This window comes from Brevibacillus antibioticus, from assembly GCF_005217615.1.
Classification (GTDB): Bacteria; Bacillota; Bacilli; order Brevibacillales; family Brevibacillaceae; genus Brevibacillus; species Brevibacillus antibioticus.
Window position 1 is genome coordinate 4,027,672 of record NZ_SZNK01000001.1, and the last position, 230,686, is coordinate 4,258,357.

Below are 230,686 nucleotides of genomic sequence, written 5' to 3' on the forward strand. Positions count from 1 at the left end.
CCCTTTTCTTCAATTGATCCTGTAAAAACATCACTAAGTTATCAGCAATCTTTTCAGCGTACCCACTGACTTGCTGCTTACTCATTATCTCAAAGTCTTCTTCATGATCGAAAATGACAATGGGGGTGTTATCTAACGTGTATTCTATCCCTTCTTTGCTCAGGTCAAAACAGTAAACATCTCCCCCTAAATTAGCAGCAAAAACAATATACCCGCATTTGGAAACATCTCTTCCAGGAACCCATTCGTAATTTTCCATCAGTACGTCATCAATTGAACATACCCTTAAATCCCCTAAGTCAAATTCCTTTTTTCCATTATAAGTCAAAAAGTAGTTAATGAAATCTTCAGGCAAATTAAGCGACTCTAGTTTTGCAATCTTTTCTTTTGAGGCTTGTACAAATTCCACACCTGTTTGATTGCTAATTCTTGTCATTAGTTCTTTCAACATCTGAATGGTCCCTCCTTGATTACTCTTATATTATTCAGTTTCTTCATCAGTACACGGATTGTCTCCTGCACCAGATCCCGTAAACCAAGGTGACACCGTTTTCGATGAAAATCTCTTGGTGGAGGTATCAAGTTGTAAGAAAAACGCGAAGCGAGCCTGTAGAATCGCTTCTAGGCTCGTTACGCGTTTAGGGAGAGAAGTTCGTATCCCCTAATCCCTTTCCTTCAACTCCTCCTGTAAAAACTTCACTAAGTTATCAGCAATCTTTTCTGCGTACTCACTGACTTGCTGTTTATTCATGATCTCATAGTCTTCTTCGTGATCGAACATGACTATCGGGGTGTTAGCTAACGTGTATTCAATCCCTTCTTTGCTCAGGTCAAAGCAGTAGGCATCTCCCAGTGAGTTAGAAGCAAAAACAATATACCCGTATTTGGATACATCTCTTCCAGGAACCAATTCATTGTTTTCCACCAGTACGTTGGCAATTGAGCATAGCCTTAAATCCCCTAGGTTAAACTTTTTAGTCCCATTATATGACAAAAAATAGTTAGAGAAATCTTCAGGTAAATTGAGTGACTCTAATTTTTCAATCTCTTCTTTTGAGGCTTGTACAAATTGCATACCCGTTATTTTGCTAATTTTTATCATGAGCTCCTTCAACATCTGAATTGTCCCTCCTCCTCCTTGACTACATTAAATCAATCAATTATTTCATCAGTACACGGGTTGTCTCCTGCACCATATCCCGTAAATGCTCCCAAACTTTTGAGGCATTGGCTTTATTACCCCAATCGGAGAGCCCCTGCAAAAGTCCATTTCTTCCTATCAGAACAAAAAACATCCAAAGAAAAACGAGCCTGTAGAATCGCTTCTAGGCTCGTTTCGCATTTAGGGAGAGATACCACTTTTACAGCAGTCTCAACAAGGTCGACCATTTTTCCCCTCTTACTTTGCTTCCTTCTGACGATAGACTTCCTTCCCTTCAACCAAGGTCAGCACGACTTTCGCATCCTTGATTTGAGTGGCCGGAATTTTAAACAAGTTTTTATCGAGCACGATCAGATCTGCCTTCTTGCCCACTTCGATCGAGCCTGTGATGTCATCCACGTGGTTGGCGTAAGCACCATCAATCGTGAAGCTGGCGATCATTTCCGCAAGCGTCGCACGCTCGTCTGGGTTGGCAATTTTGCTCGGGTCGGTTACACCCTCCTCGATCCGGGTAATGCCTTGTTGAATGCCGTGCAGTGGATTGAATTCTGGCGTTACGATGTAGTCAGACGAAGAAGCTACATGAACCCCTTTTTTCAGGAAGCTCTTCATCGGGTATTCTTTTGCTGCTCGTTCACGGCCCAGGTACGGTACCTCGATCTCATCGTAGTAGCCCTCTTCCTGCATAAACCAAAATGGCTGCACGATTCCGACTGCGCCCAGCTTTTTGAAGCGCTCGATGTCTGTTTCATTGACCAATTGCAAGTGAACAAGCGAGTGGCGAGCATCGTGCTTGCCATTTTGTTTTTCAGCGAGCTCCATACTGTCCAGTGCGATGCGGGTAGAAGCATCTCCGATGGAATGGACGTGCAATTGGAAGCCTGCCTTGTCGATAGCCACAGCCATTTGATTATACACATCTTGCTTCCAAATCAATTCTCCGTTTGTTTCCTTATGAGCATACGGCTTTTCCAAGTACGCTGTTGCGCCTTCCACAACTCCATCCAAAAAGACTTTGACGGCATTCACTTGGAATAGCGGATTTTGATTGCGCTCACGGATTTTTACGAATTCTGCGACCTGCTCAGGCCCTTTTTCCGGATTGGCTGTCAATGCATTGCGGAAGCGGATGGTCAGCTTGTCCTCTTTCGCGAGGTCCTCGTACGCTTCCAATACGTTCGGATAGCGCAGCATATCCGGGTCGCGCACTGTCGTTACACCGCGTTCAACCGCTTTTTCCTGGTAGGCTTCAATCCCGGACTTGTATTGCTGGACGGTGTATCCGCCGATTTTTGAGAGCACCAGATTCATTGCGCTTTCACGCAACGTTCCAGATGGTTCTCCAGTTTTCGGATCACGCTCGATAATGCCGCCCTCAGGGTTTGTCGTGCCCTTCGTGATTCCAGCCAGCTTCAATGCTGCCGAGTTCACCCACAAAGAATGTCCATCGTCGGAGGTCAGTGCGATTGGAGTCGTTGGCACGATTTTATCCAATACTTCCTTGCGCGGACCGATACCTGGCACTACTGGATTGCTCCAGCCGCGCCCTTGCAATGTTGGTTCGTTTGGATGCTCTTTTACGAATTTCTCAATGGTCGCAACGTATTCCTCGACAGAGCCTCCCTCAAACAAATCAATGGAGTAAATGAGGCCTGTCGTTTTGCTCGCATGTGTATGGCTGTCAATAAAGCCTGGCAATACCATTTGGCCTTTCAGATCGATTACTTTCGTATCCTTGCCGATGTGTGCTTTCGCATATTCATCTGCGCCGACAAAGACGATTTCATCACCACGAATGGCCACTGCCTCTGCCCAGCTGTTCTTATTGTCCACTGTGTAGACCGCGCCGTTTGTTAACACGACATCTGCTGGCTGTTTTGTCCCTTGGGCGGCAAAAGCCGACATCGGGCTCATCAGCGCTATGGCGAGCAATGCGCTGGTTAATTTTTTCCCAAACACGTTAAAATCCCACCTATCTATTTTATCTAAGATGAAAAGAATGCCAAAACTGATTGTAGCATCGCAACTCTGAAAATTCCATGAAGTCAGGTCGAAAAATAGTGTTTTTCCCCGATTTTTGACGAAATTGATCACATAATGACCACCTGAATTGGTCAAATTGGAAAAAGGTTAATTTGACTCTCCTTCATAAATCGATGTATACTCATAAATGTTTTAGTGGGTAAACATTTAATGACATGTATAATTAAGTAATGAAAACAGGAGAGGGTACGATGCAAAGCCAAGTCAATTTTGAAGAACTTTATATACAACTCCAACGAAAAGTTTCGGCTGAGTCACACAAGCGTCTCGATCCGCTCGTATCAGGATCACAAGCGATGCTTTTGCGAATTTTAGATATGAACGGTCCACAGAAGGCATCTTCTATTGCAGAACGTATGAATATTACCCCCGGAGCCGTTACGGGTCTCGCTGATAAATTGATTGCTTGCGGCTATGCCACGAGAAATCGTGACTGTACAGATCGCCGCGTCGTGCAACTGGACATAACCGCTCAAGGGAAAGATATCCTGCGGCAATACAAAGCCGTGGTGAGGAGTACGATTGAACAGTTTTTTGCAGGCGTATCTGCTGAAGACAAGCAACACTTAGTCCGCATCTATCACCAGGTTCTGAAGAATATCGAACAACAAAGAGAGGAGCATCAAGATTGCAACAGCTGACAGAGAAAAAGAAAGTGACGATTATGATCGCGATTATTACGGCCATGTTTTTCGCCGCGATCAACCAGACTATTATTGGGGTAGCCATGCCACGTATTATTTCGAAGCTGGGTGGCATGGATTACTATTCGTGGGCGATTACGATTTATTTGCTGACCTCAACTGTCGCTTCTGTGCTGGTTGGAAAGCTCTCCGATATATACGGAAGAAAACCGTTTATTTTGACGGGTATCGCGTTGTTTAGTATCGGAGCCTTGCTGTCCGGGTTTTCTACCGATATTTTTCAACTGATTACGTATCGTGGCATTCAAGGGGCGGGTGCCGGGATCATCATGTCCACTGCTTTTACCGCCATGGGTGATCTGTACGAACCTCGCGAGCGCGCAAAATGGGGCGGAATCATGAGTGCTGTCTTCGGCGTATCCAGTGTGCTTGGTCCCCTGATGGGCGGCTATATCGTCGACCATCTCGACTGGCACTGGGTGTTCTGGATCTTCTTACCGATTGGCGTGATTGCCTTCCTGTTGATCACGATTCATTTCCCAAAAGTATCGAAGCAAGAAGGAGAGTCTGTGGACTACTTCGGCTCGCTGTTCCTGACGCTCACCATCGTGCCGATGCTGCTGGCCTTCTCTTGGGCTGGAAATGGTCCAGGCAAACACGCTTGGGGTTCGTGGCAAATCATCAGCTTGCTTGCCGCAACAGTCGTTTCGTTGATCGTATTTATTTTGGTTGAAAAGAAGGTAAAAACTCCCGTGCTTCCGCTGGGGTTGTTTAAAAACAGTATTTTCACGGTCTCCAATCTGGTCGGATTCTTCCTCAATGCCGGGATGATGGGCGCGATTATCTATGTGCCATTCTTTGTCCAAGGGGTCAAAGGCATCTCTCCGACGATGGCCGGTTATGTGGCGATGCCGATGTCGATTGCCCTGCTCGCGACCTCCGCAATCGCCGGACAAATCATGACCAAGACGGGAAAATATAAAAAGATGGCGCTGGGTGGACTTTCCGTCATGACTTTGGGTATGGTGCTGATGTATTTCATGTCCCCAGCTACACCGATTTACCTGCTCGTGATCTACATGATCATTCTCGGTTTGGGGATTGGGATTGCGATGCCAGTCTTCTCCTTGACCGTGCAAAATGCAGTCGCACCGCAGCAATTGGGCGTTGCTACAGCAACGTCGCAGCTTTTCCGCAACCTCGGTGGGACCATTGGAATTGCTGTCATGGGAACCGTCATGAGTGCCAGCATGTCTGCGAAAATGACGCAACTGTCAGGAGCCATGGGCCAAGGGAACAATCCCGCAGCAGCCGATCCTGCCCTGGCAGAGAAGCTGTCGCTCTTTACGAATCCGCAAAATTTGTTGGATCAGCCGAAAATTGAAGCCGCGCTGGCTAGTTTGCCACCGGATTTACAGCCACTATTTACTCACATGCTGGATATGATCCGGGAAGCGATGAGCTATGGAATTACGACTACATTTTTGACTGGGGCGATTGTAGCAGGTATCGCAGTCATCATCGCGCTGTTCCTGAAGGAAATTCCACTGCGTAGTGGGAAGATGGGACAGAAGCCGGAGGGCGAAGCAGGAAAGGCTTAATAGGGAAAAGGAAGAGGGCGCTTGTCCTCTTCCTTTTTTTCATGGGGTATGGATTTGCTGTATGAGCCAATTTCTCGCGTCTTCTCCTGCAAGAATTTCTGGTTGCTCGACGATACCGATATTAATACTTATGATAGTAGCTTCTTCTAAACCGGTTACTCCTTTTAATTGCGCTCCTCTAAATAACACTTCTTCAAATGAAGAATCACGGATATCTGCATCCTGTAAATCGGCATCTCTAAAATCTGCCTGATAAAAGAGAGCATTTACTAATTTTGCCTTCCGCAAATCGACGCGCACAAACACCGTTTCGAAGCAAGAGCTTTTAACAAAGTTTGTCTTTTGTAAATTAGCATTTGAAAAGTCTGCATAAGACGCTTCGCTTTTGATGAAGATAGCGTTTTCTAAATTCGCTGATCGAAACGTAGAGGAGTATAGATGCGCTGCATAAAGATCTTTATCCTTTAAATTCATCCCGTCAAAAGTACTGGCGATCAAACGAGATTGGTCCAAAGGGTACTCTGCTACATCTATGGAGCGAAAATCTACTTCATCGACGACTAATCTCTCACCCGTTTTCCCAATCGAATCAATCCATTGCTTGTGCAAATCTAATTTTTTGATGATATCGTCCTTCATGAAAACCCCTGCCTTATCCGATAAACAAAATGGCTTCTTTTCGTTGGAAAGCTTGCGGCAATTTTTCACAAATCCAATCTATTCGTTCTACTAGCCTCATCCTATCCTCTTCATCAGCCAAATGATGAGCTGCCCAGGCTTTTATCAGGTTCAATTCCTCCATGACCACTGACAAATCCTGCTCCTCCACATCGATGCCTGTTGGAAATATGGCTGTCCAGCGTAATCCTAATGCTTCAATCGCAGGCAGCCAACAGCGTTTGAAAAATGACTCGGTTGCAATCGGCACGAAAAAGCTGCTCTCCCACTCATTTTGTGCTTCGAGTATGAATGCACAGATCGACATTCTACAGCTCTGCTCTTCCCGTTCGGATCGCATGCGCATAGTCTCTGCGCCCATTTTCTTCCGCTCTCCTCGCTGCCTTCTCGAAGTCATACGGAACCAATACATGCTCCACAAGCCACGAGCCACCTTGTGGTTTTACCGTGACGTACTTGGCATGCGGGGTTTTCGATTCCATCGAATGCGGGTACGGCGCTTCTTCAAAATACGCTGGCAACCCGACACTCCCCGGATTTACTACGAGCTTGCCATCTGGGAGCCATACGGATTTGGGCACATGAGAGTGTCCGCAAAAAATGACTTTCTGCTGGATACTTGTCAGCTCAATCATTAGCGCATTCGCACTTTTGTCTTCTATCCCATATGGAGCGACATTCTCCAATAAATAGACATCATCGGCAAAAGGCGTCCCGTGGCAAAATAAGAGATCATCCTGTGCCCATTGCTTTTGAAATGACCCGATCCAGCTGAGCATTTCTTGTGTAAGCAGTGGTTTCACGTATTGGAAAGTGATGGACTCCATTTGCTCTTCCAGTAAATATCTGTCACAATTACCCATGATGTGGATGATTCCAGCTCGCTCCATCAAGAGCTCTGCCGTTTTGATCGGATCAAGCGGTCCGAATAAGGTATCGCCCAAATTCACAATGGTCTCCACTCCGCGGGAATCTATGTCGTTCAGAACAGCTTCTAATGCATAGGCGTTGCTGTGTATGTCGGAGATCACCGCGATGGAATGGTTGTTTTGGCTCAAGGTCATATTACTCCTTTACGATTGAGGTGCTAGATAGGATGAAAGATACCGCCCCCAAAAGCGCGTTTATTATAAAGGTCGAAGAAATGCTGGATCAATACCACAGCCTCTATGACGGAAATTGTCCGTATGTTTTGAATGAACAATTGACATGGGAACAAATCGAACAGTTCGAATCATCGGCTCACATAGTATTACCGCAAGACTACAAAGATTTCCTGCTCCATATCGGAAATGGTGGGACACGTGCCAAACAGTTCCCCTTATCCTTGTCACATGCAAAGAGATGTTTGGAAGAAAGCTTACGAAAAACGGTTGGCTTAGAATATATGAGTCTCCCCTTTTCCTTGGACAAATGCAACAGTTGCTTTGACGAAGATTTAGACGAAACGCAAGACGATACGATTACGGACGATGGATATGATCAGATGATTACGGAGGCACTTCACGGCACCATCACCCTACATAACGATGGTTGCGGGTATTTTATTGTCATGATTGTATCAGGTGAGCTTGCCGGAAAGCTGTACTACATCGATACTTGTAATGGACAGGGTGCACGTTTCGTCAGTGATTCGTTTGCGGAGTATTATCTAGAATGGCTCAATCAGCAGATGACGCAGAGATTAGCCTACTTGGAACACAACGACAGATTTGCATGCGTCATTACCGATGTGAAGCTGGGCGGAAATGTTAGGGATTTGCACGTACGTAAGCTGAACAATGACTTTTTGTTTCAGTTTGAATATTTTTGCCCGGGCGATTTCATGCTGGAGGGGGGATATTCAGAGCATACCAAGGTTAACGATCACCTTGTTGTCTCCTTGTACATGGAACATATATCATACAGTGTTTTGGAAGTAACCCAAGTGGATAAACGTACAGAACCATCCATTACACATGTTGGAAAGCGCTCCTTGCACGAGGTCATCGGGCGTGTAAACAGACTATTTACACACGATATTGGTGGAAATCACTTCCCGCTGTACGTGGAAGGACTGGAGCAAGAAATTTTGATTAAAGGTGTGAAGGATATAGCCGTTTCCGTCGGCGAGGTTTATAAAATTCGAGGACGGTTGAGTGGCGAGGTTTATCGGATTACACGGTAAAAATTGAAAGAGGATGCCCTTCTATCAAACGAAGAGAGGCATCCTCTTCCTATGCTATTTTCAAATATCATGAAAAAAAGTTTGAGAGGGGGGCACCCTCGTTTTCGTCTATAGTAGTGAACGACAAAACGGTTTAGTCCGTTTTGCTTGACCGCAAGCGGTCAGATTACATTTCATGAAAAACGTCGAAACGTTTTTCACAAAAAGGAAAGCTGCGCAGCACCTTTTTGCAAGGAGGTAACAAACATGCAGGACGATCGAGAGGTCATTGCGGAGGTTCTTCAAGGAAATAAAGAGGCTTATGCTCTGATCGTCAATAAATACAAGGGAAAAATCGCTTCGATTCTCCAGCGCACGCTCCATCATTCTCATGATGCCGAAGACATGGTGCAGGAGGTTTTTATCAAGGCGTACTACAGTCTGCCAGATTATAAACCCAATTGCTCCTTTTCTGCCTGGCTGTATCGAATTGCGATCAATCGCGGGATTGACGAGCTGCGAAAAAGAAAGCGGATGCCTTCCGTAACGGAGATGGATGTCGAGGTCAGAGACGAATGTCCGATCCCGGAGGAAGATTATCTGGAAAAAGAACAGCGTCATGCTTTGCGCCAGCAGATGATGGCACTGGACAAGAACCACAGGACGATTCTCGCTTTGCATTATCTCCAGCATTTAAGCTACCGAGAGATCGGCAACAAACTATCTTTGTCCGTAGATACCGTGAGAATGCGCCTTTCCTATGCCAGGAAAAAGCTGCGAGACCAGCTAAGCAAGCCGGAGAAAAAAGGGGGTACCCCGCTTTGAATTGCCTTACGCAAAGACAGCTGATCGCCTACATGGAAGATCGTTTAACGCCAGTGAACAAACGAAATGTCGAAAGTCATCTCGATCATTGCACACACTGCCAACACCAGCTGGAGCTATGGATCGATGAGCTGCACCAAACAGAAGAAACGATGTGGGAAAACTCCCTCTCAGCAAATATGGATCAAAAGATTATTCAGATGCTCTCCCCTCATCCCGTGAGAGTATTGAACCCTGCAACCCCTTCACATCAACCACCTGCGTGGAAACAAAGGAGTATCACGATCATGAAAAGAATGACGCTTGCCGCCGCTGCATTAACCATCGTCGTCTCGGGAGGAATGCTCGTCTCCCCGACCTTTGCCAGTTATGTCCATGCTGCTTTTACGAACAGCCCGATTGGCAAGGCTGATCCTGTAGCACCTGTGAGCAATAGCTTCCTGCAAAAATTAGCGGACAAAGGAATTGCTCAAGCAGCCAAGAATGGATTCGCGCAGTCCGTTGAGGTAAGTGCGACCGACCAAGGCCTCACTTTTACCGTGCATGAAGTGGTCGCTGACCCGCTGCGTATTAGCATAGCAGCTTCTTTAAAAGACAAGAACGGTAAGCCGACGGACGGTTTTTTGAGCCAAATGATCAGAAGAGATAAGAAGGAGCAAGTCATTACAATCAAAGACAAACAAGGGAACGTACTGAAGCCTGTTGAGTCATCTGCAAATGAAGACACTCGCAGACCAAATGAAGATTGGCACAATGTTATGTATACAGATACCGGTACCATGTCCTTGAATCGTGAGCTGCGCAGCTACTTTGCTGATATCAGTGAAATTCCGGACGAGCTGATTGTAGAGTTCAACATTAAACAATTGGACGACATCAAAGGAAACTGGAAGCTGTCCGTACCTGTTGACATGAAAAAGGCAAAGGCCGCGACGAAGACACATGAGATCAACAAAACATACACGACTCCGCAAGGGCTCAAGCTGGACATAAAACAGATGACGTTTGCACCGAGTGGGATGGAAATGGTCGTAGATCGCTCGAATACGGATAACCAGCAAAAAGAATACAGCTACGAGCTAGTCAATGCAAAGGGCACAGTTGTCGCCGCTTGGGATTCCGATGCTGTCACCCGTAAAGCCAGCAAACAAAGCAATGTCATCCCGTATTTGAAATGGGATCATACCCGCTCTACTGAAAATGGAACAAGAGACTTCCACTACTTCCAACCAATCGACGAAAGCCAAAGCCTCACCTTCAAGCTCGGGTCTGTATATACAGAGGAAACAGCTAAGCTTAACGCGAAATTGGACACCAATCGCCTCGAAAAGAAAGAAGTCATTACAGTGGAAGACCAGGGAGATCAGTTTACTTTCAAAAAATATCAAAAGGATCCAAACGCAGTCGTTGATTTTGAAGGCTATGACGGCCATCACCGCGTGAACGACGATGGGACTACCACGAAATTGGAAGGCTACGATCTGGCATTCGAGGCAACTCTCTCTCCAGATACTGCCGCTATGGGTCCCTACCAATACTGGACCATTACAGACGAGACCGGGAAAAAGTATGAAGACATCGACTACTTAATCAATAAGACTGAGTATAAAAACGATCGGGCGATTTTTGAAGGAACGATCTTCTTAAAAAACCTCACAACCCTGCCGAAGCAGTTGATCATTACTTCCGACAAACGAATGGTTGAACACAAAAATGTACAGTGGGAAGCACCGATTTACACCGGAAAATAAGGGATCTTCATACGCAAAAAGCTGGTGGTACCCTTCGTACCGCCAGCCTTCTTTTTACGAGATATATTCCTGTTGCAAAATCCCCATGTGGACGATATCATGCCATTTTCCCTCTCGAAACAAAAACTGCCGCGAGATCCCCTCCTGCTTAAATCCGAGCCTCTCATACAACCTGATCGCCTTTTCGTTAAAGGAAAAGACCCGAAGCGATACACGATGCAGATTCATTTCCAAGAATGCATAATCCAGCAGCAGCTTCAGCGCTTCTCGTCCATACCCCTTTCCCCAATACTCCTTCTCCCCAATATCGATGATGCATTCCGCATTGCGGTTTTTCAGGTCGATTTGAATGAGGGAGGTAATCCCGATCGGTCGATTGGTTTGGCTGTCTACGATCATGTAGCTCTTCGAGGAGCTTCCTTGCAGGATGACCTGATTCACAAACCCGTTCGTATCGTCCCAGGTAAAGACGTCCATAGACGGATTCGTTGTCCACATGACTTCCACGTCATTTCTCCACGTGTGGTAGACATCCACGTCCTCCCCCGTCATTTTTCTCAGATAAACTCTCTCTGATTGAAACAACATTGATACCCCTCCTTATTGAGTCGGTCCCAGCATCGCTCTCAACGAAAACAACAGTGCTTCCATCTGCACCGACACCTTTGTTTTCTCTGCGCCCAAATGCGCGGTATCCAGCATCAGTCCATCGATAACCGAAATGAGATAGCGAGCGATTGCCTCCGGTGAAAGCTGTGGCGTAAACTCACCTGTCGCTGTCCCATGCACGAAGAAAGCTGTCAACACATCCACCATTTTTTCATAGCGAGTCGTGATGTATGGATAGCTCTGCCGCTTTTGCTGATCTTTCAGTGATAGGAAAAATTCTGAGTTGGCTTGGGACAGTGTCTCTTCGATTTTCTCGATCTCGCCCTGCTGTTTGTTAACCCATTTGGTGATTTGCTGCCAAGACGTTTCGCCGGCAACAGGAGCGAAAAACTGTGCATCCTGTTGATCCTCGAATTGCAGCAGCTCCAAATATAAGTGCTCCAGGTTATCAAAGTAGGCATACAAGGCTCCCCGCGATACACCAGCCTCGTCCATGATGTCTTGCATAGTGGCCCGAGTATAGCCTTTTGTGAGGAACACACGTTTTGCCGCTTGCAGTAGTTCGATTTTCTTTTTGCTTTTGTATTCGTCGCTTACTTTTGGGGCCATGGGGTTTGGGTCTACCTCCTTTGAACAAAATATACATATATGTCGTTTTTTCTTCGCAACAAAATTATAACCGACATTAATGTCGGTTTTCAATAAATAAAATAGAAAAAAGCATCCTCCCTACTCATGAGAGTATGCGGATGCTCGTAATTCTTCTGTTGCCTATATCAGCTGCTAAAATGACTCTCCTCTATGTGTTAGCCATCGATAAATTTTCTAACGCGTGTTGCATCTCATCGCGTGGAAATATTTGCGGCAATTTAGACATGGGATGTCGATTCGACAATCGATTGATTTGATTCAATTCCTCTACGCCGATTTCCCTTACGTTATTCTCCATATCGTATCTTGCCAACAAAATCGTGTCGTTCCATTGACTAATAATGCTTCTATCACTTGTCTGTGTGAAAGTGGCCTCACCAGCATGATACAAATACTTTTGAATTAACGACTGCTCTATACCATCCGCGATAAGATTCTCAGAGAGTTTTTCCAAAAATATCTGATCAAATCGTTTAAAGTCTGCTTTCTTTAACCCATAGAGGATGAAATTGTACCTGGTCACATTATTCATCACGGCTACACACTTCCTGCGATTCAGTAAAATCAGGTGAGAGTGCCCTCTGTATAGTGGCTGTGAAACCATTTTCTCCTTATCGGATAATGTTATAGGTAGTTCCTCTGCAAGCTTTTTGGAGTATTAGAGGGTTATCATGCCTGTTCACCTCACTGTTTTTTAGTTTACGCCTGATCCGGTATCACAAACGACACCGTCGTTCCTTCGTCAAGTTTGCTTGTAATGGCCAAGCCCTTCCCGTACATTTGCGTCAGTCTCCGATTCGTGTTGGACACTCCAATTCCGCCTCTTTCCTTCTTCGACAAGTCGAGTATTTGCCGCACAGTCGCTTCCTCCATCCCGATACCGTTATCCTTCACCTCAAAAAGAGTGGCGTTCTTTTGCCGGATGATACGGATATGGAGAATTCCCCCCTCTATTCGGGTAAGAAGACCGTGGTTGATGGCATTCTCAACCAACGGCTGAATGGTCAGTGGCGGGATCAACAAATCGATATCAGGCTCAACCTCCCACACGACCTGTAACCGCTCACCAAATCGTTCCTTTTCAATGTAAAGATACGCTTGGACAAGCTCCAGCTCATGGGAGAGTGCAACTTGTTTTCCTGTATTCAAAAAGTCAAAGCTGATATGCAAGAAGGCGGTAAACGCATCCCCGAGTTTACGCATCTTCTCCGTATCAATGTCACTGAGTGCCATAATCGAGCTAAGTGTGTTGAACAAGAAGTGCGGGTGAATCTGCGCCTGCAAGTAGGCAGCCTCCATACGCAGTCGTTCATCGACGGTTTGCTTGAGTGTCGTCAACGACCAGACGCGGTATTTCAGCTCCATCCCATCGACTGGTTTGCAAACATAGTCATTCGCACCAGACAAATACCCGGTGTATACATCCTCAGACTGGCTGCGTGCAGTTAAGAGCAAGATCGGAAGCTCAGAAACAGAGAAATGCTCCCTGACCCTTTGCGTCAGCTCATAGCCCGACATATGAGGCATCATGACATCAATGATAAGCAAATCCCACTGCTCTGTAAAAAGCAAATCGAGCGCATCTCTTGGCGATGTGCACGTAGTAATTTGGTATTGCGCGGATGAGAGCATTCGATCCAGCACCCTCAGGTTAACCGGGTCGTCATCGATCGCTAATATGTTCGCCTTTCTGTCAACAGATGCATGCGCAGCCATTTGCTGAAAAGCCAAGCTATCTGGAGCTTCACTATGCCTCATCTGGTTGATAGCCGTCACTTGATTGCTCGTATCCATCTGCTTCACATATTGGCTCTCTGCTGCTTTCATCTCATCTGTACTGACCGCGGGCAGCCAGAAGCGAAATACCGAACCTTTGCCCGGTTCAGAGTCGACTCTCAGCTCACTATCATGCAGCTCGACCAGCTGTGCACAAATAGCAAGACCGAGGCCGATTCCTCCACCACCGTTCGTTGCTTGAACTCCCTGCTCATACGGCAAAAATATACGTGCCTTGGTATACTCATCCATCCCGATTCCTGTATCGGATACATAGATCGCCACCTGTCCGTCCATGCTCTTAGCCGAAACGACGACAGATCCTTCTTCCGTGAATTTCAGTGCATTGTGAACAAGATTGAACAGAATCTGGACTAGCCGCTTCTCATCTGCCAGGATTGGCGGGATGGACTCTGGTATGTCCATTTTCAGTTGAACAGGCTTGCCTTCTACCATGTAAGCAAGCATGCTGATGATGCCGGAAACAACCGATTGAATATGCAATGGCTTCTTCTGCAACACGATATGCTTGTCCTGCAAACGCACGACATCTAGCAAATCATCCAGTAAATGCGACATTCTGCGGCTGATCGTGATTAAGAGCTCCATATCCTGCGTGCTGCGACCGCCCATGACATGCTTTTCGTTGTTAACGACAGTCTGGGCGATATTCAAGATGCCGTGCAACGGCGTCCTCAGTTCGTGCGAGGTGTGGGCGAGAAACTGGTCCTTGAGCTTGTCCGCTGCTTTTAATTGCTCCGCTAGCTTTGCTTTTTCCTCTGAATTGCGAAAGAATCGCTTGAACCAGTAGGCAGAAAAACTAACAAGAGCAGCAATCAGGTCAAGCGGATAATACACGTACTTGATATCGATGATCTTATATTCCATCATTGCGGACCATATGACATTGGAAAAAATACTCGCTGCAGCAATGACCAAAAACACAGCGTCATGCTTGTTTTGCATGAGCATGCGGCTGATTCTGAAAATAAACAGCAACAACGGGCCGAAATAAATAATGACCAAAAATGGCGTTCCAGCTAAAAAATACACCCATTGTGCCGTTCCCAGTAGGATGGCTGCCGAATAAAGACTGAGCACGGAAAGATATGCCCTGAACGGCTTGACGCTTTCTTTCTCCCCCTGTTCAGTTAGGCTTCTGAACATTACTATCATCAGCAAAGGCTGCCATATGTAGGCAAGCACTTCCACCTTGATCGCCCATGTATAATCGAAGGGAATCCAAAGCAACAGCAGGTTGTCATAATCAGACACAGTCTTTATCCCCACGCAGGAAAGCAACAGCAAAAACACCAGAAACTCTTTGTGGCGGGCATTCAATACGTACAGGATGCCGGCATACAAGCCATGAAGCAACAAGATGAGGAAGGTTGTCAGCTGGAAGCCGATAGAATACCAACGTTCGGTGTCAACAGCGGCCTGCGATCCGAAGTAAATCGATCTGACGATGCCTCCTTCGATTGGATTATGAAAGTTGGCCGTTCGGACAAGCACTTCAATGACCTTTGCATCACCCGCAATGTACGTAGCCGTGAAGGATGCCTTCTGCGGCGTGTACTCCTCCGCTGTTGTCGCAGGCACTCCGACTCTGGATAATTTCTCGCCGTTAACCTCTACGGTAGAAGATGCTTCCACTTGCGGAACCCATAAGGTGTATGGCTGATTTAGCGGTTGATCAACCAAAATCCGTAAACGGTATGTACCATAGCCATACGGTGACGGAGAGTCCCTGGAAAAAGCGTTGCTCCAATTGCCAGGCACTTGAAGGTACTGTCGTTCGTCATTCGATGATTGCTTGAAATCTTCATGCGTGATGAAAGAATCAGGGTAAAACTCCCATTCCCCATCCAGTGAAATGGACGGGGAATTTTCAAAGTCCCACCCGCGCATATCAAGAACCCCTTGAATCGCATGCGGATGATCTGGGGATGCATAAAACGAAAACCAGAACGTTCGAAGACCTAGGAGAAATGCTAAAAACAAGAGAAGAATCACAAGATGCTTACTTATGAGTGCTTTTGAATGACTCCGATTATAGTTGCTTTGCTTTATCATAGTAAGATCATCTTTCGACACGATTCGAATTATCCCTTGTTACATTACACTTCACCTAGGCCTTTTTTCTCACACAAACTGTCTACTATCGTTATTCCGTCCAAACCGATAAATGGCGATCAAGGCAAAAACCGTAGCGAATGCGAGCAAAATAGCTATGTTCAAATACAAGCTCCCCAGACTGTACCCTTGTTGAAGCTTATTCACCGTATCGAGTAGCCAATGCTGAGGCAAGAATGTTGAGATATTGCGTACCGTATCCGGCATGATTTCCATGGGAAAGAAACAGCCGGCCAGGAGGCACGTCGGTACAATGATCAGATTGGAAATCGCTCCGGCACCTGCTTTACTCTTCGCAAAGGCAACGGTCATCAGGGAAAGGGCGATTGCTCCCAGCGCAAACACGAACAACGGCAGAATCATTTGACCATACGAGACGCCTGCATCTATGCCGAAGACGTTTTTCATGACGAGCAAGGTCACGATGATTTGCAGCAGTAAAATAAACATGTTGACGATAATATTCGAGAATACATAGGATCTGGCCGACATCGGCGAAGAAAGGAGACGCAAAAAGGTGCGATTCTCTTTTTCTTTTAAAATGATCTCCGACATGTTCACAGCCGAAAACATCATGAACATAATGAGGAAGCCAATCGATTGATTCGTCATACGCGTCACGTTTGATGTGTCTTGAAGCGTTACCGTATGGAGCTTGTAGCTTTGTTCGTGGTATGCCGTATACAGCTTCGTGAACTTTGCCTCATCCGCCTGTGCCGATGCTCCAATCGCGGCAAGATTGCCGATATAACTGTGCAGCATGGCCTTCACGTAGGCAGTAACCTGTTCACCCTTTACGGATACAATATTCAAGTGTGCTGGCGCTCCTTTCCGAACGCTAGCAGCATACCCTGAATCGAAAACAATTCCGCTATCCAGCTCACCAGAAACGATTTGTTCACGCATCGTTTGTTCGTCGATGACTGTAACTTTGATAGATTTCAATTTCTCGATAAACCGGATCGTGTCCTGGGTGATCACCTGGTCCCCATCTTGATTGATGATTCCGACATGGATCGTGCCGCTACTTGCATTACTGTAAAGAGTAAGAGACAGCAGAACACCTACGATCGGCAACCCCAAGTAAGTGAACCAGCTTTTTTTGCTGCGAAACGTCTCCATCAGCGTTTTCCGAATGAGCCATAGCATTTCACTCATACAATAGCACCCTCCCGTCTGCGCATCGTGATAACAGAAATGATGATGAACGCCGTAGCGATGCTCACATTCATCGCAATCGCAAACCATGCGCCTCTTGAATTGTCTGTGTAAATGATCTCCATCAGACCTGTATTCGCCCAGTGAAGGGGAGAGAATTTGGACAGGAGGCCGAAGAAACCAGTTGATTGATCAACGGGAAAATAGGCACCGCCTACAAAGGAGGCGACCTGCGTAAAAATATTGTTGATTGACCTTACCCCTTCGCCTTTGAAAAGAAAGCTGATCCCCAGACCCAAGCTGACCGCAAGCAACACCTCTGTCAAAAGCACGAGGATCACCATTCCGTAGTGGTTGCCCCAATCTGCTTGGAACACGAACTTGCTGACTACGAACACGACGAGTACGAAAAACAAATTGACGAACGTACTCCCGATAATTTTGCCGGTAAAAATGACACCTTTGCTGACAGGTGCTGCCATTAATCGTGTGGATGTTTTGTTCGTTCGCTCTCCCGTGAACAAATAACTCGCAGAAAACATCGAGTAGAGCGCAATCATGGTCGTCATCGCAATCGCGTAATAGTCGATTGCCCCCGGCTTTTTATTTGGATTCAAGGTCGTTTCATGAATAAAATCTTCACGCTGTCCAATACCCTTGACTATTGCCGAAGCAGATTCGGGATCTACCTGGTAAGCTGCGGATGCGAGCGAGTACCTATCTGCAAAAACCGTTAGCATCCCCCCGAGGATATTACTTCCTATCGTATTCTTGCTGCTTCCATAAAACTCAATCCCCGCATCACTGACGACTGCGTACCCCGTATAGCGATCCGAGCGAACTTCCTCCTGCCCATCCATGCCTAATCCTGCTTGATCGACCTCCACTCCTTTATCGCCCAATGCTTTGATAAACGAGTTCCACGCCGTAGATAATTGCGCATTCATCTCGTTGCTTTTATACAACAGGCGCATGTCTCCTACGGTCCTCGTATCGTCAAATGCATTGGAAAGGGCGGAACCTAATATCAGCATCATGATGATGGGAAGTGCTAGCATAAACATAAACGTTCTTTTTTCGCGAAGGCTGGACTTGATTTCTTTTACAGCGATATTCCATATGTTCATGGCAAAGCCCCTCCTCTAGTCTCGCAAGTTTCGACCGGTTAAGGTCAAGAACACCGTCTCCAGATTTGTCGCCTGCTCTTCAACGGAACGGATTTCTACCTGATCCTTGATGAATTGTTGAATGATCCTGTTCAGGTTATTGATCTCCGTTTTGGACACGATTTTGATCGTATTCTCTTCTTGAAGCACCGCATTCACACCAGCAATCGCCTTAATACCTTCGAGGTTTAACGGTTCATCTGCCCGGACGCCGATCCAAATTTCCTTCGCGTCGGTAATAATCGATTTTAACTCCTCCTTCGATCCTTCCGCGATGACTTTTCCATGATCGACGATGGCAATACGGGTGCAGATTTCTTCGACTTCCTCCATGTAATGGCTCGTATAAATGATCGTGCAGCCCATCTCGTTTAGCTTGCGTACCGAATTCAAGATATAATTGCGTGAATGAGGGTCAATCCCGACAGTTGGTTCGTCCATGATGATCAGCTTCGGCCGATGGGCAATGGCGCAAGCGATGTTTAACCGACGCTTCATCCCGCCAGAGAAGTTTTTGGGAAAGCTAGTAGCTTTGTCACCAAGACCTACGAATTCAAGCGCCTCTTCCGTCCGTTCGCGAAGCAGTGATCCACGCAGTCCGTACAAGCCAGCAAAAAACCTCACATTTTCATAGGCAGTCATATCCTCGTAGATGGCGATATCTTGTGGCACGATGCCGATGTTCATTTTGGCGAACTTGCTGTGCTTCTCAATGTTTTTTCCCAGCAGGGTAATCTCGCCCTTTGTTACGCGCAACAGGGAGGCGATCATGTTGATGGTCGTGCTCTTTCCCGCTCCGTTGGCCCCCAAAAAACCAAAGATTTCTCCTTCACGCACATTCAGAGACATATTATCGACGGCGACGAAATCACCGAATTTTTTCGTTAACTGACGAATTTCCAATACATGACTCACGTAACTCACTCCCTTCTTAGCTATGTCTGCATTGTAATAAAAAAGGATGCCCTTATGTCAGTGCATAAGTTCATCCCTTGGTATGAGAATTCTCATGTTGTTTCTCATGATTTTTCATTGTTGGCACCGATAAGCTAAGGTTTCCGGATATGTTCTATATAAGTCATAACGAGAGTCCTAGAGATTGTGTTCTAGGGTTACCTTTTACAATCCAGGAACCCTGTACCAATATCGGCTCATTCATAAACGCACACCACTCAAATATGTTCAATAAACCTCGGAATCTAGTCATTTTTTATTTCGCTATCGTATCATGGAATTATTGTTAATATATTGAAACCAAGGAATCTACTCTAGGTTGCCTTTTGCTTCTTTTACTAATCAGGAGGACATAATATATGGATTGGCTGATAGAGATACCGTTCCCTATTGAAGAGAATCCGGTAGAAACAAACGTCGCCTTCTCAATTAAGAGATTCGAGTCAAGTGGGCTCCAGGAACCTCCCGATTTTATCCATGATATCGTCCTGCAATGGACCATCGCCCCTTTTGTTGTTCATGAGCATACTGCTTATCGGATTCCGGCCCATGACGATCCCGAGATAGAAGAGTATGCTTCCGTCAATTTCACAAGCCTGTTTACCAAAGTACGGGGAATATACACCAATGGAAAGCTGGAGGAAATCAGGCTAGAGGACTTAAAGCCAAATATAAAAAGTTCTTTTATCCAATCGGTCATACATACAAGTAAGATTGATCCTCTGGTAAGCGATTTTTATCTACAGGGAGAATGTGAGCATAGTATCCAACTAAACACAAAACTGTTCCAAATAGAAAGGGATTCCTTTATCAAGCAGACTACTTACCACGCAAATTCGGCTCACAGAAGGCTCTGGGACTTTATTAATAAACCATACGAAATGAGTGACGAGGTCACCATTTCCCCCACGAACTGGGTGCTCAATGATCGCCTACTGGAATCCCCATTTCTCATATTTCTATCTCGATATGCAAGTGAAGTCGTCTTAACAGTAAACGATAACGACCTTAATGTTAGGGCAATTTCTTTTAAAGGGCACTCACTGGCACTTACCAACTGACTATAAGAAACTTCTCCTAATCCATAATGGAGCAGGCTCGGCTCGTACGAAGTAAAATTAAAGCCCCTGACCATTGAAGGCTAAGGGCGATAATCCTTGATATAGCAAGCTTCTTAGTGCTTGGAGAATTGAGGTGGCGACGGGCTGTTTTCAAGCCGTATTTTTTACGCTCTTTCATTGTTGGTTTCGATTCATTAAGGTTTCCGCATATTAAATAGGAAGATTTACAACTTAGGTTCCGTTTATTTAAGATACTTTCTGATAGAAATATGGTCAAAATATGGTCACGACGAGAGTCCTAGAGATTATGTTCTAGGGCTTTCTTTTTTACTCCGCCTTCACAAATTTATCAATGTATTTTGCGCGTTCTTCTTTAGTGAAAAACTTGTTCACAATTTCATTCCGCCACTTGTCTTTATCAGTTTTAGTTTCAGCAAGGTTTACCTTCAAATAATCCTCGATAGTAGCTCTATCAATCTCAGTGGTATATTTTTTTCCATGATTCAGTGTTACCTTCACCTTTTGCAGTTCAGGGAACTCCTTTAATAGTAGGATCGGCTCTTCCATCAATGCTTTGTTAATCGCGTCTCCAGACTCCCAATAGTTCTTTGCATCTGCTTCTGTCATTCCGGTTTCAGGTTTAGCCTTTTTCAAAGTTGCAAAATCTGCATAGGTGATTACTGCCTCGTTTTGGTTAACAATCTCTGCCTCTGTAATAAATGGCCCACCCTTTAAGTTCGGAGCGTACTCCTTAAATCTACTCACTTCCTCGGCTGACATAGCTTTCTGTTCAGAAGCTGGGGCTGGTGCAGATGAGGTAGTTGTGGCTGCTGGAGCTGGCGTGTTATTTGGCGTTGTACCGCAGCCACTTAACACGATGCCTAATGACAACGCAAGAATTGATGTTTTTTTCACTGGTAAAATCCCCCTGTTTCTATGATTCACTCTCACCATAATCCATAATGGTACATTGAACAAGAATATCAAGCAGACAAAAATCGACACTAGGAATTAAATATGTAAAACGCGTCCATTGGGGATTTGACGATCCCGCTTGTAAAGAGTGGTCTGAGTTTCAACGAGTTCATGATGAAATCGGTGTACGAATTAAGAGATTCGCGGATATAGGAGAATAAAATATGAAAACCCGTCTTCTAAAAATAGGGGCGGGTTTGCTATTTCTTGAATGCATTCTGAATATCGTTTTTGGGACTTCAACCATTGTTGATACAGGGTGTACTCTAAATGAACAAATCATACAGGAAAAAAGTCCCGACTGCCATTTATTTACATTTATACACTCTTTTTGTAAAATATAGGGAGTTTGATGTTTCTTTTTTTTTTGCTAAGGAGGAGTAGGTTTAATATGGGGCAAGGCAAGACAGTTCAACGATCGTTACGTTCAGAAGTTGAGCATCACCTAAAAGAGCGTGGTTACACACTGACTAAACTTGGCGAGATAACAGGTATTAATCAGGGAGTACTGAGCGATATTTTTAATCGAACTCCTTCTCGGGCTATGACGATTGGTCATCTGGATGCACTTGCTGTAGCTTTTAATCAAGCCCCTGGATGGCTATATGAGCTGTATGTAACGGAATGTATCGTCGAGGGAAGAGTGTCTCGTTCACGAGTTGTTCCCTATCTGATTCGATGTGCAGAAATAGGCAGGCAGGATTGTATCGAGTTAATTGTCCCTATACTTTTGGATAATCAGAAAAACCTGTCCATTCTGTTTTCCGTGGCTGAGAAGCTTTTTACAAATGGGAAACGACAGGAGTCAATCCCGTTTTATCAACTTGTTATTGAATCGGAAAAAGACAGCCATGGTGATCGTTTTGTAATGTCTCAGTATAGGCTTTTCCGTGCAGTGCAAGGGGGAGCTGATTCAGAGAAAAAGTGGAAGGCTGTCGTCCGTTTTCATTCTTATCGAAACAGGTTGCCTGAAAATTATCAATTAGATGCGTTACTACAATTAGCAAATCTGTGCTTTACGCTCCATAACTGGAAGGAGGTAGAGCGATATGCAGATGAACTTAGAGAGTTAGCAACCGTGATCTATAATGAAGAAGTACAAAGATGGGAAATTGATGGAGTGAGGGGAATACTTGAAACAGAGCGCCATCTTGTCGTGTATTATGGACAGGGCTTCTTACTAAAGGGACTCGCATTACAATTACAAGAGCGGTATGAAGAAGCCATTTCTTATGTACAAGCGTATGCTGAGCTGGGCTGGTTTGAATTCCGTGATGATCTGGCTGAAATGGAAATTGAAAAGTTCCGTGGATGGGCGAAAGCGAATAATTACACGCTGAATTTATTAATGGGGCGTACAGAGTTACTTTCTGAGTATGTTAATCATCTTGCTAATAACCCACCTGAAATTTTAGCGGGTATGTTTACCATTATGGAGACAGCCAATCGATTCGGACTATCTGTAGATGACGTTGTGGAGCGTTTTTCTAAGGAAATTGCTTGCTTTCAAGATTATAAAGACCCTTTTAGTCTTACCCGCCATCTTCATTTTCGGTATCATTTGGCGATATATCAGCTCGATAAGGGGCGAGTTGCAGAAGGTATTACAGAAACCCTACGCTGCCTTGCGTTAGCGAGTAAGATGATGGAGCAAGAAAAGCTCCAAAGCTGTGTCGCTATGTTCTGGAAATATAGACATAGTGCTTCTGACCAGCAGATAGATGAATTCCAAAACATTTTGGAAGGGAGAAATAAATAATGCGGAGTATGATACTTCTACTTACTGTTTTGTTCGGACTTTCTCACGGAATCGTTGTACCAGAACATCAGGAGGTGCTTAGGAGTCATCACATTGTAACTACGTATACCCACGGTGCAGGAGGTTAAGTAGTAGTAAAACACCCTTTCGGGTGTTTTTTTTATCATTCAAAATTTTTCAGAGGTCGTTTTGCTGAATGTTAGTTTATAGTAATAAATGTACATAAATAAATGTACAAAAATGTAAAAAAAGGAGGTGTATACCATATGAGCTATTGCACACGAAAAGGGCGTTCCATCCCATTGCCAGGTAAACGGAACGCCCACAGGAGGAGCAGCTAAAGCTCCTATAAATAAATGTATCACGCAATCCTTAGATCGGGAAGGAGGAACTTATCACGATATAGAGCATTTGAAAAACATTGTGGAACAATTGCGAGAACAACTGGTGCAATTGTTTTTAGAAAAGAATGATTTGTTGCATGATGACGTCGTGGAATTAAGCCAGAAATTAGATCAGTACATTCTGTTAATTCAATCAAAAATGATGCTAAAAAATAGAAACTAAGGTGTTACAGAAGAAACTAGAAATCTATCAACGATCAACATATAGGAATAGGTATATTTTTCCTATTTTGCATTTTAACTTATTTTGGTAGAATCATGATAATCTAGAGATAGAATCTGGAGGTTAGTATGAACAAACGAATTGCTACTCTTTCAACTGTATTAGGTGTCCTCGCTTTATCTACATCACTAGCAATAGCTGCGGAAGATAATAATGTCAGCCCATTAAGTAGTGGGGATGATTACGGCATTGAATTGTACGCATCCAATATTCATGATGTGACAAGGAGTTCTGCTTATTTATGGGCTTATACTCAAGGGGAAGGAAAAGACCTCGCTAAAACAAGAGTCTACTCTTATTTCTACGTGAACGGAAAACTCACGCATAAAGACTACGAAAATGGCAGAGATTATGCAAATGTCGGTTACGATGTTAATATTAAAGAATTAATAAGTTGTGAAATTCGTTCATCCCATTATGCTTACAATAAGATAAACGAAGTTGTAACAAAAACTTCCAAAAAAGAATGGCCTGAATACAACCACGTAGGAGGAATTTGAGGCTATGAAAAAACGGAACATAGTAATTTCGGGTGTTGTTTTAGCTGGCGCTATATTCGCAGGTGGCAGTCTATACGCAAGTGAAGATATAGCACAATATAAAAAATCAAATCACCAGAAAACACTTCACGAATTGGGAATTGAAGCAAAGACTAAAGATTTAGAAAGAATGACAACTTTGACGGACGAAGACGGAAACAAATGGATATATAATGATTTTATTAACAGCGGTAAATTTGAAGAGAAAATGAAGGAAAGGTATACTGAGGACGTAAGTGGTGCATTCATTGAAGTACAGGATAAAATTATGCAGAAATACGCCAAAGAAGGGGATTCCATTCCGGTTATCCTTCTGGATGAAGAGTTAAAAGAAGGCTCCTTCTCGTTTAACAGAGAAGATGGAGAGGTTCTGATCTTCAAACTAAAGTACAATGAAGACAAAGGAAAATGGGATTACGAGCAGGAAAAGTAAATATCGTTTATTTACACAGGGGAATAGCAAATGCTATCCCCTATTTTATTGGACTCTATAGACAATAGCTACTAATAAAAAACCCGTCTCCTCTGAAGTGAAGTGCCCCCCTTAGAATAGACATTGGAAAAACCCCTAGGTTAATCCGATGTAATTCTAGGGGGGCTTTTCGTCATGGCAGTGAAAGGACACAAATGTAAACATTATCCAGAATCAATCAAGGTAGAAGCGGTTCCCTTGCACGTGGAAGAAGGATGGAGCTACAGAAAGATTGCAGAACACCTAGGGGTCCAGGATAAATACCGCGTCAGAACTTGGATGAGAAAGTATCGTGAAAATGGAGATGCATCATTCAAGGACGGGCGTGGAAATCCTCATCGGGTTGAAACGGAGCAGGACCGGGAAATTCGGCGTCTACAACTGGAGGTAGATGTCTTAAAAAAGTGGTTACAAATCTTGAATCGGGAGGGTTGCAAAACAAGCACATCCTCGTTGACGAGCTAAGGGACAAACGAAGCGTTCAAGAACGGTGCGCTTATTTAGGTATAAGCCGAAGCGGTTACTATGCGTGTGTGAAACACAAGGACGATGATCGCGACGAACATCTCAAACGCAAAATCAGAAGCATTTATGAAGAACGGGACAAGACGGTTGGCTATCGTCGTGTCCAGGACGAGTTATACCGCCAATATAACCTGAAAGTAAATCACAAGAAAGTGCTACGTTTCATGCAGGAGCTAGGCATGCAGGCAATCATCCGTCGTAAATACATCCACCGTACCAGTTATGAAACGGCTGTGTCGGATAGCAGAATCACGGAAAATTTGCTGCAACGGAATTTCACTGCGGAAGGGCCTAATCAAAAGTGGGTAACGGATGTCACACAGTTTCGGGTATTTGACCATCGGATTTACTTATCTGCTATAAAAGATCTATGGAACAATGAGATTGTCGCTTATCATCTAAGCCAGCGTAACGATAATCCACTTGTGTTAGAAACCTTCAAGAAAGCATTCGAAAAGCAAAAAGACGTGGCTAGATTGATCGTTCACAGCGATCAAGGGTACCAGTACACGTCCCATGCTTACCACGACATGCTGCCAAAGGTTGGAGCCCAAATCAGCATGTCACGCTGAGGCAATTGTTATGACAACGCCTCTATGGAGAGCTTCTTTTCGCATCTGAAAGTTGAAGCACTCTATCCCTATGATATCCGAAGTATAGAGGAAGCACAAAGGCGTATAGAAGAATTTATTCTCTTTTATAACGAGAAAAGAGCACAACGAAAACTAAATAAGCTGACGCCGGTTGAATACCGACGTCAGCTTATAGCCTAGGGCTTATTTCAATGTCCACTAAATGGGGGCTTGACCAATATTCCGAAGGAGGGCTTTCGCTTTTAGAATGCTCCTATGATCAATTCAAAAGCCTGCTGTATCGCTTGAACTGGTTCATCTGAAAGTAGCCCATAACCTGCTCCTGCAATTGCAAGAACGCCACCGACAATTATCAAAACTCCTTGTTTCTTTTGTTTGTATTATCCACGAAACTCATCCTCTCAATATTACTGTATTTGTACTCAATCTGTAGACAAAATGCAGCAGCCAGCTCACGAGCAGGAGCATATGCTGATCCCGAAATGAGCTTTTCGTTTAGGTCTTTACCGTACAGGGCAATCTGGAGCTTCGATTGTACATCTCCACTCAAAGAATAATCAAATGGTTTTTACTCGTGAAGATGGGTCCCCGCTTCGACTCGCATATCCAAATGACAAATTAAATGAGATTATCAAATCCAATAACCTTCATCCAATAAACATCCACGGAATGCGGCTCTCGCACGCCTCCCTTTTATTTGAAGCTGGAGCCAGCATCAAGGAAGTTCAGGAGCGCCTCGGTCATACCGATATCAAAATGACGATGAACATCTACACCCATGTTACCAGGACAGTCAAAGAACAAACTGCAACCAGATTTGAGAAGTTCATGGAGCTATGACCATACAAATATGGTCAAAATATGGTCACGGCTCATTCGTGGGAAAAATTAAAGCCCCTGACCATTGAAGGCCAAGGGCAATAATCCTTGATATAGCAAGCTTCTTAGTGCTTGGAGAATTGAGGTGGCGACGAGCTGCTTTCAAGCCGTATTTTTTACGCTCTTTTTCATTCGTTGCGATAAGGTAGCAGCGTGGTCACACTAAAGCCTCGCGTACCGTCTACGATCACTGTTCCACCAGCGGAAGCAGCTCTCTCCTCCATCCCGAGAATGCCAAGCCCTTTTACAACCTTTTCTGCACCGGCCCCATTGTCTGTGACCACTGCTTTTATGAATGTATTCAGCACCCGTACCTCTAGGGAGATCACTGTCGCCTTCGCATATTTGAGTGCATTCGTGACCGCTTCCGTCGCATTTTGCTGGATGATTTTCCACTGAATCGGTGTAATGACGTCGATATCCCCGTCAAAAGTAAGCGTGGCTGTCACTGTCTCTCTCGCAGACAGCTCATCCACAAACGACCGGAGTCGATTGATTCCTAGCTCCTCCGGCCGTGGCTTCACATCCTTGAGTGTCACTCTGATTCGCTCCAGCCCTTCCTTCGATATTGCGATCGCATTGCGAAGCAGCTCAGATGCCTTGTCCTGATCAGTCGCCATCAGCAGTCGCGACGCTTCCATCTGAATGAGCGCACCTGCCACCGCATGCCCCACATCGTCGTGAATTTGTTGAGAAAGGCGATTGCGCTCCTCCAGTTGAATCGTATAGGTCGACTGGCGGAAGTATTCACTGCTCTCGTTCAAGGAGCGGGTCAAGCTTTGTAAATCCTCCCTCATCTTCTCCCGTTCAGCCTCTAATCTGCGAAGCTTGTCAGTTAGCATGCTGCCACACCTATACAGCAAAAAGCTAAGAAAGGCCGTCAGTAAATACAAAGGCATCCATTCAGGTAAAACGATGAACAAAGGCAACAGCATACATCCAAATACGACCACCCTCTGCGTACCCGCCAAGAATACGAGCTCCAAAATGTGGACTGGCAAGAGCAACACAAATAACGGGTCCAACACAAGTGTACTTGCTACCACAAACACGATGGATAGCCCCATAAATAATTGCTTATGATTCCTCTTTTTCACAATGAGAATAGTGAGATTCATTGCCAAATACAACAAGTACACAAGAATTTGCCAAGGGTCCATTTCAGAAGTGGGATGAGCAAGAAAAGAAGTCACGATGATAAATCCAAGCACTGCTGCCTTATTAGCCATTGTCCATAACTCCATCGATAGTGACCTCCTTTCAATCAGACATGTTCGTTTCGCCGGTCAAATAATAGATCGCGATCTGCGTACGGTGTTCAAGCGCTGTTTTATTTAAGATGGAAGTAATGTAATTCGCAACCGTTCCCTCGGAAATAAACAGCTTCTTGGCAATTTCTTTGTTCGATAGCCCTTTGGCGATCTGCTTCATGACATCGAGCTCCCGTTCCGTAAATAAGCTTTGGTCGATTTTGCTTTCATTAGGGAGGGCTGCTGTCACTTTGGGAGGAGCGGTAGCGGACACGGTATCCGTCGCGTTCTTCCCTGTATTCAGGTTCATTTTGATCTTATCCAGGACGACATCTTGGAGCACGTGATGGTTGTTATAGACGCTCTTGATGGCATCTCGAATGCGGTTGGGGTCATTGTTTTTCAATAAATAGCCGCGTGCCCCCGCTTGAATGGCTTCGAGGACAAATTCGTCATCGTCAAACGTGGTCAAAATGAGTGGTCTGACTGTCGTTTCTGTAGTCAGCACACGAGTCGCTTCCACTCCATTCATGTTCGGCATCCGAACGTCCAAGAGCGCGACGTCTACCTCGTTCTGTTCGCAAAACGTCACCGCCTCAAACCCATCCTCCACAATCCCGACCACTTCAAACTCCGCAAAGCTCGTCAGGATGATTTTCATGCCTTCCCGTATAAACGAATTGTCGTCTGCGATCAACACTTTGATTTTCAAAGCAGCTTGCCTCCTGTCGAACAAACCCTCGACCGCATAAAGAGCGGACGTATATTTTTTTCCCAATATTACCACTGTCCTGCTTTGCTTCACAATTGTAGAATCTCGCCCCAATGGTTCTTACTTTCCGGTCACACATGGAAAAATTAACACTCTGAAAATATATAGACACGAATCATATGTGTCAGTATGATATATTACCTAAGCCCTCTTACCAACCTATCGGGGCCAATCTTTTGAATGGAATACTCTATGGAGGGGAATTTGTGGAAACAGCACAACTAAATAAAACGGCTTGGAACACTGGGGCTTATCAAGCGTGGCTGAAGCGTTTCGGAACACCTGTTGAGGCAGCAGTCAAAATTAAAGAAGACCCCCAAAAGCGCATCGGGAAAGTATATGAGCACATGGGGGATATTCGCGGCAAAAAAATTATCAATTTACTCGGCTCAAATGGAAACAAAGCCGTTGCGCTCGCCTTGCTAGGTGCCGACGTAACTATCGCCGATTTCTCTTATGAGAATGAGCAGTACGCCAAGGAACTAGCTGCATCTGCCGATGTTGACCTGACTTACATCGTATCGGATGTATTGCAGCTACCTCCCCATGTATTGTCTGGTGAGTATGATCTCGTTTTTATGGAATTCGGTATTCTTCATTACTTTTTGGACTTAACCGAATTATTCCAGGTGGTCAACTCGCTCCTGCGAAAAGGCGGCATGCTCGTCCTCCAAGATTTCCATCCGGTATCCACAAAACTCATCTCCTCACGCGGAACGACTGCTACTATCCGCAAACATAAAGTAACAGGCGATTATTTCGACAGCTCGCTTGAGGAAAAGGACATTGCTTTCTCTAAATTTCTCTCAGACGGCACAAATGTCGCTGAATCAAAAGTATTGTTGCGCAATTGGACATTAGGCGAAATTGTTACGTCCATTGCTAGCAAAGGGCTGTGCCTTAAAATGCTGGAAGAGCTCCCGAATCTTTCATCGGAAGTTTTTGATAAAGGAATCCCGAAAACCTTCACGATTATCGCTGAGAAATTATAACGAATGTTTGCCATCATTTTATAAATTCTTAATACCGAACAGAGGGGGATTTCCCTCCTCTTTTTCTTTTACTCACTTATAGACTGACGGTCAGTCATATGGTAATCTGTATCCAATCACTTACTGACAATCGAAGGAGGCGCCGATGAAAAGAGTCGTGAAAGACCCCACAACACGGCGAGCAGAAATAGTGGAAGCCGCAGGGGAGCTATTTCGAAATCAGGGTTATGTCCATACCACCGTGGATGCGATTATTCAAAAGGTGGGCGTAGCGAAAGGAACCTTTTATTACTACTTCAAATCGAAGGAAGAAATCCTTGAAGCATTTGTCCAGTCCATGGTCGATACGCTTTGCGAAGAATATAAAAAAATCGCAGATGACTCTACCTTAAGCGTCATGGAGAAGGTTCGCCAGATGCTGCGCAGCCAAAACCGTTCCATTGATAAGCAAGCCGAATGGATGGAAAGCTTGCATCGCCCTGAAAACAGAGAGCTTCACGAGCGTCTAAACATCGCCCTTATCTTGAAAATTGCTCCTGTCCTTGCGCAAGTCATTGAACAAGGAAATAAAGAATCTGTCTTTCATGTCGAGAATGCCTTGGAGACCGTTCAGTTTCTCCTCGCTGGCTCGCAATTTTTGTTGGAATCAGGCATTTTTCATTGGGATCAAGAGGAACAAACAAAACGTCTACAAGCCATGCAGGTAATTATTGAACGGTCACTAGGAGCCGCGCCGGGTTCCTTCTCGTTTTTGTAATAGATGAAAAGGAGAAAAGACAATGAACGCTCATGATAAAGCCTTTCGCAGATTTCTAATCATTTGGTCAGGACAGCTGCTTTCCGCTATCGGTAGTGGACTTACCGCTTTTGCCTTGGGTGTCTTTGTTTTTCAACAGACCCACTCTACCATGAGCTATTCGTTCATCATTCTCTTCTCTTTTCTCCCCTCCTTCCTTTTACTCCCCTTTAGCGGGGTGCTGGCAGACAGATTTGACCGCAAGAAAATGATGATCATTGGCGATATCGGTTCCATAGCTGGTATCTTGTTCATCTTGCTTGTCATGCTATCCGGGCATATGGAATTATGGCACATTTATTTGGGGGTCGGCATCAGCGCGATCTCTGCCGCTATTCTAAACCCAGCCTTTAAAGCAACCGTCTCCGATCTGGTTTCGGAAGAGATGTACTCACAGGCAAGTGGGCTCATTCAACTGGCAAATTCAGCTCAATATCTGATTTCCCCACTGGTTGCAGGGTTTCTTCTCAGTGCTTTTGATATCCAGCTCGTCTTGCTCATCGATATAATAACCTTCCTTCTAGCTGTCGGCGCCGTACTGCTGATTATGAAACACGATGCCACTCCTCAGAAACATGAAAGACAAAGCTTTTTTCGCGAAATGTCTGAAGCCTTCCGCTATCTCCTTTCAAAGAAAGGCGTTTTCTCGTTAGTTTTGTTAATGTCTGTCGTGTGCTTTTACATCGGGCTGCTGCAATCGCTTTTGGGGCCTATGATGCTGACATTAACTGATTCCAAGACGCTCGGTATTGCTCTCTCTGCATCTGCATCGGGCATGCTCGTCAGCAGCCTTTTAATCGGACTTTTCGGTATGGGAAAGAGCAAAGTGTTCATGCTGTCCTTCTCTCTCGCACTTGCTGGCTTATTTTATGCCCTGATGGGTGTGTTTACTTCCGTTTGGCTGATTATGGTTTTTGGCTTCCTCTTTTTCATCACGCTTCCCTTTGTAAACACAAGCCTCGAGGTTCTCATCCGAACGAACGTCGAGAATGAACGGCAAGGCAGAGTGTGGTCGATGATCACGGCTATTTCGCAAATCGGGTTCGTACTGGCATTTGGGTCGGCGGGATTTTTGGCGGATCATGTATTTAATCCGTTGTTTGATCCAGATCAATTTCTAGGGCAAACGGTCGGTCAGGTCATCGGAACGGGGGCGGGCAGAGGAATTGGGTTTTTGTTTATTCTCTCTGGCGTACTTGTGGCGCTCCTGGGAATCGTAATCGGGCGTGTGAGGAAAATACGGGATTTGGAAGGAATAACACTGAAAGGTAACCATTCGCACAAATAAAAATATTTTCTCAAAACCTATGCAACTTATTCATATTTTCCTCCGTCATGAATGTCGAGTTCACGAAACTTACACCTAGAAGGAGGAAGATTCAAATGAAAAAAGTGATATCTACTTCGTTGGTTGCTATTCTACTCGCAACCAGTGTACCTGCTGCTCTGGCGGCTGACCTGGAAAGCAAAGGAAAAGGAAGCGGTAAACCCGAAGTAAAGGCAGAAGCAAAAGATAAATCGAAAGAAACTTCTGTCAAAGAATCTGATACCGCTACAGATAGCGACGATGAGAACTCAACCGAAGCTAGCACAGAATCCAACATCAAAGACGTAAAGTTGAAAAAACAGCTAATCGAGCTTCGCCAAGAGCTCAAGCATACGGCTGAAATCACGGAAGATCAAAAAGCGAAATACGAGCAACTGGTAGCTGATCTGGAAAAAACCACTGACAAACATGGAGCTTTGGACGTACAGCTTGAGCTACTTCAGCGCACGTACCAAAAAGGAGACCACACACCTTTCAAAAAGCTTGGAGAACTCCTTGAGAAGACAGGCTCGACAGAAGTGAAAGCATTCGTAGATGGACAACAGGTAAAAGCTGACGTGGCACCGTTTGTACAAGGTGGAAGAGCGTTGGTGCCTGTACGTGCTATCAGTTCCGCATTGAAAGCGGAAGTGAACTGGAAGCCAGAGACTCGTAGCGTAGAAATTACGCGTGGCGAAAAATCTATCACGCTGTACCTCGATAAAAAAGAAGCAACTGTAGATGGGAAAACCATTTCTCTGGACACTACACCTGTCCTGAAAAATGGACGTGTATTCCTGCCTCTTCGCTTCATCAGTGAACAACTGAACGCGAAAGTAGAATGGCAAGAAGAAGGCAAAATCGTCATCATTGACGACCTTCAAGCCCCTAAAGAATCCGAGCAGGATACAGACGCCAACGATACATCTGCAAAGTAATACAACAAGAAGTCTTCATTTAGCATAGAAAAAAGATAGTGGTTCCCATTAGCTCCTCTTGGCTATGAGATCCGCTATCTTTTTTTATGTTTACCATTACTTCTGCCCATGAGTTTGTGGGGATAGCGGCATCCGCCATTTTTCAACGCCTGAAAACAAGCTTTTATCCCCTACAGTTCGTCCAGTCATGTCCAAACGGCATTCATAAAATATGGTATGAACACGAAGGAGGTGGATGTATGTCTTGTGGTTGTAAGGATCGAGAAAAAAAACACGGGATTGAAAGAGATTGCGATACAGACTTGGACAGGGATTTCGATAGAGACGTGGACGAAGATTTTGAACGCGACTATGATCGTTGTGGTTGTCTACGCCGCCGTCGTCGTCGCTGCCGGTTTTGTTCCTTCTTCCGTCGCAGGCGTCGCCGCTGTCGTTTTTGTTTCTTCCGCTGTCGTCGTCACCGCCGTTGTTAGTTGTTACATTCTGAAGATGAACGAAACGTCCGAATCATTTGACCCGGACGTTTTGCTTTTGCTACGCTCCAAACCTCTGGCGGTACCCGCATCTTCTACATAATTCCTCGACAGCTTCCCTGCGAGAAAATCCTTCTATCAGATTATTGGCTCGTTCACCATCCACAATATCAGTAAACGAGGTCTGATTGATGTTCCCTAGATTAATAACCCCTTCCCCATCGAGACAACACGGCACAACGGTTCCATTTTCGAGAATCGCCGCTTGTGTGCGCAGTCCATGGCAAAAGCCTTTTCCGTCATCTTCAGGCGCTGTTAGACTCGGCCATTGGAATTCGTAATCTTGGTTCAAATAAACGCGGTCATCGATTTTTACCCCACTGCCTGCCACTACTTTCTCTTCAATTCGATAGTCCAGCCCAAACTCTTTCTCAATCATTTCGAGCGTCTGGCGGTTTTTACTCTTTTGAATGTTCGTGACGTTATCCTGCGTCAAATTCCACAGACGGAAAGAAAAAATCACTTGATGCTCCTGAGCTTCCCGAACAAAGGACAGAATTTCCCGCAAATAACCTTCGCGGTCGGTTGAGCCAATATGTCCGTCAAAGCTGTGAAGCGAGAAGTTCATTTGTCGGAGCGCAGGCTTGCCCAGCAATTTATGCCGATTTTTCGCGATCAGCGTTCCATTTGTGGTGATATTAACCTTGAAGCCTTTCTCATGACTGATATCGAGTAGCTCATCAATTTTGGGATGCAGAAGCGGTTCCCCTTTGACGTGCAGGTAAATGTAATCGGTGTGCGGTTTGATCTCATCCAGTCTTTTCGCAAAGTCTTCTACTTTAATAAAACTTTTACTACGCTCTGTTGGCGGACAAAAGGTACAGGCGAGATTGCAAACGCTGGTGATTTCTATATAGACTTTCTTAAATGTTTTCAAGATGTTTTCCCCATTCCAGATGCCTATGAATTGTGGCAGTCGTTTGTTGCTACAAACATAGTAACATAGGAGTGCTCAGATTAGAGCAATATGCGACTCTGTCTAATAATTCCTATTCGGCAAAAAACGAACCTCTCCCATCACGAATCGTGAAGGTTGAGGTTCGTTTTCTGATACAATAACTTTATCTAGTGCGAGTTGGAATGATTGGAGTGATAAGGATGAAGGGTGAAAACCAAATCTACACTGATTTTGGGAAAATGTACTCTGATATTGATGAAGCAGCCAATAACTACTACCGTATCTTCTTAAAGGAATACCTGTTGAATGGGAGATTCCCAGAAATATATACATCTGAGCAAACTAAAAACGCATCCTGCGCCAAACAACTTCTTACTCATATGCAATTGGATTGCAATCCCGTTCGCTTTTTCGCTTTGCTCTCTACAATAGGGGCTGCCTTAGAAATGGAACGCCCTGTGCCCGCTTTTGATTTTTATACGATGTTTGAAGGAAGATCTTTTATTTATTCTCCCTATGTAAATTACTATATAGATAAAAAAGATATTCTTATAGCAACATTAGAGATGTTTGCACAGGATGAAGATGTACCACAGTGAAATTGTAGGCCATCCCGTCATGCCAGGGGCTTTGCCAATGCAGCTTGCCCCCTTCCTTTTTCATAGTCCTCTTTTAGCATTCCGTATATCTCTACATCCACAATCCCTTTGCCCGACCATAGCGTAGCTTGTCTAAGCGTTCCTTCCTTCATGAAGCCATTCTTCAACAATACTTTCTTGGAGGGCTCATTCGCAGGCATCACTTCTGCCTGTATTCGGTTAACATTGGCATCCATGAACAAAAATGAAAGCAGGATGTGTACCGCTTCCGCCGCAATCCCTTTTCCCCAATGCGCTTCGGACAAGAAGTAGCCAATGGTCACCATGTTTACCTTTTGATGAAAGTCGAAAGCTTCCATAATGCCAAGCAAGTGATCGGGGTTATCATTGGCGAATATCCCCCATTTGATCTTGGATTTTTTCAAATAGTCTCTCTCAAAATGCCCGATCATGTTTTTCACTGTCGCTTTATTATGCTTGGGGATAATGCCGCAGTAAGTAAATACGTTGTCATTGCTGTAGATTTCAAATACTTCGTCCAAATGCTGCTCTTCGATTTTCTTCAAGGTGAAACGATCTGATTTTAAAATGGGAAACTGGTTAAAAAGCACGTCAACGTTCATGATTTCAGCTCCATCTTTTGAAATTACCTAACTTCTTATTTTTTCCAACATGACTCTTTTTCCTCCTTATCCAATCAATAAGAATGTCTTCCCATAGAAAAAAGGTATGGAAGCTTGCCTCCATACCTGCATTATTCATTTCAAGAATAGGAGATAGACAGACATGATCCCTGAATCTGCAAGGATATGACTGACGATCGATCCCATCAACGATTTGCTCCTATCTCGCATATATCCCCAAATCATTCCCGCCAAAAAGACTGGCAAAATCATCGCAAAATTATACGGCCAGCTAAACAAAGGAATGATGGAAAGAAAATGATACAGACTGTAAAACAATGACGTCAGCAAAATCATGGTTCGCTTCGTCAGCTTTCTTTCCAGCTTTTTAAATAAATATCCTCTCCAGTAGATTTCCTCAAGAAACGGGTTGATCACTAACAAAACAAGGATGAGCCAAACGACAAGATTGCCTGAGAAATTCCATTGTACCAATAATTTTTGCAGATCATCCTTATCAAACAAAAAGCTGTGAAAGAAATATCCCGCAAGAACCATGGTGAGAAAGAAAAGAAGTCCAGTCAAAATGCCGTGATACATATTAGGGCGGTTGATTCCTAATCCCATTTGCCTGAATGTGTCCCGCCAGGTGTTTCTTTTCAAAACGATCATGTCCAAAAGCGGAACCACAAACAGCCACCCGTAAAAAAGCAGAAACGTGACTGGCACGCTACTCATGACTTGTAAACCTAAAAAGATCATGATCGTTGGCCCTAGAAATAACAGAACATGCTTCATCATATCCCCACCAAATCATGGCTTGTTTTTACTAACAAGATTGTAGCGGGGAACACAAAAAGCGAGTAGTACTAACTTCGAGTAGTACCAAAAAAACGAGGGCATGGATCACTCCAGCCCTCGTACTGATTTTTACCCACTCATCTAAATAAGCATCCCCGCAATCGCTGCGCTCAACAGATTCGCTAAGGTTGCCGCAACTACTGCACGCAAGCCCATTTCCGCAAGGTCTGATCTTCTTGACGGAGCAAATCCACCCAAGCCACCAATGACCATAGCCAGCGCAGCCAGATTAGCAAAGCCGCAAAGGGCGAAGCTGATGATCACCACACTTTTTTGCGACAAATTCGCAATCTCAGGTGCAAAAGCCGTGTATGCAACAAATTCGTTGAGGACAATCTTTTGCCCGATGAAAGAACCGGCTTTTAGAGCTTCCTCCCATGGAACCCCGATCATAAAGGCAATCGGCGCGAACAGGTAGCCTAAAATGTGCTCAAGCGTCAACGCTTCTATTCCCACTAACCCGCCAAGCCAGCCAATAATCGAGTTCAGCAAGAAAATCAACGAGATAAACGCGAGTAACAGCGCACCGACACCAGCAGCCACTTTTAGCCCGTCCGAAGCTCCGCGTGCAGCCGCGTCAATGACGTTTCTGGACTCCGTATCTTTCATGACTTCCACGCGTTCCTTTCTGTGTGGCTGTTCTGTTTCTGGCATCATCAATTTCGCAAGCAACAGACCACCCGGCGCTCCCATGAATGCTGCGGCCAGCAAATACTCAATCGGAACACCAAGCATCGCATACCCACCGATCACCGAGCCCGAAACGCACGCCAGTCCACCTGTCATTACCGCAAACAGCTCGGACTTGGTCATTTTCTCAATATAAGGCTTTACGACGAGTGGTGCCTCAATTGGACCCAAGAAAATATTTGCAGAGGCCGACATGGATTCGGTTTCGCTCGTTTTAAGCACCCGAGACAAAAATCCACCGATGATTTTCGTCGCCCACTGCATGATTCCGAGATAATACAGGACCGAAATTAAGGAAGAGAAGAAAATAATGATCGGTAATACTTGCAGGGCAAACGTAAAGCCTGCGTTCTGTGCACCCAGTATCCCGCCAAACAAGAACTGAATTCCGGCATTCGTCGAATCAATGATGCTTTGTACAATCGACGCCAAGAACTCCAGAAGCTTTTTCCCAAAATCCCATTTCAGTACGACCAAAGCAAAAATAAACTGAATCGCAAACGCACCAATGACCGTTCTCGGATTGATCGCTCTCCGATTTTTCGAAAACGCAATGGCTATCAAAAAAATTCCCAGAATGCCGAGAACTCCCCAAATGTATTGCATAAACGTATCCTTTCTGTATCGCCAGCTGTGTCGATATCTTAGATGACTTGTTTTGTAAGCACGATGCTGTTAACCATTTGCACCTTTACAAGATCACTATTGCCAACAAATGCTATGGTTAATCGCCATCATGGTTCATGGTAAGAAGTACAAGTAAAACACTATTATTGGGAACCCTTCAAAAGATAATACTAAAGTTTCACTAAAAAATATACAATTATATTGAACAAAAGCAATCGATAGACGAAAAAGAGGCTATCCCTCCAGGACGGCCTCTGCATCTTTTATTTGTTTAACAGATGGAAAACTTGCTCTACGTCTTTGTCACCACGTCCTGAAAGATTAACAATCAGGATCTGCTCCGGGGACAGAGTGGGAGCCAACTGCAAGGCATATGCAATGGCATGAGCGCTTTCCAAGGCGGGAATGATCCCTTCTGTCCTCGATAGTTCTTGAAAAGCCGCCAACACTTCTTCATTCGTCACTGTGTAGTATTCCGCGCGTCCACTTACTTTTAACTGGCTATGCTCCGGGCCGATTCCAGGATAATCCAATCCAGCCGCAATCGAGTACGTTTTTTGAGGCTCTCCATTTTCGTCCAGCAATACGAGGCATTTGAAACCGTGAATGACGGCTGGAACCCCTTTGGTCAAGGTAGGTGCCTGATCAGGCTCAATACCAATCAGACGAACAGATGGTTCCTCTATATAATGAGCAAAAGCTCCAATCGCGTTACTGCCACCGCCAACAGCAGCGATAACCGCATCCGGCAAGCGACCTTCTTTTTCTAAAATTTGTCGCTTGGATTCTTCACTGATAATCGATTGGAAATACTTTACCATCGTAGGGAATGGATGCGGACCAACCGCAGATCCCAATAGATAGAACGTGTTCTGATAGTTTTGAACTAAATCATTTAGCGCTTCATCAACCGCATCCTTCAATCTTCCTTGCCCTTTGGACACGGCTACCACTTTTGCCCCTAAAAGCTCCATTCGAAATACATTTAATGCTTGCCTTTTCGTATCCTCCGCGCCCATATAGATCACGCATTCCATGCCAAACATTGCACAAACAGTCGCGGTAGCAACTCCATGCTGTCCTGCACCCGTCTCGGCAATAATACGCTGTGCACCCATTCGCTTTGCCAGAAGGATTTGCCCGATGACATTATTGATCTTGTGGGCGCCGGTATGGTTTAAATCCTCCCGCTTTAGATAAATTTTGGCACCGCCCAGTTTTGCTGTTAAATGGCGAGCAAACGTCAACGGGTTCTCACGGCCTATATATTCTTTCAGATAATACCTGTACTCTTCGATAAATTCCTCGTCATCTTTATACCTTTCGAACTGTTCAGCCAAATAGTCCAATACTTCCTGCAGTTGTGGAGGTACGAAGCTTCCTCCGAACTCTCCGAAATATCCCTTTTTTGTCTGTTCTGTCAATGACATGCTCATCTCTCCTCCGCTATAACTAGTCCTTAGTCCTCCCTTGCATTTTATAAAATCAAAAGTCTGTGTGTCAAAGTGAATTTTCGATTATTCAGAATTTATTACTTCTGTCGGTTCATTTGTATTTTTTACAAAACAATCATCTTCGCTTCATATTTTCCCAATATAGATCGGGTAGTCTAACAAAAGCGGTTCACTACGTCGTTTTTTCATTCGGAGGGATATGATGAAGATTCACTTTCAAAAGAAAAGCTTGCTGATCGCAACAATCACGGCTCTATCCTTGATCGGAACACAAGGAGCAGGTGCAACTCAAAATGTAACGGGAGCACCCGTTGTAGCCGAAATTCACGAATGGAAAAATCCTCCTGCACTCGCTGAGGGTATTAAAGAAGGCGGCTTCTCCGGTCTGGTGCATCTCCCTAATGATCCTCCTTCTATCTTTTATACATTGGCAGACCGTGGACCAAATGGTCAATACGGCAAGGACGAACTGCGTACATTCCCTGACCCAAACTACACACCACGCATGTACAAAATAAAGGTGGAGAACGGGAACATTCACGTTTTGGAAACCATCAAGCTGCATTTGCCAGAGGGCAAAATCAACGTTTTTACGAAAAATGCATATATCAGTGGATTGCCGAACCTCGCTGGCCCTGATGAAGTTCCCTACGATGTAACGGGAACCAAAAAGCTTAGTTACGATCCAGACGGTTTGGATTTGGAAGGCATCGCTTACAACCCGGTCGACGATACCTTTTGGTTATCCGACGAATACCGCCCATCCATCATTCAAGTAAAACGTGACGGCACAATCCTGGGCCGCTATGTACCAAAGGGCAGCAAAGAAGCCTTGCTTGCAGCAGGCGCAAAGATGGAGATTTTTGATACGTTGCCAGCCATCTATTCCAAACGCATAGCAAACCGTGGCTTCGAAGGTGTCACCATCTCGCCAGACGGCAAGTTCTTGTATACTTCGATCCAAAGTCCGATGGCAGTCCCTGATAAAAAGACAGGCGAGGCTTCCCGTAATTTGCGCATTTTAAAGATGGATCTCGCCACCAAAAAAGTCGTAGGCGAGTACATGTACATCGCAGAGAACGCGAAAGATTTCGTGAAAGTGAAACAAAAAGACGTCGTGATCAGTGACTTGGCTGCACTCAGTCAGGATGTTTTACTGATTGACGAGCGAGACAAAAATGCCGGTGCAGACGCACAGCTTAAGCGTATTTACAAAGCCGATTTTTCGAAAGCAACCAATTTACTCGGTACGTCAACAAGTGAGCGTGACTTTGAGAAGCTCACCGTTGCCCAAGTGAAAGAGCAAGGAATTGTGCCTGTTTCCAAGGAATTGGTGGTGGATGTAGCCAAGCTGAACTATCCGCATGAAAAGCTGGAAGGACTAGCGATTGTGGATAAAAACACGATTGCCATTGTGAATGACAATGATTTCGGCGTAGATGGCTATGACGAGAAGGGCAAGATTAAAATTAATAGCAATCCTACGCAGATGTATGTGATTAAAGTGGGTAAGGATTTTAAATAAGAAGTTTGACACCTGCTGTTTATGCGGGAGAAGTCCTACGTTAATATAAAGAAAGCCTCGTAGCTTATTCATGTTACGAGGCTTTTCTTATGTTACTCATCTTCCCCTTCATACAGCTTCGATAAAAATTCTGTAAATGTTTCAGCCACTCGGCTAATTGCTTCTCTTTGCCATTCTTCCAATGATTTTTCTTCTAGGTCACCCTCATCCAAGTCTTCCTCGGAGATCAAGAATTCGTGTTCTACGAAAACAACGATTGGTTCAGCATGCCGTCCGTTACTATAGTCAAAGCAAATGTAATTACCGGCAGCATCATATCCGATTGGGATCACTCCTTCGGGTACACAACCCTTAACATTCTCATGTGCTGTTAAGATATGGTACCCCCCAACCTTCCTACTTAGGCTGTAGAATGCATTAAATACTTTACCTTCTACTTCCTCGGAATCAAAGACACAAGGAATAGGACACCCCTCATTATTCTCAAGCATACACTCTACAAAATCTTTGGGAAATCGTACGCCCAGCGCAGCTTCTACTTCTTTGATATCTTGAATGTCTATCTTTTCTGTGCAGCATTCAAATGTTACATGATTTGGAATTCCCATGCCATTGCTCCCTGTTAATAATTTCGATCCACTTTACTAATATCGGAAATTATTGCATTTAGTTGAAACAAAAAAGAAGGGGTATGATCCCCTTCCTTTGTCACTCAATCCTTCTCTACTGCTCTTTCTATAACGACGCCCAGGTGTTTTCCAGCCACTGATCAAAATCAGCACCTTTTTCTCCCTCGTACGTATCATAGATATCGCTTCTCATTTTTTGCAGTTTCTCTTTGAATTCCTCGAGCGTATGACCTTTTGGCAAGCTTTTCTTAATTCTTACCAAAGCTTTCGTTGCGCCTTTGATCAAGTCGCCTTTTTTCTGAGCAGGTAACCGAGCACCTTCCCCAAATGCTTTCAGTTTTTGAAAAGCAGCCTCTTGCACTTTGTATACCGTATCGTTTTCCATGATTCTCATTAGTAATTTCATTGTTTCTTCATGCTTCCACTGCCCTAATTCTTCAACAGCCTCTAAACGCTCTCTCCAATTAGACGTTCGATTGGCAGCCTTTTTTAATTCCTCAAAATTCGGAGGAAACTCATTTTTGATTACAATATTATTCATCAAATCTATCTCCTTCTGACTATCATCCTTCTATTATGGCACTACATCATATGAATAACACCCCCTTCTCACATATAAATTCCTCGAAAAAAGTGTGGAGAGCGAAGAAATTAAATTATAGTAAAAAAGCTTCTTGCCGCTCATGATAATGAGGCAAGAAGCTTTTCATTTTTAATTCGGCACGGAATACAAAGACATAATACATCTTGCAGCTTCTTGGTATCCGCCAGCATTACGCAAAGAGTCCCCTACTTGTATCGCGTGCTGTTTATAGGTGGATTCGTTCAACACTTGCAGCAAAGCATCTTTCAATGCTGTCGGTGTGAGCTGCCCTCTATCTAACCTAATCCCCGCTCCCAGCTCCTCCACCCGCTTTGCCACAATCGGTTGATCGGAGCTTAATGGAATCATGACGAGTGGCACATGAAAATAGAGAGCCTCACTCGTACTGTTCATGCCAGCATGTGTAATAAAAGCATCGGCTTGCTGGAGCACTTCCAGTTGCGGAACGTACGGCTCCACGATGAAGTTTGGTGGAATATATTCACCCAGCGACTCCAGCTCCGTGTCTCTTCCGTAAGATAGTACGAATTGAGCCGGAATATCTTGAAAGGCTGCAAAGCACAGTTTGTACAATTCCACATCCTTGGTCAAAATACTGCCCATGGAAATGAATACGACCTTATGGTATGGAGCGCGAAGTTTTTCAAACGGAAACGAAGGAGAATCAGGGCGCGACGCAATCGACGGTCCTGTAAATATGTAGCTATCGTCCAGCTTGTCAGCATCTGGCTGGAATTCACGGCTGGTAAAGACAATCTTCATATCCCCATACTGGCGGGTAATATCTTCAATGGCAGGGACGGCTACGTTGCATACACGTGCGATGCTCTGTGCAGTCTGCGTCACTCGTTCATAAAGTGCATCCACATCTACAGCATCGCTTGCATCAAACACTTCGACAATATGGCTGAGCGGTTCAGCAAATGCCAGGTTGGTTACGGAGCAAATCGTCGGGATTCCTAACCTCTCACCTAAGATTGCCCCTCCCCACCCAAACAAGGAGTCAAAAATCAAGTAATCAAATGATTCGTTTTCTATCTGCCTGAGTATCTTGGGAATGCAGGGTTCAATAATGCCTCGGAGCATAAAATCAGTGAAATGAAGAGGGTGTTTGAATTCTGTTGGGTTAAAACCCAAATCACGAGATACTTGTTCTTCCGATTGATAAGCGCGGAATTGCGCCCCAGTCTGGGCAAGCCTATCCCGATATTCTTCTGAACACATATAGACGACTTCTTCTCCGTTGTCGACTAGCTGCTTCACTAATCCCAATGTAGGATTCACGTGACCATCTGCTGGAATCGTAACATACAGTACGCGTGCCACTCACTCCACCTCCAAAAGAATGTTAATTTAGAAAATGTTTCCATTTCATTATAGGTCAGAAGGCTAGTGAAAATGGTTAAAATCGAAATATTTCATAATTTGTTCAATATTTTATATGAAGATGTTTAGTATTATGTCAAGTTTTTTAAACACAAAAATCCCTCCAGCCATCATTTCTCCATGTGAAGGGATTTCTATCCATTTTATTAAATTCGAAAAGCGCCGAAAGCCCGATGCCTATAAGGAGTTTAACTTCTTTACTTTTTTGAGATATTTAAAATATTCCTCTCGAAGCGGGTGCTTTTTACTCAACCACGGTTTGCTATCTTCCCCTGTGTAGTGAATAATGGCCGGATCTATTCGCAGGTTGCTTTTATAAAGATGTTTGGACTGATAATTCCACTTTGTGTCAAGTTGAAGCCAATTACCATGGAGAATTGCATTCATCGGATCTTGACTGGGATAACGAATAAGCCCTTGGTTCTTTGTCATGTAATCCAAAATCTTGCTTGTAATGTTATGCTCTCTCCATTTTTTCAAATTCATGACTAATACTCCCGCATTAAAGTAATCACAATCATCCGGAATAGACAGGTCGACATGTCTTAATTTGTTTACCCCTTGCCAAGAATCCATCACTGCTGCAAGGAAATATTGATCAACTTTTGTGTTCCATAATGGAGTGATGTCCTTTTTAACAACGATATCACTATCCAAATAAATCACTTTTTCAACTTCTTTGTCCAGCAGGTCTGGAATAGAAATCCGATGATAAGTCTCCTGCGTAAGGTGATCACGGACGAGGAATCCATCATATAGGGTCGGATCAATAGTGACATATTTGATTTGAGCATGGAATCGTTTCACAGTTTTCGTTAAGATGGATTTATTTTTCTCAGAGACTTGACTGTCAATAACGTGAACGATGACTGGGTTTTTCGACACCTTATTTTCAAAAAGGGAATATAACATGACTGCGAGATGGATAGCAAAACCATCATTAACGGCTGTTACAATATGAATCGTGCCCACTATTCTCCCACCCCATATCCTAATTGAGCTATATATACACACTATTCATGGACAGCGGTGGTTTGTGTGATGAAAATACCTAATTTATTTCTAGATGGGAGCACAATTCACAGCTGCGAGCCTCCGCTAATGCGGCTTTTTTCTGTGATCGATCAGAAAACCGTTATACGACTAGAGCATGTTCACTCCACCCCCATAAAATATATAAGCGGTGAGAACGACTCGGGCATTGAGCTTCTCAAAAGAACACAAAAAGTAGATGCATGTGGGTAATTTGTCCAAGCTCAGACAGGGACCAAGAAAGTACCTATTTAAAAGGGTGATGAACGATGATCTCCTTTGTGGTTGGCAGAGGTATGGGCCATCTCGGTAGATGCATTAGCATAACGGAACAATTGCAGCAGCAACGTCTGCCTATTCACGTGTTTGCCTTTCGGGAAACGCATGGCTATTTATCGAAAAACCTGCACAATGATATCCAATTGCAAACCTTTACATCCAAAAAATTCGAGGATGGTAAACGAACCACACTATTAATAAATGATTGGCGCTCTGATGTGCCTCGGTTTCGCAGTGAGGGGAAGGTCGGTGGAGACACAAAGCTCGTGACCCTCTATCACAGTGACTTTATCATCGGTAAAAATGATTCAGCTCCGATGCAGGAATACAAAAATCGCATTGTAGAAATCGCCAATCAATCCGATATCTTTCTGCACATGAATCTTATACCGCCTCAGCAGACCCATCCGCAAATGAACTGCATCTATATCCCTATTCCTTTAATCACCAGGGAAATCAGCCAGTCCCCACAAGAAGTGCGACGCTTGTTAGGCCTTCAGCAGAACGAGTCGTTTATTCTGGTTCACATGGGTGGCGGACTCGCTAACCGTTATGAACAGATCGTGAAGTGGTATGATCAAATAAACTCGCTCGCTGGCCGCTTTCGATTTGTTGTAGCTGGGCAATTGGCAGATGAAGATTACCCATTCGATGAAAGAATTATCAAAGCCCCTCTTATTCCGAATGGCAAAAATCTTGTACAGGCGGCCAGTCTGGTCATTAGCAAACCGGGCATGGGCATTTTAGGAGATTGCATCTCTACAGGAACCCCGTTACTTTTCCTTCCGCCAGATGATGCGGAACGCGAGCAAAAAATAGAGATGCTGAGGGAAGTAGTCGATAGTGATCATGTATCGATCCATGAACCGGAAGAGATTGTACCAAAGATCGAGCATGCGCTAGCAAATAAAGAGGTCATTCAAAAAAGATTTCGTCTTATCCCTACCAATGGAGCAGAGGTCGCAAGCAAAATTATCGAAATGGCATACCGAATCCCGCTATCGAAATTGCCAAAAAGACGGGAGGATCTCCTCCGCTTGACGCCGTATAGCTCATTTGGAAATAAGGACGGATGACTTTGAAGCAAACAAAGAGGACTGTCTTAGGCAGAAGATCAATTTCTACTTAAGACAGTCCTCTTACTTTCGTTCATTTCCCCTCTAAATCCCTATATATTCGTTGAGACACTCGCATGCTCGTTATCAATCATTTCATTTCATTTTCTTTTCCCATGCTCCTTTCATTTCCCTTCGTACCACATGTGTTGAGTAGACAGTGAAAACAATCAAAAATATTCCTCGGATTGGTGTTTGCTCTATTGAGTGATTTGAAGCGTAACATATCTGCTCCATCTACAATATGATATGCCTAGAACAATCTAAAGAGGTGAGCCGATGGCAGTCATAAAAGCCAGGAGCAGTGATATTGACATGTTGGCAAGGTTGCTTCGAGCCGAAGCTGAGGGTGAAGGCGAAATGGGGATGCTCCTTGTTGGAAATGTTGGCGTTAACCGTGTAAGAGCCAATTGCTCCGATTTTAAAGGAATCCGGACCATTCCCCAAATGATCAATCAGCCGCATGCGTTTGAAGCTCTGCAACATGGTATGTACTACCAAAGGTCTAGAGATAGAGAACGCCGTCTGGCACGACGGGCTGTGAATGGGGAGCGGCATTGGCCGGGCAAATTCTCCCTCTGGTATTTTCGTCCAGGAACGGCGCAAAATCCCCTGCCTTGTCCGCCGACCTGGTATAATCAGCCGCACGTAGGACGATACAGGCTTCATTGTTTTTATGAGCCGACCGCGCAAGAATGTATAAATGTATATAATACTTTTTAATTTTATGGGCTGCCCCCAGCGAAAAGGAGGGGCAGTTTTTTTATAAGCTCGCGCGGGAATGTGATCATGCATGATTCGCTATGTCTAATACGCTAGTTACATCCATAGGTGTGATCTGCCCAATCATTGTTTTTCGATTGAACAAACACTGTTGAGAATTCATTGTAAAAGGAGTGATTTTTAATGGCATTTAGACCACCTCTAGGGCCACCTCCGGGTCAGCCGCCAGGAGCACAGCAATTACCAGAACCGTTAACTCCTCCCCCAGCGTTCATCCCCCCACAACCCGCTCCCTTTCGAATTGATCCACGGGCAATTGAAGGTTGTTTGTTTCGTTTTACGTATCTTTGGCTCGTAAATGGAGAGCAATTCTGGTTTTTCCCCGTTTTTGTAGGTTCTAGGTCGGTTGCAGGGTTTAGATGGACGGGGAGATCTTGGAGTCACAGTGCCGTTCTAATCGAACGGCTATTTTTCTTTGTACACCGTTTGTTAAATTGTAGATCGTACGAACAAGCTGTAAGATATGCCCCACCCTATACTATTTCTGGTTCAATCTAAAGATTACTTCCGAAACTACCGATATAGTTAGTATTCCGGAAAATATTTACTGTGAGCATATATGATTGACGTTATGCTTACATCTCAAAGGGGGACATCTTATGAAGCTTCGAAATCATACTAGAATTTTAAAAGTAATCGCTAGTTTATCTGTTATTTTCGCTGCTGTAAATTATCCAGTTATCTCTTTTGCCGAATCAGTTGATTCTAGTTCCGTCAGTGAATCAAGCAATGCCGATGACATTAATACCGGTATTGCTGACTTAGACTATGATAATGACGAAATTTTAGCAGTAAGTGGTGATGAGATAGATAGTTTTGTTCCAAAAGAAGGACTCAATCCAAAAGGTAAATTTATAGTCGTAGAACGTAAAAAGAAGTCACTTTCAACTTCTCCAGTAGATATTTCCATCATTGATTCTATGGCTAATCGCACTTATCCAGGAGCATTACAACTTGCAAATCAAGCTTTTGCAGAAAATAAACCTAGTGTATTACTAGTACCAAGAAAACCTTTGACGATTAGTATTGATTTACCAGGTTTGAAAAAGGAAAACTCAATTACTGTGGATAATCCAACATACGGTAATGTGTCTGGAGCAGTAGATGAGCTTGTATCTAAATGGAGCGATGAGTATTCAGCAACACATACTTTACCTGCGCGATTGCAGTATGCAGAATCAATGGTTTATAGCAAATCTCAAATTGGAAGTGCGCTGAATGTTAACGCGAAATATCTTGATTCTACATTAGGAATTGACTTTAATGCGATTGCTAGTGGAGAGAAAAAAGTAATGGTGGCGGCATATAAACAAATATTTTATACAGTAAATGCGGAGCTGCCTAACGATCCATCCGATCTTTTTGATGATAGTGTTACTTTTAAAGATTTAAAACGTAAAGGGGTAAGTGATCAATCCCCACCTGTCATGGTATCAAATGTAGCTTATGGTAGAACCATTTATGTGAAATTAGAAACAACCTCGAAGAGCAAAGACGTAAAAGCAGCATTTAAAGCCCTGCTTCAGAATACTGGCAATGTCGAAACGAATACCGAATACAAGGATATTTTTGAAGACAGTTCCTTTACAGCTGTAGTATTAGGCGGAGATTCACAAGAGCATAACAAGGTCGTTACAAAAGACTTCAGTGAAATCCGTAATATCATTAAGGATAATGCGGAATTTAGCCTAAAGAACCCAGCCTATCCAATTTCGTATACAAGTGTTTTCTTAAAAGATAATGCAATTGCTGCCGTTCATAACAATACAGATTATATTGAGACTACCGCTACAGAATATTCGAAAGGGAAAATATCACTTGGTCATTATGGCTGGTATGTCGCTCAATTTGATGTATCCTGGGATGAAGTTTCCTATGATAAAAATGGTGAAGAAGTACTCACACATAAAACGTGGGAAGGTAGCAACCAAGATAGAACAGCTCCTTTCACGACAGTCATTCCGTTGCCACCTAATGCAAAAAATATAAGGGTTTTTGCGAAAGAATGTACCGGCCTTGCTTGGGAATGGTGGAGAACGGTTATTGATGAGTACAACATTCCATTATCTAGTGAAATTAAGGTTGAGATTGGCGGAACGACATTAAACCCAACTGGTGGTATTACATTTAAATAGTTGGGTAAAGAAATGGCTGAAATCCTTTTTGTTGAGGATTTCAGCCGTTTTTCTTTTTCACCATCACCATATTCTTTGGCTGAAATTCTTCTTGTCGCCATTGTAATAATTTGTCAGATTTCAACCGATTTATCTATACCTGTCAGCATCCTAATTGGCTTTGTCCGTAGAAATGAAATTGTAAACGGCTGTATGAATTGCGGCTTCAAATGGTCACCCGCCAAGAAGAAGTCCCTTGTCCACAAAATATTTTATTATTTCGAAACGAACAGGGAGGGTAACAGTTGCATCATTTCATTCACATGCGGTGATTCTCCAAACATGAGATGCTTGTTCCAATCTTCCGTGCCAAGTTCCCTATCACCCATTTTGATAAAACACAAACCTCTCCGATAGTAAATATCTTGTTCGTCTGCATCAGAAAACGCGAAGGCCTCTGTATAATCGGAAATGGATAATTGCCACTCCTCCTGTGCTTCATAGACCCATGCACGGTTGTAAAGGACGGTTGCATTTTTCTCTAGTGCAATAGCTTCAGTTAGATCAGCTATGGCCCTGTCATACTCCCCCATCTCATAGTACAGGACAGCCCTATTTGTCCAAGCGGCCATCATTTCCCTATCCTTGTTTAGGGCAGCGGTAAACGTTTTTAGGGCTCGATCATTATTGCCATCCGACATTTCAATTAAACCTAGTGTACACAGGAGCCGCGCATGATCAGGCTCTATTTCTAAACCGAATTCAGCATCTTTTCGGGCCATTTCGAATTTCTCCACTTGATACAATAATGTAGCTCTGTTAAGTAATCCATCAAGATTTTCGGGGTCTATATCAAGCAAGTAGTCATAGTCCGCCATTGCTTTCTCCACATCTCCAAGACGATTGAAGGCAGTAGCTCGATTGAAATAAACCTCTGGAAACGGGGGACTAAGCTTTATCGCTTGGTTATAATCTTCAATGGCTTCATCCAGTCGCCCCATTCGGCTATAAAGGTTTCCACGATCAAAGTAATATTCAGGATAATTGGAATCAATCTGTATCACTTGGCTAAATGTTTCAGCTGCTTCTTCAAACCTTTTTAAAGCTACGTAAATCAGCCCTTTATTATGAAGCAACACCGAGCGATGCAGCATATGTTCATCAGGAGCAAGAGTCTGATTTAACCTTTGCCATCCTTCCGTAACCAATCGAAGCGCTTCTTCAGGATTATCCATATGTAACTCTACTAAAGCCAATCCATTTTGGTTAAATACTTGTTGAAATGCACGTTCTTTTTCATCTTCAATCCATTCTGCCAAATCAATGGCTTTTTGTATCCATTCTTTCGCCTTCTCGTGTTCTCGTTCTCGGTGGTGCCTCGTATAGTACATCGAAAATCCATATGAAATTTGCATATGAACTCTAAAATCATCAGTGTTCGCGTACACTTCTCCTAAAAGCGTCGGTATATCATCAGTTTCACCCAATGCAGCCAGAGACGTAGCCATTTTCATTGTAAAATACCGGCTATTATCAAATTCGCTGCTCCAATTCGTCAGTTTCCGGCCACGTAGGCTCATATCGATAGTCGCATCGTAAAAACCCATGTTAATGCTATAACTAACTGCTTTAAACAACGCTTCGCTTGCTGATTTCTCAGAAGTACCGCGCTCCAGATGAAACGGAATGGCGCCTAAGTGCAGTGACCACTGCTCTTCTTTTATAAGAGATTCTGCCCGCTCTTCGTGAAGGCTCTGACGAATTTCAATAGGAGTTGCTTCATAGGCGAGCAATTCCTGCTCACAATCTGATGTGCAGTCAGAAAATATGTATCGTTTCGTTAGCTCAAGTCGCTCTTCGTCAGATAGATTTACTATCCTCATATCTTGTTCGATGTCAGAAAGAATAGTAGTAGGCTCCGTATACGTTTGTAACGCCTTTTTCAGGGCTTCCTTTTCCGCTATTTCACTTGAACTTACGATCACCTGAATCAGGTCAGACTTCGCACGACGCAGAAGTGTACTTATAAATTCTGCATCAAGTTGATCACAGGCCTGCACATTTTCAAAAACCAAGGTCAATTTTCCCATTCGTTCCCGATTCGCTAATGCCAATAAAAGATCGATCAAACCATTCGACATGCGAAGTGTACGCAATTTCGAATAATAACGTGTTCTCTCTTTCGGAATAGCAAGAGAGGTAAGTGTTTCTACACTAACAGGAATGACTGCTTTCAGTTCTGGTGCTATGGATAAGATCTCGATGCAGTGTGATAAAATCAGGTCTGGCCATTTCGAATAAGCTTCCGGAATAATCTGGCGCAGAAGGTCACCAGTACCTGTATAGGGTCCTCTAAGATTGCAATGACAATTGCTGACATAACATGTGGAGTATTGCTCTTCGAAGTACTTCTTTTCTCGGTCGCAGCGTCGAGATCCAATCAGCCATTGGTGTGTCATCGATTGTTTCATTTCCACTCATCCCCTCTGTTCCATTGATAAATTCCGAATTTCCCTTTTGTTTCTACGCTCTTTTAGGTATAGATAAAATACAATTCCATACTGGACTCCCGTTATAGACAAGAAAACAACGGAATCCCAGAATTTCATATCTTCTCCTGTAAATATGGAGAGATAAATATTCGTTAAAAGTTGAATAGCGACCGGAATCATATAGAGCATCATTCCTGTCATCATCATCCAGCCAGTTGCGTAAAAAAAGCTGTACCATCTCGCTACCTGATGATCCCGTTCCGTATACTTGGACATATCGACCATCTTGTTCTTTTTTCTAATTAGTCCATACCATATATTTTTCAAATAGGAACGTGTAGCCTCCTGAAGATTTACACACCCCAACATCGTAATCATTAAATAATAGATATCTGTTTGAAGATGAAAATAAAATTGCCAGATGAAACGCAACAGTGTTGTAAATGCTAGTCCCATACAATATGCAGCTATGATTGTCTTCTCACCTGTATGAATCCAAATTGCACTAGCAACGATCACCAATAAGGAATACCACAAAATATCACCGAACATTCCAACTAAAAATGGAAGAACACGCTTTCGTTTTGGGAATCCCCAAATACCTGGCATGGAAGAAGTGAAGACCAAAAAGTACATTCTTCTGCCTATACTTAGTTCTGACGGGATACCCAGTCTTCGTCCGGCAAGCATGTGCATCATTTCATGAAACAAGATCCCTGGAATCTGACCGATCGTCATGCCAAGAAAAATCACCATGGCGTATTCGGAAAATAAGATGCTTTGTCGACCCGGACGAATCTGTGGATATTGGTATAACAACCACAAGGCACAGGTTATGATGGCACCATAAATCAGCCAACCAAGAGGAGAAAAAGCTAGCTTACCCAACCATTGCCCCGATACTTTCTGCGCTTTCGTTTCCTTTTCCTCAACATCACAAATAAATGTCAGGTCACGTAATGTCTGCAAAAAATCATCCATGTCCACTTCATCGTGATAGGTATCTTGATACCAGGAATGCGCTTCGGCAACCCCCATGCCCTCTTGCAGTTTTCGTACAAGTGCTGCTCCATCCTCAGGAAAAACAGCAAACGTATCCGTCCCAAACCGCCCAATCAGGACTCCTTGCTTATCCTCCAGAAATGTTAACGGGTGTAATTGGATCATGCGATTTTCGTTCACGACTTTCCTCCCGGATGCTGTCATGCTTTCTTTATAATTGAAAAAGAGGGGCAAATGCCCCACTTTTCCATGTTACTGACAAGTCTTTATGCCTGCTCACAAGTGCAGTCGTACATTGTGTTAGCTACTGAAGTCAATTTTACAGGCTCGGTTTTTTGCACAGTAATTTTTTTCATAAATAATTCCTCCGATAGATTTATATTTATACCATATATGTGAATATGTGGTATATACTAGTAATAATAGATTGATATATTCCGAATGTCAACAATTTTTTGATTTTTTTGACAATAATGTAATTTTATCCTTTTTTTATTAGGCAGTAATCCCCTAAGAGAAAACTCCTAAGTATGATACGAAAACGCGATGAAATGGCGTTTAAATTACATTTCTTAGGTTTATTTCATTCGAAAAAAGATGGAATTTTTTATGTAAAGAAGGATCGCTTGGCGGTTGCAGTATCAAGCAAAGAAGATTTCCACCCGAGAGCTTCCGATCATAGAAAATATCTGTGGGCAGAATCAGATGGCTTCTGTAGATTCTAAGTTACACTTAGAAGAAATGTTGAATTCCCTTCCAGATAAAGCAAGATTTATTATTGAGCAAGTAGTGATCAATGGAGTTCCAGAAGAAATAGTTGCACAGCATTTAGGCATATCTCAACAAGGCGTAAACAAATACAAACGGAAATATTTAGGGATACTTCGAAAAAAACTAGAGTCTAACCCACAAGCAGTTAAGTCGTAGGCCTTCCCAAATGGAGGGTTTTTTAAAAATTTTTGAGTACAAGTTCACTGTTCACGTCAGGGCGCAAGGAAAGCACGTCGATAATGATGATTCATGGTCATATCAAAAACAGCTCATCGCGTGTGCTGAGGAATCCGATCTTGTATCGGATTTTTCTTTTTTGTTGTTCTTTGATCCCTAAAAATTATAGATTTTTATCTGTTAAAAATTCGTTCGTTTGAGTGCAAAGACTTTCGAGTGATTGATTCACTTTTTAAACAATTCAAGCAAGCGTAAGGCTTTTTTCAAAAAGCAAAAAAAACTTCTAAGAGCTGGTTGTATTTTACTTTGTTTTTTTACCTACAAGGGTGAAGGCGATGAGTTGAGCGCTCAAAATAGTCGCTAATAACAATACAAAGGAGTTTTATTATGTCAAAATTTTCTTTAGGCACAGATGGAGCAAACCTTATCAAAAAACATGAGGGATTTTCCTTGAAATTTTATGGAGATCCTAAAGGGTATCCAACAGTTGGATGGGGACATTTGATTACAGACACTAAAACATATACTAAAAATACAACAGGTAATCCAAATGATTCTCTTCTATCCCAAGCACAAGCTGATGCTCTATCAAACTCTTTAAAACTAGGTTATACTTCACCAATTTCTCAGTCTAAGGCAGATTCTTTTTTTACTAGTGATACTGCAAAGGCTGTAAAGGCAGTAAATGATTTAGAACTTCCTACAGGTTGTCAATTTACACAATCTCAGTTTGATGCACTTGTTTCGCTCGCTTTTAATGCAGGTCCTGGGGTGCTAAAAACCCCAGATGTAGAAGCTATGCTTGCCCATGCGTTGATATATCCTTTTATTGGCCCAATTACATCAGCTCAAAGTGATAATTGTTCAAAATTAGTCAGCAAAGCATTTTCATATGATAAAAATTTGAAAACAAGAAGAAATGAAGAAGTAACTTTATTTTGTAAAGGCATGCCATATACATAAGCTTCATTCATTTAATCAGTAACATTTAATCAGTAATTTTTTTAAGCTCAAAAATAGTTGCCTCTGATAGCAAGATAAGCCTATCGTTATTAACAACAAAAAAACTTAAACCTACAGGTATGAGCATTTTTGTAGAAGGGTCGCTTATATCTATTACTTTTACAACATCATTTTCATTTAAGTCTGGGATATCAATTTTATATAATCTATAAAAAGCGAGAGAGTTATCGCATGTCGCTGAAATCTCATATAATGGATTTTTTAGTTCATATTGATATTTCTTATAGTTTTTTAGTCCTTTTGATGAAAAAAAGTCTTTTTTGATTATAAGTTCATCTCCAATAAATTTTTGCCCTGTTGGATATTCAGAAGCATCATTATATGAATTTGCAAATCCTAAAAGCTTCTCAACTTTCCAAGTTCCATAGAAATATTTTTCAGTCTCACTATCCAAATTTATACGTTCTACAGTACAATATTCGGATGTGTTTTCTGGAATAATAGACTCATCCGTTTCAGGTTTAGGCTCACTAGAATTATTTGGATTCGATGTCATTTCAACATTTCCACAAGCCGATGCTAGCATCAACATGATCGTGATACAAGCCAATAATATTTTTTTCATATTTCACACTCTTTTTTATTTTTTTGAGGTGGTAGTAGGATTCAATATGCCAAATCACTGCCGTACGCACTTCATTTACGTATTTTGAAAAGCTTACCATTAATCCATTATTGCTTGGCTTTGCCCAAAAGCTAACCATTGGAGCGTTATCCCAACAGTTCCCTTTCTGGACCATGGAACACCGATAGCTAAACATCCTTTGATAATCGTTTGAGCACTATCGGCTCACTACGTTTATTATATTCACCTGTTATGACGTATCGGGATACCATAAAGTTCCAATTTTGTTTTCCTAAATATTTTTGGGTTCTCAAGCTCCGTCTCTGCTATTCCTTCGCATTAATTCGCTACTGCTTACGCAAGCACACAAAAAAGGCCCTCGCATTAGCGAAGGCTATGTGTATCTTTGTTAACCTTTGTTACGAGGCGAGCGTAGGGGAATTAGGTTATATTTTTCAAGCAATTTTTGTCGCAAAAAGGAATATAAAAAATTCTCACCGAGCAAACGAGGGTTATATCCGTATCTTCCGCATTTAGGAAGGGTCTAGACACCCATGCATCTTGCTTTAATTTTTCCGTACTAACAGTCTACAGCACTCCACATGTGTGGTGTAAGCAAATAGGCAAGCTTCTAATGGACAGTATTCGCTAAGTAATTTGATGCAACAGAGGCACACTTCGTACTTATAATTAAGTTAGGACTCAACAAGATTAAAACAAAAAGCACCCTGATTATTTTAATCAAGGTACAAAAGGAGTTCACTTTTCTATAGGAATATGGCACCTAATTAATGTCCGGGGTCAGCAACAACGCTTTTAAACTTTTAAGCTGTTAACATAGCTTTCCATGCCCTCATCCAAACGCCCTAATGTGAAGTTCATCCATATAATTTCTTAACATTGGAATAGCAACTTCGTAATCCTTTTTCCTTGCTTTAGTAGTTGCCCGGTTAATCTTGGTGGATTCGAGTTGACCACCTACGATGCTTCATTTCACACAAAGTAGCTTTTTATTTCCTGCACCAATGCTCGTCAAAAACATTTGCTAATCCTACTTGTCTATTTTCATATTAATCAAAATAGCTGCCAAATATGCTTCTTCTAGAGGAGTTATTCCTAATCTATTATTCATCATATGTATATAATGAAATAATAGCTCCACTTTTGATTTATGTGATATCTTCAACACCTGCTCAATTGTGGAAGCTACTAGGGATATATATGTGCGATTTACGATTGGTAGCAATTCAGTCATATCACTCTCAATTGCTTTTACTTTTTTAATAGTTAATTCTAGAAACTTTTTAGCTAACTGTTGTCCACTAGCAGAATACTTCGCACCTGTCCAATAAAATAAATAGTGCTGCAAAAATAGAAGTTCTTCTTTCTCATCATGCAGAAATAATGTATCAAGCTTTAACTTCATAATTGCCAACCCTAGCAAATAACGATCTATCTGGCCAACTATAATATCTTCTATCGAATTTACCACCAGTTCGCTAGACTGCTGAAAAATGGGTTCTGCTTTTGAAACTCCTTCACTGCCGCCATATTTCGAAATTTCAGGTTCATAAACAGCTAACTCAATTGTTCCTGGACTTTCAGCATTCTTTTTATTATGATCTTGTTGAACAGGAATTAATGACCTAGGCGGCACCACATCCATTTTTAGCACACATGGTATCATTTCTGAAAAATAGCTCTCTAATACCTTTGTTGCTTGATCTAAACCTTGGGTAGAGATTTTAAATCGCACCCTCAAATGATAACCAGTATAATCAACATAGCGGATAAAAAACCATTTAGCTGGATGAATTTTATGCTGCACAAGTAGATTACATGCTGGTGCTACAATCTCCTTTATCATCACATCAAAGTGATTATTTCTCTCGCTATATATCTTATAATACAACCATTCATGCATTTTGATCTTCTCCTTAAATATAATCATTAATCATGAATGTGTACCAAGCTCATCCACTCTGATGCAAATCGATTCCCATTTTCATCTTTAAACTGATGCTCCGACAAATTAGGTAAAGCTTCTTGAATCCACAATCCGTGTACAGATTCATCACTTAATAAACTTCTAAAAAACTCAACACTATACAAATTTTTAAAATGTATCCAAATAGGCTTTCCTTCTGGATGACCACTGGCTCCAATGCATGTTACAAACACTTCCTCTGGCAACTGATTTTCCGTAATCCATTTGTCTATACTCAATAAAAGATCCATATCTGATAAATGATTGGGGAATCTAGGGATATCTGTCACACTGATAATCCACTGCTCACGACTTAAAACAACTCTTCCAAACATATGTCGTGACGTATGTTGTATGCCCTTTTTTAAATCGAATGTTTTCCAAGGCTGTGGATTATTACCGTAGGGAGTATTAACTTTCCACGGATTAATCATGATAAGAAGTAATCTCATTATCCCTTGCTTAAAATATGCTGGTACAGATCCTACATAAACAGGTGCAACTACTCTCTCTTCCCTATCAACAAATTCAAATACTTCCCCACTTTTATCCAGCCTTAAACTTATCTCTTCTAATACATGTGTAGCTATTGGATCAGAAATTTCCCCAATGCCAGTACAATAATATTCTGCAATGCCATTATAGCCTTGCAAAGAAGACCAATCTCCACCAATAGCAAGTTCGATAGGAGCTGCTTCAGGAAAACACTGTTTTATCCAATCTTTAATTGCGGCTTGATAATCACTACCTAGTACCTTGGTAAAGCGAGAAACTATGCTACCAATTGTTCCTGCAACTTTATTAATCACTAATCCATATCCATCATCTTGTAACCCTATGGAACTTCCAGGTAATGTTTGATAATAATACATCACTACAGCAGGTGGAACACACTTACCCGTGCGAGGTAAGACAACCTCTCCAGATTGCATCATACGTTGAAAACTAGACATTAGTTGTTCATCACATGCAATCGAACTTAAAAAATCAAGTAATGGTACTTTTGCATACGGAGTATATTTACTCTTAAATAAATCAATTAGCATACCATATTCACCATGAAATTCAAAAAACGGTTTAATGTGTGATGTTAGTTGGACTAGCTCATTTTGAATCTCTTGTTTTAATGGAGAAATTGGCATACTCGTGCGCACTTCTTCATAAATCAATGCTGCTTTTACTAGCCAATTTGGAGCAGCACACTCTAATAACCTAAATATTGAAATTAAATCATTTCGTAGTTGAAAAATATGATTTATCCTAACTTGTGCACAGGAATTCAACTCAAGGCTATGTAAATGTTCAGCCACTTTTCTTAATAATAATTCTAGTTCATACCAGTTTTCTCTTCTGTGAGTACATACCCATTCGGCAAATTGCTCAAAAAAAGAAGCTCCTTCACCATAAACAGGAGGTATTGGACGAAGCAACTGCAATGTTTCGCACAACTTTTGCAGATACAAACTATGGTTAATATGTTCCAAGAATAATTCATATGAAAATGTACGATGTTGCAAGCTATCAAGCCTTTTTAGCATTTTATTTTGTACAAATGGTTCAACATTACTCCAATAAAATCCATTTGAATACTTAGATTTAACCGCAAATCTAATAACACCATCTTCACCTTCTGCCTGTTCAGACAAGTTGTAGTTAAAACTATTCCTCCATGATTTGTTATTAGCTAGAGCAGCAATAATATGATAAATGACTGCCCGATTGAGATAGATATTAGTACGGGGGTTATCATTTTGATCTCTGTTAATTTGATTCTTCATTAAACTATTTATGTCTTCAGAAGATGGCTCCCAAATTGCATGACCTACCTGTGTAAATGTGCTAAATGGACTTGTCTTCACAACTGTACGTTGTAAATAACGATAGAACGCTCTCATTGCTTTATGAGCTGGCTTATTCCATGGTATCCTCTTATCTAATACTGCTTTTAACATTTCGGGACTTGCTAACGCTAATCCTTGCAACATTTCTCCTAGGTGCACATCATTACTCATTAACCAATCAGTGAAATTATCAGCAATTCGCTGCTTCTCTGAACTAAGTACCTGAAGCAATTCATGATGATTTAGTTGCCAATCTTTAAGATATATTTTCCACCTATTTAAACTAATTACGTCTTCCTTGCTTAAGATAGGATAAATCTCTTCGATACTATCAGGATCTATTAGAAAATAACGTTTATTAAAGATATTCCTTTGTAGTTTCAGTACATAACGAACAAGTCGCCTCTGTTCCCCCAATACTGGAATAGATTGATGTAATGCTGCTAACACCGCATCTTGTAAATCCTCTAATTGTTGCTCTAAAATACGTAATTGTGTTATTATTTGCTGACTGTTCTCTAGTACTAATCCACTTAATCGGCTAAGAGGTAACACGTTTATCCTTGCTAAATTGAACTCAGCCGATATAACTGTTAATTCTGCTTGCGTAGTAACCTCCTGCATAGTAACCTCCTGAAATTGTCATCTTTAACATAACAATATTAAAATTCACACTACAAATACTCTCCAATATGAGAACAATACGAAGGTAATGAAAAAGAGAATATATAAAGTAGCTGTAATACTATACATTATGTATAGACGTCTTTTTTTTAAGGAGAACCTTGACAAATATACAGGTGGAGGCTGACGTAGCACACTATGCTTCAGTATTTCAAAACTATGCTTTCGCAAATGAACAACGTTAAACCAATTTTCCACAAATTTCAATCCATCACTTGGTAACAACAAGTTGCAGTTAAAAATAAAGATGCTAAACTGTAGCATTAAAAAAGTATGAAGTATATCACTTATGCTAGGGATTAGCCATATGCAACTTACTGTCAACAATATAGCCAAGCTATCAAGCATTGGTCCTGCTAATGCTATGACAGCTCTTTTTTTTCTTCCAAGCAAATAATTATCTGTTAAATCAATATAACCAACAGGAATTATATAGTATAGTAAACCAAACCCTATACTTCGAATTTTACCTCCTAAACGCAATGAACATACTGCATGAAAAATTTCATGAATCATAATTTGTACAAACATTAATGGAATTAGCCAATACCAAATATTAGAAATTGTAAACGACGATGAATATCGTAGCATAGTAATTATTGCGATACACAATGAAAACATTGGAATAGCAATAAATAATATCTTCCACATATTATATGATAGATTCGGGATTAACTTACTGAATATTAGAAGTATTTGAGGGAAAGAGCGTAATTGAATGAGTTTCAAAAATGGCTTAGGTCTTATTTGTTTAATCGATTTAAGATTTATATGTTCATTAGCTTTGTTAGATGGATCTAACATATTGTCACGAATAATCACTTGACAAGTTAACATATGAAGTAAAAAACGGATAACAAGTTGTTTGGTCTCACTAGATATTATTTGCTGTTGAGAACAAGCAAATATTATAATCTCCTCTATTCTAATAATAGAGCTCTCGTGAATTTTATCCAAAATAACCTTCGAAAACTTTCCAATTTTATAGTACTTCTTTGTGGTTGCTTGATAGACGATGAACTCCTCATCCACCTCATAAATATCTATATCTGGAGCAAGAGATATATCCCAAGAGAGCATATCTGATATATCAGCTTGTTGATTGTTTGCCATTGCAATATTTCCCTCAGATAGTCCTCTTGCGCTACTCAACTTCTTCAACTCCCATTATAAGAAATGTAAAAGAATTTAGAACATTGATTCAACTGATTATTATCTAGCTAAGCCAATGTTCTAAATTCAATGCAACTACTTCAATAAACTAGATAATGATTATCCAGCAGTACCAAAAGACCCTACAGTGCCAAAACAACCTCCAAAACTTGCATATGTTCCAAAGCAAGCTGCGCAAGCCTGTGGATATACGGCTCCTGATATTGTATAGTTCAACTCATCTTTTAACTCTTCAGCGTACAATTCCATCTGAAGATTTTTTTCATTATCGATAATCATTTCTAGCTCCTCCTAAAATAAGTTTACTAGCCGGCGCAACCGCCGGTCGATCCTGTTCCAAAAGTAGTGCCTGCTGTTCCAAAGCAAGCCAGAGTACCCCAGCAAGCATTAGGACCAACAAGAGAGTAATTCATTTCTGAAGATAATTCTTCAGAATAGAGTTCCAACTCTTCATTCATTGTTTTAACATATTTCTCCTGCAATACACTCACCCTCCTTTCTTCAGATTGACCCTCATATCTGCAAAAAACGATTATAATGATACCCGTAATGGGTGGGTCTACAAATTTAATAAGTCTTAAAGCTATATGAACTTCAACTTACTACCGCTTACCGAAACAATAAGCAAACATCTGTGCTTTTGTAAATCCATCAATATCGGTAAACATCCTTAATGTTCTTGGCAATAATCCTGCGAATACTGTCCCTTCATAACCACGGCTAAGCGAATGCAACCACATATTATGAGCAACCATGCCCGCGATTGTTAATAAGTTTGTATAACCAGTCACACCGCAGGTAGCGGTTCGATCAGCTATTTTCCCAACAAAAAATACGACAACAGCAGCATTAGCAAATTCTTTCTGCAACATGAGTTGTTCTTGTGTAAAATGTTGAGGAATATCAGCAACTTCTTGAATATCATTTTGTGGATAAGAATACCGATATACTTTTCGCGATGAGAATGCTTCATCATTGTGCATATTGACGCGATTAATCAGTAAGTACTGCTCAAGCAAAGACGTGCCTGCAATTTGTTCTATAAATTTTTCATTATTAATTAGCATCTGAACTAAGTCGTCATATTCAACATCCTTTTCTTTATCAAAAAAGCTAAATGACTCTCGTTCATCAAGAACTTTCCTCCAACTTCTCATAGAGCCAAATGTATCAAAATTACTATTATCGCCAGATGAATTGTTCCATACATTGAAACATTCTTCTTTTATTAATTCTTGTACGATATTATTAGGGTTCACGATACCCACCCCCCATCACGGAAACAAAAGTAGGATGTTCATATAAATTATCTAGATGAAGAATCCTACTAATTGCCTGTTTTGACCATTGGTTAGCTACATCTAACTTCAATCCAGTATGATACGCAGTATATCTACCTTGAGTAAATGCTACTCCGGCATCAAGATGAATAATCTTGTATGCAAACTGATGATACTTAGATGCTACTTTCCCATATAACCCAACTTGTATAATATATCCACATGCATGTTCGTTATGTGGCAAGCATGATATGAGTTGCGTCACCATATCATCATCACCTAAACATTCCAGTCCATGATTCTTCGGATCGTACAAGTAGACTCCTTTTTTTAGATTAGGAATAGAATTATTGACAATATACAAATCTACTGAACCTAAATTTCCACCAGTTGGAGACCACCGTTTAGGACGATTATTTATCTGTTGGTGTTTCCAACCAGCCATATATCGCCATACTTCACTCCATTTTTTCAGCAACGAATCCTCTTCACAGTTATCCAAGTTAATCTTCTGTGCACTTGGATAGGACGTAGATAATGTCGCCAATTCAAGATTAACTGGCTTGTAATGATTCTGATGATCCTTCGGATTTAAATGATGTTTTGAAGAAAATGCAATATGATCCTCAAAACGTGCTACTAAAAGCTGCTCATTACTCGCTGTACTTTGACTTCCACATAAGTTACATGTAGGTACCTTCATCATCTCAATATATCCTTGTTCCATACTAGTAGTATGAAATGACTGAACCCCACGCAAAAAAGATGTGGAAGTTAAGCGACTTCTCCAATTTATAATGTCAATGGCTACACTTGACATCGCCATTTGCATAGCTTCTAGTGACATGTTTACAGACCCATCATCCATATTAGCTATAGGCCATTGTTGATCAAAACATTCCACACACAACGTCTCGTAATTTTCAAAATGAGGCCCTAGATACACTGTTTCCTTAGAAATCGTTATCAGCAACCATGGAACACCATGCTTATAGCAAAATCTACCGAATGATAACAACTCGTCACGAGTCGTATACTCATTCTGAATATAAACCGCAATAGGTCTATCTACTAATAATAACTCTGGTAATTCTGAACACATTCGTAAGGGGATTGGATACAATGTAAGCAATTCTGCTAGTTGTTTGCGATTCATATCTGAACTTACATCTGAATATAAGCATACTGTTTTTTCCTGCATACGGTGAATACAGTCTCGTATACTACTGTTTACTCGTGTATGGTCAAGATGTCTTTGTATAAACTGTAAGTACGGATCATCTTGATGCTCTATATCATCTGTACCATCAAACAGTAATCCTCTCATATAAAGTAGTGCTAATGCATTATAAATGAAATGTTGCGAATAATCAGGTAACGACTCGCAAATTTGAGAAAATGTACGTTTGCCATCTAACTGTTCCAACAATTTGGGTAAAAATGTTTCACTAGCTTTTCCACGTATTAGTTGTTTTTCTGCAGTACCTTCAAAATATAGACCTTGCTCCTTTATCGGAATAGCCACAACGCAATCCGATACTTGTGGGCAATTAGGAAATTGAAATTGCAAATCCGTTGAGACTACTCTTCCCATCTCGCTAGCATGCATAACCTGAGCCATTAGTCACACCTCCTCAGCTATTAGCCCATTCTGAATTCTAAAATGTTGTGCTAAATCAAGATACCCTCTTGTTGCTTCATCACGTTGTAATCCACAACGTGGACAACTATGTACTCCAGTAACGCAACTATTTTTCATTTCTCTCGTCACTTCATTTAATAGAAAAAATTTACCCTGATATGATTCTGGACATTCAATAATCCTTTTTAATAAACTTCCAATTAATACAACATCAGCTGGGTGATAACCTTGTACTCCTGCTATTTGCTGATCGTTATAATACTGCTGTACACTACGGGTAAGTTCTGCATTTGGATGATGTTGCATCATACGCTGATGATAGCAATGATAACATCCCTCATTACCTGGTATGATTACTGGTCCAACTACTAACAAGGGACTATCCAGTACAACAGGTATGAATGGAATATTCTGCTTATGCACCTCTACATCTAGTTGGCGCAATAATGAGATGCTTTGATAATTAGCAATGAATAAAACACCTGATAAATTAGAGGGAATGAAAAGCTCGTATTCATTTTTCAGGACCGCGTGATTTGATTGAATTTCTGAATGATTCAGAAAATCAGAGACTGCATATCCGAATTTACCAATCGAAAAAATCTGCCACATTAGTCCCTTCTCCTTCCTATGCAAATGGTTGAGGATAAGTTGTAATTTGCGCCTCCGTTCGCAATCCATATCCCATTTTTTCAACAGCTTCATACAGACGTTTCGTACCAAGAAATCTTGCACGATGTGAAAAAGAAAGCGGTTGTAAAGTGGGGATAATCACACGCACTGCTTTCATCCCTGCGCGTTCTGATTCATCTGTTGAGAGATCAACCGCAAAAACTTCGTGACCCCTACTTTCCAAATGTTTAATTAAGAATTGTAAATCCAACTGGTCACTGCCTGTCTCCAAATTTTTCATAACAGAATATTCAGACGTTTCCGCAGACTCAACCAAAAAATCAAACGCTTGGCTACGTTCTGGTAATCCCATATAAGTCGCGCCATCAAACACATTAATGAACTCGTCCACTTCTTTGGCAGGTGGTTGCTTATTTTGTAAAGCAGCTCGACAAGAAGCTCCTTCTCTCATGATTTTTGTTAATGCTACTTCCGGATTAAGCTCGGTTGTACACATAACCATATTAGCAAGTTGTTTGTTATGTTTGGTGCGTTGCACTGAATAAATCGTCGGTATACCTAAATCCGTTGTAGCATTAAAATAGTAATTGTTAGCATAGAAAAATTGCTCATTTTTCTGACTATAACGTTGAACCTCTTCCGTTATATTTTCATTAAACTGAAGCTTAGGTAAAGGCAACTGATGTAACCATGTTAACGCAATAGCATCACGCTCAATAACTTCTAAGATGCCATTAATAAGAGCTTTTTCATAGGATACATGAGTAGCACAACCTGTTGAAATTGGTAGCCAAAAACGCTCTGCGTCACTTTTATATGGAATGAATAAGTAGACCATGATAGCTGGAATCCAAACCAAGCGTTTGTTAGTTAATGAAATTCCACGTACCCATCTTATTTTTTCATTATATAAAGGTGGTCTTCTTATAGGACAACGCGGATGATCTAATTCTAATTCTGAGCACATAGGAATGTTTCGTAAATCAAGCGCTTCATTACCTAGTTCCCTTGGCGATGCTATTATGAATTGACGTTCATCATAAACACATGAACAATATCGTTCTAATGTTTCTGCTATGCATTTTGTGCGGGCCATCTCATCGTCAACATCTCCTCCTGCACCTGAAATCTCCATCTTATTGCCAAAATTATTACCACTCAGCAATGCAATTGCATTTAAATCTCCAAGAACTGATGAATATGTGGGGAATTTTGGATCCCCATGAGAATGTAACACTTTTTGGGGAACAGACATTAATCTACCGATACCACACAACTCTTCCAATGCCTTCATTCGCTACTTCACCTCCAAATTCCATTTAATTGTTTTATCACTAACTATCCTGAATATCAGCCCTGTACCTATAACAATGAGCATATGTATCATTCCAAGCTCCCTTTGTACTTATCCAATTAATAAATGCTAGTCTTGCCATGCATTTCCGCACGCATGGCAAGACTGGTACCAAAATCAATTACCAGCTAAGTGTAGATGATGATGAAATCGATGATGGTGCACATGAGCAGCCACCAGTTGATATTGAACCCATCGTTGAAGGTTCTACGCCATTAGCAGTTACTGTAAACTGGGCGATATCCGGCAATTCTTCCGCAAATAACTCATAATCCATATGAATGGCTTTTTTTTCAGTCATCTTCTTTATCCTCCTTTCCCGGTCACAATTGCTAGCTAGTCTCATTTCTATCACACAACCATAGCTAACAATTAGACTGTACTAGATTTTGTCCTTTCACCTATAATGTGTCAATAAATTGGTGTAAGTGGACAGATTTTTCTAAAAAAATCCAAATATTCTATAATACCCCCTTTTTATTTTTAGAAATTCACTAGCGTAACACATAATCACATAGCCACTAAAGTATTGAAAATTCAGATAAAACTAATCGGACCTAGTGATAAAACTTGCAAGTATTTCTTTTTTTGTACGTTGAATACGCTTTGTAACAGCAGCAAAAGTATCATCATACATGCAAGCAATTTCCTTGCATGTATATCCGCAGTAAATATGCAATACGAAGTATTGGCGTCCAGTTTGAGATAACTTACTCAATGACTCTTGCATGTGAAGGCGAAATACCATAACTGATGTGTTTACAACATCACCGAAAACCCGGACTTCTTCCTCTGCATATTTCGTTGCTGCTGCCTCTAATTCGACTTCATGTTGTCGATATTCAATCTGCTTCCTTATATATCGCACAATCTTGTTAAGTAATATTTGCACTGAATATCCCACTGGATTATCTGGAATTTGCTTGTTACTTGACTGATATAAAGCAATCATCCAATCCTGAAACACTTCTTTTACAGCATCCTCACCGCGAAGCCTCCTCGTAATCATAGGCGAGTATCTCGCCCACAACACTTGATAAAGCTCTGTCCATTCTTCCTCTAACAGTTGCTCAGTAAATATACGAGCTAACATTTGATTCATTTTTACGGAAGCTCCATACTTTTCATCTTCTAAAGTCATTACACTATTCACCACCAATCGTTCATTTGGTAATGTCTAACATGACTATTTGTGGTCAATCATTGTAGTAGCATTTTGGAAGGGGCTCACTTTGTTGAAGGGAAACGAAATATTTTGGATCCTTGAAAATTCAAGTATAGTCCGGTGTTAATCGGTAAGCCTGCCGCTTGTAGATTGCGATTGCTGTAATACACCTAAAACTGCTGAACTTGCGATCCGGTTTTTCGTTGTATTTGAAGCCTTTAAGCCTTTATGGTGTTTGCTCACCAAAGAGATGCCAGTGAAGAAGTCTCTAGGCTACTTAGAGAGCATGATGCCACTTTAACTTTATGGCCGACCATTATGTGGAGGAAGCGCAGAAGTAACAAACTGAGGAAGCACATTGTTATAGATGAAACCTATGGGCAAAAGGAAACAATCACGTATCTCTGGTTCTGGACTTAGATACTCGCAAGGTGTTATACGTAGTGGAAGGAAAGATCAGTGGATTTTACGGGTCATTTACTGCAGAAATGCGACCATCCGGATGACACAACAAAGTTATGTATGAATATGTCGCCAAGCTTCTCACCGGTGCTAAACTCTACTTTCCAAATGTTGAAATCACCTATGACAAATTCCATGCCATGAAAATCGTTAATACCGCTGTTGATGAGACAAGACGCAAAGAACAACGGACAAAGAGCAGTCGATACTCTTGGTGAAGAAAAGACAAAGAGAATCGCGATCAGTTTGGAGCCATTACCCACTCATCTCACCGAATTCTCTTGTCCACCACTAGTATTACTATCTCGCTATATACTATATGGTGTTTTATCCATAACTTCAATGTTTTTCCATAAAATATATATTTATGCAATACTTCACTGCGCAATAAAGCACTAGCATCGCATAAACACAACCAAAATTTCCACTGCTCTCCATGTTTCCCGTGACTAGTGTAACTGGGCATAAAAAAGATCCTTAATAATGAAATAGCAGGTAGCTCCTGTCTATCATCCATTAAAAAGGACCAATCGCATCCACGTCTTGCATTATTCTTGTGTACATATACACAACTTACCATTTTGATCACCAATTGATTGTGAACCTAAGACATATGGGCAAATCGTTTGTTGTGTTCTCCTCTGCCGTTAGCTGACAGAATACATAGATTGGCCTCTGTTATATTTCTCCATTGCAAAACATTTTTTCTTATCCGTTGATGGAACGCCATGTGCGATGAAAGTCTTCATTATCATTCAACGTATATATGTTTTTTCAGCCATTGTCTGAAATACCGCAACTGTTCCTCCGTATGGAAATAGTGTTCTCCATTCTCCATTACTTGCAAATTACAGTTAAAACGTTTATTAAATTCAGATACAACGTCAAACTCACATAAGTTATCTTCTGAACCATAGAGAATTGAAGTTGGAATATTCCAAGCAACAATAGGATGTTCTTTCACATAACAGTAGTAATCCCAATAGAGAGTTTGTCCAATAGGCGTCGAAATTTCTTTCTCTATTTTTAGTCTACTCTCACTTACGTTAAACCATGTCATCATATTATTTATGATACGTTCCATATTTACCACCGGAGAGAGAAACAAACACTGCTTCAACGGCTCATTGCTATATTCTAATAGGCTAAAATATGCTCCCATGCTACAAGCAAAAATGCTTATATTATTTGATAACGATTTTGCATAAGTCATAATTGTATTAAGGTCTTGAACACAGTTTTGTACTTTGCAAAGATAAGTATCATCCTTACGCTCACCATGTTGAGGTAAATCAAAACTAAGCACTTGATAACCTACAGCTGTTGCTTCTTCTGCAAATACAATAATCGAGTCGTCTGCCTTATTTGACATGTTACCATGCACCACCACAAATAACTTATCTGATTTGTCACCCCACAAAACTGCCGGAATATTTTCTATCTCAAAATGATTACGTATCATTACAATCTATCCTCCATGAAATATAAATGATTTATCGTTCCTCATATTACCAAAATATCGCATTGTAAGAATCAAGCATTATTATATCTATGTATATTTTTTCTGGAATTAAAACTTGCTTCGAGACATGATTCACAAGATCGTTAATCGAATTAAAGTTCAAGTTGACGGTTCTATTGAAATTAGTTGCGACTTTCAAAACCCACTTAAAAAGGGGGCGTAGCCTATAATCGGCTAGCCCCTTCTTTCCATCAATATTAGACCTGAATCGAATAGGATCTTCCGTTTAATAATTACAAGAAAACCAATTTGAGAAGAGTCAAGAAACTTCCTGACATATTTATTGTCATAATGTACTAAGCCGTAATTCATAAAAATACTGCACAATTGGATGCTTTACCTTCATCTTCTCGGCCATGTTTAAAATCCGCTTTTTTCCAACCCTTCTGTCCACCAAAGCTAGAATATTCAACAAGATATCATTACTTTCTATGCTTTCCTCTATCGAACTAGATAAAAACGTATTAGCCACAACGATAAAATTTGATTTACTTAATGAGGTCTGCGCTGACAAAAGCTCCTTTGCATATTCCGATATTTTTCTATTTCTTGCAATTACTTTTAGACGATCCTCCGGAACGTTCCCCTTGGTATCTTTTCTAATCGCTTCAATTTCTTCATCGCTGATAGGAATTTGGATCTCTGAATCATTCTTAATTTCCTGCTCCGTTTGATACCATCTGATCGAGCTAGTTATATCACTCATATTAAGTACGTTCTTTTTATCTACGGCAATATAACAAATTCCTGATTTATCAGGTAAATAACGGTAACCAGTTGCACTGTATTCGACCCTTCCATCTAACGCAGGACAGAGAAAGCTCTCCAGTTGTTTCTTCAATTTGCTCCAGGACATGTATCCTCCTATGTTCTCAAGGCCTTCTAGCAGTATTTGCGGGCAGTTGGCCTATGACTTTGTTAAAATGCCTTTTTCTCATTGATACAGTATACTCCATAAAAAGCAAATAACATCCTTGAATCGTTTTGGAGACGGCATAGTTTTAGCTTTTAGTTCGGCAATTTAATTGGGGGGGGGTCAGATAATACTTTATAAATTGAGATTTTGCCCATATACATAACATTAATATAAGTATAGGGTGTCCAGTCTGATGATAACATTTTCCCTATGATCATCATCTAACTTTGTAGCTATTTTACTAACTTCGCTTATATCAAAGCCTGCCGTTTCATCATAATAGGTCCCAATATCAATGCAGAAGTAGCATGATTAGTTCCTCTTGCTCGTGAATCTCCTAAAGCTACGCCCACATAAAATTTTTATCTCCAATTCTTTCTTCCTCTCCGTTTCTGTTACATTCTACAGAAAATCAATTAGAAGCAACAAGGTTTCATATCACCTAAAATAAAAAAGAGGGGTTTTCCCCCCCTCCTCGCTACTCCGCCAATACATCTCCGATTTAGTTCCCTCTCCAAACTAACAGTGAGCAACACTCCACATGCCCCTTATGCGGGAGCGACTTCGCGCCTTTTTAATCCTAGCCAATCTTTGAAACCCTTGAAAATCAAGGGTTTTTCTTGTTCGCATACGTTCGTTTCTGAGTGAATTTTTGGGATTCCAAGTGAAGTTCGTCCCCAATCGTCCCCTATTTTTTTGAAGTTGGGGCATCTTTATTTTCCCCCATCATCTGCTTAGTTATTTCGTTGATCTTCTCTGTACCTCAGACCGTAACTTGCCCTCGCTGTTCCGGAAAATATCCGTACTACCTCGATACGACCAAATGACGTCCCCTTTATCGAACTTTTCTTTTACAATCCTTATCCCGTTGACTTTCAGTTCTTTAGCTGCCTCCTGCTCTTTTTCGTAGGCCTTGCTACTGATCTGGCGCAATATCCACCCTGGAAAGAAGAACGGAAGTCGTAAGTCCGCCGTTTCAATCTTCGCTTTTGTATTTAACAGTCTAGTGCATTTGGTTTGTAGTGACTTACATATAGAGTTTTTAAGTAAGTAACGATATTTGGGTATTCAGGAAATGTTTTGAAATTATATATTTTCATGATACTATAATCCGTAGTTTCACAAATATTCCAAATAGGAGAGAGTTTATGAAAAAAAATGTACTAAGAATTGTGTCTTCCACAGCATTAGTAACAGCTTTGTTCATCCCTTCTGCATTTGCAGAAAAACCAAGTATCGACACCTCAGATACATCTTCTATTTCAACATTTGACCAATTGGATAAACAATTCAATCTTGAAACTGTTACAGAAATTCCAGAAGATGCTATACCTCCTAAGTTCAATTCTATTCAAGATGCAGCTCAATATTTAGAGTCGTCAGAACAGAAAACATTAGCAACTAATAGTCAGATTATTGTCAGAACTGGTAGCTTTACCTCAACTAGCGATGCCCAGCTATCAGCTACTCTTGGATATACCAAAAATAGTAGTGGTTTAATCGAATTGGTTAGCGTCAAATCGTCAGCTACTGGAGATGGCGCTTATACATGGAAACAATCAAGTTATACCACCAAGAGATTAGATGGTGGCAGATCACTTGGGATTAATATCAAAGGAGTTTTAACTAAAACTGTTGTTGTTGGTGGTGTAGTAAAGAAAACTGATTCTAACGAAACAGTCTACGTAGAAATTTAATAACTCTTTTAAATTGAGGGGTTATTAAAAATGCATTACCATTTAGCGAAATGCTTGACCTACGCTGATTTTAGCGCGGGCGTTTGAATCTAATCGATGGGGTCTGGCTTGCCCCGTCCTGCTTTACTTTAAAGTGAATAGCATCTAAGAAAAAAACAGCATATACCGATTGACAAGGGGCGATTTTGCCACTCTTTAATCAAACGAAAGGAGTCGACATTTTCGCCGACTCCTTGTTGCAATTAACCGAGTTTTTGAAAGGGCGTAGGGCCATAAAGCAGTATTCACTAAGTGTAATATGATTAAACAGAGACATCATTTCGAGCTTATCAAGGTACAAAAGAAATCCAATTCTCTATCATAAGAATTTGTCACATAATTAATAGCCAGGGTCAGCTACGTTCTGCTTTATTTTATCCTTTTGACATACTGCAAATCCATCGAGGGAAGAGGGGTGGTAAAGATATATGAGTGAATCTGTCTTTAGTTTCATAGAGCTGCTTGAAATTGCTGGAGGCATATTCTTTTTCAGTTTGTTTAGATACGGGTTAAGTAAGCATAATGCTACTTGGAAATTCATAATTCTTGAATACTTTGCTATGGTTCTAAGCATTTGGATTATAAAGTCGCTGGTGAATCTTATTTTTGGTTAGGTGAACATGTCTAGTGATAAGTCAGATACTGCCTTTTTAAGACATACTGGCAGCAACTGATTGTGCTCCATTTGTTCCTTATATAATAAATAGCACAATCGTACAAAAAGAAGAGGGTTCTCCGCCCCTGCTATCGAACCCTGTTAATTTCATACTTCTTAATGCACTCCTTAGCTCTTTACAGACACATCTTTTTCCAATGTTAATTCATGAAATGATTTCACACGTAGTTGTAAAAATGGGGTAAACAATAAGGTACAAGCCGAAGCTAACAATCCAATGCCACCCGCAAATAAAGCGAACCGTAAACCCATTGTCCCCCCTATCATCCCTCCAATTAACGAACCAAGCGGTAAAGAACCCCACGAGATAAATCGAAATGTAGCATTCACGCGACCTTGCAGGGCATCGGGTACAATTACTTGACGTAAACTGACGGTACTAATGCTAAACATTGAGACACCCATTCCGAAAAGAAGCTGTCCCGTCATCATAATCAACGCAATACTTAATTCTGATCCTACTGCTAATGGAGCAAGCAAACCACCACTTGCTGCGATCGTAGCGGAGCCCACAATTGTTGGACCTACTCCAAAACGACGTACAGCCCTTTGGGCAAGCATAGAGCCAAATAGGAACCCTACTCCTAGCGTTCCATAAATGATGCCAAGAATGCTCGCACTGATTTTGAGTTCTTGCGATGCATACAGAACATAAACACTAAAAATAACATTCCAGGAAAGGTTAAAGACTGTTGAGCAGCGTACCACTCCCCACAGCAACGGTTCTGTGTAAACCGTATGCAGCCCTTCTTTCATTTCCAGCCACATGTTTTTTGGTTTTTTCGCATCTGTCACGACTGTCTCCACCTTGCGAATCCGGGCTATGTACACTGCGGATACAAAAAAGGATACCGACGTGAACAATATTGCAAAAGGAGCGGTGAGTAACTGTTCCAGTCCACCTGATAAACCCGGCCCAGCAATTTGTGCAGTAGATTTACTTGTCTCTAGCTTGCTATTCCCATCAACAAGCTGCTCCTTGTTCACAATGGAAGGCAAAAAGGATGTATAGGCAACATCAAAAAAGACAGTACAGATACCCACTATGAAGGCTACTAAATATAGACCGGTCATATTCAGGAATCCAGTTAAGGCTGTCAGCGGCACAATGAGCAGTAATGCACCCCTGAAAAAATTAGCGGCGACAAGAATTGGTCGCCGGGGAAATCTGTCTATCCATACACCAGCGAGCAAACCGAAAATGATAAATGGCGCATACTCGGCAAAACCAAGCAACCCCATTTGCATGGGACTGGCCCCTAAATAGAGAGCTGCCACTAATGGCATTCCTAACAATGCAACCTGCGTCCCAAACTGTGATGCCGTTTGCCCAATCCAGAGTCTGCGAAAATCTGTGTTCGTTAACAATCCTTTTACCTTGTTACTCATGCTCGTTCCCCCATCTTTCGTCACAACTAGTTGCCATTTAAATTAGCATTTTTAGTATAGGGGAACTTACGTTTCAAGATCTTGCGCTTTCATTATCCTGCCTGTTAGTCTACATGTGTTCAGTGTGAACACAACTATACGATGTGGACACTTTAACTACCTAAGGAATTACAACAATAATTCCATAGCTGCTCGTTCTTTATCCGCAATCTCGACTAAAAACTTGGAAACCTGTTTTAGCTCCTGGTAGCTTCCTGTTCTTCCTGCATGGTCGATCAAAGAAGAAACACTAGCCCACATTGGAGCGATTTCCGCGAACATCAAGTATGCCTGCTCTAATTTTGGATCTTCGAGCAGATCGGTACATTCTTTGAGAAAATCGCGATACAGATTTCGAAACAATGCACCGCCGGTTCCCGCTCTTTCCATTAACAACGCAGTTAAACATAGATCATGCTCAAAATTTTTACTGCGCTCAGGCCACTTTAGAATTTCACTGCTCATTTTCATAATGCCTTTATTCCCGACATTTCGAATGGGCGGATTCAAATAGTCATAAGCATTCTGGGTTAAGGATGCTCGAATAGCAGGTACAAGCGGCGAAAGGGCACCAACCGACTCAATCGTGAAGGAACGATTTCGGGAGCTCATAGACCCCTTGGCATTGCGTGCCATGGCCAAATGATCCAAACGCGTCTTAACCAGTCCGCCCTGCTGTTTCGTATCCGCCATGTAGGCGTATTCGTCATCCATCCCATAGATCACCGCATAGTGAGCGGCAAAGTGTACTTTGTTTGTGAAATAATCCAAATAATAAGAGTCCAGTTTAAGTCCAACCGGAATGCCGCGTTCGATGAAGCTCTGTACGTTCTGCCAAGCTTTGTTAACAGACGAAGTTTCTTCTATCCTGACGGTCAAGTTGAGGCGCGTGGCTAAGCAAGCAGTCAATTCATCAGGCTTCACTCTCCCCCCAATAAAAGGAAAGTCCATCCCCTTCGAATCCCAATAAATGAATCCCAATCCTTGCCCGATTCCGAATAACATGGGTTCCGAAAGCTGGACACCCGCAAATTGAAGCAAATTCCCCATAGTCGTCGTCTCGCAATGTTCACCTTGATAAGGAACGAAACCTTCAATGATTGTAGCCATGTTATTTCATCTCCTCCAATAATTCGTTGATTTGATGAGAGGTGAACGATTGTTCGTGCTCATTAAGACTCATAGCATGAAGGAAAAGCGCTCTTACGTGCAACGGCAATTGAACGCCTCCTTGCGATTCGTACTTTCGCCCGATCTGTTTCGAAATCTCTTTAAGAAAATCCAGACGTTGCCGCAATGCTTCAATGGCTGCACTCTTCTTGACAAAAGGCAAAGCAGCCAGTCCAAGATCGAACCGGGGGTCGCGTTCTCGCGAAGAAGACAGGCTGACAATGATTTCATTTCTTAGTGTGTCTATACCGGCTTCTGTCATGAAAAATCGTATCGGCATAGGTCCCTTACCGGATTTCTCAATGGAATCCTCGGATTCGATCAATCCTTTTTCGTTCAATTTCTTCAGTCCTGTATATATCGAAGTCGTGCCGATATTTGCCCATTCCCGGTAGCCGCGCTGATCGATTAATTTATTGATGTCGTAACCTGACACTTGATTACATTCCGCGATGATTTGCAACAGCATAAATTCAACATTCGAAAGTTGTTTCATGGAGAGACTCCTCATGATTTATATTTCACATATGTATTATAACAGTAATGTAATATATGTTCAAAGCCCGAAAGAAGCTAATGGCCATTTCTTTTTTCACTTTTTTGACCCAAACGGAAACAAACTTCAGGCTCATTGGTAGTATCTTATTAAAGTAACGGGTACGTTAGCTGAAAATCATGTGACCACCTGAGACCGAAAAAAAAAGAGGGGTCTAGGCCCCTCTTTACTATTTCCGCCAATACATCTCCGATTTAGTTGTCCTTCCGTACTAACAGTGAGCAACATTCCACATGCCCCGTAAGCGGGGTCACTCCTTGGTTTTTCACCTTCTGTTACAGTCCATTGAAACCCTTTTAAATCAAGCTTCCCAGTATTCGCTTTGTGTTCTATTATACGATGTTATACCCAGTGATGTTAATGTCTCACATCAAATTCACATCAAATTATCACTGCTTGGATATCAAATTTCTTATCAGTTATCCCTGTTTCCTTAGTTGCTCTCGCCACTGCTCATGAAATCCTAAAAACTTAATGTCCACATCGTTGTATTCATCAACAATGGATTCCAATTCTATAACCCAGACATTCCAACTTGAAGATTCAAGTATTAGATGCTGCAAGTTAAAGATCATGGCATACAATAGATTATTCTTAATTTCATACTTTTTGTCGTCTTCTCGGAACTTTACAATCATTGGCAATTTATCATTAAACAGTCTGCTATAATGAGCGCATTTATTTCTGATTATTGTCAAAGCATGAAGCCAATTTGATATTTCATTAAAATGCACACCATAATACCTAGATACTTCCTTTTTATCTTTATTCCGCAGATTCTTAAATAATTTAGATAGCCAGCTAAACGTCAACACTTCAATTGCTACCCAAACAGGAAACCTACCTGAGTATTTTGACAAATGATGAAGTACAAAAGGATCCTTAGATTTATCAATACATTTACGAAGTTCCGTGTTAAAATCCTGACACCAGTTTGGATTAAAAAACGTTGATTCTGATTTGTATCCCTCTGCACCATAACTATGGGCAAGTGTATATGCAATATGTGTTCTGAAAGAGATTTCAACATGTTCAACCATCTTCATTAAATGTTGTCTAAGCTTAGCATCAAACTCGTAATGTCTATAAATCTTATTGAAGGTTGTATTAGGGAAGTATGTATCATTTTCTTTGAAGTGCAGGGCGTAGGCGGTAAAACGGTAGTAGTTGATCCGCTTTAAAATAGAAATGGAGTACTCTTCATCGGGGATTACTACGCCTCGAGTGCGTAGTATATTGAGTTGTTCCTCAAATGTAGTTGGGGGTTTTAATTCTACTGTGACATTGGTCATACAATAATCACCCCAATAAAAATAATGTCCGGCCCACTTTACGCTTCCATTGGAGAGGCGCGGGCCGGATCTGTTAATCTAATTGTAAGACTTGTGTATGTTAAAGTCAACATCTATTAACATTATTTGGTCTTCAAATAGTCGGCGGTGGTGTTCTTAATGCCAGCTTGTGATGCCCAAAAATACCATTGCCCTATCCACATGGGCTGCACTATTTCATCCTCCTGAAGCGCGCACTTTCTCATACCAATTGTGCAATTAACACATACCCGATCTAATCGAAACCTTTAAAAGACAAGGGTTAATCTTGAGTTCGTCCATCCTATCATGCATAACATGCACAGTGATTTATTTTAATCACTCTCAGCCAGATTTCGGGACTCGTTAGACCTGCATAGGGCCTACCCTGTCGGAAGGACCCGCAGCAGCAAAATGCCGAGCTTTGGGAGTTTGAAACACTATCCTTGTTTGAGCTTTTAACACCAAAAACAGAGCATGAAAAAGCGCTAAGGACAAGCTACTCCTCAGCGCCTTCTTTTTGTTTATTTATTCTGTGGTCGAATACTATTCACGTTTTCACATCAATTTCACATCAACAGGCAAAATATCAACCTGTTACACCTAATCCAAAACCACTGTACCACACGTATAAATCTAGTATTCAACAAGGTTTTAGCAAGCTGTTTCATTCCGAACAAGCAACGCAACACTCTCAACATGTGTTGTATGCGGAAACATATCCACCGGCTGCACTTCCTTCACCGCGTAGCTGTCAGCAAGCACCTTCAAATCCCTCGCCAACGTAGAAGGATTACACGAAACATAAACCACTCTCTCCGGCCGCATCTCCAAAATCGTCGTCAACAACGCCTCATCACAGCCTTTGCGCGGTGGGTCAACGACAATCACATCCGCCCGTATGCCCTTCTCTTTCCAAGCAGGAATGACAACCTCCGCAGGCCCTGCCTCAAACGTCGCATTCTCCACGCCATTTATCTGCGCATTCCGATTCGCATCCTCAATCGCTTCCGGCACAATCTCTACCCCATACACATGCTTGGACTTCTGCGCCAAAAACAGCGAAATCGTCCCGATGCCGCAATACGCATCAATCACCGTCTCCGCACCAGTCGCACCCGCGTACTCCAACGTCTTGTTGTACAGCACCTCGGTCTGCGCAGGGTTAACCTGATAAAACGAACGCGCCGAAATGGCAAACTTAATCGAACCGATATAATCGTAAATCACATCGCTACCCCAGAGCGTCACGGTCTTTTTGCCAAAAATAACGTTGGTCTTGTCCGGGTTGATGTTCTGCACAATACTCGTCACGCCAGCTACCTGTCCACGAATCGCTTCCACCAGCTGATCGCGCTGTGGAATCTGCTCTTCTGTCGTCACGAGCACGACCATGACTTCCCCCGTCTTGACGCCTACCTTCACAACCACATGACGCAGCAAGCCTGTATGGCGAGCCTCGTCATATGCCGTGATATTCAGCTTGGTCGCCGCCTGCTTCACGGCTGCCACTGCTTCATCATTCATCTGATGCTGGATGAGGCATTCGTTCATGTCGATGATCGAGTGGGATTTCTCCGCGTAAAAACCTCCGACTAACGCCCCGTTTTCCTCGCCGATCGGTACTTGCGCCTTGTTGCGATAACGCCATGGATCGCTCATGCCGAGTGTCGGATGAACGGTAATGGCCCCTTCCCCTTCGACTTGGAAACCGCCAATGCGCCGCAGGTTGTCCCGCACGATTTGCTGCTTGTGCTGCAGTTGCTCCTCGTAAGCGAGATGCTGCAACGAACAGCCTCCGCAACGGTCGTACAGCGGACAGGGTGGCTGGAAGCGATGGGTACTCGCTTCTACTACTTCTGTCAGCTTGGCAAAGCCGAAGTTTTTCTTCACATGGTCGACACGCGCATGAACTCGCTCTCCTGCAAGTGCGCCATCTACGAACAGCGTATATCCTTCAATCCGACCGACTCCTGCTCCTTCATGGTTCAGTCCGGTTATCTCCACTTCCACGGTTTGTCCGACACGTACTGGGACGTCCAGCTCCACTTTGGCTGTCGGGTGCGGACCGCGCCGCTTCTTTGTTGTCTTCGCCACTATCTATTGCTCCTTTTATCTTGCTCTATAGGTTTTCGTTTTTTCTCCAGGAAACATGCAGGGATGCACAGCGAAAAGCGGCATCCCCACGGCTATTGCTATTCATTTTACTATCTTCTTACGGGACGAACAACTCGATATGCCCCGGCAAAGCTTCCACCACGCAAGGCAGCTGTCCACCCAGCTCACCGTCCAGATTGAGCTGGACCGTCTCTCCGCCCGGTGAAGTGGCTTTGATATAATCTGCCTGGAAATACAGGATGTTCGGGTCCTTTAAATGTTCGCCGCGAACTGCCTGTGTCGCCAAGCGAATAAACTCCGCGATATTCGTCTTTTTCACGACGATGACATCCAGCTTGCCGTCGGACAAGTCCGCTTCTGGCGCGAGCCAGTCGAAGCCGCCTACGGATCGGCTATTGGCGATGAGGAATACCATGATCTCTTCATCTAACAGTACCTCTTTGCGGCTCTCCAGACGAACACGGATCGGGTGCAGCGACGGCAGCTTCTCCAAGCCCTTCACGTAATACGCCATTTGTCCAATTAGCGTTTTCAGCTTGCTCGGGACCTCATAGGTCAAATTCGTCAGCGAGCCGCCACCCGCGATATTCATGAAATAGCGGTTGTTGATGCGCCCCAGGTCAATGCGTTTCTTCTTGCCCTTGGCGACAATCTCGGTTGCACGTGTGATCGATTTCGGTATACCGACCGCCCGGGCAAAATCATTACTCGTTCCGCAGGGGATTATTCCAAGAGATGGACGCGCTTTATGCTCTGCCATCCCATTTACGACTTCATATATGGTTCCATCTCCACCAGCGGCCAGGATGACGTCAAAACCGCGAGCTACTGCACGAGCAGCTTCTTCTGTCGCATCATCTTCCCCTTTGGTCGCATAGCATGAAGTTTCATATCCGGCCGACTCCATTAAATCGAGGATTTCCGGCAATCGCCGACGCACGATCTCCCGGCCGGAGCTTGGATTGTAGATTAATCTGGCTCGTTTCAAGGCAGATCCCTTCTTCCTTCCCTCGCTCACGGGGGTACTCTCTTCCATCATATCCTGTATAGCCATTTTTGGGAATCGCTATGCTCCATATAGCGTGATAAGATAGAAAAAGATGGAAAAACAAGGAGATAGGGGAGACGCTTGTGAAGAAGATCATCGTGGGAGTAGATGTGGGTGGCACTGCAATCAAGATGGCTTTGATTACGCCAGACGGAGAGCTGGTGACAAAAATGCAAGAACCGACGCCTGTTGCGGACGGCGAGGATGGCATTTTGCAAAAAATCGTAGACATGTCTCATGATCTTCTTGCGCAGCATGACTATTCTCTTTCACAAGTCTACGGAATCGGTGTAGGAGTACCCGGACCCGTCGATGGTGGGAAGGGAATCGTCTTCCAAGCAGTGAATCTTCACTGGCGCCAACCCGTTTTATTAAAAGAAAAATTGGAAGCCCTTACAGGTTTGCCAGTCGCGGTGGACAACGATGCCAATGTCGCAGCCCTCGGGGAAATGTGGCAAGGTGCAGGCCAAGGTGCACAAGACCTCGTTTTCATCACACTCGGCACAGGTGTAGGTGGAGGCGTCATTTTGAGTGGAAAGGTCATCCATGGCATCAATGGTGTTGGGGGCGAAATCGGGCACATCACCATGACCCCGGATAGCGGTGCCCCTTGCAATTGCGGCAAAACAGGCTGTCTCGAAACATATACGTCTGCGACTGCTATCATTCGTGAAGGACGAATTGCCGCTACAAACGGATCAAGCCCGGCGCTTGCCGCTGTCCTAGCCACCAAAGGAAGCATTGCCTCCAAGGATGTCCTCGAAGCAGCCGTAGCAGGAGACGCAGCGGCTCTCGCGATTATCGATCAAGTGGCGCTCTATCTCGGTCTCGCTCTCTCTCATTTGGCGAATGTCCTCAATCCTGCGAAGTTTATGATCGGTGGAGGCGTGGCCGCTGCAGGTGACTTCCTCTTTTCCCGAATCCGTGAATCATTCAAACGCTTCGTTCCATTCACCTACGTCGTCGAGTCCACAGAGATCGTTCCTGCTCGACTGGGCAATGATGCGGGTGTGTACGGTGCGGGCTGGTTAATCCGTTCACAGATGCACGAATCCTGATCGGCCACATATAAAAAAATGAACGCTCCTGCATGTGAAGCCTCACAGCAAGAGCGTCTTTTTGGTATAGCTTTAGGAGGATGCCTGCCTGGGTGCCACCTCTGGCTCGCTGCCTTTCCCCGAAACAATCAGTGCAGCACCAACGAGCACCGCACATCCCCCCAACAACTGGAGCAGGCTAAAAGCTTCGCCAAACAACAACGCCGAAAATCCAAACGTGACAACAGGCTCCAGCGTGCTTAGCACCGACGCTTTGGTTGACCCGATCAGTTGCAAGCCACGGAAGAAAAAACTGATGGCGACCACTGTAGAAAAAACAACGATCCCCAGCAGTGCCCACCACCCTTGTACCGCAAAAGACAGATTGACACCTCCGTCTTTTAGCGCAAGGAAAAAAGTAGAAATGGTAGCAAACAGGGCGATGTACGCAGATGTTACATAGGAGGAAACGCCTTTTACCACTCGATTCCCTACCACAATGTAAACGGAATAAAACAACGCCGCAGCAAGAGCCAACAATACGCCAACTGGCTGAATCCCCCCAAATGACAAACCCAGTACCAGTCCAAGACCAAGGAGTGTAATCAGCATGGCGATGACAGACTTTTTCGTCAGCCGCTCCTTCTCGACGAAGTAGCTCAATATGGCAACAAACACCGGAAATGTGTACAGCAGCAAGGCCGCCATTGAGGTCGGGATGTATTGTACCGCAGAGAAAAAGCTAAGGGATTGCAGGGTGTACAAAATCCCACCGAGACAAAACAACGCGAGCACCTGTCTTTTATCCAAGCGAAGCGACTCCTTGCGCCAGAGCAACAAACCAAAAAACAGAGCAGTTGCCAATAAAAATCGCAAAAACAAGAGCGTCGAAACAGACACACCCGCTTCGTAGGCGTACACAGCGAAAATAGACATGACGCCAAAGCCAGCAGCTGAGCCGAAAATATATAACACACCGACATACAGCCGATTCACAACATTTCACCAGCTTTCTCGAAATGACAGCGACGAGTGATGCGACAGGGCTGAAAATTTTACGATCAGTGCTTCAACCCCGCCCCTTCTCTGCGGAATATACGCGACGCGAGAAAAATAGTGAAAACCACATAGACAAGCAAGGAACCAATCCCCAGGACTGCATGCATCGGGTCGACCTTGCCATAAAACACTTCCTTGGACAGTGCGACACCGTTAAACACAGGCATCACGTAGTAATGCGCAGGGATGTCGACCGGACTGACTGGCATCAGCATGTACGAGGGAACCATCGCCAAAAATATGACAGCACTCATGTACGTCTGCCCCTCTTTAAAAGACTTGGCAATCGTACTCAAAACAAGCTCCAATCCTGCAAAGAGCGCCGCCAACAACAAAATAGTCACGATGAGCATCAACAAAGTGACAGGCGAGAAGAAGGCGAGTGTAAAATGCTCTCCTTCCGTCCCCATTGGTCCCAGACGCATGGCCAGTGTGACAGAAATTAGCGACGCTACTGCCCCCATGGTACTCATAGTCATGACAGCCAACAGCTTTGCCGTGAGGATGTGCTGGGCTGCAATCGGCGCCGTCAACAGCGATTCGAGCGTTCCCCGCTCTTTTTCACCCGCGACGAGATCATTCGCTGCGGCCATTCCCGCCGATGCGAGCGAGACTACCAGCATCAACGGAATGATGCCAGCCAGCATCCCTCCCGACTTCCTTTCCTCAGAGGCTGTATTTTGAAAGGTAGAGACAATCGGTTGAATGGTCTGCTCGGACAAGCCCGCTTGGTACAACCTTTTCGCTACGACGTCTTTGCTGTAAGCCTCTACTGTCTGCTCGATCAACGTACGAGCATAGACAGATTTTTGATTGGTGGAGTCATAGGCAACTGATAGTTGTGCTGTTTTTCCCGCCGCAATCTCTTCGTCGAAGCCAGCCGGAATCGTCAAAATAGCGCGCAGCTGGCCTGCTTGCAGGGCCTGCTCCGGATTGGACGGCTCCAGGATTTGAACGGCAGGATTTTTTTGCAAAACCGTAATCAATGAGGATGATCCTTGAACGGCTAATGGGATGTACTCCCTCGCCTCTTTTTCCACATTGTTATATGACGTCCCCAACAAAAAGAAGACGAACGGAATGACGAGTAGTGGCACCAGGAGCGTCCCTATCCACGCCTTGCGATCGCGAAACAAGTCCATCAGTTCTTTTTTCAGTACGGTCCAAACGACATGCGAGCCCATCAGCCTTCGCTCCCTTCCACGACAGCCATGAAAATGTCGTCCAGATCCTCTGTCCCAAACTGCTCGCGCAACGCATCCAATCCTCCGGAGAACCGCAGCTTACCCTTGTGCATGAGCGCAACTCTTTTGCACAGCTTGTTAATCTCGCCCATGTTGTGACTGGAGAATAGAATCGTCTTCCCCTCTTCTTGCAGCTTTCTGACCATTCTTCGAAAGATTGTAGCAGCCGTTACATCCAGTCCTGTCGTCGGTTCATCCAACAAAATGACATCCGGATCATGTACGAGCGTCCGGGCAATCGCTACCTTTTGCTTCATTCCCCGGGAAAAGGCCCCTACTCGCCTGTCAATAAAATCATCCATCTCAAGCATCCGGCTCAAACTGTGTATCCGCTCCTCAAGCCTCGCTTGCTCCAATCCGTATAGACGACCGAAGTACGCGATATTTTCCCGCGCTGTCAAACGGTTGTAAAGACCCACATCTCCCCCGAACAAAATGCCAATTCTGCGGCGCACTTCAAGCGGTTGCTGCCGAACGGAAAACCCACTAATCTCGATATCTCCCTCGGTCGGGCTCAAAACTGTCGCCATCATGCGCATCGTCGTTGTCTTCCCCGCACCGTTTTCGCCGAGAAGTCCGTAAACCTCGCCTGCCTCGACGCGAAACGATACATGCTGGACCGCTGCGATTTCCTTGAATCGCTTGCTAACATCCTTGACCTCAATCAACAGCAGCCCCTCCTCTCCCGTATTTTCACTAGAATCGTACCTTCAGTAAGTACGACGCCCGCTTTTCTCCCGTAAACGTCACTTGTACGACACCCGTCCGCCCGCGCAAAACCCGTGGTATGGTGCCAGTGACATGGAATTTCCGCCGCTGCTCATCGACTAGCCCGACAGACACGGAGCCTGGGGGCGAAAAGACCTTGTCGCCCTCCAATGTGTAAAACGAAAGAGTGATTTCTCCCGCTTGCCCGTGAGCCTCTCCCGAAAAACGGATGATCTCCATTATTCCTGACACCGCTGACACTCCCGTGAGATCAAACAGCGGGTGACGCAGGTTCACAAGCGTCTTCCCTTTTTTCCAGTCCTGCAAAAACGCATCAAACTCCTGCACGGCAACCATCCACGCCGCCGAGGTAGTCGTAGGGATATGCGAAGGGATTGCACCAAAAAGAAGCGCAGAAGACGTCATCACCAGTGGCAACCAAATAGAAAACATGCTAATTCCCTCCAATAATTGGTTGCCCTTAGCATGCCCTCACAAAAGTTACCCGTATGTGCCTTTGGCGAATCAGAATCTTTTGACTTTGAATGCTGTAACCCTCGTATCCTACAGCAGATAACGCTCTTTCCACTTGGTCAGGGAAAAGCCTTCAAACAGCGCGACAAAAGCCTCCGTATCGTTTATATAATGACGAGTTTCTTTTGCCTCAGGATTCTTTTCTAGAAACAGAGTCGCTACCAAATGGCTGACAGGAACACCTTCTGCCTCTTGATCGTAAATGCCCCGCTCAGCGAGCACTTTGCCAAAATAACGCACATAGGTGACCGTTATTGTTTTTTCTTGACCATTTTCTTGCCACGTAGACATGGAACGATCAAATGTATCAGACGGTGATCCACCTTTTCCAGGTGCTACATTTTCTCCTGCAACAGAAATGAGCTTCATGTACTTCCATCCTCCTTTTTCTTCCTGTACGTTCATTATAGGGGAGAGTGGAAATTGTTACAAATTGCTTTGTCATCTGCCATTGGAAAAACTACTGCCTTTATTTGTCTGATACACTAGACAGAACGATTTAAAAAACTCCGAAATTTTTTCGCATCCCGTGTCAGATAATCCGTGAACCAGAAGTCTACATAGTAAATCAACAAATCACGAGGAGTTTTTGCGATGGAACACTTGGTTATCAAGCCTAAGACTCAAGAAGAACAAGGCCAGACAGACGACGAGACTTTGGTAGAGCAGGCAAAAGCGGGAGATCAGGAGGCGTTTAGCGAGCTGGTCAGGCGTCATCGCTCCAAAGTATACGGCTATGCACGGTCGTACACACAAGAAGCCTTTCTTGCTGAAGACATCGTTCAGGATGCTCTCATTCGCGCCTTTTTGCACCTGGGAACGCTGGTGGACAGCCGACGTTTCCTTCCCTGGCTGCACCGGATTGTACGTAATCAGGCGTACACACGGCTTTCGAAGGGGGCGCAAAAAAGGGAGACCGTCTTCTCAAGTCTGGGCAAACAAACGCATGAGCAGGAGCCGACTGACTGGGAGGACCTCGATAGTATCCTGCACAGGCTGGGACGGTCTTGGTCACACTCTGCGCAGCACACTAATCCCGAAGAGGTCATGGTGAGGCGTGAACTGTTTGAGACAATCAGGAGCCTGCTGTACTGCCTCAATCCTCGGGAGAGACGCATCGTGGAATCTCATTTTTTTGATCATTTGGCCCCCCATGAGATCGCCCACATGTTCCAGATGTCTCAGGCGAATGTCTACCAAGTGCTATCGCGTTCTCGCAAAAAACTGATTCAGGAAAAAACTCGTGTCGTTGTTGATCAATACATGAAGACGAGAAAGGTTGCGGGGAGTATGAAACAAGCAGTATTGAATAAGCCAGAAGCATTCACGATGCCTACTTGGGTTACTTGCGCAGCAGCACTATACGGATTGGTAGAATCGACCGAACGCAAAATGTCTTTGCCGATGATTCTTGGACTGAGCGGGCATGCCTTTCGCCTGACGATCGTTCCTGAAACTATTCATATTGCTGGCCCGACGATGTTTCACTTTCAGCGAGTCTTGCAGCAGGGTTTGAAAAACATGGGCTTTGAATCTCGTGCCGTCAGCTCGAATCATCTTTCCTGCGAACCAAGCATGAATGCCAATCAAGTTGCTCCCTCGCTATTGACCCCGGAGGCACGCGAAAAGCGTCAGCTGTCTGTCCTCCTGCCAGAAGCATTGGAGCTGGTTCACCGCTCCATCGACAAAGGGCACCCTGTGCTTACTTGGGACCTATTCATGCCAGAGTTCGGATTGATCTACGGCTATGATGATGAAAAAAGAGTGTTTTACGCAGGCGACAACTGCCGAAACGACAGTACCATTCCCTATGAAAACTTGGGGCGGGGTATCCTCGAGGAGCTATTTGTGCTTGCCATCGACCGTGCCTTTCCAATCGATCAACGCACGATGCTCGCAAATGCACTCCAATCTGCACTCGTTCATTATCGTGGAGAAGAACCGCAGGACGAGAGCTGCGCCAATGGCCTAGCCGCCTATGCTGCTTGGCAGGAAGCCTATGAAAAGGGAACGGTTGAGCCGAATGGCAACGCCTATACGACCGTGGTGAACGGGGATGCACGTCGCTACGCCTCTCTTTTCTGGACCGAAATCGTTAATACGTGGACAGATTCTGTGTTTGATGAGATTCGTCCGCTGATGAAAGAAGCGGCTGACTTGTACGGGGCGATTGCTGATGACTTTGACACGTTAAGCAAGCTCTTCCCGTTCCCTGCTGGAGGCGAGCCAAACGATGCGGAGCAGGGTAAGCAGGCAATTGCGTTGTTGCAGGCGATTGAGCGAAATGAGCGCGAGGCTGTATCTGTACTGGAACAAATACAAACGGGACTCACTGCAAATCAGGCGCGCACATAAAAGGGATAGAAAAAAGAACGCAGTCAGAAAAGCTGCGTTCTTTTTCGTTCAAATTATTCCTCGTATTCGCCCCATTCAAGTGTGCCTTTTACAGCATCTACGTAAGGCCAGCTCTTGCTCTTGTCAACCGTATAGACAAGGGTGAGAAAAGGAGCTTGTTTGCCTTTGTAGGTTGGCCAGAAGTAGGACAGCTTTACAGGGAGATTTTTGGCTACGATTTCAGCAGCTTGTTGCTCCGTTACGGATGGCTTCAAGATGGGAAGAGTACCCTCTTTTTCCGGCAAATTCACAATGAAAGTAACTACTTGTCCACTCTCTATATCAACCTTCATCCAATAGTAACGGTCGAACACAGGCAACCCATCGTGCAATTCATAAAAAATGAAGGTATACGTTCCTGTTCCTGTGTCCTCCTCCTCTTCACCCTCTCCTTCATTCAACTCGATCATCCAATCGGCCAATTTCGGCTGTTTATATGGATCAAATATCTCAACCTGCCATTCAGTAGAGGATTTAGCGGCATATGGCTCGATGAAGGAAATTGCTTTTTTCAAGGCTTCTTCTTTCGATAAGGGAACAGGCAAGCTTTTTGTTTCCATAAAAATATCCGCACTAGTGACCGCTCCCGTAGAAGCATCCACCGAAATAGACACGTCTTCATACCCAAACTCATCGCTCCAGGAATGTATGATCTCACCATCAACTTCTCCTGTGTAGTATTCTGTGAACATCACCTTCGTATCCACGTCAAACAAGCCCGCGACGACTTTTTCTCCATCTGCCCTGCTTTTGACAATAAGCGGCTCTCCTTTTGGCGATAGCGTAATATTCTTCACGTTGTCAGGATTTCTTTTTCCATTCCCGGCTAATTCAGTTCCATGAGTGAAGTCAATCTGCTTTCCTGTCACGGCATCGATGTAAGCGTTATTCATCCATAAGTATTGCATGCCCGGCTTGGCATCTTTCCCTTCCAGCACATAGCCCAATTCAAGACGATCAGGAGTGAAAAACTGCTTTTTGACAGCTTCTGGTGTCAGTGCCGTTTTCGGATCTGGGACCTTGACCCCTCTCAAATTAAATGGGGTACTGGATACCTCCAAAAGATGACCATCATAATCTGTCGTACTGGATACCTCCAAAAGATTACCAGCATAATCCGTCGCCACGTATATGCCCGCTCCATTTCCCAATATCTCCAGCCCATTTAGTAACGTTGGATAAGAAACAATACGGTATATTGCTAACGGATCAGTCAAAATTTCAGAGTCTACTTCTTCAACAGCGTTCGATAATTGAGGAGAGCCTATTTGTTTTCTTTTGTCTGCTCCCAATAACTCAAGCACTGCATTTTCTGCCCGTTGCAAAATAACCTCGTCTGTCGCAATTTCCCCTTGCTTCCAAATAGGCAAACTAGCGCTGTACATGAACAGCTCTCCAGTTTTGCTGTCAAAGACAACAGTAGCACCCATGTCATTGGATTCGGGACTTCTCAAGTAGAGCTTTAACAGTTTTTCATCGCTCTCACTTTTCACAATCGTTCGTTTCGTCAATGCTTTCAATGCAGGCTCCAGCTTTTCTAAAGCAGCTACGATCTGAGTGGCCCGCTCCGGAAGCTTTTCCTCGCTTTTTGTTGCAGATGCAATGTGGCTAGGATGGATTTCAGGACTTGCAGCCAAGGCTGTTCCATTTGTTGCTGACAACATCATTGCTATTGTCAAAGCGATTGCTATGCGTTTTCCATTTCGTTTCATTAATTCCCCTCCTTCTTTCTTAATCCTCGTACTCTCCCCATTTAAACGATCCATTTACCGCATCTACAGTTGGCCAGCCTTTGCTGGTATCGAGTTTGTAGGCAAGAATGGGAGCATTATGATCACTGGATGTCGGCCAAATGTAAGTCAGCTTTACCGGTACATTTTTGGCGAAAATTTCAGCAACTTGCTGGTCTGTTACGGATGGTTTGAGCACAGGATATTTGCGATCCTCTGCGGGAACTGAGGCTAGGAACTCTGCGACTTGTCCTTTAATTGGATCAATAACTACTCCATAGGAATACTCCATGACTGGTATACCGTTTTGTTTCTCGAAAAATAAGAAGCCATACTGCTCGATAGATTTCTTTTCTTCTGTCTCTTGCTTGTTATCCTTATTCGAAAGAACCTTCAGAGCCAGTGGATCTTCTGGTTTGATCCGTTCGTACATTTCGACTTGCCATTCGGATTTTTTAGCATAAGGCTCCAGGAAAGCAATCGCCTTTTGTAACGACTGTTCTTTGGTGAGCGGAGCAGGAAGATTTGGGATATGCGTCCAATATAGATAACCGCCAATCTCTCCTGTCAATTGGTCTACCATTACAGAAGCGTAATTGACTTCAACATAGTTCGCCCAATAATGATTGATTATGCCGTCCTGCTCCTCCTTTCGATAGGTCGGATACGTCTTCTTCGTATCTATTCCAAACAGTCGCTCTAAAATTTGTGTATCCGTTGCATTTTTCTCAATGAATGGCTTTGCCTGGGGCTTCAAGGAAATATTTTTCAGATCGGCAGCATTTAGCTTGCCTTCCCCGTTTTCTTCCCCCCATCCATCAACGATCTGCTTGCCTGTCAGTGCATCAAATATTGGAGATGTTCTTAGCTTATACGCTAATCCAGACTTGCCTTCACTACCTTCACTGCCTTCCCATACATAACCATGCTGGATGCGTTCAGGTGTAAAAATCTGCTTCTGGATTGCCTCTTTTGCGACAGCTTTTTTCGGGTCAGCAACTTGAACTCCCTTCAAATCGAGCGGTTCAAACGAGACCCCGATTAAATGACCGGCGAAATCCATGTCTATATCTATGCCAAAACGCGTTCCTTCTATTTCCAGACCGTTCAACAGAATCGGATAATAGACATTTCGGTATTCAATTTCCTCTTCCTCATCATCCACGAATGTTGACAATTGTGGGGCATCCGTCAAGCTCCGCTTCTTCGCCCCAAGCAACTCCTCAACGGCTTTATCGGCTTTTTTCAAAATGGCCTCATCTGTTGCTATTTCTTTCTCATCCCAGATGATGGTGTCAGCCTCGAAACCAACCATATCACCGCTATTGCGATCAAAAAGGATATACGCATCCTCGTGTATGTTGTCTGGATGATGCATAGTCAAGACCACTTGATTTTCATCTTGCTCGGAAATGAAGACTTCCCGCACCGTCAAAGTTTTTAAAGCAGGCTCCAGCTTCTCCAGCGCAGCGACAATCTCTACCGCACGAGTAGGCAGCTTGACTTGTTCTTTTGATGGAGTTTCTGCATTTTTCAAGATCATTTCCGGGCTTGCAGCAAATGCCTGGGCACCCGTTCCCAGCAGCATGGTTGTCACTGCAAAAGCAGCCGTTGCACTTTTCCAATTTTGTGTCATGAACATTTCTCCTAATCAATTATGATGATAGCTACGCATTCTATCTTACTTTTTTCCCACTATTTAGCATAGATCTCCGTACAAAAAAAACAGCACTCTCCCCTTACAGAGAAAGTGCTGTCGTATGTTTTGCCTACAGGCTGTTCAATACTTCCTGAATCAACTTGTTTACCATTCCCGGGTTTGCCTTACCTTTGGTTTGCTTCATGACTTGGCCTACAAAGAAAGCAGCTGCTTTTTCGTTTCCAGACTTGAAGTCTGCCACGGCTTGCGGGTTGGAATTGACCGCATCGACGACGACTTGACGCAGAGCGCCTTCATCGCTAATTTGGACAAGTCCTTTTTCTTCGACAATCTGCTTCGGCTCTTTGCCGGTCTCGACCATCTCTTTGAAGACGGTTTTGGCGATTTTGGAGGAAATGGTTCCGTCCTCGATCAGCTTGATCATCTCACCCAAGCCTTTTGGTGTCATTTTCACATCAGCAAACACCAGGTTGTTGGCGTTGAGGTGTGCCAACAGGTCAACCATCAGCCAGTTTGCTACTGACTTTGGCTCTGCTCCTGTTTTCACAGTCTCATCAAAGAAATCAGCCGTCTCCTTGGAGATCGTTATGACTCCGGCATCATCCTTAGACAAGCCGAATTCGTTCACATAGCGAGCCTGACGAGCATCTGGCAGCTCTGGAATGGTTGCGCGAACCGCTTCAATCCACTCCTCGGAAATCTGCATGCGAACCAGATCCGGGTCTGGGAAGTAACGATAGTCGTGCGCTTCCTCTTTGGAACGCATCGTCAACGTCTTCTTGTTCGCTTCATCCCAACGGCGCGTTTCCTGAACGACCTTGCCACCGGAAGAAACTACCTCCGTCTGACGCAGTACCTCGTACTCCAAGCCCATTTGTACATTGCGGAAGGAGTTCATGTTTTTCAGCTCAGCCTTGGTTCCGAATTCTTCTTGACCATATGGACGAATCGATACGTTAGCATCGCAACGCAGGGAGCCTTGTTCCATGCGAACGTCAGATACTTCGGTGTACTGAATGATCGCTTTCAGCTTTTCCAGATACGCACGTGCTTCCTCCGGTGTGCGGATGTCTGGCTCAGAAACGATCTCGACGAGCGGTACCCCTACGCGGTTGAAGTCTACGAGAGACTCTCCACCAAAATCGCTGTGCGTCAGCTTGCCCGCATCCTCTTCCAGATGCAGACGAGTGATCCCAATGCGCTTCGTCTCACCGTTTACCTCGATGTCGATCCAGCCATTGTAGCCGATCGGCTGGTCAAACTGCGAGATTTGGTACGCTTTTGGCGAGTCTGGATAAAAGTAGTTCTTGCGGTCGAACTTGGTCTCGCGGGAAATCTCACAGTTGAGGGCGAGTGCTGCTTTCATCGCGAACTCTACCGCTTGCTTGTTCGTTACAGGCAGTACACCTGGATGTCCCAAGCAGATCGGGCATGTATGTGTATTCGGCGGTGCACCAAATTCAGTCGGGCAGCCGCAAAAGATTTTACTGTTGGTCGATAGCTCGGCGTGAACCTCCAAGCCGATGACGGTTTCGTACTTGCTCATGCTCTTACCCCCTCACCCATTCCGGTTTGCGACCGTAGAAGCCTGCTGTTTGCTCATACGCATGGGCTACGCGCAATACGGTGGATTCGTCAAATGCACGACCTACGATCTGCAAACCGATCGGCAGACCGTTTTTGGAGAATCCGCACGGCACGCTGATTGCTGGCAGACCAGCCAGGTTTACAGGAACGGTACAAATATCCTCCAGATACATTTTCACCGGATCATCTACATTTTCGCCTACTTTGAAAGCGGTAGAAGGCGTGGTTGGATGCAGGATGACATCAAAGTCAGCAAAAATGCTATTGAAGTCCTGAATGATCAGGGTACGCACCTGCTGTGCCTTTTTGTAGTAAGCATCGTAGTAACCAGACGAGAGCGCGTAGGTTCCGAGCATGATGCGGCGCTTCACTTCTGGGCCAAAGCCTTGGCTGCGGGATTCCTTGTACAGATCAATCAGGTTTGCCGCATTGTCTGCACGCACACCATAACGTACGCCGTCAAAACGAGCCAGGTTGGACGAAGCTTCCGACGAAGACAAGAGGTAGTAAGCTGGCACCGCATATTCCGTATGCGGCATGGAAACCTCGCTCCATGTAGCACCCATGCTCTCCAGCTGCTTCAATGCTGCCAGAACAGCATCGCGAACCTCAGGGTCAATCCCTTCTCCGATCAACTCTTTCGGTACGCCGATACGCAGTCCTTTTACATCTCCAGTCAATGCGGACAGGTAATCCGGTACGCCCACATTGGCAGAGGTAGAGTCGTATTCATCATGTCCCGCAATCGCTTGCAGCACATAGGCGGAATCCTCAACGTTTTTCGTCACAGGCCCGATTTGATCCAGCGAGGACGCGAACGCAACCAGCCCGAAACGGGATACGCGTCCATACGTAGGCTTTAAGCCGACAACGCCACAAAAAGCAGCAGGCTGACGGATGGAGCCACCTGTATCAGAGCCAAGTGTGAAGTAAAAATGACGCGCAGCCATTGCCGCTGCTGAGCCACCGGAAGAGCCTCCCGGAACGTAGTCGGTGTTCCACGGGTTTTTCGCTGGGAAAAAGCCGGAATTTTCGTTGGAGCCGCCCATCGCAAACTCATCCATGTTCAGCTTCGCAACGATGACCGCATCGGCATCCTTCACCTTTTTGGAAACAGTCCCGTCATGGACAGGATCGTAGTTCGCCAAAAATTTGCTCGCGCAAGTCGTGCGAACGTCTTTTGTAACTAGGTTGTCCTTCAGTCCAGCAGGCAAGCCGTAGAGAAGCCCCAGTTCCTCATTTCCCTTGACCAGACGCTCGTCCAATTGACGGGCATGAGCCAAGGCTCCCTCTTCATCTACATGCAGGACGGATTTGACTTCTCCGTCATGCTCCTTGATGCTAGCGATGGAAGCCTGCACCAGATCCGTTACCGAAATCTCTTTTGCGCGCAGAGCGCTATGTATCTCAGACAATCGCTTGTCAAACAGCGACACAGTGGGTTCCTCCCTTCTCGTTATCCAGTAGGTTATTCGAATACAGCCGGTACTTTAAACTGCCCGTCTTCGTGATCCGGTGCGTTTTTCAGCACGTCCTCACGCGGCAGGGACGGTCTGTTTACGTCTTCGCGCATGACATTTTTCACGTCTGTAGCATGGCTGGTTGGCTCAATATTGGATGTATCGAGCTCATTTAACTTGGCTGCAAAATCAAGAATCGCGTTCAGGTCTTTTGTATACCGCTCCGCTTCTTCCTCAGTGAGCTGCAAACGGGCCAAATTAGCTACGTGTTCTACTTCTTTGCGAGTAATGGCACTCATTCTTTCCACCTCCGAATCGTATCACATAACTTTGATCTTACTTGAAAACAGCAGGTTCAGTCAATTTTCACGGGGATTTCGGCAGGAAAAACAAATAATGTTTTCGGCAAAAAAATATTGATTGATTATTAACCAATAAAACCAATAAAGACTTTGTACGGCTGTTGTGGTGGGAGGAAGCAGGAGAAAACGCTCAGCTTCTTGTCCCACCCGCTGGGGGATTCACTGCCCGACTCCATGCAAAAAGCGAAACCGCGTCCAAAGTGGTCAACTCAGGATGTTTTTCAGAGGTGGACGCTTAAGAACGTGTTTCGCTTTTTGCATTCCGTCTCGGTCGGTGTACCAAAGATCTTCGCTTTTTTCTCCTGTTTCCTCTACGAACTATCGCTCTGGCGATCTCATACATATCTTTGGCCATCCATTTCTTTTTTTGTGGTAAAGACGTAAACCATGACTAGATTGACCAACTCATTTAAGGTAATTAAGTTTGCGAATGGACGCATGTGGGAATGCTTAGTCAATGTAATCACATCCATAGAAATTAGTTTTATATCTACAATCAGAAGTTTAAAATACTAACTAAAATTTAGGTCAATTCTGAATTTTATCCTATCATACCTTAACTGACCATCGTTCACCAATTATCTTCAAATAGGGATAGATATCACTTAACTAAATCACGGAGTATTATAAATAGTTAGATAAATTCAGCCTACCTTCCCGTAGATTCTTCGCCGCTTTAGGGGTACCGCAAACATTTTACGAAAACGTACGCTAAGCATTAGTGGACATGTCTTAGCGTACACCAAGCCTATGATTTTCAATGGTTAGAGTCCTTAACGTACGACATCCGCATTTTTGTTAGCGGTCCCCCCTTTAAGACGATCACCGCTGATAACAGCTATGAATTTAATGATTTGAAATTAAAAACAAACCCATAATATTACAATTTTTCTTGACATTGGTATATTTTTGAAATAGTATAAAACATAACTTTGGGAAGAGGAGAATATTAAAATGAAAAAAACTTTAGTCCTATTTTTAATGTTTTGTATGTTTCTGATTCCAAGTGCTGCTTTTGCAAATTCATCTACAGATCAAGAACCTACTGTTAAAGAACCTACTGCTGAAGAGATTGCACAACTGAATGAAGCTCTTGACAAATTAATAATTGAAGCTAACAAAAAGCTTGAAGCTGGAGAAACTGATCTTTTTCTTGAAGAAAATGTTGGTGAAACAGATGGAAGTGTATCATTATCGTTTTCTTTGAATGATACAAAACAGAAAGCAGGTTTTCAGGCATTAGCTGTAAAACCAAAAGCTTATCGTGCTACAGTAGGATATAGTGGTATTGGATTCGATTTTCAGCATGAGCTAGGTGGTACATTTACATATGAGAATGGAAAAATTAAGGGAGCTACTAAAGATGTTGCTTTGACAGGGTTATTTTATAGTGAATCTCACAACACTTGGATAGATTACCTCGATCCTAGTGTTTGGGTTGTAAATAGTGAAGGTTTATTTAAAGCTTTAAAGTATGGTGTAGAGTATAAGACTTCTCTAGTAGTTGGTTTATACGGAAGTGGAGATTATAGAATATTGCAAGCGAATGTTGGTAACTAAAAAGTAATAGAACTACAGCCTCGTTAAAGAAACTTAACGAGGCTGTAGTTCTATTATGTGACTAAGACAGGCTCTTAAGCCCCAAAATTGAATTGACGCTAGGCTTTTTCCTTCCTGCTTTTCAGCTAGGTTGAAGTAGAGGAGGAATCCTATGACAATACGAGAATAAAAGAGAATAACTCAAAATTTGAGGGGTTAAACCGAAGGGAGAATTTATGCTAATACTAACGGCACCACTTCTATTTGATTTTTCTATATTATTCATAGTAATGTTAACTATCAATTTTATAGTTGGGTTTTTCTCAGCGAAAAAAAGCGGTAACAAGATTGGGTGGAGGGCTCCGATAATAGTAGCGTTAATTCAAAGTATTCTAATAATTTTACTGGATACTTTACTCTAGTTGCCAAGATGATTAAGCTTTGAATGAAACCAAGATTTTTATCACCAGTTTCATCTGGTGATAAAATGAGCATTTCCAAGGGGGGCAGTCTTTCATTGCATCTCTTTGGGCAACACCAATACTCTTTAAGCATATTAGTAAGAATCCGAATTATCCTTAACTTTCACCATGTAAATATAACAACAAGACAACCTTACATGAATGTTAATAAATCCAATAACTAAAAGATAGATAATAATATAGGTGTTAATGTTACTATTGCCTTATGATTCACCTGGGCAAAAAGGCACCTTTCTGGCTACATAAATAAAGGGTACTCCTGACGAAGAGTCCCCTCACTTCTTCCGTTTCTATTAATCGAAAACAGAGAATCAAGATCCACAATAATTCGTGATAATGGTATACTCTCCACCCGCGCAAATTCCATAATTTCTGTATATGCTGGCCAATCCACATTTGCGGGATAAATGCTTAACTTAAATACATCATCATTGTCAAAACCATAGTCATATGAAGCCAATCCTGCTTTTTCTAATATATGAATCTCATCTATCAGCTGTATGTGGGATATATTTAAGTATCTTTCTGCAAAAGGTAGCGAAATTTGCAATTTCACATCCCAGACATCAGCTGTCTTACACTTTGGCAGTAATGCCGCAATGAGTTCTCTCGACTGTTTAGGAATTGATTCCAGCGCTTCTTGTAATTGCTTAAGATCATTTATGGGTTTCTCAAGTTGTGAAGATGTCACATTCCAATCTTTTAATACTGAATTTAGTTTTTGACATGTAAGAGCCGGTTTAGGCTGATCTAATTGAATTCTGGATAAAAAACCTGTATTTTCTCTTACTATTGTCTTCTCCTGCATAGTTTGCCCTAGCTTTTGAAGCTGTTCGAGTATTTCTTCGTCCGAGCTCTTTGTGATCGTATACTTATCCAACTCGATATTAAATTCATTTTCTGTCATTTGCGTGGTAATGTTCATATATAGTGCAGCTTGCAGCTGCATGCTGAGGGCCAAATACACCAATATAGCCACTTTTAAACGTGCTAAACTCATTGATTAGGTAATTAATGCGTTGATACCACTTTTTAAGTCCATGCGCTAAAGACTCCGTACATTGCCTTTTAACATTTGCGGCAAAATGCTTTTCTGTAACATCGAAGTGACTCTTAATTTGAAATCCAACCTTACAATCATTCATTTCTACGTGAAGATCTACGCCCCTGTCGTTAAGCGCTTGGCTCACCGTCACATTGACCTTCCCGATAAGATGGTCGTGCCGTGAAATGTACTCTGCAAGTTGTTGGACTAAGGCATCATGTTTTTCCTCGGTAAAAATCTTAGTAGCTTCCTCTGATGCATATCCTCTATTGATGATCGTGGTCAACCTTAAGATGCTATCTTGAACACTCATTTTTACCCTCCCAAATTCACCAACGGATACTCCCTATAAAGCCAAATTATACCAACATAAATATAAAATAACAGCTAAGTATACCCTAATGAACGAAGAATGCAGAAAAGTTGTCTGATCTAGTTCCATGATTTATGGATTATATTAATTTGTTCATGTCTCCATGGTATTATCTAGGCATTCACTTAGACTTTGCGATATCGAAAAATAACAGACTGACACATCTGTTTAAAACGATGCAAAGCCAAGTTAACGTCCAGGGGACGTCCTTGTAAGCTCATGTGACAACCAAAGCATGAGTAGTACACCTTGCTCTCATGATCCCCATGCTCCCATTAGTAGCATGAGCAGGATAAATTGGGCCTATCATTTACTTTTTGCCGTGATATTCCCCGCATTTGCGAGCTGGAAAGACACGTGCCTAAGCCACTCATTCGCTGTGTCCTTTGAGGTATGGAGTGGAATTCGTGAGACAACCCCTCAGGGGTGTTTAGATTTCTTCCACTACGGAACATAATATGCCATTAAAAGCCCTTTCTACGCCTTTTAAAAGGAATAGGAGGGCTTTTTTATATAAAACTTGCCTTCCACCAGGCCTTAACGGTGGCTCATCTGATCGAGCCACTGCCTCGACGTTGAGTGTCGGAGGATCAAATGAAACAAGTAGGGAAGGGATTCGTTAATTACAACGGACAAAAAGCAATGGTTATACGTGAAATCTACCTAAATGGAGAATGTCGATTGTCATTCTATATAGGTGGTGAGCGTGTGTATCGCAATTTTCCTTATTAAACGAGACGAATCCTTATTCGTCTTTTTTTAATTCAATTTTAAGGAGGGGCTCACACTTTGCGTTTCCCCGCTAAGTCCTTCGAAGCGTGCAGCCCATGCTTCCCAGCAGGAATGAGCACTGAGCCTAGTCTGGAAATATTCTTCTCCCCACCGCAGCCACATCTATTAGTTGACACTCCCCATGCCTAAAGGCAGGGGATTCTTGGGTAGTCACTCCTAACGGAGTGAAATTCACCAAGCTATCCCTGTGTGTCCCACAGTTCAGTTGGCTATGCCAACAGTCGAAGTCCTTCTTGCTCAATATTGATGGCTGCGTTTTCGTCACGATCATGCTTCGTACCACATTTCGGGCAAGTCCATTGTCGCAAGTTGAGGTTTTTTACGTCTTTGTTGCGGTATCCACAATGTGGAGTGGAGCAGAGTTGGCTTGAAGGGAATTGCTTCCCGACGATAGAGATCGTTCTCCCGTACCATTCCGCCTTATACTCCAACATCATACGCAACATAGACCACGAAACGTCCGCAATGGATTTCGCTAACTTGTGATTTTTGATCATATTTTCCACTTGCAAGTCCTCCAAACAGATCACTTGGTTTTCGTTGATCAGCTTGGTTGACAGCTTATGTAGGAAATCGTTACGGGTGTTTGCAATTTTTTCGTGAAGTCGAGCTACTTTGGTACGCGCCTTGTTCCGGTTGTTGCTGCCTTTTTGTCTACGAGATTGAATCCGTTGCCACTTTGCCAGTTGTTTTTCATACTTGCGATAGTATTTGGGATTTGCCACCTTCTCACCCGTAGAGAGAATGGCGAAATCCTTGATCCCAAGGTCAATCCCAACTTTTTGTTCTACTTTTGGGAGTAATTGACTCTCTGTTTCACACAATACGGATACAAAGTATTTACCTGAAGGATTACATCTAATCGTAGCCGATAGGACTCGCCCTTCAACTTCTCTGGATTTCGCAAACGATACCCATCCCAGCTTAGGAAGTTTGATGCGATTTCCTACTATTTTGATGTTCATCTTGCATGTATAGGATTGCTTTGGGTTCTTCTTACTCTTGAATTTGGGATAGCCTTTTTTCTCTTTGAAAAACTTTTTGTAGGAGGAATCCAAATCTTTTAAGGTTGATTGCAGAGCAGTGGAGTCCACTTCTTTCAACCATTCGATTTCTTTTTTGAGTTGCGTGAGCAAAGCAGAGCAGTCGTTGTAGTTCAGCGTTTTCTTTTCATGTTCGTAGGCGTCATTCCGTTTCGCAAGAAAGTGATTGAATACAAAGCGAGTACATCCAATTGTCTTGTTGATGAGTGTTGCTTGTTCTTTGTTTGGATACAAACGGAATTTGTAGGCTCTATGCAAGTTCAATCACTCCTTTCCTTTTGGGACTCCATGTAATTCTGAATCACATCGAGTTGAACAGTTCCAACAGTCGCAACAAAGTAGGAGTTTGTCCATAGCGAGGGAAGTCTGCTTTTGAGATGTCTAAATTCCATCCACAACACTCTGGATATATAGCCCTTCAAAGATTTTACGACTCGGTGGATTCCGAATTGCGGATCGCATTTGATGAGCAAATGAACGTGGTCTGGCATGATCTCCATTTCAACAATTTCTGTACGAAGTTCTTTTGCCTTTTCAAGAAACAACTCTTTTAATCGAATGTCTACTGGCTCTTTCAAAACCTTTTTACGATACTTCGGACAAAAAACAACGTGATATTTACAGTCAAATACGACATTGTAGTTACTTTCCACTGATCTACTCAAAACCATCACATATGGTTAATTATACCAATTAGTTAGATAGAAAAGATATATCTAACAGAGTTCAGAAAAAAAGAACGATATTTTGTTTTCTCTTAGCACCCCCTTCAGGGGATGCAGAGCAAAGTGCCTTATATCCCCATAGCTAAAGCAAGGGGTTTTACGGCACGAGTGATAACTAAGAAAAAACAAGTCCAAGGCATTTGCCCTGGACTGTGATCTCTTCTGTCGTTTGTTATTCCGCCTTCTTTGTCGCGAGCGCCTGCCCCATCAAGAGAGGCTTCCCTTCTTCAACGCCTGTTGCCCATTCGAGCTCGTTGGACTCCACCAGCAAAATGACGGTTGATCCAAATTCGAACCAGCCCAGCTCCGCCCCTTTTTCATATCGAGGTGTCCCACCAATCTTCTCGTGGGTTTGGCGACCGTGTTTGATATTCGTCGTAGCTGTGTTGTAGCAGACCTTCACGCTGCCTACAAACAAGGCTCCTACTTTTACCAAAGCCATATCGCCCAGGCTATCTGTTTTAATGTGAGTTACCAAGCGTTCATTGCGGGCAAACAAACGGTCTACGTTTTCAATCCCGAGCTGGTTGACCGGATAGAGTCTGCCAGGCAAATAGCAGTAACAGCTCAAATCGCCCGTTACCGGCATATGAATCCGGTGGTAGTCCTTTGGACTCAAATAAATGGTGATAAATTTACCACCGTAGTAACGCTTGGCCTCTTCCTCCGAGCCACCTAACAGCTCACTCACACTGAACTCTTTTCCCTTTGCTTGAATCAAGGTACCTTCGCAAATATCACCCAGCTGCGAAACAGTTCCATCTACCGGGCTGACGATGGTATCTGGACTAGGTGCAATCGGTCTCGCTGCGGGCTTCAAGCGTCGGGAAAAGAACTCCTTCAGCGTACGGTATTCTGACACCGGCTTTTCTATGATCGACGTATCAATTTGATAGTGCTTTATGTATCGTTGAATCGCTAATCGACTAAAGGGAGTAGCGGTAATTTTGCCCATAGTCCGTGACATCGCGTTTTGTGGCAAGCGATGGATGAGACCTGGGAGCAGCTTTTTGCCCATAAGAAATGCTCCTTCGTAAAACAACAATACCCTTACTTTACCACTTCTGCTAACAGCCAGTAAACCCCGCACTATTACCAGAGGTTCATCATTTTCTTCGACAGTCTTGCTATACTATAATCATTTCAAGAAGCCACTTATCAGGAGATATCGGTTATGGTGAAGAAACTTGATATTACTACACTTATCAGTCAGCATGGTGATATCCTAACCAGTCTATTCGATCATATGTCGGACATGTTCTTTCTCATGGCTGTCGAAGAAGATGCGGACGGGGAGTATCAGTTTCGCTATGTCTTGATGAATCCATCCGCTATGCACGTTGCCCAATTGAGCGAGGAAGCATACGGAAAAAAGTTTGAGGACGTTTATCCTCATGAAAAAGCTAACTTATTACAGTACATGTACACACAAGTAGTAAAAAGTGGGAGTCCGATCCACTTTACTGCGAATGGTGACATCATTGGCGAATCCATTCTCTCGCCTGTCTACGATAGCAATGGTGTATGCACGCATGTATTTTCCATTACTCGAGATGTTACCGCGCGCACAAACCTGGAGTCACAGCTGGCCTATATGGCGTATCATGATGTGCTCACGGGATTGCCCAACAGGCGTCTCCTCTCCAAAAAGCTCCAGCATGCTCTACGTGCTGCCCAATCAAAAGAGGAGATGGTCGCTACCCTCTATTTGGATTGTGACCGCTTTAAAGAAATCAACGATACATGGGGTCATGACACAGGAGATCTGTTTTTGCAAATGCTGGCTAAGCGGCTCAAGTCATCTGTTCGAGATGGAGATATCGTCGCACGTCTGGGTGGAGACGAGTTTGTCATCGTTCTGACCGGCATTCACTCCGAACGTCAGGTTGAAAAAATTGCGAACCGTATTCTGCTTGCGACGCAAGAGCCGTGGATGATCGAGGACCGGGCCATACCGTTTTCGACAAGCATAGGCATTGCCCTCTACCCAGCATCTGCAAGCGAAGCCGAACAGCTGTTGAGCAATGCAGACAAAGCACTTTATCAGGCCAAAAATACAGGGCGTAATCGATTCCTTTTCTTTGACTCTACTTGATTATTGACGGTAAAACAAAAACACTGCCAAGACGGAGAACAGCAAGCTCACCACATACAGAATGATGACCGTCTGCTTCGTAGACAACCCCCGGGACATGAGCCGATGATGAACATGTCGACGATCCGCTTGGTACATGGGGGAGCCTGCCAAGAGCCGACTGATGATGACCTGTACAGTGTCTATGACGGGCAAGCCTACTGCCAATACAGTCACGACTAATGAAATGATTGTAGCCCCTTTCATCGTTCCTTCCAACGAGATCACGCCGAGAGCGAATCCCAAAAACATCGAACCCGCATCACCCATAAAAATTTTCGCTGGATAGAAATTAAAGCGTAGAAAAGCGAGTGCAGCACCTGCCAATGCAACTGCCAATAATGCCGTTAATTCTTGACCTTTGAGCATCGACAAAAAGAACAAGGTCACCGCTGAGATCACGGTAGCACCAGCAGCAAGCCCATCGACTCCATCCAAAAAATTCACCATATTGATCAAGCCGACGATCCACAGCACGGTCATCAACAGGGAAACAAGGATCGGAAATGAGATATACGTCCCTTCCTCTCCCCCCAGCCACATCAAATTGACTCCCCGAAAGCGAATATCCATGAGGAATGTCATCATCGCTACCAGTAACTGCACCATTAGCTTCGGCATTGCCGGAAAATCTTTTTTCTGCGACTTGTACGTATCATCTAACCATCCAATGGCCACCAGCACGGCCCCGCCAACTGCCAAAACTGCAACGGTTTTTTGCGCCCCTGCAAAAAAAGTTGACACCAATAAGAGACCGACAAACATCGCCAAACCACCAGATAATGGGATCGGCCTGCTATGTCCCTTTCTCCCCTTTGGCATATCCAGTAGCTTTGTTTTCCAAGCCAGCCAATTTGCTGCCGGCATCAACAAATACACAACAAAAAACGAGGAGAGTCCTGACACGATATAAGTAAACAGCTACCCTCACCTGCTTTGCCCATCATTTTGTCTTTAGTGTGGACAAAATAGGAACAAAAAAGCCGCCCCTGTAAAAGAGGCAGCTTTTTATTGTGTAGCTTACAGTTTTTCGGAAACCATTTTTGCTTGTGTGAAGAGCAGGAGGTAGTCTGGTCCACCCGCTTTGGAGTCTGTACCGGACATGTTGAAGCCTCCGAATGGATGTACACCCACCAAAGCGCCTGTGCACTTGCGGTTGAAGTACAGGTTACCTACGTGGAACTCTTCGCGAGCGCGCTCCAGGTTCTCACGGTTGCGGCTGATGACAGCGCCAGTCAAACCGTACTCGGTGTTGTTCGCGATTTCCATTGCATGGTCGAAATCGTTGGCTTTGCAGAACGCTACCACTGGGCCAAAGATCTCTTCTTGCATGATGCGAGCTTGTGGATCTACATCTGCAAATACAGTAGGCATGATGAAGTAGCCGGATTCTGGACCTTTTTCGCCACCTGCAACCAGTTTGCCTTCTGTTTTACCAATCTCGATGTACTCGAGGATTTTGTTGTATGCTTTTTCGTCAACCACAGGGCCTGTGTAGAAATCGTTGGTTCTGATGTCTCCCACAGTCAGTTGTTTGGTCAGCTCTACTACGCGACCCAGTACTTGGTCGTACACGTCTTGGTGAACGATAGCACGGGAGCAAGCGGAACATTTTTGACCGGAGAAACCGAATGCAGAAGCCACGATGGACTGTGCAGCCAACTCGATATCGCAGTCGTTATCAACAACGATGGAGTCTTTACCGCCCATTTCGGCAACCAGACGCTTCATCCATTTTTGACCTGGACGATGTTTCGCAGCCAGTTCGTTGATACGCAGACCTACGTCACGGGAACCTGTAAAGCTGATGAAACGAGTCAGGTTGTGCTCTACGAGGTAATCTCCGATTTGGCTACCGGAACCTGGTACGAAGTTTACAACACCTGCTGGTACGCCAGCGTCTTCGAGAATCTCCATGAATTTCGCAGCGATTACTGGAGTGGTAGAAGCAGGCTTCAATACGACAGTGTTACCCGCTACGAGAGCTGCTGTCGTCATACCAACCATGATCGCAAGAGGGAAGTTCCAAGGCGGGATAACGATACCTACACCGAGTGGAACGTAGTACAATTCGTTGTCTTCATCAGGGATACGAGGCAGATCATGGCGCTGGGACAGCTTATCCATTTGACGGCCATAGTATTCCATGAAGTCGATTGCTTCTGCTGTGTCAGCATCAGCTTCTGCCCAGCTTTTTCCTGCTTCTTTTACGAGCCAAGCAGAGAACTCATGCTTACGGCGACGCATGATTGCTGCTGCTTTATACAGATAGCGGGAACGTGCTTGTGCAGGCACCTTTTTCCATGTTTCGAAAGTGCTAGCAGCTGTTTGGATCGCTTTCTCAGCCAGTGCTTGGTCAGCCTGGGAAACAACGCCCACTACTTGTTCTTTATTAGAAGGGTTGAAGGAGTTGGATTTCTTTTCGGTTGTGATGCGTTCTCCGCCGATGATAAGCGGATACTCAAGGCCAAGCTCACTTTCTACCTTAGCGAGAGCTTCTTCAAATGCCTTTTTATTTTCTGGCAGACTAAAATTGGTAAACGCCTCGTTTTTGAATTCCACTTGCATCTGTGACGCCTCCTTATCGATATCTTCCATGTTCGGATCACTTATAAAACATATGCAAGGATCATACCAACAAAACAATTAAAGGCTCGACTCTATTAGTGTTTGCATTTTTGCAGAAAAATCACCGACAAGATTCAAGAAGTATCCCGAACACTTTTGTACATATACCGTTCAACATTTCACAAATTTGTTCAACCCTCTATCTTTTGTGTACAAAAAAGACACCCGACATCCTCACCTTTTCAGGCGATCATTCGGGTGTTGTATGCTTTTCCTTATTGTCTGTAAATATGCATATACGGCTCACCACTTGTCGGTCGAATGTAGAGCGACAAGGGTTTATTCATCGACTGTACGTACAGGTTCACGTGAACGTTTTTATCGAAGAGCTGATTAATGCTTCCTGCTGTAAATTGCGTAAACTGCAAAGCCTCTGTTCTGGAGTCATACTCTGCTGTGGCGGTAATCGTAATTTCCGTGAGCTTGCCGTCCATGAAACGTCCCAGGCCAGTCATCCCGATATATTCAGGGAAATAGCCCTTGGATTGGCGCATCAGCTTGTCATACTGCAACGACTGCTCTGGGTGTTTCTGCTCAACCTCTGGACTTGGGAACAGGAAAAATTCCTCTTCGATCGGCAGCCACTTGGATATCGTTGCTTCATTTGCCCCTACTGTTCCTGACATGATGAAGTGCCCCGGCACCAGAGAGGAATTCGCCTCCGGTACTTGATACATCAAAACCAGGATCGGAACTTCCGGACTAGTTGCACGTACAGACTGCACGATACGAGCTGCAACCTGCTGACCTTTTGCTTGCAGTTCTTGTGTCGTGTACACCTTGTCCTGACCGGTTGCATCCTTATAGTTCGGCGAGAGTGACAAGCCCAACACCATGCCAGCCAGGCTCTTATCCTTCTTACTCAGGTAATCATGCTCCAATACGTGCACGAGAATTCCATTTTTCTTTTTCCCGTTTGGCCCGGCCGTCTTTTCCTGTGCGATCCACTGGGTGACTTGCTCTTTTTTAATCACTTGACCTTCTTGAAAATAATAATCGGGCGTCGGGTATGTCTCCCGAGCAAACTCCATCAGGCCTAATTCAAGGTGACTGAAATCGATGCGATATCTCGTATCAGCAAGCATTCCTCGTGTCTGGTTTGGCTGGTACGGGGTAATGCTGCCGTAGTAATCCTCGGATACTTCCACTACCTCCGACAAGGACGGTGTAGTAGGCTCAGGAGCTTTGTCCTTGCCCCCAGGTATCAACGAACAGCCAGTCAATGCCATCACAAGAAGTACAGCTGTCAAGAACCTGCATCCTGTCAAAAACTTCACTTTCATAGATTACTCCTTTTCGTATCCAAAAGTGGGCGATGTACAAATCATTCGTTCCACTTGATCCATCGATTGTCTTCGAGCTTGTAGATCAATGCCGATTCGCCAATTCCCACCCATTTTGTCTCCTCGCCACCTGAAGCAATGACAATCAGCTTTTCTGGTGAACGAGCTTCAAGCAACCGCCATTCGCCCTTGATTTTCTCATAGATACCTTTTTCGGTTGCGACAGCGAGAGTGCCAGTTCGTCTGTTAATGGCGAGCGAATAGATCTGCTGTGCTCCGGGAATCGCCTCTGTCTTCCACTGCCCCTCTTCATTATAGAGCAAGCTGAATTGGGCCGCTACATAGAGACGGTCTTGTTCGGGATCAAAGTCCATAGTAAATACTTCCTGATCCATCGGCTGCCACAGACTCCATGATTGGGCCTCATCCGTCGATTGATAAATGCCCTCACCCGAGACAAAGGCAAACAGACGCACTTTGTCTCCTTGGCGATTCCCCACAAAGCTGCGTATATTCGCTGGCTCTGGCAACCCCTTGTTGACAGAAGTCCACTTTTTACCGCCATCTGTTGAATGGAGAACCCCATCAATCCCGCCGACAAATATTTGCTTCGGATCAACTGGGTCCACAAACCAGCCTTCGATCGCATACTGCTCTAAATCTGTCGAGAGAGACCCCCATGTTCCACCGCCAGCCGAGCTATACAACCCTGCATTCGTACCAACCCATATTTGACGAGCATCATCGGTCATCATCAGATTGTGAACGGTTGCTCCCAGTTCCAATACGTCCTGATAGGTCAAGTTCCCTTTTAGAGCAGCCTCTGTAACTGTTGGTGGTTTCGTATTGATTTGTTTACTACCAGTACTGCTGTCACTTCCACAGCCAACCAATTGCAGCATGGCTATTACACCAATTCCCCATTTCAGGAAGCTATTCATGCTCTTCACGTCCCTTCCCTTACTCATCCGTTGTCGCCACCGTTTTCCTAGGCGTTGCTCTCTAATACTTGCAGGAAGCCTGCTTCGTCCATAACAGCCACGCCTAGTTTCTCTGCCTTCTCCAGCTTGGAGCCGGCTTTTTCGCCTGCAATCACCAGGTCTGTCTTCTTGCTGACGCTGCCTGTTACCTTGCCACCCAAGCGCGCAATCGCCTCCTCTGCCTCCTGCCGCGACATTTGCGTCAAGGTACCGGTCAAAACGATTGTTTTACCTGAGAATGGGAGGTCTGTGCCACTCTCAATGCGGATTCCTTTGTACTCCATGTTCACTCCAGCCGCCCGCAGTCTCTCAATCACTGCCTGAGCCTGCGGCTGTGCGAAGTAGTTCACGAGACTCGCTGCCATTTTCGGTCCGATCTCATCGATTGTTGTAATCTCTTCTTCGGATGCCTGCATAATGGCATCGATATTGCCAAAATGCTCCGCGAGAACACGTGCCGCCTTGGCTCCGACCAATCGAATACCAAGACCAAACAAGACGCGCTCTAGTGAATTCTCCTTGCTCGCTTCAATAGCCGCGAGTAAATTATCTACCGACTTTTCACCCATGCGCTCCATACCCAGTAAAACATCGCGCTGCTGGTGCAAATAATACAGGTCAGCAACACTGTGGATAATACCGTCGCGATACAGCTGGGCCACGACCTTTTCTCCCAAGCCGTCAATATTCATGGCTGTTCGGGACACGAAATGAATCATGCCCTCACGGATTAGTGCCGGACACATTGGATTGATGCAGCGCAGAGCCACTTCTTCCTCCAAGCGCACCAGCTCACTCTCGCATTCAGGGCAATGCGTTGGCATGGCAAACGGTACTTCACTTCCAGTGCGACGCTCTGGCAAAACTGCGATAATCTCCGGGATAATGTCCCCCGCTTTTTTGACGACAACATGATCGCCGATAAGAAGGCCTTTTTCCCGAATAATATCTTCGTTGTGCAAAGAAGCACGCTTCACGGTCGTACCTGCCAGACTGACTGGCTTCAATAAGGCAGTCGGGGTGACATTTCCTGTACGCCCCACAGATACTTCAATAGCTTCGAGAATCGTAACCGCTTCTTCGGCAGGGAACTTGTATGCGATGGCCCAACGTGGACTTTTCGCAGTAAACCCAAGCTCCTCCTGCTGAGCGTAACTATCGACCTTGATCACCATGCCGTCGATTTCATAAGGCAAATGAGGACGCTTCTCTGTCCAGCCCGCAATAAAGACGAGCAGTTCATCGACGTCGTCAAATACACGTCGCTCCTGATTCACCATGAAGCCGAGCGTCTCCAGCAAATCAAGTCCTGCACTGTGCGATTCCACTGTCTCCCCTTGCAAATCGCCAATGCCGTAAACAAACGTATCCAGTTGACGGGATGCGGCAATTTTTGGATCGAGCTGTCGAAGTGACCCTGCTGCGGAATTGCGCGGGTTGGCAAATAACGCTTCTCCACGCTCCTCGCGCTCTTTGTTCAGCTTTTCAAATGCTCCCTTGGACATGTAAGCCTCACCGCGAACCTCGAGGGTTAACGGCTTCGTCAACCGCAAAGGAATGGAACGAATCGTTTTTAGGTTTTGTGTGATGTCTTCGCCTGTTGTTCCGTCTCCACGTGTAGCCCCGCGGACGAACAGCCCATTTTCATAATGAAGCGACACGGCCAGACCATCAATTTTCAGTTCAGCCACGTATCGGACAGCCTGACTGCCAACGGCCTGACGTACCCGGCGGTCAAAATCCCTGATGTCCTCCTCATTAAAGGCGTTGCCGAGACTGAGCATCGGTGTCTTATGAACGACCTTTTCAAAGAAGGGCAGCGGTTCTCCCCCTACACGCAAGGAAGGAGAATCAGGTGACTGCAAATCAGGGAAGCTGGTTTCAAGCTCCTTTAGCTCCCGCATCAATTGATCGTATTCCTGGTCAGAAATCTCAGGTCGATCCTCTTCATGATAAAGACGATTATGCCGCTCAATTTGTTTCGCTAATTCTTTTATTTTTGTTTCCGCCGTCAATCGATCCATCTCGTTCATCCTTTCTTACTCATACCTGTTCAAAAAGTTGGCTTTTCAGCACCGAGATAATGGCGAGAACCGCACGAAGGAGGAGCGGAGTGTAGGTACCTACATGAGCACCGGACTTCGAAGGTGAACGCCATTATCGATGCGGATAAGCTTCCCGGATTGCTTCGTGATCAAAAGACGACTTTTTGAACTACCTTTTTGCGATTGGCCTGTATTTGCATTTGCACATTATCCTTTTTGGATAGGAGCGAACTTCGCTAATAGCTTTTTAATGCCAGTCGGGCTTGGGAAAGCAATGTCGAGCTCCATGTCGTCGCCCGTTCCTTTTACTTTGACGACCGTACCGTTGCCCCATTTGCCATGCGCCACTCTGTCGCCAACCTTCCAATCAACGCCTGCTCCTTGACCGTGTCCAGGCAGTTTTTCACCAGCCGGACGAGTAAATGTAGCAGGTGTGCTGCTTGGGGTTCGTTGACCCATGCCAAATTTCGGAGCGGAGCTTGCTTGTGAGGCGGACGCTCCAAACGGTCTCGCTCCCGCATCACGTCCGAATGCACTGCCATCACGCTGTCCAAATGCACTGCTGCGTCCACCGCCGAAGCCTCGGTCCGCTGTCGCTGGATTTCCTTCCAACAACTCAGCCGGAATTTCTTGAAGGAAGCGAGACGGCGCATTCACATTGGTCCGTCCAAACAACGTCCGCATACGGGCACATGTCATGTACAGACGTTCCTCCGCCCGTGTAATTCCCACGTAAGCCAGTCGGCGCTCTTCCTCCATCTCGGCATCGTCAAACAAAGAGCGGCTATGCGGGAAGACACCTTCCTCACAACCAACTAGGAACACCACAGGGAACTCTAGCCCTTTGGCGCTGTGCAAGGTCATTAATACAACCTGTCCCTCTGCCGATACTTCCTCCTGGGCACCATCACCACCCAAGGAATCGATGTCTGCTACCAACGCGAGGTCGGTCAGGAACGCAAGCAAGCTCTTGTCTTCATTTTTGCGCTCGAACTCCTGGGTTACAGACAGGAACTCCTCGATATTCTCCAGACGAGCCTGTGCTTCCAATGTTTTTTCTTCTTTTAAAGAATCACGGTATCCAGAGCGCTTCAGCACTTCTTCCACCAGCTCAGTCACACTTAAGTAATCGGTCATTTGCATCAAACTCGAGATGAGATCATTAAAGGACAGGATCGCATTCGTCGTGCGTGAAGGCAGTCCCATATAAGCCGTCTCCTGAATCGCTTGGAAAAGGGACTGACCATTTGCGTTCGCATACGCCTGTAGCTTATCTACTGTCGTATCCCCGATATTACGCTTTGGTACGTTGATGATGCGCTGCAAACTGATATCGTCATCCGGATTGGAAATGAGACGCAAATAAGCCAAGATGTCCTTGATCTCTTTGCGATCGTAGAACTTGGTTCCGCCGACGATAGTGTACGGCATGTTCGACTTGATGAAAACTTCCTCGACCACACGGGATTGTGCATTCGTCCGATACAAGATCGCGAACTTGTCGTAGCTCTTGTACTCTGCCATCTGCTTGCGAATCGTATCGACGATAAAATACGCCTCGTCGTGCTCGGAATCACCCTGGAAGCACATGATCTTGTCGCCGCCCGCATTCTCTGTCCAGAGCTTCTTTTCCTTGCGCAGCTTGTTATTGGCAATAACCTGATTAGCCGCCTGCAAAATCGTTTTGGTAGAGCGATAGTTTTGCTCGAGCTTAATAAGCTTGGCTTCGGGATAGTCTTTTTCAAAGTTTAAAATGATCGAGATGTCGGCACCGCGCCATTTATAAATACTTTGGTCAGCATCCCCCACGCAGCATACATTTCGATGCTTGTCTGCCAGCATGGAAATCAAAAGGTATTGCGCCCGGTTTGTATCCTGATACTCGTCAACGTGTATGTAACGGAATTTGTTTTGATAAAACTCCAATACTTCCGGCACTTCTTTAAACAGTCGAACTGTCGTCATGATCAAATCATCGAAGTCCAGCGACTGGTTGTTTCTCAGCTTTTTCTGATAAGCGGTGTAAACCTTGGCTGCCACTTGTGCAAATGGATCGCCCGCAAGACGCGTATAGGTTTCTGGATCGGTCAGCTCGTTTTTCGCTCCGCTGATCGCTGCCAAAATCGAACGCGGCTCATACTGCTTCGGATCAATGTTCAATTCTTTTAAACATTGCTTGACGACAGACAGCTGGTCACCAGCATCCAAAATAGAAAAGCTACGATTGATGCCGAGTCGGTCGATATCCCTGCGCAAAATCCGCACACACAAGGAGTGAAACGTCGACAGCCATGCATCCTGCGCTGCCGCACCGCCAATAATGGCAGCCACACGGTTTTGCATCTCCCGTGCTGCTTTGTTGGTGAAGGTGATCGCCAGAATGCTCCATGGCGCTACCTGTTTGGCACTGATCAGGTATGCGATACGCTGTGTCAGTACCTTGGTCTTGCCGCTACCCGCACCGGCCAAAATCAAGACGGGGCCTTCTGTTGTAAGGACTGCTTCCCGCTGCTCCGGGTTCAGCCCTGCTGTGATACGATCTGCAAAAGACATATGTATAAATCCACCTTTCCACGTTCCCTAGACGAAAGCATATGTTCCTATTTTCGCACAGATCGAAGTGGAGTTCCAGTTCGTATCCCGAACAGGAAACATCATCCTTTCGGCAGCAATGGCTCGTACATCAAATAAGCCCGATTCTGCGTCAGCCATTCTTGCTCCACCCATTCTCCTTCCAGCGAATAAACATCACGATACAATTCATTCTTCCGTTCATACCCTCCCCAAATCGAAGGATGGATCTCATGTTCTTTCTCGATAATGACATACGTTCGTGTCGGTGGCATGTCTGAACGCCACTCCCCTACCAAATGTGTATCGGTCAGATAGACATGCAGTTGAAAGGGCTGATGCGTGTTGTTGGCGATTTGCAAATCCAGATAGTTATAGAAACAAGTCGCTCCACTACCGAACGGCTGTGTCCGATTCGAATCAGGAAAAACATCGTAGCTATGACGATGTCGTTCCGTGACTGTCAATGGCGTATGCAGGGTCATCCAGTACAGCAGATTGGAGAGCTGACAAAGCCCTCCGCCAACTCCGGCTGTGACGCGTCCCTGCGAGAGAAGCATGCCCTCTACATAGCCTTTGCTACGAGTCGGCTTGCCAATCTGCCTCCAATACGAAAAGGTTTCCCCGGGATGGATGATCAATCCGTTCAGTCGTGCAATTGCCAGACGCAAATTGATCACTTTGTTGTGCTGCATCCACATTTCCACGTTCTGCAATGGGCGTAACAAAATCGTTTGATGAGAATAATGGACATAACGCAACCATTCGCTTCTTTTCTCATGAGCGAACCTCGTTCGACCCAATGTCCATTGTACATACCTTTTCCAACGAAAATAGGCCATGCCTGCTGCCAGACGCCACTTTCCCCGTGCGATCGGTTTCATTGTGCACCCCCGACTTCCTGATTATTACAATAGACGCAGGAATTTAGGATGAAGTTGCGGTCGAATAGCGTCAGACGACGAACAACGAGAGAAGGAAGTGATGGGATTGAAAGAAAACGCACTTACGTTGAATCAACGTATTGATACATTAGATACCGTACGGGGCTTCGCCTTAATGGGCATTCTGCTCGTCAACATCGTGGCATTGCTGTATGCACAAATACCTGAAATAGGAAGTGTGGACCACTGGCTGTTCCAGTTTTTCAATTTCTTTGTGGAATCTCGCTTCTTCGTGATCTTTTCCTTCTTGTTTGGCGTAGGCTTCTATATTTTCATCAGTCGAGCAAAAGCAAAAGGGGACAATAGTACCGTTTTGTTCATTCGGCGTCTGATTGCGCTACTCGCTCTTGGCTATGTGCATAAAATGTTTCACCCTGGCGAAGCACTCTTCATCTACGCCATCTTCGGCTTCATCTTACTGCCTTTTTATCGATGGAAGGCGCGAACCAATCTGATCATCGGCCTTATTCTATCTATCGCTGTCTGCGCTACCGGCTTCAAAGCGCTTTTGGTGCTTCCATTGTTTATATTGGGACTTGCTGTCGGACAATACGAGGCCTTTCAGGACATTCCGAGATTTTTGCCAGAAATAAAAAAAGTGCAGGGCGTGACCTTTGTCCTTTCGTTAATCGGCTTGTTTATCCAATACCGACTGACTCCGGCTGATCCGGCAATGGGTGGAGCGAATCTGGTTGTAGACGATACCATGTCAGAAGAAACCCTTCAGCAGTTGATGAACTACACAATTGCCTTGACTTCCACAGGTCTTGTCATGGCTGCCTTTTACACGACGACCTTGATTCGGCTGCTGCAAAATAAAACTGTGCAGACCATTCTCTCTCCACTAACCAGCTACGGTCGCATGGCTTTGACAAACTACGTCGGACAAACCGTATTGATCCTTGTGGGAAGCTATTTGTTGGATTGGTTTGGCAATCTCGGCTACTTGCAAACGACACTGATCTGCCTTGGTATCTACGTGGTGCAAATGGCAGTAAGCGTACTCTGGCTGTCTTTCTTCCGCATGGGGCCACTTGAGTGGGTATGGCGATTGTTTACGTATATGAAAATCACACCACTGAGAAAATAAGCAAGCAAAGACCCCAGAAAAGCTGCCTGACAGCTGACCGGGGTCTCTTTCTAATTTTTTGCCAAGTATTTGCGAATGGCAGGGTACTCGCACCCGATGGACTCCGCCAGCTGAATTCCGTTCATAAAGGGCATCTTGATGTCGGTTACGACGACATCCGGTCGCAGTCTCTCTACCAGTTCCAATGCCTCTCTGCCGTTTTCTGCTTTGGCAACCACCTCCGTGGTTATGCCAGTCTGTGGTCATGTGTTTAGGCGGATTTTATTTTGATTTGACTTAGTTGTTTAGCTGAATTTCATTGGTAAAAATTTTCACTTCTTCAGAGTGATTTTCATACAATTCATCCGTGTATTTCTTATATGCTTCATTAAACGCTTCAAGGTCGTTAGTCGCATTTGGAAGTATTTCATCCTGAACCAGTTTCTCGATCAGATTTTGGATACTTAGCTGGTTTCTGTATGCTTCTGGAGCATGACTTTCCCAATACTCATCCTCACTTAAATCGGTTACGTTTATTACGTTTTTTTGGAATTCTTTTGCTTTCTCATCGGTGGTGCTTTCTAATGTTTTTCTCATCTCTTGAGAATGTTCTTTTGCTTTTTCTAAACTAACAGCTACCCCTTGTTTTTCAGCTTCTTGTACGAGTAGTTTATCAATTACTAAATCTTTCAACAAATCAGTATCTGATAGTTTCTCATCGATGTTATTGAGCTTTTGGTTAGCGTTCATGTAAGCTTTATAGATTTGAAACTCCTTATTTGTTATATCTTCGTTTTCAACTTGAGCAAATTTAGTTTCTGGTGAGGAGTTTATATCATTGAGTTTTGCTTTGAGTGAATGAAAAATGTCAGTTTGTTCATTGGTTGCAAAAGAAGAAATTGCCAAACCTGAACCTATTAGAGCAATTACTGAAAGAGAAACGGCTAGTTTCTTCATATCCGATCTTACCTCCTTCGTCATTACCAACTAAAGTCTACTTGGCCGGTATTATTTGTTTGGTATCCTTTGCTTGATGATACAACATACGAACTTGTGCCGTAACAATCACCATTTGATCCATGATATGCTTTTGTGCCTGTCCAATTTCGCCCTCTATTATGGTATTAGGGTCGCTGTAATATGAACTCGTATTAGGTAAGGAAACAGAGGAGCCTCTAGCATTTAATTTACCTGCTCCTAAAAAGTGAGTAAGTTACAAGCGGCAGCAACTTTGGCAACGTGCCGAGTATCTACGGGCCATTATTTATTCCAAAACGAAAAACTATAGAAAGGCAATTCCGTTATTTGAAAAGTGCCTGGAACTCTCAAAACCAAACGCACGAATTCCCAAATGTAGTTCACGGAAAAATGTTGAATTTAGAGGTGTTACAGGAATTCAACAACCTATATAATGTAATTGTTGGAAAAATACGAGAGAGCTGGTGGTTACATGAAAAAGAAGGCGTCTTTCCTGCTTGTAGCATTATCAATGGCGCTTGGTTCTTTTCTAGCAATTGATATTCCGTATAAAAACAGCAATAATGATTCTCTTTTAGCAGTTGATGTTTCTTATGGAATTAACAAGGAGAAGTCCAACTCTCCCCAAAGAGTTCCAGACCCTGGTTATTAAAGTGTGCGGCCTATCCATACATGTTGGCCCGGTGAGGTACGCTAGCCTCACCGTTTTTTATTATGGTCTGCTAATATTGCAAGATAAAGGATAAACCTAAAAAGGGAGTGATAAAAAATGAATTATCCCCCAATTGACTACTTATGGCTCTATTCCAATTTGGTTCTCTATTTACTTATTACTGCTATGGCTATTTGTGCGATTGTATACTTCGTGATTAGACTGAAAAAAAATAAAAAGTAGTTTCAAAACTCCAAAGCCGACATTCTGTTTTTATAGGGAGTGTCGGCCTTCTCTTACATCTTCTTCGTCATCTACCAATATCAGCTTATACATAGGCACCTCCCGCTGCTGTACTTGTACAACGGGAGGTGATTGTTTTCCTGCCAATGGAAAGGTATGGCGCTACCACGTCTTGTTCAGATCATCTGCATAGAACAGAATCGCTTTTTGATAGGCCAAAATCGTAGGATCGCTTGAGGTTTCTGCGAGGTTTTTCAGGAGAAGATTCATGGCATCGTGGTGCTTCCCGAGATTGTAATACGCCATGGAAAGAAAAATCGGAAAGGAACGGTCGCAGGGAAACTGTTGCATCCCCTTCGCAAGCGTATCTGCTGCTTGCTCGTATTGTCCCAGCGTGCGATACGTACTGCCTAGACCCAGTAATGCCCCTTGCAGGTCGTCTTCGACAGACAGTCCGAGCTCAATCGCTTTTTCGTAAAAGGGAACGGCTTCCTTCTCCAATCCGGCTGCGTCGTGGCACCACGCACATTGATAATGCGCGACAGGATCAGTCGGGGATTCGCTAACGAGCTGAAGAGCAAGCTGAATCGCTTCGCCCAGATGCCCTTCTTTTCGCAGTTGAATGATAGTTTGGATCATCGGGTTCATGTAAGCACTTCCTTTGCCTGAGTATCTCTCTTTCCCCTAGCGTAACAGGGCAACTCGGCAAGGTGAAGACGTAATTTATGTGCCCTGCAAGGATTTTGTCCGCTCTCTTTCGCTTCTCTGTTGTCGATAGGCTCTCATCCACGACCAGCCCAAGATGAGAAACGGAACCAGAACCAACAAGATCAAGAGGATGCCGTCCCAAAACTCCCACGAGTGAAGCGAAGCATTTTTCATGTCGTCGGCGATGATCCAAATGAAATCAACCGCCATACGTAGCTGATACTGGACAAAGAACCAGACGCCCCACACTGATCCAATCAAGTAGACCCAGCTATACCAGCGGATGACTCTTTTCTCATGGTCGGCTACGTACTCCCATTCCTCCTGCTCATCCTGCGTCAAGGAACGGAATTTCCCTTTTAGAAACAGGCGTGTATTCACCATCAAATTGGAGCAATGGAACTTGGTTGCCAACACGTAATACAAGTCTGTCTGCATGAAAACCATGAACTGAAAGGCCAAAGCCATGAGCAGGATCACATTCAGCATACGAATGAATGCTTCCATGAAAGGCACAAGCGTCAGCCAGCCTTGATCATTGGCAAACAACAGTATCACACCGATTCCCATAAACATCGCATCCCAGGCCATTCCCGCCAAAAACGCCCTGTATCTGCGCTGTGGCTCCACGAGAACAATATTGGACATATTCGTCTCTGCTACGGCAAAAACAAGTCGATGCCCCAGACCGATACGACTGCCGATCCCCACTGATCGGGCCGCCATCAAGTGGGCCATCTCATGGAAAAACAGAAAAACCCAAGTGGCCACGAAAGAAACTACTACCGAAACCGTCACGGAAGAAGAAACAAAGATATCGGAATAGACCGGGATATACTTGCCCGTAAACAAACAAATGAAAAGACCCGTGAAAAATAAGCTACCGTATAATCCAAAGGCAACACTGTTAAAGAAAAACTGACCCGTCCCCTGCTTGATCCAAGAGAAATGGTCCACAACCGGCACTGGCTCATTGACAACTTCTCCATCTACCATGTACACAAATTGATAGGAACCAATTAAATCCTGCGCAAAGTCAAGCACATCCACCGGTTCTCCCAACCGTTCTTCCATGATCGTCGCGACTTCATTGATGCTCTTCCCTTCATCCAGCATATCGATGATCTCGACACCAATGGCCGGAAGCACAATGAAATTGCTGATATCCGTTCGTCCAATGAGGATCTCTTCCTCGTTTTCCGCCCGACGTGCAAGCGGGTGCATCTTGAGAATGCTATCTCCTGAGATATTCAATTGCAGACACCTTCCTCTCTTACAGGAACGACTCCTTACTTTGCGAGCGCTTCTTTTCTCTTGATATGAAAAATCGGCTCCGTTCCGCTGCCGCCTCCACAAGTCGGGCATTCAGCTTCATTTCTCTCCCATTCAAAGAACACACTCTTCTCCAACGTGTTGAAATCGAAAATGATAAATTTGCCCGCCGATTGTACCGGAGCTATGCCTGTCAAATACCTGATAGCATCGGAAGCCATCATACCCGTAATCATCATGGTGTTCGGTGCAATCGTGGCGGTGGGCAGAATAAAGTTGGTATCGAGCAGCCTTTGGATCAACTGCGGATAGTCCTCGATCTGTCTGGAACGATGCAAATGCATGCAGTCGATACAGCCTGTCTTACCCGGTTCTACCATGAAGAACTGTCCTTCGATCAGGTTGAATCCCCCAGCAATGAACGGGATTTGCAGCTTGGTGCAGGCATGATTCACCCATCTCTGCAAAAAGAAAAAGGGCTGATCGGCTGCGAGCATCACGAGGTCACTTCCGGCAATAACCCGTTCTACGTCTTCGCTGGACTTGATTTGCAGCGTCTCCGTTTCAATCAATACCTCAGAATGAAGCCTTCCGATGAAATCACGTGCCGCTTCCACCTTCAGGCGACCAATATCATGCTCGTTAAAGACCATTTGTCTGTTCAAATTGCTGAGCTCTACTCTATCAAAATCCACGAGCTTGATATGCTGGATTCCCGCTCCTACCAGATTGACCAGTAGTGTAGAGCCAAAGGCACCCATCCCCAGAATCGTCACTTTTTTTCTACTAACCTGCTCCTGTAGCCCGCTTGGACTTTGATGGAGATCGGTAAACAAGGAGAAGTATCGGATATTCGCTTTATATCTTTCCTTTTGTTCCGAAGTGAGGACGGAAGCTTCTTCCTTCGCCTGATCCATCAAGAAGCCCAATCCACTCAGTGATTCCATAGCTTCGACTATTTCTTCATACGTAATTTCGGGGTAATCTACAGCCAATAATGTATGTATTTCACCGACAGTACGAGTACCATCCATCAGTTTGATCATCTTGCGGATGGATCCATTCTCGTCTTCCAATTCGAAGGTATAACCAGGAGCCTCTCCCAAGCGGATCATCTGCTCTGTCACTTCATAAACGGGATGCACTGGTTTAAATAAAGGACGACGTTCCATACAAAACACCTCCTAATAGTCGGAGCACATTTTAGATGAAAAAAGGGAATAGCTCGTGTGCTATTCCCCCTCTTCTTAAGAGAATTAAGCTGCTACTGCAGTAGTGCGAACGCTTTCAACTTTTTTCGCTTGGATTTTCATGGATAGTTCCTCCTCTCTGAATTGAAAAATGAAGACAAGCTCATTATATTTCATGAATTTACAGAAATCTACAAATATTAGCAAAATTTTATATATTTTGGTAACTTTCTACTGTTTATTTCGTAAGCAATAGGATTTTCCCTTCTATTTTCGATTAAAAATCTTATAATCCCTTCTTTTTGAAAAGAGTTTATATCCTTTTTGGAAATACACCCTGATTTTGGGACGCTTTCATTTTGGGATTCGTAGTACTAGGATGTAATAAGAAAATTTAACTAAGATCACTTTTGTTTGATCAAAAAAGGAAAAGCTGCGCAGCGAGCCTTTTTTGCTTAGGGGGAGCACTAATGGAGGAAGATCGAGTGATCATCGGGCGGGTCTTGCAAGGGAACAAAGACGCCTACTCCGAGATCATTTCCAGATACCACGGAAAAGTAAGTTCCATTCTTCGCAAGATGTTGGGACATACACCGGATGCACAAGATATCGTGCAGGAAATTTTCATTAAGACGTATTACCATTTACCAGAATATAAAACGAACTACGATTTTTCTGCATGGTTGTACCGGATAGCAGCCAACTACTGTCTGGACGAGCTGCGTAAGCGCAAGCGTAAGCAGCAGCTCACCACCAGCGAAGAGATAGAACCAGTGGATAGCCATACACCGGAGGTTGCCTTTCTGAATAAGGAGGGTCAGCGCCTGTTGCGTCAAAGGATGATGTCCGTCGAAGAAAAGTATCGGATCGTCCTCGAAATGCGCTACTTCGAATCATTGAGTTGTGAGGAAATCAGTCATCGACTGTCGATCCCGTCGAGTACTGTGCGGACGCGCCTGTCTCGTGGAAAAGACAAGCTGAGGGAAGCAATCGGGCATGTAGGGCAAGGAGGGGACTTTCATCTATGAAATGCTTAGATAAAGGACAAATTGCTTTGTATCTATACGACCTTCTTGAGCCAGAAGAAGCCGAGGTCATGGCCGCCCATTTAGAAGATTGCAGTCATTGCCAGCGTAGATTGAAACAGGAGCTGGACGAGCTGAAAGACCCAGAAGAATCACTGGCGACAGACGAACCGTCCGAAGCAGTCATTCATGGCATCCTGGCGAATCTTCCCCCTTACCCTATACACGTGCTGAAACGCTCAGAGAGACAAAACATACAGAAGAAAATTGATTGGAAGAAAAGGAGTCTGGATATCGTGAAAAAAGCAACCATCGCCGTAGCAGGAATGGCAGCAGTAGTCTATTTTGGAACACTGACTTCACCATCCTTTGCGACTTATGTAAATAACTTGTATGCCTCTACCATAAAATCAGATCCGCAGCAGACAGAGAGTAGCTTGTTTGCAGCAGAAGCGTCCGAGGACGCCCTCATCCAGCGTGGACTTGAAAGAGGATATAACAAGAAGCTTGATTTGAAAGCCGTCGACAACGGAATGACGCTGGAAGTAAAAGAAGTTATGGCAGATACGAGGGATGTCCGGATTATTTTCGGCTTCAAGGACAAGAATGGCAAGCAGCTTGAAAAGTTGTTCCAGAATTTGCCCGTGGGGGATGAAGATAAACTGAACGAAACCTATGAAATAAAAATCACAGACGAGGACGGAAACGTTCTTGAAACAATTGATAAGTACCATCTTAAATACAACAAGAAGGAAAGCATCGGCGAAAAAGAGGAGTACTTGATGGTCAGCCGACCGATTAGCCGATATTTTACAGATGTCAGCAAGATTCCTGACAAACTAAACATCGAGCTTCGTATCAAGAAGCTGGACAAAGTTGACGGAAATTGGAGCGTGACCATCCCTGTTGATATTTCCAAAGCCAAAAAGGAAACGAGAATTGTTCCCATTAACGAGCATTTTACCGCTCCCAATGGCGAAGTGATTAATCTAAAGCAAGTGATGGTGACACCTGGCCAAACTGAATTCGTTATCGAGAATACGGAAGGAAGCGGTAGTTCCCCATCCTTAACTTATGAAGTAGTGGACGACAAGGGGGCTGTACTCGCAGCTTGGAGCACTCTGGACCTAGTGAGTGAATTTGGGGAAGAACCGAATCCATTTTTCAAAAATGTAAGCAGAGAATATTTCGTTCGTGCAACCGATGACAAAAATATTCACTTCATCACCTTTCATTCCTTGCCAACGGATAAAAATCTAACCTTTAGAGTCGGTGATAATTACGATCAGATTCCTTCGAATTTTAAGCAAAAGCTTTCCATTGAGACACTAAAAACCACTCCTGTAACGATAAAGCATGAAGGAAGCACACTAACCTTCTCAAGCTTTGCTTCAGAAGAGATAACGAAAACAAACCCAATCACTTCTAAAAAAATCAAAAGGCTGCGTAATACATTACAGCTAGAGGCAACTTTGGCACCGGGTGTGATCTTTTTAGACTCCTGGGAGGGTGCTGATGACAAGGGAGAAGAATACAAGTTTAATTTTATGGGCTCCACAACAAAAGATGAAAAAGGGAATTTTATCATGAAAGGTACACTCATAGATGAGATGGACGTTATCCCGAAAGAGCTGACGCTTGCGATCGAGGAACAAGTGAACATAGCAAAAGATATGGATTGGAGCGTAGCACTTCCACTGAAGAACTAACGCAAAAATAAAACCACCACTCCCAACGAGACTGTAACAGCTCATGGGAGTGGTGGTCTTTTTTTAGTATTGGGTTCCTTTTACAGCCTTCACAGTAGCGAGCGCAGCAGCGAGATCATCATAAATGACATTTCCTACGACAACCGTGTCCGCAATCTCTGCCATTTCTGCGGCTTGCTCTGGGGTACGAATGCCGCCCCCGTAAAAGAGATGGGCTTCGCCTGCCCCCGCTTTGGCAGCCTTTACGATTACAGGATCGCCGTATGTACCGCTGTACTCCATGTAGACAATCGGCAAACGGCAAATGTTCGTCGCTACCTGCGCGTATGCTTTTGCCTGTGCAGCATCTGCAATAGGTCGAGCCTGAGTCAACTGCGCTACACCCGCTTCAGGGTTGGCGATGATATATCCTTCTGCAATGATCTCATCCCAATGAATATAAGCGCCAAACGCCTGAAGCCCCGATACATGCGGAGCAAAAATCCAGTCCGGATCGCCAGCGTTCAGTACAAGCGGGATCAAGTACGAATCAAATCCCGGTACAACCGCATCCAGCGAGGAAATCTCCAGGACAGCAGGTACTGCGTAACGACGCAATCGCGACATCAATTCGAGTGTATTGTCATAGGTCACACCGTACGTGCCGCCTACAATGATCGCATCTGTTCCGGACTCGCAAATCGCCTCTAAGGCCTCATCATCGATTGTTTTATCCGGGTCTAGTTTAAAGGTATGGCGCCAGCCACGATAGTCAATCAACGTTGCCTGCCCCCTAGCTATTTTCCGATACGCTCAAGCGCCATCTGGTATCCGTCATTGCCGTAGTTCAGGCAGCGTTTGACGCGGGAAATCGTCGCCGTACTTGCGCCGGTCTCTGCTTCAATCTGATTGTAAGTAAAGCCTTTGCGGAGCATTCTCGCCACTTCCAGACGCTGTGCGAGCGACTGCATTTCGTTCACTGTGCACAGATCATCAAAAAATTGATAGCACTCTTCCATTGTTTCCAGGGAAAGCACAGCTTCAAACAACTGCTCGAGCCCTTTTCCTTTTAATTTTTCCAATTGCATGTCTGTCACCTCTGTTATGTAGTCCGTCTTTCGAACGGTTTCTCACTGTACAATTTTTAAGCACTAAAGCTTCAACAATTATCTTAGAAGAAACCGCCTTCATCCGCAACCCCTAATCCTTACTGGAACTTGAGCGACTTCGACAGACCCGGTGAATTCGACAATATGGATACCCAGGTATTCCCGGGCAAAAGCGGTACTTCTTGCGTCAAAGCCGCGTCCTCATAGGCACGGATGACTCCGTTGCTTCGCTTCCATTTGATCTTGCGCGCTTTTCCTTGCTGGAACAAATAACCGTCCCCCGGGCCGATTACATCAACCGATAGACGCCCTTCATTATCCAGCACGCGGTGCTTGGCGGAGATGACCAGCAGATTGGTCGTGGACAGCTGTTTCTTGTCGCTCAAGTCCAAATGCGGCTTGCCTGCCGTAAAGCGCATGTATTTTTTTTGCTCGGCATCATAGGTAAAAGCAGCTTTGTTCAATGAGTGGAAAGTCAGATCTACCTGTGTAGCAGGTTCGCCTTCCTTGATCTCGGCATTCTCCGGCAGGAACGTGAAATGAGGCACCTCTGCCGTTTGACGCATCCCTTTATCCTGCATCGCTTTTTCCAGGAGCTCTGGCTTGGTGTACAGGTTATGCGGCGCTTTGCGGAATTTTTCTCGCCAAAAGTATTGACCGTTCGGGATTTCATCCAGATGACTGAGGTCTTTTCGCGCCAAGGTTTCCAGCGCATCCGGACTGCCTCCCGCGTGAACGAGGACCGCATCAAAGCCGTTCCCGATCTGGATAAAATAAGGACGGATACTGCGAACAGGTCCGATTACTTCCGGTTTTTGGCTTTGGAATATCGCAAGAAAACGGGTCATTTCCCCTTCTGATAATACCTCATAAATCATGTCCGCTTTGTTGATGCCTGTTTGTGGACGGGCGGGCGGAGCGTTGTTGATCATCACCATGATCGGTCGTTTGCTCCCTAGGTTTTCGTGACTGCCAAGTCCTGTCATCGGTGCCTTATACGCATATTCGATGGGCTGATTCGTTTCCGGTGGCGTTTGCACAAGCGGATCAGGTATCTGCGGACTAGGTTGGGTGTCCACCGGCTTTTGAGCGCAGGCCGTTGTTAAGAGCATGAAGGCTAGTACCATGAGAGACGATTTGACTGTTCGTTTCATATGAATCGCTCCTTTCCATCTCTCGTTGTCTTTTTTCCCTATTTCTTTTTCCAGAAGGATACAGAGGAATCCTGCTTCCACACGTTTTCCATGATTCTCATACGTCCGTGCCACACATCTCGTTTTTGGCTATGCTACAATACGGATATAAAACAGATGCAAAGCGAGGCCGAAATCTATGAATACCCCCTACCTCGTCTATCTGGTGGACGATGAAACGAACCTGTTGGAGCTCTTGCAATCGTATTTGCAAAGTGCCGGATTGCAGGTGAAAGCGTTTTCTAGTGGCAAGGATGTCTTGCCGTTACTTGATGAAGAAACACAGCCACATTTGTGGATATTGGACATTATGATGCCCGACATCGACGGCTATGAGCTCTTGCGTCTTGTCCGCGAAAAGTCGAATGTCCCCATCATCTTCATCTCCGCTCGCGATCAGGATGTCGATAAAATCATCGGACTGGAACTAGGCAGCGACGACTACTTGGCGAAGCCATTTCTCCCTCGCGAACTAGTCATTCGTGCGAAAAAGCTCCTCCAGCGTACCTATGAGAAGCCTGGAGCCGCTGCTTCCTCTACCCAAACTTTTCAAGATTGGGTAACCGTCGATCCTTATATGATCTCAGAAAAAGGCAGACAAGTAAAAGAAGGCGACGAACTCATTGATTTAACCACCAAAGAATTCGAGCTCATCGTCTACCTTTTGCACAATCAAGGTCTGGCCTTGAATCGTGAGCAGATTCTGACCTCCATCTGGGGGGAAGACTACATCGGCTCAGACAGGGCTGTCGATGACTTGGTGAAGCGCATCCGAAAGAAAATGCCCAAGTTTCCATTGGAGACGGTCTATGGCTTCGGCTACCGAATGACGCGTATATGAGCAAATTCCGATTGAAAAACCTGCCGATATCCAGGCAAATCCTCATTTTGTTCATGATCCTGACAAGCGTCCTCGGGGTTGGCCTTGGCATCGGGTATCCACTGGCTGTCAAACAGTATCTAGTTTCCAACACTTACTCGCTCTTGGAAGAAGAGTTTTACACATTATCTCAGCATATCTCCTTCAATGAGCATAATGAGCTGCTGCCTGTTCCGGCTGCGGCCCCTTACTTTTTACAGCTCTTGCTCCAACGCTATGAGTACTCATTTGATATGATCGTCTATGCTGAGAACGGACGAGAACTGGGCAGCCGAAGCAATGGTCGCATTCCTTACGAGGATGCCGAGGAGTTGTTCCGACAAGCTGCCTCGTATCCTAGCAACAAGCTCCAGCATGGTTCGCTGGACCGTGGAGCTGAGAACTATTTGTTCGTCAGCAAAAAAATGGATTACCACGGCTTCCCGTACTACATGGTTCTCTTCTCCAAAGAGCAGGAGCTCAACCAGATCAACTCGATTTTGACACGGCAGTTTTTGCTCATTTTTGGTCTGCTGCTGCTCGTAAGCTGGCTTTTGGCCGTGTGGTTTAGCGGGTATTTGAGCAGACCGCTGCGCACACTCGAAGAGCTGTGTAAAAAAATTGCTCGTCGTCAGTTCGATATTCCGCTTGCGATGGATCGCGGAGATGAAATCGGACAGCTTGCCCGCTCATTCGATATGATGAAAAACCAACTGAAGGAATACGACGAGTCACAGCAGCATTTTGTCCAAAATATTTCCCATGAGCTCAAAACGCCGATCATGGCGATCCAAGGATACACGCAAGGACTCATAGAAGGCGTCTTCCAGGGCCCTCAGGCTGAAAAAGGGCTTTCCATCATCATGGAAGAGAGCAAGCGACTCGAAAAGGTCGTCGGACAGCTCTTGTATATCACGAAGATCGAGTCTGTCTCCCAAATGATGCAAGTTGACCGCGTCGACCTGTCAGAGATGATGCACCTGTTGAAACAGCGTCTTTCCGTGCTCAATCCGCAAATCGAGTGGGAGTTAAATCTGGCAGCCGACTTGATCGTGGAAGGAGACGGCGAGCAATTGAGCACCGCGTTCGTCAATATCATGGAAAATCAACTACGTTACGCCAAAAGCCGACTTACCATCACAGGAAGACATGCCGGGAAAAGCGTCGTGGTTGCGATTTCCAATGATGGGCCACCCATTGAGGAGGCGCTGCTGCCGAATTTGTTCCAGCGTTTCCGCAAAGGAAAGTCGGGCAAGCATGGGCTTGGACTCGCAATTGCCCGTGCCGTCTTGGAAGCACATAAAGGGACGATCGATGCCCGCAACGATCCAGATGGACCGTGCTTCACGATGATCGTACCCATTGAGTTTAAAGGCCGATTGAACTGATAAGAGTTGTTCAAAAGAACACGCACTGGGAGGGGACACTTGTCCTCTCTTTTTCTATTCTAAAGGAGAAATTCGATAAAAGCGTAGGAAGATACCGTGACAAAACCGAGCTTCTCATACACGTGTATCGCCGTGGGATTATCTGCAAAGACAACCAAATAGACATGATCAGACTTCTCCAAGCCAATCCGAGAAATATCTGAACTGATTTGCGTACCCAACCCTTTTTGCCGATGATGAACAGATGTTCCAATGTTCCCGATTTCTACAAAGGCTTCGTCATAGACATGAAAGCCAGCTACGGCCATTGGCTCTCCTCCTTCCGAAAAGAGCGCGATGTGTGGCATTTCTGCTACTTCCTCTGCTCGAAAACTAATCATGCCGAGCTCTGCTGCCATATTCTCCACGATCTGTGCTTCGGATAACTCCAATATTCGTGAATCTCCCACAGATAAAAGACGCTCGGGGTATTTTAGTTTCATCAGCTGCATGGTACGTGTGGCGAGTCTATTCGGAATCTGCACGCGCGTCAGACAAGGCTCTGCGAGTGCAATCACACCCTTTTGTCCATCTGGCAGACTGCCGTCCAGCACTTCTTTCATATAGGAGAGCATTGGTCCCACCTCGTAATTTTCCTCCCCCTCTACCACATGGAGAGAAAATGCGTGAAACGGCATCCCTTTTAAGTAAGACCCGATGGCAGTTACTTCTCCTTGGACGCTGTCCGTTATGACGACGCTCCTATCCGTTCGCAAGTACATATTCCCGTATAAAATATACGAATCTTCTAACGAAATTTGTTCCAAAAGCTGGCGTTGTTCATGACCTGTTCGCAATTTTAGCAAAGAAATCACTCCTTCTAACGATTGCCTATTGACGTTGTCGTACTTCGCGGTTAACATGGTAAAAATTTCTCTATTAAAGAGGCAGTTCAAAAAATGGAGACCAACTTCACCTAGGAGGAGAGAATCGTGGCTTTTTATTACACAGAACCATCTCGGACGTTTAATGAGTTTTTGTTGTTGCCAAATCTCACCACAAAAGAATGCACACCAAACCATGTAGACTTATCCACTCCGATTACCAAGTATAAAAAAGGTGAAAAGCCTGCCATCTCCCTAAACATACCGTTCTCATCCGCAGTCATGCAAGCAGTTTCCGACCATCATATGGCGGTCGCATTGGCTAGATGTGGCGGTATTTCGTTTATTTTTGGCTCCCAGTCCATCGAGAGTCAGGCAACCATGGTTCGCAAAGCAAAAGGCTACAAGGCTGGTTTCGTCGTGAGCCGCTCCAACCTGACACCAAGCCATACACTGAAAGACATTTTGGAATTGAAAGAGGCGACAGGCCACTCCACCGTTGCCATTACGGAAGATGGTACGGCAAAAGGCAAGCTGCTCGGAATCGTAACGGGTCGCGATTATCGCATCAGCCGCGACTCTTTGGACAAACTCGTCGGCGACATCATGACACCATTCTCGAAGCTGATCTATGGCAAATCCGGCATCACGCTCTCCGAAGCCAACGATCTGATCTGGGAGCACAAGCTTAACTGCTTGCCAATCGTAGATGAAAATCAAAATCTCGACTTCCTCGTTTTCCGCAAGGACTACGATTCCCGCAAAAACAATCCGCTGTCCCTCTTGGACGCGAACAAGAGCTATATTGTAGGTGCTGGTATCAATACAAAGGACTACAAGGAGCGCGTCCCTGCGTTGGTAGAAGCAGGCGTTGATATTCTAGTCATCGACTCCTCCGATGGCTTCAGCGAATGGCAACGCGAGACGGTTCAATATGTAAAAGAAAACTTTAATGTTCCAATCGGTGCAGGTAACGTCGTCGATAAGGAAGGCTTCCGTTACCTCGTGGAATCGGGCGCAGATTTCATAAAAGTAGGGATTGGCGGCGGCTCCATCTGCATTACCCGCGAACAAAAAGGAATCGGACGCGGTCAAGCCTCTTCCCTCATTGAAGTGGCAGCAGCTCGCGACGAGTACTTCAAAGAAACAGGCATTTACGTTCCGCTCTGCTCCGACGGCGGAATCGTACATGACTACCACGTGACAATGGCTTTGGCTATGGGTGCAGACTTTGTCATGCTGGGACGTTACTTCGCTCGCTTCGACGAAAGCCCGACTAAAAAAGTGAAGATCGGTAACAACTTCGTGAAAGAATACTGGGGAGAAGGCTCCAACCGCGCTCGCAACTGGCAACGCTATGACACTGGCGGCAAAAACAGTCTCGTCTTTGAAGAAGGCGTAGACTCCTATGTACCATACGCGGGAAGCCTGCGTGAGAACATAGACCGTACGCTGAGCAAAATCAAATCAACCATGTGCAATTGCGGATCGCTATCCATCTCAGAGCTTCAGCAAAAAGCGCGAATCACCGTCATCTCTGCTACTAGCTTGGTAGAAGGCGGCGCACATGACGTTATCTTGAAAGAAAGCAGCATGGCTGCTGAGTAAGACAATCGACGCGTAATCACAAAAAACCAGTCTGCAGCTCACAGTGCTAGCAGACTGGTTTTTTTCTTAGGGCACCCACACTCAGCAAGAGAACGGGCAAGAACAAACCGTACGTCAAGGAATAAGGCATCCAAATTTCTGAAACGAAAGTATCAAAATACGGGCGGTTAGGCATCGTCGCCAATGCCACCACAATCATGATCATCCCCAGTGGCAATGTCAATTGGCGGTAATCTCGCAATCCCATTGTATACGCGATTCCACAGCTCGTCGCATAATAGCAAATAGTTATTTTGACAAAGAGCGTGATAAACCAGATGACGGCCATCATCACTTCTATTCGCTCCAAAAAATTGCCGATACTGATTTTTTGCGCAAGTGTGTAGCTTGGGTAGGCGAGTAGCACAGTAATATCGGCGCCTAAAACCAAGATTGCCACGGTAGTAATCATTGTCAGGCAAAAATTCGCGAAAAGAATACCCCAGATATAAGCTTTGGCAGCACTCGCTGGCCGTTTTACCAAGGGAAACATCACGATCAGAATGACCGTTTCCAGCAAATAACCCACGTATCGGAAGTTCCCTCCAATAACAGGAGCGATTCCATGCGCAACCACAGGCTTCACATTTTCTATTTTGATCTGGGGGGAGATAAATGCAATCAAGACAAAAAAAAGCAACAGAAAATACGGAAACAACAGCTCACCCACCCGAGAAAAGGCTTCTGGTCCACTGCGGACCCCCATAACGATGATCACCAAAAAAAGGACAAGAATAATTTCAATGGGGGTCTCCTGCATAATCTGCGTCGTGACAAAATCTCCAATCTCCATCAGCATGAGCGAAGCGTCGATGAAGAAGTAGGTGATGAACAAAACAGCTACTGCTTTCCCCATCCACTTTCCCAATATTTCCTCGCTGTACTGAAAGATAGACTTGTTCGGATACCGCATACTCAGCGAAACATACATGTAGGTTAAAAGAAAGCCTTCCCCCCACCCCATGAAGGCGGAGATCCAGGCGTCCTGTTTGGCAGCGGTAGCCGTAAGGGATGGTACGTACAAAATCGCATCACCAATCCCGAAGAGCGCCACGAGTATCATGAATTGCCTTGCGCTAATATGACCGTTGTCTATCAATTCCTCTCGCTCCCCCGCCTCGCTGCTGGCTACTGCTTCATTCCACAGTTCCCAAAATGAAGTCGCTGAATGGTTTATAGACAAATGTAATCCAGTCCAACGGGTTGGGAATATTCACCTTAAGCGATTCGGCTATCCCAAGTCCCGTCCCAACTACAAGCAAAATGAAGAAAACCAGCATTTCCTTTTTCATCGCGTTCCTTCTCAAATAAGGCACCTCAAAGAGGGCAATGAGTAGACTGATCAGCAAAATCAATATGATGGTCCACATGCTGTGCCGTGCACCTACTTTTTTTGCAGGATTACCTTTACCATTTCCATGGATGGAAAAAGTTATGCTCTACTCCTTTTTCATGAAAGGAATAAACGAATTGCCCACTTTCCCTGTCCGCCTGATCTTCACGTCTGTTTTGATTTTCACTTTCAGATTGGGGAATTGAGAATCCCAATCCTCTTTCACCTTTTCCCACCCCTTGGGGTCATTTTTGTAGATCGACTGACCAAATCCAAAAACATCCGATCGGTATTGCTTTTGCGCTTTATGAATGGCGCTTACGATTTTACCTTTGATCTGCTTTTCCACGTCAGCTTCCAATTTGTAGATGGTTTTGGGATCGGACAAATCGTTGCTGCATGCTACCTCGCCCACATTGCCTTCTGCGGAAATACTCACTTCCACTTGTGGTTTGCCTTTTTCCACCTTGCCATTGACAGTTGTTTTGTTTCGGATGATCTCAATGACAATTTTATTGTTTTTATCACAAGGAATTTCTTCTACTGTACTGTCCACCCTGTCTGTGATGTAGCTGAATCCGATGCTTTCCTCTTCGTTAAACCACCCACGTAGCTTGTCTCCTTTGAAGACACCGATTTCGTGGTACCTCAACAGCGATGACTGGCTTTCCTTTTGGGAATTACTCCCGGAAGTCCCCATCTGTACCTTCCCTTTCGGATTAACGCCTACCAACACTGGCTCGATCCCGTCCCGTAGCAAATCCGCAATAAATTCATCCAATTGAATGGAGACAATCGATCCCCAGGCACTCTCTGCTGTTTCCAAGCTTTTATAGAGCTTCGTCGCCGGGATTTTTTCCAGTGGATCGATCATGCTGAGAATTTGTAGTGCTGTCGCGTCCTTGGCTAGAATGACATAAAAATCAGGCCGGACCTCATGATCGCGAAATAACAAATCCAGCACTTCCTTTGCCCCTTCTTTTGCTATCTGCTCCCCTAAAACCAGCACCTGGATATGGGAAAAGTAAAGCCTTCTCGGGGTTACCGTTGTCATTTTCCGGATTCCCTCAAAAATGCTGGATGCCCGCATGCTGTAAGTCGCAACAGATGATTGGATCATTCCCCCTCCCTCTTTTGACGCTACCCCTCCCGGATTGACGATTTGGGCGGATATCACGTACTCTCCGTCAATCTTGTCAATACCTGTTCCCATGACTATCGCCAAATCATTCAATTCTCTACGGTTCCAGCAGCCTGTCAACAAAACGAGAAGAGCAAGGGTCAGGAGGAACACCCCTTTTCGTTTCATGCCGTCTCCACCTCGGTTCATCATTTTTCATCACCTCGGCACGATACTTCGCTATATTTTACTTTTTCGTTCTCTGACGCTGTTTTTCTGGCGCAAAAAATGGGGACGCGTATGCATCATCCAGATGGGAATTCGAAGCAGTGTATCCTTTTGATCGGACAGATTCACAGGGGCCAGCGGAGCCATATACGGGACACCAAACGAGCGCAAGGTACATAGGTGAATGCACAAGGCGATCATCCCGACAAATATGCCGATAAAACCAAAGCTGGCGGCAAGTGCTATCAAGCCGAACCGCAACAGTCGAATCGGAATCGACATGGAAAAGGAAGGGAAGACAAAGCTGGTAATTGCCGTAATGGAAACGACGATGACCGTAGCGGGTGAAACCAGTCCTGCCTGCACAGCCGCTTCCCCCAGCACAAGTGCTCCCACGATGGATATCGCTGATCCAACCGCCCTCGGCATGCGCACTCCTGCCTCTCGCAGCATTTCAAAGGTAAACTCCATCAACAGCGCCTCGACTGCAGCAGGGAATGGCACTCCTTCACGCTGGGCTGCTATGCTCATGAGCAGGTTCGTTTGCAACATTTCCTGATGAAAGGTGGTAATCGCAACATAAATGGATGGACCAAGCAAAGCGATAAAGAAAGAAATGAACCGCAAAATACGCAGGATCCCAAAATCTGCACGCATGTAATAATCCTCGGGAGACTGGAAGAATTGGACAAAGACGGCTGGTACCAACAAAACAATTGGTGTACCGTCCACCAGAATGGCGACGCGCCCTTCCAGCAGCCCGGCTGCCACCGAGTCTGGACGCTCTGTATTGTAGATGGTCGGAAACGGCGTGAAGGTATGGTCCTGAATCATTTCTTCAATGTTCCCGCTCTCCAAAATTCCGTCGATCTCGATCTTTCCCAGCCGCTCCTTCACTTCTGCCACTACGCTGTCCTGCACGACTCCTTTTATATACATCATGGCGACTTTGGTCTGGGTCATGTCCCCGATCTGCACGGTCTCCAACCAAAGATTGCGATTATTGATCCGCCTACGCACCAAAGCCGTATTGGTTCGGAGGTTTTCCGAAAACGCTTCTCTGGAACCCCGAACCACCGTTTGCACGGAAGTCTCCTGAACACCACGATCTTCCCACTGCTTCGTATTTGCGATAAATCCGTTGGAATATCCATCTACCAAAATAACGGTATCCCCCGTCAAAATCGCATCATACAAATGGTCAAAGTCATAGACCTCTTCCACTCCACCGATCGTCAGCAGGAAATCCTTCATTAGTATCAATGATCTTTCTTCGCACTCGGCTTCCGCCGGGATGTGCGCTTTTTTTGCATGGAGCATAAGAGACTCCATGAGGCTGCTAATCATATTTTTATCGACCAGACCCTCGGTGTACAAAATCCCTACCACAATCTGATCGACTGCTTTCAGACGTACTTGCCTCGTCACGAGATCCGTGCTGTTACCCAGCTCTTTTTTCACCTTTTCCAGATTTTCGTCCAACGAGCAATGAAAAAGCGCAGATTGTTTTTTTGTATCCATCATTTCAAATCACTCTTTTTCCAGTTCGGGATATGTTTACTATCCCTCATGGCTGCAGGGTCTATGCTGAACGCAAAAAAGCCCCCTATTCAAGGAGGCTTTGGGACAAAACATGTTAGTCACCATTGTTACGGCAAACGATATACGGCAAATGGTTCCCCATTTCGATACGTATCACTCAATCGGTCCAACTCTGCCAAGGTCGCTTCATCCAGCGCCAACGCTGCACTTTGCAAATTATCCGTGAGCTGCCCTACACTGGTCGCACCCACGATCACCGAAGAGACAGCCGGCTTGTGCATGAGCCAAGCCAGAGACAGCACACTGGAGGATACACCTAGCTCCGCCGCTATCCGACTGATTTTACGTCCAAACTCCAGCTTGTCTTCACTTAACAACCGGACGAAACGCGGCTCCTTGTCCGCCCGCGAACCAGCCGGAGCCTGTTCTGCGGAGGTATATTTGCCTGTCAAAATTCCGCCAGCAAGCGGGAAGTACGGAATGATTCCCACCCCCTGATCAAGACAAAGCGGTACGAGTTCACGCTCCGGTGTCCGATCTGCCAATGAGTAGCTCACCTGCGTCGATATGTATCGATTCAGCCCTTCCCGCTGACTGATGCCAATTGCCTTCATCAATTCCCAGGCCGCATAGTTGGAAGCCCCGATGTAACGCACTTTCCCGGATCGAACCATGTCATCTAGTGCGCGGAGTGTTTCCTCCAAAGGCGTCTCTGGATCAAACGTATGAATTTGATATAAGTCAACATAGTCGGTGCGCAAACGCTTCAAGCTGTTCTCCAGCTCCAGCATCAAGTGGTATCGCGATGAGCCTCTCTGATTTGGTCCTTCGCCTTTTACCAAACCAGCCTTCGTCGCCAAAACGACCTCGTGCCGCTTCCCTTCAAGAGCCAGCCCAATGATTCGCTCCGATTCTGTTTGCGTGTAAATATTTGCCGTATCAATAAAGGTAATCCCGTTTTCGACTGCGGTATGAATGATGTTTACAGACGTTTGCTCATCCGCACGCCCTCCGAATGAGTTCGTACCTAATCCCAATGCCGATACCTTCAATCCACTGCCACCGAGTCGGTAGTATTTCATATTGTGATCGACCTCTTTTCATAATAAGAGTGCTCATCTATTATCTCCTATTTAGGTGGGGTTTTCCATGTGCTTAAAAAAGCCCTTTTCTAGCACATGATATTTCTCCATACAAAAAAACACCTGCCCTGATGCAACCATCTTACGCATCAGGCAGGTGCTTCTTCTCTTTTTGTCTTACTTCTCTCTATACTTCCTCTAGCAACCGCGCCAACAAGGTAGCGCGCGTCGATATTTCTCCCAGTTCGATCCATTCATCCGGCGAGTGAGCGTAGCCACCCTTTACACCAAGTCCATCCAGTGTCGGGACTCCACAAGCAGCAGCAAAGTTGCCATCGCTGACTCCGCCTGTACCCGACTCTTCCAAAGCCATCCCTAGTTCATTGATGCTAATCGATTGTGCAAGGGAAAATAATTTGCCTGTCTCCTCAGTTCGCTCCATCGGCGGTCGGCGAATGCCTCCCTTTACGCTGATGTTTGTACCGGCGAGGACTGGCGTGAGTTCGCTCATTACCTTCTCAATGCGTAGGGCCTCTTCCATCGAGATAAATCTCACGTCAATTTCAGCTTCTGCCGAATCCGCTACGACATTGGAGCCAATTCCGCCCTTGATGACGCCCACATTGACGGTCGTTCCTTTCTCGTAATCGGTCAAGGCATGCAGAAATTGCACCTGTCTCGCCAGCTCTTCAATAGCAGAGACACCTTTTTGATGATCGACGCCTGCGTGTGAGGAAATACCGCTGACGGCCAAGGTAAAATGGGCGCTTCCCTTCCGCCAGGTTTTGAGTGCACCGCTCGGTTCGGTTGGCGGCTCCAACACAAAGCTCGCCACCGACCGCGCGGCTTCTTCTTCTACCAGTCGGCGAGAAGTCGGGCTGCCGATCTCCTCGTCACTGCTTAGCAAGAGTACAATCTTTTTATCTACTGGCAGGCGATCTAGTTTTACCAATGCCCGCATTGCAAACATTGCTTGCAAAACGCCCGCTTTCATATCGTATACGCCCGGCCCGTACGCTTTCTCATCCCGAATCGCAAACGGTCGGCGAGCCGCCTCTCCTTCTAGCCATACGGTATCGTAATGGCCGATGATGAGGATTTGCTTTTCCCCGTTGCCCAGCGTACAACGCACCTGATCCCCATACGTCTTATTCGAGATCAGCTCAGCTACTCCCCCTGTCAGCCGTTGAAACTGCAGGGCGAACCAGCCAGCCATGCGGTCACCCAGCTGTTTGTCACGAGAGGGCGAGTCCATGTTGACTGCCTCTTCGAGTAGCTGTAGATAGTGGGACATATTCTCTTGTACATAAGTGTGGATTGACATAGTGCCTCTTCCTTAGTGAGATTGTGAATTGAGTCCGAACAGGCGCTCTAGTCCGTACACTTTTTCCAACAAGACGATGAACACCAGACTCAGCAGGATGACCACCGAGGAAATTGAAGCCACCAACGGGTCAAGCGTTTCCTGCATATAGGTGAAAATCGCGAGTGGCAGCGTCGTCGTATCCGGTGCCACCAAGAATAAGGAAACCGTCACATTGTCAAACGACGTCAAGAACGAAAAGATCATCCCCGACACGATGGCTGGACGCAAAAGTGGCAACGTAATATCCCAGAACACCCGAAACGGATGGGCGCCCAGCATGTATCCCGCTTTTTCCAGCGTATAATCGAACGTGCTAAGCCCTGTGAGCACCAGCCTTACGACATACGGAATCGAGATCAGCATGTGCGCCAGCAAAAGCCCCGTAAACGTCCCCGCGATACCAATTCGCGTGAAAAACAGCAGCGCGGAAATCCCGATAATGAGCGAAGGAACGGTAAGCGGTGAAAGCATCAGTGCGTTGATGATGCCGCTCCCACGAAACTTGTATTTGGACAGTGCGAATGCAGCCAATGTCCCTAAGAAAGTCGCCAAAATTGCCGTTACCGTAGCTAGCTTCAGACTGAACCACAGCGAATCGATGAACTCCGGCCGATCCAAAATCATCTCATACCACTGCCACGAAAATCCTTCGGGCGGAAAAGCGAGGTATCCGGCTGCCGTAAAGGAGCTCGGGATGATGACCAGAAACGGCAGATTGACCAAAACAAGCACAAAGAACGTGATGAGTCCGAGTACGTTTATTTTTTTCATGACGCAAACACCTCTTTATACCGCTTGGTTTCAATCAGCTTCGTATACAAAGTCACCAATAGAATCGTGCTGCCCAAGAGCAGGAAGGCAAGTGCCGCACCAAAAGGCCAGTTCAGTGTCGCCATGATTTGCTCATAGGCAATGACAGGCAAGACCTTCACGGAAGTGCCGCCCATCAAGGCAGGTGTTACAAAGGCACTCATCGACAAGCTGAAAACCAGTGTCGTACCAGCAATAATCCCCGGCAAGCACAAGGGTAATGTCACACTAAAAAACGTACGTACGCGGGAAGCCCCCAAAATCGATGCCGCCTTATTCAGGGACGGATCGATTGCGTACAGGCTGGTTGCAATCGCCAGAACCATGTAGGCAATAAAGGAATCCGTCAGACCAATCACAATACCCAGCTCGTTGTACAAAAGCCGCAACGGTTGATCGATCAGACCCAGACTGATCAACGTTTCATTGATCCACCCTTTTTCCCCCAAAACCACTACCCAACCAAAGTTGCGAATAACAACACTGATGAGGTGAGGCGCCAGAATCAGCATGGTAACGATTCCACGCATTTTCCCTGTAGCCTGCGCCATGTACATCGCTACAGGAAATCCGAGCAAGAGGCTCACCAGTACCGTCCAGAGACTCACGCGAATCGTCCGCCAAAGAATCTCCAAGTAGTACGGATCTTGTATAAATAATGAATAATTGTGTAAAGAAAACGCCTGATTCTCATCCTGAAAACTGAGCAGAAGCATCATCAGCATCGGAAGGATGAATACCCCAAGCAACAAAATCATCGCAGGTGCTGTCAACAATGTAACCGAGAGACGCTTGCTCATCCGTCATCCCCTTCCTGCGGGCATGACCAGTACGTCGTCCGCGTTCCATTGACAGTAAACTGTTTGACCTTCTTGGCGGTCTACCGAACTATCGGTCATTTGGACTTTTACCGAAAGCGTATGCTCCCCGACCTTGACCTCACATTCTGTGTACGAGCCCAGGAAGGAGGCAAGCTGCAAATGTCCTTTTGCCCGATTCGCTTCCTCACTGACTCCTGTATCGGTCAGCTTGATTTTCTCTGGTCGGATAAAAATAATCACTTTTTCATGGAGTGACACGGTTCTCTCTTGCTTTGCCGCCTTCACGAGCATTCCACCAGTCGTCCGCAGCGTGAGTACATCCCCGTCCATTCCAATGACTTCGCCTTCCAAACGGTTCGTCTTACCGATGAAGGTATGTACGAATTCAGAAGCGGGCTGATTGTATATCTCCAGTGGCGTACCGATTTGCTCCACGAATCCGTGATTCATGACCACGATGCGATCAGAGAGTGCTAGTGCTTCTTCTTGGTCATGGGTAACGAAAACGGTCGTAACCCCGATCTCTTGATGTAAGCGCTTTAACTCATCGCGCAGCTCTTCACGAAGTTTGGCATCCAAGTTACTGAGTGGCTCATCCAGAAGCAGGAGTGACGGCTCGATAACAAGCGCCCGTGCAATCGCAATCCGCTGACGTTGTCCGCCAGAGAGTTGTTTCGGATAGCGGTCTGCTACGTTTGGCAGCTTGACCAACCCAAGTACACGATTCACGCGCTCTTGCATTTCTTGCTTGTTCACTTTGCGCAATTTCAAGCCGTAGGCGATGTTTTCCGCCACAGTCATATGCGGGAACAGCGAGTACGTTTGAAATACCATTCCCAGCTCCCGTTTGTGCGGAGGCACGCCATTCATTCGCTGCCCCTTGATCAAGAGGTCTCCGCCATCCGGCTCCAAAAAACCGGCAATCATATTCAGTGTCGTGGTCTTACCGCAACCAGATGGGCCGAGAAACGAGATGAATTCGCCTTGCTCCACCTGCAGGTTGAAGTTTTGAACCACGACATTGCTTTGAAATTTTTTCATGATGCCGCGCAGTTCAACGTCAATCACCTTGGTCACGTAAATACCTACTTTCCTGTTTTAGGTGCGATTTCTTTGTTAAAGCGATCCAGCCAAGCAGATGTTTCCTTGCTCACTACGCTATAGTCGAAGTTGACAACCTTTTTACGATCGAATTCCAATGTTTTCGCTACATCGTCTGGCAGCTTCACAGATGTTGCCGGATTGTAGTACAGCTTCGTTGCGTACATCGTTTGAATCTCATCTGTCAAAAGGAAATCGACGAATGCTTTTGCCGCTTTTGGACTCTTCGAACCTTTTACCAGCGTAGCTACGTTCGGTACGATGTTTCCGCCCTCTTCAGGGAAAACGAACTCCAATGGTACACCTGCTTCTTTTTGTGTCAAGCTACGCGCCATTGTCCAAGTGGTGTACGCTGCGCTCTTGTTTTGCAGATTTTGCTGAAGCTGTGCCGCACTCTTCGCAAAGGTCGGCATGTATCCTGCAATCGTTTCCATTTGTTTGAAGCCTTGTTCCATATTTTTCTCAGACCCGCCATTTGCGTAAGCCAGCATGATCATCGCTGAGCGTCCGAAGTTGCTCGCTACGTCTGTCATCGTGATGTAGCCTTTCACTTCAGGCTTCGCCAGGTCATTCCAAGACTTCGGTACAGGCAAGCCCTTTTCTTTTACCAGGTCCGCATTGTAGGAAATCCCCATCGGCGTGAAGTTTACAACTACACCGCTATCCTCCGTCACACGCAAATCTTCCGGCACGTTTTTCATGTTCGGGATATCTGTTGCGGATGCAGTTTCCCACAAGCCTTCTTGACGTCCCTTCTCTTGTTCGCCGCCTTCAATGATTGTCAGGTCGATTTGCGGAGCATTCTTCTGTGCCTTCACCTTCGCTACGATCTCCGTGGAAACGCCAGAAACATAGGTCAGCTTTACATTCGGATACTTCGCGTTAAACTTCTTGAAGACTTCATCCTTCATCATCTTTTCAACGGTTGCGCCGTTTCCTGCTACTACCAGGGTGTCTTCTAGCTGAACTTGTGCTTCGGTGCCGTTATTGTTGCCAGCAGCCGGTGCAGGAGCAGATGTTTGCGGTGTGGAAGAGCCACATCCAGCCAGCAAGGAACCAGTCAGAGCAAAAATGGACAAGACGGATAATGCCTTTTTCTTCATGTAAGTTCGACCCCCGATTGTCTATATTGTTCACGAATAGAGAACAACGTTTCCTATTCGAGAACGATAATGTTATACTAGCATAAAGATACTGACTATTCAAGGTAGTCGTACTAGCGTCATCATTGCCCGAATTGCGAGATTGTCAGCATTGTTTCTTACACGTAAAATAAGGCTAATGTAAGCAAAGGAGACGTTTGTATGGATCAAGTATTGTCTTCTGTTCGAAATGGCTGTCGGCTGTTAAAAATATTTCTCGATTCACCAAAAGAACTCGGGGTAACGGAGCTCAGCAAAAAGCTCCAACTGTCCAAGGGAGCCGTTCACAAGCTCCTGTCCACGTTAGAGTCCGAGGGCTTTATCCGCCAAAATGAAAAAACCAAGCAGTATACGCTTGGCTACACGCTTTTGGAGCTGGGCACGAAGGTGCTCACGAATCACGATATCGTTGATTTTTCCAAACCGTTCTTAGATCAGCTTGTCTCACGGACAAACGAATTGGCGGTCTTATGTGTACAAGATTCCAAGGACGCGATCTATGTAGCAAAAGAGGATTCGCTCCATCCCGTTCGCTTTACCGTAGAGTCCTTCCGGCGTTTTCCTCTTTACTCTACCTCCGCTGCAAGGGTTTTACTTGCCCATCAGTCAGAGGAGTTTCAGGATGAGATTTTGCAGGAACATCCGCTGAAAAGCTACACGCCGCATTCGTACACGTCGATCGAACAAATCAAAGAGGACTTGGTGACGATCCGCGAGCGTGGCTATGAAATCAGCTCGAATCGACGCAATACAGGTGTGACCGGAATCGCTGCCCCGATTTTTGATTCAACGGGAAACGTAACTGCATCTGTCAGTGTCATCGGTCCCTCTGACCGCGTGATGCCGAAAAAAGAAGAGATTTTACAAGAAACGCTAGCGACGGTACGTGCGATGTCAGCTCAGCTAGGGTATCGAATGTCTTGAAACTAGCTTGACCTTCAATGAAAAAACCTCCTGTTCATCAGTCTGCTCTGGTGACAGGAGGTTTCTCTTTATACTGACTCACTTGTTTTGCCAATGATAACGGCTCAATCCGTTCACTTACTTTTCACTCGATATAGTTATGTTAAATTTTTCTTCTTGAGGCGAAACGGTTTTGTTATTTTTTCGTCTACTACTTGTGAATAGTATTTCGTGTACAGAAAGGAAATGACACCCTATGAGAAAAACATATTTGCTGCTTTCTTCTTTGTTATTCTGTTCTTTGTTTGTTACTGACGCTCATGCAGCTTCACAGCAAGGAACGGTTGCGCCCGTTCCTCCCCAAGTAGTTGTTCCAACAAGTAGCAAGGATAAACAAGGAAATACTCTTGAAAAATCAATGGCCTATGTGAAATCGTTACAAGTGAAAAATGGCAAGCTACTCGTCTCACTTGACTATGTTCAATGGTTTTTCGGTGAGGCAGCAGTAAAAGCTTATCGTCAAGATCATCCATCGGAAAAAGAAGACTATCCAATGCCATATTACATTCGTAATAGCAGTCCTAAAATTAGAACGTTTGAAGTTTCTCCAAAGGCTTCCTTTACTCTTCAAACCAACTCTACACAAAAAGATGGGAATTTCCATTGGAATGAAGCAGTAAACACCGATACTTTTAAAAAGTTCGTGCTTTCTAAGGGCATTCCTTATCAGATACCATTCCACGTTGAAGTAAAGAATGGAGTCATCACAAAAGTTACAGAGCAGTACGTCCCTTAATTATTAGCAGCACTCCCTTTTTGGGATGCTGCTTTCCCTTCACCCGATCCTTTGGATTGGGTTTTTATTTTCCCACAAACAAATGTGCAACCAGCAGATATTGCAACGATTCGTATAGAGACATCTTCTAAAAAACCACCTCAAAGGTGGTTTTGCCCATCATCCAATTCTCGCCTTTAAAAAATCATTCACTTTCCACCATGCCGAGGACGTATACTATTGGCTGCCTTAACCCCTCTAATAATAGCCTCCTCTAATACTACGACTGCTGTAGTACCAATTGCCGTTACGGCGCTATCCCCTGTCAGACCGCTCGTGTCTGTACCAGTGGCAAGGCAAAAGACAGTGTCGCCGTCGGATTGGATGTGGACGGGCGAGATGGCTCTTGCCATTCCATCATGGGCGAGTGTCGCCACACGGCCCGCCTCTGCCTTGGTCAGTCGCCCCGTGGTCGCTACCACGGCAATGGTCGTGTTCCTGCTTCCACTGGTTCCTGGGGGTATCCCTTCAAGAATCGCCCGGGTCTGGTTCACGAACGCACCATTTGGCCGCAGCGCCCCAGCATTGATGTGATCTTGATCCCAAATATCTCCAACGGCGTTTACCACTGCTAATGCCGCTACGACAGGGCCACCGGGGATTTTCCAAGAGGCAGTTCCTACCCCGCCCTTCATCGGGGTGCCATAGATCTTGCCGACGGTCGCACCTGCGCCTGCTCCTACGCTTCCTTCCTCTACTGGCCCGGCATTCGCTTCTTCACTGGCAATATAGCCCATCTCAGCATCAGGCCTGCGGGCACCCTTCGCGTAGATAAGATCAAAGATGACTGCTCCCGGAACAGTTGGAAGAGGTCCTGCCTCCGTTGGCGCACCAATTCCATTTTGGGCCAGCCAGTTCATGACTCCAGATGCTGCTGCCAGACCGAAGTTACTGCCACCCGTAAGAAGGACACCCTGTACCACATCCGTTGCTGTGCCTGGTCGGATGGCATCCGTTTGTATCGTTCCTGGAAAACCTCCTCTTACATCAACGCCGGGGACAGCCCCACTGGGGCACAAAATTACTGAGCAACCGGTCCGTCCGCTTTCGTCCTCTGCATGTCCTACGAGAATGCCGGGAACGTCTGTAAGTCCTCCCTCCAGTATCCTTCTTTTTTGACCGATCAGGCGGTCAGGACTTGGACCAATCGGTTGAGTAAGTATCCTTTGACTCCCCTTGTTTACCCTCTCTCCCCGATGCATTTCACTTACATCAATCACCATAGCTCCCTTGTAATTATGCATCCCTTTGTCATATGGATGGCCGGAACGCCTATACCTTACAGGGACATGATGGTGGCGTGCCCAACGGACAGCATTGACGATGTCCTGTTTCTTCTGAGCATAGACGATCACCTTAGGAAAGCTGTTGAAACATCCTCGCCTGCCATGGTACGGCGCATTCCCTGGCAAAACGATTCGCCCTGTCATTTTTGGGGGGTCTTTTTTCCGAACACTACTATGCGTGCTTGCTTTTCGGCTTGATCGCTTTTCTCCTCCCATTCCTCCCACCTCCGAATGAATCATGCTGGCCATGCAACACACGTAAAAAGCTTCACCGATGGCATAAGACTAATAAATGGTATGTTCGCCCGTATCAACATGTGAATAGGCAAAACAACCACATTCATTCCATTTAAAAACAGAATTAGACGAATGGAACCCGTCATTCACCCACACGCTTTTCATTGGTCTAACATCCTTTGTAATACAGTGATCCTCTTGGTTGTTTATAAGAATATGTGATCAGTGGGAGGTGGGAAGATTGAGCGGAGCAAAGCGGCTATTCCATACAGCAAGACCATCCAAGCCAAAGCTTTATATGCGAGCAATAAAAACGAGGAATGCAAAAAAGAGGTTTGCAGTTTCGCAAACCAGTAAGGGACACACTCTACAAATATTGAGACATGGTAGGGAACCAGAACTAACCGGACGTATCGTTGTACCGGGAAACCCGCAATACAATGAAGCCCGTCAGGAGTTTAACACCTTCTTCAATAAATTCCCTCGGGTGATTGTCTTTGCCAAGCAGACGAGAGACGTCGTCAATGCAATTCGCTGGGCACGACACCATCATGTACCGATTCGTATGCGTTCCGGCCGCCACAGCTACGAGGGATTGTCAGTAGTTAATGGTGGTATTGTCATCGACGTGAGTGACATGAATCAGGTGGATGTGAACCGAAGGAGTGGCATCGCCACGGTACAGACCGGCATAAGAGGCGGCGCCTTAAACACGGCACTTTGGAAAGAACGATTGGTGGTGCCGGTTGGACTCTGCCCAACCACCGGAATTGCCGGAGTCACTCTTGGTGGTGGTCACAGTATTTTATCTCGTCCCTACGGTCTCACACTTGACCATTTAATCGATGTAGAAATGGTCAACGCCGATGGACGCGTGCTTCATGCCAATTCCAACCAACATTCTGATCTTTTCTGGGCGTTACGTGGAGGCGGAGGTGGCAACTTTGGAGTTTGCACTACCTTTCGCTTCCGTACCCACCCAATTGAAACTGTCGGCTTTGCCGAAATCGGCTGGGAGCTCCGCGATCTGGAACGAGTGCTACGGGTCTGGCAGGACTATACGGTTCCAGGCGCCAACGAGCGTCTCACCGTTACCCTTGGGATAGCGAACGGAAAGCAGTCTTCATCCAGCTTCCCTGTATTGATGCAAGGTGTCTTCCTCGGATCTGCTAAAAAGCTGCGTCAATTACTGCAGCCATTACTTCGTGCCGGGTCGCCACAAAAAGTGGTTATTAAGGAGATACCCTGGATAGAAGCTGTTGGACTGGTAGCGAAAACTACACCTACAGCTCCTTTTCCCTTTAAAAGCGTGGGTCCCTACGTCTATCGTCCGCTACCGGAGTCTGCCATCGCAACAATACGGCGTTTTATCGATTCACCTCCTACCTCTGCGGTCTCCATCTTCCTTCACGGCTTAGCTGGTGCAGTGGCTAAGGTGCCGAATCGAGCAACAGCTTACTTCTATCGCCGTGCTTTGTATAATATGACTTCCACTGCCACCTGGAGCACACAAGCAGGATCGAAGCGAGGAATTCACTGGGTAGAGAACTGGCGCCGTGCGATGCTTCCCTTTACGCGAGGTGTTTACGTCAATACCCCCGACCTTTTTATTAAGAACTGGCAGAAGGCATACTTCGGAGAAAATTTCGATCGACTAACGCGGGTGAAGGCTCGTTACGATCCAAAAAACGTCTTCCATTTTCCACAGAGTATCCCGCCAGCCAAACGTTAAAGGCACCATATAAAACGGCACTCCAATCATGCTGAGTGCCGTTGTGATTTTAAAATTACTTGCCCATATCTTTGTGTAAATAAGGCTCCCACGCACGTTTCAACAGACGAATTCCAGCCTCAATCTCCTCGATGGTCTGCCCCCCGAACCCGAACTGAAACGCAGGCAGACCATTTTCCTGCGGATGAATCCATTTATGTGCGGTGGGATAGACACGAACGCCTGATGCAGCCGCAATTTGCGTCAACTGTTGCGGAGTGCACTCACTTTTCACTTCTACCGTTACGGACAGCCCGGCATCCTGACCTTTGACCCGGATGTACGCCCCAAAGTGTTCCTGCAAGCACTGAAGCAGCGCCCCATGCTTTTTGCGGTAAAGCGTCCGCATCTTGCGAATATGTCGCTCCCAATCGCCATTTTTCATGAACAAGGCCAGCGTCTCCTGGTGAATACGCGATGCCGACTGGTCAAAATCTGCCAATTTCTCCTGAAACACCGCCAATAACGCTCTCGGCAAAACCATATAGCTCATCCGAATTGACGGCAACAACGCCTTGGAAAACGTCCCCAAATAAATAACGCGTCCCTGCGTATCCAGCCCTTGAAGGGAAGGAATCGGCTTGCCATGGTAGCGAAACTCACCATCGTAGTCATCCTCCATGATGTAGCTCCCTGTCTGATTCGCCCAGTGTAGTAGCTTTAGCCGTTTGGCATACGGCATGACAATTCCAGAAGGGTCCTGATGAGACGGGGTGATATAAACTAGCCGCGCTCCACTCTCACTGAGCGCTTCCACATCAATCCCATCCTCCTCCAGCCTGATCGGGCACACATCATAGCCCAAATGGGAAAACACGGCACGAACACCGTGATAGCCCGGCTCTTCCATTGCAACAGCCTGTCCTCGTGTCCCGAATAAGAACCCCAACAAGCTGATTATCACCTGCGTCCCTGCACCGATCACAATTTGTTCCGGCGTAGCTCGTACACCCCGAGCTCGTCCGAGATAGCGTGCGAGCTCCTCCCGCAGCTGCGGCTCGCCTTGTCCGTCGCCGTAGTAGAGCACATGCTTGTTTTCTTCCTGCATGCATTGGTTAGTGTACTTGCGCCAACGGTCAAAAGGAAAATGCTCAGCATCTACGCGCGCTTGGTGAAAATTATATTGGATCGGGACTGCTGAGGGTGTAGGTGGAGGCATTTGGACATAAGCCGTTTTAGCTGGTGGCTGCCCTTTCTCTGAAGGTGCAGGTACAAGCCCATCCCAGTCCACATCGACCACATAAAATCCGCTGCGCTCCCGACTCTCGATGTATCCTTCTGCCATGAGCTGGTGATAGGCGCTCTCGACAGTCGTTTTACTCACTTGCAAAAATCCGCTCAAGGCCCGAACAGAAGGCAGACGCGTCCCGGAGATCAAGCGCCTCCCTTGAATTTCTGTACAAAAATAGCGATAAAGCTGCAGATAAAGAGGTTCGCTCCCTTCTACAAAGCGGGGACTAATATCTAGCAAGCCACATCCTCCTCGCTGAATAAATGAAAAACCGACGGGAGCAAAAATCCCCATCGGTACTCACGTTTCTATTACACCACTATTACGCCAAATACGCCTCTCTTACCTGCGGATTCATCAATAATGTCTGGGCATCGTCTTGCAAAATAATTTCGCCTGTCTGAATCACATAACCGCGATGCGCGACAGACAGCGCCTGATTCGCATTTTGCTCGACCAAGAGAATCGTCATGCCTTCTTTGTTCAGCTCCGTAACGATGTCAAAAATCTGCTCCACCAGAATCGGCGCCAATCCCATCGACGGTTCATCGAGCATGAGAATTTTTGGCTTCATCATCAGTCCACGAGCAATTGCCAGCATTTGCTGCTCGCCACCGGACATCGTGCCACCTTTTTGATTTACCCGTTCCTTCAGTCGCGGAAAGTAAGCGAAGGCACGCTCGACTCCTTCTTCGATCACCTTTTTATCGGATACACTGAAGGCCCCCATCTCCAAATTCTCGCGTACGGTCAGCTTGGGAAAAATGCGGCGACCTTCCGGAACGTGGGCAATTCCTGCTAAAGCAATATCATGGGTACGCATCTGTGTAATGTCTTTGCCATTAAAGATGACTTTTCCTTCTTTGGCACGGGTCTGCGCACATATCGTTTTCAACGTGGTCGATTTACCTGCCCCGTTGGAACCGATTAGCGTCACCACTTCGCCTTCGTTTACCGTTATGCTCAATCCTTTTAATGCGTGGATGCCGCCGTAATACGTATGAACGTTAGTCAGCTCTAGCAATGCCATCGATTTTCCTCCTTCTACGACACGTCCGACGCACTTTTTCCGAGATAGGCCTCAATGACGTTAGGGTTGTTGCGGATTTGTTCGGGTGTTCCTTCTGCAATTTTTCTCCCGTAATCCAGAACGTGAATGTACTCGCTAAGTCCCATGACCAGCTTCATATCATGCTCGATCAAGATAATCGTCAAATCGAGCTCTTTTTTTAGCCGACGAATAAAATCCGTCATCTCCACCGTCTCGCGAGGGTTCATCCCTGCCGCCGGTTCATCGAGCAAAATGATTTGCGGATTGGTTGCCATCGCCCGCGCGATTTCCAATCGTCGTTGCAACCCGTATGGCAGACTCCCCGCTGCTTCATTGGCAATATGCGCGATCCCGACATACTCCATGAGCTGATAAGCCTCGACGCGCGTCCGCTCCTCCTCCTGGCGTACCCGTTTGGAGTTGAACAGGATTCCAAGAATTCCTGCCGATAAGCGGCTATGCACACCCACCATGACATTTTCCAATGCCGTCATTTCTTTGAACAGACGAATGTTTTGAAAGGTACGTGTGATACCGCGACTCGCGATCTGATCGGGACGAAGCTTCTTGATGCTTTTGCCATTCAGCAGGATTTCTCCCTCGTCTGGCTCGTAAAATCCGGTAATCATATTGAAAAAAGTCGTTTTTCCGGCTCCATTCGGACCAATGACGGCCGTAATGCTTCCTTTTTCGATCCCAATCGAGACGTCTTGATTGGCTACCAATCCACCAAAGCGCTTCGTTAAATTTTTTGCCTCTAACAATGCCATGCTCATTTCCCTCCTCGTCCGCTATGACTGTTTTCCAGAAGTCAATTGGGACAGTCTGCCGAGAATCCCCAGCTTTTCTTTGCCAAACTCGCTCTTTTTGATCGCATCGAGATCGTTTTTCTTCCGTTTGGCCGGAATCAATCCGTTAGGGCGATACAAGGCAACGAGAATGAGCATAATTCCGAAAATGAGTCGCTGGAACTTGGATGGGTCCAGCTGGTTCGGCAAACTGATGATCCCCGCATTTTGCAGACCGTGCAGGAAGTTGGAAAATTCCTTCAACAGCTGTACCTGCAAGATTGTCACAAATGCGGCTCCAAGTACAACGCCTGGAATGCTGCCACTGCCGCCCAGAATAACCATGACCAATATTCCGATCGATTCCATCAGCGTAAAGGAGGTCGGATCGATAAACGTCTGCTTGGCCGCAAAGATAACACCGACGACACCAGCGAAGGAGGCACCCAATGCGAATGCAGCCAGCTTGGTATTCAACAAGGAAATCCCCATCGACTGGGCAGCCAGCTCATCCTCACGTACCGCAATCCATGCACGTCCCAAACGAGAATGCTCAAAGCGTATATTCGCCAAAACGATAAAGGCAATCACAAACAACACGATGAAGTAAAAGTAAAACGGCGTCCCCATTTGAATCCCAAACAGCTCAGGAGACGGAATCGGCGTGATTCCCTGCGGACCGTTGGTGATGTTGATGGGCTTGTCCAGGTTATTGAAGACAATGCGAATGATTTCACCGAAGCCCAAGGTCACGATCGCGAGGTAATCGCCTTTTACTCTGAGAACCGGCAATCCTAGCAATATTCCGAAAACAGCAGCCACAATCAAGCCGACTATGAGAAATGGCCAAAACCACTCACCGGAGAGCGGGAACAGATTCCCTGCAATAAACTCATTCGCTTGCGAGGTCGAGAAAATCGCGTACGCATAAGCCCCGGCAGCAAAAAACGCGACGTAACCCAAGTCAAGCAGACCAGCAAAGCCTACTACGATATTCAAGCCCAAAGCCATCGCTACGTAAATGCCTACCTGTGAGGCGACCTCCATGTAGTAACGGTTTTCACCGGCTACCAGTGGAATAATCAGGAGGAGAACGATAGCGCCAATCGCCATTTTGACCGACTTAGTGGTATTCGTGTAATAAACAACAACGATAGAAGAAAGAATGCCAAGAAACGCGATAACTGATTTATCCATCAGGTACAATGCGGCAGAAAAAGCTACAATCCAGATCAATGTGAATACGAGCGGAATTCCTTTGAACGATTTCCAAGCGAGATTTGCCATTTATTTCACCTACACTTTCTCTTTTACAGCTTCGCCAAACAGTCCTTCCGGCTTGAAGAGAAGCACGAGAATTAAAATACTGAACGCAAACACGTCTTTGTACTCTGCACCAAAGGCTCCGTTGGTCAACGGCCCCATAAAGGCACCGGACAAGGATTCGAGAAGACCGAGGAGTATGCCACCGATCATCGCACCCCGCAGGTTCCCAATCCCGCCGAGTACGGCAGCTGTAAATGCTTTTAGACCGAGGATAAAACCGATATACGGATCGATTGTCCCGTAGTTTTGCGCAAACAGAACACCTGTCGCACCACCCAGGCTGGAGCCAATCAAAAACGTAAGCATGATTACTTTGTTTACATTTATGGTCATCAGCGAAGCCGTACTCTGGTCTTGCGCGACGGCGCGCATGGCGATTCCCCACTTTGTTTTATTCACAAACAACGTCAACGCAATCATCATGACGATCGCAATTACAATTACGATCAAACCCTTTGTTGGAATCGTAGCCATACTTCCTAATGGAATCGAACCTGTAAAAAGAGCGGGACTGTTCAGATAAAACTCATTACGAGCCAGTGCTTCTGTAAAGCGTACGAGGTCCTGCAACAAAAACGATACGCCAATCGCCGAAATCAACGGCACAAGGCGAGGTGCTCCACGCAATGGTCGATAGGCAATCCTCTCAATCCCTACCCCCAAAGCACCCGTTAATACCATGGCAATTATGAGTGTTATGAAAAGTGCGACAAATGGATTCATACCTTCAAGTGCCCCTAGCGCATCAGAGATCAATAATACCTCAGTACCGATAAAGGCTCCGACCATGAAAATGTCTCCATGGGCAAAGTTGATAATTTCCAAAATCCCGTAAACCATTGTGTATCCTAAAGCCACGACTGCGTACATAAATCCAAGTGTCAATCCGTCAACCAACACCTGAGGCAAAATATTGATCATGCTTTCCCATCCCTCATTTCTCTCGTAAACTTGTACAAATTTTCTGCATTCTTTTCGTTGACTAGACTTGTTTTCTCGTGGAAAAGGGGCCAACACCGGCGTGCAGCCCCCTATCCTGATATGAGGCATGGGAGTGTGTGCGCGTTGTGTGGTGTGATTACTCGGCCTTGCCTACAAAAATAGATTTATCCTTGCCAAACTTGTAAATGAATACATCTGCATTTGTGTTGTCACCTTTTTCATCAAAGGTAACCTTGGTGAATTGACCCTGAAAATCTTTGGTCTTGTGGACTGCATCGAGGACTTGCTCGCGGGTTGGTTTTTTGCCTCCGTTCGCTTTGGCAGCTTCCAAAACACCATTGAGGATGACGTTCATAGAGTCGAAACCGTAGACAGAATAGGTTTCCAGAGGCTTGTTTGTGACTTTTTTGTACTCTTCAGCCCATTTTTTGCCCTCTTCGGTTTGCGTTACGTCCCCTGCTACTGACGTAAAGACTACACCTTCGACAGCACTACCGGCTATTTTTATCATATCAGAAGAATCTAAGCCGTCGCCACCCATAAAATAACCCTTAAATCCTTTTTCACGAGCTTGCTTGATCAAAATTCCGCCTTCTGGATAAAGACCTCCGAAAAAGATGATGTCCGGGTTTTTCACCGTTACCTGGTTAAGTACCGCGCTATAGTCCTTTTCGCCCTGGGTAATGCCCTCAAAGCCAAGGATTTGGACTCCGTCCTTTTCGAATTGCATCTTCACTTGATCGCTCAGACCTTGGCCGTATGCTGTCTTATCATGGATAATATAGGCCGTTTTTACACCAAGTGTATTTTTTGCATAAAGAGCAGCCTTTGGTCCTTGTGCGTCATCGCGAGCACAGATTCGATGGACGGTTTTCTTGCCTTCCTCCGTGAGCTTCACCCCTGTATTTGCCGGGGATACCATGACCAGCTTGCCTTCCTCGTACTTCACAGACGATGGAATCGCAACACCTGTGTTATAGTGCCCAACTACACCGTACACATCGGGATCAGAGATAAGCATCTCTGCATTGGATACCCCCATTTTCGGGTCGCCTTGATCATCCTGAGGGAAAAGCTGGAGATCAAAACCAAGTGCTTTAAACTCTTCCTTGCGCTTTTCGAGAGCGTAACCTGCGCCAGTCTTAATCGCATCTCCGACAGCAGAATTGCTCCCGGACAGAGGGGATTGTGTAGCGATTTTGATGAGGCCGCCCTCAGTCGTTGTGCCACCACTGTTGCCTGGAGCTGGCTGACTTTGCCCCCCGCTTGCGTTACTTCCGCCGCTTGAATTACTGTTTCCTGCGCAACCTGTTAATGCCATACTCACAGCCAATACCGCAGATAGAACCCCGACATAAGAACGCTTTTTCATTCAGAATGAATCCCCCTTCTATCATTCTTTGTTCTTGTTACCCAGTCCATCTACCTTGCTAGTCAGGTTGCGACTTTCAAAAGCGAAGACTCTTCGGGGATAAAGATAGATGAGGCTTGGTTGTTTTTATTTTAAAATAAATCTGATAATTTACAAGAAGTAAAATATATTTTATATACATATATCATTGATGTACAAACAATTTCCCGCAAATGGTCCCTCAAGGTAGAGGAAGTGCTGGAACGATGATTTGCCCACTCTTAACGTCGACGATGCCTGTTGCCGTTAGACGTGCATACGGCAAGTGGGTAGCCGTAAAAAACAGAATCGAATAAATCGGATCGAGATAGACATGTCCTTTGGAACGGAGATGATTTACCAAATTTTCACCCATGCTGATTACTTCCTCCATCGGAGCTGACGCGAATTTTCCAGCAAGAGGCAATGGGCATTCGCAGATGATTTTTCCTTCATCGATCAGGACGACCCCGCCTTTTATTTCCCGAATACGCTCCAGCGCTTGCGCCATTGCTTGGGGATCACGTCCGATTACGATCCAATCACCAGAAGCTGAATAGGTGCTGGCCAGCCCTTCGAGATGCTCACCGAAGCCGTGAAGCACTGCCATTGTTCGGTTGCCTCCAGTCGCATCAATAACGGCAATCAATGCCAAATTCGGATCATGCTGCAAGGATACGTATCCATCCTGATCAACGGGCATGTCCTCTAGCGACAACCGCGTGATAACGGCATTCAGCATCTGTAGCACAGGGGCCTTACCAGCTTCATCTGGGCGCAGGCGGAACCAATCAGGATGTGCCTGCTTTTTCAATGGATCTGTCAAACGCAACGAAGCTTCCTTCCATTGTGGCTGAACGGTTGGAACGAGCAGGGCTCCCTTTTCTGCAACCTGTTGTCCGTTCGCAATCACGATGGATGGAGTCGGTCGATCCTTTGCCGTCAACAGTAGCATATCCGCGATTCGGCCCGGCGCAATTCCTCCGATCTCCGCGTCCAATCCATAATAGACAGCCGGGTTCAGCGTCGCCATGACATACGCTTCCTCAGGCGGCATCCCCGCTTTCATGGCAACACGGATCGTACTATTCATGAACCCGTCACGATGCATCGGCGGCGTGCTTCCATCCGATGTCAGCATCATCCGTGAAGACCACGGCACCCCTAGCTCAAGCCATCCCTTCACCAGCTCCGGCAAATCAGGGCGAATAGAGGAATGGCGCAGTGTCGCATACATGCCCAAACGGATACGCGACAGCAAATCGGCTGCATGGATGGCCTCATGACAAGCTGTTACGCCAGCAGCCGCGGCAATGTTCAAGGTCTCGTAAGACGCTCCCGGATGATGCCCTTCCATCCTTTTACCCAAGTCCCGCGTATGCTTCAAACCAAAAAGCAACGTCTCATCCTCTTGTAAAACACCGCCCCAATTCGTCAATTCCCCGCCCTGGATCACGCGTGGATGTTCCAGCATTCGCGCCAGGTTTTCCTTGGTGAACGACGGATGTGTTTTCCCTGTCTGCGGGTCGAGTCTGCCCCAGAAAAATTGCTTCACGGGATGTGCTGCCAGAGAATCCATGATCGCTGCCGTTTGTGAGAAGGGCAGCTGCATGAGCATTAGCGAGTCCGACACCATTCCAGTCGTTCCCGTTTGCAAAGCAAAGTCAGCCAACGTGTAAGGGTTATACCATTGAAACGGATGCGCGTGGGGCTCGATGTATCCCGGCACGAGATATTGCCCAGCCGCCTCCATGATCACGGTCTGGTCATCGACCAACGGCTCTTTTTCTCCTACATAAGCAATACGTTCTCCTGCCACGACGACGTGATGCTCTTGCCATTCTTTTGTGTACACATTCAGAACGCTGGCGCCTTTTATCCAGAGGCTTGCCGGTGCCTGACGTCTGCTCACGCGAATCATGTTCAAGTAATCTCGATCTGATATGGCTCGTACGCGCATCATTTCTTCTCTCCTTGCTGGTCTTCTTCCGCTGTTTTTAAAAAATGAACGACCGTTCATCACTTTCTACAGCTTCGCCGCCCTCAATTCATTCCCCTGCAAACTTCGTGATAGTAGTAACAATTCCCACGGGTGTCTTGTCGCCATTCATCGCAGACTATCGAATAAGAAGTAATTGCGACAGGAGGACAACTCTCATGCATAAAAACGTAGGTAGAACTGATGCCATGATTCGAATGACTGGCGGTCTATTGGGCTTGGCGTATGGCATCGGAAGAATGAGTCGTCGCCCATACAATACTCCATGGCTACTCATGGCATTTTCAGCAATGAAAGTAGCAGAAGGGGCTACGCGCTTTTGTCCGATGTACGCAGCGTTAGGCATCAATACGAAAAAAGGGAATGGCATGCAGGGCATGATGGATCAGCTCAAGAAAAAAGGCGTGCAGATGGCGGTCAATCAGTTCACGCGCTCCATGAATATTGCGCCCATCAAAGACTCGAACAACAGTCAAGATGATGCGAGCAACACTCCATCAACAACCAATAAGTCAAACATACAGTATTCTTCAAGCCCACACTTATCAGCGAGCCAGGAAAAACAGCCAATCAACAATCAGCAAAACACGAAGCTTACCCCCGAGGATCAACTTCTCGAAAAGGCGGCAAGAGAGATCATTTCATTTCGCTCCCAAGAAAATAACAACAGCAACACTCGCTACCCCACGTACACGTAAGGAGAGGAGGCTCTACCTATGCTTGTCGGCCCCCAGATGTATGAATGGATGTCCCATAACTTCTTTGTTATTGCCACGATCATTGGCGTCATCGGTGTGATGGGTTATTACTTCTTTCGCACAACGCGAAAGAGAGGAAGATACCGCCAATAATGGATAAGACAAAAAGCCCGTTACATTCGCTGAAAATGTAACGGGCTTTTTTCATTTACATAATTACTTGTTGTGCATATAATTGTCATTGCAAGTATTTTTGAACGAAAGAGGGTCATTCCCCTGATCGATCATTGGCAAAAAGAACCGGTTGGATTCCTCATTGGAAATACCTACCGGAGAATGATTCTTTATGTTTCCCTTTTTTTAAAGGAGTTTGATTTGACCACGGAGCAGTTTGCCGTCCTTTATCGGCTACGAGAGGAAGAGGGTATCAATCAAAAAGAACTGGCCCAGCGCTCTGCCAAGGATCAGCCTTCCATGACACGCATTTTAGACACACTCGCAAAAAAAGGCTTTATCGAAAAGACATTGAGCGAACAAGACCGCCGCGCCTACATCATTACCCTTTCCCCGAAAGGACGGGAATGGATAGAACAGGCGATTCCTGTAGAGGCTCGTGCCGTTGCAGACCTGTTAGAGGGGATCCCTCCTGAAAAGCTGGCCTTCTTGCGGGAAATCTTGCTGGAGATTAACGAGAACATCAATAGAAAAACGACAGACTAGGAGTGACAGCATTGGGAGAGAGTAGAGAGAGACTGTGGACGAGAGATTTTGTCCTGTTAACTGTATGCAATTTGTTGTTGTTTCTCACCGTACAAATGCAGACACCAACGTTTCCTGCCTATGTGAAGGAAACGTATCAAGCCAATGATTTTGTCGTCAGTCTAGTCATTAGCTTGTTTTCACTTGCAGCAGTGCTCGCAAGGGTGTTTACCGGGGAAGCATTGAAAACAAAAAGCAGTAAAATCTTGGCGATCATAGCACTTGGATTCGTCGCGATTTTTAGTGCAGGCTATTACTGGGCGGGAAGCATTGTTTTCTTTCTGATGTTGCGAATTTTGGTCGGCATCGGCTTCGGGATGGGCAGCACGACCTTTCCGACGATTGTCACTAATGTAATTCCTACCAAACGGATCGGTGAAGGCATGGGGTATTTCGGCTTATCGACCAGCTTGGCTATGGCGCTCGGCCCGATGATTGGACTTGGCCTGTTGAATTCGTTTGGATTCGGATCGATGCTCATGGTTCTCGTGTTGTTAGTTGCTATTATTTTTCCGTTGATGCATTTTATTCGCGCCTACAATCAGCTTCCTGTGTCGTCTGGGAACGCACAAACGGTCACAGGCATTCGCCGATTTTATGATAAAAAGCTGCTGCTTCCAGCTGGACTGAATTTTTGTTTGTCTATTACGTATGGCGGGATTCTCAGCTTTTTGGCCTTGTACGGAAAAGAAGCCCACATTGAGAATGTCGGCTGGTTTTTCCTCACGAATGCACTGGCAATGGTGTTGATTCGTCCCTTTTCCGGCAAGCTGTATGATCGCAAAGGGCACATTGCCGTCTTGCCTCCCGGTGCGATTTTCGTCGGGATTAGCCTCTTGCTCCTATCCCTGACAACAACAGAGTCCTTGCTTCTCGTCTCTGCTGCCTTCTACGGGCTTGGCTACGGCATGATTCAGCCATCGATTCAGGCGTGGATGGTGAAGGTCGTCACACCTGAGCAACGCGGCATGGCGAATGGGCTGTTCTTTAATTCCATCGATATGGGTATCGCGGTTGGCTCTATGCTTCTCGGTGTCATTGCGACACATTCGAGCTACTCTGTCATGTATCGCTGGTCGGCGGCTTGCTTGCTGCTGTTCCTCATTGTTTATTTCCTTTCGCAGTTGGCTGCGGCCAAGGCGAAAAAAGCGGTGCTGACTAATGAAAACGTTGGTGTTTAGTTGAAGCAACCTATTTTCCCCATAAAAAAGCTGATCCCTATGAACAACTTTCTTCATGGGGATCAGCTACTTCGTTATAACACCTATGGACTAGTAACCAAACAACATTTATAACCTTCTGCATCCGGCTCATGATGAAAAATAATCGTCCAGGACAATGCAGAGTCAAAGATATACAGATCAAAAGTAAACCGGCTATATGATTCTAATAATCGCTTGGTACCCAGCTTGAACACTTTATTTCGGGTGAAATTTCTTCCAATCGAACTAATAGAATCCCAGAAAAATAGTACTTCTTCTTTGTCATGAAGATAATCCTTTGCTTCTTGAGCTGTTAACCCCTTGGCTATCTCTCCCCGGATAAATTGCCACAAATAACCTTTGTCCAATTTTACATACCGTTTATAAAAAAAATCCCTGACACAATCGCCCTTGACGTTGAGAAAATTATGAATGTACTGCTCTCTCAATTGGATTGACACTTCTTTAGAAAGAACGGGTATGTTTCGAATGTTCAATACATCTTCTCTATACTCAACTGGGCGATATATGTGCACAACATTTGCAGACTCGTCTGTTAGCATGAGAGTTCTAAATTCAACCTTTTCGATATCCTCATAATTCGTCATTGCAAACAGATGATGCACATCATTGGTTTGGCTTTTATGGAGCATTGCAAAGGGACCAGGGGGAATCGTCACCACGACACACCCGTCAGGAACATGAGTGATGATACTTACTCGTTTACCTATCAGTTTCTTTTCCGTAATCGAATTCCAAACTTCATAGTATAAATGACTGTCGACGACATTTTTTATTTCACACAATCTGGAATCCGGTGCTTGCAAGAACTCGTCCTGATCATAGTAACAATCTACTTCAATACCAACTATAAAAAATGCTTCAACGTCAACAACCTTTAGTCGCACGGTATCTCCCCATTTTCCAGAAATTATATAATTATTCATTGTAACACTTTTAGTCACAAACTAACTATATAATTACCAAAACACCCTTTTATTTCCTTATGAAGAGCATCTTGGTTTGCAACATAATCACCTACAGGTATTTATCGTTTTTCTCAGACTGCGTTGTATGAAGTTCGAATTAAGTTGGACGCTAACGTGAACTAACTTGTCTTTCAAAAAAAAACTGTTCCCTAGTAGAAATCCCCACTAAGGAACAGTCTCTTTTGCCATTACGACTTCTGCTGATACTTCATCGCTCGTGCCGCAATATCCGTGCGATACTGCGCCCCATCAAACGAGATCCCTTGCACCTTCGCGTACGCTGTCTCACGTGCTTGCGCCAAATCCGCTCCTGTTGCCACGACGCCAAGCACACGACCACCGCTCGTAACGATGCCTTCCTCGGTTGCCTTCGTACCTGCGTGAAACACCGTAGCTCCCTCGTTTGCCTGATCCAGTCCGTGAATCAACGCACCCTTTGGATATTCACCCGGATAACCCGGCGCTGCCATGACGACACAGACAGCACTTCCTTTTTGCCAGGTCACATCGACTGCATCGAGCTCGCCATTGATCGTTCCAACAAAAATATCGAGCAGATCTGTTTCGAGCAATGGCAAGAGCACCTGTGTCTCTGGATCGCCAAAACGCGCATTGAATTCCACGACTTTCGGTCCTTGCTCCGTAATCATCAGACCTGTATAGAGAATGCCTTTGAACGGAATGCCATCCTTGGCCATCCCTGAAGCCATCGGCTGGACGATTGTTTTGACGATCTCGTCCACCAGCTCAGCAGACATTTGCGGTACAGGGGCGTATGTTCCCATCCCGCCTGTATTGGGACCGCGGTCATCATTGAAGATTCGCTTATGATCCTGAGAAGTAATCATCGGCTTAACTGTCTCTCCATCGACGAAAGACAACAGCGACAGCTCTTCACCGAACATGCACTCCTCAATGACCACACGCGCCCCCGCTTCTCCAAAGACGCTTTCCTGCATAATCTGACGGAGTGCCTCTTCCGCTTCCTCCGCCGTTTCTGCCACAACGACCCCTTTCCCCGCTGCCAAGCCGTCCGCTTTGACAACGATAGGAGCGCCCTGCTCTCTCACGTACGCACTCGCCGATTCGTAATCCAGGAACGACTCATAGGCAGACGTCGGAATCTCGTAGCGTTTCATTAAACTTTTCGCAAAAGACTTGCTTCCCTCGATCATGGCCGCTTTTTGGTTCGGGCCATAGATCGGCAGATTGCGCTCCTGGAAAAAGTCCACAATCCCCGCCAACAAAGGATCTTCCGGGCCAACGACAGTCAGATCGATTCCCTCATCCTTGACGAATTGAACCAGTGCCGCAAAATCATGGACGCCAATCGGTATGTTTTGTGCAATTTGGGCTGTGCCCCCATTTCCTGGCGCACAGTATACCTTTGTCACTTTAGAGCTCTGCAACAGCTTCCAGGCAATCGTGTGTTCTCGACCGCCGCCACCGACCACTAATATTTTCATTGTATTTCCTCCTGTGTGAGAGGTAATCCACTCTTTCGTACGTATTAAAAAAGCGAATGTTACTCCCCAATAGCCTCTTTTAGTGCTTGAAGTGACGCGTGCCGGTAAAGATCATTGCAATGCCCGCTCGGTTGCAAGCATCAATCGATTCTTGGTCGCGAATCGAGCCGCCTGGCTGGATGATAGCGGTAATCCCTGCTTTGGCTGCCGCTTCCACGGTATCTCCCATCGGGAAAAACGCATCTGAGGCCAATACCGCGCCACTTGCCAATGCACCTGCTTGCTCGATGGCGATTTTCGCTGCCCCAACGCGGTTCATTTGGCCTGCACCCACGCCGATGGTCATATTGTCTTTTGCCAAGAGAATCGCATTCGATTTGACGTGCTTAACGACCTTCCACGCGAATTTTAGCTGTGCCAGTTCCTCTTCCGAAGGCTTGCGGTCTGTGACCACTTGAATCTCGGTTTCTTCGAGCTGCTTGTAGTCGAAGTCTTGGATGAGTGCCCCGCCTGCAACAGGAGCCACGCGGAACAGATTGTCCACTTTTTTGGCTGGTTCATTCAGCGCAGGAATACGCAAGAGGCGCAGGTTCTTTTTCTCAGCCAGAACAGCCAACGCCTCTTCGTTGAAGTCTGGTGCGATAATAATTTCCAAGAAAATCTCTTTCATCGCGAGTGCGGTGTCACGGTCAATCGGGCGGTTTGCTGCCACGATCCCACCGAAAATAGAGACAGGATCTGCTTCGTACGCTTTTTGGTAAGCGGCGCGAATATCAGCGCCAATCCCTACTCCACAAGGGTTGGAGTGCTTGATTGCAACGACAGCAGGTTCAGCGAATTCGCGTACAATCGCCAACGCTGCGTCTGCGTCATTGATGTTGTTATAGGAAAGCTCTTTTCCTTGCAGTTGACTCGCATTCCCGATGCTCAACTGATCGGACAACGGCTCACGGTAAAATGCCGCACGTTGATGTGGATTTTCCCCATAGCGTAAATCCTGTGCTTTCTCATAAGTCACGGTGTAGCTCTCAGGCAGCAGTTCGCCCACCTGCTCGCTCAAATAGCGAGAAATCAAGGCATCATAGGCAGCTGTATGACGGAAAACTTTTGCAGCCAGCTTGCGTCGGGTTTCTAGCGTAGTATCGCCATTTGCTTCAATTTCTTCTGCTACTTTTTCATAATCGGCTGCATCGACCACTACACTGACAAACGCGTGATTTTTCGCAGCAGAACGCAGCATCGTTGGTCCACCAATATCAATATTCTCAATGGCATCTTCATATGTCACGTCTGGCTTCGCTATTGTTTCCTTGAAAGGATAAAGGTTCACGACAACCAGATCAATGGTTTCAATCCCAAGGTCTTTTAGTTGCTGCACATGTTCTTCACTGTCCCTTACAGCCAAGAGGCCGCTGTGGATATTGGGATGCAACGTTTTGACGCGACCGTCCAAAATTTCTGGAAATCCAGTCACTTCAGAAATGCCAATAACGGGAACTCCCTCTGCTTTTAAAAGAGAAGCCGTACCCCCGGTAGAAATGATCTGTACCCCGGCGGCTACCAATCGACGGGCAAACGGAATCAATCCTGTCTTGTCAGAAACGCTGATCAACGCTTTTTTCACACTCACGGATAGAACCTCCTGAATTTTAGTGAAAACATGAGTAACTATTGACCAAAACACGAACAATACTTATATATTATAAAATAATTGTACGCTATTATCAATAACTTCGTCAGGAAAACAAACGCAGCCGCCCATGCCTGTTCGGCACTTGCGACTGCATCCACCTGTATTTGCTTTGATGAAATTATCGTTTTTTCTTGCCTTTGCCTGATAGCCTTTTGATGCGATCTGACAGGGAGACTGATTTGCCTTTGGCAGTCGCCCTGATTGGCTTGATCGGCTTCTTCGAATTGCGGCTCTTCGCCTTTACTTCTTTGGGCATTAAGTCCCCTAACTCTTCCATGGAGATGGATTCGCCGTCCTTTACACGATCCCTGACGCGCTCTTTCGTCTCCTCTGGCACTTCGAATCCCATATTTCCCAGCTCATCGAGCAGCGCATCTATATTGGCTCCGCCCTTCGGCATTTTTTCCGCGAGCTTCATAATATCGTTAAGCGTCCATTGCCGCCCGGTTTTTTGGCTTAGCTTATCGAGCAAGTTCGAAACAAAATCTCCGCTCAAGTCGGCCCCTCCCTTTGTGGGAATATCCCTTCCTTACTGTATGTCACAAGAGTTGATTTGGTTTGTCATGATTCGCGGAAGAAGCATAGCAGCAAAATAGGGTGAGTCGTTCATGTTAGAAGCCGACACCGTCTGAAAGGACATGAATAACATGCATGTAGGACGAGAAAACAAGAGGGTTTTTATTCTCGAAAGGGGGGGAACGTTTTAATGGACAGTAGTCCAAGTTGCGGAATGAATAACGGCAATCAAGATTGTGTACGGAGAATTTTCCGGCCTTGTGGCGCTGCGGCATGTTCCCCATACCTTATTTATCATTCTCCCTTTTTATGGGACGAGTGTATGTAAGTATCTTTATGTAGGCATGCTTGCGCAACATGGTCGTATCCCTCCGATCCTTCTTTGCGAAAGGATGAGAAAACCATGTTGAACATTTACAAAACGAATACCATGGGAAAAATAGAAGAACTGCAACAATTTGAAAAAGGCTGCTGGATCCATCTGACCAATCCTTCTGAGCAAGAAAAGCTACACGTCGTCAGGGAGTTGTCGATTGACCTTCATTTTTTACAGGATGCTCTTGATGACGAAGAAATCGGACGGATTGACAAGGAAGGAAACCGCGTGAAGCTCTACGTGGACATCCCAATCTCCACGAAAGAAGCCACGAAGGACAACTATACGACGGTTCCATTGGGAATCATGGTGACGGAAGATTATATCTTAACGGTTTGTCTGGTAGAAACGGCTGTCATGAATGAGTTTGTCCAAGGAAAAGTGAAAAGCTTTCACACGCACATGCGAAACCGGTTCGTCCTGCAAATTTTATCGAATACGTCCCATGATTATTTGCATTACTTGAAAAAAATCAACAAGCAGACAGAAACGCTGGAAAAATCGTTGCGACAATCGACGAAAAACAATGAACTGCTTACCTTGCTTGAATTGCAGAAAAGTCTTGTATATTTTTCGACGTCCCTGGAAACGAACAGTCTGTTGATCTCCCTGCTTCGGAGCGGCAGTTATTTGAAAATGTACGAAGAAGATAAGGAACTGTTGGAAGAAGTAAAAATCGAAACCAAGCAGGCCATCAAAATGACGGAAATCTATACCGCCATTTTAGGGAACATCATGAATGGCTTTGGCTCCGTCATCTCCAACAATCTGAATCGCGTAATGAAGCTGTTGACCGCCATTACCATTGTCATCACGTTACCTATGGTGATCGGCACCTTTTACGGGATGAACGTCCCGCTTCCTTTTCAGGAGCATCCGCACGCATTCACGATCATTATGATCATGTCCACCGCCATTACGTCCGTAACAGCCCTCCTGTTTTGGAGAAAGAAGTATTTTTAAAACGGATGACCAAAAAACCGACATCGTAAAAGGATGTCGGTTTCTACTTTATCTCTCGATTTACGTCAGCTGGACAAGCCTTCCTTCTAGCTTCACTCTCTCTTCTGCTAAATAGCCAATGACCTTCACCAAAAGCTCATGCTCCACAGCATGGATGCGAGCCGCCAAAGTCTCAGCCGTATCTGCTTCTTGCACCGCTACGGGAATCTGGGCAATGATCGGCCCTGTGTCCAGACCGGCATCAACCAGATGTACCGTTACCCCCGTTATCTTTACCCCGTAAGCGAGTGCCTGACCAATCGCGTCTTTTCCTGGGAAAGCAGGCAAAAGCGACGGATGCAGATTGATGATTTTTCCATCGTAGGAAGACAAAAGAGTGTCGCCCACCAACCGCATGTAGCCTGCCAGCACAACCAGCGATATATCGCGTTTTTGGAGCTGCGCGACTATTTCCTGTTCAAAAGCAGCCTTGTCTGCATACTCCTTCGGTTGAAAAACAAAGGCGTCGATCCCTAAACGCTCTGCCCGTTCCAAAACCTTGGCGCCGGGCTTGTCGCACACGAGCAAGGCAACTTCTACACCTGTGAGTCTACCGTCCTGTACAGCCTGCACGATCGCTTCAAAGTTGGAGCCGCTGCCTGAGGCGAAAATGGCCAGCCTTCTCACCATTCCACCCCGTTGTATACGACTTTGCGCTCTCCCGCTTGAATATGTCCGAGCAAATACGCCTGTTCTCCCAGCTCTTGCAGCTTTTCCATCACACTCACTGCGTCTTCCGGCTTCACGACAAGCATCATGCCAATGCCCATGTTAAACGTTTTGTACATATCCGGGTAAGAGATGTTACCCGCCTCTTGTACCAGCTCGAAGATCGGCAGCACCGGCCAGGAGCCAACGTTGATCACAGCCTGCATTCCTTCTGGAAGCACGCGTGGAATGTTTTCAGTAAAGCCGCCGCCTGTGATGTGTGCCAGCGCTCTCACTTCATGTGACTCGAGAACGGATAGCACTTGCTTCACGTAAATGCGGGTCGGTGTCAGCAGCTCTTCGCCGAGCTTTTTGCCCAATACGTCAACATGCTCATGCAGGGACATGCCCTTGTCTGCCAAAAGCACCTTGCGAACGAGTGAGAAGCCATTGCTGTGCACGCCGCTTGCAGCCAGACCGATCAGTACATCGCCAGTAGCCACGGACGCTCCCGTAATCATTTTGCTCTCGTCCACGACACCTACGGTAAAACCCGCGATGTCGTATTCGCCTTCAGCGTACATGCCAGGCATCTCGGCAGTCTCTCCACCAATCAGCGAGCAACCGGACTGGGAGCAGCCTTCCGCGATCCCTTTGACAATCGCTTCGATTTTTTCTGGAATGACCTTATCTACTGCCAGATAATCGAGGAAAAAGAGCGGCTCTGCCCCTTGAACCACTACGTCATTGACGCACATAGCGACAGCATCGATGCCGATTGTATCGTGTTTGTCCATGGCAAAAGCGAGCTTTAGCTTGGTTCCTACTCCATCTGTGCCGGAAACGAGAATTGGTTTCTCATATTTTTTAGTATCCAGGCGAAACAACGCTCCGAACCCGCCTAAATCCGTCATAACTTCCGGACGGAATGTTCGTTTGACATGCTTTTTCATGCGTTCGACAGCTTCGTTTCCCGCATCGATGTCTACGCCAGCTTGTTTATATGCTTCACTCATCGTTTCTCCCCCTACAAGAGGTTGCTTGTTTTAGCATTTAAGCGCAGGTAGCGCTTCTTCGAACTCAATCTCTGTCGGATATTCTCCGTTAAAGCATGCGAGGCAGTGTCCTCTATTGGGAGCCGAATCCGTGCGGCCAATTGCATCGATCATTCCTTCAATAGACAAGAACGACAGCGAATCAGCTTCAATGATTTGACGAATTTCCTCTACGGATTTGGTCGATGCAATCAGTTCCTCACGCGCCGAGGTGTCAATGCCGTAAAAGCAAGAATTCATAACAGGCGGAGAGCTGATACGCACATGTACTTCTTTGGCGCCAGCCTCACGCAGCATGCGGACGATCCGATTACTCGTTGTTCCGCGAACAATGGAGTCGTCAATCATCACGACACGCTTGCCTTCCACTACCTTGCGAACCGCAGACAGCTTGAGATAGACAGCGCGCTCACGCAGCTCCTGACTCGGCTGAATGAAGGTACGTCCGACATAGCGGTTTTTGATCAAGCCGATTTCGTACGGAATTCCGGTCGCTTCCGCAAATCCGATAGCAGCAGAAATACTCGAATCCGGTACACCTGTGACGACATCAGCATCAATCGCGGATTCCAATGCCAGCTGCTTGCCCAAACGTTTGCGCGCCATGTGGACGTTGATTCCGTCGATGTCACTGTCCGGTCGGGCAAAATAAATGTATTCAAACGTACAAATCGAACGCTGTGTCGTTTCCGTATACTTGCTTTCGGTAATGCCATCCTTGTCGATGACGATCAGCTCACCCGGTTGCACATCACGCCAATACTGCGCGCCGATAATATCAAATGCACAGGTCTCGGACGCGACAGTGATCGCATCTCCGAGGCGTCCCAAGGACAGCGGACGCAAGCCATTCGGATCGAGGGCGATCACAAGCTGATTCTCGTTCATGACGAGAAGGGCATACGCCCCCTTGATGTATTGCAGAGCGTCCTTTACCGCTCCTGGCAAATCCTTGCACTCAGAGCGGGCGATCAGATGTGCGATCACCTCCGTGTCGCTGGTCGTCTGAAAAATGGAGCCCTTTGCTTCCAGTTCTTTTCTAAGCACAGCGGCATTTACGAGATTCCCGTTGTGGGCAACTGCCATACTGCCTTGTGCATAGCGGAAAAAGAGCGGTTGGGCGTTTTCAATCTTACTCGAACCAGCAGTCGTATAACGGGTATGACCAATTGCGATATGACCGCTGAACTTCTCCAGATCGCCCTTGCCAAAAGCCTCTGACACAAGACCCATTCCGCGGTGCTTATACCATTTCTCGCCGTCAGAGGCGCAGATACCTGCGCTCTCCTGACCGCGATGCTGAAGGGCGTGCAGACCCAGATAGGTCAATTGGGATGCTTCTTTGTGGTTGTAGATGCCAAAAACGCCGCATTCTTCATTCAATTTGTCCCAGATTAACCGATCAAACATGGAATCGCATCCTTCCAGGCTGCTTTCACCTCTTGAGTCGAAGCGTTGATTGCTTCTGTACCGTTCACGTTCACTACCAGACGATCACCGCCGACCGTACCGATGTTTTCAGCAGGTACGCCAAGTTCACCTGCCAATGCGAGAATCGCCGCCGCTTGCTCTCTAGAAGCACTGAGCAAGATGCGAGATTGAGATTCACTGAACAAGAGCACATCAGTACGCAGCTCGGACGTAAGAGTCACCTGCGCACCGACTCCTTTGCCGAAGCAAGATTCAGCCAGCGCGACAACCAGACCACCTTCGGACAGATCGTGTGCGGAGTTCACCAGACCTTGGCGAATCGCTGTGAGAATCAGCTTTTGTACTGCCGCTTCCTTGGTCAGATCGATTTGTGGAGGACGTCCGGAAATGCTGCCCGTAGCCATCTTTTGATACTCACTGCCGCCCAGCTCAGCGAAGGTCTCGCCCAACAGAATGATCGCGTCGCCTTCGTTTTTGAAATCCTGAGTCGTAATATGGTCAACATCAGTGATCAAGCCGACCATTCCCACCGTTGGGGTTGGATAGATCGCATCACCGCTGCGTTCATTGTAAAAAGATACGTTTCCGCCGATGACCGGAGCATCGAGTGCTACGCACGCTTCGCTCATGCCCTCGCACGATTTTTCAAATTGCCAGAACACCTCAGGCTTTTCCGGACTTCCGAAGTTCAGGCAGTCCGTAATCGCCAGCGGCTCTGCACCGGAGCAGACCACGTTGCGCGCAGATTCTGCAACCGCAATGGCACCGCCCACTTTTGGATCGAGGTACACATAGCGACCGTTGCAATCTGTACTCATAGCAAGAGCCTTGCGAGTACCGCGCACCATGACAACAGCAGCGTCAGAACCAGGCTTTACAGCTGTGTTTGCACGCACGATATGATCATATTGCTCATATACCCACGCTTTATTCGCCACGGTTGGCTGAGCCAGCAAGCTTTTCAGCGTACCATTCAGATCTTTCGGTTCTTGGATGGCTGCCAGCACATCTACATTCGCGTTTGCTTCGTAGTAAGCAGGCACCGCAGATGGACGGTGGTACACAGGCGCGTCGTCAGCCAAGCTGTCTACTGGCACCTCTGCTACTACCTCACCTTGGTGCAACAAGCGTAGCTTGCTGTCTTCGGTTACTTTGCCCACGACAGCGGACGCCAAACCCCATTTGTCAAAAATTGCAATCGCTTCTGCCTCTTTGCCTTTTTCCACGACGACGAGCATACGCTCCTGAGACTCAGACAGCATCATTTCGTATGCAGACATGCCAGCTTCGCGCTGTGGCACGAGGTCCAGATTCATTTCGATACCATTGCCCGCCTTAGACGCCATCTCGGAGCTGGAGCTGGTCAAACCAGCCGCTCCCATGTCCTGAATTCCGACAACGATACCCGTGTCGATCAGCTCCAGGCACGCTTCCAGCAGGAGCTTTTCCATGAATGGATCGCCGACTTGTACGGCCGGGCGTTTTTTCTCGGACTCTTCCGTGAGCTCTTCGGATGCGAAGGTCGCCCCGTGAATACCGTCACGCCCCGTGCTTGCGCCAACGTAGATAACAGGGTTGCCGATACCGGACGCTACCCCTTTTTGAATCTTTTCGTGGTCGATCAAGCCGACACACATAGCGTTGACTAGTGGGTTTCCTTCATACGTAGGGTCGAAATTCACTTCTCCACCTACAGTAGGAATCCCGATGCAGTTCCCGTAGCCTGCGATACCTGCTACGACGTTTTCGAACAAATATTTGACGCGAGGAGATTTTAGCTCCCCGAATCGAAGCGAGTTGAGCAGCGCAATCGGACGCGCACCCATCGAGAATACGTCACGGATGATACCGCCCACTCCAGTCGCGGCCCCTTGGTACGGCTCGATCGCAGATGGATGGTTATGGCTTTCGATTTTGAAAACAACCGCCTGATTGTCACCGATGTCGACAATACCCGCACCTTCCCCCGGTCCTTGCAAAACGCGAGGTCCTTTTGTCGGGAAACGACGTAGGACAGGCTTGGAGTTTTTGTAGGAGCAGTGCTCCGACCACATAACACTGTAGAGACCAGTCTCGGTCCAGTTCGGCTTGCGGCCGAGAATTTCTACGACACGCTGATATTCTTCGTCAGTCAGACCGATTTCTTTGTACAGTTTTTGATCGGCAATTTGTTCGGCTGTCGGTTCTTTATGCGTGAGTTGTGGCACTGTTCTGTTCCCTCCAAGTCTTCAGGATCGAGGTAAACATGCGGCGTCCGTCATCGGAAGTCATCCAAGAGTGGACGGCACGCTCCGGGTGAGGCATCATGCCAAGTACGTTTCCACGTTCGTTACAAATGCCTGCGATGTCTTCCAGTGAACCATTCGGATTCTCGCCATGATAGCGGAAAACGATCTGCTTGTTCGCTTTAAGCTTCGCTAGCGTTTCTTCATCACAGAAGTAGTTTCCTTCGCCGTGCGCGATTGGAATTTGGATGACTTCCCCTGCCGCGAAATCACGGGTAAAAGAAGTATCGTTGTTTTCCACACGCAATTCGGACAGCTTGCAACGGAATTTCAGTGAACGGTTGCGCAAGAGTGCTCCTGGCAACAGCCCAACTTCGGTCAGGATCTGGAAGCCATTGCAGATTCCCATGATCAGCTTGCCTTCTTCTGCTGCCTTCACCACTTGCTCCATGACGGGTGAAAAACGAGCGACTGCACCACAGCGCAGATAATCTCCATAAGAGAATCCACCTGGCAAGAGAATTGCATCATATTTAGAAAGATCTGTATCGGAATGCCATACGTAATCCACAGGCACTCCCATTACGTCTTCAACTGCGTTAAACAAATCAACGTCGGCGTTCGAGCCTGGAAAGACGATAACGGCTACTCGCATGTCCTTAGCCCTCCACGATATCAAAGCGATAGTCTTCTACCACCGTATTGGCCAATAGCTTTTCGCACATTTCACGTACACGCTCTTCGGCTTGCGCACGGTCAGAAGTGTTCAATTCCAGCTCCATGTACTTCCCGATGCGCGCATTGTTTACTTCATCAAAACCCAAGGTGTGCAGAGCACCTTTTACAGCGTGTCCTTGCGGGTCCAAAACACTCTCGCGCAATGTTACATAAACAACAGCTTTAAACATGTACGTCTCCTCCTAGTCTCGTAAGCATTTCTTTGTAAGCTTCCTCCACATTGCCCAAATCGCGGCGGAAGCGGTCTTTGTCGAGCTTTTCATTCGTTACCGAATCCCAGAAACGACATGTATCCGGGGATATTTCATCGGCGAGGAGAATCTCCCCGTCCGCTGTTTTTCCGAATTCCAGTTTGAAATCGACCAAGGTAATGTTGCGCTCGCGCAAGTAAGGCACGAGGACCTCGTTTACAGCAAGACCCATGCGCTCCAATGTCGCTTGGTCACTCTCGCTCGCAACCCCCAACACTTTGATATGGGAGGCATTCACCAATGGATCTCCCAGTGCGTCATCCTTGTAGTAAAACTCGACAACGGGCTGCGGAAGCACAGTTCCCTCTTCCATGCCAAGACGTTTGGCCAATGAGCCTGCTGCGATATTGCGAACAACTACCTCCAAAGGGATAATCTCCACTTTGCGAACAACTTGCTCTGTGGCGGACAGCAGACGGACAAAATGGTTGTCGATGCCCCGCTCCTTCAGCATGGTGAAAAAGATTGCCGTAATACGGTTGTTCAGCTCACCTTTTCCGGTGATTTGCGCCCGTTTCTCTCCATTGAATGCTGTTGCGTCGTCTTTGTACTCTACCCAGTACTGATCAGGCAATGATGTCCGATAAATACGTTTCGCCTTACCTTCGTAGAGTTGTTCCTGTTTTTCCACCGTAGGAGTCACCTTCCCAGTCAAAAAGGTTGAGTTTCGGTTAATTCACGAACGTTTCAACTACATTAAAACACAAACATACGCATTTATCAACGAAAAATGCTGGAATAGACTTCGACAAACGTTCGGGATTTACATTACATTCTTCTTCTCAACCTCACTAACATTCGCAAACTCATTATCCAAACTACCTCATATGCACATAGAGCCTACCCACGGAGCAGGCTCTTTTCTTTTGTTTATGATAAAATTGTCAGTGGTACAACCAATACGTGAAAGAAGGAATTTCAGATGTTTCCATTTGAAGTGTCTTTTCCTACCAAAATTTACTTTGGCATAGGCGAACTGGAACGTTTGGGCCAAGAAGCAAAATCGATAGGCCAAAAAGCATTGCTCGTCACAGGTGGCAATGCGGCCAAACGTACTGGTCTATTAGAACGCGCCAAGGCTCTATTGCAGGAAGCCCAAGTGGCGTATCTTGTTTTTGACAAAATCGAACCGAATCCGCGTACGGCAACGGTTGATGCTGGAGCTACTCTTGCTCGTGAGCATCAGTGTGACTTCATTCTGGCTATCGGTGGCGGCTCCGTAATGGATGCCTCCAAAGCGATTGCGGCGGCAGCCGTTTCCGGACGCCCTATTTACGATTACATGCGGGGAAATCCGAGCGGTTCTGGTCAATTACTGGTACCCGTTCAGGAAGCACTGCCGATCATGACCGTCCCGACAGTAGCCGCTACTGGTTCGGAAGCAAACCATATCAGCGTCCTGACTCATTGGGACACGCATGAAAAATCTTCGATCAACGGTCCAGCACTTTACCCGAAGATTGCCATTCTTGACCCGTCTGTCACCTTTACCGTTCCGGCTCGCGTCACAGCAGAGTCTTGCGCCGATATCTTTTCCCATCTGTTTGAAAACTATTTGATCAGCGCGGAAGGGACCCACGTTCAGGACGGGATTTCCGAAACACTCATTCGACTCGTCGTCGAGCACTCCATCACAGCGATCCAGCAACCAGACCATGCAGAAGCACGATCTACCCTTTTGTGGGCGAGCACGCTGGGCATCAGTCCCTTCGCTGCGGGCGGTCGTGGTGCTGGTATGCCGTTGCACGGAATTGAACACCCGCTGAGCGGAATCTACGATATGGCTCACGGTCGTGGACTAGCGATCCTGTCCCTTCCTTATTTTGAACAGGTGATTTTGCAAGACCGTCCAGAGAGACTAGCCCGTATGGGACGTCATTGTTTTGGTGTTACGATGGAGAACGAGGGCGAAGCAGCACGAGCAACGATTGAAGCCGTGCGCCGTTGGTATGAGCGCATGGGAATCACAGAACGTCTGTCTGACTTCGGTGTGACCCAACAATCGCTGGCCCAAATGGCTGAAGAAGCAGTTCGCATCGGCGGACGCGGAATCGGGTATCTGCCTAGCTCACGAAAATTGAATGAATCCGATGTAATCGCGATCTACGAGGCTTGCTTATAATGGAAGCATCAAACACACTGGCGAGCCTACGCTCAGTTATGTAATAATACAAATTAATCATTAATCAAAATTATTTTACTACGGAGGTTACCACCATGGCAGATCCACGCATTAATGAACTGGCAAGCCGTCTCGTCCGTTACTCGCTTAATTTGCAAAAAGGCGAAAAAGTTCTGATCGAAAATACAGGCCTGCAACCTGAACTCGTTCGTGCACTTGTGCGTGAATCATTTGCAGTTGGGGCTCTGCCTTTGGTCACCTTGAAAGACCAGGAAGTCATGCGTGCACTCTATCAAGGCACGAGCGAAGAACATATGGCTCTGATGGCAAAATACGAGTATGACCGGATGAAGGACATGGACGCTTACATCGCCATCCGGGCTTACGACAACATCAACGAGTATGCCGACGTACCGGAAGACAAAATGGGCATTTACGCGCGCGTCCTGTATCAACCTGTACATACGAACGAGCGTGTTCCGAACAAACGCTGGGTTGTACTGCGCTACCCAAACAAGTCGATGGCGCAGCTGTCCAAAATGAGTCTCGAGGGCTTTGAGGACTTCTACTTCTCCGTCTGCAATCTGGACTACGCAAAAATGTCCGCTGCCATGACTCCGTTGAAAGAGCTGATGGAGCGCACCGATCGTGTACGCATCGTCGGTCCAAAAACAGACCTGCGTTTCTCCATTAAAGGAATCAATGCCATCAAGTGTGACGGCAAACGCAATATCCCGGATGGCGAAGTATACACCGCTCCTGTGCGCGATTCCGTGGAAGGAACGATTTTCTACAACGCGGCATCGATCTATAACGGCATTACCTTCAATGATGTGCAATTCACTTTCAAAGAAGGCAAGATCGTGGAAGCGACCAGCTCCAATACAAAAGCATTGAATGATATCCTCGACACGGACGAGGGCGCACGCTATATCGGAGAATTTGCGATCGGATTTAACCCGCACATCCTCCACCCGATGCTGGACATCCTGTTTGACGAGAAAATCGCGGGCAGCTTCCACTTCACGCCAGGGAATGCTTACACAGTAGCTGACAACGGCAACCGCTCCTCCATTCACTGGGACTTGGTCCAAATCCAACGCCCTGAGTACGGCGGCGGCGAAATCTACTTTGACGATGTGCTGATCAGAAAAGATGGGCGCTTTGTGTTGCCAGAGCTGGAAGGCTTGAACCCGGAGAATTTGATTTAAATGCAATGAATGAAAAAATGGGTTAGGGAATGAGGTTCCCTAGCCCATTTTCCATTGTTCAGAGAAAATAAAGTATCGCACATTCGAGACAATAGTTCTCTCCAGATTTAGTGAGCTATAGTATTCGCCTTTGTGCTCAAAGTTTTCTCTATCGTTGATAGCTACTTCTAACGTCCTCTTATTCACGAACCAACATTATTTTTCATTCTGAAGAATCTTTCTGTATTCAACACCGTGAATATGCATAAGTATTTTTCTCTTTTCTAATACCTCAAAAAAATTCAACATATCACCAAACGGATTTTCAAAATGTTGAATTAAGTGTTTAAAATTCTCGGTTGATTTCAAGAAGTCATAAAAAAAGTAGGGATCAACATTTCCAATATCGTCTGTATTCCCGAGAGAAACCTCCAATTTTTGTCCAGTGTCTAAATTCTCAAACATGCAATGTTCTCCATGAACATCAAAGTACCAATTACCGGTTAAATGTTCTTCATCGTTTAGTAATTCCGCATTTGAAATTAAGTAGTAACTTCCTTTTATTATCTCTGATTTTTCAGGCTGATTCGTTTCCAATATTAATTTGTCGATGAGTTCTTGCGCAATTACTTTATAAGCGTCCATTGCTGCCAATAATTCATCTACCGTTTCTTTCGTAAGCGAGTTCATACATTACCGACCTCTATGCTATTTATATTTTTCAGATAAAATTGCCAGCGCTTAGGCTTGCTCTAAAATCACGCCTTCCAATGTTAACTTTAGTGCAGACCATTCAGTCGCAAGCAAAACCAAATCAAGCTAACGCTCGCAGTATATCATCGATTTTTTTGCCGTTGGAAATAATTCCGTTATTCATCCAAGTTAGAAAATCAACCTCGTAAACGCGGTTGTTTCGTACAGCAGGCAGATCACGCCACTCTGGCTGCTCCAGCAGTTCCCTCTCCTTTCCTTCTGCCTGACTATGCCACTTATCGAAAGTAATGAACAGATGATCCGCGGTTAACGTACGCAGGTCCTCTACAGAGAGATTGAACATGCCCTGCCTATTCGCTTTTGAAGCTACACCTACTGCGGAATGGGAGCGCAAGCCAACATCGCCATAGAGAACAGTCGAAACAAACCCTTGCCCTTCTCCCGCATATTGGATGATATGGTCCGCCGAGATACGCAAAAAAGCGACCGTTTCACCTTTCATAACCTGACTCAGCGTATGACTCGTGCTCCGTGCTTTGAAATCATACTTTGCGATAGCATCGTCGGCCAACTCCGTCCGACCGAAATAATCGGCGACGGTACGCAGCAGCGTACGCCAATTACTTGTCTGCTCACGCAGGATGCACGTGTTGGATATGCGTCGGCACTGAGAATATTGTAGTTGCTCGTAACGATCTATAAGCAATATCAAATCCGGCTTATAACCGGAAAGCGCGTCAAAGTTGCCTCCGTTCTCGTCGAACGTCGGAATATGGTTTAAGCCTAGATAGTCTTGTTTTCCCCATTTCGCATGCCAATACTGGGCGATAGGCTGCATATCCAGCGCGACTATGAAATCCTCCAAATACGGCGCTACTACTCTAAGCTGTCCCTTGCGGCTGCGACGGTATTGTCCGGGCGATATGCCTACCGTCTGCTTGAAACGACGATTGAAATAATATTCATTGTTGAAACCTGCATTCAGCGCAATATCGAGCAGCTTGTCATCGGCGCTTGCCAGCCACTTCTTGGCTTGATTAATCCGTACTTCATTCAAGTACTGAAGCGGTACTTGACCCGTAGCCTCTTTGAACAGACGGGTATACTTCCAGCGATCAATGCCTGCGAGGGAGGACAGCTCCTCCAAGTTCAGAAGCTCACGGTAATACTGATGAATATGCCGTATGCTAAGCTCTACCCCATTCCGCTCGATATCCGTTCCCTTATCCTCGGCTGCAGGTGCATTTTGGCGGAATAGAAAGAGCAGCAGCTCTTGAAATCTCACAAATCGTTGGAACAGCTCGAGCTCGTCGCTCGCCCCGCGGAGTCCATATAACTCATCAAGCAGCTCCATCGTCTTCGCGAAGGGTGCGCAGGCAAGCTCTTGCTTATCCGGCAGCAAGCTCGAAGCTGCTTCATCGCCGCTCGTTACGAAGCACACTCGGTAATAGCTGCAGCTCATAACCTCTTGATCAACATATAAAGATCTTCCTGGCCCCTGCAAATAGCATTTTCCTTGTCCCGTCCCGCTCATTATAATGAGCAGTTCAAAGCTTTCCGTATCGTTTCTATCGCTGCCGTCCAAATCACTCATTTCTGCTTGCTCGCCCGCAACGACTAAGCGGATCGATCGCAGCGCATATTGGACTAAAGGAGCAGTCCCAGCTTGTTTGCGCTGTTCAATATCCATCGTTACTATCAACCGCCTTTTAATTGATATTCATTCTCAATGGATATAGTGTAAATCAAATCGAGCCACCCATCAACCTTCGTTGAAAAGTGGCTCTTTCTTAATTATGGCGATGAGTCTCGCCAATGAACGTAATCACTCTTATTTCCTGCTAAGAAGCCAGTAATCGAAGTAAATCATCCATCTTCAACCCGTTGGCCGTAATGGCTCCCGTCTGCCAATATGATCTCTCTACGGGATATACATGGCCGTTCTTAAATGCAGGAACGGTCTGCCATAACGGATCTGCCTTCATTTCCTCAAGTGCTTTCATGTTGCTCTCATCCTCCCACGTCCCGTTGGACGGAAGCAAAATAATATGGTCCGCGTCAAGCTCCGGAATGACCTCCTTCGACAAGACGATATTGCCCTTCGTCATCGCCTCGGCGAACCCTGGCGCCTTCAGCCCAAGATCCTCATACAAGATTTGTCCGACAAACGTGTTATGAATGCCAAAAATATTAATCGATTTATCTACGACGTTCATCCGCAGAACAACAAGCTTCTCATCGCCGATCGCCGCGTTCAGCTTCGCCTTCACATCGACAATACGGGCTTCGTAATCGGCAAGCACCTGCTCCGCCTTGTCGCTGAGACCAAGCAATTCGGCGATTAAGGTCAATGTTTTGCGCGAATCCGCAAGTACGTCGTCCGGCAAGCGGAACGTCGGCGCAACCTTGGAATAGAGCGCGTATTGTGCTGCATCGACCTCTCCGGCGCCAATGATCAAGTCCGGCTCGGACACAAGCATGGCTTCGATGCTGCCGGTCACGTCGAACAACGGCACTTCCAGCTTCAAATAATCCTGCTTGCCCCACATTGGGTTATAATATTGCACAATAGGCGTTACCCCAAGCGCAACCAAATAATCTTCACGATAAAGAGCTGAGATTCGCTTTGGATTTGTCGGAATCTCTACCTCTCCGAAGCCATCGGTTACGACGCGCGTTTCCGTCCGAGGCGGAGCTTCGCTTGGCGCTGCCGTTGCCTGTGCAGGCTGATCGGTAGTCACCGTGGCCACAGCTTGATCGCCTGTCCAGCCGCAACCTGTCACCGTAATCATTGCTGCCGTTATAAGCGATATCCATCCTGTTTTCATAAATCCCGATCTTGCCATGATTAAAATCACTCCAATAAGTTTTATACTTTGTAACAAAACAACCCTTCGATTTATAATGATAATCATTATCATTTTACTTGAGTAAATTTTACCCCAAATTGGATTGCATGCTCAATACACATTCTCTACGACCAGCTTTATACAAACTCGTCACTTCCTGACTAACGAAAAACAATAAAAAAAGGAGCCTCGCATAAGAGGCCCTATCCACCTGCACTGTCTATGAGGTATGCTGAATCAGCTCGGGAAGCATTCGGAGCAGCCGCCGATCATATGCGCATCCCTTTTTCTGACTCATCTTTAACGTCTCTGAACCCGAATAATAAAACAAGAGATATCCTCATTAATCCTACCAAATTTTACGGGTTTCTTTCACCGGTGAATCTCTGTTATTCTAGGTCATGCCAAACAAAACAGCCGAAACTTCCTCTCGAATGGAAGTGCGGGGGATCTTTTTTACTTGCAGATGAGAGATCTGCATGGGGTGAATCGCCAAAGTGCGTAGGGTTGTTTCCTCAATCCGAATCCGTCAACTAACCTCGTAGGCCAAAAAAAGGAGACGATGTGAATATGAAACGCCTCGGTACTATTGCAATCGCGACATTGGGATTGGGATTTGTTCTCTCCGGCTTTTCTAACACAGCTTCTGCCGCTACCACATGTCCGCAATACGGGTATCAACCATATATGCAACCTGTCCAACCGCAAATGCAAGCACCTTACGCAGCACCAGCGAATCAACAGCAGCCAGCTCAACAGCCAGTAAAACAAGCTCACCAACAAGTGGATGCTTCCTCTGTTGGGAAGCAAGTAACCGATTTGGTAAACCAAGAGCGTGCAAAAGCAGGTCTGAAGCCAGTGGAACTGGATGCTTCCCTGAACAAAGTTGCACAAGCAAAAGCGGCTGATATGTCCAACAACAACTACTTTGACCATACAAGCCCTACGTATGGCTCTCCATTTGACATGATGAAACAATTCGGAGTATCTTCTATGACCGCGGGTGAGAACATCGCCATGGGTCAACGCACCGCTGAGGAAGTCATGAACCAATGGATGAACAGTGAAGGACACCGTCAAAACATCATGAATCCTTCCTTCACCAAAATCGGTGTAGGCTTTGTGAATGGATACTGGGTACAAGAATTCATCGGATAAAGAAATTGGATATAAATGCCGAGTCCTCTAGCGGGGACCCGGCTTTCTTGTTTTTTCCCAGCCTTGTCTGGAGTGGCCTTTGAACATCTATCAATCTCCGTGAAAAGCCAACAGCTAGCTTTATACGCTTTATTCAGATTTACTTCCCATTTCTAGTTCGTTTGTCTTTTCTTCATCCACCGATTCCGCACCTTCTCGAATTTTTTCTACAACTTCTTCAGATTTGAGTTGCTTGTGTGAAGGAAGTTCTAAAGATGTAGAAGCACGTCGATCGAGCCACAAGCTTTCCTCACCTTCCCTATCAGTTGCAACGAAAATAAACCCACCTGAATAACTAAAGTACTTCATGTTTACATTTTCCCCGAGCGTATTTTTCATGTTCTTGTAAAGGTCAAACAACTCAGGGCCACTTTTTTCACCACCAGCCATGATTGGCTCTGTATCTGTTGCTAAAACTATACCTTTTACTTCATCCCCTTCCATAATGAAGGAAAGCTTTTCATCCGTTGAAGATAGTAGTCCTTGCATATTCGTATCGTTGTATTTACGTATTTTATCCGCTTCTGGTAAAACAGCTCCCTGAATTGAAAAATCCGAAAGGGTTACATTACTACTCCATTTGCTTAAGGGTTTGTTCCCTTGGTTACGTGCCTGTTCCATCTTTACATATGCGTTTAGCGCTTCCTTATCCCCTTGGTTAATGGCCCCAGCCCAAGTAGCCAATGATATTCCAGCAACAATTACCGCACCTATCAATGTCCATGTGTATTTATTCATAACTACCCCCCAAAAATTATTCATCTTTTGCATATGGTTTAGTTATAGGAATATCATACCAAAATTTGGATACCCATGAGAATTGTTCTTTGGCATCATTTCATCCACACGGCAACCTGACCTCAAAGCATGTTCGAATCAAATCACTTTGGACAGAAATCGTTCCCCGATGCTTCTCGACGATATTTTTAGCAATAAACAGGCCGAGTCCTGTTCCTCCCCCTTGATGCGTTCGCGCTTTGTCACCCGTAAAAAACATTTCAAAAATATGCGGCAGCGCCTCCTCAGGTATCTGGTCGCCGTAATTCATGATTTGTACAACCACTTCATCGCCCTCATGATAAGCGTTCAAATCGATAAATTGACCATCGCCCCCGTAGCGTATCGCGTTGGTCAGGATGTTCTCAAATACGCGTGCCAGCAGCTCCCCATCTCCCACGATCACTAATTGGGCAGCAACCGTACACCTCCCGACGAGCTCATTTTTCTCAAAGGAAGGATACAGCTCTTCATTTAACTGGACTAGCAATTCACTCAAATCAATGACCTTTTGCTCGATGTTGACCATGCCGTAATTCATTCTCGTAATTTCGAAGAGCTCATCGATCAGCTTTTCCAATCGTTGTGACTTGGTAAAAGCAATCGTCGCATAATGCCGCATTTGTTGTTGTGGCATCTGCTCGTCTCGTAAAACTAAATCTAAATAACCCAGAACAGATGTCAGTGGTGTACGCAAATCATGCGCCAGATTCAAAACAAGCTGATCCTTGCTGTTTTCGGCGAAATCTCCTCTTTCTACCGCCTTTTGCAGCATTTCGCTTGCTGTATTAATATCCTTGGCGATTTCTGCAAACTCATCATTGGATGGAATATGGACATGCCGTGTAAAGTCTCCACTCGCGAGATAATGAATGCCCGTAGAAATCTCCCGAAAGTAGCCAGCATACCGTTTGGTTAGAAGATAGAAAAACAAGATCGCAATGGGAGCAAAGACAATCAAAAAGAAATTGATATCCCCCATCTCCCTGATGAAATAACGAACCTGGGCGAGCGGATCTTCGTACTTAACCCCCACCCGATAGTAAAACTGGAGTACTTTATAGAGCAGATAGGTTACGATACCGGCCAGAAGCATGCCAAACCCAAGAAGCCCAAGCATTTTGAAACGAAAGCTATGTCTCCCCTTCGCCATGGAAAAAATAAACCACTCCCTATACTCGTTTTCGTCCAAAGATCAATCATGATAGACTCTTTTAACCCGTTCTCCCACACGGCTTACCAGCTCGTTCGTAATGGTTTTACACTGTTGGGCCATTTCCTCGGCAGTGATACCCTCTTCTAGATCTCTGCCGATAAAGGTCACAACATCTCCTCTTCGCACCTCTTCCATATCTGTAATATCTACAATAAGTTGATCCATGCAGACAAAGCCAATAATCGGTCGCCTTTTTCCCCTGATCAAGCAGGTAGCGTCCGCTTGAGACAGCATGCGAGGAAGCCCATCTGCATATCCGATAGATACGATGGCAATCGTGCTGTCTTTCTGCGCTGTGTGGGCGCGTCCATAGCCCACGGAGGCTCCTTTTTCCACCTGTTTCACCTGCACAACTCTGGCTTTTAGTGATAGCACAGGTCGTAGGTCGACGCTTGTTTTTACCTTATCTCCCTGCTTGCTCAACATCCCGTAGAGAGCGATCCCCATTCGAGCATAATCGTATTGCAGCTCCCCGTAATTCAGCACGCCGTAACTGCTTTGGACGTGCAGCTTCTGTGGATTGATCCCCTTTTCTTTCAGCTGATCGATTACGTTTTGGAAACAGGCGATTTGATTTTTCGTGTATGCGATATCCGAAGCTTCCAAACTGTCAGCCACACTCAGATGCGTAAAGGTACCGCCTACCTGCAAATGCTTATATCGATACATGGACGCGATTTTTTCCGTGTGTTCCCAAGATTCCCCGAGTCTCCCCATCCCCGTGTCGATCTTGATATGAACAGGGATTTTCACGTTGTAGCCATTCAGTTTTTTGGCATATTCATCATCTACTACGGTTTGCGTCAGTTTGAAACGGGCGATTTGGCGTATACGATGCTCATCGGTATAGCCAAGCACGAGAATCTCCCCTTTTACGCCCTTCTTCCGGAGCTCGATTCCTTCATCGATTGTGGCAACAGCGAAGTGATCCACCCCGAGCTTGTTTAAATACCTCGCGACTTGCCATCCGCCGTGACCGTATGCCTGCGCCTTCACGACTGCCATCACCGCACAATCCTTGGGGAGAACTCGCTGGATTTCCCTGAGATTATGTTGGAGATGCGGGAGATGGATGTCAGCCCATGCTCGCTCGCTTTGATCCGGTTTCCCACCTCGAAATCGCTGGATCACCTTCATCGACAGCACAGAAAGAACAAACGACAGCACCGTGACCAGCGTAAAATGAACCAAGCTGTTTTCAACAAGCAGCTGTGTCAGTCCCGTTACTTTGGCCGCTCCGCGAATGAGCACAATACACAAGGGATGCAGGACATAGACATACAAACTCAGCTTCCGTAATGTTGGACGATTTCTGCCTTTCCAAAACAGCAGAAGTTGAAAAAGAAAATACATGCACGGTATCAAAAAAATATACATACTGTCATGGCGTTGGAGCTGATAAGCGTGCAAGAGCAAGCCTTCCATGACCAGCATGCTTCCGAACAATCCAAGTCCGATGGCATACGGTGCGACTTTTTTCTTTTTCCGTCTGCGATTATTGGCAATCATCCCTCCCATGACTACAAAAACCGGGGCAAAAAATATACCGTTCCGCGTGTAATCAAACAAGGTAAACATCGATTGATAGATGCTATCCACATACGGATTCATCTGTGCAAATCCAAAGTAGCTGTCTCCCAATAACCCGATGACATACAGCAGCATGGTCACCCAAAACGTTTTCCATGCGGATAGTCTGGTATACAAAAAAGTACTGATACACACCCCAAGCATGATGGCAGGGAAATACCACAGATGATACAGGGTCCCGTTAAAAAGGAGGTCTTTTACCACCGAAAACACGGTCAATTGTTCCGTAAAATACCCTGCGTACACATTCACCGGAAGATAGAGAAGGATCGAAAGCAAATATAGCTTTCCTACTTTCCATAAAAACTGCTTCAGCAAATACGCATTTCTGCTGTGATCTGTACCAAGCTTTTGCATGAAGAAAAATCCTGTGCACATAAAGAAAAATGGAACTGCCACCCTGGCTATTATCCGTGTCAGTGTAAAATCAGCCCATTCGCTTGTGGATAGCAGTGGAGAAGTATGAATGGCGATAACAAGAATCGCTGCCATGATTCGGAATCGATCCAGCCCGCCATACTGCTTTTCACTACCCGCGTTCATTACGTGCCTCCTGATGAAACACCGTAATGATAAATCCATCTACGTTGTTGCCCGATATTTCGTAGCTCTCACCGGCCACAACCGGGATGTGCGTAACAGTATCGGTAGCTTTTACATAGTAGATTTCAATACTCTCCTCATCCACTAGCAAATGTTCCTGATGGAATTCATAGTTTTTCACGTACTCGATATACTCTTCCAAACAGAGCTGGAGCTTTTCCATTAAAACAGCATGCGGATAGCCCACATACCGAAAATGCCAAGGCTCATCCGAAATCCCCGTCAGCTGTTCCTTGTCTTTGTCGTAGCGTTTGATAAACCCAAATTGACTGGCACGTTGGCGAAACAATCGGCATACGCCATGATCGGGAAAAGAAGGGCATATAAAATCGATCTCTTCCTTCTTTTCCCCTACATCAATCGCAAGCCCGGTCTGATGCTCACTTTCATTCGGACGTGCGACAAATTTACTGGTAAACTCCTGTCCATTTTCGAGCAAGGATTGATCGTAAATATCCTTTTGTTCCGCCTTGCTGCGAAAGCCGCTGACTGGCACGATTGTCTGCTGTGCTTTGCAGGCTTTCAGCAGCTTGGCAAGCATCTTCGAAGCCGTGTTTTCCAGCATCATATTGTTGTGTGTTCCATCAATCAGCCGCATGCGGTTTAGTAGGATGCTGTCATTTGTTTGCCAGCGGATCGGGTACTGGCGATTCACCAAAATCAGATGGCCGTGATGCAGATTTTCGCTGTTTAAAGAAATCGTAGAGACGTGAAGTTGTGTCATCGATTATTCCTCCTCCAACGCTAGCATGATTAACGTATCAAGAAGCTCTTTATAGGAAATCCCCGCTACACGCAGCATGCTTGGATATCTGCTTTTCGAGGTAAAGCCGGGGATTGTATTCACTTCGTTAAACACAATGTCTCCGTCTGGAGTGACGAACATATCCACGCGAGCAAAACCGCGGCAGCCTAAAACCTGATAGAGATGGATGGCTGTTTGCTTGATTTTTGCAGCGAGTTCTTCGTCAATTCTTGCCGGGACATGGATGTGGGCAGTCTCCAATGAATACTTTTCTGTGTAATTGAAAAAGCCTTGGAGCAACTCGATCTCATCCACTTCTCCCACAAGGACCTCACGATTTCCTAGTACCGCACAGCCTACCTCAAATCCCACGATGTTTTCCTCGATGACTACTTTGTCATCATGCAAAAGGGCGTTTTCTATACCGAAAACTAATTCCTGCGTGTTGTATGCTTTTGTAATCCCAATCGAAGACCCTGCCTTTGCAGGTTTGACATACAAAGGGAATCCCAGTTCTTCGGTGGCAGATTCAACCGTTGCAAGAGCAGTATTTTGATAAAAGGTAACGGATCTTGGCGTTTTGATACCGGAGCTTTCCGCCAACGTGTGGGCGATATCCTTATCCATACAAATCGCAGATGATAGCGTGTGACAACCGACAAAAGGAATTCCAGCGAGCTCCAATAGCCCTTGCACCGTTCCATCCTCTCCGTTTTTGCCATGCAAAATCGGGAACACCACATCAACCTTCGTGATCGTCATGGCACCGTTCTCCTGTGTAACAATTCCCCGCATCTGTCTGCAAGGAGAGAGAAAGGCAGGCACACACTTCTCACTTTGATGCCAACTGTCATTCCGAATGCTTTCGATGTTGCCGGTATAACGCAGCCATTGCCCTTCCCTCGTAATTCCTAGCAAAATCACCTCGTACTTTTCCAGACACAAACTTTCCAGCACCGAACTCGTAGATTTAAGAGATACTTCATACTCCGAGGAACATCCCCCAAACAAAATCGCGACAGTCAATTTCTTCATTAGATTCACTTCCCCTTTTCTTTAGTTCACGTAGCTCGTTACAATCACGCCGCCTATGTTGTCACCCGAAATCTCATAGTTGCTCGAAATCGGTACTTTGATCGTCATCTCTTGATCGACAGGGTAGTAGTTAATTTCGTAGATCTTCCCATCATTTGTCACGGAGATGCTTCTTTTGTCTTTTAGATAGTCCAAGTATTCTTCCAGCGAAAAGTTACTCTCCTTCATGATCGCGCTATGCGGCAAGCCGACATATCGGAAATGCCAAGGCTCAAATACCGTTCCAGTAATGGCTACCTTGTCTTTCGGGTAGCGCAAAATAAAACCATATTTCCAAGAATGATCTTCCAGCCACTTGCCTTCAGGGGCGTGCTCCATTTTCATTTGCGTCGATCCAATATCCAGCGCGGAACCTACATTGTGTTCGCTATAACCGCTTGGCATCGCGATCGCTGGCCCCATTTCTTCATACAGCTTCTCTTGTTCTTCCATACTTCGATAACCGCTGTTCAGGATAAAGTGACTCACGTTATCTTGTTGCGCAGCTTTGACCATCTCCAAGAATATTTTGGCTACACGCTCCGACACTTCGAGTCTATGATCGAGCAAAGTATAGCCTTGTAACAGTTCTTCATGCTTAGACAACCGAACCACATCGTTTTTTACCCCTGCTTCATGAACCGGATAGTCTTTATTGACCAAGAGAAGGTCTCCCTGATTAATTTGATCTTTTGTTATTTGTATCGATTGGTACTCCACACCGGTAGCCTCTCCCACTGTTTCGATATGTCCGCCAACATTAGGTGGTCCATCTGTTATTTTTTGAAAAACGATATATCCAAACAGCGATAAAATGACAAGCCAAAAAACCCTCTTTTTCATTCACAGCTTCCTCCTTCACTTACACATGTAGGATAGGGAAAACTGTTAAAATAAAAAGTAGGATAAATCTAAAATAATTTTAAAGATGTCCAATCATTTTCATAAAGTTGCTTAGCTGGATAGTGAGGAGGTCAGCAGCATCGCATGAATAAAACAGACCGTTTGTTGGCGATCGTTCTGGAGCTACAGCGAAAAGGAACGTTTCGCGCAGAAGATTTAGCCGCGACCTTCGAGACGAGCGTCCGGACGATTTATCGTGATATGCAAGCATTGAGTGAAGCAGGCGTCCCCATCGTTGGGGCACCAGGTCAGGGCTACTCGTTAATGGAAGGGTATTTTCTTCCACCCGTCAGCTTTTCGGTAGAAGAAGCCGTTGCACTCTTGATCGGAGCAGACTTGGTCGAGCAAGCATTTGACCAAAACTTTGGCAATAGCGCAAGAGCTGTACAGCGCAAAGTAGAATCGATCCTGTCAGCGGATGTAGGCGAACAAGCCAGCCGTATCCGTTCAACCTTTCGCCTCATAAGCCCCAGAGCAAACAATCTGCGCGAGCAGGAAAAAGCCCATGCGCAACTCCTCCACGATGCGATCATCAATAAGCGAAAGGTGCGGTTCCGCTATCGGAGAGGCACGCCTGGGAAGGGTGACGATCGTGAAACGGTGCGTGACGTTGCTCCATATGGACTGGTGCTGGTTCAGAGTTCTTGGATACTGCTCGCTCATTGCGACCTGCGACAGGATATTCGTCGATTCCGCCTGTCACGCATGAGCGGCCTGATCGTATTGGAAGACCGCTTTATCCTCCCTGACCATTTCCATTTTGATGATTACAAACCTCCCGACGATCGGTCTCTAGAGGTGCAGATCGTCATCAGCGCAGCTATCGCTGATCGAGTCAAAGAATCGGGCTATTTTTTTATAGAAGAAATTACGGAGCATCTAGAAGGCTTTCTCGTCAGATTGAGGGTCAGACAAATCGAAGAAATCTTGTCTTGGGTACTTGGGTTGGGAGCAGATGCGGTTGTTCTTACGCCTGAATCGTTGCGTAGCCGAATGCGCGAAGAAGCCAAAAAATTATTCGAACGCTACTGACATACTGCTGTCAGTAGCGTTCGAATATGATAAGAGCAAGAAACCAAGAGGAGCTGATTCGCCCATGAATACAAAAGAAATCGTAAACAAATTCGAAGACGTGACAAACCACTACCTGCATGAATTAGAAGGCTTCACCATGGAACAACTGTTGCAAAAGCCAAGTGAAGAGGAATGGTCGCTCGGTCAAATGTACCTTCACTTGATCCAATCTGCTCGGTATTTTCAACTGGGGAGTATCGAGAAGTGTAGACAAGGAGGTCCTGCTGTCACAGAAGCAGGTACCGAAAAATCCGAGATCGGGCAGACGATCTTTGCTCAAGGCTCCTTGCCTCCCATTCGCGTGAAAGTCCCTGCCTCCCCGGAGTACACACCTGCACAACCGGAGAGCAAGGAGCAATTGCGTGATGGACTCATCAGCGTTCTCACACAAATGAAAGAGCTGGAACCGACCCTGGACGAAATTCCTGCGCATCACACAGTGGCTCACCCAGCCTTCGGTTCGATGACGGCCAAGGAATGGTTTGCCGTCGTAGAGATGCACTATCGCCATCATCTGCTCCAGCTCAACCGACTGAAGGGTTAGTTTTTTTCTCCAAACATCCCCGCAAGCTTTTGATAGGTCGGCGGAAACTCTGCCTGATAGCGCAAGAAGGACGGGATCGGGTAGCGGATTCCGCCTTTTTGCGTTCCCACTAATCCCTCCACCAGCTCGGCGGCATCACGGAAATGAAAGCTGAAGGCCATCTCGTGATCCTGTGTCTGGGCAAACAATCTGTCTCCATAACACGGTACGATCACTTGCGGCTGCCCCGTCTGGATCGGCTTGATGGCGATATCCGCACAGTCGGCCCGACTGGAAAAGGTGGAAGGAATCGACCCACCGCGCTTGTACAGCATCCCCGCCACCAATCGCATGACCTGTGCCGCATTGCCGTAAATCACGACGACATCTGGCTCGATCTCTGCCCGCTCCAGCGGAAATGATACGTAGTACCCGCTCTCTTCTGCTGAAAATTTCGGAACATCCAGCTCGCTTTTCGCCCCATTTTCCAATGAATCTGTATACATCCCACAGGCGAGATGACCCTCTATATAAAACGCCGGCTGCTCTTCATAGCCAAAAGCCACCTGAGCGATTGGACAGGACAGATCGGCCCCATTCATCGCGATACTCCAGCCATATCGCCGTGAAAAACCGACAGCTTGGCAAATGGTAATCGGATAGCCCAAATCACGGACAGGTCGCTTTGCCTTGGACGGCAGAGCGGCTTCTTCTTTTTGGATGCTAACTCCTACAGGAAAGGTCTCTGTCCTCACATACATTTGAAGCGCTTGATTCAGCTCGATGGCGTTCATTTCAGTTGCCTCCTCGTTTTTCACATACACTGATCATACTCTGAATTTTTCGTCTCTTTCGCCCGAAATCCTTTCACTCCCTACATTTTTCTCGAAACTTACAACATCGTAAGGTAATGGAAAGGTTAATCGATAGGGAGTCGAAGCAATCCCTGTTAGGATAAAAAAAGACTACACGTATTACTTGGGATGGCTGGAGGGTTCACAATGAAAAAGTTCGCATGGCTGAGCACGGCGCTTCTCGTCTTTCTGTTAATGGGATGCTCCTCCAGCTCACCAGATACAGTGCAAGGGCTCGGAAAAGAAGAAGCGGCGCAAATCGCTGCAGCCGCTGTTAGACAATATTATCAGATGAATGTTGATACGACTGATCGGGAAATCACACTGGAGGACCCAGCCCATTCAGTATACAGAGGAGTACCTGTTCACGCTGTACTGAAACGCGAACCTGTGAGTGGCGATGTCCATGGCTTTCACGCGATCATCGAACCGAGGTCAAGGCAAATTCTTTCCCTGTCGATTGACATTATTGGAATAAACGGAGAAATGGCGACAAAAACGATGACTGAAGCAGATTTGGAAAAGACGGCATCTGATTTCATCCGCTCGAAAAACCTGCTTGCGACGAATGACTTCCAATTGGTGAAAGCTTCTGACGCTCATTCCAATGACGCCAAGCGTTACTTTTATTACACAGATGGCCTAAATGACGTGGCAATCGGAGTGGACCCAGGCCTGCAACAGGTCGTTACGTTCACGTATGATTGACGCACCCTAATCCTATACATTTACAGTGGGTTCTCCGTTGCGACTGCAATTGCTTTTGTAACGAAAGAACCCATTTCTGTTAGTTTCCGCTGTATTTATCCTCAATTTGCTCTCTCATTTCCTGATAGGTCTCGGTTGTGAGACTCACCAAGTAATTGGTAAGCTCCTCCTTGGATTGTGTAGCCAACGCTTCTCTTGCTTGCCTTTTCCCAGTAAGGTACTCTCTCGCTTCATTGCCAATCTTGCCACTCGCAGACAAATGCTCGATCGCCATTCCGATGTTCAGGCTCTCTCTCCAGTTTTTCTCGTACCAGTCCCGGTCATAAGCATCCACCCATTTTTTGCGGTCGATCAGGACAGCGTCTGCTTCTGTCAAAGCTTCCCGTTTCCACTGCTCCCACTTTTGGGCAATTTCTTTCGCACGTTCCAGCTCTTGCTTAAACTGCTCACGGTTCGTCACATTTGCATACAGACCTTCTGACGCGTGGGCAATCTCCTTTAATTGCTTCTGCCCTTCTGCATTCACGTCAAAGCCGATGACGTTCAACAACGGCATGATTTTGGACTGAGACAATTCCTTGGCTACTGCCACCGGATTACCATCGCATGTCTCGATACCGTCACTGACCAGATAGATGACATTCGTATTTTTATCCGCTTCGAACCCCGCCAAATCCTCCTGAGCAAGACGCAAGGAGTGCGCAATAGATGTCCAGCCTGTCGGCTCAAACATGCCAAGTGCTTGCTCAAGACCTTTCGCATCGTAGGCTTGCAATGGATAAATCATCTCACTGCTGCCGCAGGAGAGCTGTTTGTGCTCATCTGCATTGCTACCCTTATGTCCATATACGCGCAGCGAGATTCTCGCCTCTTCCGGCAGTGCTTCCGCGAATTCCTGGATCGCTTCCTTGGCGAGCTGCATTTTCGTTTTGTCCCCAATTTTCCCAGCCATGCTGCCGCTTGCATCCAGGATGATTTCTACGTTGAAATTTTCCCGAAACTGAAAGCGGGCGTCCTCGATATCTGGACTCCCATACGAAGCCATTCTCCAGCGGTCTACAACCATCTGGGGACTGAGATAATCCTCCGCGAACAGAGTGAGCAATTGATTCCAGTACAAATCCAAGTAAGCATCATTCATCCCGTCGACCACGGTAGGCATTTTATCCAAAACCTGTATGATCTGCGCTCGATGCGGATAAGCTGCGTGGAAAAATTGTGTGCCAGCAAGCGGTCCAGGCTGTGAAGCAATCAATTCCTGTGTGGTCTGCGGCCATTGATTTTGCCCGATCCCTGTACCCGCTCCTATTGCACCCAGTGAACAGCCCGAAAGCAGCAGCATGATCATGATGCTGTTGATCAAGAGCGACATCCGCATTTTGGTGTTACGCATTCGGTCATACCCTCCTTGCCTTGTTACCTTGTTGATCAGATCGCTGCGTTAAACCATCATCATCCAAGAATCGGAATATTGATGTAAAACCAGTCATTTACTTCATCAATAAAACCGATCCGTCTGCTTTCTCCTGTCTGATAGATTTGCTCGGAATAGGCAGGAATGAAGTCAAACCCCATCGATTCCGAGTTGTACTTTACAGACGTTGTTACTTCAATCCGATTGTCACTGTTGAACAATTTTATAGTCGAACCGTTTAGAGTTGCTTTGTTATCTACTAACACAGTGCGAACTACTCCCGGAATTTTTGCTTTTACTTTAGATAACCCAGCGTAAACATAGGCCTGCAACTGCATATTCCCAGGCAATGCACTGCTCAACGCTGAGTCAATTGCTCCATATTCAATCTCACTCGCGGCCCATTCCGGATGCGCTGCCCTCAGTTTCTCCTTTGCGGCTTTTACCCTGATCCAGACATAATCAGGGTTTTGCAGCCCCTCGATTGACGCGTCATACAGTATAATAGCTTCTTTCATCTCATCATAAATATCCTTCACCGCCGCAATACTCGCCTGCTGCGCACTGTTCGACGCCTGCTCCTTGTCTACAAAAATAGTCGAAAAGTTGAAAAGCGCAACAAACACCAGCATGAACATAAACCAGTAAATCGTCAGGGTGAAGATCGTCATATTTCCACGTTCATTTTGCAAGTGACGCAGTATACGTACCATCTAGTTCATCACCCTGCTCTTCATTTCCCGATCAAAGGAGATATATCGGTCTTCCTTTTTGATAGAAAGCCAATCAGGAAGGAACCCCAGCTCCATCTGCACGCCGACCTTGGCTGTAAAATATCCGTCGCCATCCCACCTGATATCGCCGTCATTGAAGGAAATATAACCTCCCGCCGCGTTCACCACGTTTCTGGCAGCTTGTATGGCTTCACCCGAATTTCCCGTTATGGCGTACACCTTCGCCGCTTCATTTGCTGCCGACTGAGAGATGATGACACCGTAGACGCCCACAAGAAACTGCCAGCAAATCAGCATGATCAGAAAGACGAACGGCAGTATGGCGATAAACTCTACGGTGACCGAGCCCTTTTCATTGGAAACGATCTTCTTCAGGCACATTCTTCGCTCATCTCCTCTCGAACATATTTGCAAGCTACCTTTCATCGAGCAGCAATCCCCCTGCCACAGCCGCTTCCGCTCTTGCCGCCTCGTCCTTCCATTTATTGACGTACATCATGAACATGACCGCAAAAAACGGGAGAACAATCACATTGAGTAATAACTCAATAAACATAACCGCCCCGAAGGTCGCTGTAATGGACGTGACGAGGAATAAACCCGCCATACTGATTAGCCATTCCACCACGCTCACCAGTAGCAACAGGCCAAAGATTTGGAAGAAATGCTTTTTGCCCATTTCCATGGCAGCTCGCCAAGAGCGCCAAGCCGATTGTTTTCTCAGCACCACAAAAAACGGCGTTAAATAGAACAAGATCATCAGAATCAACCCGGGTATCATGAACAGCATCATTCCTGTAGAAACAAGAAAGCTAAACACGATCCCAAATACGAATACGGAAAAGCTGTGTTCAAAAAAGGTCCGAAATGCCCTTCGAATCGGACGCTCATCGCCGTCCAGATCACTTTGAACATACTGGGCAAAAGGAATCTGGAGGATCAGCAAAAACAGAAGAAGTAAAAACAGGTTGAAAAAGCTTGCTACGAATTTGGCGCCTGTGATCGCGGCGATCAGATTCAGGTAGTTCAGTGTAAAGTTATGGATGATAAAAAAGGGAACCACGAGCACGGCGGACAAGAGCAGCAAAGATTCGATGTTTCGTGCATAAAAACGAATGCTTTCTTTGAAGGGATGCATATAGATTTCTCTCACCTTTCCTGTTATGGGTTTCGCAGTTTATCCATTAGCCCATTTTCCAAGATGGTCATATTAAGCTTCTCGTGGGCCTCCCGCAACTGTTCAACCGAATGGAAAGACTCATGTTTCCCTGTCGTATGCGTCTCAAAGCTTTTCACGGATTCATCGGCAATATTTCGCAGTGTTTTGTCTTTGTAAACAGAGAGCAAATCGCTCAGCTTTTTTCGTTTCTGCTCCTGTACCCGATCCAGTTCTACTCGATCAGATTGGAACAACTGGTAAAGCCGATCCACCGAGTCTTTGATTAGCACCTGCTTGCGAATGCGATCATATAAAATGTAGTCCGATTCAAATAACACATCCCGCAATGCCGCTTCTTCTCCCGCAATAACGTAGTTGCGTGCGAAAAATTGATTGAGCAGATCCATCCCTCGAGCATAAATGGCACGCAGCTGGTCCCGGCTTTCCATCATGGTTTTGCAAACGTCGATCAGCTTCTCTGCATCTTGCCGAAGCACAGTGTCCATCTTATCCTGATAGCTTGGCAAAAGCGCCCTCAGATACTCGTATTTTTGCTCGTACATCTCGATTGGTTTTTCCTTATCAATGGCCAAATTGTTCTTAATCTTGCGCCCCGCATGTGCGTGCACCAAAAACAGCTTCACGACAGCCTCTGCTTCATTGCGGCGAACTACTTCACCATCCGGTCGCAGCACCAAGTACCCGACAGCGTCTTTTTTCCCCCATCTCCAGTACGCTACATGGTAGTAATATTGTCCGTCTACGTAGGCCGGGTAATTATACAGCTCTGTCCTCTCTAAAAAACGCTTTTTCCGCTCGATCTGAGCCTGAACCTGTGGTGTATTCACGACTTTCATAAGCAAGGACCTCCGTTACGCAAATAAGGATTTCACCCACCCAACAGCTTTTCCGACCCCGTCCCGGATTCCACGGGTAATCGCTCCACCGGCTAGCTTGTCAGCGTACTTCACGAGTTTGCTCAATCCCCACAAAACCCCACCAGTGACAACAAGCACACCGCCTACCGCCTGCCCACCTGGTATGACGGAAGCAATGACCCCTGCATCCATCAGCACACTGCCGAAATTACCGGCGCCATCCACAAATTTCTCATTTTGTGTAGCTTCATTCTGGCTCGGATCAAACGCCATGCCAAAACTACCGACTGTATCTATGATGTCAAACGGAAGGCTGATCGCTGCTACGCCCACATTTAAGCCTTTTACGATTCCCGGCATTCTAACGCCGGATGGATTGGCCGAATTCGTCAGCTGACCACCTTGGAAAATATCTCGAAAGCTGTTATTCGGCAATTGCGCCAACACAAATTGATAGTTGGCCCACGCGCTCATCCCGTCGAGTGAATCGACACCCAAGCCTGTTACTGTGTTTACATACGGCGTATTCTTAAAGGCAAGATCAAGGCCTTTTATCGCCAAATCTCCCAAGAACATGCCTTTGCCACGAAGTCCCGCTGCCATGTCTACTTCGCCATTCATAAGCAAATCAGCGCTATATGCCAGCGTACCGCCCATGACGTCCTTGAACGTCCATTTGACTGCACCGTATTCCAGCGTCTCCGTCATCGGCTTCGCGCTATCTGGATCGATGCCGGGGTGCTGAGAAGAAGGCATCTGTAGATTCGTTGAAGGTGCCGTTGCTTTTGGCGCTTGCGGGCTCGAGTAATTGACGTTTGGCCCCTGAAAATCGGGTGCTTGTGGATTTATCTGATCCCAATTTGGTGCTTGCGGATTCGTCCAATCCCATTTCGGCGCCTGCGGGTTCAGCTTTTCCCAATCAGGAGTCTGCGGGTTTATTTGTTCCCACTGCGGCGCTTGTGGGTTGTGCTCCCATTGCGGAGACTCCAGGTTCGGTTGATCCCACTTCGGGGCCTCGTATTGCAGCCCTTGATACTGCATGGAAGCCGCCAAGCCCACCAGCGGAAACAGATTCATCAAAAGAATCAGAACAGCGAAAGTAGCCGCTGCCATTGGGCTTCTTACCCATTTCCTCACTTCACAAACCTCCTTTTGGAGATTTCGTCTCTAGTTTGTTTTCGTGTTTTGTGCAAACTTCTGGTTGATCGCATCCACGGCTTCCTTATAGGACTTCTCGTTCAAGGTATCCAGGAATTGCTCCAGCTCATCTGCCTTTTTCTGTGCAATTTCCAGCTGCTCATCGTTCAACTTCCGCAGTTGATCGGCGAACTCATCGGAAATCATGTTGCTTGCATCCATAGTCATGATTGCAGATGTTAGATCATGATTTTCCCGTTTGGCGATACGACTCCATTTCAAAGCAAAGTGACTGATGTCGATCGATCGGGAACTGCGAGTGGATACGGCTTGGTAGGATGCATTGGCTTTCCACTCTTTCCACTTGTTCGCGATTTCTTTCCCACGATTGAATTCGTCCTGCAGCTCCTTCTGATCTTGAATCAGAACATAGCGGCCTCCCGCTGCCTTTGCCACTTCTTTCAACTGCTGCTGCCCCGGACCGTCTACACCAAATCCAATCACGTTAATAATCGGCGTAATCTCAGATTGGGCCAACTGTTTGGCAGCTTCGACAGGGTCACCATCGCATGTCTCGATTCCGTCGCTGACGAGGAAGATCATATTGGTGTTCTTATCTCCAGGCAATTTGCTTAAATCCTTTTTCGCTTCCTGCAAAGAGTAGGCAATCGGAGTGTATCCGGTAGGTTGGAACTGATTCAAAGATTGCTGCAGTTTTTCTTTGTTGTAAGTCTGCATCCCGTATACCAGTTCACTGCTGCCGCAAGATAGTGCTTTATCCGACTCTTTCCCACTGCCTTTGTGCCCGTATACGCGCAGAGCGACATTCGCCTGTTCTGGCAAAGATTCAGCAAAGGCTTGAATCGCTTCTTTGGCAGCATCCATCCTCGTCTTGCCGTTCGATTTTGCCGCCATACTGCCACTCGCATCCAAGATAATCTCAACATTGTAGCTTTCCTTAAACTTGAACCGCGGATCATCGATGTCCGGATTCCCAAATGAGGCCATTTTCAGTTCGTCTATTATCTGTTGCGGATCAGGGTAGCTCTGGGCAAACAATCCTAACAAGGCAAGGTAGTACTTGTTCATCATTTCTTCGTCTGGGTTTTCAACAGCAGGGAACTTTTTTAGTTCAGGCAATACTTCTTCCCTGTTGTTGTCATACGAACCCCCGGAAAAACGTCCTGGTGGCGAATTGATGAAGTCCTCTGTCGTTTCCCGCTTTAACGGCATTCCTTCCTGTGCCATGACCTCCAACGCTTTTAGCTTTTCTTCTCTCGTCATCTCGGCGTTTGGGTCTCCTGTTTGGTCTGGCGGTTGACTTTGCGTAGGGGGTGTTTCCGTGCTTGGTGGAGCAGAAGGATTTTGCCCCTCTGCATTCTGAGATGTATCCGGCTCCTGCGAACACGCCGTTAACAGGCTCAACAGGAGGATCACTGCAATTATTCCCTTCACGAGTCTCATCAAAGTGTTACCTCCTGCTTGATTTCGTCTTGCTATGTATGAAGCGCCATATGGTTCAGGTGGTGAAGAACCATTCCTTCACCACCTCTTTTCCATATGCTCATCACAAAAAAAGCATTCAATGGTTGATTAATTTCCGTCTAATTTTTTGATGATATTGCTAAGCGTATCCCCAATGGCTTCTCCAACGAGTGTGGGGTCCTTATCAAAGTAGGCCATCACCGCACCAAACACAGCGATGACTACACCTGCCAACGCGATCCACTCAATCGCCTGTGCTCCTTTTTCGTTTCCAAGAGCTCCCTGACCTTTTACATACAATTTCTGCATCATGCTTTTCATATAAAATCTACTCCCTTCATGATTTGGATAAATAAAAAATAAAGAACTGTGTACTCCCATCTCGCTGACGGGCATCACCTCCTAAAAGTGACGCCATGGATCATGGCATGATGTCGGAAAATAAGCTGAAGTTTTGCATAATATTCAATACCATCAAACCACCAATCAGGATAATTGCTGTAGGAGTCACGATAAATGTGGTGATCAGGGTTACTTTTGGCGACGCCTTGGCCGCCTTTTCCTTGATCAGCTCTTTCCGGATTCTCCTCATATTTTCCGCCTGCGCCTTGAACGTGACGGCAATCGGTACCCCCAGGCGCATCCCCTGAATAAGCGCTTTGATCAGCATTTGAAACTCCGGATTGTCGTTGCGTCGTAGCAATTGTTCATACGCCTTTTCCCTCTGCACCCCTAGATCCAACTCTTGATTGAATCGGGAAAACTCTTCCCGAATCGGCCCATCAAAAAACTTGATGACTTCGCGCAAAGCCTGATCGAGACTCACCCCGGCCTGAAGAGTCACGCTTACGGTGTCGAGAAATTCAGGCAGGTCATAACGAAGCTGATGTTGACGATCGCGTGCTTTTTTCTTCAACAGAAGGATGGGCAAAAAGTAGCCAATCAACGGCCAGGCGATCAAACCTAAATGCGAGAAGGGAAAGCGAAGAATGAAAAACAACGTGCCGGAAATAATGCCAACCAGAGCCATAAAAATTTTGACCCCTTGGAATTGGGCCACGCTCAAATCTAGTGGCCGCCCAGCCTTGAGCAACCAATCCTCAACCTCATGCGACTCACTGAAAAAGTTGATGCGCTGTCCCATGACAGCATAGTCGTCTCCATACCGAAGCAATCGTTTGACCAGACGCTCGGATGAGGTTTCCTGCTTGCGCACGCCGTAGTTTTTGTGCCCGCTCATCTCATGGACATGTGCGAGCAGCTTTTGCTTCTCGATGGAGTAGCGATACCACTCTTTTAGGCAAATGGCAAACAGCAAAAGAAACAAGAACACGCATGTAATTATGAGAGCATCCATGTTTTCACACCTTTATGTTGGTCACTTTCTTTACGAGGATATAGGACAGGAGAGTTCCGATTACAAACAACCCCAGAAGAAAAAGACCAAATCCGGAAAACAACGGATCAATGAAGCCTTTGTTCATCGTGTTCATCATTAGCACCAGGGCAATTGGCATGATCGGTACCAAGATAGAGACATACCGCTGTTCCGCCGTCATCGTCTTGATTTCCTGATTCACGATGCGGCGATCCTCCAGTGTCTCCGCCATTTCTTGCAGCACCTGGCTCAAATTCCCTCCTGCGCGCCGTTGAATCAGCAGGGTAGCCGTAAAGATACGGAATTCTCGCGTCGGTATTCGTTTTTCCATGTCAGAGAGCGCTCGGTCAAAGCTGACGCCTAGCTGTAGCTCACGTGCCATGCGGCTAAACTCATCTCCAGCGGGATAATTCATCTCCTTGGCGACCAGTGAGATCCCCTGCGAGAGCGTAAGACCTGCACGCAGCGAGTTGGCCAAAAGGCGACACACCTCGGAGAGCTGTTCATTCAATCGCTCCTGGTACTTGTTGCGTCGGACGAAGAACAGCACGTTCTGTATGAGATACATCACCACTGCCCCGATCATGAAGTTAAAAGGAAAAGAAATATTCACGACGTTACTGAGCAAGAAGGCGAGCACCATCGTACCCACGATCAAAATTCCGTAAAACTCCGAGGGAGCAAGCGGGAAGTTTGCTTTGATCAGCTTTTTTTGGACTTCTTTGGCATAAGGCGTCTGGTCAAATTTGTCTCCCCAAACGATGACGACACTTTTTCGCTTTCCCTTCACCTCGAACCATTCTTCCGCTTTCTTTTTCCATTCGGTCTTCTTGGCCCGATAACCGAGATACTCGTAGATGCCCCAGATGCCAAACAACACCGCAAGACTAAACAGAATAGGCATGGTCACGCTGCTTCCCTCCTTCCGCCCTGAAGATGGATTCATCCAGATTGATTCCAAAAACGTGGAGTCTCTCCAAGCTCCGTGGGATTACCCCGGTTGCCGTAAAGTAGCCAAGGACTTCCCCTTTCGCGCCGATCCCCTTCCGCTGGAAACGAAAAATCTCGTTGACCTCCACGCGTTTATCTTCCGTTTTCGCTACTTCTGAAATCGATACGATTTTACGTGTTCCGTCTGACAGGCGCGTGACCTGGACGATGATATCCAGCGCACTGACGATATATTCACGGACAATCGTAGAGGGCAAATCCATCCCGGCCATGACGACCATCCCTTCCAAACGGTTGAAGGCATCCTGTGGGGAGTTGGCGTGGACGGTGGTTAGCGATCCTTCATGCCCGGTATTCATGGCCTGCAGCATGTCGAATGCCTCTGCACCCCGTACCTCCCCCACGATGATGCGGTCTGGCCTCATCCGCAGGGAGTTTCGCACGAGCTGACGGATCGTGACTTCCCCTGTTCCCTCCATATTGGGCGGGCGTGCCTCCATCCCAATACAGTTGGGGTGAGTCAGCTTCAGCTCGGCCGAATCCTCAATCGTTATGACACGTTCATAGTGTGGAATAGCTTTTGCTGTCGCATTTAGCAACGTTGTCTTACCACTACCGGTACCACCGGAGATCAGCACGTTCATTTTGGCTTCCACCACGGCTTGAATGAACTGAGACATCGCTGCACTGAAAGAACCAAATTGCATCAGATCATCCATCAAGAAAGGCTCTTTGCGAAATTTACGAATCGAAACGAGCGTGCCATTGAGACTGATTGGAGGAATGACGGCATTCACACGGCTTCCATCCTTCAGACGGGCGTCGACCATCGGCGAGCTTTCATCGATTCGTCGACCAAGCGGCGCCACAATCCGGTCCACGATATGCCGCAAATGTTCCTCGTCACGAAATTTTAAATCGGTTAATTCCAGCCTTCCTCGTTTCTCGACGTATACCAGGTTGTGTCCGTTAATCGAGATCTCCGTAATTTCCGGATCGGCGAGAAGCGGTTCAAGCGGGCCAAGCCCCACTGATTCATTGATCAAACGTGTCAGCAGGATATCCTTTTCATTTCGTGGAATGACTACTTTTTCTTCTGACATGTATTGGGAGACGAGACGTTCGATTGCGAGACGCATCTCATCTGAACGGAGGCTGGTCAGTCTCTCTAGATTGGTCTCCCGCAAAAGTCGGGTCTTGTAGTGCTCAGCCAGCTCGTCGATGTACGGATTGAAGGAAGGAGCTGCTAATGTAGCAGCGAGTGGCGTCTGCTTTGCCTCATCCCCTGGCGCTGTCTGCTCCTGCTTTCGTCGGAATAAAGCCATCTAACTCCCACCTTTTTGAACTTGCTCTTTATGACAGTTTCTTGAGTACCCATTTTCGGATGTCTTTCGCAGCCAAAGAGAGCTTTTTCTCATTTGCTTCCTTTTGCAACGGTCGTCCTTGATTGACAGCCGCTTGCACGCCTTGATGATCTCTGCTGATTTCAGCGGTAATCGGTGTGGTAAATAATCCCTTCAAATCAGACACATTCAGTTCGTTATCCCTTCCCACTTGATTGACGACCACTTCGAGCCTGCCTGCGGTATCAATTCGCAGACGTCGGAACAAGTCTTCCACGAGTCGGTAAATTTGAACGGACGGTGTGTCCAAATTCATCACGTAATAAATCATGTCCGACTCTGACAAAGCGGCAAAGGTAAGCTCGTTCATATGCGTTGGCAGGTCGATAATCACAAAGTCATAGCTGCGGCGGCTAGCGCGAATCAACCTGGTGACAAATGCCTCGGACATATTCTCCGCCGTTTCGGCATCACGCGGACTGACCAGCACCTCCAGCTTGGAATGGTTCTCCCTCTGGGCCACATTGCGAATATGAAACTCATTGATTTCGTCCATAACCGGCATGAGATCGCCCAATGTACGGTTGTTGTCAAAGGACAAGAAGGTTTCGATTCCACCGTATTGGAGATTGAGATCGATGAGCAGCACACTGGCCGTAGATTCTAGCTTCAACGCTTGTGCAAAGCCCGTTGCCAGCTGGGTTCGTCCGCTTCCCCCTTTTCCACTGTAAAAGGAGTACACCTTTCCCCGCCCTCGCACGAAAGCTTTGCCGGATGCATCCGTGCCCTTTTTTCTCTGCTTGATCTGGGACAAATCTGATATTTTGTCGAGACGATCAGACAACAGATTGAGCTCATCTGGCATCACGATGTATTCCACAGCACCCGCGCGGACGACATCTCGCAGCAGGACAAAATCCTGTTTTTCTGTGAGATAAATGAGGATGCCCTCCGGAAGCTCTCCTTGTATGTACTGCACCAGCTCTACTCCTGCTCCGTCTTCCGGCTGCACAAGCAAAACGACATCGGGACCAATCCGGTCAATTTCTTTTTTCACTTCGATGGAAGTCGTGTAGCGTACTTGCTCATACGGAGTCAAAATTTCCTTTAGCATATCTTTTACAGAGTCGTAATCCGCAACGACGAGAATTTTCATATCTTTGTTCATGACTTACCCTCCGGTTTTCGGTGGTTGATTAGTTGGCTGCGGTGGTACCGAAGTAGGTTTCGCTGGTGGCTGGGCCGGAGCTGCCGGTTGCCCTGCTACAGGTGGTGTAACAGGCGGTGTCGCAGGCTTCGCCTCAGCAGGTTTGCTAGGCGGTTTGGTCTGTTCCGGCTTGGGCTCGACAAACGGATCGGGAATACCCAAGTCTCCTTTGCCCACGTTCGCTTTCAAAATGCGAACCACCTGGGCATAATGCTGCTGGTGAATGAATTTCGGTGCTTCCTCGAACGGGAGCTCGAGAGCTACCCCCTTGAAGCTGTTCTCCGATTTGGCGACCATGGCGACTGGCACGTCTTTCATGAACACTTCCGTCACGGGCTTTCCGTTCTCCTCATGCGAAATGATGACGTCTACCCGGTCTAGCGCCTCCAGCTCCTGGTCGAAGACGACATTGCTCGATGCAAACACCGTCACAAGCCTGTTGTTCTGATCCCGTACAACATTCGCTGGCTTCATGATGTTTTTCGTAATGATGTCTCCCTTTGACAAGGGAACGATCGTGACTTGATTTTTCAAACTGGCTTTATCGATGACGTACGAATCATCCGCGTACTTTTTGGGGATTTCCCTTACCGTTAATTGGTCGGGTTGTATCAGTGCCCGAGATGGAATATCTGCATTTGCTTCGTATATTTCCACCATTTCGCCCAGTTGCGCATTCAAATCCTTGATTTTTTGCAGAAACAGAAAGCCCGCAAGTGCAGCAAGTAGGAACGATAATACAAGAAAAATGATTGCCCTACGTTTTGATTCCAACATCAGAAGATTCCCTCTCTTTTTCGAAAAATCCATTCATGTTTATTCTTCGTCGCTTTATTGCCAATATCGGGAATAGATAAACTCACGAGAAAGGCACTAGGAATACATAACTATGACCAGCATGAGACTGGTCCCACCCGCAACAAATGGGGCCAACGGGATCTCTTGCCCTAGCTTCATCCTGCCTGTCATTTTGGCGATGGCCCATATGGGAAGCACACTGACTCCCGCAAGCAAATACGTAAGCATGAGCACGACCACCCCCGCTTGCCATCCAACCGCTGCACCGACCAAAGCGAGCAGCTTAATATCCCCTCCGCCCATCTGACCGTTGCTAATCACCGCCATGAGTAATGAAATTCCTCCCAGCACAATAACTCCCATCGCATAAGTCAGCCATTTCTCTGGATGAAGGTACGCATGCAGAACGAGAAAATACACAATTCCCGGAAGTGTCAGCCAGTCGTAAATGAGACGGCGGCGTAGGTCGGTATACACAGCGACTGCCATTACGAAAAGAATGGGAATGATGACATACCAAGATAACACCATATGTCCTCCTTCCTGCTTTTTGAGGAAAATTCCACCATTACAGACTGTCGTTTAGGAAAATTTGTTGCAGGAATATCCAATTTTTTTGTATATTTTTTTGTAAAAACGCTTTCATTTCCTTATTCTCTAGGTTTTCGAGCAGGACATTTTTCCCTCTCCTGCCTAAATCTGCTGAAGTCCAAAACTACACGAGACTAGTTGAGCTTTGCACGGATTTTGTTCGAGAATACATTCGTTGTCGTTCCATGAGACGAACACTTTTTTGTGCTATTCTAGTAGAAAAATACGGCAACAAAAGGTGGGAATACCGACCGTGCTGGAGTATCTCGAACTAACTGAACTACTTGCAGAGATTGAACGGCATCCGACTAGTCTATTGTTTATTAAAACGGCAAACTGCGGTGTTTGCGATGTCACCTACGCAAGAGCGGTAGAACTGCTGAAACAATATCCACAAGTGAACAGTATAGTTGTATCCATGGAAAAAACACCCAGTGTTTCCGGTGAGTTTCTCGTATTTACTGCTCCGGCGATCCTGCTGTTTATGGACGGAAAAGAAGTATTTCGGCAAGCCCGGTTTGTATCGTTTGACGAGCTGGAGCGTATTTTGACATCTATTACTTGCTAAAAATTCACATTTCCTGCCACTGTAAAGGTTTGGATAACCCCTCTTTTGATGGTAGAGTAGAGAGTATGGACAAATCAGATTTGCCAGATAATCTGTTGCATTTTATCGTTTTTTGAAGGAGAGACAGTGGATGAGAGCCTTATTGGTAGACGACGAGCAACTACCCTTGATGCATCTGCAACGATTGCTGGAAAAAGATGTTGGCGGCGTTAAGGTAGTTGGAGCCTACACCAATCCTCTCGAAGCGATCGATCAAGCAATATCCCTTCAACCAGATGTCGTATTTTTAGATATTAATATGCCGCGCATCAGTGGACTGGAGATCGGAGAACGTCTACAAGGAATCGATAACTCCCCGGAGATCGTATTTGTCACAGGGTACGATAAGTACGCCGTTGATGCTTTTGAGCTATGCGCGCTGGATTACATCATGAAGCCCGTACAGCTTCAACGCTTGCAAAAGACAATGGACCGTCTTCGTGAAAGAATCAAGTCCGCGAAAGAAGCCGCGCCTGTTAAAGAAGAGTCAGTCGTCTCCATCCAATGCTTCAATCGTATTTTGTTTCACCAGCCGAATCAGGAGCCACAAGAGATCAAGTGGCGCACGAATAAAGCTCGCGAGCTGTTTGCCTATTTGTTGCATCACCGCAACAAGATGATCGACAAAGATTCGCTTATCGAGCTTTTGTGGCCGGACTATGATGGAAGCAAAGGCGTAACCCAGCTTTATACGACGATTTACCTCATCCGGCAAACCTTGAAACGCTATGGTCTTCAAACTATATCGATCAACAAAGGCAATTTAGAAGGCGGCTATAAGCTGACGATTGATTCGGCTAAGATCGATGTGGAGGAATGGGAGAATCGTCTCAAACAATTACCGCCCCTCTCTCTTGCGAATATGCAGGAGTATGAGCAAGTACTCGCGACGTACATGGGCGATTATTTCGGAGACTACGACTATTTGTGGGCAGAGTACGAGCGGGAAAGACTCCGCAGAATGTGGCTGCAGCTCGCCAAAACAATGAGCAGCTTCTATTTGGGGCACGGCAGAGTCCAAGAAGCGATCAACGTCAACCAACGCATTCAGCATTTGCACCCGCTTGAAGAAGACAGCTACATGATCTTGATGCAGTTGTACGCTTCCTTGGATAATCAAGCGGCTGTAGAAGAGCAGTATCAACTCTTGACCTCTCGATGGGAGATTGAACTCGGCTCTGCTGCAAACGAACATATCACCAAGTGGTATCACATATGGAAGCAGGAGACAGAACAAAAGTAATGATACTCTCTCACTAGATCTAGAGGGCACTCATGAAGATCTGAAGTGGTCCATACAGCGTATTTCTCGCTGTTTTTTGCATCCTACCTTCCTCTGCCGCCGCCTCCAATTATGGAACGGCGACTTATTCGCCAAAGCAAACCCAAGATGTACTATAAAATCCTTATATGCCAACCTGGGGCTGTTTAACGATATGTTCGGCAACAAAGAAGATACAAACAGCTACCTGTCCTGGATACAGAAGAGCCGGGCATTTAATTTACCATGGAAGGCAAACGCTCGGACGGAAGATATACATTGGGTGCAGTCCAAGTACGTGACTGATCCATCAAAAAAATCCCTTCCTGACCACCTGTAAAGGAGTCAGAAAGGGATTTTTCTGTCTAATCATATTATGGTGCATAATCGCCAGCGTAGCTTACCAGTGATACGTTTTTCACACCTTCTACCTCTGAAATATCTTGAACAAATGCCGTATTATCTCCCGTGAGTTTGACTTCCACAATCAATTCCACCATCTCTTTGTGTACGGTCTTTGACTTCAAGACGTATTTCATTTTGTTCAACTGGTATTTAACCCCGTCATTGGCTTGATCATGATAACCTCTCTGCGACAAAAGAACCGATGAACCCATAACCACCTGTAATCAAAACTTTCATACTAACACCTCAGCTATTTGTTTCACCTGTCTATCCCCACGACGGACATCTACCCCTGTTCCCAGCAATTTTTGGACAGCCCATTCGATTCGCTCTAGCTGCAGTGGCTTCGCTATGAAATCCCGCGCACCTGCCTGAATTGCCTTGATGACGGTATCGTGCCTAGACACTGCTGAGCAAATAATGATCCTAGCATCCTTATCCAACTCCATGATTCTGCGTGATGCAGTCAAACCGTTCATACCGGGCATGGTAATATCCATCGTGACGAGTGATGGTTTGTACAAGCAGTAATTTCTAACAGCCTCTTCTCCCGAAGCAGCTTCCGCAACGACATGCAATCCTAACGTTTCAAATATGTTGCGCAGCACATGTCTCGTAAACGCCGTATCATCAACAATCAGAATGCTATTCATCCAAGACGCTGTCTCCCATCCTATTATCTATATCTTTCAAATTATATAATCGCAATAATACATCCCATTTTTTCTGTGAATCAAAACAATAGTTTCTTAACTTTTCATAGGCACAAAGCCCCCTCACTCCGTAGTTTCCCCCATTCTACTAGGATCATCTCAACAATTTCTGAACAAAAGACAAAAAGAAGAACAGGGACAGTTACCTATAAGGCAACTTATCCCTGTTCTTCTTCATCCTTTCCCACTATCTTCCTCTCCGAGACTTCTCTTTCTCTTTTTTCAACAAACTAACACCAGAGCTATTTTGTTTCATCTAGTATCTGTCTCCAATAAATGTTGAACAGCCCATTCAATCCTCTCGAACTGCAAGGGCTTTGCGATAAAATCACGTGCACCTGCCTGGATCGCTTTGATGACAGTATCGCGTCGTGCAACTGCGGAGCAAATAATAATCTTCGCATTCTTATCCAGCTCCATGATTTTGCGGGAAGCAGCCAAACCGTTCATGCCCGGCATCGTAATATCCATCATGACGAATGTCGGTCGATACAAACAGTAGTTTCTAACAGCCTCCTCCCCTGAATCAGCCTCTGCAACTACCTCAATTCCTAATGTCTCAAACATGTTACGCAGCACAAGTCTCGTAAACGCTGTATCGTCAACAATTAAAATGCTATTCATCTAAATTGCTTTCTCCCATCTTTTATACCACCGACATAATCTAATCATTTTCTACATTCTACTAGGAACATCTAAACAACTTCTGAACAAGAGAACATCGTCAATTTTATTACTGGGAAATAAAAAGGCCGAAGCATCCGCTTCGGCTCAACTCACTCTTCTATTCGGTTCTATTTCCCCTACCATGCTGCAATCCAACTATCCGTACGCAAGTTCCAGCTCCATGCAGTACCTGTTCTTCTTGTTGATTCTACCTGTTTCAACTATTCAATGAACGCACTATATTTATCTAGCACATCTTCTTTTAACGTAATCGCTGGATTTTGGCTAAATGATTTTTCGCTTTTTGCTGATTTTGAATCTAAATTAAATTTTCCTAGATCATTGTTAATTACACTGTACTGTCCGTGTCCATTATCATTCAAGAAAATAATGTACTTCTCACCTTGTTCCATTTCTTTATATTCATCAATCGTAATTTTTTTCGTCCCATCCAATTCGATAATACCAACAGGTTCGATTATGGCAAGCGTTTCAGATTCCGCTAAATCAAAGTCATTCGGAGATTTGATAATTTTATCAATCTCAATCTCTGTTAACGTATAAAAGTCTTGCAAACTACCATCTGCATAAAAACTGGTCTTATGTTCTCGATCTGAAAAGTCAGATGTAGGAGTACCTATCAGAATTAAATCTGCTTCATCCAACTCCTCGGCACTTTCATATGTCATATAAAGTGCTTCTAAAGAGATTGTTTCCATTGGCTCATTCTTTTTGGAAAAGGTGCTGAAAGCTGCGCACACAAAAACGATGGCAGTCAACATGATTCCAATTGCTATTTTCATATACAATCGATTCATTTTCAGATTCATCCAGAAACCTCTCCTTTGACTTTTCATTATTTCGCTTTTCTATTGCCCCCATTTATTTTTCAATTCTGTCTGATCATAAGAGCTTGGTCCTCTACTTTGTATCCCTTGCTTCATAACAGAAGTTACATTTCCAACAGGATGTGCCAATTTCAGACTGTGCCCAATTTCGTGTGTAGCATTTGAAATTCTTTCAGCTTCGCTCATATTAAATGCATCCATATTGTTGTGAAATATATGAACTTTGGTAGAGCTCCAACTACTATTAATACTTGCCATCCGTGAACCATTATACGGGTCCATCCTTCCTAACAACCCTTGAATACTCGTTTCTCCTACATAGTATTTATCTGAATTCTCATGCGTCCGTGAAACAAAGCTAACCTTTGATGATATGCCTTCCCAATTACGAATGGCTTGGTTATAAACTTTCCCGTAGTCATAGGAGTAGTTGTATACGGAGGAATCAAACTCATATACCGTAACCCCCGCCCAAGTTTTTCCTCCCCCCCAATAATCAGCAAGTGCAGACTGAATAGGAACAATCAATAAGAGCGTTGCAATACCTAAGCTAGTGAATTTTCTCTTCATGACTCGCACCTCTTTTCCTTTTTTTGGAATATATTACAATTATATGAATTTTTCCGCAAGTTGTAAATATCATATTTTTGGAAAAATAGTAAATTCCTCCTCGAATCAAATCGTCGGCTGAATTCTACTACTCCTTGCACTGTTCTTCCTATTAGGGTGCACTGAAAAACCATTCGAAAACATCACCTTACAAGCCGTTGTTCAAGCATTTGATTCGAACATATACCGCAAATATTTGAGGCAAAAAACGTTTTGATATTTTATCTTAGCTCCGAGACGAGAACAGATCCATTTTCAGAAAGGGACGAAAAAATCCTGTCTATCATCATTTCCATCTCGGTTAAAGAATAGCCGTTCGCCTTACGTTCCGAACGCAAAAAGCCGAAGCATCGCTTCGGCTCAGACTGTCGAAAAAGTCGGCAGTCTTTTTTATTGTCATAATTACACACAACACCGTTTTAATTTGCTGTAATATTCCCAAAATACGATATGGTAGGTTTTCTACAGTCATGAATATGGTTGAGGGGCAATTTTACTTGCTTTATTTTCTCCTAGATTTGTTGAGAGCGACGCCGGAATGAACTCCGAAGTGTCCGCTTCGATAGGCACATGTTTTTCAAGCAATGCCAGTAGATAATGAATGGTAGGAACCGCTTCTTTGGCAAGGATAATTCCTTTTTTGTCGATCAGGACAGCAGATGGCATCGCATCGATTTGGTACATTGAAAACGAAATGGTAGAGTCGATATACTGAATATCGTCCTGGTTTTGGGTCTCGTGAGTGAGCTTTCCTGAATAAACAACTAGTAATTTAAGCTGAGGAAATCGTAGTTTTACCTTCTCTAAATGCGGAATGATTTGCTGGCATATGGGGCAACCTTCTGCCGTGAAAAGTACAAGTGTAGAGTGGCTTTTCATCTCTGTAAAATCAATGCTTGTTCCAGATGGACTGTTATCGATCAGAACCGGGGCTCTGGAGCCTATCCAGTTGTCTACACTCGGTTCTTTTTCTTTTGCTTGTAATTTATTGATAAAATCTGCTACTAGTTTGGTTAGCAGGTAGATAACAACGAATTGCACAATGACAAATACCCATAACGCAATCACAGACCATTGTATAAACGTTTCCACAGAGGATCTCTCCTTTTTCGTGAGGGAATGATATTTATTTTTGTGCGACTAGCTCGTGTACTTTCTTCCGAATGCTCCCTAAATGTTGACCAATCAGAATCACAAGTGTGGACAACAATGCGATGATCATTAACGTCCAGTACTCTTCTCCATATACGGTTCTGAAATTTCCTGTTTCTAACGCCCATGAGAGATTCCCATAGGTGGTCGGTATTTGATAGACCCAGAGACACATCGCAATGAGCAAGACGTTTCGGCTGACCAGTATCCATGATAGATTGTGATTGCCGACGATGCCACCGCAACCACATGATATTTCTCTTCTTCCGCGCAATAAATTGACCACAATAGCCACGCTATACAGGAGTAGTAAACCACTACCAGCCAGAACTGCCCAGGAATCGTACAGCCCGAAAATGAGTAGCAATCCAATCAGCAATTCAGAATAAGTGTCGAGGACGGCAAAAAATGTAATAGATCGTTCAGGCAGTATTTTGTAGTCTTTTACAATTGAAGCATGAGTCGTGCTGTTTTTGATTTTTGATACAGACGAACTTATAAACAACAGTGCTAGAATCATGCGAAAGATAAAGGTCGCGATTTCCAATTTTTCACCTGCTTTCCACTGGTGTTGCATACCATTGTGCTTGAGCATGATACATCTGCGCGTATTCTTTATTAAGTGAAATCAGTTCATCATGCGTTCCAGACTCGACTAACTGACCATCCTTCATCACGATAATCCGATCTGCCATTTTAGCGGCAGCCATACGGTGTGAGACAAATAGGGTTGTTTTATTTTCGGTCAAATTTCGTACGAGTTGGTATACAGAAAGCTCAGTCATAGGATCAAGAGCTGCTGTTGGCTCATCTAAAATCACAATATCACTATTTCGAAACAGAGCACGAGCCAAGGCAATTTTTTGCCATTGTCCCCCAGAAAGATCGGTTCCCTCTTGCAAATAGCGACTTAAATAAGTTTGGTAGCCATCTGGAAGTTTGGAAACGATTTGATCCACGCCAGATGTAGCGGCAATTTCTTGCATCCATTTTAGATCGTTTATTCGTTCGGCATCACCGAAACCAATATTTTCCTGTAACGTATAGGCATATTTGATGAAATCCTGGAAGATCACAGTCATATTTTTGCGTAAATCATCAGGTTTGATCTGGCTAATACTGAGGCCATCGAAGGAAATGTCACCTTGTGATATGGGATACAACCCCATCACACATTTGACTAAGGTTGATTTACCCGAGCCATTTTCACCGACGATTGCGATTTTTTCACCAGGCCGTATGTGCAAATGAATATCCCTTAGAACAGGATTTGTCGTATTCACGTAGGTAAATGACAATCCTTTTATAAAAATGCCCTGTTGTAGCGGTGCTGGAAAGAGAGCCGAGCCTTCGTCGCTTGCATCCTTTTCAGGGTGTTCATATTCGATGAAATTAAAAAAATCGTTTATATAGAGAATCTCTCCAAATATTTTGGCTGACTGGTTAGATAGCTGATTGGTCAATCCTTGTGTTCCCTGCACAGCTTGTCCGATTGCTACAAACTCACCGATTTGCATAGAGGTGGTACGGATTAACCAGATGATAATTCCAGCTGTCCCAAAGTACAAAAGTGCGGTAAACCCATCTAGGCCGACCTCAGTTGCTTGTTGCTTTCGCAGCACCTTTAATGTTTCAGTAAACTGGTGGGTCATGGAGGTTGACCATCTTTTCAGTAGCATTTGACCTAAGCCAAATAATCGAATTTCCTTGGCTGACTGCCGGTCTTTCAATAAAAAACTGGTATATTGTATGTCGCGAATTAAGGGGGTTAAGCCGTATCTGAGCCAATAATTGATACTGCCAAATCGAATTTGAACAAAGAAGACGGGAATTGCCGCGATCAGACTTAAAATGACGAGGCTCCAGTGAACGGTAAGCAAAAAGAGCAAGAAACTGAAAATAGTAATGCTGGCTCTAACGATCTCTAGTAGGATCGTGAATGGTGATAAAAAGCGTGTGCCCACATTCAAGTGAACTCTCTCTAAATGATTGTAAAAATCGGGAATATCAAAATAGAAAAGCGGTACCGATTCTACCTTTTGAAGTACAAGTGATTGCGCCGCGAGTTCCAAAACATTTTCAAGCTTTCCATTTAGGTATTGTTGGATATTGAGAAGCACAGATGTAGCCATCGCTATTAAAAATTGAAGTGAAAGTAAGAAAAAAGCATAACGATAATCACCCACTTGGAGTTGAATGATTTTCGCGACCTCATTAATCATTTCTTTGGATAGCCAAAGGGTGGCTACTGGTAGTAAACCAATCATGATTGTTAAGCAAACTAAAAGCGTGAGAAGTAGCCGAGCATGTGCCCATAAGAAAACGAACAGCTTGATAAATGATTGAACAATCATGAGGAACACCTTTTCTAGTTTTATTGGATGTTGTGAAGCTCTTGCTTCTTCTTGTGTTTCAAGATGTCTACTAGCTCACCAACTGAGCGTCCTACATATCGAATGATCCCCTGTGAGTCAACAATAAACAGGCTTGGGAAGTTGATGATATGTAATTCGCTCATGGTTTTTTTGTCGACGGGAACCATCGTAATTTTTCCGCTAAATGTGTCGATAAAGTGCTGATAGTCAGAATCATCCTGCTTAACCGCACATAAGAAAGGAAGGTTGGTTGTTTTTTTCTTGATATGGGTTAAGTATCTTTCTACTTCATGATGGCATGTATCACATGAGGGGGCAGCGAACATGACAATGGTTGGTGTTTGTGATAAATGCGTGGGGAATATAAGTGACTCTTTGAGATTTACACCGATAAAATATTGATTTAGAAGTGAAAAAATAGAATCTTCTACAGAAAAGAGAGTAACGATATTCCTGAACTTTCGGTATGAATAGAGTTGCATGCCTAATAAAGCAATTGCTACCGTTAGTGGAATGAGAACGTACACAGAAGCCTCCCTCAAACTATTTTTGGTAACTATTTGTAAATAATGTATCATTTGACAGCTAGTGTTGCAATTCTTATAATTGAATTGAAAGTCAGAATTGTAAAAATATGGAGGTTATGACTATGTTAGATCAATTTTCAAAGTTAATTGGTGTCAAGAAAGATTCAACAATCGGTTTCTTACCTGATCCTCCCTGCACCGTTAATGTGTTTTGTATTTTAGAAAAGGGGACAGCAAAACATAATTGGCAGAACCCTCTCAAGTTTACCTGCTGCTAGGGAAAAGAATAATTTAGGGGATGAAGGTACCAGCATTACACGAAAAATTGCTAGGATACTAAATCATCCTCTACAAACAAACCTTCAAAACCACTAGAAATGTGGGGCTGGAGGTTTGTTTTGCATTCACAATATTCTTCCTATCCGTACACCTCATAACGCCGTCGCGATTTCACTATGGATGTTTTGCCAGCTCTTCTCGTTAATCGTTATTATTCCCACGGATAATCATTCGAGTAGGAGGGAGTGACTAACTCCCGTCCTCTCCCACCACCGTACGTACCGTCCGGTATACGGCGGTTCATCAAGCTTGACGGATGACAGAATATCGTTGTACTAAGCTTTTCAGCCCTTGTTGTTGCCAGTATGCAACTCCGAGGGCTTTGTGTATTTGAGGAGTCTTTGTGGTACGCCATGCACCCTTTCTGGTGTTTGCAATTTCTATTACTTGGACGTGCGATAGACCCAGAGAACGAAGTTCTCTATATCGGGTTCTTATTCGCTTCCACTGAGACCACAAGCATAGTCGAAATCTACGTCGTATCCATTCTTCGATGGATTGTAGGGCTTTCTTTGCATCTGCAAGGGCGAAATATCCGATCCATCCCATGAGATACTGATTTAGCTTCAGAATCCTTTCATCCATAGAGATGCTCCATACCGGATTAGTGATGAAGCGGATTTTCTCTTTCAACTTCAGGAGTGATTTTGGATGAAGCCGAATCCTTGCTTGTTTTGCATTAGTGAAACTAACCAGTGTTCACGGATATAATCGCACAGTTGTTCGGTTGAAACACCGTCGATTCCCGCCGATCCTTTGTTTCTTTCTACTCTTTCGAGTGCCACTAATAAATTCCCCCGTGATAGGACTTTCTCCAACAGTGCCATGACGATACCCTTTCCTCCGCACGCATCCTTCTAGTCTGGCCGGACAATACTCAGCCCTCTCTTGTACCCTCAGGGCTTCACCCTTATTCTCCAAGAGTAGTTCCTAACGGAATTCTGCTCCACCCTATCATCGCGAAAGTGATTAGTAGATGCGTTGACTTAATGTTCAGCGACTCCTTACGGAGACGGTTACCAACATTTGAAGGCACTTCATGCAGATCTCCCCAGGTAAGAACGATAACTTTCATCCCATGTACCTGCCTAATTTACTGCTATACCCCTTGGCTGTATTGGACTTCGTTTTGTTTAACAAACTCGTCCGAGTACAACAGCCTCAAATTAGATTCATGTACCTCAGGTCGGGACTTTGCCGCCGGCTTCCTTCAGATTCCACCTCGCGATGGACACACTTGCCTTGGGCTAACGGTTGGTACAGCCAACCCCCGTTCGAGACTTACACCCTAGAGTTATCGCCCATGCTGGGCGCACTAAAAAAGGCCGAAGCATCCGCTTCGGCTCAACTCACTCTTCTATTCGGTTCGCATGTCAGACCACCATTTTGCCTTCGATCTACTGCCAGCCCTGCGGATTGAGGTGAAAATCAATCGTGTTCATGAATATCTTCACGTGAACTTGAGGTTACATGAAGCCAACCATTACACAGTAAGGGCCAACCGCTTTACTGCCTTTGATCAGGAATCCCAGAATAATGGTGTAAAATGTTCTTTCGCAAGGTTCCAGGCAATTGTCGTGAGCAGGGCCCAGCTAAAAGTTATGACCATTACGATTTTCCTTACGTTCTAATATTGTTCTTTTGTTCCCTTTTGCCAAAAAGATCTTTAGCAAGTGTGAGATACCACGCAACTATTTCCATAAAAGCAAGGACAACAAACAAAGCCCATATATCCCCTTGGGAAAGGTGGTACAACAGGTTATCAATTTCTGTACCAGAACTGCGCATCAAGGACTGAAAAAAGAATACAATTGGACCGAAAATAGAAAAAAATATAGTTATCATCGAAAAAAGGGTACGCCGTTTCCGAATTAGATACACAATACCACTGATTATTGTTATGAGGATAAATATATAATAGACACTCCAAACCCATGGAGGTAAAGTTTCCATGGTAGCCCTCCTTTCCCTCAGTCCAGCCCCAGAATTTGTTTGATCAGTTGCTCTATTTGATCGAGTGAATAACTATTCGAAACAAAGCTATTTTGAAGATTGTATCCATCAAGTACGGCAACTATCTTTCTTGAGGTTATTTCCAAATCTAGATTTGCAGAAAGTCTATTAGTTTGTTTCCCCTTTTCCAAGACCATACATATTATTTTGAACCATTCCTGATAATAGATGGACATCCTCTCTTTGACGCTTTCATTTCTAACAGCAATAGAACAGAATTCAAAAAAAAGAGGAATCCAATTATCTTCATTGCTTAACTTATAGAATATCTTAATACCTTGACTGATTATGCTTTCAAAGGTGGCATTGGAATTTAACAAAGGTAGAAAATGCTGTTTATAAACTGACAACTTATGATCCATAAATTCTAAAAAGAAGTCTTCTTTACTTTTAAAGTGCAAATAAAAAGTCCCTTTTGTATATCCAGCCTCCTTTGCCAATAAATCAATTGAAGTTTTGTCATAGCCATATTGCCCAAAGACCTTGAAAGCTGCATCCATCAACCTTTGATAAGATTCGTTGCTTTTCAGCGTATGTTTGCTTACTTTATCCACTTTACATATACTCCCTTTTTTAGCAATATTTTATTAACATGCAATTGTACTCATGCTATATTGTATTACAAATACTAACTGGTTAGTATTAATTTATTTAAAGGAGATGTTCTTCATGCGCTTCAAAAATAAGCTTATTGCTCTCACTATCACCGTCCTCAGTATTTCTAGCATCCCTATTTTTACTCATGCTGCCTATGGTAATCAGGTAGGGCTTTTAGACTTAACATCTTCTGCAGTACAAGAGGAGTTAGCAAAGGAAGAAAAGGAAACAAAATTCACTAAAGAGCAAAGAAGTAAAGCGAAAAAAAGAAAAGAAACTAACAATTTGGATGACTTAAAGAAAAATGCACCCGAAAAATATAAAGAAATTCAAATTGAACAAGCCAAGCTAACAGCCCTTGCATCAAGCGGAAAAATGGGAACAGTTGGTGATATACTTATTACTTATGACAACGAAACAAGTGGCTGGAATCACGGTCATGCCGCCATTGTGAGGAAAAACAATGATTATATTGTAGAAGCTTGGCCAAAAGAGGGAGTACGTGTGTACGAAAATAACTGGGGAAATCGCTTCGATTCCGCTTACAAATTTTATGTGAAAGGCGCAGATGACACTGACTTTAATAATGCACAAAAATATGCCTACTCTCAATTAGGAAAACCTTATCAACTAAATGTGCAAAAACACTTTACTGATGCCTACTACTGCTCACAACTTGTTTGGAAAGCTTGGTATGAACAAGGCTTTGATGTCGATGCTGATGGCGGCTTTCTTGTAACTCCTGCAGATATTGACGACTCGAAATTAACTGTAGAATATTAATGAAAGACTAAGAGTGTGTGAAGAGCACACTCTTAGTTTTGAATATTCAGTATCAAATCTCGAATTAGGGGGATTATGTAATGAAACCATTCTTATCATTAAAATCACGCATGGTTACGATGTTAATTGGTTGCAGCATAATTTTCACATGTATAACACTAGCACCACTTTTAATGGAAGCAAAAACACTAACTATATTCGATAACAAATTCTTGTTTTTATATTCAAATCCCTTTAAAAACAACACCTATATTGTATCAACAAATGATGGCCGATCTTTTCACAAAACAACTTATGACATTAATGATACGCCCACTTTAATTAGAAACCACAATAATGAACTAATTTTACCAGCAGAACACATTTCAAAAAAATATATTGTAAAGGATGACTTCTCTATTTCAGAACAAAGCCAAGAGGCTCCCTACTCATTCCTTATCGATTTACAGGACATTCAAATTGAGGGATTGAACGTTAGTTATGTGGAGAATTTGCTTCGAGTTAATGATCGAAAAATGAATAAAACATATAATATTAAACTACCTGCTTACTTAGCAAATGCAACGTACGACCAGAATAACATATATGTTTTGAATTACAATACTACAACTGAGAAGAGTGAACTCCATATTATTAATAGAACAACGGGCACCCTTACACACTCCTATATAATTAGTGAAGGGGCAACAGAAATGCTAGCAGTAAATGACTATCTCTTTCTTTCTACAGACAATAGTCTAACAAAATTAGACATACATTCTGGAAAAATCGAGTATATTAAATATCCTTTAAATGTAGCCTTTGCAGATACTTTATATCTTGATCAAAACAACGATTTATTTGTGTGCTTTGTAGATTTTTCCGGTAATGCTGGATTACTCATATTAAATAAAAATTATAACTCTATTGATAAGAATATTAAATTAAACGTAGGATACATGAAATCTAAGTTTGAAAAAAATAAATTATACATACTATCACAAATGAAAAATCATACAGAAGACGGGGTAAAGTTTTCAATAGTGGATTTGAGATCGTTACAAATTGAACAGGTATTTCAATTGCCTGTTCTTGATACTAAAGTACAGGATTTTCTTGTTTTGGATTAAACTCAGACATAATGTCAGCTGCAAGCTCTGGCATTATGTCTGAAAAAATATTTTAGTTCCTTACCAAGCAGCAATGCTGCTGTCTGCGCGCATATCCGTACCACCGCTCAGCACACCATTTTCATCACGCCAAATGATTTGACCACGCCCGAAATAATTGCCGAGCTGCGCCCACTTGATGGTATGCCCCCTGCGCTCCAAGGCTTGTGCCAAGTGCTCCGGGAAATGACGCTCCAGCTCCACCGTTTTGCCCTCCATCCACTGCCAGCGCGGCGCGTCGAGCGAAGCTTGCGGATTGAGGTGGAAGTCGATCGTGTTCATGACCACCTGCACATGTCCTTGTGGCTGCATGAAGCCCCCCATTACACCAAATGGCCCCACTGCTTTTCCATCCTTCGTCAAGAAGCCCGGGATAATGGTATGGAACGTTCTTTTGCCTGGCTCCAAGCAATTGTCATGAGCAGGGTCCAGCGAGAAGTTATGACCCCGGTTTTGCATGGCGATCCCTGTCCCCGGCACAACTACCCCGGAACCGAAGCCCATGTAATTACTTTGGATAAAGGAAACCATGTTGCCCTCACCGTCAGCAGTCGCCAAATAGACCGTGCCACTCGTATTCGGCTGACCCGGCTCTGGCGTCAAGGCTTCATGACCAATCCGTGCACGGCGAGTGGCAGCGTATTCCTCTGACAACAATGCTTCCTTGGAAATTTTCATTTTGTTCTCTTCTGTGATGTATTCCAATCCATCCACAAATGCCAGCTTCATCGCTTCGATTTGCTTGTGATACGTTTCCGTCGTGTCTTTTGCGTCAAAATCAAAGCCCTTCAAAATGTTCAGGGCCATCAGGCCGATCATCCCTTGCCCATTCGGCGGAATCTCCCACACCTCATAGCCACGGTAGTTGACACTGATCGGCTTCACCCATTCCGGCTTATAGGCAGCCAGGTCTTCTTTGCGCAAATAGCCGTCGCACTCACGTGAGAACGCGTCGATCTTGTCTGCCAGCTCTCCGCGGTAGAAGCTCTCTGCATTTGTTTCCGCGATTTGACGCAGCGTCTCAGCATGACCCGGCGACTTCCAGATGTCGCCCGCTTTTGGCACTTTGCCATCTGGCGTAAAGGTGGAGAACCAATGCGCGAACTCTTCCCCTTTACATTGCTGGGAAAACTTTTTATGCGCGGTATTCCAATAATGCGCCAATGTGGGCGATACCGGATAGCCATTTTCCGCATAATCAATCGCTGACTGCAAAATCTCTGTCAGCGGAAGACGTCCAAAACGCTTGGACAAGGCTCCCCACGCAGCAGGTGCACCTGGTACCGTGACAGGCGTCCAGCCGTAGGTCGGCATTTCTTCCAGACCTTTTGCTTTTAATACCTCAATGGAGATTCCTTGTGGAGCAGGCCCGCTTGCATTTAGTCCATGCAGCTCGTCTCTGATCCACACGAGGGCAAATGCGTCTCCTCCGATGCCGTTTGAGGTCGGTTCTACTACAGTCAGACACGCAGCTGTTGCAATCGCCGCATCCACCGCATTTCCGCCCTTTTTCAAAATATCGAGACCCGCTTGTGCCGCCAGTGGCTGCGAGGTCGCCACCATGCCGTTCTTGGCAAAAGTCGTCACACGCTTCGATGCGTATGGGTATTCCATTGCGTCATAGTTAACCATGGTTTTTGCGCCTCCTAAGTAGTTCGGCGTTAGCCATTAAGAAAAACCAATGAAGGTCCTTTTGGTTTGAGTCAACATAGTGGAGGAGAAGAAAAAGCACAGGTCTCTTCGACTCTGACACGCCAGCATCATGGGGGATTCACTGTCCGTCTCCACTTCAAAAAGATGACCGTCGAGCCAAAGCCACCCTATGGGCGTCTACGAGCCCTGTGCTTTTTCTTCTTACCAGCTTACGTTTACTTTCCTAGCCAATAAAAACAAACCCGTACGCCATCGTACCCAGAATGACAAAAGCGGGATGGACCTTCCATGTTTCGAGCAGAAGGTAGGATGCCACTGTCAATATCCCTGTTTGCATCCAGCCAATGCCTTCGACTGCGCCCATCAGGAATTGATACGTCATCGTTCCGAGCAAGACAGTAACGACTGGCCGTATCGATTGGGTCATTGCTTTTACCTGTGGAGCACTGCGGAATAAGTTAATAAAACCCATCAACAAGATCATTGCGATCGCTGTCGGAGCAACCGTTGCAAATAATGCGACCACTGCACCCGGTACACCTGCTACCTGATAGCCAATGTATCCGGCGAGCTTGGTCGCGATTGGGCTGGGCAGGGCATTTCCTACTGCCAGCACTTCTCCGAATTCCTGCACACTCATCCACTGGTAATGGTCAACCACTTCATTTTGGATCAAAGGGATGCTCGGTGGTCCTCCCCCGTACCCCAAAATGTTGGAGATGAAAAAGGCCCAAAATAATTGCAGGTAGATCATGCTACACCCTCCTTGCCGTCCTTGTCCTTGCGCTTGCGGACAGACCAAGTAGAATAAGCAAATGAAACGGCCAGCGCAATCCCTACGACGATGCCCGGATGCCAATCAAGGAAGAGTAACGCAACGAGTGAGAGGGCGAGGGAAAGGGTGGCACCTGCTTTGCTGGACGCTCCCTTCCAGCCCTTTGAAAGGAATTCCCACGTAAGGACGCCTGTCATAACTGCGATTACTGGACCAATTGCCTGGATCATGCCGTATACACCCGGCGCATCCTTCCATTGATATATGACTTGCAGCAAACCAATCATCACAAGCACGATTGGCATCACTACTGCAATGTTTGCCACCAATGCACCCTTCCAGCCTTTTACCCGATAGCCGATAAATGCAGCCAGCTTGGTCCCAATCGGCCCTGGAAGAGCGTTGCCGAGCGCCAGATTGTCGGAAAAGTCTTCATCTGTCACCCATTTATACTTTTTCACGCATTCCATGTAAAAGAGGGGAACCATCGTAGGTCCTCCCCCAAATCCGAAGATTCCGATGCGGAAAAAGGCGAGAAATAATTTCCAGTAAATCATAGCTGTACCTCCGTCCTTGCCTAGCTAGCGGAAAAGTTCGCCTGATGTCATTCTCCTTCCAAGGTCACTCGTGCCTAACGAATAAAGTTATACTTGGACTTCAGTATTTTCAATTCGTTAATCACATTCGTTTTGGAGATGCCAGGAATCTTATGCAGCTTTTTGATCAAAAATTGCGACAATTCTTCATTACTTGTTGCTAGCACCTGTGTGAAAAGCTGATATTCACCAGAAGTGAGTACGATGAGCCTAATCTCTACAGTTTCCGTTAACGCAGCAACCACATCGTCCAGCTTTTCCGCCTCCACAGCCACTTGAATCATCGCTTGTACGTGAAACCCTGCCTTGACTGGATTGACAATACCGACCAGACTCAGGGCACCTTCGTCCTGCAATTGCTGGACGCGCATGCGGATCGTCTTTTCTGTAACCCCGAGGTCCTTTGCAATCTGAGTAAACGGCACGCGCGCATTTCCTTGCAAGGCTCGAATGATCCCATAATCGATGTCATCTAAATCAGGATAAAATGATCTTCGGAAAGTTTCATCCATGTAAGCACACCTTCATTCGTCTTTTCTAAACAACATTCAACCTTATTACAGCTTGATTCCGGAAAATTTGGACGAATTTCATAATGATTGTTGCTACTATAATACGATTTCCGACACGGCGCAATGATTTATCTGAAAATTCCATTTTGAAAGCACCCTCACTAAAACGAAAAAGAGCCTACTCCGCTAGGAGAGGCTCTCTATTAATATTCGATACGGTCCAGAGATTGAGACCATGCTTCAAAAAGTCGCTAGCGATTCATTGATTGCTTTAAATGGAACAAGTAACGGTTTCGAATGATCCAGAAATACACACCTTGAACAACGACGAAGCTGCATAACACAATCGCAGTCGGCTTGACCACAGACGCGACAAGAATCAGCTTCAACAAGCTTTGCAAGGACACGAACGCCACCATGCTGTGAATAATGGCCACCACAATCGGCACGAAGAACAGCAGGGCAACCTGAGTCGTGACGATCCGCGTCAGCTCCGCATCCGTGAGTCCAATCTTGGAAAGCGCTCCGTAATGCCGCTTGTCGTATTCCAGATCCGTGTACAAACGGAAGTAAAGAAAGCTTGCTGCGGCTACAAAGAACAACACGCCCACAAACAACCCGATAAAGAGTCCCATGTTCGCCATCTGTTTCATGCTGTGGTAGTAGGGTGCACGAGCTGAAAACGAATAATTATCTTCGAAATGACTCATATCTTCCTGTAGCTTAAGACTAAGATCCTGGGTTTCCTTCCATCTTGGCACCTCGTATACAAAGCGCTGTTCTTCCTTCATTTCCGGAAGCTGGTCGTACACCTGATTCGGCACGACAGCCAATCGATTAAATTCAATGCCATTGATCAACGGAGTCAAATTCGTGTCTGTTTTGACTGCGAGCTGTGTATTGCCCACCTGAAGAGTCTTGCTCGTTACCGAATCGCCAATCCAGTTGAGCATGACGAACGCCTCGTCATTCGTCATTTGGAGCTCCGGCGAATGAGACGCTACCGCCAGCCGGTTATAGTCGGACAGCTTCACAACCCCGATCATTTCTTCATTGACCCGTTCTGGCAAAATCCGCATGGACACTTGATATTTTTCGAAGGAGAAGCCACCCTGCTGCAAGCTCGTTTCAATTAACGACAGATGCTGAGCCCTCTCCACATCACTTTGTTTAGACTGGTATTCAAACGCAAACGGATTAATTTTCACTACCGTAATCTGAATCGACCCAGCCAACGCTGCCAGCGTGCCAATCGCACAAAAAGCAACGGTAGAGACGATGCTGACCAAAAAGAACATCCGGGCATTATCCTTCATCCGATAGGCCAGATCAGAGAGCGTCAGGAGATTCGTACGTTTCCAATAGAAAGCTCGCCGCTTTTTTAGAAAATCGATGAAGATGACGCTCAGCTGAGTAAACAACAGGTACGTTCCTACAGTCGTTAGCGCAATGACCGGAAGCATCAGCACGAGCACATTCACGCCGTCAGCAGTGAGAGCTAAGGCATAGCTCATTCCCAACAAAGCTACCGCGACCAGAGACAGCACTATCGATGCCCTCGGCTCACGCTTAGGCCGACCGCTTCCTTGCAACAGATCCAACAGACTGCGGCTTCGCAGCACGAGGACGGTAAACAGCGAAATAGCTGCATACAAGATGAGAAACGCCACCACTGTCAAACCGATCGCTTTCCACGGGAAGTAAAACCCGAGTGCTTTTACATCCAGCAAAAATCCGGCAAATTGGAAAAACAGCTTGGCGAGAACCAGCCCCAGCCCAATCCCGATGGCAATCGAGACAATGCCAATCAGCATGTTTTCCATAAAAATCAGCGTGTTCCGCTGTAACGGTGTCATGCCCTGGATAAAAAGGATGCCGAACTCCTTCTCCCTCTTTTTCAGGAAAGCACCGACACAATAAAAGAGAAAAAAGAAGGAGAACAGAAAAATGACGTACTCAGCCGCCATCATCCCAGTGGCTACGGATTCATGAATTTCCTGCCCGATAATTTCTGGATGAAAAATGAACATCGCATAGACGAAAAAGATTAAGACAGAAAAAACGCTACTCATGAAAAACGCAGCGTACGTCCGTTTATTTCGTACAACGTTATTACACGCGAATTGTCGAAAGGTCATAGGTGTTCCCTCCCAAAAATGACAACGAGTCAATAATTTTCTGGAAGAATACCTGTCGACTCTCACCACGATACATCTCGTTATGGAGCTGCCCGTCTTTAATAAAAATCACCCGATGGCAATAGCTGGCCGCCAAAGCATCATGCGTCACCATCATCATGGTGGTATTGTCTCTCTTATTGATCGCTTCCAGTGTCTCCATCACATTGCGCGAAGACTTGGAGTCGAGATTTCCTGTCGGCTCGTCAGCGAGTAAAAGCGACGGGGAATGAATGATTGCCCTGGCAATTGCCGTCCGTTGGCGTTGCCCCCCAGATACCTCAAAGGTCCGCTTTTCCAATATGTCCTGAATCCCTAGCTTCTCCGCTACACTTTGTAGCTTTTCTTCCATGACCGATACTTTCTCATTGTCCAGCGTCAGCGGCAACACGATATTTTCCCCAATCGTCAACGTGTCCAAGAGGTTAAAATCTTGAAATACAAAGCCGAGCTCACGGCGACGAAACAGAGCCAGTTTATCTTTTTTTAAATGATGCGGATTCGTACCGTTCAAAAGAACCGCACCAGAGGTTGGTGTATCAATGGTGGAAATCATGTTTAATAGCGTAGTCTTGCCACTGCCTGAGGGGCCCATAATACCGACGAATTCGCCCTTGCGAATCGAAAAATCGATATCGGTCAGCGCGCGGTAGGTTACCTTGCCCCCGTATATTTTACTCAAGCTATTTACAGCAAGCATTTCCATGCGCCATTCCCCTTTCTTGCACTTCCAAATTCAACTATACGGAAGTGCGCATAGTCCAGCTATCGAATTAACTTTCAGCTATCTTACTTTCTTGTAAGGTTGGTACGACTGCAGACAACACGATACGTACGGTTGTCCCCTCGCCCACTTCTGATTCCATTTCCACCCCATGATGGAGCCGCCCGCAAATTTCCTTCACCAAGTACAGCCCCATCCCGGTGGACTCAGGATATTTACGCCCGTTTTCTCCCGTAAAATACGGCTTGAACACGCGACGAATATCTTCGGCAGGGATCCCGATTCCATAATCCTGCACTTCCAGTATGGCATGTGCTCCGCGTTCATACGCACGAATGGTGACCTTATTGCTTTTCCCTGCTGAATAACGAACGGCATTCGTCAACAATTGGTTGAGGACAAAAGCAAGCCACTTATCGTCCGATTCCACTCGCCAATTGTCATCCACTTTTACCTCAGGATACACTTGGTTGCGAATAAACAGCCGCTTGTTTTCAGCCAACACATTTTGCACCAAGGAACGCAGGGTTACGGGCTCAATCAGGAAGTCTTGTTCAAACCGGTCGAGGCGAGCTATGTACAAAACCGTTTCCAGTCCACGCTTGATCCGATCCACTTCTTCACGGACGCTCTCGGCGGTTGGATCGTCTTCATTTTGCAGCAACAGATGAATAACTGAAATCGGCGTCTTCATCTGATGGACCCACTGCTGAATAAACGTCGTATGGTCCCGTTGCTTGTTTTCATAGGCATGAAGCTGTTCTTTATAGAGTCGATACTGCTCCTGACTGATGTCATCCATCGCGCGGCACAACGGTGAATTCCCATATGTCTGGGTCAGTTCCTCTAATGTCTCTACCGGCTTGCTCAGTCGCTGATAGATTGTGCGATGAGACAAATAACGGATGGCGAGAAAAGCCCCCGCGAAAAATACAGATAAAAACATGACATAGATCATCAATGATTCATTCCAGTACCCATCCATCGCAAAAATCATAATCAATAAGATCAATTGGACGAGAAAAAACGCTGCAAATGGCCATTGATCTCGAAGGAACAGCTTCATTGCTCTTCCTCCCAAGTCGCACGTAAGCGATAACCGGAACCGCGAACAGTCTCGACAGCTCCCTCTAAACCTAAGTCCTTCAGCTTGCCACGCACGCGTGTGATGTAGACATTCAACGTGTTTTCATCGACAAACTGTTCATCCCACAGCTTTTCTAGCAAACGCTCACGGCTGACGACACGCGGATGTTGATTCATCAAGGCTTCGAGCAGTAGCGCTTCCTTTTTGCTCAACTCGATTTTGGTATCGTACATAGATAGCTCCATTCGCTCCAAAAACAGCTTGAGCCCCGCCACTTCAACCGTACGCTCCCCTTCTTGCGGAGCATATTGTCCGTATGCCCGGCGTAGCTGGCTGCGGATTTTGGCCAAAACCACATCGTAGTCGAACGGTTTTGTGATATAGTCATCGGCCCCATTTTCCAAGGCCATCACCTGGTCCATTTTACTTTCTCGTGCAGAGATGAACAGGATCGGGCAGTTGGACTCTTGGCGCATTTGGCGGCACCAATAAAATCCGTCAAATTTCGGCAGATTCACATCCAACAGAACCAGATCAGGACGCGATTGGGTAAATACCTCCATGACTCTATCGAAATGTTCAACATTGACTGTTTGAAATCCGTATTTTTCCAGTTGCTCTTGCAGCAGCTGGTTGATTTTCGGGTCATCTTCTACAATCATAATTATGGACATCACACATACTCCTCTCGTCTTGAGTCTCCTCCATTTTATTCTTTACTATACCATTAGAAAACTAGACTACGCCAAGCCTTTAGCGTTTCTCGTACTTAGAAGTCGAATGAAAAAAAGACTTGTATGTTGCTGTAGTGGTGGGGAGGAAACAGGAGAAAACGCTCAGATTCTAGGGCCACCCCCTGGGGGATTGACTGCACGACTCCATGCAAAAAGCGAAACCGCGTCCAAAGTAGTCCATTCAGGATGTATTTCAGAGGTGGACGCTTAAGGGCGTGTTTCGCTTTTTGCATTGCGTCTCGGTCGGTGTCCCTAAGATCTTCGCTGTTTTCTCCTGTTTCCTCTACGAGCTTTCCGTGTTTAAACAGGCTTTTAGAGATTTAAAAGAATGGAAGAAATGTAATCAGTAACGACAGAGAAGAATATTTCCAGGCGTAGCGACTTGTGGAGTCCTACCGAGCGGAGAAGGGATTCGCGGGCAAAAGAAACGCAACCGTGCCCTCGCGACGGAGCGGCTACCACTTTTGCGTTTCCCCGCGAATCCCTTCGGAGCGGACAGTCTTAACCCCCAGCAGGACGGAGCCTGGAGCCTAGCATGGAAATATTCTTCTCTCCACTACAACTTTCTAAAAAGTAAAAAAGGGCAGGACTGATGTCCCCCCTTATGCTTGTTCTGTCATCAATTGCTGGAGCTTCTTGATCCCACGGAAGTGCAGGATTTTCACCGAAGCCTCTGTCTTGCCCAAAATTTCCGCGATCTCATTCATTCGCAAATCTCCGAGATAGCGCAGGGCAATCACATTGCGCTGATCCTTTGTCAGCGTGTGCACCTTATCCCACAAGACCTCGGTTGTCTCCTGATTCAGAAGGCACTCCTCCGGCAGCTTATCTGTTGCGACCATATTGCTAAATGTGTCCTGATCTACCGGACTCTCCCGCTTCTTGCGCATGTAGTCAATCAAAGCGTTATGCGCAATTCGGAAAATCCAAGCGCCAAAAGGATGACGGCCATCGTACTGCTCAAGTTTGGAGTACACCTTAATAAACACAGTCGTTGTTAGGTCTTCCACATCCCAGACGTTTTTTACCCGGTAGCGGAAATAGCGATATATTTTAGCAGAGTAATCTTCGTAAATTTGTTGGTGATTTAATTTTGGATAAATGATTGCTGTCGTCATAATCGATCTCCCGTTTCGTGATCCGTATGAATTGATTTCATTGTACGGTCGAAACGAAGCAGGAACCATCGAGTTATATTTCAGGAAGCTTACACTTTTGTAAGGTACTTATGGACTCGTTGTAAGCTCGCACAAGTAGGTACGGAAGAGGTTTCATTTCGGTTACAACTTTTAAAAGAAATCTTTAAAAATTTCTTAAGGAATTTTTTAAGTTGTCTTCAAAACCGTTTTGGTGGGCGGAGAAGTCCTACCTATCATTGATATTCATAACCTTTTGCTAATGAAAAGATATGGGTATCAGTCAGTTCTCCTGAGTCATTTAGGTTAACATTGCGTAAAGTACCCTCCAACGTAAAACCTGTCTTCTTAGCTACAGCTATACTTGCGCTATTCCGAGTATCACAGCGAATTTCAAGGCGGTTCGCTTCCAACTCAGAAATGGCAAAGGCAACGATACCTTTTACTGCTTCTGTCATTAGACCCTCACCAGTACGCGATGTGCGTAGCCAATATCCAATTTCAAATTTGCGTACATACCAATCAAAGCGATGGAGCCCACTACTACCCACAAACTGCCCTGTATTCTTTTCAAATATATGTAGCACTAAGTCTGTGCGCTCTAGAAAATTGAGCCTGGCCTTACGTACGTAGGCTTCTGAATCGTCAATAGATGGGAGGTTTTTTACAAACGGAAGCCAGGGGCGCATCTCATTTACACTTTCATGTATGGCTTCATTTACAAATTGACCATCACCCCATTGCGGTGCTCTAATCAATAATCGCTGAGTTTCTAAATGCTCCGGAAAAGAGAGTAGTAGTGGATTCATAGTAGTCCTCCTTCTATCCGAATGAGTTTCCAATAATAGTAACCGCTTGGCCGCTCATTGACAATTGACGGTAACACTGATTCACTTTCAAGGAATTTGCAAACAGCTACGCAGGAGAAGCGCATTTCCAGTCCAAGCGCCTCTGGAGCCCGCCCCAGCGCAGGAATAAATGGCGGGGAATTTCAGCTTCATTTATGAAATCCTTCCTCGAAGCTTCTACGTTTGAAGCGCTCCCGCCATTTATTCCGAAGCGGACAGTCAATCCCACAGCGGGGCGTATGCCGAAGCGTAGACTGGAAATGCGCTTCTCCGCCACAACGGCTACATTATAAAAAGAAACGCCCCCGAAAAAATTCGAGGGCACTTACATTTAAATCAATCCAAGACGTTGGAAAATCGTATCCACATGCTTCAGATGGTAACGATAGTCAAAGCACTCATCCAGCTCTTCCTTGGACAGTGTAGAGCTGACCGTCGCATCCTCCTCGACGATCGCACGGAAGGAGCGTTGCTCTTCCCACGCCTGCATCGCACGAGGCTGTACCGTGTCATACGCTTGCTCGCGGCTCATACCTTTTTCGATCAGCTTGAGCATGACTTGCTGCGAGTAGATTAATCCAAAGGTACGATCCATATTGCGCTTCATGTTCTCAGGGAACACCGTCAAGTTTTTCACGATGTTCATGAAACGGCGCAGCATGTAGTTCAACGCTTGCGTCGCATCTGGCAAAATCACGCGCTCCGCAGAGGAGTGGGAAATATCTCGTTCATGCCAGAGAGAAACATTTTCATAGGAAGTGAGCATGTGACCGCGGATGACACGAGCCAGTCCGCAAATATTTTCGCTTCCGATTGGGTTGCGCTTGTGTGGCATTGCAGAAGAACCTTTTTGACCTTTGGCAAATGCTTCTTCCACCTCGCGCATTTCGCTCTTTTGCAGACCGCGAATTTCTGTCGCGAATTTCTCCAAAGACGTTGCGATCAATGCCAATGTCGCCATGTACTCGGCGTGGCGATCACGCTGCAACGTTTGGGTCGAGATAGGCGCTGCTGACAGCCCCAGCTTCTCGCACACGTACGCTTCCACGAACGGATCGATGTTTGCGTATGTTCCAACTGCGCCAGAGATTTTGCCGAACGCCACTTCTTTTTTCGCAGCCTGAAAACGCGCCAGGTTGCGCTTCATTTCTTCATGCCACAAGGCCAGCTTCAAACCAAAAGTCGTAGGCTCCGCATGTACACCATGTGTTCTGCCCATGCAAACCGTATCCTTGTGTTCACGAGCTTTGTCCGCCAAAATCTCGATGAAGTCTTCGATATCCTTCTCCAAAATTTCATTCGCCTGACGCAGCAGGTAAGACAGAGCAGTATCCACTACATCTGTAGAAGTCAGTCCGTAATGCACCCACTTCTTTTCTTCGCCCAAGGTTTCCGATACCGCACGAGTAAACGCCACCACATCATGGCGCGTCTCTTCTTCGATCTCATAGATTCTGTTCATGTCAAAAGTAGCTTTTTCCCACAGCTTTTTCACGTCTTCCTCAGGAATGACGCCCAGCTTGGACCATGCTTCACACGCGAGAATTTCTACTTCCAGCCACGCTTTGAATTTGTTTTCTTCCGTCCAAATGGCGCGCATTTCCGGTCGGGAATAACGTTCGATCATGATAATACCTCCGATGTATTCGTCCAGATTTTCAGCTCATCAATCAGGGTGAGCGCTTCTTCTACAGTAGGGGCGAGCACATTGATATGCCCCATTTTTCGCTTGGCCTTGCTCTCTGCTTTTCCGTACAAATGGAGCTTGGCTGTGCGCGGCAGCTTGTCGATCTGATCGATGACAGGCTGTAGATGCTCTCCCAAAATATTAACCATCACGACGCTCGAGAGCAACTCTGTAGATCCCAAAGGCAGATTGCAAACCGCCCGAACATGCTGCTCAAACTGCGAGGTCACACAAGCATCCATGGTAAAATGCCCGGAGTTATGCGGTCTCGGTGCCAATTCATTGACATACAGCTGACCATCTTCGGTCAAAAACAGCTCAACTGCAATGAGTCCAACCACATCCAACTTTTCTACAATCGTGCGGGCAATTTCTTCCGCGCGGGCTGCTACTTCAGCCGAAATACGAGCGGGCACGATGCTCAGGTGTAGGATATTTTCCTGATGAATATTTTCTGACACAGGAAAAACAGCCAGTTCTCCCGCAGGATTGCGTGCAGCAATAACAGACAGCTCCATTTGGAATGGTACAAATTGTTCCACGATCAGCTCTGTACCTGCTTTGGACAGTGTTTCATACGCCTCCGTCAGCTCAGCCTCGCTTCTCAATACCCATTGTCCTTTGCCGTCATACCCGCCAGTTGCCGTCTTCATAACGGCAGGCAGTCCCAGTTCACGCACGGCGTTCTGCAAATCCTCCAAGCTATTCACGACACAAAACGGAGCAACAGGAATGCCAATTTCACGAATGGCGGTCTTTTCCCGAATCCGATTTTGGGTGATGCGCAAAAGACGGCTCCCCTGCGGTACATAAGCGCGGCTCTCCAACACTTCAGCCACCTGTGCATCGACATTTTCAAATTCATAGGAAATGACATCACTGACCGAGGCAAGCTGCATCGCTGCTTCTACATCATCGTAGCTGGCAACAATTTGCCGATCAGCCGTTTGGCCGCATGGTGCGTCTGCTGTCGGGTCCATTGTGACAAAGCGGTAGCCCATAGCTCGTCCCGCAAGAGCAATCATCCGTCCAAGCTGTCCTCCACCGAGTATTCCTAGGGTCGATCCTGGTTTGATTTGCTTACGGTCTTTGGTTGTCATTCGAGTTCACTAGCCTCCAGCACCTTATTGCGTACATCATCTCGTCTTTGCACGAATCGCTCTTGTACGTCTGGATATTTGATTCCCAAAATTTGCGCAGCCAGTAACCCTGCATTGATGGCTCCAGCTTTTCCGATCGCTACCGTCGCCACAGGTACGCCCCCTGGCATTTGCACAATCGACAAAAGCGAGTCGAGACCATTCAAGTTGGATGATTTCACTGGTACACCAATGACAGGCAACTCTGTCTTAGCAGCCACCATTCCTGGCAAATGCGCTGCACCACCTGCACCCGCAATAATGACTTCCAAGCCGCGGCCCTTAGCGGTCTCAGCATACGTAAACATCAAGTCTGGCGTTCTGTGTGCAGACACGACCTTCTTTTCGTACGGTACCTGCAATTCGTCCAAGATTGCGCAAGCTTCCTTCATTGTTTCCCAGTCTGACGTACTGCCCATAATGACTCCTACCAAAGGCTGTAGCATGAATCATTCGCCCCCTACGTTTTGTATCATCAGAAGAAAACCCAACCGACTAACGGCTTTTCGCACCGCTCTCATCGCCTGGGCTATTCGAACTCGTTTTCACTCAACGTATTCAGTGTAGCAGGGAGAAAGTTTGCCTGTCAACCTCGTTTCCGAACATTTAAAAATGAATAGCCAAAAATTATTCGTGTTTGCCTTTTTCTACCCAATTGTTGGCCGCCTCGGCTTTCTCTAGCTCGACCTGAAGCCAATACTCTAAATAGGGACTGGGATCCGCCCCGGCAACTGTAGTCAATAGCGCTTTGATTTGCTCCCCGTTCGCCTGCTTGTATTGATGATCTCGTACATATTGACGCAACACCTGATGCAGTCGTTCGACTCCCCATTCTTCTTTCAAGTTCCACCACATGGCACCCGCTCGCCCGTAGACGAGGTCATTGTAGCTCCTCCAGTCTGGAAAAGCCTCCACGGACGACTTTGCAGTGACTCCTTGGTTCGCATATCCTTCCGCTGCACGTGCTTGGCCTAGCCGCATCTGAATATACGCTTGTGAACGCATGGGAGACTTTTGCTGCAAATATATCATCGTCGCATAATCCGTCAGTCCCTCATCCACCCAAGCCTCTCGCACCTCGTCGTTTCCGACCAACCCGTAAAACCACTGATGTGCCGTTTCGTGCGCTACGATCGCTTCCCCCATGGTATCGCTACGCTCAAAATACTCCTGGGCAATAAAGACGAGGCTCGGGTATTCCATTCCACCAAAGAAACCGCCTGTCTTAACAACATCGTATTCCTTATACGGATACACCCCGAACTGTTTTCCGTAATAGTCGAGAGACTCCCTTGCAGTCTCATGTATTCGTTCTACGTTTTGCGGGTCATCACTTTTCTGTACCCACGTACGTACGATGGTTTCCCCGACCTTGCCAGATATGGGCTGGTACGTATCGTCCATGACGACAAGGGCAAAATCCCGAACGTTCCATGCGTCCATCTCATAGATTTTTAGCCGTTGCGGTCTCGTCTCGGTGATGACAGCTACGCTCTCCAATCCACTCGTAGCAAGCTGGTACTTCTCTGATAGCTGCACACGCAAATGATAATTCGCCACATCCGAGTAAAAAGGATCGCCAATCGCGGAATAAGGATCGAGCCGCCAGCCTCCTGCGTCCTTAACCGCCAGAATCGGCAGCCAATTGCCCAGCCACATCGCATGATTATGGTAAGACATTCGCCCGTTATTATAAGGAACCTCGAGCTGAAAATTCATCTCCACCACCGTCTCAGCAGACGATGTTCTTGCAGGAAGGGGCACTTGTAAAAGCGTATTGGTCTTTCCTGCATACTGTACGCCGATACTTTTTCCGTTTACCCGTACGTCGCTTATTTTGATACCACCAGGCTCACGCTGTTTGCCTAGTACAACCTCCCAGTTTTCACCACTGAGAGCAGCATTTGCAGAAAAAGCATTGGGATATAGATGAAAAAAAGCTTGGTCATCTTGTGGGACAAAACGAGCCGTCAGCATGCCTTTCACCACGTGCTTGTTCATATCGATTTGTACGTCGGCTTTGTAAGTAACTGCAGCCCGCCTGTGATCAATCGGCACAATCTCATGAGCATCATCTAAGCCTGCCTGCCCTGTCCAAGGCCGGACAGACAAGAATACAGTCAAAACGACTCCTACTGCCACGATGACCACCCAATGCTTCCGCCACATCGTGATCCCCTGCCTTCGATTACTTCTTCTGATGCTTGAGACGTTGGCGCTCCAGCCAAGCTGCTGCCTGTTCCTGCTGGGACATGTCTACTTTCAACCAATAACCCAAGAAGGCGCTCGCATCTTCTCCTGCCATCTCAGATAAATAATCTCCCCATTCCTTTCCGGTCACCACCTGATAACGGTACTTCTCGACATACTGCTTCAAAACGTCATGTACCCTTTCTTCCCCCCACGCTCCCTGCAATAGCCACAGCATCGAGGACGGACGGGAATAGACGAGGTCGCTATAACTCTGATTATTAGGGAATGCTGACAGCGCTTGCCAAGAACGCAGTTCCTCTGCCACGTAATACTGAACAGAAGTGCCCTGCGCAAGCCGTCTGCGCACCCGTTCTGCTCCCAACAGCGGGTCTTGCTGAGATAAGTACGAGAGCGTCACGTACTCCGCGAATCCCTCATCCAGCCATGCTTCCTTTACCTGATCATTTCCGACCAAGCCGTAGAACCACTGGTGTGCCGTCTCATGGACAACCGTGACGATACCTGTTTCTTCCCCAGAAAAGAAATGACTCCCGTCGAGAAAGACCAATGCTGGGTACTCCATCCCGTTAATCGCGCCACCAGTCCTTACCACATCGTATTCGGTATATGGATAGGCACCCAATTGATGATGAAAATAGGCGAGAGACTTCGCTGCTGCTTCATGAATCTGCTCAGCTGCTGTTGGATCATCTGTTTTCCGCCACCACGTTCGGACGACTGTTTCGCCCACCTTCGTTTCCGTTCGCTGATAGGAAGCATCCATAACGACTAGGGCAAAATCTCTTACGTTTTCTGCACCGAGCTGTATCGTCTTTTCTCCCTCTCCAGCAGAAACCTGTTTCGCAGCCTTGTCTGGCGCTGTGCTCGCCAGTTGATAGTCTTTTGGGAGTGTCACGTTCACCTCATAGTCTGCGTTCTCACTGTAAAATGGATCACCAACAGGCTCGTATGGATCGAGATGCCAGCCTTCCTTATCGTACACCGCAAGAACCGGGAGCCAGTTCCCCAGCCAGATCGATTGGTCATCGTACGACATCCTTCCGTCGTTTCGTGGAAGAGTCATCTCGAACTCCATCACAATCTTTCGTGGGCCCACCTGTCCTTCTAGAGGCACTTCGAGGATGTTCAGGTCTTTCGTCTGTTTGCCGACAACCGCAACACCGTCGACCAGTAGCTTTTTATTAGTGTATGTGCCAAGCGTTGGGCCATTGCCTAAAAGTTCCTCCCATAGCATGCCTTGATGCTCTTCTGTAAATACGTTCGGGTAAAGCTGGAGATAGGCACGAGTAGGGTCTTTTGGCCAAAAGGTAATCGTTACGGTGCCTGCTACTTCTTTCTTGATTGGATCAATTCGCACATCAGCCTGATAGAGGGGGTTACGCATAAGCGCAGTACCCTCCGTAGCATTTACAGGCAACATCCACGTCATAAACAATAAGCAACAACCGACCATTGAAACCCATTTCTTCACGCCATCTCCCCCTTTTCTCCACTGTACAAAAAATGGAAGATAAAGACTATCTTTCCTCTTTACCCTGATAGCTTGTCGGACAACCACTTTTCAACCAACTCCAAAGGAACCGGCTGTTCCGTTCCCTCTCGCATATCTCGGACGACGACCTGCCCGCTGTTCACTTCGTTTTCGCCATAGATTAGGGCAAAAGCAACCCCTTCTTTGTTTGCATAATCGAGTGCTTTTTTCAGTCGTCTACCTGTCAGCTCCAACTCGACTCTCATACCACTCTCACGCAATAGATTGGCCAGACCAAGACTGGATGCTTCTGTCCCGAGGGGAATGACGAGTACATCCGCAGCTTTTTGCTCTTCCGCGTTGCGATTTGCCAATGCTGCCAGAATGACATCCAATCCGAACGAAATCCCTACGGCGGGATACTCTCTTCCATCATCCAAAAGCCGACCGATAATCTGATCGTAGCGTCCCCCACTGCCGATACTGGACGTCATACTTCCATCCTGCAAAAAGATCTCATACACAGTCCCTGTGTAGATCCCTAAGCCTCTTGCCAAAAATGGAGAGAAACGAAGCTTCCCCTCCACACCCGCTCCTGTTACATAGGCAAGCATATCGCGCAGCTCCCGAATCCCTTCCTGAACTAACGGGGTTGTAAAGCGCTCTGCCAACAGATCCAGGGTAATCACACCTTCTTGCAGGAAAGACGTAATCGCCAAAACGAGTGGCTCCTCGACGTTTCGCTCCCGCAAGTCATCACGCACTCCGTCCACGCCGATCTTCTCGAGCTTATCCAGCGACAGCATGACATCCCCAGCACGCAGGGCGGGGACTCCCAACTCCTGAAGCACCCCAGATAACAGCTTGCGGTTGTTGACCTCAATGTACACGTCGAGCCCGAGCCGCTTGAATGCCGCAAACGCCATACTGAGCAATTCTGCTTCAGCCAACACCGATGTCGTTCCCACGATATCGACATCGCATTGAATAAATTCGCGCAAACGTCCGGTTTTTACTGGCCCGTCCCGAAATACTTTTCCGATCTCATACCGCTTGAACGGCATTCGCATCTCAGGATTCATGCCCACTACCTTCGTCAACGGTACGGTCAAATCATAGCGCAGTCCAAGCTCTCTATCTCCTTGGTCGCTCAAGCGATACACTTCCTTCAAGATTTCATCCCCGCCACCGTACTTGGATGCCAGCAATTCGTAGTGCTGTAGCATAGGCGTCTCCAACGGTTTGCAGCCGTATGTCTCGAATACAGCTTCGAGTGTCCGTCGTATCCAATTTCGTTGCATTTGCTCCTGCGGCATGAAATCTTTTGTGCCTTTTACCGTTTTTAATACTTCGTTTTCCATAAGTAACACCCTTTCTTTTATCAGATAGAGAAAACCAAAAAAGCCATGCAAGGCAACTTCCTGCCCGCATGGCTTCCTAAATACACCACCGCAGGCACGAAGCACAAGAAGCGCTTGCACCTGCGGAAAAATTTCCGAAGATACAAACGCTCTACGTGTGGTGATGCTGTTGAAGGAACATGTTTAGACCTGTCATAGGAATCGGTCCATCCTTCCGTGAAAAAAGATTTTTCCTATCATAGCGCAAGAAAAGCTCCCCGTCCAGCAGACGAAGAGCCCCATTCCCAAAAAGTTCTATTCACGCAACCAGATGAAGTACGCCAGGAAGACCAAGAACAGCACATACATCGCCGGATGTACTTCGCGAGCCTTGCCTTTCATTACCTTCATCACTGGATAGACAATGAAGCCCGTCGCAATACCTGTTGCAATACTGTAAGTCAATGGCATCA

General features: G+C 45.6%; 216 protein-coding genes, 5 pseudogenes and 1 riboswitch (2 of these 222 running past the window's edge). Of the genes and pseudogenes, 59 read left to right on the forward strand and 162 right to left on the reverse strand.

What is annotated here, in order from left to right:
- From E8L90_RS19190 to E8L90_RS19200, 3 genes are all read right to left on the reverse strand, one after another.
- Window positions 1-451 carry the 5' portion of an SMI1/KNR4 family protein gene (locus E8L90_RS19190; RefSeq protein WP_137030835.1) on the reverse strand. 5 nt of this gene lie to the left of the window's left edge, so only the first 451 of its 456 coding nucleotides appear in the window; it begins with the start codon at window positions 449-451; its stop codon lies off the left edge, out of view.
- Window positions 452-661: 210 nt separating this feature from the next.
- On the reverse strand, window positions 662-1,117 hold the full coding sequence (locus E8L90_RS19195; protein WP_137030836.1) for an SMI1/KNR4 family protein: 456 nt from the start codon (window positions 1,115-1,117) through the stop codon (window positions 662-664).
- Between the two features lie 282 nt (window positions 1,118-1,399).
- A complete protein-coding gene (locus tag E8L90_RS19200) occupies window positions 1,400-3,121 on the reverse strand; it encodes an amidohydrolase (RefSeq protein WP_137030837.1) in 1,722 nt (573 codons plus the stop codon).
- 275 nt (window positions 3,122-3,396) lie between these two features.
- Here E8L90_RS19200 and E8L90_RS19205 point away from each other — a divergent pair, with 275 nt between their 5' ends.
- Complete coding sequence (locus tag E8L90_RS19205) at window positions 3,397-3,846, forward strand: MarR family winged helix-turn-helix transcriptional regulator (RefSeq protein ID WP_244297300.1); 450 nt, start codon at window positions 3,397-3,399, stop codon at window positions 3,844-3,846.
- A complete protein-coding gene (locus E8L90_RS19210; protein WP_137030839.1) occupies window positions 3,834-5,450 on the forward strand; it encodes a DHA2 family efflux MFS transporter permease subunit in 1,617 nt (538 codons plus the stop codon). The genes E8L90_RS19205 and E8L90_RS19210 overlap by 13 nt, the downstream gene beginning before the upstream one ends.
- A 39-nt stretch (window positions 5,451-5,489) precedes the next feature.
- On the opposite strand, the gene E8L90_RS19215 is transcribed toward E8L90_RS19210, so the two are convergent.
- From E8L90_RS19215 to E8L90_RS19225, 3 genes are read right to left on the reverse strand one after another with little or no spacing between them, the layout of a single operon-like run.
- Window positions 5,490-6,089 carry a pentapeptide repeat-containing protein gene (locus E8L90_RS19215; protein ID WP_137030840.1) on the reverse strand — a complete coding sequence of 200 codons (600 nt, stop codon included), beginning with the start codon at window positions 6,087-6,089 and terminating at the stop codon, window positions 5,490-5,492.
- A gap of 13 nt (window positions 6,090-6,102) precedes the next feature.
- Complete coding sequence (locus E8L90_RS19220) at window positions 6,103-6,489, reverse strand: hypothetical protein (RefSeq protein ID WP_137030841.1); 387 nt, start codon at window positions 6,487-6,489, stop codon at window positions 6,103-6,105.
- The gene (locus tag E8L90_RS19225) at window positions 6,437-7,192 is read right to left on the reverse strand and encodes a metallophosphoesterase family protein (protein ID WP_137030842.1); all 756 of its coding nucleotides are present in this window, start codon (window positions 7,190-7,192) and stop codon (window positions 6,437-6,439) included. The genes E8L90_RS19220 and E8L90_RS19225 overlap by 53 nt, the downstream gene beginning before the upstream one ends.
- A 32-nt stretch (window positions 7,193-7,224) precedes the next feature.
- Between E8L90_RS19225 and E8L90_RS19230 the strand changes: the two genes are divergently transcribed.
- From E8L90_RS19230 to E8L90_RS19240, 3 genes are all read left to right on the forward strand, one after another.
- A complete protein-coding gene (locus E8L90_RS19230) occupies window positions 7,225-8,295 on the forward strand; it encodes an SMI1/KNR4 family protein (protein WP_137030843.1) in 1,071 nt (356 codons plus the stop codon).
- 246 nt (window positions 8,296-8,541) lie between these two features.
- Complete coding sequence (locus tag E8L90_RS19235) at window positions 8,542-9,099, forward strand: RNA polymerase sigma factor (protein ID WP_137030844.1); 558 nt, start codon at window positions 8,542-8,544, stop codon at window positions 9,097-9,099.
- Window positions 9,096-10,850, forward strand: a complete 1,755-nt coding sequence (locus tag E8L90_RS19240) for a DUF4179 domain-containing protein (RefSeq protein ID WP_137030845.1) — start codon at window positions 9,096-9,098, stop codon at window positions 10,848-10,850. The genes E8L90_RS19235 and E8L90_RS19240 overlap by 4 nt, the downstream gene beginning before the upstream one ends.
- A 54-nt stretch (window positions 10,851-10,904) precedes the next feature.
- On the opposite strand, the gene E8L90_RS19245 is transcribed toward E8L90_RS19240, so the two are convergent.
- From E8L90_RS19245 to E8L90_RS19275, 7 genes and pseudogenes are all read right to left on the reverse strand, one after another.
- Window positions 10,905-11,438 (reverse strand): GNAT family N-acetyltransferase, encoded by a 534-nt coding sequence (locus E8L90_RS19245; protein WP_137030846.1) that lies wholly within the window; start codon window positions 11,436-11,438, stop codon window positions 10,905-10,907.
- Window positions 11,439-11,450: 12 nt separating this feature from the next.
- Complete coding sequence (locus tag E8L90_RS19250; protein WP_137030847.1) at window positions 11,451-12,068, reverse strand: TetR/AcrR family transcriptional regulator; 618 nt, start codon at window positions 12,066-12,068, stop codon at window positions 11,451-11,453.
- Between the two features lie 190 nt (window positions 12,069-12,258).
- A pseudogene (locus tag E8L90_RS19255) lies at window positions 12,259-12,753 on the reverse strand (DUF6933 domain-containing protein); the annotation flags it as partial.
- 56 nt (window positions 12,754-12,809) lie between these two features.
- Window positions 12,810-15,962 carry a hybrid sensor histidine kinase/response regulator gene (locus E8L90_RS19260; RefSeq protein WP_244297302.1) on the reverse strand — a complete coding sequence of 1,051 codons (3,153 nt, stop codon included), beginning with the start codon at window positions 15,960-15,962 and terminating at the stop codon, window positions 12,810-12,812.
- 69 nt (window positions 15,963-16,031) lie between these two features.
- Window positions 16,032-17,180, reverse strand: coding sequence for an ABC transporter permease (locus tag E8L90_RS19265; protein ID WP_137030850.1), 1,149 nt, complete (start codon window positions 17,178-17,180; stop codon window positions 16,032-16,034).
- Entirely contained in the window at window positions 17,177-18,307 is a 1,131-nt protein-coding gene (locus tag E8L90_RS19270; RefSeq protein ID WP_137030851.1) for an ABC transporter permease, read from the reverse strand. The genes E8L90_RS19265 and E8L90_RS19270 overlap by 4 nt, the downstream gene beginning before the upstream one ends.
- Before the next feature lie 15 nt (window positions 18,308-18,322).
- Window positions 18,323-19,261 (reverse strand): ABC transporter ATP-binding protein, encoded by a 939-nt coding sequence (locus E8L90_RS19275; RefSeq protein ID WP_137030852.1) that lies wholly within the window; start codon window positions 19,259-19,261, stop codon window positions 18,323-18,325.
- Between the two features lie 398 nt (window positions 19,262-19,659).
- Here E8L90_RS19275 and E8L90_RS19280 point away from each other — a divergent pair, with 398 nt between their 5' ends.
- Window positions 19,660-20,361 carry a hypothetical protein gene (locus E8L90_RS19280; protein ID WP_244297304.1) on the forward strand — a complete coding sequence of 234 codons (702 nt, stop codon included), beginning with the start codon at window positions 19,660-19,662 and terminating at the stop codon, window positions 20,359-20,361.
- A gap of 327 nt (window positions 20,362-20,688) precedes the next feature.
- On the opposite strand, the gene E8L90_RS19285 is transcribed toward E8L90_RS19280, so the two are convergent.
- Entirely contained in the window at window positions 20,689-21,276 is a 588-nt protein-coding gene (locus E8L90_RS19285) for a hypothetical protein (protein ID WP_137030853.1), read from the reverse strand.
- 101 nt (window positions 21,277-21,377) lie between these two features.
- On the opposite strand from E8L90_RS19285, the pseudogene E8L90_RS19290 reads away from it, so the two are divergent.
- The 9 genes and pseudogenes from E8L90_RS19290 to E8L90_RS19330 form a co-directional block, all read left to right on the forward strand.
- A pseudogene (locus tag E8L90_RS19290) lies at window positions 21,378-21,497 on the forward strand (arsenate reductase); the annotation flags it as partial.
- 230 nt (window positions 21,498-21,727) lie between these two features.
- Window positions 21,728-23,095: a helix-turn-helix domain-containing protein gene (locus tag E8L90_RS19295; protein ID WP_137030854.1), complete on the forward strand. Its 1,368-nt coding sequence runs from the start codon at window positions 21,728-21,730 to the stop codon at window positions 23,093-23,095.
- Between the two features lie 423 nt (window positions 23,096-23,518).
- Entirely contained in the window at window positions 23,519-23,662 is a 144-nt protein-coding gene (locus E8L90_RS30910) for an aspartyl-phosphate phosphatase Spo0E family protein (protein ID WP_255675643.1), read from the forward strand.
- Window positions 23,663-23,790: 128 nt separating this feature from the next.
- A complete protein-coding gene (locus tag E8L90_RS19305) occupies window positions 23,791-24,222 on the forward strand; it encodes a hypothetical protein (protein ID WP_137030855.1) in 432 nt (143 codons plus the stop codon).
- 4 nt (window positions 24,223-24,226) lie between these two features.
- Entirely contained in the window at window positions 24,227-24,694 is a 468-nt protein-coding gene (locus E8L90_RS19310; RefSeq protein ID WP_137030856.1) for a hypothetical protein, read from the forward strand.
- Between the two features lie 174 nt (window positions 24,695-24,868).
- Window positions 24,869-25,198 carry a helix-turn-helix domain-containing protein gene (locus tag E8L90_RS19315; protein ID WP_137030857.1) on the forward strand — a complete coding sequence of 110 codons (330 nt, stop codon included), beginning with the start codon at window positions 24,869-24,871 and terminating at the stop codon, window positions 25,196-25,198.
- Window positions 25,165-25,830, forward strand: a complete 666-nt coding sequence (locus tag E8L90_RS19320) for an IS3 family transposase (protein WP_162309102.1) — start codon at window positions 25,165-25,167, stop codon at window positions 25,828-25,830. The genes E8L90_RS19315 and E8L90_RS19320 overlap by 34 nt, the downstream gene beginning before the upstream one ends.
- Before the next feature lie 12 nt (window positions 25,831-25,842).
- Window positions 25,843-26,031 (forward strand): annotated as a pseudogene (locus tag E8L90_RS31420) (IS3 family transposase); the annotation flags it as partial.
- Window positions 26,032-26,382: 351 nt separating this feature from the next.
- The gene (locus tag E8L90_RS19330) at window positions 26,383-26,691 is read left to right on the forward strand and encodes a tyrosine-type recombinase/integrase (protein WP_279633711.1); all 309 of its coding nucleotides are present in this window, start codon (window positions 26,383-26,385) and stop codon (window positions 26,689-26,691) included.
- A gap of 167 nt (window positions 26,692-26,858) precedes the next feature.
- Here E8L90_RS19330 and E8L90_RS19335 read toward each other — a convergent pair whose 3' ends face one another.
- Both E8L90_RS19335 and E8L90_RS19340 read right to left on the reverse strand, forming a co-directional pair.
- Window positions 26,859-27,974 (reverse strand): sensor histidine kinase, encoded by a 1,116-nt coding sequence (locus E8L90_RS19335; protein WP_137030861.1) that lies wholly within the window; start codon window positions 27,972-27,974, stop codon window positions 26,859-26,861.
- Between the two features lie 16 nt (window positions 27,975-27,990).
- Complete coding sequence (locus E8L90_RS19340) at window positions 27,991-28,692, reverse strand: response regulator transcription factor (protein WP_137030862.1); 702 nt, start codon at window positions 28,690-28,692, stop codon at window positions 27,991-27,993.
- 266 nt (window positions 28,693-28,958) lie between these two features.
- Here E8L90_RS19340 and E8L90_RS19345 point away from each other — a divergent pair, with 266 nt between their 5' ends.
- From E8L90_RS19345 to E8L90_RS29970, 5 genes are all read left to right on the forward strand, one after another.
- Entirely contained in the window at window positions 28,959-29,744 is a 786-nt protein-coding gene (locus tag E8L90_RS19345) for a class I SAM-dependent methyltransferase (RefSeq protein WP_137030863.1), read from the forward strand.
- A gap of 145 nt (window positions 29,745-29,889) precedes the next feature.
- Window positions 29,890-30,501 (forward strand): TetR/AcrR family transcriptional regulator, encoded by a 612-nt coding sequence (locus E8L90_RS19350; RefSeq protein ID WP_137030864.1) that lies wholly within the window; start codon window positions 29,890-29,892, stop codon window positions 30,499-30,501.
- 22 nt (window positions 30,502-30,523) lie between these two features.
- On the forward strand, window positions 30,524-31,828 hold the full coding sequence (locus tag E8L90_RS19355) for an MFS transporter (RefSeq protein WP_137030865.1): 1,305 nt from the start codon (window positions 30,524-30,526) through the stop codon (window positions 31,826-31,828).
- A 95-nt stretch (window positions 31,829-31,923) separates the two neighbouring features.
- On the forward strand, window positions 31,924-32,784 hold the full coding sequence (locus E8L90_RS19360) for a copper amine oxidase N-terminal domain-containing protein (protein ID WP_137030866.1): 861 nt from the start codon (window positions 31,924-31,926) through the stop codon (window positions 32,782-32,784).
- Between the two features lie 246 nt (window positions 32,785-33,030).
- Window positions 33,031-33,360, forward strand: a complete 330-nt coding sequence (locus E8L90_RS29970; RefSeq protein WP_162309103.1) for a hypothetical protein — start codon at window positions 33,031-33,033, stop codon at window positions 33,358-33,360.
- On the opposite strand, the gene E8L90_RS19370 is transcribed toward E8L90_RS29970, so the two are convergent.
- Complete coding sequence (locus tag E8L90_RS19370) at window positions 33,319-34,194, reverse strand: radical SAM/SPASM domain-containing protein (RefSeq protein ID WP_137030867.1); 876 nt, start codon at window positions 34,192-34,194, stop codon at window positions 33,319-33,321. The genes E8L90_RS29970 and E8L90_RS19370 overlap by 42 nt on opposite strands.
- 221 nt (window positions 34,195-34,415) lie before the next feature.
- On the opposite strand from E8L90_RS19370, the gene E8L90_RS19375 reads away from it, so the two are divergent.
- Complete coding sequence (locus tag E8L90_RS19375) at window positions 34,416-34,814, forward strand: hypothetical protein (RefSeq protein ID WP_137030868.1); 399 nt, start codon at window positions 34,416-34,418, stop codon at window positions 34,812-34,814.
- Window positions 34,815-34,831: 17 nt separating this feature from the next.
- Here the strand turns inward: E8L90_RS19375 and E8L90_RS19380 are convergent, their stop codons facing one another.
- The 4 genes from E8L90_RS19380 to trpB form a co-directional block, all read right to left on the reverse strand.
- On the reverse strand, window positions 34,832-35,437 hold the full coding sequence (locus tag E8L90_RS19380; RefSeq protein WP_137030869.1) for a GNAT family N-acetyltransferase: 606 nt from the start codon (window positions 35,435-35,437) through the stop codon (window positions 34,832-34,834).
- A 135-nt stretch (window positions 35,438-35,572) separates the two neighbouring features.
- Complete coding sequence (locus E8L90_RS19385) at window positions 35,573-36,235, reverse strand: CPBP family intramembrane glutamic endopeptidase (protein ID WP_137030870.1); 663 nt, start codon at window positions 36,233-36,235, stop codon at window positions 35,573-35,575.
- A gap of 144 nt (window positions 36,236-36,379) precedes the next feature.
- Window positions 36,380-37,594 (reverse strand): NupC/NupG family nucleoside CNT transporter, encoded by a 1,215-nt coding sequence (locus E8L90_RS19390; RefSeq protein ID WP_137030871.1) that lies wholly within the window; start codon window positions 37,592-37,594, stop codon window positions 36,380-36,382.
- 284 nt (window positions 37,595-37,878) lie between these two features.
- A complete protein-coding gene (gene trpB / locus E8L90_RS19395; protein WP_137030872.1) occupies window positions 37,879-39,045 on the reverse strand; it encodes a tryptophan synthase subunit beta in 1,167 nt (388 codons plus the stop codon).
- A 226-nt stretch (window positions 39,046-39,271) separates the two neighbouring features.
- Here trpB and E8L90_RS19400 point away from each other — a divergent pair, with 226 nt between their 5' ends.
- Window positions 39,272-40,594, forward strand: coding sequence for an esterase-like activity of phytase family protein (locus tag E8L90_RS19400; protein WP_137030873.1), 1,323 nt, complete (start codon window positions 39,272-39,274; stop codon window positions 40,592-40,594).
- Between the two features lie 92 nt (window positions 40,595-40,686).
- Here E8L90_RS19400 and E8L90_RS19405 read toward each other — a convergent pair whose 3' ends face one another.
- The 4 genes from E8L90_RS19405 to E8L90_RS19420 form a co-directional block, all read right to left on the reverse strand.
- A complete protein-coding gene (locus E8L90_RS19405) occupies window positions 40,687-41,202 on the reverse strand; it encodes an SMI1/KNR4 family protein (protein WP_137030874.1) in 516 nt (171 codons plus the stop codon).
- 127 nt (window positions 41,203-41,329) lie between these two features.
- Entirely contained in the window at window positions 41,330-41,764 is a 435-nt protein-coding gene (locus E8L90_RS19410) for a HEAT repeat domain-containing protein (RefSeq protein WP_137030875.1), read from the reverse strand.
- A gap of 171 nt (window positions 41,765-41,935) precedes the next feature.
- Window positions 41,936-43,153, reverse strand: coding sequence for a macrolide family glycosyltransferase (locus E8L90_RS19415; protein WP_137030876.1), 1,218 nt, complete (start codon window positions 43,151-43,153; stop codon window positions 41,936-41,938).
- A gap of 237 nt (window positions 43,154-43,390) precedes the next feature.
- On the reverse strand, window positions 43,391-44,185 hold the full coding sequence (locus E8L90_RS19420; RefSeq protein WP_137030877.1) for a glycosyltransferase family 8 protein: 795 nt from the start codon (window positions 44,183-44,185) through the stop codon (window positions 43,391-43,393).
- 329 nt (window positions 44,186-44,514) lie between these two features.
- Between E8L90_RS19420 and E8L90_RS19425 the strand changes: the two genes are divergently transcribed.
- The 3 genes from E8L90_RS19425 to E8L90_RS19440 all read left to right on the forward strand — a co-directional run bounded on the left by E8L90_RS19425 (window position 44,515) and on the right by E8L90_RS19440 (window position 48,557).
- A complete protein-coding gene (locus tag E8L90_RS19425) occupies window positions 44,515-45,600 on the forward strand; it encodes a glycosyltransferase family 28 protein (protein WP_137030878.1) in 1,086 nt (361 codons plus the stop codon).
- Window positions 45,601-45,918: 318 nt separating this feature from the next.
- The gene (locus E8L90_RS19430; protein WP_137030879.1) at window positions 45,919-46,362 is read left to right on the forward strand and encodes a cell wall hydrolase; all 444 of its coding nucleotides are present in this window, start codon (window positions 45,919-45,921) and stop codon (window positions 46,360-46,362) included.
- A gap of 659 nt (window positions 46,363-47,021) precedes the next feature.
- Window positions 47,022-48,557, forward strand: a complete 1,536-nt coding sequence (locus tag E8L90_RS19440) for a thiol-activated cytolysin family protein (protein ID WP_137030880.1) — start codon at window positions 47,022-47,024, stop codon at window positions 48,555-48,557.
- 254 nt (window positions 48,558-48,811) lie between these two features.
- Here E8L90_RS19440 and E8L90_RS19445 read toward each other — a convergent pair whose 3' ends face one another.
- On the reverse strand, window positions 48,812-51,007 hold the full coding sequence (locus tag E8L90_RS19445; protein ID WP_137030881.1) for a tetratricopeptide repeat protein: 2,196 nt from the start codon (window positions 51,005-51,007) through the stop codon (window positions 48,812-48,814).
- 6 nt (window positions 51,008-51,013) lie between these two features.
- On the reverse strand, window positions 51,014-52,210 hold the full coding sequence (locus E8L90_RS19450; protein WP_137030882.1) for a hypothetical protein: 1,197 nt from the start codon (window positions 52,208-52,210) through the stop codon (window positions 51,014-51,016).
- A 453-nt stretch (window positions 52,211-52,663) separates the two neighbouring features.
- Between E8L90_RS19450 and E8L90_RS19455 the strand changes: the two genes are divergently transcribed.
- Complete coding sequence (locus tag E8L90_RS19455) at window positions 52,664-52,957, forward strand: sigma-70 family RNA polymerase sigma factor (RefSeq protein ID WP_244297307.1); 294 nt, start codon at window positions 52,664-52,666, stop codon at window positions 52,955-52,957.
- Window positions 52,958-53,365: 408 nt separating this feature from the next.
- Window positions 53,366-53,941, forward strand: a complete 576-nt coding sequence (locus E8L90_RS19460; protein WP_137030884.1) for a lysozyme — start codon at window positions 53,366-53,368, stop codon at window positions 53,939-53,941.
- Between the two features lie 25 nt (window positions 53,942-53,966).
- Here the strand turns inward: E8L90_RS19460 and E8L90_RS19465 are convergent, their stop codons facing one another.
- The 12 genes from E8L90_RS19465 to E8L90_RS19515 all read right to left on the reverse strand — a co-directional run bounded on the left by E8L90_RS19465 (window position 53,967) and on the right by E8L90_RS19515 (window position 66,301).
- Complete coding sequence (locus tag E8L90_RS19465) at window positions 53,967-54,566, reverse strand: hypothetical protein (RefSeq protein ID WP_137030885.1); 600 nt, start codon at window positions 54,564-54,566, stop codon at window positions 53,967-53,969.
- A 1,051-nt stretch (window positions 54,567-55,617) separates the two neighbouring features.
- Entirely contained in the window at window positions 55,618-56,490 is an 873-nt protein-coding gene (locus E8L90_RS19470) for a thiopeptide-type bacteriocin biosynthesis protein (protein WP_162309104.1), read from the reverse strand.
- Window positions 56,491-56,516: 26 nt separating this feature from the next.
- The gene (locus E8L90_RS19475; protein ID WP_137030887.1) at window positions 56,517-59,018 is read right to left on the reverse strand and encodes a lantibiotic dehydratase family protein; all 2,502 of its coding nucleotides are present in this window, start codon (window positions 59,016-59,018) and stop codon (window positions 56,517-56,519) included.
- Window positions 59,019-59,063: 45 nt separating this feature from the next.
- Window positions 59,064-60,230, reverse strand: coding sequence for a site-2 protease family protein (locus tag E8L90_RS19480; protein WP_137030888.1), 1,167 nt, complete (start codon window positions 60,228-60,230; stop codon window positions 59,064-59,066).
- 120 nt (window positions 60,231-60,350) lie between these two features.
- Complete coding sequence (locus tag E8L90_RS19485) at window positions 60,351-60,530, reverse strand: hypothetical protein (RefSeq protein ID WP_137030889.1); 180 nt, start codon at window positions 60,528-60,530, stop codon at window positions 60,351-60,353.
- A 26-nt stretch (window positions 60,531-60,556) separates the two neighbouring features.
- The gene (locus E8L90_RS29975) at window positions 60,557-60,733 is read right to left on the reverse strand and encodes a hypothetical protein (protein WP_162309105.1); all 177 of its coding nucleotides are present in this window, start codon (window positions 60,731-60,733) and stop codon (window positions 60,557-60,559) included.
- Window positions 60,734-60,853: 120 nt separating this feature from the next.
- The gene (locus E8L90_RS19490; RefSeq protein WP_137030890.1) at window positions 60,854-61,510 is read right to left on the reverse strand and encodes a nitroreductase family protein; all 657 of its coding nucleotides are present in this window, start codon (window positions 61,508-61,510) and stop codon (window positions 60,854-60,856) included.
- Complete coding sequence (locus E8L90_RS19495; RefSeq protein ID WP_137030891.1) at window positions 61,500-63,152, reverse strand: SagB family peptide dehydrogenase; 1,653 nt, start codon at window positions 63,150-63,152, stop codon at window positions 61,500-61,502. The genes E8L90_RS19490 and E8L90_RS19495 overlap by 11 nt, the downstream gene beginning before the upstream one ends.
- Before the next feature lie 3 nt (window positions 63,153-63,155).
- Window positions 63,156-63,785 (reverse strand): TOMM precursor leader peptide-binding protein, encoded by a 630-nt coding sequence (locus E8L90_RS19500; protein WP_162309106.1) that lies wholly within the window; start codon window positions 63,783-63,785, stop codon window positions 63,156-63,158.
- Window positions 63,786-63,801: 16 nt separating this feature from the next.
- Window positions 63,802-65,100 carry a YcaO-like family protein gene (locus E8L90_RS19505; RefSeq protein ID WP_137030893.1) on the reverse strand — a complete coding sequence of 433 codons (1,299 nt, stop codon included), beginning with the start codon at window positions 65,098-65,100 and terminating at the stop codon, window positions 63,802-63,804.
- A 181-nt stretch (window positions 65,101-65,281) separates the two neighbouring features.
- Window positions 65,282-65,461: a hypothetical protein gene (locus E8L90_RS19510; protein ID WP_137030894.1), complete on the reverse strand. Its 180-nt coding sequence runs from the start codon at window positions 65,459-65,461 to the stop codon at window positions 65,282-65,284.
- A 246-nt stretch (window positions 65,462-65,707) separates the two neighbouring features.
- Window positions 65,708-66,301: an RNA polymerase sigma factor gene (locus E8L90_RS19515; protein ID WP_137030895.1), complete on the reverse strand. Its 594-nt coding sequence runs from the start codon at window positions 66,299-66,301 to the stop codon at window positions 65,708-65,710.
- A 542-nt stretch (window positions 66,302-66,843) separates the two neighbouring features.
- On the opposite strand from E8L90_RS19515, the gene E8L90_RS31425 reads away from it, so the two are divergent.
- Window positions 66,844-67,005, forward strand: coding sequence for a transposase (locus tag E8L90_RS31425; RefSeq protein ID WP_137030896.1), 162 nt, complete (start codon window positions 66,844-66,846; stop codon window positions 67,003-67,005).
- 533 nt (window positions 67,006-67,538) lie between these two features.
- Here E8L90_RS31425 and E8L90_RS19525 read toward each other — a convergent pair.
- Both E8L90_RS19525 and E8L90_RS19530 read right to left on the reverse strand, forming a co-directional pair.
- The gene (locus E8L90_RS19525; RefSeq protein WP_137030897.1) at window positions 67,539-68,249 is read right to left on the reverse strand and encodes an alpha/beta hydrolase; all 711 of its coding nucleotides are present in this window, start codon (window positions 68,247-68,249) and stop codon (window positions 67,539-67,541) included.
- 346 nt (window positions 68,250-68,595) lie between these two features.
- Window positions 68,596-69,165, reverse strand: a complete 570-nt coding sequence (locus E8L90_RS19530; RefSeq protein ID WP_137030898.1) for an SF0329 family protein — start codon at window positions 69,163-69,165, stop codon at window positions 68,596-68,598.
- Window positions 69,166-70,373: 1,208 nt separating this feature from the next.
- On the opposite strand from E8L90_RS19530, the gene E8L90_RS19535 reads away from it, so the two are divergent.
- On the forward strand, window positions 70,374-70,922 hold the full coding sequence (locus E8L90_RS19535; protein WP_137030899.1) for a hypothetical protein: 549 nt from the start codon (window positions 70,374-70,376) through the stop codon (window positions 70,920-70,922).
- 109 nt (window positions 70,923-71,031) lie between these two features.
- Here the strand turns inward: E8L90_RS19535 and E8L90_RS31430 are convergent.
- The 7 genes and pseudogenes from E8L90_RS31430 to E8L90_RS19570 form a co-directional block, all read right to left on the reverse strand.
- Window positions 71,032-71,125: pseudogene (locus E8L90_RS31430) on the reverse strand (transposase); the annotation flags it as partial.
- Between the two features lie 620 nt (window positions 71,126-71,745).
- Entirely contained in the window at window positions 71,746-73,026 is a 1,281-nt protein-coding gene (locus E8L90_RS19545) for an MFS transporter (RefSeq protein ID WP_137030901.1), read from the reverse strand.
- Window positions 73,027-73,194: 168 nt separating this feature from the next.
- A complete protein-coding gene (locus tag E8L90_RS19550) occupies window positions 73,195-74,175 on the reverse strand; it encodes a BtrH N-terminal domain-containing protein (protein WP_137030902.1) in 981 nt (326 codons plus the stop codon).
- 1 nt (window position 74,176) lies between these two features.
- Window positions 74,177-74,731, reverse strand: a complete 555-nt coding sequence (locus E8L90_RS19555; RefSeq protein ID WP_137030903.1) for a PadR family transcriptional regulator — start codon at window positions 74,729-74,731, stop codon at window positions 74,177-74,179.
- A gap of 479 nt (window positions 74,732-75,210) precedes the next feature.
- Window positions 75,211-76,083 (reverse strand): Abi family protein, encoded by an 873-nt coding sequence (locus tag E8L90_RS19560; RefSeq protein WP_137030904.1) that lies wholly within the window; start codon window positions 76,081-76,083, stop codon window positions 75,211-75,213.
- A gap of 672 nt (window positions 76,084-76,755) precedes the next feature.
- Complete coding sequence (gene rlmD, locus E8L90_RS19565; protein WP_137030905.1) at window positions 76,756-78,198, reverse strand: 23S rRNA (uracil(1939)-C(5))-methyltransferase RlmD; 1,443 nt, start codon at window positions 78,196-78,198, stop codon at window positions 76,756-76,758.
- A gap of 118 nt (window positions 78,199-78,316) precedes the next feature.
- Window positions 78,317-79,207, reverse strand: coding sequence for a diacylglycerol kinase (locus tag E8L90_RS19570; RefSeq protein ID WP_137030906.1), 891 nt, complete (start codon window positions 79,205-79,207; stop codon window positions 78,317-78,319).
- Between the two features lie 143 nt (window positions 79,208-79,350).
- Between E8L90_RS19570 and E8L90_RS19575 the strand changes: the two genes are divergently transcribed.
- A complete protein-coding gene (locus E8L90_RS19575) occupies window positions 79,351-80,325 on the forward strand; it encodes an ROK family glucokinase (protein WP_137030907.1) in 975 nt (324 codons plus the stop codon).
- 72 nt (window positions 80,326-80,397) lie between these two features.
- Here E8L90_RS19575 and E8L90_RS19580 read toward each other — a convergent pair whose 3' ends face one another.
- The 5 genes from E8L90_RS19580 to E8L90_RS19600 form a co-directional block, all read right to left on the reverse strand.
- Window positions 80,398-81,300: a DMT family transporter gene (locus E8L90_RS19580; RefSeq protein WP_137030908.1), complete on the reverse strand. Its 903-nt coding sequence runs from the start codon at window positions 81,298-81,300 to the stop codon at window positions 80,398-80,400.
- Between the two features lie 65 nt (window positions 81,301-81,365).
- The gene (locus E8L90_RS19585; RefSeq protein WP_137030909.1) at window positions 81,366-82,547 is read right to left on the reverse strand and encodes an ABC transporter permease; all 1,182 of its coding nucleotides are present in this window, start codon (window positions 82,545-82,547) and stop codon (window positions 81,366-81,368) included.
- A complete protein-coding gene (locus tag E8L90_RS19590) occupies window positions 82,547-83,275 on the reverse strand; it encodes an ABC transporter ATP-binding protein (protein ID WP_137030910.1) in 729 nt (242 codons plus the stop codon). The genes E8L90_RS19585 and E8L90_RS19590 overlap by 1 nt, the downstream gene beginning before the upstream one ends.
- Window positions 83,276-83,303: 28 nt before the next feature.
- Entirely contained in the window at window positions 83,304-83,768 is a 465-nt protein-coding gene (locus tag E8L90_RS19595) for a hypothetical protein (RefSeq protein WP_137030911.1), read from the reverse strand.
- A gap of 111 nt (window positions 83,769-83,879) precedes the next feature.
- A complete protein-coding gene (locus E8L90_RS19600) occupies window positions 83,880-84,218 on the reverse strand; it encodes a hypothetical protein (RefSeq protein WP_137030912.1) in 339 nt (112 codons plus the stop codon).
- A 225-nt stretch (window positions 84,219-84,443) separates the two neighbouring features.
- Here E8L90_RS19600 and E8L90_RS19605 point away from each other — a divergent pair, with 225 nt between their 5' ends.
- On the forward strand, window positions 84,444-86,204 hold the full coding sequence (locus tag E8L90_RS19605; protein ID WP_137030913.1) for an RNA polymerase sigma factor: 1,761 nt from the start codon (window positions 84,444-84,446) through the stop codon (window positions 86,202-86,204).
- A gap of 53 nt (window positions 86,205-86,257) precedes the next feature.
- On the opposite strand, the gene E8L90_RS19610 is transcribed toward E8L90_RS19605, so the two are convergent.
- From E8L90_RS19610 to gatC, 5 genes are all read right to left on the reverse strand, one after another.
- Window positions 86,258-87,955 (reverse strand): YcdB/YcdC domain-containing protein, encoded by a 1,698-nt coding sequence (locus E8L90_RS19610; protein ID WP_137030914.1) that lies wholly within the window; start codon window positions 87,953-87,955, stop codon window positions 86,258-86,260.
- 19 nt (window positions 87,956-87,974) lie between these two features.
- Entirely contained in the window at window positions 87,975-89,609 is a 1,635-nt protein-coding gene (locus tag E8L90_RS19615) for a hypothetical protein (RefSeq protein WP_137030915.1), read from the reverse strand.
- A gap of 133 nt (window positions 89,610-89,742) precedes the next feature.
- On the reverse strand, window positions 89,743-91,179 hold the full coding sequence (gatB, locus tag E8L90_RS19620; RefSeq protein ID WP_012684435.1) for an Asp-tRNA(Asn)/Glu-tRNA(Gln) amidotransferase subunit GatB: 1,437 nt from the start codon (window positions 91,177-91,179) through the stop codon (window positions 89,743-89,745).
- A 4-nt stretch (window positions 91,180-91,183) separates the two neighbouring features.
- On the reverse strand, window positions 91,184-92,656 hold the full coding sequence (gatA, locus tag E8L90_RS19625) for an Asp-tRNA(Asn)/Glu-tRNA(Gln) amidotransferase subunit GatA (protein WP_137030916.1): 1,473 nt from the start codon (window positions 92,654-92,656) through the stop codon (window positions 91,184-91,186).
- Window positions 92,657-92,688: 32 nt separating this feature from the next.
- On the reverse strand, window positions 92,689-92,979 hold the full coding sequence (gene gatC, locus E8L90_RS19630; RefSeq protein WP_007717539.1) for an Asp-tRNA(Asn)/Glu-tRNA(Gln) amidotransferase subunit GatC: 291 nt from the start codon (window positions 92,977-92,979) through the stop codon (window positions 92,689-92,691).
- Window positions 92,980-93,996: 1,017 nt separating this feature from the next.
- Here gatC and E8L90_RS19640 point away from each other — a divergent pair.
- Window positions 93,997-94,602: a hypothetical protein gene (locus E8L90_RS19640; RefSeq protein WP_137030917.1), complete on the forward strand. Its 606-nt coding sequence runs from the start codon at window positions 93,997-93,999 to the stop codon at window positions 94,600-94,602.
- 699 nt (window positions 94,603-95,301) lie between these two features.
- Here the strand turns inward: E8L90_RS19640 and E8L90_RS19645 are convergent.
- From E8L90_RS19645 to asd, 5 genes are all read right to left on the reverse strand, one after another.
- Window positions 95,302-96,012, reverse strand: a complete 711-nt coding sequence (locus tag E8L90_RS19645; RefSeq protein WP_137030918.1) for a hypothetical protein — start codon at window positions 96,010-96,012, stop codon at window positions 95,302-95,304.
- Window positions 95,957-96,421 (reverse strand): hypothetical protein, encoded by a 465-nt coding sequence (locus E8L90_RS19650; protein ID WP_137030919.1) that lies wholly within the window; start codon window positions 96,419-96,421, stop codon window positions 95,957-95,959. Before E8L90_RS19650 ends, E8L90_RS19645 begins: the two co-directional genes overlap by 56 nt.
- A 1,061-nt stretch (window positions 96,422-97,482) precedes the next feature.
- Window positions 97,483-98,574: an IS200/IS605 family element RNA-guided endonuclease TnpB gene (tnpB, locus tag E8L90_RS19655; protein WP_137030920.1), complete on the reverse strand. Its 1,092-nt coding sequence runs from the start codon at window positions 98,572-98,574 to the stop codon at window positions 97,483-97,485.
- A gap of 2 nt (window positions 98,575-98,576) precedes the next feature.
- Window positions 98,577-98,987: an IS200/IS605 family transposase gene (gene tnpA, locus E8L90_RS19660; protein ID WP_137033513.1), complete on the reverse strand. Its 411-nt coding sequence runs from the start codon at window positions 98,985-98,987 to the stop codon at window positions 98,577-98,579.
- Between the two features lie 226 nt (window positions 98,988-99,213).
- Window positions 99,214-100,059 (reverse strand): archaetidylserine decarboxylase, encoded by an 846-nt coding sequence (gene asd / locus E8L90_RS19665; protein WP_137030921.1) that lies wholly within the window; start codon window positions 100,057-100,059, stop codon window positions 99,214-99,216.
- A gap of 156 nt (window positions 100,060-100,215) precedes the next feature.
- On the opposite strand from asd, the gene E8L90_RS19670 reads away from it, so the two are divergent.
- Window positions 100,216-101,136, forward strand: coding sequence for a diguanylate cyclase domain-containing protein (locus tag E8L90_RS19670; protein ID WP_137030922.1), 921 nt, complete (start codon window positions 100,216-100,218; stop codon window positions 101,134-101,136).
- On the opposite strand, the gene E8L90_RS19675 is transcribed toward E8L90_RS19670, so the two are convergent.
- From E8L90_RS19675 to E8L90_RS19705, 7 genes are all read right to left on the reverse strand, one after another.
- A complete protein-coding gene (locus tag E8L90_RS19675; RefSeq protein ID WP_244297309.1) occupies window positions 101,137-102,042 on the reverse strand; it encodes an MraY family glycosyltransferase in 906 nt (301 codons plus the stop codon).
- A 153-nt stretch (window positions 102,043-102,195) separates the two neighbouring features.
- Window positions 102,196-103,743: an L-glutamate gamma-semialdehyde dehydrogenase gene (pruA, locus tag E8L90_RS19680; RefSeq protein ID WP_012684430.1), complete on the reverse strand. Its 1,548-nt coding sequence runs from the start codon at window positions 103,741-103,743 to the stop codon at window positions 102,196-102,198.
- Between the two features lie 275 nt (window positions 103,744-104,018).
- Window positions 104,019-105,086 carry a CamS family sex pheromone protein gene (locus E8L90_RS19685; protein WP_137030923.1) on the reverse strand — a complete coding sequence of 356 codons (1,068 nt, stop codon included), beginning with the start codon at window positions 105,084-105,086 and terminating at the stop codon, window positions 104,019-104,021.
- 41 nt (window positions 105,087-105,127) lie between these two features.
- The gene (locus E8L90_RS19690) at window positions 105,128-106,054 is read right to left on the reverse strand and encodes a WD40/YVTN/BNR-like repeat-containing protein (RefSeq protein WP_137030924.1); all 927 of its coding nucleotides are present in this window, start codon (window positions 106,052-106,054) and stop codon (window positions 105,128-105,130) included.
- 20 nt (window positions 106,055-106,074) lie between these two features.
- Window positions 106,075-108,090 (reverse strand): NAD-dependent DNA ligase LigA, encoded by a 2,016-nt coding sequence (gene ligA / locus E8L90_RS19695; RefSeq protein WP_137030925.1) that lies wholly within the window; start codon window positions 108,088-108,090, stop codon window positions 106,075-106,077.
- 228 nt (window positions 108,091-108,318) lie between these two features.
- Window positions 108,319-110,664: a DNA helicase PcrA gene (gene pcrA, locus E8L90_RS19700; RefSeq protein ID WP_137030926.1), complete on the reverse strand. Its 2,346-nt coding sequence runs from the start codon at window positions 110,662-110,664 to the stop codon at window positions 108,319-108,321.
- Between the two features lie 101 nt (window positions 110,665-110,765).
- Window positions 110,766-111,566: a VanW family protein gene (locus E8L90_RS19705; protein ID WP_137030927.1), complete on the reverse strand. Its 801-nt coding sequence runs from the start codon at window positions 111,564-111,566 to the stop codon at window positions 110,766-110,768.
- 100 nt (window positions 111,567-111,666) lie between these two features.
- Between E8L90_RS19705 and E8L90_RS19710 the strand changes: the two genes are divergently transcribed.
- Window positions 111,667-112,716, forward strand: coding sequence for a DUF418 domain-containing protein (locus E8L90_RS19710; protein WP_137030928.1), 1,050 nt, complete (start codon window positions 111,667-111,669; stop codon window positions 112,714-112,716).
- 71 nt (window positions 112,717-112,787) lie between these two features.
- Here the strand turns inward: E8L90_RS19710 and E8L90_RS19715 are convergent.
- Together E8L90_RS19715 and E8L90_RS19720 are read right to left on the reverse strand one after the other, a co-directional pair.
- Window positions 112,788-112,937 (reverse strand): annotated as a pseudogene (locus E8L90_RS19715) (response regulator); the annotation flags it as partial.
- Between the two features lie 55 nt (window positions 112,938-112,992).
- On the reverse strand, window positions 112,993-113,652 hold the full coding sequence (locus E8L90_RS19720) for a SurA N-terminal domain-containing protein (protein ID WP_137030929.1): 660 nt from the start codon (window positions 113,650-113,652) through the stop codon (window positions 112,993-112,995).
- 493 nt (window positions 113,653-114,145) lie between these two features.
- Here E8L90_RS19720 and E8L90_RS19730 point away from each other — a divergent pair, with 493 nt between their 5' ends.
- Window positions 114,146-114,325, forward strand: a complete 180-nt coding sequence (locus tag E8L90_RS19730; protein WP_137030930.1) for a hypothetical protein — start codon at window positions 114,146-114,148, stop codon at window positions 114,323-114,325.
- Between the two features lie 405 nt (window positions 114,326-114,730).
- Here the strand turns inward: E8L90_RS19730 and E8L90_RS19735 are convergent, their stop codons facing one another.
- The 3 genes from E8L90_RS19735 to E8L90_RS19745 form a co-directional block, all read right to left on the reverse strand.
- A complete protein-coding gene (locus E8L90_RS19735) occupies window positions 114,731-115,216 on the reverse strand; it encodes a tetratricopeptide repeat protein (RefSeq protein WP_137030931.1) in 486 nt (161 codons plus the stop codon).
- 75 nt (window positions 115,217-115,291) lie between these two features.
- On the reverse strand, window positions 115,292-116,530 hold the full coding sequence (locus E8L90_RS19740; protein ID WP_137030932.1) for a PqqD family protein: 1,239 nt from the start codon (window positions 116,528-116,530) through the stop codon (window positions 115,292-115,294).
- A 35-nt stretch (window positions 116,531-116,565) separates the two neighbouring features.
- Window positions 116,566-117,720, reverse strand: coding sequence for a HesA/MoeB/ThiF family protein (locus E8L90_RS19745; protein WP_137030933.1), 1,155 nt, complete (start codon window positions 117,718-117,720; stop codon window positions 116,566-116,568).
- A 488-nt stretch (window positions 117,721-118,208) separates the two neighbouring features.
- On the opposite strand from E8L90_RS19745, the gene E8L90_RS19750 reads away from it, so the two are divergent.
- Together E8L90_RS19750 and E8L90_RS19755 are read left to right on the forward strand one after the other, a co-directional pair.
- Window positions 118,209-118,766: an RNA polymerase sigma factor gene (locus E8L90_RS19750; protein ID WP_137030934.1), complete on the forward strand. Its 558-nt coding sequence runs from the start codon at window positions 118,209-118,211 to the stop codon at window positions 118,764-118,766.
- Window positions 118,763-120,472, forward strand: coding sequence for a DUF4179 domain-containing protein (locus tag E8L90_RS19755; protein ID WP_137030935.1), 1,710 nt, complete (start codon window positions 118,763-118,765; stop codon window positions 120,470-120,472). Before E8L90_RS19750 ends, E8L90_RS19755 begins: the two co-directional genes overlap by 4 nt.
- A 63-nt stretch (window positions 120,473-120,535) precedes the next feature.
- Here E8L90_RS19755 and pcrB read toward each other — a convergent pair whose 3' ends face one another.
- The 3 genes from pcrB to E8L90_RS19770 all read right to left on the reverse strand — a co-directional run bounded on the left by pcrB (window position 120,536) and on the right by E8L90_RS19770 (window position 122,714).
- On the reverse strand, window positions 120,536-121,231 hold the full coding sequence (gene pcrB / locus E8L90_RS19760) for a heptaprenylglyceryl phosphate synthase (protein WP_137030936.1): 696 nt from the start codon (window positions 121,229-121,231) through the stop codon (window positions 120,536-120,538).
- 17 nt (window positions 121,232-121,248) lie between these two features.
- Window positions 121,249-121,539, reverse strand: coding sequence for a YerC/YecD family TrpR-related protein (locus tag E8L90_RS19765; RefSeq protein WP_007717484.1), 291 nt, complete (start codon window positions 121,537-121,539; stop codon window positions 121,249-121,251).
- Between the two features lie 119 nt (window positions 121,540-121,658).
- Window positions 121,659-122,714: a DUF3048 domain-containing protein gene (locus tag E8L90_RS19770; RefSeq protein ID WP_137030937.1), complete on the reverse strand. Its 1,056-nt coding sequence runs from the start codon at window positions 122,712-122,714 to the stop codon at window positions 121,659-121,661.
- A 178-nt stretch (window positions 122,715-122,892) separates the two neighbouring features.
- On the opposite strand from E8L90_RS19770, the gene E8L90_RS19775 reads away from it, so the two are divergent.
- Complete coding sequence (locus tag E8L90_RS19775; RefSeq protein WP_137030938.1) at window positions 122,893-123,594, forward strand: response regulator transcription factor; 702 nt, start codon at window positions 122,893-122,895, stop codon at window positions 123,592-123,594.
- On the forward strand, window positions 123,591-125,000 hold the full coding sequence (locus E8L90_RS19780) for a sensor histidine kinase (RefSeq protein ID WP_137030939.1): 1,410 nt from the start codon (window positions 123,591-123,593) through the stop codon (window positions 124,998-125,000). The genes E8L90_RS19775 and E8L90_RS19780 overlap by 4 nt, the downstream gene beginning before the upstream one ends.
- Before the next feature lie 59 nt (window positions 125,001-125,059).
- Here E8L90_RS19780 and E8L90_RS19785 read toward each other — a convergent pair whose 3' ends face one another.
- Window positions 125,060-125,854, reverse strand: coding sequence for a GNAT family N-acetyltransferase (locus E8L90_RS19785; protein WP_244297528.1), 795 nt, complete (start codon window positions 125,852-125,854; stop codon window positions 125,060-125,062).
- Window positions 125,855-125,971: 117 nt separating this feature from the next.
- Here E8L90_RS19785 and E8L90_RS19790 point away from each other — a divergent pair, with 117 nt between their 5' ends.
- A complete protein-coding gene (locus E8L90_RS19790) occupies window positions 125,972-127,471 on the forward strand; it encodes an IMP dehydrogenase (protein WP_137030940.1) in 1,500 nt (499 codons plus the stop codon).
- Window positions 127,472-127,517: 46 nt separating this feature from the next.
- On the opposite strand, the gene E8L90_RS19795 is transcribed toward E8L90_RS19790, so the two are convergent.
- The 10 genes from E8L90_RS19795 to E8L90_RS19840 form a co-directional block, all read right to left on the reverse strand.
- Window positions 127,518-128,609, reverse strand: a complete 1,092-nt coding sequence (locus E8L90_RS19795) for a GerAB/ArcD/ProY family transporter (RefSeq protein ID WP_137030941.1) — start codon at window positions 128,607-128,609, stop codon at window positions 127,518-127,520.
- Between the two features lie 37 nt (window positions 128,610-128,646).
- Window positions 128,647-128,880, reverse strand: coding sequence for a hypothetical protein (locus E8L90_RS19800; RefSeq protein WP_016741232.1), 234 nt, complete (start codon window positions 128,878-128,880; stop codon window positions 128,647-128,649).
- A 69-nt stretch (window positions 128,881-128,949) separates the two neighbouring features.
- The gene (locus E8L90_RS19805) at window positions 128,950-130,152 is read right to left on the reverse strand and encodes a Ger(x)C family spore germination protein (protein ID WP_137030942.1); all 1,203 of its coding nucleotides are present in this window, start codon (window positions 130,150-130,152) and stop codon (window positions 128,950-128,952) included.
- 51 nt (window positions 130,153-130,203) lie between these two features.
- Complete coding sequence (locus E8L90_RS19810) at window positions 130,204-131,715, reverse strand: spore germination protein (RefSeq protein ID WP_137030943.1); 1,512 nt, start codon at window positions 131,713-131,715, stop codon at window positions 130,204-130,206.
- 125 nt (window positions 131,716-131,840) lie between these two features.
- Window positions 131,841-132,815 carry an aldo/keto reductase gene (locus tag E8L90_RS19815; protein WP_137030944.1) on the reverse strand — a complete coding sequence of 325 codons (975 nt, stop codon included), beginning with the start codon at window positions 132,813-132,815 and terminating at the stop codon, window positions 131,841-131,843.
- A gap of 187 nt (window positions 132,816-133,002) precedes the next feature.
- The gene (locus E8L90_RS19820) at window positions 133,003-134,139 is read right to left on the reverse strand and encodes a M20 family metallopeptidase (RefSeq protein ID WP_137030945.1); all 1,137 of its coding nucleotides are present in this window, start codon (window positions 134,137-134,139) and stop codon (window positions 133,003-133,005) included.
- A 12-nt stretch (window positions 134,140-134,151) separates the two neighbouring features.
- Window positions 134,152-134,952 (reverse strand): ABC transporter permease, encoded by an 801-nt coding sequence (locus E8L90_RS19825; RefSeq protein ID WP_137030946.1) that lies wholly within the window; start codon window positions 134,950-134,952, stop codon window positions 134,152-134,154.
- Window positions 134,949-135,791 (reverse strand): ABC transporter permease, encoded by an 843-nt coding sequence (locus E8L90_RS19830; protein WP_137030947.1) that lies wholly within the window; start codon window positions 135,789-135,791, stop codon window positions 134,949-134,951. The genes E8L90_RS19825 and E8L90_RS19830 overlap by 4 nt, the downstream gene beginning before the upstream one ends.
- Before the next feature lie 3 nt (window positions 135,792-135,794).
- Window positions 135,795-136,889, reverse strand: coding sequence for an ABC transporter ATP-binding protein (locus tag E8L90_RS19835; RefSeq protein ID WP_137030948.1), 1,095 nt, complete (start codon window positions 136,887-136,889; stop codon window positions 135,795-135,797).
- Between the two features lie 8 nt (window positions 136,890-136,897).
- Window positions 136,898-138,016 (reverse strand): ABC transporter substrate-binding protein, encoded by a 1,119-nt coding sequence (locus E8L90_RS19840; RefSeq protein ID WP_137030949.1) that lies wholly within the window; start codon window positions 138,014-138,016, stop codon window positions 136,898-136,900.
- Between the two features lie 201 nt (window positions 138,017-138,217).
- Between E8L90_RS19840 and E8L90_RS19845 the strand changes: the two genes are divergently transcribed.
- Complete coding sequence (locus tag E8L90_RS19845; RefSeq protein WP_137030950.1) at window positions 138,218-138,979, forward strand: IclR family transcriptional regulator; 762 nt, start codon at window positions 138,218-138,220, stop codon at window positions 138,977-138,979.
- A 235-nt stretch (window positions 138,980-139,214) separates the two neighbouring features.
- Window positions 139,215-139,754, forward strand: coding sequence for a hypothetical protein (locus E8L90_RS19850; protein WP_137030951.1), 540 nt, complete (start codon window positions 139,215-139,217; stop codon window positions 139,752-139,754).
- 188 nt (window positions 139,755-139,942) lie between these two features.
- Here E8L90_RS19850 and E8L90_RS19855 read toward each other — a convergent pair whose 3' ends face one another.
- Window positions 139,943-141,295: a P1 family peptidase gene (locus E8L90_RS19855; RefSeq protein WP_244297314.1), complete on the reverse strand. Its 1,353-nt coding sequence runs from the start codon at window positions 141,293-141,295 to the stop codon at window positions 139,943-139,945.
- 397 nt (window positions 141,296-141,692) lie between these two features.
- Between E8L90_RS19855 and E8L90_RS19860 the strand changes: the two genes are divergently transcribed.
- Window positions 141,693-143,048: an FAD-binding oxidoreductase gene (locus E8L90_RS19860; protein WP_137033523.1), complete on the forward strand. Its 1,356-nt coding sequence runs from the start codon at window positions 141,693-141,695 to the stop codon at window positions 143,046-143,048.
- A gap of 55 nt (window positions 143,049-143,103) precedes the next feature.
- Here the strand turns inward: E8L90_RS19860 and pdxR are convergent, their stop codons facing one another.
- From pdxR to E8L90_RS19895, 7 genes are all read right to left on the reverse strand, one after another.
- Window positions 143,104-144,558: a MocR-like pyridoxine biosynthesis transcription factor PdxR gene (gene pdxR, locus E8L90_RS19865; RefSeq protein WP_137030952.1), complete on the reverse strand. Its 1,455-nt coding sequence runs from the start codon at window positions 144,556-144,558 to the stop codon at window positions 143,104-143,106.
- 82 nt (window positions 144,559-144,640) lie between these two features.
- Entirely contained in the window at window positions 144,641-145,348 is a 708-nt protein-coding gene (locus tag E8L90_RS19870; protein WP_137030953.1) for an ABC transporter ATP-binding protein, read from the reverse strand.
- A 14-nt stretch (window positions 145,349-145,362) separates the two neighbouring features.
- Window positions 145,363-146,139 (reverse strand): ABC transporter ATP-binding protein, encoded by a 777-nt coding sequence (locus E8L90_RS19875; RefSeq protein ID WP_106652489.1) that lies wholly within the window; start codon window positions 146,137-146,139, stop codon window positions 145,363-145,365.
- 21 nt (window positions 146,140-146,160) lie between these two features.
- Window positions 146,161-147,444 (reverse strand): branched-chain amino acid ABC transporter permease, encoded by a 1,284-nt coding sequence (locus E8L90_RS19880; protein WP_137030954.1) that lies wholly within the window; start codon window positions 147,442-147,444, stop codon window positions 146,161-146,163.
- A 9-nt stretch (window positions 147,445-147,453) separates the two neighbouring features.
- The gene (locus E8L90_RS19885; RefSeq protein WP_167497612.1) at window positions 147,454-148,404 is read right to left on the reverse strand and encodes a branched-chain amino acid ABC transporter permease; all 951 of its coding nucleotides are present in this window, start codon (window positions 148,402-148,404) and stop codon (window positions 147,454-147,456) included.
- Between the two features lie 157 nt (window positions 148,405-148,561).
- Window positions 148,562-149,797: a branched-chain amino acid ABC transporter substrate-binding protein gene (locus E8L90_RS19890; RefSeq protein WP_137030956.1), complete on the reverse strand. Its 1,236-nt coding sequence runs from the start codon at window positions 149,795-149,797 to the stop codon at window positions 148,562-148,564.
- Between the two features lie 220 nt (window positions 149,798-150,017).
- On the reverse strand, window positions 150,018-151,775 hold the full coding sequence (locus tag E8L90_RS19895) for an adenine deaminase C-terminal domain-containing protein (RefSeq protein WP_137033525.1): 1,758 nt from the start codon (window positions 151,773-151,775) through the stop codon (window positions 150,018-150,020).
- A 197-nt stretch (window positions 151,776-151,972) separates the two neighbouring features.
- Here E8L90_RS19895 and E8L90_RS19900 point away from each other — a divergent pair, with 197 nt between their 5' ends.
- From E8L90_RS19900 to E8L90_RS19910, 4 genes are all read left to right on the forward strand, one after another.
- Window positions 151,973-152,512, forward strand: a complete 540-nt coding sequence (locus tag E8L90_RS19900; RefSeq protein WP_137030957.1) for a YgaP family membrane protein — start codon at window positions 151,973-151,975, stop codon at window positions 152,510-152,512.
- Between the two features lie 18 nt (window positions 152,513-152,530).
- Window positions 152,531-152,665 (forward strand): EYxxD motif small membrane protein, encoded by a 135-nt coding sequence (locus E8L90_RS31130; RefSeq protein WP_279633659.1) that lies wholly within the window; start codon window positions 152,531-152,533, stop codon window positions 152,663-152,665.
- A 183-nt stretch (window positions 152,666-152,848) separates the two neighbouring features.
- Window positions 152,849-153,232: a MarR family winged helix-turn-helix transcriptional regulator gene (locus E8L90_RS19905; RefSeq protein WP_137033527.1), complete on the forward strand. Its 384-nt coding sequence runs from the start codon at window positions 152,849-152,851 to the stop codon at window positions 153,230-153,232.
- Between the two features lie 11 nt (window positions 153,233-153,243).
- Window positions 153,244-154,452 (forward strand): MFS transporter, encoded by a 1,209-nt coding sequence (locus E8L90_RS19910; protein ID WP_137030958.1) that lies wholly within the window; start codon window positions 153,244-153,246, stop codon window positions 154,450-154,452.
- A gap of 83 nt (window positions 154,453-154,535) precedes the next feature.
- Here the strand turns inward: E8L90_RS19910 and E8L90_RS19915 are convergent, their stop codons facing one another.
- The 4 genes from E8L90_RS19915 to E8L90_RS19930 all read right to left on the reverse strand — a co-directional run bounded on the left by E8L90_RS19915 (window position 154,536) and on the right by E8L90_RS19930 (window position 159,117).
- Window positions 154,536-155,420 carry a hypothetical protein gene (locus tag E8L90_RS19915; protein ID WP_244297320.1) on the reverse strand — a complete coding sequence of 295 codons (885 nt, stop codon included), beginning with the start codon at window positions 155,418-155,420 and terminating at the stop codon, window positions 154,536-154,538.
- Window positions 155,421-155,650: 230 nt separating this feature from the next.
- Complete coding sequence (gene purD, locus E8L90_RS19920; RefSeq protein ID WP_137030959.1) at window positions 155,651-156,928, reverse strand: phosphoribosylamine--glycine ligase; 1,278 nt, start codon at window positions 156,926-156,928, stop codon at window positions 155,651-155,653.
- A 79-nt stretch (window positions 156,929-157,007) separates the two neighbouring features.
- Window positions 157,008-158,558: a bifunctional phosphoribosylaminoimidazolecarboxamide formyltransferase/IMP cyclohydrolase gene (purH, locus tag E8L90_RS19925; protein WP_137030960.1), complete on the reverse strand. Its 1,551-nt coding sequence runs from the start codon at window positions 158,556-158,558 to the stop codon at window positions 157,008-157,010.
- 181 nt (window positions 158,559-158,739) lie between these two features.
- Window positions 158,740-159,117 (reverse strand): hypothetical protein, encoded by a 378-nt coding sequence (locus tag E8L90_RS19930; protein ID WP_137030961.1) that lies wholly within the window; start codon window positions 159,115-159,117, stop codon window positions 158,740-158,742.
- A 423-nt stretch (window positions 159,118-159,540) separates the two neighbouring features.
- Between E8L90_RS19930 and E8L90_RS19935 the strand changes: the two genes are divergently transcribed.
- Window positions 159,541-160,476 (forward strand): magnesium transporter CorA family protein, encoded by a 936-nt coding sequence (locus tag E8L90_RS19935; protein ID WP_137030962.1) that lies wholly within the window; start codon window positions 159,541-159,543, stop codon window positions 160,474-160,476.
- 60 nt (window positions 160,477-160,536) lie between these two features.
- On the opposite strand, the gene purN is transcribed toward E8L90_RS19935, so the two are convergent.
- Genes purN through purC form a run of 7 tightly spaced genes read right to left on the reverse strand, consistent with a single transcriptional unit; the run spans window position 160,537 to window position 167,494 of the window.
- Window positions 160,537-161,145, reverse strand: a complete 609-nt coding sequence (gene purN, locus E8L90_RS19940; protein ID WP_137030963.1) for a phosphoribosylglycinamide formyltransferase — start codon at window positions 161,143-161,145, stop codon at window positions 160,537-160,539.
- Window positions 161,139-162,179, reverse strand: coding sequence for a phosphoribosylformylglycinamidine cyclo-ligase (purM, locus tag E8L90_RS19945; protein WP_137030964.1), 1,041 nt, complete (start codon window positions 162,177-162,179; stop codon window positions 161,139-161,141). Before purM ends, purN begins: the two co-directional genes overlap by 7 nt.
- Before the next feature lie 30 nt (window positions 162,180-162,209).
- Window positions 162,210-163,628: an amidophosphoribosyltransferase gene (purF, locus tag E8L90_RS19950; RefSeq protein WP_137030965.1), complete on the reverse strand. Its 1,419-nt coding sequence runs from the start codon at window positions 163,626-163,628 to the stop codon at window positions 162,210-162,212.
- Entirely contained in the window at window positions 163,613-165,856 is a 2,244-nt protein-coding gene (gene purL, locus E8L90_RS19955; RefSeq protein WP_137030966.1) for a phosphoribosylformylglycinamidine synthase subunit PurL, read from the reverse strand. The genes purF and purL overlap by 16 nt, the downstream gene beginning before the upstream one ends.
- Window positions 165,837-166,529: a phosphoribosylformylglycinamidine synthase subunit PurQ gene (gene purQ, locus E8L90_RS19960; protein ID WP_137030967.1), complete on the reverse strand. Its 693-nt coding sequence runs from the start codon at window positions 166,527-166,529 to the stop codon at window positions 165,837-165,839. Before purQ ends, purL begins: the two co-directional genes overlap by 20 nt.
- A 4-nt stretch (window positions 166,530-166,533) precedes the next feature.
- Window positions 166,534-166,782 carry a phosphoribosylformylglycinamidine synthase subunit PurS gene (gene purS / locus E8L90_RS19965; protein ID WP_007717324.1) on the reverse strand — a complete coding sequence of 83 codons (249 nt, stop codon included), beginning with the start codon at window positions 166,780-166,782 and terminating at the stop codon, window positions 166,534-166,536.
- Window positions 166,775-167,494 (reverse strand): phosphoribosylaminoimidazolesuccinocarboxamide synthase, encoded by a 720-nt coding sequence (gene purC / locus E8L90_RS19970; protein ID WP_137030968.1) that lies wholly within the window; start codon window positions 167,492-167,494, stop codon window positions 166,775-166,777. The genes purS and purC overlap by 8 nt, the downstream gene beginning before the upstream one ends.
- Before the next feature lie 291 nt (window positions 167,495-167,785).
- On the opposite strand from purC, the gene E8L90_RS19975 reads away from it, so the two are divergent.
- Both E8L90_RS19975 and E8L90_RS19980 read left to right on the forward strand, forming a co-directional pair.
- A complete protein-coding gene (locus E8L90_RS19975) occupies window positions 167,786-168,985 on the forward strand; it encodes an iron-containing alcohol dehydrogenase (protein WP_137030969.1) in 1,200 nt (399 codons plus the stop codon).
- A gap of 95 nt (window positions 168,986-169,080) precedes the next feature.
- Entirely contained in the window at window positions 169,081-170,196 is a 1,116-nt protein-coding gene (locus E8L90_RS19980) for an aminopeptidase (protein WP_137030970.1), read from the forward strand.
- A 195-nt stretch (window positions 170,197-170,391) separates the two neighbouring features.
- On the opposite strand, the gene E8L90_RS19985 is transcribed toward E8L90_RS19980, so the two are convergent.
- The 3 genes from E8L90_RS19985 to E8L90_RS19995 form a co-directional block, all read right to left on the reverse strand.
- Window positions 170,392-170,865 (reverse strand): DUF6896 domain-containing protein, encoded by a 474-nt coding sequence (locus E8L90_RS19985; protein WP_137030971.1) that lies wholly within the window; start codon window positions 170,863-170,865, stop codon window positions 170,392-170,394.
- Window positions 170,866-170,989: 124 nt separating this feature from the next.
- Window positions 170,990-172,579: a helix-turn-helix domain-containing protein gene (locus tag E8L90_RS19990; RefSeq protein ID WP_137030972.1), complete on the reverse strand. Its 1,590-nt coding sequence runs from the start codon at window positions 172,577-172,579 to the stop codon at window positions 170,990-170,992.
- A gap of 151 nt (window positions 172,580-172,730) precedes the next feature.
- Window positions 172,731-173,735, reverse strand: coding sequence for an ABC transporter substrate-binding protein (locus E8L90_RS19995; RefSeq protein ID WP_137030973.1), 1,005 nt, complete (start codon window positions 173,733-173,735; stop codon window positions 172,731-172,733).
- Between the two features lie 408 nt (window positions 173,736-174,143).
- Window positions 174,144-174,301, forward strand: a riboswitch (cyclic di-AMP (ydaO/yuaA leader).
- Between the two features lie 7 nt (window positions 174,302-174,308).
- On the opposite strand from E8L90_RS19995, the gene E8L90_RS20000 reads away from it, so the two are divergent.
- Window positions 174,309-174,896 carry a CAP domain-containing protein gene (locus E8L90_RS20000; RefSeq protein WP_137030974.1) on the forward strand — a complete coding sequence of 196 codons (588 nt, stop codon included), beginning with the start codon at window positions 174,309-174,311 and terminating at the stop codon, window positions 174,894-174,896.
- A gap of 129 nt (window positions 174,897-175,025) precedes the next feature.
- Here E8L90_RS20000 and E8L90_RS20005 read toward each other — a convergent pair whose 3' ends face one another.
- The 6 genes from E8L90_RS20005 to E8L90_RS20030 all read right to left on the reverse strand — a co-directional run bounded on the left by E8L90_RS20005 (window position 175,026) and on the right by E8L90_RS20030 (window position 181,783).
- Entirely contained in the window at window positions 175,026-175,673 is a 648-nt protein-coding gene (locus E8L90_RS20005) for a hypothetical protein (RefSeq protein ID WP_137030975.1), read from the reverse strand.
- Window positions 175,674-175,773: 100 nt separating this feature from the next.
- Entirely contained in the window at window positions 175,774-176,865 is a 1,092-nt protein-coding gene (locus E8L90_RS20010) for a sensor histidine kinase (protein WP_137030976.1), read from the reverse strand.
- Window positions 176,866-176,907: 42 nt separating this feature from the next.
- Window positions 176,908-179,061, reverse strand: a complete 2,154-nt coding sequence (vanT, locus tag E8L90_RS20015) for a serine racemase VanT catalytic subunit (RefSeq protein WP_137030977.1) — start codon at window positions 179,059-179,061, stop codon at window positions 176,908-176,910.
- Window positions 179,048-179,845: a M15 family metallopeptidase gene (locus E8L90_RS20020; RefSeq protein WP_137030978.1), complete on the reverse strand. Its 798-nt coding sequence runs from the start codon at window positions 179,843-179,845 to the stop codon at window positions 179,048-179,050. The genes vanT and E8L90_RS20020 overlap by 14 nt, the downstream gene beginning before the upstream one ends.
- Window positions 179,846-179,848: 3 nt before the next feature.
- Window positions 179,849-180,901, reverse strand: coding sequence for a D-alanine--D-serine ligase VanG (gene vanG / locus E8L90_RS20025; protein ID WP_137030979.1), 1,053 nt, complete (start codon window positions 180,899-180,901; stop codon window positions 179,849-179,851).
- Window positions 180,902-180,922: 21 nt separating this feature from the next.
- Window positions 180,923-181,783, reverse strand: a complete 861-nt coding sequence (locus E8L90_RS20030; protein ID WP_137030980.1) for a M15 family metallopeptidase — start codon at window positions 181,781-181,783, stop codon at window positions 180,923-180,925.
- A gap of 144 nt (window positions 181,784-181,927) precedes the next feature.
- Between E8L90_RS20030 and E8L90_RS20035 the strand changes: the two genes are divergently transcribed.
- A complete protein-coding gene (locus tag E8L90_RS20035; RefSeq protein ID WP_137030981.1) occupies window positions 181,928-182,875 on the forward strand; it encodes a helix-turn-helix transcriptional regulator in 948 nt (315 codons plus the stop codon).
- 64 nt (window positions 182,876-182,939) lie between these two features.
- Window positions 182,940-183,461: a DinB family protein gene (locus tag E8L90_RS20040; RefSeq protein WP_137030982.1), complete on the forward strand. Its 522-nt coding sequence runs from the start codon at window positions 182,940-182,942 to the stop codon at window positions 183,459-183,461.
- Here the strand turns inward: E8L90_RS20040 and E8L90_RS20045 are convergent.
- A complete protein-coding gene (locus tag E8L90_RS20045; RefSeq protein WP_137030983.1) occupies window positions 183,458-184,234 on the reverse strand; it encodes a DUF169 domain-containing protein in 777 nt (258 codons plus the stop codon). The genes E8L90_RS20040 and E8L90_RS20045 overlap by 4 nt on opposite strands.
- A gap of 207 nt (window positions 184,235-184,441) precedes the next feature.
- Here E8L90_RS20045 and E8L90_RS20050 point away from each other — a divergent pair, with 207 nt between their 5' ends.
- Window positions 184,442-185,002, forward strand: a complete 561-nt coding sequence (locus E8L90_RS20050; RefSeq protein WP_137030984.1) for a putative periplasmic lipoprotein — start codon at window positions 184,442-184,444, stop codon at window positions 185,000-185,002.
- Between the two features lie 79 nt (window positions 185,003-185,081).
- Here E8L90_RS20050 and E8L90_RS20055 read toward each other — a convergent pair whose 3' ends face one another.
- The 14 genes from E8L90_RS20055 to E8L90_RS20120 form a co-directional block, all read right to left on the reverse strand.
- Window positions 185,082-186,395, reverse strand: a complete 1,314-nt coding sequence (locus tag E8L90_RS20055; RefSeq protein ID WP_137030985.1) for a VWA domain-containing protein — start codon at window positions 186,393-186,395, stop codon at window positions 185,082-185,084.
- Between the two features lie 59 nt (window positions 186,396-186,454).
- Window positions 186,455-187,129, reverse strand: coding sequence for a Tad domain-containing protein (locus tag E8L90_RS20060; RefSeq protein WP_137030986.1), 675 nt, complete (start codon window positions 187,127-187,129; stop codon window positions 186,455-186,457).
- A complete protein-coding gene (locus tag E8L90_RS20065) occupies window positions 187,130-187,531 on the reverse strand; it encodes a TadE family protein (RefSeq protein WP_137030987.1) in 402 nt (133 codons plus the stop codon).
- Between the two features lie 34 nt (window positions 187,532-187,565).
- Entirely contained in the window at window positions 187,566-188,288 is a 723-nt protein-coding gene (locus tag E8L90_RS20070) for a hypothetical protein (protein WP_137033531.1), read from the reverse strand.
- A gap of 23 nt (window positions 188,289-188,311) precedes the next feature.
- Window positions 188,312-189,166 (reverse strand): hypothetical protein, encoded by an 855-nt coding sequence (locus E8L90_RS20075; RefSeq protein ID WP_137030988.1) that lies wholly within the window; start codon window positions 189,164-189,166, stop codon window positions 188,312-188,314.
- Window positions 189,167-189,181: 15 nt separating this feature from the next.
- Window positions 189,182-190,324, reverse strand: coding sequence for a hypothetical protein (locus tag E8L90_RS20080; protein ID WP_137030989.1), 1,143 nt, complete (start codon window positions 190,322-190,324; stop codon window positions 189,182-189,184).
- Between the two features lie 30 nt (window positions 190,325-190,354).
- Window positions 190,355-191,788 (reverse strand): vWA domain-containing protein, encoded by a 1,434-nt coding sequence (locus E8L90_RS20085; protein WP_137030990.1) that lies wholly within the window; start codon window positions 191,786-191,788, stop codon window positions 190,355-190,357.
- A gap of 129 nt (window positions 191,789-191,917) precedes the next feature.
- Window positions 191,918-192,130 carry a hypothetical protein gene (locus E8L90_RS20090; RefSeq protein WP_137030991.1) on the reverse strand — a complete coding sequence of 71 codons (213 nt, stop codon included), beginning with the start codon at window positions 192,128-192,130 and terminating at the stop codon, window positions 191,918-191,920.
- A gap of 100 nt (window positions 192,131-192,230) precedes the next feature.
- A complete protein-coding gene (locus E8L90_RS20095; RefSeq protein WP_137030992.1) occupies window positions 192,231-193,166 on the reverse strand; it encodes a type II secretion system F family protein in 936 nt (311 codons plus the stop codon).
- A 4-nt stretch (window positions 193,167-193,170) separates the two neighbouring features.
- Window positions 193,171-194,097: a type II secretion system F family protein gene (locus E8L90_RS20100; protein ID WP_137030993.1), complete on the reverse strand. Its 927-nt coding sequence runs from the start codon at window positions 194,095-194,097 to the stop codon at window positions 193,171-193,173.
- Window positions 194,075-195,463 carry a TadA family conjugal transfer-associated ATPase gene (locus E8L90_RS20105; protein WP_137030994.1) on the reverse strand — a complete coding sequence of 463 codons (1,389 nt, stop codon included), beginning with the start codon at window positions 195,461-195,463 and terminating at the stop codon, window positions 194,075-194,077. The genes E8L90_RS20100 and E8L90_RS20105 overlap by 23 nt, the downstream gene beginning before the upstream one ends.
- 28 nt (window positions 195,464-195,491) lie before the next feature.
- Window positions 195,492-196,649, reverse strand: a complete 1,158-nt coding sequence (locus E8L90_RS20110) for a CpaE/TadZ family protein (RefSeq protein ID WP_137030995.1) — start codon at window positions 196,647-196,649, stop codon at window positions 195,492-195,494.
- Between the two features lie 3 nt (window positions 196,650-196,652).
- Complete coding sequence (gene cpaB, locus E8L90_RS20115) at window positions 196,653-197,465, reverse strand: Flp pilus assembly protein CpaB (RefSeq protein ID WP_137030996.1); 813 nt, start codon at window positions 197,463-197,465, stop codon at window positions 196,653-196,655.
- A 96-nt stretch (window positions 197,466-197,561) separates the two neighbouring features.
- Window positions 197,562-198,017, reverse strand: a complete 456-nt coding sequence (locus E8L90_RS20120; protein ID WP_137030997.1) for a prepilin peptidase — start codon at window positions 198,015-198,017, stop codon at window positions 197,562-197,564.
- A 313-nt stretch (window positions 198,018-198,330) separates the two neighbouring features.
- Here E8L90_RS20120 and E8L90_RS20125 point away from each other — a divergent pair, with 313 nt between their 5' ends.
- Complete coding sequence (locus E8L90_RS20125; protein WP_137030998.1) at window positions 198,331-198,645, forward strand: thioredoxin family protein; 315 nt, start codon at window positions 198,331-198,333, stop codon at window positions 198,643-198,645.
- Window positions 198,646-198,775: 130 nt separating this feature from the next.
- The gene (locus E8L90_RS20130) at window positions 198,776-199,927 is read left to right on the forward strand and encodes a response regulator (protein WP_137030999.1); all 1,152 of its coding nucleotides are present in this window, start codon (window positions 198,776-198,778) and stop codon (window positions 199,925-199,927) included.
- 392 nt (window positions 199,928-200,319) lie between these two features.
- Here the strand turns inward: E8L90_RS20130 and E8L90_RS20135 are convergent, their stop codons facing one another.
- The 9 genes from E8L90_RS20135 to E8L90_RS20175 all read right to left on the reverse strand — a co-directional run bounded on the left by E8L90_RS20135 (window position 200,320) and on the right by E8L90_RS20175 (window position 207,240).
- Complete coding sequence (locus E8L90_RS20135) at window positions 200,320-200,562, reverse strand: hypothetical protein (protein ID WP_244297322.1); 243 nt, start codon at window positions 200,560-200,562, stop codon at window positions 200,320-200,322.
- A 21-nt stretch (window positions 200,563-200,583) separates the two neighbouring features.
- Window positions 200,584-201,003, reverse strand: coding sequence for a response regulator (locus E8L90_RS20140; RefSeq protein ID WP_137031000.1), 420 nt, complete (start codon window positions 201,001-201,003; stop codon window positions 200,584-200,586).
- Between the two features lie 312 nt (window positions 201,004-201,315).
- On the reverse strand, window positions 201,316-201,687 hold the full coding sequence (locus E8L90_RS20145; RefSeq protein WP_137031001.1) for a response regulator: 372 nt from the start codon (window positions 201,685-201,687) through the stop codon (window positions 201,316-201,318).
- Window positions 201,688-201,950: 263 nt separating this feature from the next.
- Entirely contained in the window at window positions 201,951-202,559 is a 609-nt protein-coding gene (locus E8L90_RS20150) for a hypothetical protein (RefSeq protein ID WP_137031002.1), read from the reverse strand.
- Window positions 202,560-202,598: 39 nt separating this feature from the next.
- Window positions 202,599-203,147 carry a hypothetical protein gene (locus E8L90_RS20155; RefSeq protein ID WP_137031003.1) on the reverse strand — a complete coding sequence of 183 codons (549 nt, stop codon included), beginning with the start codon at window positions 203,145-203,147 and terminating at the stop codon, window positions 202,599-202,601.
- A 507-nt stretch (window positions 203,148-203,654) separates the two neighbouring features.
- Window positions 203,655-204,278, reverse strand: coding sequence for a TlpA family protein disulfide reductase (locus tag E8L90_RS20160; protein ID WP_137031004.1), 624 nt, complete (start codon window positions 204,276-204,278; stop codon window positions 203,655-203,657).
- Between the two features lie 34 nt (window positions 204,279-204,312).
- On the reverse strand, window positions 204,313-204,933 hold the full coding sequence (locus tag E8L90_RS20165; RefSeq protein ID WP_244297324.1) for a MauE/DoxX family redox-associated membrane protein: 621 nt from the start codon (window positions 204,931-204,933) through the stop codon (window positions 204,313-204,315).
- Window positions 204,890-206,692, reverse strand: coding sequence for an ABC transporter ATP-binding protein (locus E8L90_RS20170; protein ID WP_244297326.1), 1,803 nt, complete (start codon window positions 206,690-206,692; stop codon window positions 204,890-204,892). The genes E8L90_RS20165 and E8L90_RS20170 overlap by 44 nt, the downstream gene beginning before the upstream one ends.
- A gap of 20 nt (window positions 206,693-206,712) precedes the next feature.
- Entirely contained in the window at window positions 206,713-207,240 is a 528-nt protein-coding gene (locus E8L90_RS20175) for a TlpA family protein disulfide reductase (RefSeq protein WP_012684772.1), read from the reverse strand.
- Window positions 207,241-207,362: 122 nt separating this feature from the next.
- Between E8L90_RS20175 and E8L90_RS30350 the strand changes: the two genes are divergently transcribed.
- Window positions 207,363-207,518 carry a hypothetical protein gene (locus E8L90_RS30350; protein ID WP_016742771.1) on the forward strand — a complete coding sequence of 52 codons (156 nt, stop codon included), beginning with the start codon at window positions 207,363-207,365 and terminating at the stop codon, window positions 207,516-207,518.
- Window positions 207,519-207,822: 304 nt separating this feature from the next.
- Here the strand turns inward: E8L90_RS30350 and E8L90_RS20180 are convergent, their stop codons facing one another.
- The 4 genes from E8L90_RS20180 to E8L90_RS20200 all read right to left on the reverse strand — a co-directional run bounded on the left by E8L90_RS20180 (window position 207,823) and on the right by E8L90_RS20200 (window position 210,146).
- Window positions 207,823-208,212: a group II intron maturase-specific domain-containing protein gene (locus E8L90_RS20180; RefSeq protein WP_279633660.1), complete on the reverse strand. Its 390-nt coding sequence runs from the start codon at window positions 208,210-208,212 to the stop codon at window positions 207,823-207,825.
- A 2-nt stretch (window positions 208,213-208,214) separates the two neighbouring features.
- The gene (locus E8L90_RS30470; RefSeq protein WP_208759436.1) at window positions 208,215-208,364 is read right to left on the reverse strand and encodes a hypothetical protein; all 150 of its coding nucleotides are present in this window, start codon (window positions 208,362-208,364) and stop codon (window positions 208,215-208,217) included.
- 835 nt (window positions 208,365-209,199) lie between these two features.
- The gene (locus E8L90_RS20195; protein WP_137031007.1) at window positions 209,200-209,532 is read right to left on the reverse strand and encodes a hypothetical protein; all 333 of its coding nucleotides are present in this window, start codon (window positions 209,530-209,532) and stop codon (window positions 209,200-209,202) included.
- Window positions 209,533-209,549: 17 nt separating this feature from the next.
- Window positions 209,550-210,146, reverse strand: a complete 597-nt coding sequence (locus E8L90_RS20200) for a TetR/AcrR family transcriptional regulator (protein WP_137031008.1) — start codon at window positions 210,144-210,146, stop codon at window positions 209,550-209,552.
- 115 nt (window positions 210,147-210,261) lie between these two features.
- Here E8L90_RS20200 and E8L90_RS20205 point away from each other — a divergent pair, with 115 nt between their 5' ends.
- The gene (locus E8L90_RS20205; RefSeq protein WP_162309107.1) at window positions 210,262-210,972 is read left to right on the forward strand and encodes a YiiX/YebB-like N1pC/P60 family cysteine hydrolase; all 711 of its coding nucleotides are present in this window, start codon (window positions 210,262-210,264) and stop codon (window positions 210,970-210,972) included.
- Between the two features lie 80 nt (window positions 210,973-211,052).
- Window positions 211,053-212,081 carry a hypothetical protein gene (locus E8L90_RS20210; RefSeq protein WP_137031010.1) on the forward strand — a complete coding sequence of 343 codons (1,029 nt, stop codon included), beginning with the start codon at window positions 211,053-211,055 and terminating at the stop codon, window positions 212,079-212,081.
- A 60-nt stretch (window positions 212,082-212,141) separates the two neighbouring features.
- Here the strand turns inward: E8L90_RS20210 and ggt are convergent, their stop codons facing one another.
- The 17 genes from ggt to E8L90_RS20310 form a co-directional block, all read right to left on the reverse strand.
- On the reverse strand, window positions 212,142-213,752 hold the full coding sequence (gene ggt / locus E8L90_RS20215) for a gamma-glutamyltransferase (RefSeq protein WP_137031011.1): 1,611 nt from the start codon (window positions 213,750-213,752) through the stop codon (window positions 212,142-212,144).
- A gap of 244 nt (window positions 213,753-213,996) precedes the next feature.
- On the reverse strand, window positions 213,997-214,527 hold the full coding sequence (locus E8L90_RS20225; RefSeq protein ID WP_137031014.1) for a chromate transporter: 531 nt from the start codon (window positions 214,525-214,527) through the stop codon (window positions 213,997-213,999).
- Window positions 214,524-215,105 carry a chromate transporter gene (locus tag E8L90_RS20230; protein WP_137031016.1) on the reverse strand — a complete coding sequence of 194 codons (582 nt, stop codon included), beginning with the start codon at window positions 215,103-215,105 and terminating at the stop codon, window positions 214,524-214,526. Before E8L90_RS20230 ends, E8L90_RS20225 begins: the two co-directional genes overlap by 4 nt.
- A 74-nt stretch (window positions 215,106-215,179) precedes the next feature.
- Window positions 215,180-215,656 carry an Lrp/AsnC family transcriptional regulator gene (locus tag E8L90_RS20235; protein WP_137031018.1) on the reverse strand — a complete coding sequence of 159 codons (477 nt, stop codon included), beginning with the start codon at window positions 215,654-215,656 and terminating at the stop codon, window positions 215,180-215,182.
- 251 nt (window positions 215,657-215,907) lie between these two features.
- Entirely contained in the window at window positions 215,908-217,794 is a 1,887-nt protein-coding gene (locus E8L90_RS20240; protein WP_137031020.1) for an ABC transporter permease, read from the reverse strand.
- A complete protein-coding gene (locus tag E8L90_RS20245) occupies window positions 217,769-218,539 on the reverse strand; it encodes an ABC transporter ATP-binding protein (protein WP_007729857.1) in 771 nt (256 codons plus the stop codon). Before E8L90_RS20245 ends, E8L90_RS20240 begins: the two co-directional genes overlap by 26 nt.
- A 67-nt stretch (window positions 218,540-218,606) precedes the next feature.
- Window positions 218,607-219,623 (reverse strand): sensor histidine kinase, encoded by a 1,017-nt coding sequence (locus tag E8L90_RS20250; RefSeq protein WP_137031022.1) that lies wholly within the window; start codon window positions 219,621-219,623, stop codon window positions 218,607-218,609.
- On the reverse strand, window positions 219,620-220,318 hold the full coding sequence (locus E8L90_RS20255; protein ID WP_137031024.1) for a response regulator transcription factor: 699 nt from the start codon (window positions 220,316-220,318) through the stop codon (window positions 219,620-219,622). The genes E8L90_RS20250 and E8L90_RS20255 overlap by 4 nt, the downstream gene beginning before the upstream one ends.
- A gap of 662 nt (window positions 220,319-220,980) precedes the next feature.
- Window positions 220,981-221,496, reverse strand: coding sequence for an RNA polymerase sigma factor (locus E8L90_RS20265; protein WP_137031027.1), 516 nt, complete (start codon window positions 221,494-221,496; stop codon window positions 220,981-220,983).
- 254 nt (window positions 221,497-221,750) lie between these two features.
- Window positions 221,751-222,323: a GNAT family N-acetyltransferase gene (locus E8L90_RS20270; RefSeq protein WP_137031028.1), complete on the reverse strand. Its 573-nt coding sequence runs from the start codon at window positions 222,321-222,323 to the stop codon at window positions 221,751-221,753.
- A gap of 370 nt (window positions 222,324-222,693) precedes the next feature.
- Complete coding sequence (purB, locus tag E8L90_RS20280; protein WP_137031029.1) at window positions 222,694-223,989, reverse strand: adenylosuccinate lyase; 1,296 nt, start codon at window positions 223,987-223,989, stop codon at window positions 222,694-222,696.
- Entirely contained in the window at window positions 223,986-225,149 is a 1,164-nt protein-coding gene (gene purK, locus E8L90_RS20285; protein ID WP_137031031.1) for a 5-(carboxyamino)imidazole ribonucleotide synthase, read from the reverse strand. Before purK ends, purB begins: the two co-directional genes overlap by 4 nt.
- Window positions 225,146-225,634, reverse strand: coding sequence for a 5-(carboxyamino)imidazole ribonucleotide mutase (gene purE / locus E8L90_RS20290; protein WP_137031032.1), 489 nt, complete (start codon window positions 225,632-225,634; stop codon window positions 225,146-225,148). The genes purK and purE overlap by 4 nt, the downstream gene beginning before the upstream one ends.
- A 181-nt stretch (window positions 225,635-225,815) precedes the next feature.
- The gene (locus tag E8L90_RS20295; protein WP_137031034.1) at window positions 225,816-227,357 is read right to left on the reverse strand and encodes a M1 family metallopeptidase; all 1,542 of its coding nucleotides are present in this window, start codon (window positions 227,355-227,357) and stop codon (window positions 225,816-225,818) included.
- A gap of 19 nt (window positions 227,358-227,376) precedes the next feature.
- Window positions 227,377-228,873, reverse strand: coding sequence for a M1 family metallopeptidase (locus tag E8L90_RS20300; protein WP_137031036.1), 1,497 nt, complete (start codon window positions 228,871-228,873; stop codon window positions 227,377-227,379).
- Between the two features lie 59 nt (window positions 228,874-228,932).
- Window positions 228,933-230,234, reverse strand: coding sequence for a histidine--tRNA ligase (locus tag E8L90_RS20305; RefSeq protein WP_137031038.1), 1,302 nt, complete (start codon window positions 230,232-230,234; stop codon window positions 228,933-228,935).
- Between the two features lie 294 nt (window positions 230,235-230,528).
- Window positions 230,529-230,686: the 3' portion of an NCS2 family permease gene (locus E8L90_RS20310; RefSeq protein WP_137031040.1), read on the reverse strand. It continues 1,219 nt past the right edge of the window; only the last 158 of its 1,377 coding nucleotides appear in the window; its start codon lies off the right edge, out of view; it ends in the stop codon at window positions 230,529-230,531.

What these genes read in the sequence shown, in the direction of transcription:
- purD (WP_137030959.1), bottom strand. Translation starts at nt 156,928, where the DNA reads ATGAAAATATTAGTGGTCGGTGGCGGCGGTCGAGAACACACGATTGCC.
- gatB (WP_012684435.1), bottom strand. Translation starts at nt 91,179, where the DNA reads ATGAGCAAGTACGAAACCGTCATCGGCTTGGAGGTTCACGCCGAGCTA.
- E8L90_RS19775 (WP_137030938.1), top strand. Translation starts at nt 122,893, where the DNA reads ATGAATACCCCCTACCTCGTCTATCTGGTGGACGATGAAACGAACCTG.
- E8L90_RS20000 (WP_137030974.1), top strand. Translation starts at nt 174,309, where the DNA reads ATGAAACGCCTCGGTACTATTGCAATCGCGACATTGGGATTGGGATTT.
- E8L90_RS19600 (WP_137030912.1), bottom strand. Translation starts at nt 84,218, where the DNA reads ATGAAGCTCATTTCTGTTGCAGGAGAAAATGTAGCACCTGGAAAAGGT.
- E8L90_RS19880 (WP_137030954.1), bottom strand. Translation starts at nt 147,444, where the DNA reads ATGGCAAATCTCGCTTGGAAATCGTTCAAAGGAATTCCGCTCGTATTC.
- E8L90_RS20035 (WP_137030981.1), top strand. Translation starts at nt 181,928, where the DNA reads ATGAATAAAACAGACCGTTTGTTGGCGATCGTTCTGGAGCTACAGCGA.
- trpB (WP_137030872.1), bottom strand. Translation starts at nt 39,045, where the DNA reads ATGTCATTGACAGAACAGACAAAAAAGGGATATTTCGGAGAGTTCGGA.
- E8L90_RS20120 (WP_137030997.1), bottom strand. Translation starts at nt 198,017, where the DNA reads ATGGTGTTATCTTGGTATGTCATCATTCCCATTCTTTTCGTAATGGCA.
- E8L90_RS19400 (WP_137030873.1), top strand. Translation starts at nt 39,272, where the DNA reads ATGAAGATTCACTTTCAAAAGAAAAGCTTGCTGATCGCAACAATCACG.
- E8L90_RS20240 (WP_137031020.1), bottom strand. Translation starts at nt 217,794, where the DNA reads ATGACCTTTCGACAATTCGCGTGTAATAACGTTGTACGAAATAAACGG.
- E8L90_RS19485 (WP_137030889.1), bottom strand. Translation starts at nt 60,530, where the DNA reads ATGATTATCGATAATGAAAAAAATCTTCAGATGGAATTGTACGCTGAA.
- E8L90_RS20140 (WP_137031000.1), bottom strand. Translation starts at nt 201,003, where the DNA reads ATGAATAGCATTCTGATTGTTGATGATACGGCGTTTACGAGACATGTG.
- cpaB (WP_137030996.1), bottom strand. Translation starts at nt 197,465, where the DNA reads ATGTTGGAATCAAAACGTAGGGCAATCATTTTTCTTGTATTATCGTTC.
- purQ (WP_137030967.1), bottom strand. Translation starts at nt 166,529, where the DNA reads ATGCGAGTAGCCGTTATCGTCTTTCCAGGCTCGAACGCCGACGTTGAT.
- E8L90_RS20265 (WP_137031027.1), bottom strand. Translation starts at nt 221,496, where the DNA reads ATGACGACAGCAATCATTTATCCAAAATTAAATCACCAACAAATTTAC.
- E8L90_RS20135 (WP_244297322.1), bottom strand. Translation starts at nt 200,562, where the DNA reads ATGGGTTCATCGGTTCTTTTGTCGCAGAGAGGTTATCATGATCAAGCC.
- E8L90_RS19765 (WP_007717484.1), bottom strand. Translation starts at nt 121,539, where the DNA reads ATGCAATTGGAAAAATTAAAAGGAAAAGGGCTCGAGCAGTTGTTTGAA.
- E8L90_RS19470 (WP_162309104.1), bottom strand. Translation starts at nt 56,490, where the DNA reads ATGCATGAATGGTTGTATTATAAGATATATAGCGAGAGAAATAATCAC.
- E8L90_RS19385 (WP_137030870.1), bottom strand. Translation starts at nt 36,235, where the DNA reads ATGAAGCATGTTCTGTTATTTCTAGGGCCAACGATCATGATCTTTTTA.
- E8L90_RS19995 (WP_137030973.1), bottom strand. Translation starts at nt 173,735, where the DNA reads ATGGCAAGATCGGGATTTATGAAAACAGGATGGATATCGCTTATAACG.
- E8L90_RS19805 (WP_137030942.1), bottom strand. Translation starts at nt 130,152, where the DNA reads ATGAAACGAAAAGGGGTGTTCCTCCTGACCCTTGCTCTTCTCGTTTTG.
- E8L90_RS19685 (WP_137030923.1), bottom strand. Translation starts at nt 105,086, where the DNA reads ATGAAAGTGAAGTTTTTGACAGGATGCAGGTTCTTGACAGCTGTACTT.
- E8L90_RS19250 (WP_137030847.1), bottom strand. Translation starts at nt 12,068, where the DNA reads ATGGCCCCAAAAGTAAGCGACGAATACAAAAGCAAAAAGAAAATCGAA.
- E8L90_RS19915 (WP_244297320.1), bottom strand. Translation starts at nt 155,420, where the DNA reads ATGAATAATTATATAATTTCTGGAAAATGGGGAGATACCGTGCGACTA.
- E8L90_RS19545 (WP_137030901.1), bottom strand. Translation starts at nt 73,026, where the DNA reads ATGAGTAACAAGGTAAAAGGATTGTTAACGAACACAGATTTTCGCAGA.
- E8L90_RS19245 (WP_137030846.1), bottom strand. Translation starts at nt 11,438, where the DNA reads ATGTTGTTTCAATCAGAGAGAGTTTATCTGAGAAAAATGACGGGGGAG.
- ggt (WP_137031011.1), bottom strand. Translation starts at nt 213,752, where the DNA reads ATGGTTAACTATGACGCAATGGAATACCCATACGCATCGAAGCGTGTG.
- E8L90_RS19675 (WP_244297309.1), bottom strand. Translation starts at nt 102,042, where the DNA reads ATGCCGGCAGCAAATTGGCTGGCTTGGAAAACAAAGCTACTGGATATG.
- E8L90_RS20010 (WP_137030976.1), bottom strand. Translation starts at nt 176,865, where the DNA reads ATGGCGAAGGGGAGACATAGCTTTCGTTTCAAAATGCTTGGGCTTCTT.
- E8L90_RS19355 (WP_137030865.1), top strand. Translation starts at nt 30,524, where the DNA reads ATGAACGCTCATGATAAAGCCTTTCGCAGATTTCTAATCATTTGGTCA.
- E8L90_RS19800 (WP_016741232.1), bottom strand. Translation starts at nt 128,880, where the DNA reads ATGTGGACCATCATATTGATTTTGCTGATCAGTCTACTCATTGCCCTC.
- E8L90_RS19855 (WP_244297314.1), bottom strand. Translation starts at nt 141,295, where the DNA reads ATGGGAGGAGAAAAGCGATCAAGCCGAAAAGCAAGCACGCATAGTAGT.
- E8L90_RS19460 (WP_137030884.1), top strand. Translation starts at nt 53,366, where the DNA reads ATGTCAAAATTTTCTTTAGGCACAGATGGAGCAAACCTTATCAAAAAA.
- purM (WP_137030964.1), bottom strand. Translation starts at nt 162,179, where the DNA reads ATGAGTGAAGCATATAAACAAGCTGGCGTAGACATCGATGCGGGAAAC.
- E8L90_RS19550 (WP_137030902.1), bottom strand. Translation starts at nt 74,175, where the DNA reads ATGGCTACAATCATTGAAGGTTTCGTTCCTTATCAAGGTGAACATTGC.
- E8L90_RS19380 (WP_137030869.1), bottom strand. Translation starts at nt 35,437, where the DNA reads ATGAACGTTGACGTGCTTTTTAACCAGTTTCCCATTTTAAAATCAGAT.
- E8L90_RS19465 (WP_137030885.1), bottom strand. Translation starts at nt 54,566, where the DNA reads ATGAAAAAAATATTATTGGCTTGTATCACGATCATGTTGATGCTAGCA.
- E8L90_RS20090 (WP_137030991.1), bottom strand. Translation starts at nt 192,130, where the DNA reads ATGAAAAGCATGATGCAGAAATTGTATGTAAAAGGTCAGGGAGCTCTT.
- E8L90_RS19615 (WP_137030915.1), bottom strand. Translation starts at nt 89,609, where the DNA reads ATGACACAAAATTGGAAAAGTGCAACGGCTGCTTTTGCAGTGACAACC.
- E8L90_RS19430 (WP_137030879.1), top strand. Translation starts at nt 45,919, where the DNA reads ATGGCAGTCATAAAAGCCAGGAGCAGTGATATTGACATGTTGGCAAGG.
- E8L90_RS19705 (WP_137030927.1), bottom strand. Translation starts at nt 111,566, where the DNA reads ATGAAACCGATCGCACGGGGAAAGTGGCGTCTGGCAGCAGGCATGGCC.
- E8L90_RS19220 (WP_137030841.1), bottom strand. Translation starts at nt 6,489, where the DNA reads ATGGGCGCAGAGACTATGCGCATGCGATCCGAACGGGAAGAGCAGAGC.
- E8L90_RS19750 (WP_137030934.1), top strand. Translation starts at nt 118,209, where the DNA reads ATGGAGGAAGATCGAGTGATCATCGGGCGGGTCTTGCAAGGGAACAAA.
- E8L90_RS20145 (WP_137031001.1), bottom strand. Translation starts at nt 201,687, where the DNA reads ATGAATAGCATTTTAATTGTTGACGATACAGCGTTTACGAGACTTGTG.
- E8L90_RS19780 (WP_137030939.1), top strand. Translation starts at nt 123,591, where the DNA reads ATGAGCAAATTCCGATTGAAAAACCTGCCGATATCCAGGCAAATCCTC.
- E8L90_RS19515 (WP_137030895.1), bottom strand. Translation starts at nt 66,301, where the DNA reads ATGACTTTAGAAGATGAAAAGTATGGAGCTTCCGTAAAAATGAATCAA.
- E8L90_RS19990 (WP_137030972.1), bottom strand. Translation starts at nt 172,579, where the DNA reads ATGGATATTGAACAGCGCAAACAAGCTGGGACTGCTCCTTTAGTCCAA.
- tnpA (WP_137033513.1), bottom strand. Translation starts at nt 98,987, where the DNA reads ATGGTTTTGAGTAGATCAGTGGAAAGTAACTACAATGTCGTATTTGAC.
- E8L90_RS20210 (WP_137031010.1), top strand. Translation starts at nt 211,053, where the DNA reads ATGAAACCATTCTTATCATTAAAATCACGCATGGTTACGATGTTAATT.
- E8L90_RS20150 (WP_137031002.1), bottom strand. Translation starts at nt 202,559, where the DNA reads ATGAATCTGAAAATGAATCGATTGTATATGAAAATAGCAATTGGAATC.
- E8L90_RS19710 (WP_137030928.1), top strand. Translation starts at nt 111,667, where the DNA reads ATGGGATTGAAAGAAAACGCACTTACGTTGAATCAACGTATTGATACA.
- E8L90_RS19755 (WP_137030935.1), top strand. Translation starts at nt 118,763, where the DNA reads ATGAAATGCTTAGATAAAGGACAAATTGCTTTGTATCTATACGACCTT.
- E8L90_RS19510 (WP_137030894.1), bottom strand. Translation starts at nt 65,461, where the DNA reads ATGACTGAAAAAAAAGCCATTCATATGGATTATGAGTTATTTGCGGAA.
- E8L90_RS19885 (WP_167497612.1), bottom strand. Translation starts at nt 148,404, where the DNA reads ATGATCAATATTTTGCCTCAGGTGTTGGTTGACGGATTGACACTTGGA.
- vanT (WP_137030977.1), bottom strand. Translation starts at nt 179,061, where the DNA reads ATGAACGCGGGTAGTGAAAAGCAGTATGGCGGGCTGGATCGATTCCGA.
- E8L90_RS19235 (WP_137030844.1), top strand. Translation starts at nt 8,542, where the DNA reads ATGCAGGACGATCGAGAGGTCATTGCGGAGGTTCTTCAAGGAAATAAA.
- E8L90_RS19205 (WP_244297300.1), top strand. Translation starts at nt 3,397, where the DNA reads ATGCAAAGCCAAGTCAATTTTGAAGAACTTTATATACAACTCCAACGA.
- E8L90_RS19260 (WP_244297302.1), bottom strand. Translation starts at nt 15,962, where the DNA reads ATGATAAAGCAAAGCAACTATAATCGGAGTCATTCAAAAGCACTCATA.
- E8L90_RS20020 (WP_137030978.1), bottom strand. Translation starts at nt 179,845, where the DNA reads ATGACACAACTTCACGTCTCTACGATTTCTTTAAACAGCGAAAATCTG.
- E8L90_RS20305 (WP_137031038.1), bottom strand. Translation starts at nt 230,234, where the DNA reads ATGGAAAACGAAGTATTAAAAACGGTAAAAGGCACAAAAGATTTCATG.
- E8L90_RS19890 (WP_137030956.1), bottom strand. Translation starts at nt 149,797, where the DNA reads ATGAAAAAGCGTTCTTATGTCGGGGTTCTATCTGCGGTATTGGCTGTG.
- E8L90_RS19390 (WP_137030871.1), bottom strand. Translation starts at nt 37,594, where the DNA reads ATGCAATACATTTGGGGAGTTCTCGGCATTCTGGGAATTTTTTTGATA.
- E8L90_RS19585 (WP_137030909.1), bottom strand. Translation starts at nt 82,547, where the DNA reads ATGGGCTCGCATGTCGTTTGGACCGTACTGAAAAAAGAACTGATGGAC.
- E8L90_RS20225 (WP_137031014.1), bottom strand. Translation starts at nt 214,527, where the DNA reads ATGATCTACCTGCAATTATTTTGGGCCTTTTTCATCTCCAACATTTTG.
- E8L90_RS19905 (WP_137033527.1), top strand. Translation starts at nt 152,849, where the DNA reads ATGATTCTTTATGTTTCCCTTTTTTTAAAGGAGTTTGATTTGACCACG.
- E8L90_RS19350 (WP_137030864.1), top strand. Translation starts at nt 29,890, where the DNA reads ATGAAAAGAGTCGTGAAAGACCCCACAACACGGCGAGCAGAAATAGTG.
- E8L90_RS19975 (WP_137030969.1), top strand. Translation starts at nt 167,786, where the DNA reads ATGTTTCCATTTGAAGTGTCTTTTCCTACCAAAATTTACTTTGGCATA.
- E8L90_RS31425 (WP_137030896.1), top strand. Translation starts at nt 66,844, where the DNA reads ATGTATGAATATGTCGCCAAGCTTCTCACCGGTGCTAAACTCTACTTT.
- E8L90_RS19265 (WP_137030850.1), bottom strand. Translation starts at nt 17,180, where the DNA reads ATGAGTGAAATGCTATGGCTCATTCGGAAAACGCTGATGGAGACGTTT.
- E8L90_RS19215 (WP_137030840.1), bottom strand. Translation starts at nt 6,089, where the DNA reads ATGAAGGACGATATCATCAAAAAATTAGATTTGCACAAGCAATGGATT.
- purB (WP_137031029.1), bottom strand. Translation starts at nt 223,989, where the DNA reads ATGATCGAACGTTATTCCCGACCGGAAATGCGCGCCATTTGGACGGAA.
- E8L90_RS19270 (WP_137030851.1), bottom strand. Translation starts at nt 18,307, where the DNA reads ATGAACATATGGAATATCGCTGTAAAAGAAATCAAGTCCAGCCTTCGC.
- E8L90_RS20085 (WP_137030990.1), bottom strand. Translation starts at nt 191,788, where the DNA reads ATGAGACTCGTGAAGGGAATAATTGCAGTGATCCTCCTGTTGAGCCTG.
- E8L90_RS19495 (WP_137030891.1), bottom strand. Translation starts at nt 63,152, where the DNA reads ATGGCTCAGGTTATGCATGCTAGCGAGATGGGAAGAGTAGTCTCAACG.
- E8L90_RS20245 (WP_007729857.1), bottom strand. Translation starts at nt 218,539, where the DNA reads ATGGAAATGCTTGCTGTAAATAGCTTGAGTAAAATATACGGGGGCAAG.
- E8L90_RS19280 (WP_244297304.1), top strand. Translation starts at nt 19,660, where the DNA reads ATGGATTGGCTGATAGAGATACCGTTCCCTATTGAAGAGAATCCGGTA.
- E8L90_RS31130 (WP_279633659.1), top strand. Translation starts at nt 152,531, where the DNA reads ATGCTTGTCGGCCCCCAGATGTATGAATGGATGTCCCATAACTTCTTT.
- E8L90_RS19535 (WP_137030899.1), top strand. Translation starts at nt 70,374, where the DNA reads ATGAAAAAAAATGTACTAAGAATTGTGTCTTCCACAGCATTAGTAACA.
- E8L90_RS19315 (WP_137030857.1), top strand. Translation starts at nt 24,869, where the DNA reads ATGGCAGTGAAAGGACACAAATGTAAACATTATCCAGAATCAATCAAG.
- E8L90_RS19745 (WP_137030933.1), bottom strand. Translation starts at nt 117,720, where the DNA reads ATGGAACGTCGTCCTTTATTTAAACCAGTGCATCCCGTTTATGAAGTG.
- E8L90_RS20205 (WP_162309107.1), top strand. Translation starts at nt 210,262, where the DNA reads ATGCGCTTCAAAAATAAGCTTATTGCTCTCACTATCACCGTCCTCAGT.
- E8L90_RS20295 (WP_137031034.1), bottom strand. Translation starts at nt 227,357, where the DNA reads ATGTGGCGGAAGCATTGGGTGGTCATCGTGGCAGTAGGAGTCGTTTTG.
- E8L90_RS19195 (WP_137030836.1), bottom strand. Translation starts at nt 1,117, where the DNA reads ATGTTGAAGGAGCTCATGATAAAAATTAGCAAAATAACGGGTATGCAA.
- E8L90_RS20250 (WP_137031022.1), bottom strand. Translation starts at nt 219,623, where the DNA reads ATGAAGCTGTTCCTTCGAGATCAATGGCCATTTGCAGCGTTTTTTCTC.
- E8L90_RS19295 (WP_137030854.1), top strand. Translation starts at nt 21,728, where the DNA reads ATGGGGCAAGGCAAGACAGTTCAACGATCGTTACGTTCAGAAGTTGAG.
- E8L90_RS20095 (WP_137030992.1), bottom strand. Translation starts at nt 193,166, where the DNA reads ATGGATGCTCTCATAATTACATGCGTGTTCTTGTTTCTTTTGCTGTTT.
- ligA (WP_137030925.1), bottom strand. Translation starts at nt 108,090, where the DNA reads ATGGATCGATTGACGGCGGAAACAAAAATAAAAGAATTAGCGAAACAA.
- E8L90_RS20255 (WP_137031024.1), bottom strand. Translation starts at nt 220,318, where the DNA reads ATGTCCATAATTATGATTGTAGAAGATGACCCGAAAATCAACCAGCTG.
- E8L90_RS19650 (WP_137030919.1), bottom strand. Translation starts at nt 96,421, where the DNA reads ATGAGTGTTCAAGATAGCATCTTAAGGTTGACCACGATCATCAATAGA.
- E8L90_RS19225 (WP_137030842.1), bottom strand. Translation starts at nt 7,192, where the DNA reads ATGACCTTGAGCCAAAACAACCATTCCATCGCGGTGATCTCCGACATA.
- E8L90_RS19820 (WP_137030945.1), bottom strand. Translation starts at nt 134,139, where the DNA reads ATGTCAATCCACACTTATGTACAAGAGAATATGTCCCACTATCTACAG.
- E8L90_RS19560 (WP_137030904.1), bottom strand. Translation starts at nt 76,083, where the DNA reads ATGACCAATGTCACAGTAGAATTAAAACCCCCAACTACATTTGAGGAA.
- purN (WP_137030963.1), bottom strand. Translation starts at nt 161,145, where the DNA reads ATGGTGAGAAGGCTGGCCATTTTCGCCTCAGGCAGCGGCTCCAACTTT.
- E8L90_RS20065 (WP_137030987.1), bottom strand. Translation starts at nt 187,531, where the DNA reads ATGTGCCTGAAGAAGATCGTTTCCAATGAAAAGGGCTCGGTCACCGTA.
- E8L90_RS20110 (WP_137030995.1), bottom strand. Translation starts at nt 196,649, where the DNA reads ATGAACAAAGATATGAAAATTCTCGTCGTTGCGGATTACGACTCTGTA.
- E8L90_RS19730 (WP_137030930.1), top strand. Translation starts at nt 114,146, where the DNA reads ATGAAAAAGAAGGCGTCTTTCCTGCTTGTAGCATTATCAATGGCGCTT.
- E8L90_RS20170 (WP_244297326.1), bottom strand. Translation starts at nt 206,692, where the DNA reads ATGATTGTTCAATCATTTATCAAGCTGTTCGTTTTCTTATGGGCACAT.
- E8L90_RS19305 (WP_137030855.1), top strand. Translation starts at nt 23,791, where the DNA reads ATGAACAAACGAATTGCTACTCTTTCAACTGTATTAGGTGTCCTCGCT.
- E8L90_RS19935 (WP_137030962.1), top strand. Translation starts at nt 159,541, where the DNA reads ATGTTGAACATTTACAAAACGAATACCATGGGAAAAATAGAAGAACTG.
- pcrA (WP_137030926.1), bottom strand. Translation starts at nt 110,664, where the DNA reads ATGTCTTTTGCAGATCGTATCACAGCAGGGCTGAACCCGGAGCAGCGG.
- E8L90_RS19440 (WP_137030880.1), top strand. Translation starts at nt 47,022, where the DNA reads ATGAAGCTTCGAAATCATACTAGAATTTTAAAAGTAATCGCTAGTTTA.
- E8L90_RS19900 (WP_137030957.1), top strand. Translation starts at nt 151,973, where the DNA reads ATGCATAAAAACGTAGGTAGAACTGATGCCATGATTCGAATGACTGGC.
- E8L90_RS19475 (WP_137030887.1), bottom strand. Translation starts at nt 59,018, where the DNA reads ATGCAGGAGGTTACTACGCAAGCAGAATTAACAGTTATATCGGCTGAG.
- E8L90_RS19645 (WP_137030918.1), bottom strand. Translation starts at nt 96,012, where the DNA reads ATGCAGCTGCAAGCTGCACTATATATGAACATTACCACGCAAATGACA.
- E8L90_RS19505 (WP_137030893.1), bottom strand. Translation starts at nt 65,100, where the DNA reads ATGAAGGCATTGGAAGAGTTGTGTGGTATCGGTAGATTAATGTCTGTT.
- E8L90_RS20045 (WP_137030983.1), bottom strand. Translation starts at nt 184,234, where the DNA reads ATGAACGCCATCGAGCTGAATCAAGCGCTTCAAATGTATGTGAGGACA.
- E8L90_RS19815 (WP_137030944.1), bottom strand. Translation starts at nt 132,815, where the DNA reads ATGAAATACTACCGACTCGGTGGCAGTGGATTGAAGGTATCGGCATTG.
- purE (WP_137031032.1), bottom strand. Translation starts at nt 225,634, where the DNA reads ATGCTACAGCCTTTGGTAGGAGTCATTATGGGCAGTACGTCAGACTGG.
- E8L90_RS20075 (WP_137030988.1), bottom strand. Translation starts at nt 189,166, where the DNA reads ATGAAAGTCGTGAATACACCACAGGTTCAGGCTCAGATCGAGCGGAAA.
- E8L90_RS20230 (WP_137031016.1), bottom strand. Translation starts at nt 215,105, where the DNA reads ATGATTTACTGGAAATTATTTCTCGCCTTTTTCCGCATCGGAATCTTC.
- purS (WP_007717324.1), bottom strand. Translation starts at nt 166,782, where the DNA reads ATGTTTAAAGCTGTTGTTTATGTAACATTGCGCGAGAGTGTTTTGGAC.
- E8L90_RS20030 (WP_137030980.1), bottom strand. Translation starts at nt 181,783, where the DNA reads ATGAAAAAGAGGGTTTTTTGGCTTGTCATTTTATCGCTGTTTGGATAT.
- E8L90_RS19375 (WP_137030868.1), top strand. Translation starts at nt 34,416, where the DNA reads ATGAAGGGTGAAAACCAAATCTACACTGATTTTGGGAAAATGTACTCT.
- E8L90_RS19525 (WP_137030897.1), bottom strand. Translation starts at nt 68,249, where the DNA reads ATGATACGTAATCATTTTGAGATAGAAAATATTCCGGCAGTTTTGTGG.
- E8L90_RS19230 (WP_137030843.1), top strand. Translation starts at nt 7,225, where the DNA reads ATGAAAGATACCGCCCCCAAAAGCGCGTTTATTATAAAGGTCGAAGAA.
- vanG (WP_137030979.1), bottom strand. Translation starts at nt 180,901, where the DNA reads ATGAAGAAATTGACTGTCGCGATTTTGTTTGGGGGATGTTCCTCGGAG.
- purK (WP_137031031.1), bottom strand. Translation starts at nt 225,149, where the DNA reads ATGACAACCAAAGACCGTAAGCAAATCAAACCAGGATCGACCCTAGGA.
- asd (WP_137030921.1), bottom strand. Translation starts at nt 100,059, where the DNA reads ATGGGCAAAAAGCTGCTCCCAGGTCTCATCCATCGCTTGCCACAAAAC.
- E8L90_RS20040 (WP_137030982.1), top strand. Translation starts at nt 182,940, where the DNA reads ATGAATACAAAAGAAATCGTAAACAAATTCGAAGACGTGACAAACCAC.
- E8L90_RS19980 (WP_137030970.1), top strand. Translation starts at nt 169,081, where the DNA reads ATGGCAGATCCACGCATTAATGAACTGGCAAGCCGTCTCGTCCGTTAC.
- E8L90_RS19810 (WP_137030943.1), bottom strand. Translation starts at nt 131,715, where the DNA reads ATGATGGATACAAAAAAACAATCTGCGCTTTTTCATTGCTCGTTGGAC.
- E8L90_RS20270 (WP_137031028.1), bottom strand. Translation starts at nt 222,323, where the DNA reads ATGAATCCACTACTACTCTCTTTTCCGGAGCATTTAGAAACTCAGCGA.
- E8L90_RS19310 (WP_137030856.1), top strand. Translation starts at nt 24,227, where the DNA reads ATGAAAAAACGGAACATAGTAATTTCGGGTGTTGTTTTAGCTGGCGCT.
- E8L90_RS19895 (WP_137033525.1), bottom strand. Translation starts at nt 151,775, where the DNA reads ATGCGCGTACGAGCCATATCAGATCGAGATTACTTGAACATGATTCGC.
- E8L90_RS19335 (WP_137030861.1), bottom strand. Translation starts at nt 27,974, where the DNA reads ATGGAGTTATGGACAATGGCTAATAAGGCAGCAGTGCTTGGATTTATC.
- E8L90_RS20060 (WP_137030986.1), bottom strand. Translation starts at nt 187,129, where the DNA reads ATGGTACGTATACTGCGTCACTTGCAAAATGAACGTGGAAATATGACG.
- E8L90_RS19690 (WP_137030924.1), bottom strand. Translation starts at nt 106,054, where the DNA reads ATGAGTAAGGGAAGGGACGTGAAGAGCATGAATAGCTTCCTGAAATGG.
- E8L90_RS20005 (WP_137030975.1), bottom strand. Translation starts at nt 175,673, where the DNA reads ATGAATAAATACACATGGACATTGATAGGTGCGGTAATTGTTGCTGGA.
- E8L90_RS19605 (WP_137030913.1), top strand. Translation starts at nt 84,444, where the DNA reads ATGGAACACTTGGTTATCAAGCCTAAGACTCAAGAAGAACAAGGCCAG.
- E8L90_RS20195 (WP_137031007.1), bottom strand. Translation starts at nt 209,532, where the DNA reads ATGGAAACTTTACCTCCATGGGTTTGGAGTGTCTATTATATATTTATC.
- E8L90_RS19875 (WP_106652489.1), bottom strand. Translation starts at nt 146,139, where the DNA reads ATGGCATTGTTAGAGGCAAAAAATTTAACGAAGCGCTTTGGTGGATTG.
- E8L90_RS20055 (WP_137030985.1), bottom strand. Translation starts at nt 186,395, where the DNA reads ATGCGTAACACCAAAATGCGGATGTCGCTCTTGATCAACAGCATCATG.
- E8L90_RS19610 (WP_137030914.1), bottom strand. Translation starts at nt 87,955, where the DNA reads ATGAAACGAAATGGAAAACGCATAGCAATCGCTTTGACAATAGCAATG.
- E8L90_RS19640 (WP_137030917.1), top strand. Translation starts at nt 93,997, where the DNA reads ATGAAAAAAACTTTAGTCCTATTTTTAATGTTTTGTATGTTTCTGATT.
- E8L90_RS19845 (WP_137030950.1), top strand. Translation starts at nt 138,218, where the DNA reads ATGGATCAAGTATTGTCTTCTGTTCGAAATGGCTGTCGGCTGTTAAAA.
- E8L90_RS19405 (WP_137030874.1), bottom strand. Translation starts at nt 41,202, where the DNA reads ATGGGAATTCCAAATCATGTAACATTTGAATGCTGCACAGAAAAGATA.
- E8L90_RS20105 (WP_137030994.1), bottom strand. Translation starts at nt 195,463, where the DNA reads ATGGCTTTATTCCGACGAAAGCAGGAGCAGACAGCGCCAGGGGATGAG.
- gatC (WP_007717539.1), bottom strand. Translation starts at nt 92,979, where the DNA reads ATGAGTGCCATTACTCGCAAAGAAGTAGAACACGTAGCTAATTTGGCC.
- E8L90_RS19840 (WP_137030949.1), bottom strand. Translation starts at nt 138,016, where the DNA reads ATGAAGAAAAAGGCATTATCCGTCTTGTCCATTTTTGCTCTGACTGGT.
- E8L90_RS19830 (WP_137030947.1), bottom strand. Translation starts at nt 135,791, where the DNA reads ATGAGCAAGCGTCTCTCGGTTACATTGTTGACAGCACCTGCGATGATT.
- E8L90_RS19425 (WP_137030878.1), top strand. Translation starts at nt 44,515, where the DNA reads ATGATCTCCTTTGTGGTTGGCAGAGGTATGGGCCATCTCGGTAGATGC.
- E8L90_RS19670 (WP_137030922.1), top strand. Translation starts at nt 100,216, where the DNA reads ATGGTGAAGAAACTTGATATTACTACACTTATCAGTCAGCATGGTGAT.
- E8L90_RS19445 (WP_137030881.1), bottom strand. Translation starts at nt 51,007, where the DNA reads ATGAAACAATCGATGACACACCAATGGCTGATTGGATCTCGACGCTGC.
- E8L90_RS20070 (WP_137033531.1), bottom strand. Translation starts at nt 188,288, where the DNA reads ATGCATCCCTTCAAAGAAAGCATTCGTTTTTATGCACGAAACATCGAA.
- E8L90_RS19360 (WP_137030866.1), top strand. Translation starts at nt 31,924, where the DNA reads ATGAAAAAAGTGATATCTACTTCGTTGGTTGCTATTCTACTCGCAACC.
- E8L90_RS19595 (WP_137030911.1), bottom strand. Translation starts at nt 83,768, where the DNA reads ATGTTTTCTATTTGGTTGCCACTGGTGATGACGTCTTCTGCGCTTCTT.
- E8L90_RS30350 (WP_016742771.1), top strand. Translation starts at nt 207,363, where the DNA reads ATGTTAGATCAATTTTCAAAGTTAATTGGTGTCAAGAAAGATTCAACA.
- E8L90_RS19410 (WP_137030875.1), bottom strand. Translation starts at nt 41,764, where the DNA reads ATGAATAATATTGTAATCAAAAATGAGTTTCCTCCGAATTTTGAGGAA.
- purF (WP_137030965.1), bottom strand. Translation starts at nt 163,628, where the DNA reads ATGTTTGATCGGTTAATCTGGGACAAATTGAATGAAGAATGCGGCGTT.
- E8L90_RS20155 (WP_137031003.1), bottom strand. Translation starts at nt 203,147, where the DNA reads ATGAAGAGAAAATTCACTAGCTTAGGTATTGCAACGCTCTTATTGATT.
- E8L90_RS19985 (WP_137030971.1), bottom strand. Translation starts at nt 170,865, where the DNA reads ATGAACTCGCTTACGAAAGAAACGGTAGATGAATTATTGGCAGCAATG.
- E8L90_RS19850 (WP_137030951.1), top strand. Translation starts at nt 139,215, where the DNA reads ATGAGAAAAACATATTTGCTGCTTTCTTCTTTGTTATTCTGTTCTTTG.
- E8L90_RS20050 (WP_137030984.1), top strand. Translation starts at nt 184,442, where the DNA reads ATGAAAAAGTTCGCATGGCTGAGCACGGCGCTTCTCGTCTTTCTGTTA.
- E8L90_RS20235 (WP_137031018.1), bottom strand. Translation starts at nt 215,656, where the DNA reads ATGGATGAAACTTTCCGAAGATCATTTTATCCTGATTTAGATGACATC.
- E8L90_RS20130 (WP_137030999.1), top strand. Translation starts at nt 198,776, where the DNA reads ATGAGAGCCTTATTGGTAGACGACGAGCAACTACCCTTGATGCATCTG.
- E8L90_RS19770 (WP_137030937.1), bottom strand. Translation starts at nt 122,714, where the DNA reads ATGAAACGAACAGTCAAATCGTCTCTCATGGTACTAGCCTTCATGCTC.
- E8L90_RS19500 (WP_162309106.1), bottom strand. Translation starts at nt 63,785, where the DNA reads ATGTGGCAGATTTTTTCGATTGGTAAATTCGGATATGCAGTCTCTGAT.
- E8L90_RS20165 (WP_244297324.1), bottom strand. Translation starts at nt 204,933, where the DNA reads ATGCTCAAGCACAATGGTATGCAACACCAGTGGAAAGCAGGTGAAAAA.
- E8L90_RS19530 (WP_137030898.1), bottom strand. Translation starts at nt 69,165, where the DNA reads ATGTCCTGGAGCAAATTGAAGAAACAACTGGAGAGCTTTCTCTGTCCT.
- E8L90_RS19720 (WP_137030929.1), bottom strand. Translation starts at nt 113,652, where the DNA reads ATGAAGAAACTAGCCGTTTCTCTTTCAGTAATTGCTCTAATAGGTTCA.
- E8L90_RS19825 (WP_137030946.1), bottom strand. Translation starts at nt 134,952, where the DNA reads ATGAAAAAAATAAACGTACTCGGACTCATCACGTTCTTTGTGCTTGTT.
- E8L90_RS19735 (WP_137030931.1), bottom strand. Translation starts at nt 115,216, where the DNA reads ATGAACCCGATGATCCAAACTATCATTCAACTGCGAAAAGAAGGGCAT.
- E8L90_RS19870 (WP_137030953.1), bottom strand. Translation starts at nt 145,348, where the DNA reads ATGGCATTGCTAGAGCTGACTAACGTTCATACGTATTACGGCGGCATC.
- pruA (WP_012684430.1), bottom strand. Translation starts at nt 103,743, where the DNA reads ATGCAAGTGGAATTCAAAAACGAGGCGTTTACCAATTTTAGTCTGCCA.
- E8L90_RS19555 (WP_137030903.1), bottom strand. Translation starts at nt 74,731, where the DNA reads ATGAAACAACTTTCGAATGTTGAATTTATGCTGTTGCAAATCATCGCG.